The 230,686-nt window shown below is 73.0% G+C and carries 185 protein-coding genes and 4 pseudogenes (2 of these 189 only partly in view); 94 read left to right on the top strand and 95 right to left on the bottom strand.

Annotated elements, in window-relative coordinates; translation table 11 throughout:
• Window positions 1-244 carry the 5' portion of an HD domain-containing protein gene (locus tag OG937_06850; GenBank protein ID WUD78652.1) on the bottom strand. The gene continues 335 nt to the left of window position 1, outside the view, so only the first 244 of its 579 coding nucleotides appear in the window; the start codon lies at window positions 242-244; its stop codon lies off the left edge, out of view.
• Window positions 245-316: 72 nt separating this feature from the next.
• Window positions 317-508 (bottom strand): annotated as a pseudogene (locus tag OG937_06845) (ribosomal protein L7/L12).
• Window positions 509-726: 218 nt separating this feature from the next.
• On the opposite strand from OG937_06845, the gene OG937_06840 reads away from it, so the two are divergent.
• Window positions 727-1,926 carry a damage-control phosphatase ARMT1 family protein gene (locus tag OG937_06840; protein ID WUD71428.1) on the top strand — a complete coding sequence of 400 codons (1,200 nt, stop codon included), beginning with the start codon at window positions 727-729 and terminating at the stop codon, window positions 1,924-1,926.
• Window positions 1,927-1,938: 12 nt separating this feature from the next.
• On the opposite strand, the gene OG937_06835 is transcribed toward OG937_06840, so the two are convergent.
• Both OG937_06835 and OG937_06830 read right to left on the bottom strand, forming a co-directional pair.
• Window positions 1,939-2,229, bottom strand: a complete 291-nt coding sequence (locus tag OG937_06835) for a DUF6295 family protein (protein WUD71427.1) — start codon at window positions 2,227-2,229, stop codon at window positions 1,939-1,941.
• On the bottom strand, window positions 2,229-2,966 hold the full coding sequence (locus OG937_06830) for a dienelactone hydrolase family protein (protein ID WUD71426.1): 738 nt from the start codon (window positions 2,964-2,966) through the stop codon (window positions 2,229-2,231). Before OG937_06830 ends, OG937_06835 begins: the two co-directional genes overlap by 1 nt.
• Before the next feature lie 113 nt (window positions 2,967-3,079).
• On the opposite strand from OG937_06830, the gene OG937_06825 reads away from it, so the two are divergent.
• Window positions 3,080-4,057, top strand: coding sequence for an aminoglycoside phosphotransferase family protein (locus tag OG937_06825; GenBank protein WUD71425.1), 978 nt, complete (start codon window positions 3,080-3,082; stop codon window positions 4,055-4,057).
• 7 nt (window positions 4,058-4,064) lie between these two features.
• Here OG937_06825 and OG937_06820 read toward each other — a convergent pair whose 3' ends face one another.
• Both OG937_06820 and OG937_06815 read right to left on the bottom strand, forming a co-directional pair.
• Window positions 4,065-4,148 carry a DUF1905 domain-containing protein gene (locus OG937_06820; protein ID WUD78651.1) on the bottom strand — a complete coding sequence of 28 codons (84 nt, stop codon included), beginning with the start codon at window positions 4,146-4,148 and terminating at the stop codon, window positions 4,065-4,067.
• 21 nt (window positions 4,149-4,169) lie between these two features.
• On the bottom strand, window positions 4,170-4,550 hold the full coding sequence (locus tag OG937_06815) for a hypothetical protein (protein ID WUD71424.1): 381 nt from the start codon (window positions 4,548-4,550) through the stop codon (window positions 4,170-4,172).
• A gap of 155 nt (window positions 4,551-4,705) precedes the next feature.
• Here OG937_06815 and OG937_06810 point away from each other — a divergent pair, with 155 nt between their 5' ends.
• From OG937_06810 to OG937_06800, 3 genes are all read left to right on the top strand, one after another.
• Window positions 4,706-5,464, top strand: a complete 759-nt coding sequence (locus tag OG937_06810; protein WUD71423.1) for an IclR family transcriptional regulator — start codon at window positions 4,706-4,708, stop codon at window positions 5,462-5,464.
• Between the two features lie 98 nt (window positions 5,465-5,562).
• On the top strand, window positions 5,563-6,699 hold the full coding sequence (locus tag OG937_06805; GenBank protein WUD71422.1) for a serine/threonine-protein phosphatase: 1,137 nt from the start codon (window positions 5,563-5,565) through the stop codon (window positions 6,697-6,699).
• Between the two features lie 114 nt (window positions 6,700-6,813).
• Complete coding sequence (locus OG937_06800; GenBank protein ID WUD71421.1) at window positions 6,814-8,955, top strand: serine/threonine-protein kinase; 2,142 nt, start codon at window positions 6,814-6,816, stop codon at window positions 8,953-8,955.
• A gap of 407 nt (window positions 8,956-9,362) precedes the next feature.
• Here OG937_06800 and OG937_06795 read toward each other — a convergent pair whose 3' ends face one another.
• Window positions 9,363-11,792 (bottom strand): SpoIIE family protein phosphatase, encoded by a 2,430-nt coding sequence (locus tag OG937_06795; GenBank protein ID WUD71420.1) that lies wholly within the window; start codon window positions 11,790-11,792, stop codon window positions 9,363-9,365.
• Window positions 11,793-12,004: 212 nt separating this feature from the next.
• Between OG937_06795 and OG937_06790 the strand changes: the two genes are divergently transcribed.
• On the top strand, window positions 12,005-12,595 hold the full coding sequence (locus tag OG937_06790) for a TIGR03086 family metal-binding protein (protein WUD71419.1): 591 nt from the start codon (window positions 12,005-12,007) through the stop codon (window positions 12,593-12,595).
• Here OG937_06790 and OG937_06785 read toward each other — a convergent pair.
• Complete coding sequence (locus OG937_06785; protein WUD71418.1) at window positions 12,558-13,421, bottom strand: methyltransferase domain-containing protein; 864 nt, start codon at window positions 13,419-13,421, stop codon at window positions 12,558-12,560. The genes OG937_06790 and OG937_06785 overlap by 38 nt on opposite strands.
• Before the next feature lie 328 nt (window positions 13,422-13,749).
• Between OG937_06785 and OG937_06780 the strand changes: the two genes are divergently transcribed.
• Window positions 13,750-14,202 carry a lamin tail domain-containing protein gene (locus OG937_06780; protein WUD71417.1) on the top strand — a complete coding sequence of 151 codons (453 nt, stop codon included), beginning with the start codon at window positions 13,750-13,752 and terminating at the stop codon, window positions 14,200-14,202.
• A gap of 190 nt (window positions 14,203-14,392) precedes the next feature.
• On the opposite strand, the gene OG937_06775 is transcribed toward OG937_06780, so the two are convergent.
• Together OG937_06775 and OG937_06770 are read right to left on the bottom strand one after the other, a co-directional pair.
• Window positions 14,393-18,685, bottom strand: coding sequence for a discoidin domain-containing protein (locus tag OG937_06775; protein ID WUD71416.1), 4,293 nt, complete (start codon window positions 18,683-18,685; stop codon window positions 14,393-14,395).
• Window positions 18,686-18,926: 241 nt separating this feature from the next.
• Window positions 18,927-19,985 (bottom strand): AI-2E family transporter, encoded by a 1,059-nt coding sequence (locus OG937_06770; protein WUD78650.1) that lies wholly within the window; start codon window positions 19,983-19,985, stop codon window positions 18,927-18,929.
• Window positions 19,986-20,236: 251 nt separating this feature from the next.
• Here OG937_06770 and OG937_06765 point away from each other — a divergent pair, with 251 nt between their 5' ends.
• Window positions 20,237-21,019 (top strand): glucosamine-6-phosphate deaminase, encoded by a 783-nt coding sequence (locus tag OG937_06765; GenBank protein WUD71415.1) that lies wholly within the window; start codon window positions 20,237-20,239, stop codon window positions 21,017-21,019.
• A 10-nt stretch (window positions 21,020-21,029) separates the two neighbouring features.
• On the opposite strand, the gene OG937_06760 is transcribed toward OG937_06765, so the two are convergent.
• Window positions 21,030-22,190, bottom strand: a complete 1,161-nt coding sequence (locus OG937_06760; protein WUD71414.1) for a TDT family transporter — start codon at window positions 22,188-22,190, stop codon at window positions 21,030-21,032.
• 70 nt (window positions 22,191-22,260) lie between these two features.
• Here OG937_06760 and OG937_06755 point away from each other — a divergent pair, with 70 nt between their 5' ends.
• Window positions 22,261-23,286, top strand: coding sequence for a LysR family transcriptional regulator (locus OG937_06755; GenBank protein ID WUD71413.1), 1,026 nt, complete (start codon window positions 22,261-22,263; stop codon window positions 23,284-23,286).
• Here the strand turns inward: OG937_06755 and OG937_06750 are convergent.
• Complete coding sequence (locus tag OG937_06750) at window positions 23,171-24,232, bottom strand: NAD(+)/NADH kinase (GenBank protein ID WUD71412.1); 1,062 nt, start codon at window positions 24,230-24,232, stop codon at window positions 23,171-23,173. The two genes, OG937_06755 and OG937_06750, sit on opposite strands and share 116 nt — an antisense overlap.
• 156 nt (window positions 24,233-24,388) lie before the next feature.
• On the opposite strand from OG937_06750, the gene OG937_06745 reads away from it, so the two are divergent.
• Complete coding sequence (locus tag OG937_06745; protein ID WUD71411.1) at window positions 24,389-24,898, top strand: cupin domain-containing protein; 510 nt, start codon at window positions 24,389-24,391, stop codon at window positions 24,896-24,898.
• Window positions 24,899-25,166: 268 nt separating this feature from the next.
• On the opposite strand, the gene OG937_06740 is transcribed toward OG937_06745, so the two are convergent.
• Together OG937_06740 and OG937_06735 are read right to left on the bottom strand one after the other, a co-directional pair.
• Window positions 25,167-27,608 carry a SpoIIE family protein phosphatase gene (locus OG937_06740; protein WUD71410.1) on the bottom strand — a complete coding sequence of 814 codons (2,442 nt, stop codon included), beginning with the start codon at window positions 27,606-27,608 and terminating at the stop codon, window positions 25,167-25,169.
• Between the two features lie 153 nt (window positions 27,609-27,761).
• Window positions 27,762-29,840 carry a SpoIIE family protein phosphatase gene (locus OG937_06735; protein ID WUD71409.1) on the bottom strand — a complete coding sequence of 693 codons (2,079 nt, stop codon included), beginning with the start codon at window positions 29,838-29,840 and terminating at the stop codon, window positions 27,762-27,764.
• 187 nt (window positions 29,841-30,027) lie between these two features.
• Between OG937_06735 and OG937_06730 the strand changes: the two genes are divergently transcribed.
• A complete protein-coding gene (locus OG937_06730; GenBank protein WUD71408.1) occupies window positions 30,028-31,392 on the top strand; it encodes a hypothetical protein in 1,365 nt (454 codons plus the stop codon).
• Between the two features lie 307 nt (window positions 31,393-31,699).
• Here the strand turns inward: OG937_06730 and OG937_06725 are convergent, their stop codons facing one another.
• Complete coding sequence (locus OG937_06725; protein WUD71407.1) at window positions 31,700-31,981, bottom strand: helix-turn-helix domain-containing protein; 282 nt, start codon at window positions 31,979-31,981, stop codon at window positions 31,700-31,702.
• A 66-nt stretch (window positions 31,982-32,047) separates the two neighbouring features.
• Here OG937_06725 and map point away from each other — a divergent pair, with 66 nt between their 5' ends.
• Window positions 32,048-32,815 carry a type I methionyl aminopeptidase gene (gene map / locus OG937_06720; protein ID WUD71406.1) on the top strand — a complete coding sequence of 256 codons (768 nt, stop codon included), beginning with the start codon at window positions 32,048-32,050 and terminating at the stop codon, window positions 32,813-32,815.
• On the opposite strand, the gene OG937_06715 is transcribed toward map, so the two are convergent.
• Window positions 32,802-33,716 carry a MerR family transcriptional regulator gene (locus tag OG937_06715; GenBank protein WUD71405.1) on the bottom strand — a complete coding sequence of 305 codons (915 nt, stop codon included), beginning with the start codon at window positions 33,714-33,716 and terminating at the stop codon, window positions 32,802-32,804. The two genes, map and OG937_06715, sit on opposite strands and share 14 nt — an antisense overlap.
• A gap of 96 nt (window positions 33,717-33,812) precedes the next feature.
• Here OG937_06715 and OG937_06710 point away from each other — a divergent pair, with 96 nt between their 5' ends.
• On the top strand, window positions 33,813-35,321 hold the full coding sequence (locus tag OG937_06710) for a dienelactone hydrolase family protein (GenBank protein ID WUD71404.1): 1,509 nt from the start codon (window positions 33,813-33,815) through the stop codon (window positions 35,319-35,321).
• A 3-nt stretch (window positions 35,322-35,324) separates the two neighbouring features.
• Here the strand turns inward: OG937_06710 and OG937_06705 are convergent, their stop codons facing one another.
• From OG937_06705 to OG937_06665, 9 genes are all read right to left on the bottom strand, one after another.
• The gene (locus OG937_06705) at window positions 35,325-35,819 is read right to left on the bottom strand and encodes a universal stress protein (protein WUD71403.1); all 495 of its coding nucleotides are present in this window, start codon (window positions 35,817-35,819) and stop codon (window positions 35,325-35,327) included.
• A gap of 84 nt (window positions 35,820-35,903) precedes the next feature.
• Entirely contained in the window at window positions 35,904-36,437 is a 534-nt protein-coding gene (locus tag OG937_06700; GenBank protein ID WUD71402.1) for a hypothetical protein, read from the bottom strand.
• A 99-nt stretch (window positions 36,438-36,536) separates the two neighbouring features.
• Window positions 36,537-38,480, bottom strand: a complete 1,944-nt coding sequence (locus tag OG937_06695; protein ID WUD71401.1) for an amino acid transporter — start codon at window positions 38,478-38,480, stop codon at window positions 36,537-36,539.
• Window positions 38,481-38,645: 165 nt separating this feature from the next.
• Window positions 38,646-39,713 (bottom strand): alcohol dehydrogenase catalytic domain-containing protein, encoded by a 1,068-nt coding sequence (locus OG937_06690; GenBank protein ID WUD71400.1) that lies wholly within the window; start codon window positions 39,711-39,713, stop codon window positions 38,646-38,648.
• Window positions 39,714-39,801: 88 nt separating this feature from the next.
• Window positions 39,802-40,449, bottom strand: a complete 648-nt coding sequence (locus tag OG937_06685; GenBank protein ID WUD71399.1) for a CBS domain-containing protein — start codon at window positions 40,447-40,449, stop codon at window positions 39,802-39,804.
• Between the two features lie 84 nt (window positions 40,450-40,533).
• Entirely contained in the window at window positions 40,534-41,487 is a 954-nt protein-coding gene (locus OG937_06680) for a GerMN domain-containing protein (protein WUD71398.1), read from the bottom strand.
• Window positions 41,488-41,535: 48 nt separating this feature from the next.
• Window positions 41,536-42,288, bottom strand: a complete 753-nt coding sequence (locus OG937_06675; protein ID WUD71397.1) for a class I SAM-dependent methyltransferase — start codon at window positions 42,286-42,288, stop codon at window positions 41,536-41,538.
• A gap of 253 nt (window positions 42,289-42,541) precedes the next feature.
• Window positions 42,542-43,351, bottom strand: a complete 810-nt coding sequence (gene ppk2 / locus OG937_06670) for a polyphosphate kinase 2 (GenBank protein ID WUD71396.1) — start codon at window positions 43,349-43,351, stop codon at window positions 42,542-42,544.
• Between the two features lie 66 nt (window positions 43,352-43,417).
• The gene (locus OG937_06665; GenBank protein WUD71395.1) at window positions 43,418-44,200 is read right to left on the bottom strand and encodes a hypothetical protein; all 783 of its coding nucleotides are present in this window, start codon (window positions 44,198-44,200) and stop codon (window positions 43,418-43,420) included.
• 395 nt (window positions 44,201-44,595) lie between these two features.
• On the opposite strand from OG937_06665, the gene OG937_06660 reads away from it, so the two are divergent.
• Window positions 44,596-45,567, top strand: coding sequence for an aldo/keto reductase (locus OG937_06660; GenBank protein ID WUD78649.1), 972 nt, complete (start codon window positions 44,596-44,598; stop codon window positions 45,565-45,567).
• Between the two features lie 52 nt (window positions 45,568-45,619).
• Here the strand turns inward: OG937_06660 and OG937_06655 are convergent, their stop codons facing one another.
• The 3 genes from OG937_06655 to OG937_06645 form a co-directional block, all read right to left on the bottom strand.
• Entirely contained in the window at window positions 45,620-46,321 is a 702-nt protein-coding gene (locus tag OG937_06655) for a transposase (GenBank protein ID WUD71394.1), read from the bottom strand.
• Between the two features lie 172 nt (window positions 46,322-46,493).
• On the bottom strand, window positions 46,494-47,318 hold the full coding sequence (locus OG937_06650; GenBank protein WUD71393.1) for an IS3 family transposase: 825 nt from the start codon (window positions 47,316-47,318) through the stop codon (window positions 46,494-46,496).
• Complete coding sequence (locus OG937_06645) at window positions 47,315-47,590, bottom strand: transposase (GenBank protein WUD78648.1); 276 nt, start codon at window positions 47,588-47,590, stop codon at window positions 47,315-47,317. The genes OG937_06650 and OG937_06645 overlap by 4 nt, the downstream gene beginning before the upstream one ends.
• 153 nt (window positions 47,591-47,743) lie before the next feature.
• Between OG937_06645 and OG937_06640 the strand changes: the two genes are divergently transcribed.
• A complete protein-coding gene (locus tag OG937_06640; GenBank protein ID WUD71392.1) occupies window positions 47,744-48,682 on the top strand; it encodes an SDR family oxidoreductase in 939 nt (312 codons plus the stop codon).
• Between the two features lie 726 nt (window positions 48,683-49,408).
• On the opposite strand, the gene OG937_06635 is transcribed toward OG937_06640, so the two are convergent.
• On the bottom strand, window positions 49,409-50,065 hold the full coding sequence (locus OG937_06635; protein WUD71391.1) for a GntR family transcriptional regulator: 657 nt from the start codon (window positions 50,063-50,065) through the stop codon (window positions 49,409-49,411).
• Window positions 50,066-50,194: 129 nt separating this feature from the next.
• Between OG937_06635 and OG937_06630 the strand changes: the two genes are divergently transcribed.
• The 8 genes from OG937_06630 (at window position 50,195) to OG937_06595 (ending at window position 58,688) form a co-directional block, all read left to right on the top strand.
• A complete protein-coding gene (locus OG937_06630) occupies window positions 50,195-51,496 on the top strand; it encodes an extracellular solute-binding protein (GenBank protein WUD71390.1) in 1,302 nt (433 codons plus the stop codon).
• Between the two features lie 86 nt (window positions 51,497-51,582).
• Window positions 51,583-52,425, top strand: coding sequence for a sugar ABC transporter permease (locus OG937_06625; GenBank protein ID WUD78647.1), 843 nt, complete (start codon window positions 51,583-51,585; stop codon window positions 52,423-52,425).
• Complete coding sequence (locus tag OG937_06620) at window positions 52,422-53,396, top strand: carbohydrate ABC transporter permease (protein ID WUD71389.1); 975 nt, start codon at window positions 52,422-52,424, stop codon at window positions 53,394-53,396. Before OG937_06625 ends, OG937_06620 begins: the two co-directional genes overlap by 4 nt.
• Before the next feature lies 1 nt (window position 53,397).
• Window positions 53,398-55,383, top strand: coding sequence for a hypothetical protein (locus OG937_06615; GenBank protein WUD71388.1), 1,986 nt, complete (start codon window positions 53,398-53,400; stop codon window positions 55,381-55,383).
• The gene (locus OG937_06610; GenBank protein ID WUD71387.1) at window positions 55,380-56,216 is read left to right on the top strand and encodes a ribonuclease activity regulator RraA; all 837 of its coding nucleotides are present in this window, start codon (window positions 55,380-55,382) and stop codon (window positions 56,214-56,216) included. The genes OG937_06615 and OG937_06610 overlap by 4 nt, the downstream gene beginning before the upstream one ends.
• Window positions 56,213-57,133 (top strand): aldo/keto reductase, encoded by a 921-nt coding sequence (locus OG937_06605; protein WUD71386.1) that lies wholly within the window; start codon window positions 56,213-56,215, stop codon window positions 57,131-57,133. Before OG937_06610 ends, OG937_06605 begins: the two co-directional genes overlap by 4 nt.
• Window positions 57,130-57,966 carry an amidohydrolase family protein gene (locus OG937_06600; protein WUD71385.1) on the top strand — a complete coding sequence of 279 codons (837 nt, stop codon included), beginning with the start codon at window positions 57,130-57,132 and terminating at the stop codon, window positions 57,964-57,966. Before OG937_06605 ends, OG937_06600 begins: the two co-directional genes overlap by 4 nt.
• Window positions 57,967-58,034: 68 nt before the next feature.
• The gene (locus OG937_06595) at window positions 58,035-58,688 is read left to right on the top strand and encodes a hypothetical protein (GenBank protein WUD71384.1); all 654 of its coding nucleotides are present in this window, start codon (window positions 58,035-58,037) and stop codon (window positions 58,686-58,688) included.
• 88 nt (window positions 58,689-58,776) lie between these two features.
• On the opposite strand, the gene OG937_06590 is transcribed toward OG937_06595, so the two are convergent.
• The 7 genes from OG937_06590 to OG937_06560 form a co-directional block, all read right to left on the bottom strand.
• Window positions 58,777-61,503, bottom strand: a complete 2,727-nt coding sequence (locus tag OG937_06590; protein ID WUD71383.1) for a carbohydrate-binding protein — start codon at window positions 61,501-61,503, stop codon at window positions 58,777-58,779.
• A gap of 235 nt (window positions 61,504-61,738) precedes the next feature.
• Window positions 61,739-62,086 carry a LysR substrate-binding domain-containing protein gene (locus OG937_06585; GenBank protein WUD71382.1) on the bottom strand — a complete coding sequence of 116 codons (348 nt, stop codon included), beginning with the start codon at window positions 62,084-62,086 and terminating at the stop codon, window positions 61,739-61,741.
• Window positions 62,087-62,308: 222 nt separating this feature from the next.
• The gene (locus tag OG937_06580; GenBank protein WUD71381.1) at window positions 62,309-63,130 is read right to left on the bottom strand and encodes a helix-turn-helix transcriptional regulator; all 822 of its coding nucleotides are present in this window, start codon (window positions 63,128-63,130) and stop codon (window positions 62,309-62,311) included.
• A 161-nt stretch (window positions 63,131-63,291) separates the two neighbouring features.
• The gene (locus OG937_06575) at window positions 63,292-64,725 is read right to left on the bottom strand and encodes an aldehyde dehydrogenase family protein (protein WUD71380.1); all 1,434 of its coding nucleotides are present in this window, start codon (window positions 64,723-64,725) and stop codon (window positions 63,292-63,294) included.
• Window positions 64,726-66,189: 1,464 nt separating this feature from the next.
• The gene (locus tag OG937_06570; protein ID WUD71379.1) at window positions 66,190-67,587 is read right to left on the bottom strand and encodes an FAD-binding oxidoreductase; all 1,398 of its coding nucleotides are present in this window, start codon (window positions 67,585-67,587) and stop codon (window positions 66,190-66,192) included.
• Between the two features lie 823 nt (window positions 67,588-68,410).
• Window positions 68,411-70,768, bottom strand: a complete 2,358-nt coding sequence (fxsT, locus tag OG937_06565; protein WUD71378.1) for an FxSxx-COOH system tetratricopeptide repeat protein — start codon at window positions 70,766-70,768, stop codon at window positions 68,411-68,413.
• A gap of 56 nt (window positions 70,769-70,824) precedes the next feature.
• Complete coding sequence (locus OG937_06560) at window positions 70,825-71,307, bottom strand: hypothetical protein (protein WUD71377.1); 483 nt, start codon at window positions 71,305-71,307, stop codon at window positions 70,825-70,827.
• A gap of 683 nt (window positions 71,308-71,990) precedes the next feature.
• Between OG937_06560 and OG937_06555 the strand changes: the two genes are divergently transcribed.
• Together OG937_06555 and OG937_06550 are read left to right on the top strand one after the other, a co-directional pair.
• On the top strand, window positions 71,991-72,995 hold the full coding sequence (locus OG937_06555) for a pentapeptide repeat-containing protein (protein ID WUD71376.1): 1,005 nt from the start codon (window positions 71,991-71,993) through the stop codon (window positions 72,993-72,995).
• A gap of 488 nt (window positions 72,996-73,483) precedes the next feature.
• Window positions 73,484-75,325 (top strand): tetratricopeptide repeat protein, encoded by a 1,842-nt coding sequence (locus OG937_06550; protein WUD71375.1) that lies wholly within the window; start codon window positions 73,484-73,486, stop codon window positions 75,323-75,325.
• Window positions 75,326-75,580: 255 nt separating this feature from the next.
• On the opposite strand, the pseudogene OG937_06545 reads toward OG937_06550, so the two are convergent.
• A pseudogene (locus OG937_06545) lies at window positions 75,581-76,123 on the bottom strand (FAD-dependent oxidoreductase).
• Between the two features lie 280 nt (window positions 76,124-76,403).
• On the opposite strand from OG937_06545, the gene OG937_06540 reads away from it, so the two are divergent.
• From OG937_06540 to OG937_06520, 5 genes are all read left to right on the top strand, one after another.
• The gene (locus tag OG937_06540) at window positions 76,404-77,303 is read left to right on the top strand and encodes a chitinase (GenBank protein WUD71374.1); all 900 of its coding nucleotides are present in this window, start codon (window positions 76,404-76,406) and stop codon (window positions 77,301-77,303) included.
• A 342-nt stretch (window positions 77,304-77,645) separates the two neighbouring features.
• Window positions 77,646-79,409, top strand: a complete 1,764-nt coding sequence (locus OG937_06535; GenBank protein WUD71373.1) for a hypothetical protein — start codon at window positions 77,646-77,648, stop codon at window positions 79,407-79,409.
• A gap of 27 nt (window positions 79,410-79,436) precedes the next feature.
• Window positions 79,437-81,404 carry a phospholipase C, phosphocholine-specific gene (locus tag OG937_06530; GenBank protein ID WUD71372.1) on the top strand — a complete coding sequence of 656 codons (1,968 nt, stop codon included), beginning with the start codon at window positions 79,437-79,439 and terminating at the stop codon, window positions 81,402-81,404.
• A 126-nt stretch (window positions 81,405-81,530) separates the two neighbouring features.
• Window positions 81,531-82,310, top strand: a complete 780-nt coding sequence (locus tag OG937_06525) for a GntR family transcriptional regulator (protein ID WUD71371.1) — start codon at window positions 81,531-81,533, stop codon at window positions 82,308-82,310.
• A complete protein-coding gene (locus tag OG937_06520) occupies window positions 82,311-82,880 on the top strand; it encodes a hypothetical protein (GenBank protein WUD71370.1) in 570 nt (189 codons plus the stop codon).
• 336 nt (window positions 82,881-83,216) lie between these two features.
• Here OG937_06520 and OG937_06515 read toward each other — a convergent pair whose 3' ends face one another.
• The 3 genes from OG937_06515 to OG937_06505 form a co-directional block, all read right to left on the bottom strand.
• Window positions 83,217-84,854, bottom strand: a complete 1,638-nt coding sequence (locus OG937_06515; protein WUD71369.1) for a TauD/TfdA family dioxygenase — start codon at window positions 84,852-84,854, stop codon at window positions 83,217-83,219.
• Window positions 84,855-84,958: 104 nt separating this feature from the next.
• Window positions 84,959-86,119 (bottom strand): homoserine O-acetyltransferase, encoded by a 1,161-nt coding sequence (locus OG937_06510; GenBank protein ID WUD78646.1) that lies wholly within the window; start codon window positions 86,117-86,119, stop codon window positions 84,959-84,961.
• Window positions 86,116-87,480: a bifunctional o-acetylhomoserine/o-acetylserine sulfhydrylase gene (locus OG937_06505; protein WUD71368.1), complete on the bottom strand. Its 1,365-nt coding sequence runs from the start codon at window positions 87,478-87,480 to the stop codon at window positions 86,116-86,118. The genes OG937_06510 and OG937_06505 overlap by 4 nt, the downstream gene beginning before the upstream one ends.
• Before the next feature lie 580 nt (window positions 87,481-88,060).
• Between OG937_06505 and OG937_06500 the strand changes: the two genes are divergently transcribed.
• Together OG937_06500 and OG937_06495 are read left to right on the top strand one after the other, a co-directional pair.
• Window positions 88,061-89,341 (top strand): sulfite oxidase, encoded by a 1,281-nt coding sequence (locus OG937_06500; protein ID WUD71367.1) that lies wholly within the window; start codon window positions 88,061-88,063, stop codon window positions 89,339-89,341.
• A 177-nt stretch (window positions 89,342-89,518) separates the two neighbouring features.
• A complete protein-coding gene (locus OG937_06495) occupies window positions 89,519-90,190 on the top strand; it encodes an enoyl-CoA hydratase-related protein (protein ID WUD71366.1) in 672 nt (223 codons plus the stop codon).
• 25 nt (window positions 90,191-90,215) lie between these two features.
• Here OG937_06495 and OG937_06490 read toward each other — a convergent pair whose 3' ends face one another.
• Both OG937_06490 and OG937_06485 read right to left on the bottom strand, forming a co-directional pair.
• Complete coding sequence (locus OG937_06490; GenBank protein ID WUD71365.1) at window positions 90,216-90,944, bottom strand: SMI1/KNR4 family protein; 729 nt, start codon at window positions 90,942-90,944, stop codon at window positions 90,216-90,218.
• A 69-nt stretch (window positions 90,945-91,013) separates the two neighbouring features.
• Window positions 91,014-91,412, bottom strand: coding sequence for an SgcJ/EcaC family oxidoreductase (locus OG937_06485; protein WUD78645.1), 399 nt, complete (start codon window positions 91,410-91,412; stop codon window positions 91,014-91,016).
• A gap of 141 nt (window positions 91,413-91,553) precedes the next feature.
• Here OG937_06485 and OG937_06480 point away from each other — a divergent pair, with 141 nt between their 5' ends.
• On the top strand, window positions 91,554-92,156 hold the full coding sequence (locus tag OG937_06480; GenBank protein WUD71364.1) for a GNAT family N-acetyltransferase: 603 nt from the start codon (window positions 91,554-91,556) through the stop codon (window positions 92,154-92,156).
• Window positions 92,157-92,165: 9 nt separating this feature from the next.
• Here OG937_06480 and OG937_06475 read toward each other — a convergent pair whose 3' ends face one another.
• The gene (locus tag OG937_06475; protein WUD71363.1) at window positions 92,166-92,354 is read right to left on the bottom strand and encodes a DUF4236 domain-containing protein; all 189 of its coding nucleotides are present in this window, start codon (window positions 92,352-92,354) and stop codon (window positions 92,166-92,168) included.
• A 97-nt stretch (window positions 92,355-92,451) separates the two neighbouring features.
• Window positions 92,452-93,201: a TetR/AcrR family transcriptional regulator gene (locus OG937_06470; protein ID WUD71362.1), complete on the bottom strand. Its 750-nt coding sequence runs from the start codon at window positions 93,199-93,201 to the stop codon at window positions 92,452-92,454.
• A 61-nt stretch (window positions 93,202-93,262) separates the two neighbouring features.
• Between OG937_06470 and OG937_06465 the strand changes: the two genes are divergently transcribed.
• On the top strand, window positions 93,263-94,687 hold the full coding sequence (locus OG937_06465) for a hypothetical protein (GenBank protein WUD71361.1): 1,425 nt from the start codon (window positions 93,263-93,265) through the stop codon (window positions 94,685-94,687).
• A gap of 18 nt (window positions 94,688-94,705) precedes the next feature.
• On the opposite strand, the gene OG937_06460 is transcribed toward OG937_06465, so the two are convergent.
• Entirely contained in the window at window positions 94,706-95,857 is a 1,152-nt protein-coding gene (locus OG937_06460) for a beta-lactamase family protein (protein WUD71360.1), read from the bottom strand.
• Between the two features lie 179 nt (window positions 95,858-96,036).
• Between OG937_06460 and OG937_06455 the strand changes: the two genes are divergently transcribed.
• Window positions 96,037-97,299 (top strand): FAD-dependent oxidoreductase, encoded by a 1,263-nt coding sequence (locus OG937_06455; GenBank protein WUD71359.1) that lies wholly within the window; start codon window positions 96,037-96,039, stop codon window positions 97,297-97,299.
• A 45-nt stretch (window positions 97,300-97,344) separates the two neighbouring features.
• Here the strand turns inward: OG937_06455 and OG937_06450 are convergent, their stop codons facing one another.
• Window positions 97,345-97,935, bottom strand: coding sequence for a TetR/AcrR family transcriptional regulator (locus tag OG937_06450; GenBank protein WUD71358.1), 591 nt, complete (start codon window positions 97,933-97,935; stop codon window positions 97,345-97,347).
• 247 nt (window positions 97,936-98,182) lie between these two features.
• Between OG937_06450 and OG937_06445 the strand changes: the two genes are divergently transcribed.
• The 14 genes from OG937_06445 to OG937_06380 all read left to right on the top strand — a co-directional run bounded on the left by OG937_06445 (window position 98,183) and on the right by OG937_06380 (window position 113,338).
• Window positions 98,183-99,652, top strand: coding sequence for an MFS transporter (locus OG937_06445; GenBank protein ID WUD71357.1), 1,470 nt, complete (start codon window positions 98,183-98,185; stop codon window positions 99,650-99,652).
• Window positions 99,653-99,768: 116 nt separating this feature from the next.
• Window positions 99,769-100,824, top strand: a complete 1,056-nt coding sequence (locus tag OG937_06440; GenBank protein ID WUD71356.1) for an aldo/keto reductase — start codon at window positions 99,769-99,771, stop codon at window positions 100,822-100,824.
• A 143-nt stretch (window positions 100,825-100,967) separates the two neighbouring features.
• Window positions 100,968-101,567 (top strand): sulfite oxidase-like oxidoreductase, encoded by a 600-nt coding sequence (locus OG937_06435; protein WUD71355.1) that lies wholly within the window; start codon window positions 100,968-100,970, stop codon window positions 101,565-101,567.
• Window positions 101,537-102,292, top strand: a complete 756-nt coding sequence (locus tag OG937_06430; GenBank protein WUD71354.1) for a ferredoxin reductase — start codon at window positions 101,537-101,539, stop codon at window positions 102,290-102,292. Before OG937_06435 ends, OG937_06430 begins: the two co-directional genes overlap by 31 nt.
• Before the next feature lie 37 nt (window positions 102,293-102,329).
• On the top strand, window positions 102,330-102,665 hold the full coding sequence (locus tag OG937_06425; GenBank protein WUD71353.1) for a hypothetical protein: 336 nt from the start codon (window positions 102,330-102,332) through the stop codon (window positions 102,663-102,665).
• Window positions 102,666-102,824: 159 nt separating this feature from the next.
• Window positions 102,825-103,133: a hypothetical protein gene (locus OG937_06420; GenBank protein ID WUD71352.1), complete on the top strand. Its 309-nt coding sequence runs from the start codon at window positions 102,825-102,827 to the stop codon at window positions 103,131-103,133.
• Window positions 103,134-103,165: 32 nt separating this feature from the next.
• Window positions 103,166-103,681: a hypothetical protein gene (locus OG937_06415; protein WUD71351.1), complete on the top strand. Its 516-nt coding sequence runs from the start codon at window positions 103,166-103,168 to the stop codon at window positions 103,679-103,681.
• A 64-nt stretch (window positions 103,682-103,745) separates the two neighbouring features.
• On the top strand, window positions 103,746-105,815 hold the full coding sequence (locus tag OG937_06410) for a SpoIIE family protein phosphatase (protein ID WUD71350.1): 2,070 nt from the start codon (window positions 103,746-103,748) through the stop codon (window positions 105,813-105,815).
• Between the two features lie 189 nt (window positions 105,816-106,004).
• Window positions 106,005-107,615 carry a benzoylformate decarboxylase gene (gene mdlC, locus OG937_06405; protein ID WUD71349.1) on the top strand — a complete coding sequence of 537 codons (1,611 nt, stop codon included), beginning with the start codon at window positions 106,005-106,007 and terminating at the stop codon, window positions 107,613-107,615.
• Between the two features lie 23 nt (window positions 107,616-107,638).
• Window positions 107,639-108,379, top strand: coding sequence for an SDR family oxidoreductase (locus OG937_06400; GenBank protein ID WUD71348.1), 741 nt, complete (start codon window positions 107,639-107,641; stop codon window positions 108,377-108,379).
• A 69-nt stretch (window positions 108,380-108,448) separates the two neighbouring features.
• Complete coding sequence (locus tag OG937_06395; GenBank protein WUD71347.1) at window positions 108,449-109,126, top strand: GAP family protein; 678 nt, start codon at window positions 108,449-108,451, stop codon at window positions 109,124-109,126.
• A 229-nt stretch (window positions 109,127-109,355) separates the two neighbouring features.
• Complete coding sequence (locus OG937_06390) at window positions 109,356-110,993, top strand: ATP-binding cassette domain-containing protein (protein ID WUD71346.1); 1,638 nt, start codon at window positions 109,356-109,358, stop codon at window positions 110,991-110,993.
• 125 nt (window positions 110,994-111,118) lie between these two features.
• Window positions 111,119-112,735, top strand: coding sequence for an ATP-binding cassette domain-containing protein (locus OG937_06385; GenBank protein WUD71345.1), 1,617 nt, complete (start codon window positions 111,119-111,121; stop codon window positions 112,733-112,735).
• A gap of 87 nt (window positions 112,736-112,822) precedes the next feature.
• Complete coding sequence (locus OG937_06380; GenBank protein WUD71344.1) at window positions 112,823-113,338, top strand: CGNR zinc finger domain-containing protein; 516 nt, start codon at window positions 112,823-112,825, stop codon at window positions 113,336-113,338.
• A 162-nt stretch (window positions 113,339-113,500) separates the two neighbouring features.
• On the opposite strand, the gene msrA is transcribed toward OG937_06380, so the two are convergent.
• A complete protein-coding gene (gene msrA / locus OG937_06375; GenBank protein ID WUD71343.1) occupies window positions 113,501-114,013 on the bottom strand; it encodes a peptide-methionine (S)-S-oxide reductase MsrA in 513 nt (170 codons plus the stop codon).
• 1 nt (window position 114,014) lies between these two features.
• Complete coding sequence (msrB, locus tag OG937_06370) at window positions 114,015-114,482, bottom strand: peptide-methionine (R)-S-oxide reductase MsrB (GenBank protein ID WUD71342.1); 468 nt, start codon at window positions 114,480-114,482, stop codon at window positions 114,015-114,017.
• Window positions 114,483-114,635: 153 nt separating this feature from the next.
• On the opposite strand from msrB, the gene OG937_06365 reads away from it, so the two are divergent.
• A complete protein-coding gene (locus OG937_06365; protein WUD71341.1) occupies window positions 114,636-115,313 on the top strand; it encodes a sigma-70 family RNA polymerase sigma factor in 678 nt (225 codons plus the stop codon).
• Window positions 115,310-115,525: a hypothetical protein gene (locus tag OG937_06360; protein ID WUD71340.1), complete on the top strand. Its 216-nt coding sequence runs from the start codon at window positions 115,310-115,312 to the stop codon at window positions 115,523-115,525. Before OG937_06365 ends, OG937_06360 begins: the two co-directional genes overlap by 4 nt.
• A gap of 6 nt (window positions 115,526-115,531) precedes the next feature.
• Here OG937_06360 and OG937_06355 read toward each other — a convergent pair whose 3' ends face one another.
• Window positions 115,532-116,461 carry a pyridoxamine 5'-phosphate oxidase family protein gene (locus tag OG937_06355; GenBank protein ID WUD71339.1) on the bottom strand — a complete coding sequence of 310 codons (930 nt, stop codon included), beginning with the start codon at window positions 116,459-116,461 and terminating at the stop codon, window positions 115,532-115,534.
• A gap of 41 nt (window positions 116,462-116,502) precedes the next feature.
• Window positions 116,503-117,381, bottom strand: coding sequence for an alpha/beta fold hydrolase (locus OG937_06350; GenBank protein WUD71338.1), 879 nt, complete (start codon window positions 117,379-117,381; stop codon window positions 116,503-116,505).
• A gap of 196 nt (window positions 117,382-117,577) precedes the next feature.
• Between OG937_06350 and OG937_06345 the strand changes: the two genes are divergently transcribed.
• Complete coding sequence (locus OG937_06345) at window positions 117,578-118,174, top strand: GNAT family N-acetyltransferase (GenBank protein ID WUD71337.1); 597 nt, start codon at window positions 117,578-117,580, stop codon at window positions 118,172-118,174.
• A gap of 114 nt (window positions 118,175-118,288) precedes the next feature.
• On the opposite strand, the gene OG937_06340 is transcribed toward OG937_06345, so the two are convergent.
• Window positions 118,289-118,915, bottom strand: a complete 627-nt coding sequence (locus tag OG937_06340) for an LPXTG cell wall anchor domain-containing protein (protein WUD71336.1) — start codon at window positions 118,913-118,915, stop codon at window positions 118,289-118,291.
• Between the two features lie 168 nt (window positions 118,916-119,083).
• On the opposite strand from OG937_06340, the gene OG937_06335 reads away from it, so the two are divergent.
• On the top strand, window positions 119,084-120,238 hold the full coding sequence (locus tag OG937_06335) for a HEAT repeat domain-containing protein (GenBank protein WUD71335.1): 1,155 nt from the start codon (window positions 119,084-119,086) through the stop codon (window positions 120,236-120,238).
• Window positions 120,239-120,335: 97 nt separating this feature from the next.
• On the opposite strand, the gene OG937_06330 is transcribed toward OG937_06335, so the two are convergent.
• The 5 genes from OG937_06330 to OG937_06310 all read right to left on the bottom strand — a co-directional run bounded on the left by OG937_06330 (window position 120,336) and on the right by OG937_06310 (window position 124,994).
• The gene (locus OG937_06330) at window positions 120,336-120,734 is read right to left on the bottom strand and encodes a VOC family protein (protein ID WUD78644.1); all 399 of its coding nucleotides are present in this window, start codon (window positions 120,732-120,734) and stop codon (window positions 120,336-120,338) included.
• 177 nt (window positions 120,735-120,911) lie between these two features.
• A complete protein-coding gene (locus OG937_06325) occupies window positions 120,912-121,721 on the bottom strand; it encodes an ABC transporter ATP-binding protein (protein WUD71334.1) in 810 nt (269 codons plus the stop codon).
• Window positions 121,718-122,809 carry an iron ABC transporter permease gene (locus OG937_06320; protein WUD71333.1) on the bottom strand — a complete coding sequence of 364 codons (1,092 nt, stop codon included), beginning with the start codon at window positions 122,807-122,809 and terminating at the stop codon, window positions 121,718-121,720. Before OG937_06320 ends, OG937_06325 begins: the two co-directional genes overlap by 4 nt.
• Entirely contained in the window at window positions 122,806-123,810 is a 1,005-nt protein-coding gene (locus tag OG937_06315; protein ID WUD71332.1) for an iron ABC transporter permease, read from the bottom strand. Before OG937_06315 ends, OG937_06320 begins: the two co-directional genes overlap by 4 nt.
• Window positions 123,811-123,938: 128 nt before the next feature.
• Entirely contained in the window at window positions 123,939-124,994 is a 1,056-nt protein-coding gene (locus OG937_06310) for an iron-siderophore ABC transporter substrate-binding protein (protein ID WUD71331.1), read from the bottom strand.
• A gap of 184 nt (window positions 124,995-125,178) precedes the next feature.
• Between OG937_06310 and OG937_06305 the strand changes: the two genes are divergently transcribed.
• The 3 genes from OG937_06305 to OG937_06295 are packed head-to-tail and all read left to right on the top strand — an operon-like array spanning window position 125,179 to window position 127,924.
• Window positions 125,179-125,628 (top strand): MarR family transcriptional regulator, encoded by a 450-nt coding sequence (locus OG937_06305; GenBank protein ID WUD71330.1) that lies wholly within the window; start codon window positions 125,179-125,181, stop codon window positions 125,626-125,628.
• Window positions 125,625-127,388 (top strand): MFS transporter, encoded by a 1,764-nt coding sequence (locus OG937_06300; protein ID WUD71329.1) that lies wholly within the window; start codon window positions 125,625-125,627, stop codon window positions 127,386-127,388. Before OG937_06305 ends, OG937_06300 begins: the two co-directional genes overlap by 4 nt.
• Window positions 127,364-127,924, top strand: coding sequence for a cysteine hydrolase (locus OG937_06295; protein WUD71328.1), 561 nt, complete (start codon window positions 127,364-127,366; stop codon window positions 127,922-127,924). The genes OG937_06300 and OG937_06295 overlap by 25 nt, the downstream gene beginning before the upstream one ends.
• On the opposite strand, the gene OG937_06290 is transcribed toward OG937_06295, so the two are convergent.
• The 3 genes from OG937_06290 to OG937_06280 all read right to left on the bottom strand — a co-directional run bounded on the left by OG937_06290 (window position 127,887) and on the right by OG937_06280 (window position 133,450).
• The gene (locus tag OG937_06290) at window positions 127,887-128,681 is read right to left on the bottom strand and encodes a hypothetical protein (protein ID WUD71327.1); all 795 of its coding nucleotides are present in this window, start codon (window positions 128,679-128,681) and stop codon (window positions 127,887-127,889) included. The genes OG937_06295 and OG937_06290 overlap by 38 nt on opposite strands.
• Window positions 128,682-128,708: 27 nt before the next feature.
• Window positions 128,709-129,278 (bottom strand): GNAT family N-acetyltransferase, encoded by a 570-nt coding sequence (locus OG937_06285; protein ID WUD71326.1) that lies wholly within the window; start codon window positions 129,276-129,278, stop codon window positions 128,709-128,711.
• A gap of 95 nt (window positions 129,279-129,373) precedes the next feature.
• A complete protein-coding gene (locus OG937_06280; protein WUD71325.1) occupies window positions 129,374-133,450 on the bottom strand; it encodes a discoidin domain-containing protein in 4,077 nt (1,358 codons plus the stop codon).
• 287 nt (window positions 133,451-133,737) lie between these two features.
• Between OG937_06280 and OG937_06275 the strand changes: the two genes are divergently transcribed.
• The gene (locus OG937_06275; protein WUD71324.1) at window positions 133,738-134,448 is read left to right on the top strand and encodes a peptidase E; all 711 of its coding nucleotides are present in this window, start codon (window positions 133,738-133,740) and stop codon (window positions 134,446-134,448) included.
• Between the two features lie 47 nt (window positions 134,449-134,495).
• On the opposite strand, the gene OG937_06270 is transcribed toward OG937_06275, so the two are convergent.
• The 8 genes from OG937_06270 to OG937_06235 all read right to left on the bottom strand — a co-directional run bounded on the left by OG937_06270 (window position 134,496) and on the right by OG937_06235 (window position 146,227).
• Complete coding sequence (locus OG937_06270) at window positions 134,496-135,485, bottom strand: ATP-binding cassette domain-containing protein (GenBank protein WUD71323.1); 990 nt, start codon at window positions 135,483-135,485, stop codon at window positions 134,496-134,498.
• On the bottom strand, window positions 135,482-138,247 hold the full coding sequence (locus tag OG937_06265; protein WUD71322.1) for a hypothetical protein: 2,766 nt from the start codon (window positions 138,245-138,247) through the stop codon (window positions 135,482-135,484). Before OG937_06265 ends, OG937_06270 begins: the two co-directional genes overlap by 4 nt.
• A gap of 1 nt (window position 138,248) precedes the next feature.
• Complete coding sequence (locus OG937_06260; GenBank protein ID WUD71321.1) at window positions 138,249-141,596, bottom strand: ABC transporter permease; 3,348 nt, start codon at window positions 141,594-141,596, stop codon at window positions 138,249-138,251.
• Between the two features lie 181 nt (window positions 141,597-141,777).
• Window positions 141,778-142,848: a peptidase gene (locus OG937_06255; GenBank protein ID WUD71320.1), complete on the bottom strand. Its 1,071-nt coding sequence runs from the start codon at window positions 142,846-142,848 to the stop codon at window positions 141,778-141,780.
• 143 nt (window positions 142,849-142,991) lie between these two features.
• Window positions 142,992-143,402 carry a VOC family protein gene (locus tag OG937_06250; GenBank protein WUD71319.1) on the bottom strand — a complete coding sequence of 137 codons (411 nt, stop codon included), beginning with the start codon at window positions 143,400-143,402 and terminating at the stop codon, window positions 142,992-142,994.
• A gap of 77 nt (window positions 143,403-143,479) precedes the next feature.
• Window positions 143,480-143,881, bottom strand: coding sequence for an AraC family transcriptional regulator (locus OG937_06245; GenBank protein WUD71318.1), 402 nt, complete (start codon window positions 143,879-143,881; stop codon window positions 143,480-143,482).
• 65 nt (window positions 143,882-143,946) lie between these two features.
• Window positions 143,947-145,089 carry a permease gene (locus OG937_06240; GenBank protein ID WUD71317.1) on the bottom strand — a complete coding sequence of 381 codons (1,143 nt, stop codon included), beginning with the start codon at window positions 145,087-145,089 and terminating at the stop codon, window positions 143,947-143,949.
• Between the two features lie 4 nt (window positions 145,090-145,093).
• Window positions 145,094-146,227, bottom strand: coding sequence for a galactosyldiacylglycerol synthase (locus OG937_06235; GenBank protein ID WUD71316.1), 1,134 nt, complete (start codon window positions 146,225-146,227; stop codon window positions 145,094-145,096).
• Window positions 146,228-146,541: 314 nt separating this feature from the next.
• Here OG937_06235 and OG937_06230 point away from each other — a divergent pair, with 314 nt between their 5' ends.
• The 7 genes and pseudogenes from OG937_06230 to OG937_06200 all read left to right on the top strand — a co-directional run bounded on the left by OG937_06230 (window position 146,542) and on the right by OG937_06200 (window position 152,051).
• The gene (locus OG937_06230) at window positions 146,542-147,375 is read left to right on the top strand and encodes an SDR family NAD(P)-dependent oxidoreductase (protein ID WUD71315.1); all 834 of its coding nucleotides are present in this window, start codon (window positions 146,542-146,544) and stop codon (window positions 147,373-147,375) included.
• A gap of 4 nt (window positions 147,376-147,379) precedes the next feature.
• On the top strand, window positions 147,380-148,318 hold the full coding sequence (locus OG937_06225; protein ID WUD71314.1) for a DMT family transporter: 939 nt from the start codon (window positions 147,380-147,382) through the stop codon (window positions 148,316-148,318).
• Entirely contained in the window at window positions 148,315-149,049 is a 735-nt protein-coding gene (locus OG937_06220) for a polysaccharide deacetylase family protein (protein ID WUD71313.1), read from the top strand. The genes OG937_06225 and OG937_06220 overlap by 4 nt, the downstream gene beginning before the upstream one ends.
• A gap of 150 nt (window positions 149,050-149,199) precedes the next feature.
• Window positions 149,200-151,044 (top strand): asparagine synthase (glutamine-hydrolyzing), encoded by a 1,845-nt coding sequence (gene asnB / locus OG937_06215; GenBank protein ID WUD71312.1) that lies wholly within the window; start codon window positions 149,200-149,202, stop codon window positions 151,042-151,044.
• Between the two features lie 30 nt (window positions 151,045-151,074).
• Window positions 151,075-151,503, top strand: a complete 429-nt coding sequence (locus OG937_06210; GenBank protein ID WUD71311.1) for a MarR family winged helix-turn-helix transcriptional regulator — start codon at window positions 151,075-151,077, stop codon at window positions 151,501-151,503.
• Between the two features lie 103 nt (window positions 151,504-151,606).
• Window positions 151,607-151,786 (top strand): annotated as a pseudogene (locus tag OG937_06205) (epoxide hydrolase).
• A gap of 76 nt (window positions 151,787-151,862) precedes the next feature.
• Window positions 151,863-152,051, top strand: coding sequence for a bleomycin resistance protein (locus OG937_06200; GenBank protein WUD71310.1), 189 nt, complete (start codon window positions 151,863-151,865; stop codon window positions 152,049-152,051).
• A gap of 20 nt (window positions 152,052-152,071) precedes the next feature.
• Here OG937_06200 and OG937_06195 read toward each other — a convergent pair whose 3' ends face one another.
• The gene (locus OG937_06195) at window positions 152,072-152,695 is read right to left on the bottom strand and encodes a DsbA family protein (GenBank protein ID WUD71309.1); all 624 of its coding nucleotides are present in this window, start codon (window positions 152,693-152,695) and stop codon (window positions 152,072-152,074) included.
• Window positions 152,696-152,798: 103 nt separating this feature from the next.
• Entirely contained in the window at window positions 152,799-153,677 is an 879-nt protein-coding gene (locus tag OG937_06190) for an alpha/beta hydrolase (protein ID WUD71308.1), read from the bottom strand.
• A gap of 136 nt (window positions 153,678-153,813) precedes the next feature.
• On the opposite strand from OG937_06190, the gene OG937_06185 reads away from it, so the two are divergent.
• Window positions 153,814-155,811, top strand: coding sequence for a winged helix-turn-helix domain-containing protein (locus OG937_06185; GenBank protein WUD71307.1), 1,998 nt, complete (start codon window positions 153,814-153,816; stop codon window positions 155,809-155,811).
• A gap of 78 nt (window positions 155,812-155,889) precedes the next feature.
• On the opposite strand, the gene OG937_06180 is transcribed toward OG937_06185, so the two are convergent.
• The 3 genes from OG937_06180 to OG937_06170 form a co-directional block, all read right to left on the bottom strand.
• Complete coding sequence (locus OG937_06180) at window positions 155,890-156,093, bottom strand: cold-shock protein (GenBank protein ID WUD71306.1); 204 nt, start codon at window positions 156,091-156,093, stop codon at window positions 155,890-155,892.
• 240 nt (window positions 156,094-156,333) lie between these two features.
• Complete coding sequence (locus OG937_06175) at window positions 156,334-160,299, bottom strand: S8 family serine peptidase (protein WUD71305.1); 3,966 nt, start codon at window positions 160,297-160,299, stop codon at window positions 156,334-156,336.
• Window positions 160,300-160,469: 170 nt separating this feature from the next.
• Entirely contained in the window at window positions 160,470-162,608 is a 2,139-nt protein-coding gene (locus OG937_06170) for an alpha-galactosidase (protein WUD71304.1), read from the bottom strand.
• 179 nt (window positions 162,609-162,787) lie between these two features.
• Here OG937_06170 and OG937_06165 point away from each other — a divergent pair, with 179 nt between their 5' ends.
• The 5 genes from OG937_06165 (at window position 162,788) to OG937_06145 (ending at window position 169,092) form a co-directional block, all read left to right on the top strand.
• Entirely contained in the window at window positions 162,788-163,963 is a 1,176-nt protein-coding gene (locus tag OG937_06165) for an ROK family protein (GenBank protein WUD71303.1), read from the top strand.
• Between the two features lie 8 nt (window positions 163,964-163,971).
• Window positions 163,972-165,285: an ABC transporter substrate-binding protein gene (locus tag OG937_06160; GenBank protein ID WUD71302.1), complete on the top strand. Its 1,314-nt coding sequence runs from the start codon at window positions 163,972-163,974 to the stop codon at window positions 165,283-165,285.
• A gap of 20 nt (window positions 165,286-165,305) precedes the next feature.
• Window positions 165,306-166,274 (top strand): sugar ABC transporter permease, encoded by a 969-nt coding sequence (locus OG937_06155; GenBank protein WUD71301.1) that lies wholly within the window; start codon window positions 165,306-165,308, stop codon window positions 166,272-166,274.
• Between the two features lie 98 nt (window positions 166,275-166,372).
• On the top strand, window positions 166,373-167,197 hold the full coding sequence (locus tag OG937_06150; protein WUD78643.1) for a carbohydrate ABC transporter permease: 825 nt from the start codon (window positions 166,373-166,375) through the stop codon (window positions 167,195-167,197).
• Window positions 167,198-167,265: 68 nt separating this feature from the next.
• A complete protein-coding gene (locus tag OG937_06145; GenBank protein ID WUD71300.1) occupies window positions 167,266-169,092 on the top strand; it encodes a carbohydrate-binding protein in 1,827 nt (608 codons plus the stop codon).
• A 211-nt stretch (window positions 169,093-169,303) separates the two neighbouring features.
• Here OG937_06145 and OG937_06140 read toward each other — a convergent pair whose 3' ends face one another.
• From OG937_06140 to OG937_06125, 4 genes are all read right to left on the bottom strand, one after another.
• Window positions 169,304-170,590, bottom strand: a complete 1,287-nt coding sequence (locus OG937_06140) for a GNAT family N-acetyltransferase (protein ID WUD71299.1) — start codon at window positions 170,588-170,590, stop codon at window positions 169,304-169,306.
• 45 nt (window positions 170,591-170,635) lie between these two features.
• Window positions 170,636-171,010, bottom strand: coding sequence for a metalloregulator ArsR/SmtB family transcription factor (locus OG937_06135; GenBank protein WUD71298.1), 375 nt, complete (start codon window positions 171,008-171,010; stop codon window positions 170,636-170,638).
• A gap of 199 nt (window positions 171,011-171,209) precedes the next feature.
• The gene (locus tag OG937_06130; protein ID WUD71297.1) at window positions 171,210-171,584 is read right to left on the bottom strand and encodes a hypothetical protein; all 375 of its coding nucleotides are present in this window, start codon (window positions 171,582-171,584) and stop codon (window positions 171,210-171,212) included.
• A 164-nt stretch (window positions 171,585-171,748) separates the two neighbouring features.
• Complete coding sequence (locus OG937_06125) at window positions 171,749-172,642, bottom strand: aminoglycoside phosphotransferase family protein (GenBank protein ID WUD71296.1); 894 nt, start codon at window positions 172,640-172,642, stop codon at window positions 171,749-171,751.
• Window positions 172,643-172,751: 109 nt separating this feature from the next.
• On the opposite strand from OG937_06125, the pseudogene OG937_06120 reads away from it, so the two are divergent.
• Window positions 172,752-173,311 (top strand): annotated as a pseudogene (locus tag OG937_06120) (hypothetical protein).
• A gap of 22 nt (window positions 173,312-173,333) precedes the next feature.
• Here the strand turns inward: OG937_06120 and OG937_06115 are convergent.
• Window positions 173,334-174,242, bottom strand: a complete 909-nt coding sequence (locus OG937_06115) for a LysR family transcriptional regulator (protein WUD71295.1) — start codon at window positions 174,240-174,242, stop codon at window positions 173,334-173,336.
• Between the two features lie 141 nt (window positions 174,243-174,383).
• Here OG937_06115 and OG937_06110 point away from each other — a divergent pair, with 141 nt between their 5' ends.
• Window positions 174,384-175,475 (top strand): DMT family transporter, encoded by a 1,092-nt coding sequence (locus tag OG937_06110; GenBank protein WUD78642.1) that lies wholly within the window; start codon window positions 174,384-174,386, stop codon window positions 175,473-175,475.
• A 1,143-nt stretch (window positions 175,476-176,618) separates the two neighbouring features.
• Here OG937_06110 and OG937_06105 read toward each other — a convergent pair.
• Entirely contained in the window at window positions 176,619-177,707 is a 1,089-nt protein-coding gene (locus OG937_06105) for a mandelate racemase/muconate lactonizing enzyme family protein (GenBank protein ID WUD71294.1), read from the bottom strand.
• 46 nt (window positions 177,708-177,753) lie between these two features.
• Window positions 177,754-178,908: an ROK family transcriptional regulator gene (locus OG937_06100; protein ID WUD71293.1), complete on the bottom strand. Its 1,155-nt coding sequence runs from the start codon at window positions 178,906-178,908 to the stop codon at window positions 177,754-177,756.
• A gap of 422 nt (window positions 178,909-179,330) precedes the next feature.
• On the opposite strand from OG937_06100, the gene OG937_06095 reads away from it, so the two are divergent.
• The 7 genes from OG937_06095 to OG937_06065 all read left to right on the top strand — a co-directional run bounded on the left by OG937_06095 (window position 179,331) and on the right by OG937_06065 (window position 190,553).
• Window positions 179,331-181,415: a hypothetical protein gene (locus OG937_06095; GenBank protein WUD71292.1), complete on the top strand. Its 2,085-nt coding sequence runs from the start codon at window positions 179,331-179,333 to the stop codon at window positions 181,413-181,415.
• A gap of 76 nt (window positions 181,416-181,491) precedes the next feature.
• A complete protein-coding gene (locus OG937_06090) occupies window positions 181,492-182,535 on the top strand; it encodes a sugar ABC transporter permease (protein ID WUD71291.1) in 1,044 nt (347 codons plus the stop codon).
• A gap of 12 nt (window positions 182,536-182,547) precedes the next feature.
• Entirely contained in the window at window positions 182,548-183,474 is a 927-nt protein-coding gene (locus OG937_06085; protein ID WUD71290.1) for a carbohydrate ABC transporter permease, read from the top strand.
• Window positions 183,475-183,502: 28 nt separating this feature from the next.
• Entirely contained in the window at window positions 183,503-185,926 is a 2,424-nt protein-coding gene (locus OG937_06080; GenBank protein WUD71289.1) for a glycoside hydrolase family 95 protein, read from the top strand.
• Window positions 185,920-186,933, top strand: a complete 1,014-nt coding sequence (locus tag OG937_06075; GenBank protein WUD71288.1) for an acetylxylan esterase — start codon at window positions 185,920-185,922, stop codon at window positions 186,931-186,933. Before OG937_06080 ends, OG937_06075 begins: the two co-directional genes overlap by 7 nt.
• Entirely contained in the window at window positions 186,930-188,282 is a 1,353-nt protein-coding gene (locus tag OG937_06070; GenBank protein ID WUD71287.1) for a sugar ABC transporter substrate-binding protein, read from the top strand. Before OG937_06075 ends, OG937_06070 begins: the two co-directional genes overlap by 4 nt.
• A gap of 90 nt (window positions 188,283-188,372) precedes the next feature.
• Window positions 188,373-190,553 (top strand): alpha-galactosidase, encoded by a 2,181-nt coding sequence (locus OG937_06065; GenBank protein WUD71286.1) that lies wholly within the window; start codon window positions 188,373-188,375, stop codon window positions 190,551-190,553.
• A 50-nt stretch (window positions 190,554-190,603) separates the two neighbouring features.
• On the opposite strand, the gene OG937_06060 is transcribed toward OG937_06065, so the two are convergent.
• The 5 genes from OG937_06060 to OG937_06040 all read right to left on the bottom strand — a co-directional run bounded on the left by OG937_06060 (window position 190,604) and on the right by OG937_06040 (window position 198,366).
• Window positions 190,604-191,239 carry a hypothetical protein gene (locus tag OG937_06060; protein ID WUD71285.1) on the bottom strand — a complete coding sequence of 212 codons (636 nt, stop codon included), beginning with the start codon at window positions 191,237-191,239 and terminating at the stop codon, window positions 190,604-190,606.
• 119 nt (window positions 191,240-191,358) lie between these two features.
• A complete protein-coding gene (locus OG937_06055) occupies window positions 191,359-191,988 on the bottom strand; it encodes a hypothetical protein (GenBank protein WUD71284.1) in 630 nt (209 codons plus the stop codon).
• Between the two features lie 170 nt (window positions 191,989-192,158).
• Window positions 192,159-192,932, bottom strand: coding sequence for a hypothetical protein (locus OG937_06050; protein ID WUD71283.1), 774 nt, complete (start codon window positions 192,930-192,932; stop codon window positions 192,159-192,161).
• Between the two features lie 193 nt (window positions 192,933-193,125).
• On the bottom strand, window positions 193,126-196,893 hold the full coding sequence (locus OG937_06045) for a S8 family serine peptidase (protein WUD71282.1): 3,768 nt from the start codon (window positions 196,891-196,893) through the stop codon (window positions 193,126-193,128).
• An 822-nt stretch (window positions 196,894-197,715) separates the two neighbouring features.
• The gene (locus OG937_06040) at window positions 197,716-198,366 is read right to left on the bottom strand and encodes a TetR/AcrR family transcriptional regulator (GenBank protein WUD71281.1); all 651 of its coding nucleotides are present in this window, start codon (window positions 198,364-198,366) and stop codon (window positions 197,716-197,718) included.
• A 106-nt stretch (window positions 198,367-198,472) separates the two neighbouring features.
• Between OG937_06040 and OG937_06035 the strand changes: the two genes are divergently transcribed.
• Complete coding sequence (locus OG937_06035; protein ID WUD71280.1) at window positions 198,473-199,033, top strand: NAD(P)H-dependent oxidoreductase; 561 nt, start codon at window positions 198,473-198,475, stop codon at window positions 199,031-199,033.
• Between the two features lie 132 nt (window positions 199,034-199,165).
• On the opposite strand, the gene OG937_06030 is transcribed toward OG937_06035, so the two are convergent.
• Window positions 199,166-202,837 (bottom strand): S8 family serine peptidase, encoded by a 3,672-nt coding sequence (locus OG937_06030; GenBank protein WUD78641.1) that lies wholly within the window; start codon window positions 202,835-202,837, stop codon window positions 199,166-199,168.
• A gap of 435 nt (window positions 202,838-203,272) precedes the next feature.
• Here OG937_06030 and OG937_06025 point away from each other — a divergent pair, with 435 nt between their 5' ends.
• On the top strand, window positions 203,273-203,422 hold the full coding sequence (locus tag OG937_06025) for a XapX domain-containing protein (GenBank protein ID WUD71279.1): 150 nt from the start codon (window positions 203,273-203,275) through the stop codon (window positions 203,420-203,422).
• Window positions 203,419-203,640, top strand: coding sequence for a XapX domain-containing protein (locus tag OG937_06020; protein ID WUD71278.1), 222 nt, complete (start codon window positions 203,419-203,421; stop codon window positions 203,638-203,640). Before OG937_06025 ends, OG937_06020 begins: the two co-directional genes overlap by 4 nt.
• On the opposite strand, the gene OG937_06015 is transcribed toward OG937_06020, so the two are convergent.
• Window positions 203,630-204,805 carry a helix-turn-helix domain-containing protein gene (locus OG937_06015; protein ID WUD71277.1) on the bottom strand — a complete coding sequence of 392 codons (1,176 nt, stop codon included), beginning with the start codon at window positions 204,803-204,805 and terminating at the stop codon, window positions 203,630-203,632. The two genes, OG937_06020 and OG937_06015, sit on opposite strands and share 11 nt — an antisense overlap.
• A 183-nt stretch (window positions 204,806-204,988) precedes the next feature.
• On the opposite strand from OG937_06015, the gene OG937_06010 reads away from it, so the two are divergent.
• From OG937_06010 to OG937_06000, 3 genes are all read left to right on the top strand, one after another.
• On the top strand, window positions 204,989-206,776 hold the full coding sequence (locus OG937_06010; GenBank protein ID WUD71276.1) for an FAD-binding dehydrogenase: 1,788 nt from the start codon (window positions 204,989-204,991) through the stop codon (window positions 206,774-206,776).
• Between the two features lie 263 nt (window positions 206,777-207,039).
• A complete protein-coding gene (locus tag OG937_06005; GenBank protein WUD71275.1) occupies window positions 207,040-209,307 on the top strand; it encodes a M4 family metallopeptidase in 2,268 nt (755 codons plus the stop codon).
• 114 nt (window positions 209,308-209,421) lie between these two features.
• A complete protein-coding gene (locus OG937_06000) occupies window positions 209,422-210,354 on the top strand; it encodes an aminoglycoside phosphotransferase family protein (protein ID WUD71274.1) in 933 nt (310 codons plus the stop codon).
• A gap of 85 nt (window positions 210,355-210,439) precedes the next feature.
• Here the strand turns inward: OG937_06000 and OG937_05995 are convergent, their stop codons facing one another.
• From OG937_05995 to OG937_05985, 3 genes are all read right to left on the bottom strand, one after another.
• The gene (locus tag OG937_05995; GenBank protein ID WUD71273.1) at window positions 210,440-210,817 is read right to left on the bottom strand and encodes a VOC family protein; all 378 of its coding nucleotides are present in this window, start codon (window positions 210,815-210,817) and stop codon (window positions 210,440-210,442) included.
• A 102-nt stretch (window positions 210,818-210,919) separates the two neighbouring features.
• Window positions 210,920-211,564, bottom strand: a complete 645-nt coding sequence (locus OG937_05990; GenBank protein ID WUD71272.1) for a LysE family translocator — start codon at window positions 211,562-211,564, stop codon at window positions 210,920-210,922.
• Window positions 211,565-211,656: 92 nt separating this feature from the next.
• Window positions 211,657-214,683: a glycosyl hydrolase gene (locus OG937_05985; GenBank protein ID WUD71271.1), complete on the bottom strand. Its 3,027-nt coding sequence runs from the start codon at window positions 214,681-214,683 to the stop codon at window positions 211,657-211,659.
• A 494-nt stretch (window positions 214,684-215,177) separates the two neighbouring features.
• Between OG937_05985 and OG937_05980 the strand changes: the two genes are divergently transcribed.
• The gene (locus OG937_05980) at window positions 215,178-216,389 is read left to right on the top strand and encodes a glycosyltransferase (GenBank protein ID WUD71270.1); all 1,212 of its coding nucleotides are present in this window, start codon (window positions 215,178-215,180) and stop codon (window positions 216,387-216,389) included.
• 94 nt (window positions 216,390-216,483) lie between these two features.
• On the opposite strand, the gene OG937_05975 is transcribed toward OG937_05980, so the two are convergent.
• Complete coding sequence (locus tag OG937_05975; protein ID WUD71269.1) at window positions 216,484-216,975, bottom strand: YfbM family protein; 492 nt, start codon at window positions 216,973-216,975, stop codon at window positions 216,484-216,486.
• Window positions 216,976-217,055: 80 nt separating this feature from the next.
• Between OG937_05975 and OG937_05970 the strand changes: the two genes are divergently transcribed.
• The 4 genes from OG937_05970 (at window position 217,056) to OG937_05955 (ending at window position 221,607) form a co-directional block, all read left to right on the top strand.
• Window positions 217,056-217,652 (top strand): MBL fold metallo-hydrolase, encoded by a 597-nt coding sequence (locus OG937_05970; protein WUD71268.1) that lies wholly within the window; start codon window positions 217,056-217,058, stop codon window positions 217,650-217,652.
• Between the two features lie 163 nt (window positions 217,653-217,815).
• Entirely contained in the window at window positions 217,816-218,376 is a 561-nt protein-coding gene (locus OG937_05965; protein ID WUD71267.1) for a GNAT family N-acetyltransferase, read from the top strand.
• Between the two features lie 57 nt (window positions 218,377-218,433).
• Window positions 218,434-218,811: a signal peptidase I gene (locus OG937_05960; protein WUD71266.1), complete on the top strand. Its 378-nt coding sequence runs from the start codon at window positions 218,434-218,436 to the stop codon at window positions 218,809-218,811.
• 432 nt (window positions 218,812-219,243) lie between these two features.
• Entirely contained in the window at window positions 219,244-221,607 is a 2,364-nt protein-coding gene (locus tag OG937_05955) for a M4 family metallopeptidase (protein WUD71265.1), read from the top strand.
• Window positions 221,608-221,649: 42 nt separating this feature from the next.
• On the opposite strand, the gene OG937_05950 is transcribed toward OG937_05955, so the two are convergent.
• Window positions 221,650-221,772: a hypothetical protein gene (locus OG937_05950; GenBank protein WUD71264.1), complete on the bottom strand. Its 123-nt coding sequence runs from the start codon at window positions 221,770-221,772 to the stop codon at window positions 221,650-221,652.
• A gap of 216 nt (window positions 221,773-221,988) precedes the next feature.
• Here OG937_05950 and OG937_05945 point away from each other — a divergent pair, with 216 nt between their 5' ends.
• The 3 genes from OG937_05945 to OG937_05935 all read left to right on the top strand — a co-directional run bounded on the left by OG937_05945 (window position 221,989) and on the right by OG937_05935 (window position 224,184).
• Entirely contained in the window at window positions 221,989-222,327 is a 339-nt protein-coding gene (locus tag OG937_05945; GenBank protein ID WUD71263.1) for a hypothetical protein, read from the top strand.
• A gap of 26 nt (window positions 222,328-222,353) precedes the next feature.
• Window positions 222,354-223,214, top strand: coding sequence for a helix-turn-helix transcriptional regulator (locus OG937_05940; GenBank protein ID WUD71262.1), 861 nt, complete (start codon window positions 222,354-222,356; stop codon window positions 223,212-223,214).
• A 136-nt stretch (window positions 223,215-223,350) separates the two neighbouring features.
• Window positions 223,351-224,184: an oxidoreductase gene (locus OG937_05935; GenBank protein WUD71261.1), complete on the top strand. Its 834-nt coding sequence runs from the start codon at window positions 223,351-223,353 to the stop codon at window positions 224,182-224,184.
• A gap of 87 nt (window positions 224,185-224,271) precedes the next feature.
• Here OG937_05935 and OG937_05930 read toward each other — a convergent pair whose 3' ends face one another.
• Genes OG937_05930 through OG937_05915 form a run of 4 tightly spaced genes read right to left on the bottom strand, consistent with a single transcriptional unit; the run spans window position 224,272 to window position 229,452 of the window.
• Entirely contained in the window at window positions 224,272-226,227 is a 1,956-nt protein-coding gene (locus tag OG937_05930) for an aminotransferase (GenBank protein WUD71260.1), read from the bottom strand.
• Window positions 226,224-227,594: a hypothetical protein gene (locus tag OG937_05925; protein WUD71259.1), complete on the bottom strand. Its 1,371-nt coding sequence runs from the start codon at window positions 227,592-227,594 to the stop codon at window positions 226,224-226,226. The genes OG937_05930 and OG937_05925 overlap by 4 nt, the downstream gene beginning before the upstream one ends.
• Window positions 227,591-228,391: a sugar phosphate isomerase/epimerase gene (locus tag OG937_05920; protein WUD71258.1), complete on the bottom strand. Its 801-nt coding sequence runs from the start codon at window positions 228,389-228,391 to the stop codon at window positions 227,591-227,593. The genes OG937_05925 and OG937_05920 overlap by 4 nt, the downstream gene beginning before the upstream one ends.
• Window positions 228,392-228,405: 14 nt before the next feature.
• Window positions 228,406-229,452, bottom strand: coding sequence for a zinc-binding alcohol dehydrogenase (locus OG937_05915; GenBank protein ID WUD71257.1), 1,047 nt, complete (start codon window positions 229,450-229,452; stop codon window positions 228,406-228,408).
• 152 nt (window positions 229,453-229,604) lie between these two features.
• Between OG937_05915 and OG937_05910 the strand changes: the two genes are divergently transcribed.
• On the top strand, window positions 229,605-230,686 hold the 5' portion of the coding sequence (locus OG937_05910; GenBank protein WUD71256.1) for an extracellular solute-binding protein. It continues 319 nt past the right edge of the window; 1,082 of the gene's 1,401 nt are visible here — the first part of the coding sequence; it begins with the start codon at window positions 229,605-229,607; its stop codon lies beyond the right edge, outside the window.

Here is a 230,686-nt window from a genome sequence, read left to right as displayed (position 1 = left end):
GCGCACGGCCCGCCGTCTCGTGGGCGCTGCCCGGCCCGGACAACTCGGCGACGTGCAGTGCCTTGCCGATGTCGTGGGTGGCCGCGCCGAAGAGCACGGCCTCACGGTCGACGACCAGGGCGGGGCTGTATTGCCGGACCCAGTCGACGAGTTCACCTGCCACGTCGTGCACCAGCCGCAGATGGGCCGCGAGCCGCGACGGAGCCCCCACCTCGCGCAGCAGACGCGCCACCTCCGGCGGCAGCGGCCGCTCCCGTCCCCGGGTGAGGGCCCGGTCGAGGTCCGGCGTCCGCTCGGGACCCCCGACCTCGGCGGTGGCCCCGGCGGCGCGCAGCGCGGCGACGGCCGACTCGGCGTCCTCCTTCGGCGCGTTCCGCAGCACGACGAGAGGGGTCCCGCGGATGAGGGCCCGGCAGTGCTCCGTGCCCAGACCGGTCAGCCCGCCCAGTACGGCGACGACCTCCGCCGCCCGTGGCCCCACCTCCCTCAGCACGGCCGTCACCGGCATCTCGTCGCCCCCGGCCCCCATGGCCTGCGCCCCTGTCATGAGCCCTCCCCGTCGCTCCCGGCCGTCCCGCCGCGGACAGCGTGCCCGAAGCCCCGCCCGAGGGGAACTCCGCGTACCGTGCGCCCGCGCACGGCCCGGGCGCCGCCACTTCCCCGCCGCTTCCTGTGAGAATGCCCGCGACCGCTGCCCCGCCCCCGACCGCTGGAGGACGACGACGCATGGGTGGACACCCACACCCGGACAACACCCCCGGCCCCGCGCTTCCGCAGGCGCCGCCGATCACCTGTGACGAGCCCGGGTCCTTCGCCCGCAGCGTCTTCCAGGAGCGGCACCCGGTGCTGGTCCGGCGCATCCTGGAGGCCGTCCCGTACGGCCCGGAGCGCCACCGGGCCTTCGCGGCGCTGCTGGAGGAGTCGCGGTCCGGCACGGTCGCCCCGCTGCCGCGGGACGCGCCGGACCTGGCGGCGTGGGAGGAGTGGGGCGAGGGCCGTTTCGGGCGGCCGTGGCCCGAACTGCCTTTCCTGTGGTCGGAGTCGTACTTCTACCGCCGGCTGCTCGACCCTGCCGGATACCTCGCCGCCGGGGCGTGGCACGGCGTGGACCTGTTCGCGCCGTTCAAGGACGCCGAGCTGGACGGTCCCGGCTTCGCCGCCGACCTCGCCGCCCTGGACGGGCTGCCCGGGCTCGCCCCCGCCGAGCGGGAACACGCGCTGCTCGCGGCCGCCGTGTGGGGCAACCAGGCGGACCTCGGCTTCACCATGGTGGCCGACGCGGCCGGCCCCGAGGCGTCCGGCACCCTCGTCGCCGACGAGTCGGAGCGGCTGTGGTCCCTGCTGGACGGCGGCACGGTCGTCGTGGTCACCGACAACAGCGCCCGCGAGGTCCTGGCCGACCTCGCCCTCGTCGACGGCCTTCTCGCGAGCGGACGCGCCGACGAGGTCCACCTGCTGGTCAAACCGCGCCCGTACTACGTCTCCGACGCCACCACCCAGGACGTCCTGTCCTGCCTGCGCCGGATGACCGCCGCCCCCGGCGAGCCCGCCCGCATCGGCGGGCGCCTGCTGGCGGCCCTGCGCGAAGGGCGGCTCACCCTGGCCGCGCACCCTTTCGCCTGCGCGCCGCTCGGCTACCGCGACATGCCGGGCGACCTGCGGGAACGCTTCGCGGCCGCGCGGCTGACGGTGATGAAGGGCGACCTCAACTACCGGCGCCTGGTGGACGACCGGCTCTGGCCCCCGACGGTGCCGTTCGCGGACGTCACCGCCTACTTCCCGGGGCCGGTCGCCACCCTGCGCACGCTGAAGTCCGACACCGTCGCGGGGCTCGCCCCCGAGACCGTGGCCAGGCTGGACGCCGCCGGCACCGCGTGGCGCACCAGCGGCACGCACGCCCTGGTCCAGGTCACGGTGCCGGGGTGACGGCCCGCGCCGTCAGCGCGCCGCCGGTGCGGCCTGCCCGGAGGAGGCCAGCCCCGGCGGGGCCGCCGCCAGCGCGGAGCGGATCGCGTCGACCAGCGCCAGCGCCGCCTCCTCGGTGAGCTCGACGGCGACCCGCGCCGAAGGCCCCAGGGCCGGGTTGAGGAAGTCGATGTTGACGGTGTGCTCGTACGGCGCGTGCTGCGGGTGGTCGACGTAGACCATGGCCTCGGTCAGCCCGAAGTAGCCCTGGGCGCCCTTGCCGCTGCCGTCGATGCGGATCTTCTCGGTGAGGTACGTGCACATCAGAGGTGCTCCTTGAAGAAGGCCAGGACCTTCGACCAGCCGTCGACCGCCGCCTCGTTGCGGTAGCTCGGCCGGTTCACGGCGAAGAAGGCGTGGCCGGCGTTCTCGTAGGTGTGGAACGCGTACGGCTTGCCCTGCGCCTTGAGCTCCGCCTCCAGTTCGGCGACGTGCTCGGGGGAGGGGTAGCTGTCCTCCGCGCCGAACAGCCCGAGCAGCGGGCCGCGCAGGTCCTTCGTCAGGTGCACGATCGGCTCGACCTGGAGCGGGAAGCCCTCGGGCGGCGTGCCGGCGACGAAGGCCCCGTAGCAGTCGACGCCCGCCTGCACGTCCAGCGAGGCCAGGGCGAGGAACGCCTGACGGCCACCGGAGCAGTAACCGATCACGCCGACCTTGCCGTTGGAGGACGGCAGGCCCCTCAGGTACTCGGCGGCGCCGGCGGCGTCCCCCAGGAACCGCTCGTCGGGCACGCCGCCTCGGGCGCGCGCCGCCGCGGCCGCGTCGTCCGGCGAAGCGCCGGGCGCCTCACGGCTGTAGAGGTTCGGGCAGACGGCGGCGAAGCCCTCCGCCGCGAACCGCCGGGTGATCTCCTTGGTCGGGTCGTCGTAGCCGGGCATGTGGTGGATCACCACGACGCCGCCGTACGGACCGGGGGCCATGGGGCGGGCGGAGTACGCCTCGATGCGGTCGCCGCCGTGACCGGTGACGGTCACGGTCTCGGCGAGAAGTGCGTCGTACATGTACGTCGGTCCTTCCGGGGGGACGGATGATCAGCACTCTATGCCGCATGCGCTTTCCCCCTGCCGCCGCCCCGCCCTGGACTCCGGCGGGAGCCGCTCCGTAGGGTCGCCGCATGAGGCAACGGCCCGAGGGAGTCGGCGAGGAGGAGCTGGGCGGGGCGCTGCGCGCGTGGGGGATCGACGTCGCGTCGTGGACCTACGAGCCCGTCGGCTTCGGCGACCACCACTGGACGGCGGCCGACGCCCGCGGCCGGCGCTGGTTCGTCACCGTCGCCGACCTGACGCACAAGCAGCACTGCGGGGCGGACGCCGAGTCCGCCTTCGAGGGACTGAGCCGGGCCATGGACACCGCACTCGCCCTGCGGGAACGCGCGGGCCGGGACTTCGTGGTCGCCCCGCTGCCCGCCGCCGGGGGCGGCACGGTACGCAGGATCGGCGCGCGGTACGGGGTCAGCGTCTTCCCCTACGTGGACGGCGTCGCCGGCCACTTCGGCGACCGTCTCGACGCGTGCGGACGCGGTGCCCTGCTGGACACCCTCGCCGTGCTCCACCGGACACCACCCCCGGCCCCCATCCCGCGCCCACGACTCGCGCTCCCCGGGCGCGGCGCCCTGGAAGCGGCGCTCGCCGGCTTGCGCGACCCCTGGCACGGGGGCCCGTACGGCGAGCGGGCGAGGGCCCTGACGAGCGAGCACGCCGCGGCGCTCCGGCAGCGGCTCGGGGAGTTCGACCGGCGCGCCGCCGCGCTCGAACGCGCGGGAGGGGAACACGTCGTCACCCACGGCGAGCCGCACCCCGGCAACCTGCTGCGGCGGGAAGCGGGGCACGCGCTCGTCGACTGGGACACCGTCGGCCTCGCCCCGCCCGAGCGCGACCTGTGGCTGGTCGTCACCGGACCCGAGGACCTCGACCGCTACCAGGACGTGGCCGGCCGCCGCCCCGACCCGGACGCCCTCGCTCTGTACGGGCTGCGCTGGCGACTGGAGGACGTCGCCTCGTTCCTCGGTGACTTCCGCTCCCCGCACCGCGCCACGCCCGACTCCGACCTGGCCTGGCGGTCCCTGGCCGCCACCGTGCGCGCCCTGGCGTGAACATCCCTCAGCGGTCCAGCCGTTCCCCCAGGCGCACGGTGACGGTGTCCCCCTCGTCCTTGCCGACGGCCTTGCGCACCTCGGCGGTCAGGTCCAGCCGACCTGGGCCGGCTCACCGGTCGGTGGGGCGCAGTGCCTCGAGGACGCGGGTCGCCGTCTCGACGTCCTGCCCGGAGAGGGTGACCGTGACGCCGTCGTGCTCGAAGGTCATCTCGGGGGCCGAGGAGCGGGCCGCGCGCCAGGCGAGCCAGGCCAGGGCGAGGTTGGCCAGCCGGAAGCCCCGGTCGAGGGCGATCCGGATGCCTTCCAGGGTGCCACCGACGCCGACGCCGACGCCGACGCCGACGCCGCCGATGCGGCCTACCGCGGGCCCGCGCCCCTGGAGGGCGACCTTGGCGTTGCGCCGCACATAGGAGTCGTCCAGCAGCCAGGTGTGGAACGAGCGCAGCTCGTCCTCGGCGTCCCGCGCCTGCGTCGTGACGATGAGGTCCATCGGCACCGTTCCCCCTGGGTGAGCACCGCCGTGCCGTCACTCTGGCACAGCCGCACGCGGTGACGCAGGCATCCGCGCAAAGCGGTACGAGACGTACGGCGGCGGGCGCCCACCCGTCGCTTGCCGTGGCCGGGCGGCGGGCGCAGGCTGGGAACATGGCTGCTCAGGGCGGGCCGACGCTCATCACGTCCGTCCAGCGGGCCTTCCGCCTGCTGGAAGCGGTGGGCGCACACGAGGGCGGCGTGCCGGCGAAACAGCTGGCGCGCGAGACCGGACTGCCGCTCGCCACTGCGTACCACCTGCTGCGGACCCTCACCCACGACGGCTACGTGCGCAAGCTCGACGACGGCGGATTCGCCCTCGGCGAGAAACTCGAGGCCCTGCACGCCGCGAGCCGCCCGCAGATGCCGCTCAGCCGGATCCGGCCGGCGCTGGCCGCGCTGCGCGACGACCTGTCGGCCGCCGCCTACCTGACCTTCTACGAGGACGGCGAGATCCGGGTGGCGGACATCGTCGACGGCCCCCGGACCCCGCGGGTCGACCTCTGGGTGGGCTTCGAGGAGGCGGGGCACGCCACCGCGCTCGGCAAGTGCGTGCTGCGCGAGCTGGACGAGGAGGCCCGCAACGACTACCTCTCCCGTCACCCGCTGGCCGATCTGACCCCGCGCACGATCACCCACCGCGCGGAGCTGCTGCGGTGCCTGGAGAGCGCCCCCGCCCCTCCCGCCGTCACGGACCTGGAGGAGTACGCCCTGGGGACGGTCTGCGTCGCGGTGCCCGTCTACAGCGGCAGCACGCTGGGCTCGCTCGGTGTGTCGCTGCGCGCGGACCGGGTCGCCGCACTCGAAGACGTGCGCGCCAAGCTGCTCTCCACGGCGAGCCGGGTGACCCGGGGTCTGTCGCTCACTATCTGAAATCCCCGCCCTTGTGGTCGGGGTGCATACACCCATTAACTGGTGGAAACGGACATCGGCGGTGTGACGCCTCGCACAGGCAGGGATTGCGGACGAACATGAGTCAAGCCCCGGACCAGCGGCATGGCGGCCGGCCGACCTGGCACATCGCCACGGGAGCGCCCTTTGCGATCATCTGCGGGGTGGCCCTCGTCGCCTTCGTCAGCGGCAGCGGTCCCGACTGGCTGCCTCTGCTCGCCGTCGGGCCGGCGCTCGCCGCCGCCATAGGGGGCCCGTGGCGCGTCCTGCGGGTGGGCGTGCTCGCGGTGGCGCTGGCCGCGGTCCTCGGCGCCTACAAGGGCACGCACGGCGACAAGCTGGCCATCGTGGTGGGCGCGCTGACCGCGGTCACCCTGGCGAGCGGGCTGGGAGCCGCGGTCCGGGGGCGCCGTGAGCGGGTGCTCGCGGCCGTCCGGTCGGTCGCCGAGGCGGCACAGCACGCGCTGCTGCTGCCCGTGCCGGAGACCGTCGGCCCCTTCCAGGTGGCCGTGCGCTACAGCGCCGCTGCGGCGGAGGCCCGGATCGGCGGCGACCTGTACGCCCTGGTGCCCACCCCGTACGGGGTGCGGCTGATCGTGGGCGACGTCCGCGGCAAGGGGCTGCCGGCGGTGAGCACCGCCGCCCTGGTGCTGGGCGTGTTCCGCGAGGCCGCCTACGACGAGCCCGACCTGCTCGACGTCGTCGACCGCATCGAGCGCAGCCTGGCCCGCAACCTCGGCTCGGACGACTTCGTCACCGCCGTCGTCGTCGGGCACCCCCGCCCGGGCCGCATGGAGGTCGTCAACTGCGGCCACGCCCATCCGCTGCTGCTGCGCGGGGGCGACGTCCTCGCCGTCGAGTCCTCCGGCCACGTCCCGCCGCTGGGGCTGCGCGCCCTCGCCGGGGAGGAGCCGGTGCTCCAGGTGCTGCCCTTCTCCGAGGGCGACCAGCTGCTGCTGTACACCGACGGCGTCATCGAGGCCCGCGACCGCGGCCGCCGCTTCTACCCCCTGGACGAGCGCGTCACGCGCCACCTCACCGACGACCCCGCGCGCACCCTGGCCGCGCTCCACGACGACCTGCTGGACCACGTCGGGGGCAAGCTGCACGACGACGCCGCGCTGCTCCTGCTGCGCAGCACCTCCAGCGCCGCGCCCGTCACCGAGCTGCCCGTCCCCGTCGTGTCCGGCGGTGTGCAAAGGGCCCAGGCCGGCTGAGCGTCCGGTCTCGGGAAGGCACACGCGTGACGCACTTTTTCGGCGATTTGCTGCACTTCAGGCGATATGCGATACGTGGAGGAGGGGCTTTTCACCGCTCGCCGAGGAAGTGCCATGACAGGAGCGCACGAGGACGTCGGGCGCGTGGTCACCGGTCGCTACCGGCTTCTGCGCCGGCTCGGCGTCGGCGGCATGGGACGGGTGTGGCTCGCCTACGACCAGGAGCTGGCCTGCGAGGTCGCGGTCAAGGAGATCGTCCTGCCGCCCGGTGTCCCCGAACGCGAGGTGAGCTCCCGCATCGCCCGGGCCCGCGGCGAGGCCCGGCACGCCGCCCGGCTGCGGAACCACCCCCACGTCGTCACCGTCCACGACATCGTGGAGGAGGACGGCCTCCCGTGGATCGTCATGGAGTTCGTCCCCGGCGCCATGGACCTGGAGGCGGTGGTGCGCGAGCGGGGGCCGCTGCCGCCCGCGGAGGTCGCCCGGATCGGGCTGGCCGTGCTCGACGCGCTCCTGGAGGGCCACCGGCTGGGCATCCTGCACCGTGACGTCAAACCGGCCAACATCCTGCTGACCCATCCCGGCTCGCAGCCCTCCTACCCCACCGAGGGCGGCGGCCGGGTGATGCTCACCGACTACGGCATCGCCCTGGAGCCCAGCTCGGGCGAGACGCGCCTCACGGCGACCCTGGAGATCCTCGGCACCCCGCGCTTCATGGCCCCGGAGCGGGCCAACAACCGGCCGCCCACCGCGGCGGGCGACCTGTTCTCGCTCGGCGCCACCCTGTACTACGCGCTGGAGGGCACCGGGCCCTTCGACCGCGAGACCGCCCTCACCACCCTCAGCGCCCTGCTCTTCGAGCCGCCCGCCCCGCCACGCCGGGAGACCCGGCTGACACCCGTCCTCGTGGGACTGCTCGCCAAGGACCCCGCGGACCGGATGGGCGCGGAGGAGGCGGCCCGGCGGCTCTCCGCCGTCGCCGCCCAGCCGTACCACCTCCACCCGGCCCCTGCGGGGGAGCCGGCGGCCCCCGCGGAGACCCCACCGCCCGAGCGGCCCCCCGCACCGAAGCCGCCGCAGCCCCAGTCGGCGGCCGCCCCGACGACCGAACTCCCGCCGTCGGCCGAACTCCCGCCGCCGGCCGGGCCGGAGGAACGCGAAGGGCCCGGCCCGCCCCCGGGGCCGCTGCCGCCGAAGGCCGGCGAGGGCCCACCGCGGTCCGGTCCGCCCCGGCCGCGGCGCCGGCGGGCCGGGCTCGTCGCCGCGGTGGTGCTGGTGGCGCTGGCCTTGGTGGGCGGCGGCATCTACCTGGCGCAATCCCCTTCCCCGGGCCCTGGGCACGCCACGCCGACATCCGTGCAGTCGATCAAGGTCGGCGACTCCCCGCACGGAGTGGCGATGTCCCCGGACGGGGGCCGGGGCTACGTGGCCAACTACAGCTCGGGGTCGGTGTCGATGATCGACACCGAGCTGAACCGCACCGTGGGCGATCCCATCCCCGTGGGCCGCTTCCCGAAGGGGGTGGCGGTCTCACCGGACGGGCGCAAGGTCTACGTGACCAACAACTACGCGGGTTCGGTCTCGGTCATCGACACGACGAGCAACCGCACGGTGGGCGACGCGATTTCCGTGGGCTCCAGCCCGGAGGGGCTGGCGGTGTCGCCGGACGGGAGCCGGGTGTACGTGGCCAACGGGACGTCCGGTTCGGTGTCGGTGATCGACACCGAGCTGAACCGCACCGTGGGCGATCCCATCCCCGTCAGCCGCTTCCCGCGGGGGGTGGCGGTGTCCCCCGACGGGAGCAAGGTCTACGTGACCAGCTTCGGCCGCAACAGGACCTCGGCCTCGGTGTCCGTCATCGACACCGCGCAGAACCGCACGGTGGGTGATCCCGTCCTCGTCGGCCGCCGCCCGGAGGGGGTGGCGGTGTCGCCGGACGGGAGCCGGGTGTATGTGGCCAACGGGGGATCGGGTTCGGTGTCGGTGATCGACGCCGCGAGGAACCGTACGGTCGGCGATCCCATCCCCGTCGGCTCCAGCCCCGCGGGGATGGCGATGTCCCTGGACGGGCGGCACGTCTACGTGGCCGACGGGGGTTCCGGTTCGGTGTCGGTGATCGACACCGCGGAGAACCGCACGGTGGGCGGCGCGATCGCGGTGGGCTCCAGCCCGGAGGGGGTGGCGGTGTCGCCGGACGAGCGCCGCGTCTACGTGGCCGACGCGACCTCCGGTTCGGTGTCGGTGATCACGTTCTAGCGAACGTGCGGGTGGGCCGGCTCAACTCATGGCGGGGTGCAGCCAGGCGGCTCCCAGACGGGGTTGCCGTCGCTGTCGTTGTGGTAGCTCGTGCAGTCCTCGCTGGGCGCCATGCGTGAGGCCTCCGTCGTGGCTTTCGTCGTCTGAGGCGCCGCCTGGGCGCTCGCCACGCCCACCGTTCCGGCGAGCAGCGCGGCCGCGCACGACGCTCCGACGAGGTGCCGGATTCGGCTGCGTTTCTCCCTGCCTATCGCCATAATTAGTCCCTTTTCAGTAGAAATGTCGCTCACGTATTCACCAGGGTGGGAGTTCGGTCGTGACGGTGTCAACGCCATCGACGGCGAACCGGCCCGATGTTGCAGAATCGGGAAGTTCGGCGGGTGGGGCCCTGCCGGGGCCGGGTCCGGTCAGCCGTCGTCGGCCCCGCCCGGTGCGGGCAGCGGCTGCTCGGCCCAGATGGTCTTGCCGCGGGCGTGGTAGCGCGTGCCCCACAGGGAGGCGAGCTGCGAGACCAGGTAGAGCCCGCGTCCGCCCTCGTCCGTCTCCAGGGCGCGCCGGACGTGCGGGGAGGTGCTGCTGCCGTCGCCGACCTCGCAGATCAGCCGGCGGTCGCGGATCAGCCGCAGCCGCACTGGCGGCGAGCCGTAGCGGATCGCGTTCGTGACGAGCTCGCTGACCAGCAGCTCGGTGGTGAACTCCAGTTCCGCGAGGTCCCACTCGGCCAGTTTCCCGGTCACCAGCCCGCGCGCCCGCCCGACCGACTCCGGCGCGCCCGCCAGGTCCCAGGTGGCGTAGCGGTCCGGCGGCAGACGGTGCAGCCGTGCCACCAGGAGCGCCACGTCCTCCCCGGGATGCCCGCCCGGCACGAGCCGGCGCAGTGCCTCGTCGGCGATCTCGCCGGGCCCGCTCCCGGGACCGGCCCCGGCCAGCGCCTCGCCGAGCCGGAGCACCGCCCCGTCCCCGGACGCCGGGGCGAGCAGCCCCTCGGTGTAGAGGGCGAGGAGATCACCGTCGGCATGGGCCACCTCCGAACATTCGAAGGGCACGCCGCCGGTGCCCAGCGCGGGCGTCGTCGGGGCCCCGGCCACCGACACCTCGCCGTCCGGGCTCACCCGCGCCGGCATCGCGTGCCCGGCGCTCGCCACGGCGGAACGCATGGTGATCGGGTCGAAGATCGTGTAGAGGCACGTCGGGGCGGAGACGCCGGGGGTGGGCCCGCCCTGTTCCTCGTGGAACCGCTTGACCTGGTCGCTCAGGTGCGTGAGCAGCTCCTCCGGGGCCATGTCCAGGTCCGCCAGCGTCCGCACGGCCGTCCGCAGCCGGCCCATGGACACCGCCGAGTGCAGCCCGTGCCCGCCCGCCTCGCCGATGACCAGGGCGGTACGCGCGCTGGAGAGCGGGATGACGTCGAACCAGATGCCGCCGGGCCCGGCGTGGCCGCCCCGTGACAGGTGGCGCGAGGCGGCGTCCACGGTCGCCAGCGCCGGCAGCCGCTGCGGCAGGAGGTTCCGCTGCAGCGCCAGCGCCGTGGCCCGTTCGCGGGTGTAGCGGCTCGCGTTGTCGATGCAGACCGCTGCGCGCGCGACGAATTCCTGCGCGAGCATGACGTCGTCCGCCTCGAACGAGTGTGCCCGGGTGAACCGGATGAAGAGCACCACGCCCAGCGCCGCCCCGCGCGCGAACATCGGCACCAGGAGCCAGGACCGGACGGCGAAACCCTGGATCAGCTCCGCCCGGGCGGGATCGGCGGCCTCCAACTCGACCAGCAGTTCCTCGCCCGTGAGCAGGACGGGCTTGCCGGTGGCCAGGGCCCGTGCGGCCGGGGTGCCGGGCAGGGACGCGAAGCCGTCCACGTCACCCGGCGCCACCACGGTCCGCGCCGGGCCGCCGGGGACCATCGTCGCCGCGGCGCGGCGCAGGGGCACCGTGTCGGCGACCGGCCCGGGCAGCGGCTCCTCACCACCCAGCACCGAGTCCACCAGGTTGACGTAGGAGAAGTCGGCGAACCGCGGCACGGCCACGTCCGTCAGCTCCTGCGCCGTGTGCAGCACGTCCAGGGTGCTGCCGATCCGCGCGCTGGCCTCGTTGACCAGGTCGAGCCGTTCCCGGGCCCGGGCCTCCGTGGTGAGGTCGAAGACCATGTGCGCCAGGGCCACCACGTCACCATCGGCGCCGCGCAGGGGCAGGATCGTCTCCGACCAGACCGTGTCCCGGTCCGGGTCGCGGGGGTCGCGGCCGCGCACCTCGCTGCCGATCATCGCCCGGCCCGAGCTGAGCACCAGCCGCTGGCGCGCCTCGAAGGCGTCAGGGTCCAGCAGCCCGGGCGGCGCCACCTCGCGCATGGTGCACCCGACGAAGTCCTCGGGGAAGCCCGTCGCGCGGATCTGGGAGTCGTTGCGGGCCAGGAAGCGCAGGTCCGTGTCGAAGACGTCGATGATGAACGGCGACTCGGTGAACAGGCCGCGCAGCAGCGCGCCGAGCAGGTCGTCCTGCCGCACCGCCTCGGCGTTCTCCGCCTGCAGCAGCCAGCGGTCCTGCGCGAGGGGATGTCCCCACAGCACCACCCCGACCGGCTCGCCGTCCCGGTGCCGCAGCAGCAGGGGGCCCAGGAAGACCGAGTGCTCCGTGCTCATGATGCCCGCGACGCGGGCGCCGTCGGGGCGTGACCACAGCAGCCGGGACACCGGCCCGCGGGCCTCGGCGGCCGTCCAGCCGAGCAGCCGCTCTGCGCCGGGGGTCCAGTTCGTCACGGTGCCCCGTGCGTCGACGACGGCGAAGGCGGCGCCTCTGGACCGGGGGAGACCGTCAGGGGCGTCGGCGAACAGCGTGCCGCGCATGTCCACCCGTCACGCCCACCCGGCCCTGGCACACCCAAGGATTCCCACAGACCAATACTGCCCGCCGTCAAGATCTGAGGCACGCGGTGCGTGCCTCACCGCCGTGACCTGCCGGGACGCGACCGGAACAGGGCTGTCGTCGTGCCCGCGATGAGTTCCCGGCGCCGCACCGGTCCTCACCGGTGACGACAACCGACCCCCGGGGGAACCCCATGACGCATCATCCCGACCTCCACCCGGCCGCCCGGGACGTGAGCGCACTGCTGGAGCGGATCGGCGACAAGCACCTCGACGCGCCCACGCCGTGTCCCGACTACACCGTGGCGCACCTCATCGGGCACATCGCCGGGCTCTGTGCGGCCTTCCGCGACGCCGCCCGCAAGGACTTCGGCCCCACCACGGACGGCGACCCCGGCGCGGCGGTCCCCGAGCTCCCGCCCGCCTGGCGCGACCTGCTGCCCGTCCTGCTGACGGAGGTGTCCGACGCCTGGAGGGACCCCGGGGCCTGGGAGGGCGAGACGAGGGCCGGCGGCATCACCCTGCCCGCGGACGCCGCGGGCCGTTTCGCCCTGAACGAGCTGCTGGTCCACGGCTGGGACCTGGCCCGCGCGACGGGGCTCGACCACCGCCCCGACAAGTCCGCCGTGGAGGCCGCGATCGCCCTGCTCACCGGCTTCGGGACGGCCTCCGGCGACCGCTCGGGGCCCTTCGGCCGGCCGGTACCGGTCCCGGACTCCGCGCCGGCGCTGGACCGGCTGGTCGGACTCACCGGCCGGGATCCGGACTGGAGCCCGCCGCGCTGAGCGGCCGGCGACCCCAGGCGGAGACCATGGGCGCCGTCGCCAGGTCGAGCGTGCCGGTGGCGACGTTCGCCAGATGGCGGTCGACCTCCTCGTCGGTGGCCAGCCCGGCCGCCACGAGCCCGTCCCTGATGTGCCGCACCGTGGCCGCCTCCAGGACCGCGCACGCCGGTGACGTGATCGGGAAGTACGCGTCGGCCCCGACCTCCTCGAGACCGGCCTGCCGCAGCAGCCGCGGCAGCGTCCGCCCGTAGGCCAGGTCGGCGCCGCGCCCGGCCATCAGCGTGCGGAAGCCGGAGCGCAGGCGGTTGGCGAGCCGCTGCTCGGGTCCGGACTCGTCCGGGCAGAGCAGCGGCTGCAGCCCGGGATCGGCGTCCTCCAGCAGCAGCAGGCCGCCCGGGCGGAGCGCGCCGGTCATGCGCCGCAGCGCCTCCGCCCGGTCGGTGACGTGCACCAGCACCAGCCGGGCGTGGACGAGGTCGAACCCGCCCGGCGGCGCGGGGTCGGCGGCGACGTCGTGCCGCAGCACCTCGACCACACCGCCCGCGGCGTCCCGGGTCCACGACACGTCGATGTCGGTGGCGACCACGGCACCGCCGGGGCCGACCCGTGCGGCCAGTCCGAGGGGCACCGAGGCGCCGCCGGCACCCACCTCCCAGCAGCGCATCCCCGCCCCGATGCCGAGCGCGTCGACGTGCCGGAACGTCACGGGGTCGAAGAGCTCGGCGAAGGCGTCGAAACGTGTCCCCGCCTCGGCCCGGCGGTTGTCCAGCAGGTAGCCGTGGTCGTGTCCCGGGCCGCCCCCGTGGTCCGTGTCGCGTGTCGTCATGGCGCGATTCTCCGTTACGGAGGCCTTCCTCCGGCTGCCGGGGTTCGCCCGGCGATCATGGCACTCGTGTGGGTGACACGGAAAAGCCCGGGCGACGGTGCCCGCCGGGTGGGTGCATCGCGCAGGTAGTCGATATTTCAGTCGAGATTGACAGATGTCGCTTACAGCTAACAGTTACGGATATGTCCGCATTCTGTAACGCGAAGCGATTGTTCCGGTTGTGCGCGTCGCCGCTGGGTCAGAGTTGGGTCATCGGCAACCGCCGAAGCATCCGCACCGCGGGAACGGCCCGAAAGGACCGGGACCGCACCTTTGTTGAGGGGGCATCATGTCTGCTCGTATCACCCGTCGCGTCATCGCCACCGTCCTCGCCTCCGGAGCGGTCGTGGCCGCCGCCGCCCTGCCGGCCGGCGCTGCGGAGAGCCGCGACCACGGCTGGTCCCGGGTGGTGATCGGTGACGTCAACACCCGTGACGGCCACGGCCACGGCCGCGGTGGCCGCGGCGGTGACGAATGGATCGAAGTGGTGAACACGGGCCGCGGCTCGGTCAACCTGCGCGGCTGGAGCCTGTCGGACCGGGACGGCAACCGCTACCGCTTCAACAACGTGTGGCTCGCCGGGCACTCGAAGGTGCGCGTCCACACCGGCTTCGGCCGCGACGGCCGGCGCGACGTCTTCCAGGACCGCCGCAACTCCGTCTGGGACCGCCGCGACGTCGCGACCCTGCGCAACGACCACCGCCAGGTCGTGGACGTCAAGTCCTGGGGCGGCCGCCGCTGACCGGCACCCGATCCGGGCCGTGCCGCCGCATCCCCGTGGCCGGCACGGCCCACCCCGTCACCCCTTCACGGCGTGCCGCGGCGGAATCCCGCCGCGGCACGCCGCCGTGTTGCGCGAGGGCGGCGACGACGGAGCGCCGTGGTCCCGGCCGGAGAACCGGCCGGGACCACGGCGCTCGCGCGTCCCTCCGCTACGGGTTGGTGTTGATGGTGAACGTGGACGTCGTGTTCTTGATGTTCTGGTAGTTGTCGCTCATCGTGAGGTTGTTGAAGGTGACGGAGCCGACCGCGGGACCCTGTCCCGCCTCCGGCATCTCGTTGGCCCACAGGCCGAAGCCCGACTTGGCGTCGTAGGCGTCACCACTGCGGTGGGCGCCGGTGATGGACACGTTGGTGAGGACCGTGTCCTTGATCGGGTTCTGCGGCTGACCGCCCACGTAGTTCGTCTGGAACATGATCCCGCTGTAGGTCGGGTCCACGATGTCCACGTCGCTGATGCGGATGCCCTGGAAGACCTTCGAGGCGGAGAAGAGCCAGATGCCCGGGAAGGTCTGGCTGCCCCAGAAGTGCCCGCCGCAGCGGACGATGGAGATGTTCTGGAGGTTGGTCGGGTCGGTCCCGAAGCCGTTCATCGGGTAGCCGAAGTCCAGGGAGCTGATCGTGACGCCCGAGTAGACCAGCGTGTCCGCGACGAGGATGTTGCGGAAGGTGTTGGCGTAGCCGCCGTAGACGGCGATGCCCGCGGCGCGCCAGGTCAGCAGGGACGTCAGGTTCTCGTAGAGGTTGTTCTTCTCGTCCGCCCCGCCGGCGTCGATCGCCGAGAAGAGGGCGAAGCTGTCGTCACCGGTGGCACGGGCCTCGATGTTGTCGAGGTGGTTGTCCGTGCTGCCGTTGGTCATGTTGACGCCGTCGGCGAAGGTGTCGCGGATCCGGGAGTTCGTGATGGTGACGTTGTCGGTGTTGGCGCCCCAGTAGAGGCAGACCGTGTGCTCGTTCCAGACGTTGTCGATGGTGATGTTGGCGACGCCTGCGAAGTCGAAGACCTTGCCGGGACCGTCGATCCGCGAGGTGTAGTTGCCGAAGAAGGAGAAGCCCGAGAAGGTCGAGCCGTTGGCGGTGGAGTCGGCGCGGAAGCCCGCGTCGGTGTTGGACTGGCTCGTCGGCGTGTGGAAGCGGGTGTACCAGGGGCCCGCACCGATGATCTTGACAGACTTGCCGTAGACCTGGAACTTGCTGCCCGTCTCGTAGTCGCCCGGCGGCAGGTAGACGCCCTTCAGGGTGCCCGTGGTGTCCATCCGGGCCTTGTCCAGGGCGTTCTGCACGTCCTGGTGGGTGAACCCGGTCGGCGCGGTGTAGGCCGCGGGGTCGGGGTTGGCGATCGGGGCGACCTGCTCGGTGTTGACGAAGTCGATCGCGTACTGGCTGCCGTTGGCGGCGTCCTTCTGCAGCTTGATCTTCGCCCCGGCCTGCACGGTCGTGCCGAGCATCAGGTTGGCCTCGTCGTAGATGTGGCGGGGATTGCCGTCACCGGGGTTGTTGCCGGGGGCGGTCTCGCTGCCGTACAGCCACGCGTACTTGGAGGTGAGGTCGATGGCCTTGAGGAAGCTGCCGTTGACGTAGACGTTCAGGGTGGAGTTGATCCCGCCGCCGCCCGCGGCGTCGGGGATGGAGTAGCGGACGACCAGGGTGTTGGTGCTGGCCCTGGTGGTGAACTCCACCGAGCTGCCGGTGCTGTTCAGCGTGACGGCCTTGCGGCCGGACGCCTCACCGGCCGGGTCGCCGACGGTGCGGTTGGGGCCGACCACGGCGGCGCTCCCGCCGAGGACCCCGTCCTCCGCCTCGTACATGTCGTACGGCATGTTGGCGCCGCGACCGACGAAGAGCGACTGGGTGCTGGTGTTGTTCTGCTGCTTGACCGCCAGTTCGTTCGCGTCGGGCGCGATGACGGTCCTGACGGTGTACTTGCCGTTGGCGGCGGTCCAGGTGCCCAGCGAGACGGGGCTCGTGGTGGCGCCCGCCGCGATGGCGCCGCTGTAGGAGCCGGTCAGCGTCTTGACGACGGAGCCGGAGGTGGTGTCGGTGACCGTGAGGGTGATGCCGTGGGAGCCGCCGGCCGAGGCGACCGTGCCCTGGTTCTTGATCGCCACCGAGAAGGTGACGGTGTTGCCCTTGGCCGGGTTGCCGGGGGACCAGCCGGTGGGCGAGGCGATCAGGTCGGAGCTGTCGACCGGCCTGACGACCAGCGGGGTCGGGCTGTCGTAGGTGTTGTTGGTGTCGTTCTGCTCGATGACGTCCCCGGACTCGTCGACCTTGGCGCTCAGCGGGTAGCTGCCCGCGTCCCGCACGCCGATGTTCGCCGTCACCGTGGTCGAGGCGCCCGCGGCCAGCGCGCCGACCGCGGCGGTGCCGACCTTGGTGGTGCCCAGGTAGAAGGTGACGTTCGTGGCGCCCGAGGCGAGCTCGCCGATGTTGCGCACGGTCGCGGACAGGCTCACCGAGTCGGTCTCGACCGGTGCGCCGGGGGAGACGGACATGCCGGTGACGGTCAGGTCCGGGTTCGGCGCCGGGGTGCCGATCACCTGGAACTCCGCCACCTGGCCCGCGGCCGCGCCGCTGTTGGCGGTGAACTGCAGCCGTACCTCGGCGACCCGGGCGCTGACCGGGATGGTCACCGTGTTCCCGGAGGACGGGTTGAAGGTGTAGTCGGCGGCCGCCTTGAGGCTGGTGAAGCCGCTCGCGCCCTGCTCCCGGCCGAGCACCTGGACGGTCTGGGTGCGGGTGCCCCAGGCGCTGTCGGGGTTGAGCTTGAGCACCAGCGAGGTGACGTCGGCGTTCGCCCCGAGGGAGACGGTCAGCGTGTTCGGGTAGCTGCCGCCGGCGCCCTCCCAGTAGGTGGTGACGCTGTTGTCGTTGGCGTTGGCCGCGACGAAGTTCTGGGTGCTGGACGATGCCGTGATCGGCTTGCCCACGGCCATGTTGGAGCCGGTGCCGCCCGAGCCGTTGCGGGTGACCGTGGCGCTGGCGACGCTGCGGTTGCCCGCCGCGTCCTTGGCCTTCACGTAGTAGGAGACGGTCGCGGTGTCGGGCTGGCTGTCGGTGTACGTGAGCGTGGCGCCCGACACCGTGGTGCGCAGGACCTCGTTGGCGTACACCTCGTAGCCGGTGACGCCGGCGTTGTCGCCGGAGGCGGTCCAGGTCAGCTTGATCTGGCCGGAGCCGGGCTGGGTGAGGGTGAGGTTGCCGGGCTGGCTGGGCGCCTGCGTGTCGCCGCCGGAGCCCGTCCGGGTGACGGTGTTGCTGTTGCCGGAGACGTTGCCGGCCGCGTCCTTGGCGCGCACGAAGTAGCTGACGGTGGCGCTGTCGGGCTGGTTGTCGGTGAAGGTGAGCGTGCCGCCGGAGACGCTGGTGCGCAGCTCGCCGTTGGCGTAGACGTCGTAGCCGGTGACGCCGACGTTGTCACCGGCGGCGTTCCAGGTCAGCCGGATCTGACCGGAGCCGGGCTCGGTGTAGGCCAGGCCGGTGGGCGCGTTCGGCGCGGTGGTGTCACCGGTGGCGGGGCCGTAGACCTCCAGCTCCGACAGCTGCGCGGCGGCCCAGCCGGTGTTGCCCGTGACGTTGACGCGCAGGTAGCGGGTGGTCGTGCTGCTCAGGCTGATCGTGACGGTGTTGTTGTCGCCCGGGTTGAAGGTGTAGTCGCGGGACGCCACCAGGTCGCTGAAGGACGAGCCGTTGGTGCTGCCGCGCAGGGACAGCGTCTGCGTCCGTGCCTCCCACGAGGGCGGCAGCTTCAGCACCACCTTGGTGACCGCGACGGAGGACCCGAGGTCGGCCTGGATCCACTGCGGGAACGCGTTGTTGGCGCTCTCCCAGTAGGTGGTCTGGTTGCCGTCGCCCGCGTTGGCGGCGACGTAGGGCGCGTTGCCGGTGCTCGCGGTCAGGGTGCGGCCCTGGGCGAGGTTGTCGGTGGAGACGGCGGAGCCGTGCACCTCGAGCTCGGAGACCTGGGCGGCGGGCCAGCCGGTGTTGGCGGTGATGTTCAGCCGTACGAACCGGGTGGTGGTGGCCGCGAAGTCGATGGTCACCGTGTTGCCGGAACCGGGGCCGAAGTTCCGCCCGGCCGAGCCGGACAGCGTGGAGAAGGTGGAGCCGTCGGGGCTGCCCTGGACCGCGAAGGTCTCGGTCCTGGCCTCCCAGGCGGCGGGGAGTTTGACGACGACCTGGTCGATGCTGGTGCTGCTGCCCAGGTCGACCTGGACCCACTGCGGGAAGGAGCTGCCCGTGCTCTGCCAGTAGGTGTTCTGGTTGCCGTCGGTGATGTTGGCGACCCCGTACTCGGCGTGGGAACTGCTCGCGGTGGCCGGCGCCCCCGCGGCGAGGTTGGGGCCGCCGGCGGCCGCGGCGGGCAGCGCTGACTGGCCGAGCAGCACCAGGCCCGCCGCGATCACCCCCGCCAGCAGCCGTCGGATGAACCGTTTCCTTGGCATGTCGTCCCTGTGCCTCTCGTCAGAGTTGTTGGTGCCATGACATGTCACTGCGGTACGGCTGCCACGCAGAGAAAATTGCATTGATTGCTTTGGTAATTGCGCGGCCCGAGCCGATAGTTGCAGAGGTGTTTCCGGGCGTCTATGCCCTCGACCAGGCTTTCATCTCACCTGGCATGGGCTTGCGCTGGAGTGTCGTACAGCCGACAGGGCGTTGCGGAAGCACCGCAAAAACTTGCGCGTCCTATTCCGTGGTGCGCAGCGCCTGGTACATCGACCAGAGGACCGAGACGAGCGGGACCGCCACCACCGCTCCGATGACCCCGGCGGCGATGGCGCCGCCGATGACGGTGAGCGCGACGACCACCGGATGCAGGCGCACCGCCCAGCTCATCACGATCGGATGCAGCACGTGGCCCTCGATCTGGCCGATGACGACGATCAGGCAGACGACGACCGCCGCCACGACGGGTCCGTTCGCGGCCAGCGCCACCACGGCGGCGACCGCCAGGGCGATGGGCGAGCCGATCAGCGGCACGAAGGCGGCGAAGAACTCCAGCAGCGCCAGCGGCAGCGCGAGCGGCACCCCCAGCAGGAACAGGGCGACCCCCACCAGGATCGCGTTGGTCGCCGCCACCAGCACGATCCCGTGCGTGTAGCCGGTGAACGTGCGCCATGCCGCACGGCCGGCCACGGACACCCGGCCGCGCACCGTCCGCGGCAGCTGCCCGCAGAACCAGGACCACTGCCGGTCCCCCGAGTGGAGGAAGAACACCGAGCAGAACAGCGCCAGCGCGAAGACCGTCAGCACCTCCACCAGGCGCCCGGCGCCGCTCAGTGCGGTGCTGATCAGGGTCGACCGGTGGGTGGACAGCCACTGCCCGACCTTCGACTGGAGGTCGTCGAGCGCCTCGGGGTCGAGCCGGAACGGCGGGGCCTCCAGCCAGCGCTCGATCCGTGCCAGCCCCGCGCCGAACTCGCGCTGCAGCCCGGCCGTCTCGCCGGCGACCACCTCGCCGACCATGGCCAGGATGCCGAACACGACCAGGATGCTGCCGATCAGCGAGATGGCGACGGCCAGCGAACGCGGGATCACGCGGGCGAGCAGATCGGCCAGCGGTCGCAGCATCGCGGTGCCGACCAGCCCGAGGAAGACGGCCACCGCGATCTCATGGAACCGTCCCAGGGTGGCGAACGCGGCGTAGACGACCGCCCCGACGACGAGCAGCCGCCAGGAGTAGGCGGCGGCCGTGTTCAGCGCGGGGAACACCCGGACGCCGGGCCGCCTGGCGGGCCCGCGCACCTCCCGGCGCCCCACGCGGATGCGGATCCGCCGTCCTCGGGACACCGTCCGCACCTCCCCGTCGAGCCCGCCGTGCGCCCGCGTCCTGCGCGCCTGTCCCTGCTTGCTACCACCGGCGGGGTCCCGGCCAACGCGGCGCAAGCCGCATTCGCCCGAAGGCACCCCCGGGCCGGCGGTGGATCCCCGGGGTGCCTGACTGCTAAATTGGTCTAAACCAGTTAGGTCTCCCTCACCAGATCGGCGGAACCGAAGTGGAAGTCGTCATCGTTCCGGACGCCACCGCGGGCGGCGAACTCATCGCGGGTGCCATCGCGGACCTGCTGCGCCGCAAGCCCGACGCGCTGCTCGGCGTCGCCACCGGTTCGACCCCGCTGCCGGTCTACCGGGCCCTCGCCGGCCTGGCCGGCGAGGGCCGCGCCGAGGTGTCGCGCGCCCGGATCTGCCAGCTGGACGAGTACGTCGGACTGCCCGCCGGGCACCCGGAGTCCTACCGCTCCGTGGTGCTGCGCGAGGTCGTCGAGCCCCTCGGCCTCGCCCAGGAGTCGTTCATGGGACCCGACGGCACCGCCGAGGACATCGTCGAGGCGTGCGCGGCGTACGAGCGCACGCTGGCGGCGGCCGGCGGGGTCGACCTGCAGCTGCTCGGCATCGGTACCGACGGCCACATCGGCTTCAACGAGCCGTGCTCCTCGCTGGCCTCCCGGACCCGGATCAAGACGCTGACCGAGCAGACCCGCAAGGACAACGCGCGCTTCTTCGACCGCCCCGAGGACGTGCCGCACCACGTCATCACCCAGGGCATCGGCACCATCCTGGAAGCCCGGCACCTCGTGCTGCTGGCCACGGGCGAGGCGAAGGCCGAGGCGGTCGCCCTGGCCGTCGAGGGCCCGCTGGCGGCGGTCGTCCCCGCCTCCGCGCTCCAGCTGCACCCGCACGCCACCGTCGTCGTCGACGAGGCGGCCGCGTCCAAGCTGAAGCTGGCCGACTACTTCCGGGCCACCTACGCGGCGAAGCCGTCCTGGCAGGGTCTGTGATCCCCTTCGTTCAGGCGCGGGGCGCCGCCGGGGCGGGCGGCAGGAACAGCGTGCCGCGCGCCCCGGCGCGGACGGTCCGCACCGCGACGAGCGCCCACGCCGCCACCAGGCCCGCGTACAGGACCAGCGCCGCCCCCTGGAACGCCGTCGAGTGCAGCCGCAGCGCCAGCGCGCTCGTCCCGGTCACGCACGTGCCCAGCGGGAAGGTGAAGCTCCACCAGGTCAGGGTGAACGGCAGTCCGCGCCGCGCGGTGCGCAGGGTGAGCGCCGCCGCCAGGGCCAGCCACATCATGGCGAACCCCCAGGTGGGCACGCCGTAGAGGTAGCCGAAGACCTCGGCCCCGGTGGCGTAGGGGCGGGGCAGGGCGGTGGGCGCCGCGTGCCCCAGGAGATTGGCCGCCGTGACGGACTGCCCCAGCGGGCCGAGCACGATCCACAGGGTCGGCACCATGGCCGCCGGGCCCGTCTTGTGGCGCACCAGCCGGCCCCAGATCTGCGGGATGATCACCAGGCTCGCGATCAGGCTCATCCCGAACATCGCGTAGCACGCCAGCAGCAGCGTCAGCCGCGCCTGCCCGGCGGGGAGGTGCGGGACGAGGGCGGCCCCGGTGGCGGCGGACACCATCGGCGGGACGACCGGCATCAGCCAGCCGCCGAACGCCGAGTCGTCGGCCACGCGGTGCTCGGTCATCGCGCGGTAGGGGATCCACACCCAGGTCACCAGGCCCAGCAGGGTGCCCGCCGACCAGAGCACCGCGTCCACCGCCAGGGCCGCGTGCGGCCCGATCCAGTCCGAGCCCAGCGCCAGCGTGCCCGCGCCCACGGTCAGCAGCGCCATCGCCGGGGCACCCCAGAAGTGCGCCATCACCGGATGGCCGGCGTGCGCCCGCGCGCGGTCGCGGTACCGGGTCCAGTGCACCGCCCAGCCCGCGGAGAGCGCCACTAGCCAGGCGGCCGCCAGCGCCCACACGACCGTGGCGGCCGTCCGCAGTCCCGGTACGTGCGCCGGGAGCCCGGCCGCCGCCGTGGCGACGATGCCGGTGCCCATCACCGAGGCGAACCAGTTGGGGCCGAGGTCGCGGAAGAGCTGGGAGGGGTGGTCCAGCTCCCGCAGCAGCCCGGTGCGCGGGTGGGCGCCGGGCCGGGAGGGAAGAGCGAGCGTCGAAGGCATGTCCGTAGCGTCGCCCCGGCCGGGCACGACCGGTAGGGAGCACTTCCGGATGGGCTCATAGACTGGGCTTATGCCCCTGCCCGAGCGCGTGAGCGACCTGGCGGCGTACGACCTGCTGCTGTCGGTCGCGAGCCTCGGCAGCGTCGGCGCCGCCGCGCGGGCCCACGGCGTCAGCCAGCCGGCCGCGAGCTCCCGCCTCCGCCACCTCGAACGCCGGCTCGGTCTGCAGCTGCTGGAACGGTCACCGCGCGGTTCGCGGCTCACCGAGCACGGCGCGCTGGTCGCGGACTGGGCGCGCACCGCCGTCGACGCCGCCGCCTCGCTGGACGCCGGGGTCACCTCGCTGCGCGGCACCGCGGAGAGCCGGCTGCGGGTGGCGGCGAGCATGACGGTCGCCGAGTACCTCCTGCCGCAGTGGCTGCTGATCCTGCGGGCGGGCGCCCCGCGCACCACGGTCGCGCTGACCGCGGGCAACTCCGAGGACGTGGCCGCGGCCGTCCTGGCCGGCGAGGTGCACCTCGGTTTCGTCGAGGGCCCGGACGTCCCGCGCGGGCTGGTCGCCCAGCCGGTCGCGCACGACGAGCTGACCGTTGTCGTCGCCCCCTCCCACCGCTGGGCGCGCCGCCGGTCCGGCATCGGCGCCGCCGAACTCGCCGCGACACCCCTGGTCAGCCGTGAACGCGGCTCCGGCACCCGCCGCTACCTCGAGCACGCCCTGGCCGAGGGGACGGGGCTCGCGCTCACCGATCCGCTCCTCGAACTCCCCTCCACCACCGCCATCAAGACAGCCGTCGCCGACGGCCTCGCCCCGGCCGTCCTCAGCTCCCTCGCCCTCACCGCGGAACTCGCGAGCGGCAGCGTCGTCGCCGTCCCCGTGGCTGGACTCGACCTGACGCGGACGCTGCGCGTGGTGCGCGCCCACGGGCGCGACCTGACCGGGCCGGCGCGGGAGCTGGCAGGGATCGCCCGGCAGGGCGCGGTCAGTGCCCGTCAAGGGGTGGGAAGCGCAGATTCCGCAGGTCGGGCGGGACGGGGGACTTCGGCCGGTACAGCGGCGGGACCTCCCCGTCGGCGGCCGCGGCCGGGGCGTCACTGAGCCGGAAGCGGTCGCGCACGCGCCCGTAGAAGTCGGTCGGGCCCAGCCGGATCAACCGCAGCCGGTGCCGGGCCTTGTACACCCCGACCCAGTCACCCGGATCGAGGACGCCCCTCAGCTGGCCGTCGATGCTGACCGCGACCCGGCCGGAGCGGGTCAGCACGCGGACCCCCAGGACCTCGTCGGGGGCCGCCACCAGGGTCCGGTCGAAGGCCATGTGCGGCGCGACGGGGGTGAACACGATCGCGTCCATGTGCGGGGAGACCACCGGGCCCCCTGCGGCGAAGCTGTACGCGGTGGAACCCGTCGGGGTGGCCACGACGACCGCGTCCGCGGAGTAGGACGCGAACAGACGGCCCGCCAGGTACACCGCGAGACTGGCCTGCCGGTCCCGGGCGAGCTTCTCGAAGACCACGTCGTTGACGGCGTTGACGGCCATCGGCACGCCCCAGCCGACGTCCTCGGGGTCGCCGGGCCGCACCCGTGGCGGCGGCAGCGCGGGGCCGCGCCCGTACCGCAGCAGGGACTCGATGCCCTCGGGGATCTCCAGCGGCCGGGACGCCCGCAGCGTGAGCGTCATGCGGTCCTCGACGGTCGCCCGGCCCTCGTGCACGCAGTCGAGCGCCCGCTCCACGTCCTCGGTGCACACCTCGGTGAGGAAGCCGACCCGCCCCAGGTCCACGCCGAGCACGGCCGCCCCGCACGCGGCGGCCACCCGCGCGCCGCGCAGGAAGGTGCCGTCGCCGCCGAGGGTCACGATCAGGTCCGGGTAGCCGGCCGTGGCCGCCTCCTCCTGACCGCTGTGCCGGGGCCGGTCCTTGCGCCACACGTCGATCTCCACCGCGGGGACCCCGTGCCGCGCGCACCAGCGGTCGACCGCCGCGGCGGCCTCGCTCGCGTCCTCGCGCGCACCGTGCACGACCATCCCGATCCGGCCCACTGGCATCACGGCCTCCCCGGTGGCGTCCGCTCCGGCGTCATGCCCCCATGGTCCGCCTCCCCGGAGCGCCCGTCGCGTCGGGGCACCGCCGCATCGCCGCCGTGCGGCGGCACCCTGGGCGGAGTACGGTTCCGCTGTTCCACAGCTGCAGGGAGGACGAACGTGGAGACCAAGCCCGAGCCGGGTGTCCTCGCCCAGGTGGCGGATCTGATCGGCCGTACGCCCGTCGGGCAGCGCGGAGCGCTGTGGCGGCTCGGCGCGGACCGCCGCCAGCTCGACGCCAACGTCATCCGCCTTCCGGCGGGCACCGAGGTCCGGCCGCACGTCGAGGCCGACCTGGACGTCCTGCTGTACGTCGTCGCCGGCGGCGGGCACCTTTCGGGCGACGACGGCGGACGCCAGACGACCCTGGCGCCCGGCGCCCTCGCCTGGCTGCCCCGCGGCACCTGCCGCGCGCTGTACGCCGGCGCCGTGGGACTGACCTACCTCACGGTGCACGCCCGCCGCCCCGGCCTCACCATCGCCGGCCCCGCTCCCGCTCCCGCCCCCGCGCCGGAAGCGGGCGAAGCGGCCTGCCTGCTGCACCGCGTCTGCGCGGACTGCGGCCGCCTGGCCGGCGAGAGCGACGCCCTGTACTGCTCCCGCTGCGGCACCGCACTGCCGCCCCGCTGAGCCCCGCGCGGGGTGGCCCGGCGAGGGCGGTCGTCCGCTGCTGTTCGCCGCCGGTCGGCACGTGCCGTGCGGCCCATGATCCGGCCGCCGAGCGGGGCAGCAGGTCGCGTGAGGTCTGCTGCCGGACGCAGCCGGCTCCGAGCGGGGCGGGTCGTCGTACGTGCGGAGACCGGTGCACCGCCTTCGGGCCGTCAGCCACCGGGACGCCGTGCGGGACCAGCGTCGGTTGGGACGCCGGGCAGGTGCGGTGTCGACGTGCCGTACCCGCTCAGAAGGCGGCCTGCAGGGGCTGCTCGGCCCAGATCGTCTTGCCCTCGCGCGTGTAGCGGGCGCCCCAGCGTTCACTGAGCTGCGCGACCAGGAACAGCCCGCGCCCGCCCTCGTCCGTCGTCCGCGCCCTGCGCAGGTGCGGGGAGGTGCTGCTGGTGTCGGAGACCTCGCAGATGAGGTGGCTGTCGCGGATCAGCCGCAGCGTGATGGGCCCGCCCGCGTAGCGGTACGCGTTGGTGACCAGCTCGCTGACGATCAGTTCGGTCACGAAGGCCGCCTCCTGCAGTCCCCACGTGGCGAGCTGGGACTCCACCAGCGTGCGGGCCCGTCCGGCGGCGGTGGCGTCCGGCGGGAGGTCCCAGGTGGCGACCTGTTCCGGCGCGAGGACGCGGGTCCGGGCGACGAGGAGGGCCACGTCGTCGGCGGCCTCGGTGGAGCGGCGTGCCTTGAGGAGGGTGTCCTCGACGGCGCTGCAGGTCTCCTCCAGGGAGCCGGACGGCGCCGTGAGCGCCCCGCACAGCATCGCGAGGCTGTCGTCGAGGTCGCGGCAGCGGGTGCACAGCAGGCCGTCGGTGTAGAGCGCGAGGATGCTGCCCTCGGCCAGTTCGATCTCGGCGGTCTCGAAGGGGAGGCCGCCGAGGCCCAGCGGCGGGCCCGGGGGGATGTTGACCAGGCTCGCCCGTCCCTCCGGGGTGACGACCACGGGGGGCGGATGGCCGGCCCGGGCGAGCGAGCAGCGCCGGGAGACCGGGTCGTAGACGGCGTAGAGGCAGGTCGCGCCGACGACCGGTGGGGCGTTCTCGTCGCTCTCGCGCTGTTCCGAGGCGAGCCGGTCCACGAGGTCGTCGAGGTGCGACAGCACCTCGTCCGGGGTGGGGTCCAGGTGGGCCAGGGTGTGCACGGCGGTGCGCAGCCGGCCCATGGTGGCCGCCGCGTGCAGACCGCGGCCGACGACGTCGCCCACCACCAGGGCGATGCGGAGCCCCGAGAGCGGGATGACGTCGAACCAGTCGCCGCCGACCCCGGTGGCGGTGTTGGCGGGCAGGTAGCGGTGGGCCACCTCGGCGGCGGGGTGCCAGGGCACGTCCCCGGGGAGCAGGCTGTGCTGGAGGGTGAGGGCCGCCTGGTGCTGCTGGGTGTAACGGCGGGCGTTGTCGATGCTCAGGGCCGCGCGGGCGGCGAACTCCTCGGCGAGGGTGAGGTCGTCGGCCTCGAAGGGCTCGCGGCCGCGGGTCCGCCAGAGGCTGATCAGCCCGAGCACGAGCCCGCGGGCCAGCAGTGGCACCACCATCAGGGAGTGCGCGCCGACCTCGCGGGCGGCCCTGGCCCGCACGGGGTCGTCATCGAGCCAGGCGAGGGCCCGGCCCATGTCCGACTCGAAGACCGGGCGGCCCTCGCTCAGTGACCGCGCCTGCGTCGACCCCGGGGGGATGCGGATGGTGTGTCCCACCGGGTACATGATCTTCTGGGTGTCCGGGAAGACCGACTGGACCGCCGCGCGGCAGACCGTACGGAACGAGTCCTGGGCGGGCTCGTCACCCTGGGGCACGGCCTCCAGCAGGTCGACGGAGGCGCTGTCGGCCAGCCCGGGCACGGCCACCTCGGCCAGTTCGCGGGCGGTGCGGCCGACGTCCAGCGTGGTGCCGATCCGGGCCCCGGCCTCGCTGAGCAGGGCCAGCCTGCGGCGGGCCTGGTAGCGTGCTGTGACGTCCTCGACGGTCTGGGTCACCCCGAGGACGTGCCCGTTGTCGTCCTGCATCCGGAACGCCGAGACGGACACGTACAGTTCGCGCTGCGGGTCGCGGCGCAGCCGGCAGGGCAGCTCGGAGAAGATCGAGGACCGGCCCGTCTCGAGCACCCGCCGCAACTGGTGGTCCACGGCGTCGGCGTCCGGCCCGAAGAGGAAGTCCCCCGTGCGCAGGCCATGGTGCTTCTCCGCGGGGACCCCGCTGAACTTGGTGATCGCCCGGTTCACCCGCAGGAAGGTCAGGTCGGGGGCGTAGACCGCCAGCCCGATGGGGGAACGGCGGAACAACCCTTCCAGCACCCACCGGTCCGTCTCCCACCGGACGACCTCGGCGGCGGGTGCCGCGACCACGTACCACTCGCGGCGCCGGCCCTCCCGCGCGATGGCGCGGATCCGGCAGCCGACCTCAACCCGCCGTCCGTCCCGGTGCAGCACGGGCACGACACCGAACCAGCCGCCCGCCCGGACGCAGGCCGCGGTGGCGGTCAGGACCAGCTCCTGGTCGCCGGGGTGGAGCAGGAGTTCGGGAGCCGACCGGCCCAGGACGTCCTGGGCCCGGTGGCCGAGCAGCGTCTCGGCGCGGGTGCTCCACCCCACCACGGACGCGTGGTCGTCCAGCACCACCGAGGCCGCGGCGTGCACCGAGAACGGGTCCTCCGGTGACTCGCTGAACGTCTTGGCCGGGTTGTCCATCGCTATCACCGTCGCACGTGCGGGAGAAGCGGGCGAGCTGCGTCACCTGGGGTGGTTCTCCGCCGGGGCTCGGGAGGGACGCCCATGGGGGCGTGGTTCCAGTATCGGCCCGCACGGCCGGTCCCGCGTGGCCCGCAGGGCGCCGGCGCCCGCTCAGTGCGCAGGCTCATGGCCGGTGGCGGGGTGGAGCGGCCGGGCCAGCAGGATCGCCACGTCGTCCTGCGCGCCGTGGGGCAGGAGACGGGCGAGGACGCGGTCGCAGACCCGGGAGAGCGGCTCGCCGGGATCGCGCAGGGCGCGGGCGAGTTGGCGCATGCCCTGGTCGAGGTTGCGGTCGCGGGCCTCGATCAGGCCGTCGGTGTAGAGGACCAGCACGCCGCCCGGCGGCAGGAGCACCCGTTCGGTCTGGAAGTCCCGGCGGCCCACGCCGAGGGGTGTTCCGCTCGGGCCGTCCAGGAAGGCGACCTCGTTCCCGGCCCCGGCCACCGCCGGCGGCGGGTGCCCGGCGCGGGCGACCAGGCAGCTGCCGTCGGCCGGGTCGTGGACGGCGTAGACGCAGGTCGCCATCTCGTTCTCGCCGACGTCGGCGACGGCCGCGTCCAGTGAGCGGAGCAGCTCGGCCGGGGGGATGTCGTGGCGGGCCAGGGTGCGCACCGTCGTCCGCAGCTGCCCCATGACGGCCGCCGCGTGCACCCCGTGGCCCATGACGTCCCCGATGACCAGGGCGGTCCTGTCGCCGGGCAGCGCGATGACGTCGAACCAGTCGCCGCCCACCTCGTGGTCGCTCGCCGGCAGGTACCGCCCGGCCAGTTCCAGCCCGGGCACCGTGGGCAGCGCGGTGTTGGCGAGGCTGCGCTGCAGGGTGAGGGCGGCGCGGCGCTGGGCGGAGTACATCCGCGCGTTGTCGATGCCGAGCGCCGCGCGGGCGGCGAGTTCGTCGATGAGCAGGTTGTCCTGGTCGTCGAAGGGCTCGCGCCTGCGGGAGCGGGTGACCATCACGATGCCCAGCACCGTGCCGCGCGCCACCAGCGGGACCATGCGGGCGGAGCCGAGGGTGCGCAGGTAGCCCCGCAGCCGCTCGTACTCCGGGCCGGGCACCAGCCGGGGTATGTCGGCCCTGGTGAGCGGCATCGGCCGTCCCTCCACCATGACCTGCTCGTACGCGGACGCGCGGGGGACCTGGTGCGTCATGCCGACGGCCAGGTCCTCGGCGGGCGCCGCCGGATCGGCGAAGGAGACGGCGAGCCGGCGCACCATGCCGTGGGCGGAGGCGGCGGCCTCGTCCGGGTCGAGGACCTCCTCCAGCAGATGCACGTCGGCGGAGTCCGCCACCCGGGGCACGAGCACCTGCACCACCTCCTCCGCGGTCTGCCGCAGGTCGAGCGTGGTGCCGATGCGGGTGCCGGCCTCGGCGAGCAGGGCGAGCCGCTGCCGTCCGCGGGTGGCCTGGAGCTGGGCCCGCTCCTCGCGGCTGATGTCGATCAGGGTGGCGATCACGCCCAAGCGGCGGCCGCCGCCGCCGAGGAGCGGGGAGAAGGAGCACGACCACACCCGCTCGTTGAGGGGGTCGGCGCCCGTGCGTCCGAGACCCCGGAAGTCCACCACCGGCTCGCCGCGGGCGAGCACCTGGCGCATCACGGTCTCGAGCGCCATGGTGTTGAGCCCGGGGACGACCTCGCTCACGCGCCTGCCGATGTGCTGGGCGGCGGGGACCCCGTTCATACGGGCCAGCGCCTCGTTGACCCGTACGTAGCGCAGGTCCGGGCCGAGCATGGCCAGACCGATGGGGGACTGCGTGAACAGGCCCTCCAGCGCCGCCAGCGAGTCCCGCATGCGCAGCACCGCGGAGGTCTCGGCGGCGATGCCCATCAGCCCGGTGCGCCCCTGCGGGTCGGCGGTGGGGCAGATCCACATCTCCATCGTCACCAAGTGACCGTCGCGGTGGCGTACGGGGAGCGTGCCCACGACCGCCTCGCCCGACAGCACCCTGCGCGTCAGCTCGTCGGCCAGCTCCCAGTTCGCCACGGGGACCAGCAGAGGTGTGGCGCTGCGGCCGAGCACCTCCTGCGCGGTGTGCCCGAAGAGTTCCTGCGCGGCCAGCGACCACTGGGAGATCCGCCCCTCGGAGTCGATCCGCCACATCGCGAGGGGCAGCAGGTCACGGAACACCCCTGCCTGCCCCACCGCCGTCTGGGGCTGACCGACATCCTTCGCCGACTGCTGTATGTCCACCGCGACGACCCATCCCCGGGAACGAGGCGTTCTCATCCGGTCGAGCACCGCCGGTCACGTAAACCGGCCAATGCCGCTTATTGTCGGGCAATTCTGACAAAACAGCCTAATGGAGAAGCCGGGCGCCGCCCCGGTGAGCCGGCTCCCGCAGCGCCGCGCCCACCCGATCTGGGTTAGCGTCGTACCCATGGGGACCGTCCGGCGGATCCTCCGCCTCGTGCCGGTACTCGCCGTGATCCTCGGCGTGCTCTGCCTCGTCGCCGCGACGGGCTCCGGGGCGCGCGCCGCGGGCGGGCTCGACACGGCCGCGGCGGCCCTGCGCGACGGCGGCCCCGTGTACGTCGATCCCCGGGCGCGCGACGTGCTGTCGCCGGGCGAGGCGGACACCCTCGCCGGGCGCATCGAGAAGGCCGACCGGCCGGTCTTCGTCGCCGTCCTCCCGGACACCGCGGAGTTCCCCGCCGCCACGCTGCTGAAGGACCTGCGCACCAAGGTCGGCATCACCGGTGTGTACGCCGTCGCCCTCGGCGACCGCTTCGACGCCGGGGCGGACCCCGCCGTGATGCCGCACAACGCCGTCGAGAACCTGGCCGGGGCCGTACGGCGCTCCGACCCCGGCGACCCCGCGGCGATGGTCACCGGCTTCGTGGACCAGGCACTCCCGCAGGCGCGCGGCCACGCCCCGGCGTCCTGGGGCGACGACTCCGTCGGTGTCGGCTCGGGCAGCGGCGGCGCCGGGCTCCTCGTCGCGCTCGGCGTCCTGGTCGTCGCCGGGGGCGGCGGTGCCGTCCTGCTGTCGCGACGCGCCAAGCGGCGCCGCGTGGAGCAGGACAGGGCCCGGCTCGACGAGCTGCGCCCGGTGGTGGACGAGGACATCACCGCCTTCGGCGAGGAGCTGAGCCGGATCGGCTTCGACCCGGGCGGCGCGACGGCCGACGACGCCATGCGCGAGGACTACACACGCGCCCTGGACGCCTACGACACCGCGAAGGGCGCGATGGACCGGGCACAATCCGCAGGCGACGTGCAGCCGGTCAGCAGCGCCCTGGAGGAGGGGCGCTTCGCGCTGGCCACCCTGGAGGCGCGCATCGAGGGCAGGCCGCTGCCCGAGCGCCGCCCGCCGTGCTTCTTCGACCCCCGGCACGGCCCCTCGGTCCAGGACGTGCCGTGGACCCCCGAGGGCGGCGGGGTCGAGCGGACCGTTCCGGTGTGCGCGGCCGACGCCGCCCGGCTCGCGGACGGCCTGGAGCCCATGGCCCGCCAGGTCGGCACGCCTCGCGGCCCCCGCCCGTACTGGGAGGCGGGTCCGGCCTACGCCCCCTGGGCCCAGGGCTACTTCGGCGGCGGGATGCTGCCCGGGATCCTCGTCGGGACGCTGCTCGGTAGTTCCCTCGGCGGGCCCGGCCCGTACGCGTACGGCGACTACGGCGGTGCCGCGCCGGACCAGCAGGGCGGCGACTACTCGGGCGCCGACTTCGACTCCGGCGACTTCGGTGGGGGGTTCGGCGACGGTGGGGGTTTCGGTGACGGCGGGGGGTTCGGGGGCAGCTGAGTCCCGGTTGTTGTGTGCGGGTGCGTTGCGCCTGCGGCGGGCATCCCCCGCCCTCCCGCCCGATTGCCGGCGCGGTCAGTAAGGGCCTGCGCTCTGTTGGGTTGGGGTCGGGGCCGCGCCGGGGCACTCCCCCAGCCTTCGGCCGGGGGGACCCCCACAGCGCTCGCGGTTTACCCCTGCGTCGTTCGGCGCCGGGGTAGCCGCTCGTCTCCCCCAGCCTTCGGCCGGGGGAGGGAGGGCGGGGAAACCGCCAGCCGTAGGCGCGACGCACCCGCACGCCACCAACGGGGCACGGCCGCAACGCGGCCTACGCGGACAAGGCGGCGCCGCCGCCCGCCGCGTCGGGCTCGAGGGCGCAGGCCGAGGCGAGCTCGTCCAGGGAGATGTCCAGGGCCGCGGCGAGGGCGGCCACGGTGAAGAAGGCGGGGGTCGGGGCGCGGCCGGTCTCGATCTTGCGCAGGGTCTCGGCGGAGACGCCCGCCGCCGCCGCGACCTCGACCATGCTGCGGTCGCCGCGGGCGCGGCGCAGCAGCGTCCCGAAGTGCTCGCCGCGCTGCCGTTCCCAGGGGGTCAAAGGAGTTCGCACCATGCCCGTGATACTAATACCGGTATAAGAATTGGGTGCACCCAGGGAACGGAACGAGGAGCCACGGACATGGTGGAGATCAAGACGGATGCCGCGCTGGCGGCCATGCGGGAGGCCGGCCGCGTCGTGGCGCACGCGCTCGCCGCCGCCCGTGAGGCGGCGCGCGTCGGCGTGTCGCTGCGGGAACTGGACGAGGCGGCCCGGGCCGTCCTGGACGCGGCGGGCGCGCGGTCGCCGTTCCTCGGCTACCGGCCGTCGTTCGCCCCCACGCCCTTCCCCGCGGTGCTCTGCACCTCCGTCAACGACGCGCTCGTGCACGGCATCCCCACCGACTACCGGCTGCGGGACGGGGACCTGGTGAGCGTCGACTGCGGCGCCGAACTGGACGGCTGGACCGGCGACGCCGCGATCAGCTTCACCGTCGGCACGCCCCGCCCCGCGGACCTGCGGCTCATCGAGGCCACCCGGCGGGCGCTCGACGCCGGGATCGCCGCGGCCACCGTCGGCAACCGCATCGGCGACATCTCGCACGCCATCGGCACCGTCGCCCGCGAGGCCCGGTGCGGCATGCCCGCGGACTTCGGCGGCCACGGCATCGGCCGCCGGATGCACGAGGACCCCCATGTGCCCAACCAGGGGCGCCCAGGGCGTGGTTACCCGCTGCGGCACGGGCTGGCCCTCGCCATCGAGCCGATGCTGATGGCAGGGGGGCGCGGCGGCTACCGCACGGCCTCCGACGGCTGGACGCTGCACACCGAGGACGGCAGCCGGGCCGCCCACTTCGAGCACACCGTCGCCGTCACGGAGGAGGGCCCGCGCATCCTCACCGCGCCGTGACCTGGTCCTCCAACGCGGAGCGCAGCCAGGTGTGGGAGGCGCCCGGGGTCGGCTGCCCGGGACCCCTCAGCTCGCCCACGAGCTGCCAGTAGCGGTCGATGCGGGGCTCCAAGGCCAGCATGCCGCTCAGCCGGTGGCGGAAGCGGGGGGTGTCCCGCGCGCCGAACGACCGTGCGTGGGCGGTGACGAAGCAGTCGAGCGCCTCGCCCGCGCCCGGCGCGCGTCCGGCCAGGACGTCCGGCGCGGCCAGTTCGTAGGCCTCGTAGAGCCCCTCGTACAGGACGGCCGGACGGGGGCCCGCGTCGGGCCGGTGCGCCGCGAGCCGGCGCACGTCGCCGGGCGGGCAGGAGGCCGAGGTGAAGGCGTGCAGCCGGGCGAAGGTCAGCACCTGCGCCGGGCTCGGCTCGTCGGGCGGCTGCGGTACGGCGAGTTCGACGACCCGGGCCAGCACGGGGGCGGGCAGCCGTGCGGGCTGCAGCCAGCGGCGCCAGAAACGGGCCATCGGGTCCGTGTTCGGCGGTACGGGGACGGCTCCGACGAGCTCCAGCCGCTCGGCGCGTTCCCCGGCGGTGCAGTCCCGCAGCAGTCGCAGGGCGGCCTCCCGCCAGCGCAGGGCGGCCAGTTGGGAGCCGAGGGTCCGCAAGTGGCCCGCGACGACGTCCTCCAGGGCGTCCTCCCGCTCCAGGGCCCGCCCCACGTCCGGCACCGGCAGGTCCAGGGCGCGCAGGGAGCGGATCAGGCGCAGCCGGGTGAGCGCCTCCGGGGCGTAGCGGCGGTGGCCGCCCGCGCTGCGGCCGGACTCGGGCAGCAGTCCGCGGTCCGAGTAGAAACGGACGGTCTTGACGGAGACGCCGGCCCGCTCGGCGAGCTCCCCGATGCTCAACGTGCTGTCGGCTTCCACCGCTTGAACCTCCCTCAGGGGGAGCTCCTACCGTACCGGCGAGCGCGGACGGCCGGGACGGCCGCTCCGCGGACCACCGCGTGCGGGGAGGCACACATGACCGTGTTCGTACTCGTTCCCGAGGCCCACACGGGCGGCTGGGTGTGGGAGGACGTCGCCGGCCGGCTGCGCGAGGCGGGCGCCGGAGCCCACCCGGTGACCCTCACCGGCATGGCCGGCTCAGGCCGCCCGGCCGGGCCCGGCACCGTACTGGAGACCCATGCCGAGGACGTCCTGCGGGTCGTCGACTCCCTGGACGCGACGGACGTGGTGCTCGTCGGCCACGGCTACGGCATCCACCCGGTGGTCGCCGCCGCCGACCGGCGGCCCGGCCGCATCGCCCGCGTCGTCCATCTGGACGCGGGCATGCCCCGGGACGGCGACCCGCCGCTGGCGCTCGTGCCCGACCAGGAACTGCGCGCCCGGCTCTCGGCCCCGGCGGCCCCGGGCGACGACGAGTGGCGCGTCGCCCCGCCCGCGCCCTGGGCGTGGGAGCGCTGGGGCAGCACGGCCGGCGTGCCCGACGCGGCGCTGGCCCGGCTCGCCGCCGACGCCGCACCCCAGCCCGCCGGGACGCTCACCCGGCCGCTGCGCCTGTCGGGGGCGGCCGCCGCCCTGCCGACGACCGGTGTCCTGTGCACCGGCAACGGTTCGAGCATCGCCATGGTGGAGGGGCTGGTGGGCCTGGGGCACCCCGAATTCCAGGCGCTCACGGACCCCCGCGTCGGCTTCTTCGAACTCGCCACCGGCCACTGGCCGATGCTCTCCGCACCCGGCGAACTCGCCGGCGTCCTGCTGAAGGCCGCCGCCGGGGAGGGCCACCGGATCGCCGCGACGGAGGAACCACCGGCGCACCTGCGGCCGTTCCTCCTCGACGTGCCCGAACGGGCCCGCGAGCGCCGCGGACGGACCGACCTGTACCTCCCGGACGGCGGCGGCGGACCCCGCCCGGCCGTGGTCTTCGTGCACGGCGGCCCGGTGCCGCCCGGCGCGCGGCCCACCCCGCGCGACTGGCCGGCCTTCGTCGGGTACGGCCGCCTCGCGGCGGCTCTCGGAGCGGTCGGCGTGACCGTCGACCACCGGCTGCACGAACTCGGCGACTTCCCGCGCGCCGCCGGGGACCTCGCCGAGGCGGTGGAACGCGTCCGCGCCGATCCGCGGGTCGACGCCGACCGTGTCGCGCTGTGGTTCTTCTCCGCCGGCGGGCTGCTGTCCGCGGACTGGCTGGCGGCGCCCCCGCCGTGGCTGCGCTGCGTCGCGGCCACCTACCCCGTCCTCGCGCCGCTGCCCAACTGGGGCCTGGCCGCCTCCCGTTTCCGGCCCGCGGCCGCGCTGCACGGCGCGGGCACACCGCCGGTCGTCCTGACCCGGGTGGGGCGGGAGCGGCCGGAGATCGCGGTGACCGTCGAGGAGTTCCTCTCCGCGGCCAAGGACGCCGGGGTGGACGTGGAGGTCGTCGACGTCCCCGACGGCGCCCACGGCTTCGAGACGACCGACCACGGCGCGGAGGCGCGCGGCGCCGTGGAGCGTGCGATGCGCACCGTCCTCGGGCACCTGCGGGGCTGACGCTCAGACCCCGGCGGGCAGCCGGGACGGCGGTACGGCCAGCACCGGGCAGGCCGCGTGCGCGACGCAGTAGCGGGCGACCGAACCGCGCAGCGCACGCGGCAGCAGGCCGCGCGACCCCGTGCCGACGACCAGCAGGTCCTCGCTGCCCGCGGCCGCCTTCACCAGCACGTACCCGGCGGGCCCGCGCGCGGTCACGGCGCGGAAGTCCGGCATCCCGGGCAGGGCGCCGGCGCCGAAGGCCTCCTCCAGCGCGACGTTCAGGCGTTGCCGCGCTTCCTGCTCCCAGTCGAAGGGCCGCGGCGGAAGCGGCACCCGGCGGTACGTGAACTCCTCGGGGGGCGGCTCCCACGCCAGGACCGCCAGCAGTCCCGCGGACCGCGACCGGGCCTCCGCGACCGCCCGGTGCAGCGCGGCCAGACTGCCGGAGGAACCGCTCAGGCCGACGACCACCCGCCGGCCCGCGCCCGCTGTGCCCCCGTACGGCGACTCGATCACGGACTGCCTCATTTCTCGACGCACGACGAACGACCACGCGACCGGGGCGACCGGAGCGGCGACCGGCGGCCCCGAAGCGACCTGTCAGCCCATCCCGGACGCATCGAGCACCGCTCGTGCCGTGCTGCCGTCGATCCGCTCGCCGAGCCGCCCGAGCACCTCGTACCCCTCGCGGAGCGTGCCGGCGGTACGGGAGCGCCGCGCGCCCGCCTCCAGCCGGTGCCACAGCAACGGATTCGCCTCCAGGACCCGGGGATCCAGCTCCAGCCACCGGCCGTGGGCGTCCCACAGGACCAGATGCCGTGACACACCGGCGGACTGGCGGACCACGGTCAGCGCATCGGTCCGCACCCGCCGCTCCCGCAGCGTGCCGCGCACCGCCAGCCACCCGTCGCCCGCGGTCACCCGGGCCGGGTGGAGCAGCGCGAGCACGATCACGGCCAGGAACAGCCACAGCGCCGCGCGCCGCGGGGTGAGCGTCCCCGCGACCGCGTCGAGCGGCACCGCCAGGCACAGGAAGGCCACCGCGCACCCCAGCGCGCGCCGCAGGTCGGCGCGCCAATGGCGGTCACCGACGGTGCCCTGCTGCCCGGGCCGGGGAGCCGTTCGCCGTTCCATGGGGCCGACCGTAGGCAGGGCGGCGCCCCGCCGGGCGCCGCCCTGACGGCCCCTTGACGAGCGCCGGTCCGGTCTTTGCGCGCCCCTGACGGACGGGGCTCAGCCGACGTGGACGCGGGGCCTGCGGCTGCGGTCGGGCTCGGCCTCGCGCAGCACCTCGCGGGTGACCGGGGCGACCTCGCCCTGCCCGAAGAGGAAGAAGCGCAGGAAGTTGGCGAAGGGGGTGCCCTCGGTCCACTCGAAGTAGATGTGCGGACGCTGCCCGGTGCTGTCGCGGACGTGCAGCAGGAAGGCCGCCAGCGCGTTGGGGATGGAGGAGCTCTCCAGGGTCAGGACGCGGTAGCGGTCGTGGAGGACCTCGCCGCGGACCACCAGGCCCGCCTCGAACTCGGACGGGTCGGCGACGGTCACCTCGACGAAGACGAAGTCCTCCTCGGCCGGCAGGTCGTTGTCCGACCGGATCTGCTTGATCTTGTCCCGGTACTCGGCGGCGTCCCGCCGGTCGGGCTCGTTGGCGATGAAGCGGATCGTGCGGTGGGAGATGTCCCGTACGAAGCGCTCGGCCATGTCGTCCGTGCTGATGCCGGTGATGCGCAGTTCGAAGGCGCGGGCGAGCCGCGACAGCAGGGAGATCAGCATGATGCCGACGATGAAGCAGGCACCGATCTTGACGCCGTCCGGGCGCTCGAAGACGTTGACGACCGTGGTGTAGAGGAAGACGGCCGAGATCACCCCGAAGGCGATCGTCCAGTTGCGCTGCCCCGCCTTGCGGGCGGCGATGGTCACCGCGATCGCCGCGGAGGAGATGAGCACCAGGACACCGGTCGCGTACGCGCCGCCCTGGGCGTCGACGTTGGCGTCGAAGATCCAGGTGACCAGGAACGCGACCAGGGTGAAGACCAGCACCATCGGCCGCACCGCGCGCGCCCAGTGCGGCGCCATGCCGTAGCGCGGCAGGTAGCGCGGCATGAGGTTGAGGAGCCCGGCCATCGCCGAGGCGCCGGCGAACCACAGGATGCAGATCGTCGACACGTCGTAGACGGTGCCGAAGGCGTTGCCCAGGTACTCGTGCGCGAGGTAGGCCAGCGCGCGGCCGTTGGCCTTGCCGCCGGCCTCGAACTCGTCGGCGGGGATCAGCAGCGTGGTGATGAAGCTGGTCGCGATCAGGAAGCAGCTCATGATCACGGCGGCCGTGGTCAGCAGCTTCTTCGTGTCCCGGATCCGCCCTGCGGGACGCTCCTCGGTGTCGGACGGGTCGCCCTTGACGTGCGGCATCACCGCCACACCGGTCTCGAAGCCGGACAGGCCCAGCGCCAGCTTGGGGAAGACCAGCAGCGCCACCCCGACCATCAACAGGACGTTGCCGTGCTGCGTGGTCAGGGCGTTCGACCAGTCGGTGACCACGTGCCCGGCGGTGGCCACGTGCCACAGACCGACGACCACGACGACCACGTTGAGCGCCAGGTAGAGGCCCACGAGGGCGACCGCGACGCCGATCGCCTCCAGGAAGCCCTTCATGAAGACCGCGCCGAGCAGCGCGACCAGCAGCAGCGTGATGAGCATCTGCTTCCCGTGCAGCGCCTCCGTCAGGTGCGGGTTCTCCACCAGGTGGGTGGAGGCGTCGGCCGCGGACAGGGTGATGGTGATCAGGAAGTCCGTCGCCGCGAAGCCCAGCAGCGTCAGGACGAAGAGCTTGCCCTTCCAGAACGACAGCAGCCGCTCCAGCATGGCGATCGAGCCCTCGCCGCGGGGGCTCTCCTCGGCCACCCGGCGGTACACGGGCAGGGCGCCGGCCAGCGTGACGATCACCAGCACGATGGTGGCCACCGGCGACAGCAGGCCCGCCGCCAGCGCCGCGATGCCGGGCTGGTAGCCGAGGGTGGAGAAGTAGTCGACGCCCGTCAGGCACATCACCCGCCACCAGCGCTGGCCGTGGTCATGCCGTTCCGGGACCGCCTGCCCGCCCTGCTGGTGCCGGGCCATGTCCGACAGGCCCTCGAGCATCCACGCGCGCAGCCGACTCGTAGGGACGGGGGAGGTCATCGATGCTCCTGACGTGCTGCCACTGGTTCCCGCCACCACGAGATGGCCTGGTCAGCGTACGCATCGGTCGGCACCCGATTTCCCGTACCGCCGCTTCGCGCCGTTAAGATTCCGTCAAGAGTGGGGGTTACGTCCCTGACGCGCCCTTTACGCCCGCCGGCCCGGTCAGAACATGGGCACGAGGACGTCATGGTGAGGTCCGCCCAGGACGACCTTGAGCGCTCCGGTGTCGGCCGCCGACGCGAAGACGTCGTAGGCCTCCGCCGTCTCGTGCAGTTCGAAGGTGTGCGTGACGAACGCGCCGGTGGGCAGCTTCCGTGCCTCCAGCAGGCGCAGCAGGGTGGGCGTGGAGTACGTGTCGACCAGGCCCGTGGTGATGGTGACGTTGCGGTTCCACAGCCGCTCCAGGTGGAGCGTGACCGGTCCGCCGTGCACCCCCGTGTTCGCCACCCGGCCGCCGGGCCGGACCATCCGCGTGCACATCTCGAAGGTCTCCGGCAGCCCCACGGCCTCGATCACCACGTCCGCGCCGAGCCCTCCGGTGAGGTCGTCGACCAGCTGCTCGGGCTGCTCGCCCGCCGTGACCACGGCGTCCGCGCCCAGGTTCTTCGCCGCCTGCAGGCGGGCCGCGGCCAGGTCGACGGCGATCACCGTGTGCGGGGAGCACAGCTGGGCTGTCGCGACGGCGGCCAGGCCGATCGGACCGCAGCCGACCACGACGACCGTGTCCCCGGGCCGGACCCCGCCGTTGAGCACGCCCACCTCGTAGGCGGTGGGGAAGATGTCGGAGAGCAGGACGGCGTCGTGCCCGCCCACGTTGTGCGGCAGCGCGTGCAGGGAGGTGTCGGCGTACGGTACGCGCACGTACTCCGCCTGCGTGCCGTCGATCAGGTGCCCGAGCACCCAGCCGCCACCGTCCAGGCACTGCCCGTAGGCCTGCTCACGGCAGAACCGGCAGCGTCCGCACCCGGAGACGCAACTGACCAGCACCCGGTCGCCGGGCTGGAGGGCGTCCACCTCCGCGCCGGTCTCGACGACCTCGCCCACGGCCTCGTGGCCGAGCACCGTACCGGGAGCGACGTCCGGCACGTCGCCCTTGAGGATGTGCAGGTCCGTGCCGCAGATCGCGGCGGTGTCGACGCGGACGATGGCGTCCCTCGCGTCCTGGAGGACCGGGTCGGCCACCTCCTGCCAGGAGGCCCGTCCCGGACCCTGGAAGACCCATGCCTTCATGGCGTTCCGCTCCTTCGGGCTGAGGTGTGTCCCCCCTCCCAGCGTGGGCGCGGCGGGCGGCCCTCGCATCCGGCGCCGGGACCGCCCGTCACACCCGGTTCGGCGTCAGATCGAAGCGCACGTCGACGACGCCCTCGACGGACCGCACCAGGCGGTCCGCCACCGGCACCAGGGAGCGGTCCCCGAGCAGCCCGCTCAGGGTGACGACCCCTTCCTCGACGTCGACCTCGACGGACCGCCACGCGCCGGGGAACAGCCGCGCGACCACGTTCTCCCGGACGTCGCGGGCGATGTCCTCGTCGGACCGCAGGAAGACCTTCAGCAGGTCGCCCCGGCTGACCACGCCCTTGAGCATGCCCCGGGCGTCGACGACCGGCAGCCGCTTGACCTGGTGCCGCGCCATGGCGCGGGCCGCCTGGGCGAGCGAGGCGTCGCCGCGCACGGTGACCGCGGGCGCGGTCATCAACTGCTCGGCGGTGAGCGCGGCCGCCTTGCCGGACCCACCGGACCCGCCCACCGGGGGCGGCTCGTCCACGCGGTGCTCCTCCTTGCGCAGCAGGTCGGCCTCGGAGACGACGCCCACCACGCGCGTCCCGTCCTCCACCACCGGTACCGCGCTGACGTGCCACTGCTCCAGGGCCCGCACGATCTCCTTGAACGACGCGTGGCGGGTGACCGCGACGACCCTGCACGTCATCACGTCGCCCACCGTCATCGGCTGCCGGACGGCGTTCATGGCGGCCTCCTGAACCCGGGACGCGTCCCCTGGTTCCAGTCTCGGCCGGTGCGGCGGCGTGCGCACGGTCCGGCCGGGACCCGCTCACCCCGCGAGGGTGAGCGGCACCGTGTCGAGGACGATCCGGCGGCCGTCCTCGGCGGACAGCACGTACGCCGTGAGGGTGCCCGGCCCACCGGCCGCGCGGTAGGGCACGGTCACGTCGAAGGTGCCCCGGGTGCCGCTGCCCGAGGTGGCCGCCACCCGTACGTCGGCGACCGTGCGGCCGGAGCCGTCGGCGATCCGCAGCCGGAACTCCGCCTCGAAGGTGTCGGCCGTGCCGTGGACGCGCAGCGGGGCGGTGACGGTGTCGCCGAGGAGCGGTGACTCCACGAGGACGGCGGGGGAGAGCTCCTCGAAGTCGGCGCGGCCGACGGGCGGGCCGGTGGCCACCGTGCCGAGTCCGGCCGGCGGTCCGCCGTCCACGCGGAAGCGCACGTTTTCGACGCCGGGGAACGCCGTCGCGGTGAACACCACCTGGGCGAGCCGTGCTTCCACGGGTGTGCCGGGGGCGGCGTCGTCGTAGCGGCCCGAGAGGTCGACGGTGGCGACGCGGTCGCGTACGGCCAGCGACCGCAGCGCCGTCCCCGACGGGATCGCCGTCGCCCGGCCGTGACCGCGCTCGAAGCCGTTCGGGCCGGCGAGCAGGGCCCGCAGGGCCGCGGCGGCGGTCGCCGGGCCGGTGACCGTGCGCGGCGCGGCCGACAGCTTGCCCTCGTGCAGGAAGTAGACGGCCGCGTGGACCCGGCGGGGCGTCGCCGTGGTGGACGTGGACGTGGACGCCGACGCGGTCGGGTCCGGCGAACTGCCGCCCGGCGTGGCCGGCGGAGTGCCGGGTTCGCCGGATGCGGCGGTCCGGGAGGGAGCCCCGGAAGCCTCCCGGCCGGAGCCGCCGCAGGCGGACAGCAGGGCGAGGGACACGAGCGCGGCGGCGAGCGCCCGCGCGGGGCGTGAGGCGGCGAGCCGGGCACCGTCCATGTGGATCCTCCCCTCCGGCATGCGCACAGAGTGCCCGCTCCCGCCCGCGTACGCCATCACCCGGGAGGGTCAGCCGCCGGGCACGACCCCTGCGGGGCGGCGGAACAGCGCCGCCCAGAGGAAGTCCTCACCGAAGCACGCGGACTCCGCCGGCTCGCCGCGCATGCGGCGCAATTCCACCTCCGTCAGTCCGGAGAAGATCCGGCGCAGCGCCTCCGGGGTGTAGGCCAGGCCGCCGTGCAGCCGGGACTCGCGGTAGAAGTCCGCGTCGTCGAGCTCGGACCCCATGCCGCCGGCGGCGAAGCACGTGAGCGCCAGATGCCCGCCGGGTGCCAGGACCCCGTCCAGCAGCGCGAGGTAGCTGATGCGCCGGTGCGGCGGCAAATGGTGGAAGCAACCCGAGTCGTGGACCAGGTCGTACGGGCCGCGCAGAACCGTCCCGGCCAGGGCGAAGGCGTCACCGCGGTGGAAGCGCACGGCCGCCCCGGCCTCGCGGGCCCGCTCCTGCGCCCAGGCGATCGCGGCGGGGGAGAGGTCGACCGCGTCCACCGTGAACCCCCGTGCGGCCAGGTACCGCGCGTTGCGCCCCGGACCGCACCCGAGGTCGAGGACCCGGCCACCCGGCGCGATCAGGCCCCGGTCGAGCCACTCCACGAGGTTCTCGTCCGGCTTGTCCACGAAGAACGGCACCGGCCGGGACCGGTCCGCGTAGAACGCGTCCCACCAGTCGGCCGCCCCTTGCGTCCAGCGGTCGGCCCCCGCCGCGAACAGGTCGTCCAGGAGCCTCAGCACGTCGTCGACGTCACGGATACCACGGTCCATCAGATCCCCTTTCCCGATGGGGAGACGCTAGGGCCCGCAGCCCCGAAAGCCCAGCTCAGCCCGGGTACCCCAACCCGACGTACGCCCGCCTCCCCCACCCCGGCACCACCCCCCGCCCGCCCCGCCCGCACCCCCTCCGCGCGTCCGCCCGCACCCCCTCCGGCGCCCGCCCCGGCCCCTTTCCCGGGCACGCCGGGCACGATTTCCCGACGGATTTCCCGGGGCGTCGGCACGAGAGGCCCGCGTGGCGTCACTACCCCAAGGTCGCCGCGTGGTCCGGGACGTAGGTCTGCAGGTCGCGGGGCGGGCGCTGGTAGCCGGTCGACTCAGGACGGGGCGGGAGTTCGATGGCGGGGAGGGGGACCTCCTCGTACGGGATGCCGGCGAGCAGGTGGGCGATCATGTTGATGCGGGCCGCGCGCTTGTCGTCGCTGCCCACGACGTACCAGGGGGCCTCGGGGATGTCGGTGTGCACGAACATCTCGTCCTTGGCGCGGGAGTACGCCTCCCAGCGGGTGATGGACTCCAGGTCCATCCCCGACAGCTTCCAGCGCCGGGTCGGGTCCTCCAGGCGGGTCCGGAAACGCTGCTCCTGCACGGCGTCGCTGACCGAGAACCAGTACTTGCGCAGGATGATGCCGTCCTCGATCAGCAGCCGTTCGAAGATCGGGCACTGGTGCAGGAAGCGCACGTGCTCCTCGGGGGTGCAGAAGCCCATCACGTGCTCCACACCGGCGCGGTTGTACCAGCTCCGGTCGAACAGCACGATCTCCCCGCCGGCCGGCAGATGGTCGACGTAGCGCTGGAAGTACCACTGCGTGCGCTCGCGTTCGGTCGGCGCGGGGAGCGCCGCGATGCGCGCGATGCGGGGGTTGAGATGCTCCGTCACCCGCTTGATCGTGCTGCCCTTGCCGGCCGCGTCGCGTCCCTCGAAGACGATGACGAGCCTGTGCCCGCCGGCCCGGACCCACTCCTGCAGCTTGACCAACTCGACCTGCAGCCGCAGCAGTTCCCGCTCGTACATGCCGCGCGGCAGGCGGTCCTGGCGCTTCTTGTCACCCATTCCCCGGTGCCCTCGCTTCCGTAGGACGCCCACGGTACGGGTCCCCGGGCGGGCTCCGGGGGAGGCTCAGCCGAGCGGGCCGGTGCCGCCCGGGGCGCCGGCGGCGTGACCGGGGGCGGTCGCCGGGAACGGGAGCCAGGGGCCGTGGGTGTGACCGCGGCCGTGGGCGTGCGGGTGCGGAACCGTGGCGAAGGGGGGCAGCGGTGCGGCGTCCGCGCGCTGCGGGGCGGTGCGGGGGGCGGCCGCCGCCGGGGGCTCGGCCGTTTCGGCGGCCGGGGACGCGGAGGCGTACGGGGTGTCCGTCGTGGGTGCCGCGGTCGGGGACGGGGTGGACGCCGGCGGCGTGGGGTCCGGCGTCTGCGTCGGGGGCGGCGTCGTCGGCGGCGGGGTGGTCGGCGGCGGGGTGGGCGTCGCCGGCGGGGTGGCGGTGTGGCTGGGCTTCGGGGTCGGCGTGCTCGCGGGGGGCTTCGGCTGGGCCGGCGTGGTGTGGGCGGGCTTCGGCGTGGTCTTCACCGGCTTCGGCTTGGGCTTCTTGGCCTTCACCTTCGCCTTGGCCGGGGCCGATCCCTTCGACGGCGTCGTGCCGGCGCCCTTCGCCTCCGGTGCCGCGTCACGCCGGCCGGTGTCGGCGTCGACCAGGCCGTGCTCCGGCCGCTCGGACGCGCTCGGCAGGATCGATGTGACGTGGACCTTGGACGAGCCGGACGAGCGGTCCGCCCCGGTGCCGTCCGAACCGGACTGCTGGAGTGCCCACGCGGTGCCGCCGAAAGCCGCGGCGGAGGCGACAGCCGCGGCGGACAGCTTGAGCCGCAGGGAACGCCCGCGGCGGTGCTTGGCCTGGTTGCGCATGTGAGACGAGGACCCTTTCAGCTAGCCCCCGCCCGGAATGCCGGCTGCCGCGCTGCGCGGCCGGGGCCGGATACGTCAGGACTCTGCGGGAGCATTCCCGCGGGCGCAAGGGCCTGACCTGCACAGTCACCGGAAGCGGAGCAAGCGATTCCGAAAAGCCGCAGGTCATGGCCACGATGAACGGCGCAAATCGGGTCATGTGACATCGCCCACGTCGCTCACGGGACGGAAGTCCCGCAGTGGTGCACAGGGGGTCTTTCCGCCACTCTCAGACATTGTGGACGGTTCCCACCGCGCGTGATGCCGGGGCCGTCGACGCGAAGATCCACCGGCTTGCATACTCGGGAGTGCCTTCGGCAACCGAAGGCACCACACCACCCTGCGGAGGCATGGACGTGGAGTACACGAAACTCGGCAGCACCGGTCTGGACGTCTCCCGGATCTGCCTGGGCTGCATGAGCTACGGCACACCCGAGCGCGGCAGCCACCCGTGGACGCTGGACGAGGACGCCGCCCGCCCCCTGATACGCGGCGCCGTCGAGGCCGGCATCACGTTCTTCGACACCGCCAACGTCTACTCCGACGGCACCAGCGAGGAGATCGTCGGCCGGGCCCTCGCCGAGTACGCGTCCCGCGAGGAGATCGTGCTGGCCACCAAGGTGAACGGCCGCATGCGCCCCGGCCCGAACGGGGCGGGCCTGTCGCGCAAGGCCGTGCTCACCGAGATCGACGCGAGCCTGCGCCGCCTCGGGACGGACTACGTGGACCTCTACATCATCCACCGCTGGGACCCGCACACCCCCGTCGAGGAGACGATGGAGGCCCTGCACGACGTGGTGAAGTCGGGCAAGGCGCGGTACATCGGCGCGTCCTCCATGTACGCCTGGCAGTTCTCCAAGGCCCAGTACACCGCGGAGCGCCACGGCTGGACGAAGTTCGTCAGCATGCAGAACCACTACAACCTCCTCCACCGCGAGGAGGAGCGCGAGATGCTGCCGCTCTGCGCGGACCAGGGCGTCGGCGTCACACCCTGGAGCCCGCTCGCCCGGGGGCGGCTGACCCGTGACTGGGACGCCGTCAGCGCCCGGCAGGAGACCGATGAGTTCGGCGGCACCCTCTACCTCGAGGAGGACCGCGTGATCGTCGAGGCCGTCGCGACCATCGCGGCACGCCGCGGACTGTCGCGGGCCCAGATCGCCCTGGCGTGGCTGCTGGGCAAGCCCGGGGTCACGGCGCCGATCGTGGGCGTCGGCAAGGAGGCGCACCTGCGGGACGCCGTCGCCGCGCTGGACGTGCGCCTCACCGAGGAGGAGCTGAAGGAACTGGAGAGCCCCTACCGGCCGCACGGCGTCGTGGGCTTCTCCTGAGCCGCCACCGCGCCGGGGGCCGGGGCCGGCGTGACCCCGGCCCCGGCCGCCGTCACGGCATGATGTTCTGGTTGAGGTGGAACAGGTTCCCGGGGTCGTACGTCCGCTTGACCTCGACGAGCCGGTCACGCAGCCAGGCCGGCGCCGTGGCGGCGTGCATGGCTTCAAGGAGCCGATAGCCGTCGGCTGCGATCTGCTGGGCCAGCGTGTCACGATCGGACCTGCTGGAGGGGAGTCGGTAAGCGTCGGTCCGGGCACCGTACCGCTCCTGCCATGACGGCTCGATCCAGGCCGCCAACCACTGCGGACCGGCCGTGGCCAGTGCTTCCAGACAGGCCCGGAGTGTTTCCCCGACGAACTCCAGGCGGTTCAGACGACGAACCGCCGTCAGGACATGCGTGGAGTCGGTGCGCTGCCGTCCGCCGGCACCCACCAGCCCCTGACCGGCGAGGCATTGCAGTAGCAGATCCAGCACGCGTTCCTCGAGGCCACGGTCCACCAGCCGATGCCGGAATCCGGTCAGCACCGTGAAGTCGAAACCGGTATCGGCGGGTTCCAGCCCCAGCAGGTACTTCACGTCGATCCTGGCCCGCACCGCGTGCGCGGCCTGTCGGTCCGTCAGGTTCTCCGCGTACTGCAGGACGCTCACCAGAGCGAGCTGTCCAGGCGAGATGCCCGGACGGCCACGGTCCCCGAACGCCTCACGGAACTCCTCGTCCGAGAACACCGTCCCGAGATGATCACGGATCCGCATCGCGAGACACCCCTTCGGGAACGCCGCTCGGGCAATCTGACTTGTCCCAGACGGAACACCGCCACCAGAAGCCGATGCCATCGACACAACGTTCACCTCGCCCCCGGGACGACTCCCCTCGCGCGTCCCTGACCAGCAGGATCGGCTATGCCGTCGTCTTCCGGCCGACTGATCACGACGCCATCACCCGAATTGGGCAACAGGGTCTCTCGATGAAGGAGAAGACCTCGGCGCGGGCGGTGGCCCGGTCGGGCCAGGTGCGGGTGCGTATCTCTTCCTTGAGTAGGGCCCAGAAGCTTTCCGCGGCGGCGTTGTCGAAGCATGATCCGGTGCGTCCGCAGCTCCGCCGCAGCCCCAACTTCCCTATTCGGTGGCGGAACTGGGTCGAGGTGTATTCGCTGCCGCGACCGCTGTGAACCACGCAGCCGGGCTCGAGTGTGCCCCGGCCGTGTGCCATGTCGAGAGCGTCAACGACGAGCTCGGCGCGGTGATGGTCGGCCATGGCGTAGCCGACGACCTCGCGGGTGGCCAGGTCCAGCCAGCAGGCGAGGTAGAGCCAGCCCTCGGTGGTGGGCAGGTAGGTGATGTCGCCGACCAGCTTGGTCCCGGGGCGCTCGGCATGGAAGTCGCAGCCGATCAGGTCCGGGGCCGGCTTCGCTTTGGCGTCCGGCCGGGTCAGTGAATGTCGTCTGCGCCGGGTGACGCCGCGGATGTCGCGTTCACGCATCACGCGGGCGACGCGTTTGCGGTTCACCCGCCGGCCCAGGCGGCGCAGTTCGGCGTGGATGCGTGGGACACCGTAGGTGTGTCGGGAGGCGATGTGCACGACGGTGATCTCGTGCGCGAGCGTGTCGTCGGCGGCCTGACGGGCACGACGGGCGGCCTCGCCCTCGCACCAGGCGTAGTAGGAGGAGCGGGCTACCTTCAGCACCCGGCACAGCAGGACGATCGGGTACGTGGCCTTCTCCGCGTGGATCAACCGGTACAGCTCGCTCACCGGTCGTTCGCCTTCACGAAGAAGGTCGTCGCCTTTTTCAGGATCTCGATCGTCTGCTGCTGTTCGCGGACCTCCTTGCGCAGCCGCTTGAGCTCCTCGCGCTCGGCGCTGGTCAGCTCACCGGACCCGCCCTCGCCCCGGTCCGCCTTCGCCCGGCAATACCAGCCACGCAGGGACTCCGAGCTGATACCGAGTTCCCGGGCCACCGCGGTGACCGTCCTGCCCGAGGAATCGACGAGCGCGATAGCGTCCCGCTTGAAGCGGTGAGCCAGACCGTGATCCGGGCGTTCGGCCTGCGCTGAGCCGTCGCCCTTTCCCTCTCACAGCCATGTTCCCTCAGAGCATGGCTGTGAGGGGGAGGGTGCGTTCACCCTGGGACCAGGAACGTGGCAATGCAGCCGAGGCCTCATGACAAGGAGCATTCGATGAAGGACGTCGCCGTGCCGGATCTGCGGGGAAAGCTCGCCGTCGTGACAGGGGCCAGCGACGGAGTGGGCCTTGGTCTGGCCGAGCGCCTTGCCGGCGCGGGCGCCGAATTGATCCTCCCGGTGCGCAATCCGGTCAAGGGTGCCGCGGCGGTCCAGCGGATCAAGTCGACCACCCCCGAGGCGGCGGTCTCCACTCGCGATCTCGATCTGGCGTCCCTGGAATCGGTCGGATGTCTGGCGGACGCCTTGATCTTGGACGGCCGACCCGTCCATCTGCTGGTCAACAACGCCGGCGTGATGACACCGCCCACCCGGCACAGCACCGCGGATGGATTCGAGTTGCAGTTCGGAACCAACTATCTCGGCCACTTCGCGCTCACCGGACGGCTGATGCCACTGCTGCAGGCCGGCCGGGCTCGAGTGACCACCATGACCAGCAGCGCGGCACGCGGTATCCGGATTCCCTGGGACGACCTGCAGAGCGAGAGGCGCTACGCCCCGATCCGGGCGTACGGTTTGTCGAAGCTCGCCGATCTGCTGTTCGCCCTGCAACTGCAACGTCTCAGCGCCGCCGGTGGCTGGGGCGTGACCAGCAACGCCGCCCACCCCGGCACGACCCTCACGAACCTGTACGCGTCCGGCCCCAACCTCGGGCGGTCCCGGCCGGCGCCACACGAGGCGATCATGCGGCGCCTCGCTCGCTGGGGACTCTTCGCGCAGACCGTGGACGCCGGGCTGCTTCCTCCTCTATACGCGGCGACCAGCCCCGACGCCGGGGGCGGCCGTCTTTACGGCCCCGACGGCATCGGCCAGTTCACGGGTGCCTCGACCGAGCTGACGATCTACAAGTCGGCTCGCAGAGAGGAGGACGCCACGCGCCTGTGGGGCGTGTCAGAGCGTCTGACCGGTGTGTCGTTCGCGACCGCCTCCCTGTAGCGCGACGCATGGTCACGGTGCCGGACCTCGGCGCGGGCACCACGCGGCTGCCGCGGCCCAATCGCTCTGCAGGCCGACCGAGCACGAGACAAGACGCTCTTCACCCACGGAAACCGCGCGAACCTTCTGTAACGTGTGCCGATTCTCTGGAAGTCAGCAGGGTGGTTGCTACTGCCAGGCCTAAACCACAGGTCAGGATTGTGCTCTCCGTGCCTGCGGAGATGACCTCGAATGCACGTGCGCGTGCAGGGTGAACAAGAAGTGCTCACTGCGTCCGCGGGGATGAACCCCAGGTGATGATGCCTTCGGCAGACGCGTTGTGTTTCCGCCCCCGGGGGCTGTGCGGGCGTCCCGCGGATCGGGCGCGCAGGTTGCCGGATCCCCATGCCCCCTGATGGGCCGTCTGACCGTCACCGAAGCCGACCTCCTCAGAACGACACTCACCCAAACCCGGGTCACAGTCCGGATGTGTACACCAGCAACGGCGGGGCGTCGACGGGCACGTCGGGAGTGGCGTTGGCCAGCAGCCAGGAGGCGAGGAAGGACGTCGAGACGTCCCCGTAGGTGTCCTCACGGCCTTGGCAAAGCCGGGCCTTAAGGCTGCGGCCTGACGACGCTCACCCCCATCGGATCCACACCTGATCTCTCTTTGATCGATATCGGTGGTGGTGTGGTCGGCCAGCCTCTGACCGGAAAGACAGCGTCCCACCTGCGCCGGTCGCTGTGTCAGTCGCCGTCGATGCCGTCGTCACCGCGGGCGTGGGCGGCGAACTGAGCTGCGGCGGTGTCCGGATCGCCGGACTCAAGAGCCGAGAGGAGGTCGGCGTGGTGGTCGGCCATCCTGCCCCAGTCGCCGGTGAACAGCGGGTCCGACACTACGCGCAAGGCGCGCAGGCTGGGTTCCATAACAGCCCAGACCTTTGGGAGGAACGGATTGCCGCTGGCCTCGCAGACGAGCCGGTGGAAGCTGATGTCAGCGTCCCGGAAACGTCCGACGTCGCCTTCCCTCGCGGCCTCTCGCATGGCCTCGACCTGCGTGCGAAGCCCCTCCATCGCGGTCGGCGGCGGGGCCTCGGCCACAGTGCGGGCGGCGAGCTCCTCGATAACCACCCGGACGGACCGGGCGGAGTCGGCGTCGCTCTGCGACACCGAGGCGACGAAGCTGCCGCGGCGCGGGACGTGTTCGGCGAGGCCCTCGTGCACCAGGCGCTTCACCGCTTCCCGGACCGGCGCCTGGCTGACGGCGAGCTGGCGGGCGATCGCGGACTCCACCAGTCGGTCGCCTGGCTTCAGTTCACCGCTGATGATCAGGCCGCGGACCCTTGTGTACACCTGGTCGGACAGCAGGACCCGCGTCAGCGGCTGTCCGATGGCGCTCGCCATGGTGCCTCCCTCGTTAGACCGCTTGATTCTATCGATGATCGCTTTGATTTTGTTACCGGCTCTTGACATCCGGATGACGGGCTACATCATATCGTCTATCGATAGTCGCGAATCGGCCGAGAGGGTGTCATGAGACGCAGCAGGTCCAGCGAGGGGAACAGACCCAGCAGGTTCCTGGGTGTGGCGGGGGCGACCATGGTCGTCGTCAGCCTGGTGGCCGGATGTGGGGGTGGCGGTTTCGCGTCCACCGACTCCAGCGACCCGAAGTCGGGAGCCAAGGGCACGGTGCGGATGTTGGTGAACATCACGCCCAACCTGACCAAGTCCTACTGGAGGGGGCTGGTCGCCCCCTTCGAGAAGGCGAACCCCGGGATCAAGGTCCAGATCGACGCCCCCACCTCGTCGGACGGAGGAGTGGACACCACGCTTCCCCAGCTGCTCGCCGCAGGCAACCCCCCGGACGTAGTCGAGGGCTCTCACAGTGTCAAGGTCCTGCCGCAGCTGCGTGATCTTTCCGACCTGCAGTGGGCCGCCTCGGCCCCCATGGCGGACGCCCAGCGCCGCGACGGCCGTCTGTACGACGTGTCGTTCGGGCAGCAGGCGCAGTCGTTGATCTTCTACAACAAGACGGCCTTCACCAAGGCGGGCATCACCGAGCCGCCGACGAGCATGCAGGAACTCACCGCCGACATGGCCAAGCTCAAGAAGGCCGGCTACCTGCCCATGCAGACGGCGGGGGAGTGGGTCACCCAGGCGCAGGTCATGATGCTCTTCGACCCCACCCTCACGGCCGGCGACGCCGACTGGTTCCGGAAGGCGGCCGCCGGCAAGCAGACGCTGAGCAAGGACCTGGGACCGTCGCTGGCCCTGTACAAGTCCTGGCTGGACAAGGGCTATGTGGACAAGAACGCGCTGGGCGTGAAGTACCCCGAGGGCGAGTCCGAGTTCCTGTCCGGCAAATCAGCGCTGTACCCGATGGGGTGCTGGTTCGTGGCCGCTGAGGCCCAGGCCAAGAAGAACTTCGAGATCGGGGTGTTCGCCGCCCCCCAGCTCAACAGCTCCGGCCCCGCGCGTCTCGCGGTCACTCCCGGGGCCAACTACCGGATCTTCAAGGCGAGCAAGCACCAGAACGCCGCGGCCAAGCTGGTGGAGTTCCTCACCACCGATCACGAGGCGGTGGAGAGCCAGCTCAAGCAGGACTCCTCCTTCCGCACCGGCTACCCGTACCAGCTCTCCCCACTGGCCGACGAGGTGCAGAAGCTCTTCGACGCTTCGAAGGACAACCAGGCGATCGTCGGCAGCGGTGAGTACCAGATGCCCGCGGGCTTCGAGGACGCGGCGAACAAGGAGATCCAGAGCCTGTACACCGGGGCGGATCCGGCCTCGGCGCTGAAGAACGTTGATGCCTGGCTCAAGGCGCAGCCCAAGTGACCAGTCACACCTCACAGCCCGCGGTCGCACCGCGTCGGGCCCGGCCGGTTTCCGCGCGCACCCGCGAGCGGCTGGCCGGCGTGGTGATGACCGCTCCCGCGATCGTGCTGTTCACCGTCATGATGCTGGTCCCGCTGGTGCTGTCGGGCTACCTGAGCCTGACCGACTGGGATGGCTACACTGCCCAGCCGGCCGTGATCGGCCTGCACAACTACCGTGTGCTGCTGGACGACCCCGAGGTAAGGGATGCGGCGGTCACCACGGCGGTCATCGCCGTGGCTGGCACCGTCGCGATCAATCTCGCCGGTCTCGGCACGGCGCTGGCCATCTCCACCCCGGGGCGCCTCAACACCCTGCTGCGGACCGTGTTCTTCTATCCGTACGTCATCAGCGCGCTGATCATCGGGTTCCTGTGGTCCGCCCTGCTGTCGACCAACGGCGCCGTCAACACCGTCCTTGAGGCCGTCGGCCACGCCGGACTGCCGTTCCTGTCCATGCCCGGCTGGGCGCTGGTCAGTTTGATCACCGTCATCGTCTGGTCCGGGTTCGGCTTCACCCTCGTGCTCTACATCGCGGGACTCCAGACCGTCCCCGCCTCGCTGATCGAGGCCGCGCGCATCGACGGGGCCGGCCGGTGGCGGACGCTGCGCAGCGTCACCCTGCCGATGATCGCCCCGATCGTCACCGTGAACCTCGTCCTCACGCTGGTCTCACTGCTGCGCACGTACGACCTGGTTCTCTCGCTGACCGGCGGCGGACCGGCGGGGACCACGCAGACCGCGGCCTACCTGATCCTGTCGGAGTCCTTCCAGAACAACATGCTGGGGTACGGCTCCGCCCAGTCGGTCGTGCTGACCGTGGTCACCGGTATCGCCGCCCTGGCCGTCACCCTGCTGCGCCGCCGCGCCGACACGGGAGTCTCGGCATGACCCACCAGTCACCGCCCGCCCTGACCGGATCCTCCGGCACTGCCACCATGACGGCCGCCGCCGGGCCGCCGCCTGCCCCTGCTCCAGGAACCGGACCCGGTGGTCAAGCCGCGGGGCGGCCGGACCGTCCCCGCGGACCGGGCCGCGGGGTGCGGGTGGCGCGGGCCGCGGTGCTGGGTGTCGGGGCCCTCGTCATGCTGGTGCCGCTGTGGGTGCTGGTGGTCAACGCGTTCAAGTCGGAACAGGACATCCGGACCTCCCCGTTCGGGCTGCCGCTGTCGCGGCTGAGTCTGTCCCACCTGGCCGACGCCCTGCACAACCCCGACTTCAACGTGGTGAAGGCGTACGGCATCACGGCGCTGTTCGTCGTCCTGGTCAACGTGCTGTCGCTGCTGGTGGCGGCGCCCGTCTCGTACGTGATCGCCAGGGGGACGTCCCGATGGCACACCGGGCTGCTGCTGTTGTTCGTCGCCGGAACCTTCGTGCCCAGCCAGGTGCTGCTCATCCCCGTCGTCTACGTGCTGAAGTACCTCGGCCTGATGGGCACGGTCCCCGGTTTCGTGCTGTTCGAGACCACGCTGACCCTGCCGGTCTCGGTGTTCCTGTACAGCGCGTACATCCGCACCGTGCCCCGGGAGCTCGACCAGGCCGCCGCGGTCGACGGCGCGGGGCGGCTGCGGACCTTCTGGCTGATCGTGTTCCCGCTGATGCGGCCCATCGTGGCGACCGCGGTCATCCTGCACACGCTCGGCGTCTGGAACGACTTCGCGAACCCGCAGATCATCCTCGGTCCGGGCAGCGGCCTCTACACCGTCACCACCGGCGTGTACGCGGCCGTCGGCAAGTACTCCACCCACTACGCCGTGGTCTTCCCCAACCTGCTGCTCGCCATCGCCCCCGCGCTCGCCTTCTTCGTGATCATGCAGCGGCACATCATCAGCGGCCTGACGGCCGGCGCGACGAAGGGCTGACATGACCCCCGACCCGGAAACCAGCCGCACGGACGCGGCGCTCGTGATCACCGCGACCAGCCCCACCGGCCCGCCACCGGCCTGGGCGGTCCTTCAGCGCCGGCTGTTCGACGATCTCGACATCGCCTGGCGGGCCTTCCGTGACCGGTACACCGAAGCCGACGGCCGCCTGTGCCACGAGGGAACGATCGAGGACCGCGACGGCGCCGACGACTTCTACGAGGCGTTCTTCAACTGGCCCGCCCTCTATCTCCTCGGTGGCGCGGACGACCTGCTGCCCGCGGTCAAGCGGCACTGGGAGGGCGTTACCGCGCAGCTCACCGAACTCGGGCTGCTCAAGGATGAGTTCGAGCGCGGCTACGACTGGTTTCACCAGGGTGAGGCGATGCTGATGTTTTACGGCATCTGCGCCGCCGACCCTGCGGACGAGGCGTTCCGGCGCCGCGCCGTGCGTTTCGCCGAGCAGTACCTGCCCGGCAGCGACACTGGCACCTACGACCCGCACGCCCGCGTCGTCCGGGCGCCGCACAACGGCGCGGAGGGCCCCAGGCTGGGCCTCGGCCCGCAGTGGGACGACGCCTTCGCCGCCGACCAGCCCGGTATGCGCGTCTATGGCCTGCCCCTGCAGGACGTCCCCGGCATCGAGAACTGGGAGGACCTCGACGACCCCGTCCTCGCCGTGCGGATGGGGCACGCCATGCGCGACCGTCTCGGTCGCGGCGACACCGCCGTCAACCTGGCCGCGACCGCGCTCGCGGTCAACGCCTGGCTCTACGACCACGACCCCCGCTTCTCCTCTTGGGTGACCGAGTACGTCGACGCGTGGCGCGAACGAGCCGACGCCTGTGACGCGATGCCCGACAACGTCGGGCTGACGGGCACCGTGGGGGAGTACCACAGCGGCCGCTGGTTCGGCGGCCACTACGGTTGGACCTGGCCGCACGGCGTCCACTCGGTCGGCGCGGCGGCCCTGGTCGGTGCCATCAGCGCCTCCCTCGTCGGAGGTGACCTCGCACCCCTGGACCTGGCCCGCCGTCCGCTCGACCAGGTCTGGGAACAACGCCGCACCGGCCTGATCGGCGAGGAGCCGGCCAGCCAGGACCACACCTGGAAACCGGTCCTCCAGGACGACGCCGAGCGCCCCGTCGGCCTGCTGCCCACCCGCGTCGGACTCCAGGGGTGGTTCGACCACCAGCCCGCTCAAGTCGCCTACTGGACCTGGCTGTGGTGGTTCGGCATGCAGGACCAGGACCGGGCCCGCCTGGACGCGCTGCGCGACGCCGCCGGCTACGACTGGACCGCCGTACGCGCGTTCCGCGGCAAGGAGGAAGCCGGGCACGAACCACCGTGGCTCGCCTACCTCGCGGGGGACAACCCCGGCTACCCCGAGGCGGCACTGCGTCTGGCACTGGCCCAGGTCTCCCGCCGGATGGCGCTGATCGCCGCCGACGACACCCCGCCGGAGAAGACCGATCTGCACCACTGGCAGCGCCTCAACCCCGTCGTGACCGAGATCCTCACCCAGCTGACCACCGGGGCCCCGCAGACCATCTACAACGGGGGTCTGCCCCTGGCCCGCCTGCGATGGTCCGACCTCGACAGCCGCCGCCCCGGCCTGCCCGCCGACGTCGCGGCGCTGGTCGAGTACATCGGCCCGGACTCCGCCACCGTCCGGCTGGTCAACCTCGGTGTCCTGCGGACCCGTCGGCTCGGCCTGCTCGCCGGGACGTTCGGCGAACACCTCATCACCGCCGTGCACTGGTCGGCGGCCGAGGCCGCCGACAGCTATCCCGGTGACCCGCACGACTACCGCATCCCCGCACCGCCGCGCACGGATCACAGCCTGGACGTACAGAGCAACCGCATCGACATCGTCCTGCCGCCCGGACGCGAGATCCGGCTCGTCCTCGACATGCGCCTGAACGCTCTCACTCCCACCCATCATCGCCTGCCCTCCCCCACACACAATTCCCGGAGCCACCTGTGACCCACCGGTCCGCCGCAGTCCCCCTCGACACCGCATCCGACACCGCACAACACAGGACCGCCACCGAGGAGCCGCCCACGGTGTGGCCGCTGCCCGTCCGCGGGGAGCCCTGGACCCGCCCCGACCGCACTCTCGTCGACGGGCTGAGCCGCGTGAGTTCCGCCACGGCCTGTGCCAAACTCCACGAACTCGGCATCCGGCGCACCTTCGTAGAGGGACCCATGTCGATGGAGCCCGGGACGAAGATCACCGGCCCCGCGCTCACCCTGCAGTTCATGCCCCAGCGCGAAGACGTGGCCAGCGGACTCGGCCAGGAGTACGTCGAACGCAACACGGCGCTGTGGGCGGTACTGGAGGCCGTCCGCCCCGGCGACGTCCTCGTCGTCCAGGCCTACGGCAGCGCCTTCACCGGCTGCTTCGGTGACATGCTCGTGCGTTACTTCAAGAAGAAGGGCGGCGCCGGAATCGTCGTCGACGGCCGCATCCGCGACTCCGAGCGAGTGCGCCGCCTCGGTGTTCCCATCTGGTGCACGGGAACCACGCCGCACTACGCCTCCCAGTCCGAACTGTTCCCATGGGCTTACGACGTCCCCGTCGCGACCGGCGGCGTGCTGTGTCTGCCCGGCGACATGGTCGTGGCGGACGACGACGGCGCGGTGGTCGTCCCCCGCGCCAAGTCCGAGCAGGTCGTGCGGAGCGCCTCGGACCACGAGGAGTGGGAGGTCTTCAGCCGTATGCGGATCGACGCCGGCGCGCGCCTGTCCGACTACTACCCTCTCAGCCCGGACAGCCGTGCCGAGTACGAGCAGTGGCGGGCGGCCCGGCCCTCATGACCGGTGACACGCCGGCCCCGCCGCGGAACGCGTTCGGGCTGGGCTGCGCCCCCATTGGCGACCTGTACGGGCCGGTCGATCCTGGCACGGCTGTCGCGACGGTGGTCGCGGGTATCGAGGCGGGGGCCGGGCTGCTGGACACGGCGCCCAAGTACGGTGACGGGCTGTCCGAGCGGCGGGTCGGCGAGGCACTTGCTGCCACTGGGCGTCGGACGTTCCGGCTGTCGACCAAGGTGGGGTGGTTGATCGGCGAAGGACGACCCCCCCGGCCGGCGTTCGGTGGTGATGACATCAGGCGGAGCCTGGAATGCAGTATGCGGCGGCTCGGGGTCGACCGGCTCGACATCGTCCATGTGCATGACCCGGACGACCACATGGACGAGGCCGTCACGCAGGCCGTGCCGGCCCTGATCAGGCTGCGGGACGAGGGCGTGATCCAGGCTGTCGGCGCGGGCATGAACAGCAACGGATTGCTGTCCGAACTGGTGCGGCGGGCGGATCTGGACTGCGTCCTGATCGCCGGTCGCTACACCCTGCTGGAACAGCCCGCACTGGAGGATCTGCTGCCTCTGTGCGTCCGGCGCGGGGTCGACGTCATTGCCGGTGGGGTGTACAACTCCGGGTTGCTCGCCGACCCCCGGCCCGGCGCTCCGTACAACTACCGACCCGTGCCCGACGACGTGCTCGCGCGCGCCCTGAGGATCAAGGAGGTCTGCACGAGTCACGCCGTGCCGCTCAGGGCGGCCGCCCTGCAGTTCCCCCTGGGCCATCCCGCGGTGACGACCGTCCTGGTAGGTGCCGCGACGCCCGCGGAGGTCGTCGAGAATCTGGACCTGGTCCGGCTTCCGCTGCCCGGCCGGTTGTGGGAGGACCTGAGGGCGGCCGGGCTGCTCGACCCGCTGGCGCCGCTGCCGTGATCATCGACGCCCACTGCCACCAGTGGAACCTCGCCCTGAACCGCCACGCATGGCTCGACGACCCGGGCGCCGCTCCACTGCGCCGCACCTTCGACCGCCCCGACCACGGTGCCGCGGCACAGGGCCTGCCGCTGGCCGGGGCGGTCTGCGTCCAGGCGGAGGAATCGGCGGCCGAACTCGCCTGGCTCCGTCGGGCGGAGACCTCCGCCGGCATACCGACCCTGGGCGTGGTGGCGGCCGTCGACCTAAGCAGCCCACGAATCAGTCGTCACGTCGCGATTTTCGGGGACCGGACTCCTGACAGAGCGACCGCCACCGCCCCGGTGGTGGGCGTTCGCGACGCACGCATGCTCGACGCCGCGGGTCCGGGACCGGATCCGGCGGCGATGGCGCTGCTCGCCGAGCGAGGCCTCACCGTGGACCTGCTTGTTCCGGACCCCGGACGGCTGGGCGCCGTCGTTCACCTGGTCGCGGCGTATCCCGCCAACCGCTTCGTACTCGACCATCTGCCACAGGTGTGTCCCCCGGGGCGGTCGGCGGCCGCCCATCGCGCCGCCATGGGCGTCCTGGCGGAACTGCCGAACCTGACCGTCAAGGTCTCCGGGCTGCGGATGGAAGACAGCCCTGGAGAACCCCTGCGGCGCCTGCTCCGGATCGCCTTCGAGTTCTTCGGATCCCGCAGGCTGATGTACGGATCCGACTGGCCGGTCTCGACGGCCGGCCGCGCCCTCGGCGCGAGCGTGCGAACGCTCAGCGAGCACCTCGGCGATCTGACGGATGCCGAGCGCGACGACTTCTGGCACCGGACGGCCCTCACCGCCTACGGGCTGTGACCCGTCGGCGGCCCCCAGCGCCGGCCCGGCGACTTCCTTGCTTATACAGAGGACGGACCAGCGGGACCGTGACGACACCCCTGAACATCGCGGACCGGCAGGTCCCGGGACGCCCCTTCACCCACTTCTGGAACACCTGCATCGGCGCGGGCCGCGCTGCCGAGGGGCTGCGGGCAACCTGGCAGGAGCATCTGCGCACCGGGGCCGACGCCGCCGGCTTCCGTCACGCCCGCTCCACCGCCTGCTGGACGACGACATGTTCGTCCACCGGGATGCTGATGAACCGGCTGGGCGGTGAACTGCTCGCCCAGACCGGGGGCGCTGTCGTCACCCGGGACAGCTCCGATGGCCGGCTGTCCGCGCTCGTCTACCACTGCCCGCCAGAGGTGAGCCAGGCGCCGCCGGGGTCGTTCGGAAGCCGCGAGGTCGCGGAACGGACGCCGGCCACCGGAGTGCCCCGGCTCCTGAGCATCGATCTGAGCGGACTGCCTCCCGGCGCGGCCGTCGCCATCAGCGCACTGGAGCAGGACCACGGCAACGCCCTCCGCCGTGTGGAAGGCCATGGGCGCGCCGCGGAATCCGTCACCAGAAAGCAGGCCCAGGCGCTCCGCGAGGCCGCGTGCGCGACCGGCCACACGGTCCGGTACGCCGACGGCACGGGCCGTTTCGCGTTCCAGGAGGCGATCGCGCCCTGGAGTGTCCTGCTGTTCTCGGATATCTGACCCGGGCCACCGATCAGCGCGTACGGGGCCGAGGCCAGCCCCTGCCTGCGAGCCCGGCCCCTCGGGGCCGGGCTCACGGGGATCGGGGTCACTCGAAGGAGAACCAGTCCACGTTCGCCACTCCTGCCCTGTTGCCGAGAGCGACGAGGACCACGTCGTGGACTCCGCTGGTGGGGGCGATCGGGGTGGACTGGGTTCTGTACGCCGACCAGCCGCCGGTGGACGCGACCGTCATCGTTCCGACGGTCGTGCCGGAGCAGCTGCCGAGCCGGACGGCGAAGGACTGCCCGGCGTAGGCCGGGTCGACGGCAAGGTTTGCCGCGAAGACGGTCCGGCCGGTGCCGAAGTCGACCGAGCGGAAGGTGAGGGAGTCACCGCCGTCGAAGGATCCCGCGACCTTGCCGGTCCCCCCGGTGGCGACCGTGGTGCCCGACGAGGCGTTGGCTGACTCCGCCTCCACCTGCGAGGCGATCCGTTCCACCGAGAAGTGGTCGATGTTGGCGACCCCGGGCCCGGTCCCGAGGGCCTTGAGGTACACGTCGTGCGTGCCACTGGTGAGGGTGATGGGGACCGTCTTGGTCAGGAAGGTGTCGAAGCCGCCGGTGTTCTCGACGGTGACGGTTCCGATGACGGGTCCGGTCAGTGAGTCGATCCGGATCTCGAACCGGCCGCCTGAGTAGGGCAGTTCACTGCCGATGCTCGCCGAGAACAGGTTACGGCCGCTGCCGAAGTCGACGCCGCCGTACTGTGCCCAGTCGCCGCCGTCGAAACTGCCCATCACGGTGCCGGTGCCCGCGCTGTGCGTGGAGACGCCACTGCTGCTGGTGTACGACTCGCCCTGGACGATCGCCCGCGCCATGCGGGTCCCGCCTTGCCACGTGGGCACGCCGTACTGGTAGGCGCCGATGCTCGGTGCGGGATCGGTGTACCCGTCCGTGGCCGGCGGTCGCACCACCGCGGCACCGCGTGCGGGCGAGGCCGAGGTGAGACTGAAGTCGAGCGCTGTGGGGTTGGTGAACAACGGATTGGTGGTGTGTGCGAGGTTGCTGGACGAGGTGACACCTGCCGCGGTGTCGGCGTCGCCGATGTTGTTGGCCACTTCCGTTGTCGTGTAGGTGCCGCCGAACAGGCTGACGGATTTCGGGTCGGTTCCGCTGGTGTTGTTGTAGATCTTGTTGCCCGAAGTGCTTCCGCCGTTCGGGTTGATCAGCACGACACCGTAGGTGGTGCCGTTCCACGCGACGTTATTGTGGACGGTCGCGTTGTAGGTGGACAGGTCCAGGTACACGCCGGGTGCCGGGGCGCTGGCTGCGAGCGGCGCGGCGTCATGGAGCAGGTTGTGGTGGATCGTGGTGCCTGCGAGGTTGACGTTGCAGCAGATGTAGATCGCTCCGACGTCGACGACGAGATTGCCGTAGTCGGACAGGTCGTTGTAGCTGATGTCGTGACCTGAGGCGATGGTGCCAGCGACCTTGTTGTCGATGTTGATGTCGCTGCGTCCGCTGTTGGCCACGGTGTTGTGCGTGACGGTCTGATCTGTGCCGAGGATGTTGATCCCGGCGGCGTAGCTGCCGCGGTAATCGACGTTCGTGATGCGGTTGTTGGTCACGACGTTGCCGGATCCGGCGATCAGGACACCGTTGCCGGAGCTGTGGTCGACGGTGCTGTTGCGGAGCGTGTTGGAAGTGCCACGCAGCAGGATGCCAGTGGTGGTCTCGCCGGCAGTCAGGACATCGCAGGCGTCGGTTGGGGTGACCTTGTTCGGGTCGACGTCGAGGTCCATGGAGTGGGAGACGTAGTCGGCCCGTATCCCGTCGAACACGTTCCCGGTGGAGGTGGCCGAGGTCTGCGCGGTCGCGGCGCGGATTCCGAGGCCCACGACCGAGATGTAGGAGCGCCCGGACAAGTTGATGGCCACGTTGCGCTGTTTGGCCTCGACGGCGTGCGAGCCGGGGTTGCCGCCGTCGGCGGTCCACAGATACAGCTGGTGGGCGGTCGCGTCGTAGAACCACTGACCAGGGTGGCTGAGGGCCTCGAGTTTGCCCGAGAGGGAGTACAAGTTCTGCTGGTTGGGGCCGAGCCCGACGCACGACGGCAGTCCGGCCGCCGTCACGGAGCCGGGGCCGGAAGCGGTCACCGTGCCGGTCTCACTGACGAACCAGTTGTGCGAGGTGAGTCTCGCGCCGGTCCAGAAGCCCGCGGGCTGGGTGAGTTCCGAGTCGTACAGCGTCGTTGTGGTGCCGGCGTCCGCCGAGTAGTGAACGGGCCGGGTCGGGTTGTTGCCCGGGTACGGCCACTGGGCCTCGCCGAGCATGCCTCCGTCGACGAACACCTGGTTCCCGGGGAGGGAGGCGTTCAGCACGACACTCGCCCGGAAGATTCTTCCGGAGGCGGCGGCGGACGAGAACTCCGTTCCCGTCAGGAAGGGATCGGCCGCCTGCAGTGCGGAGAGGTCCGACGCGGAGACCGCCGACCAGTTCGTCACCGGGTCACTGCCGTCGATGACGACGTTCGCGCCATCGGCGGCGCGGAAGGTGATCCTGGCCGAAGGGGTTCCGCTGTGGGCCGGGGTGACGGTTTCTCGGTAGGTCCCCGACGCGATCACGCAGGTGTCGCCGGCGACCGCGGTCGCCGCGCACTTCTGCACGGTCCGGAAGGGAGAGCCCGAGGTGCCCGGATTGGTGTCCCAACCGGCGGGACTCACGTAGTGGGTGGATCCGGCCGCCTGGGCGGGCGCCGGGAGTGTGACGGTGAGTGCTATGGCTGCCGTCGCCGTCATCAAGGCGAGCGCGCTGCGCTTGAAGATCATTCCCATCCAATCGCCTATCGATAATCGGAAAGTAGTGGCGCCCTTGTGAGGTCGTCAAGAGATCGCGCAGTGCCCGGGGCAGCGGCCCTCGACGCGCAATGCCCGCGGCAGGCTCGACGCGGGAGCGGCATCGTCAGGGGCGCGATCCTTACGCGGTGAGCGCCGCGTCAGCCGAGCCCGTGCAGGTCTTGCGCGAGACGGCGCTGCCGGCGTTTGCCGCGGCAGTGATCGGTCAGCGCCCTCAAGGACCGCTGATGTACCGGTCGAGCAACGGCAGCAGGGCCCGCAGGGCGGGGCTGGGTCTGCCGTGCGACGCGGTGGCCAGGCTCAGTTCCCAGGGCAGTGGAGGGCCGGCGATCCTCAGTACCCGCAGCATGGGGTAGTCGGTCAGCGCGGCGAAATCGGGGACCACGGCCACGCCGAGGCCCTGGAATATAGGCGGGAGCGTTGACATCCGTTCGGCGCGGTGCGAGCGCAGGAAGGAGAGCGCGATCTGCGCCGACTCCTTCATCACGTCGCCCAGCTGCCCGGCGCTCGTCGACGACGGTGCGATTGCCGTATCCGACGGGCGAGTCGATGAAGAGGGCACCGGCGAGATCCCGCAGGTCCGCCTCCGCCTGCGAGGCGAGGGGGTGGCTGGCGGGCAGGAGCACGACGAGCGGTGAACTGGCGAGCGGCCGCAGGGTCAGGCCGGGCCTGATCGCCGTCACGGCCGCCGTGTGGTAGCCCGGGCTGGCCTTCTTCCTCGTCGGCGGAGTCGTGACGGGCGCCGGGAGGGTTGACGCCCCCGGATCGCCTGGCCGGGCGGGCGCTAGCCGAGCACGGAGAGGAGCTGGAGATTGGTGTGGCTCTCCGTGCCTGGCACCGCGGTATAGACCAGGAGCCTTTGCGACTGGTCGGGGTCGACGAGCGTCTGGCAGTGCAGTTCCAGTAGTCCGACCTGCGGGTGCTGGAAGCGTTTCGCTGCGCAGGAGGGGCCCAGCACGGGATGCCCTCGCCACAGCGCGGCGAACTCCGGGCTGGCCTGGTGGAGCGCGTCGACGAGTTCGCCGGCCGGAGAGTCGCCGCCGTCGCGCGTGTACGCGCCGTACAGGTCCGCCGCCATCAGCCGGCTCTGCTCGGGGACGTCACTCTCGGGCACCAGGCGGGAGGACGGATCGGTGAACCAGCGGTAGTGCGCGCTGCGGGACCACCCGGTGTAGGCCGTCTCGTCGCCGAGCAGCGCGACGGCCAGGCGGGTCTGCTTCAACGTCTCGCCCAGGTGGTTCATCACCTGGGCCGGAGTGTCCTCCAAGCGGTCCAGGATGCGCATCATGCCCGGGTTGAGGTGGTCGCCGCGGCGCACCCTTCGCGGCAGGGCGTGACCGGCGAGCCGGAACAGGTGGTCGCGCTCCTCGAGCGACAGGTGCAGCCCGCGGGCGATCGCGGCGAGCATCTGCTCCGAGGGGTGGGGGCCGCGCGGCTGCTCAAGCCGGCTGTAGTAGTCGACCGACATGTCGCACAGGGCCGCCACCTCCTCGCGGCGCAGCCCGCCGGTGCGCCTGCGCCGCCCGCGCGGCAGCCCTATGTCCTCGGGTTGCAGTGCCTCACGGCGTGCCCGGAGAAACGCCGCCAGCCCGGCTCGGTCCGTCATGTGCCCTCCCGTCCTTTCGTCTGTGCGTTCCGGGGGTTCCGGGCCGCTCGGGTCGCGGGGCACCCACACCGCAGGGTAACTCCGCACCACCGGCCCCCCCCGGTGGCGGCCGCGGGGCCGCGGACGTTCCGGTGAGCGTCCGCGGCAATCGGCGGCGTCGGTCAGCGGGTGATCGCCTTGGTCTCGAGGAACTCCTCAAGGCCGGCCCGGCCCATTTCCCGGCCGTTGCCGGACTGCTTGTAACCGCCGAACGGCGCCTGGAAATTGTGGGGCCCGCCGTTCACGTCGACCTGCCCGACCCGAAGACGCCGGGCGACTGCCACGGCGTGCTCCTCGTCGCCGGTGACGGCGCCGTTGAGTCCGTAGACCGTGTCGTTGGCGATCTCGACCGCGTGGTCGTCGTCGGTGTAGGGGATCACCACGAGGACGGGGCCGAAGATCTCCTCCTGGGCGATGGCGGAGTCGGGGTCGACATCGGCGAAGATCGTGGGCTTGACGTACGCGCCGGTCTCGAGGCCCTCGGGGCGGCCGGCGCCGCCGACGACGAGCGTGGCGCCGTCGGCGATGCCGCGACGGATGTAGCCGTCCACGCGCTGGCGCTGGGTCTCCGAGGCGAGCGGGCCGATACGGGTGCCCTCGTTGGCGGGGTCGCCGACGGTGTAAGCGGCGGCGGCGGCGCGCAGCTTCTCGACGACGGTCTCCTGCAGGTGGCCGGGTACGAGCATCCGCGTGTAGGCGCCGCAGGCCTGACCGCCGTTGCCCCAGGCGTAGGCCAGTCCGCGGTTGACGGCGAAGTCGAGGTCGGCGTCGGTAAGGATGATGTGGGCGGCCTTGCCACCGAGCTCCAGTGCGACGCGCTTGACGGTCTCGGAGGCGGCGGCCGAGACACGCCTGCCGGCGGCCGTGGACCCGGTGAAGGACACCATGTCGATCTTCGGGTGCCGCGAGATGGCCTCGCCGACCACCGGACCGGTGCCCTGCACGACGTTCAGCACACCGGCCGGCAGACCGGCCTCGGTGGCGATCTCCGCGAAAATCCGGGCGCTCAGCGGCGAGAGCTCCGACGGCTTGAGGACCACGGTGTTGCCGGCCAGCAGAGCCGGGACGACCTTGGTCACGAGCTGCTGGAGGGGGAAGTTCCAGGGGGTGATGGCGCCCACGACGCCGATGGGCTCGCGGATGATCAGCGAGTTCTCCACCGTCTCGGTCCACTCGAACCGCTCGGCCGTCACGATCGCGGCAAGGGTCGACGCCACCGGGAAGCCGGCCTGTGCCTGACGCGAGAACGTGATCGGTGCGCCCATTTCCAGGGTGATCGTTGCGGCGATCTCCTCGGAGTGCTTCTGCATCCCTTCGGCCACGCGCCGGATCACGGCGATGCGGTCCTCGGGGGCGGTCGCCGACCAGGCGGGGAAGGCGGCGAGCGCCGCGTCCACGGCCTTGTCGACGTCCTCGGAAGTGCCCTGGGCAACGGTGGCGACCACGGAGTCGTCGGCCGGGTTGATGACGTCGATCAGCGGACCGGAACCTGGGACCGCGCGGCCGCCGATCCAGTGGGACGGGGCCGGAAAGGGAACATCGGGGGTTTCGTTCATACCGCCAGACAACAGCGACTGCCACACGGCATCCATGCCCGGCCATGCCCATGATGTGCGTCACGCCCCACAACGTGGGAGTCCAGGGCCGGAGACGAGATGGCGCCGGACACGCAGCGTAGGTTTGGCGGCGGCCGGACGAGCTGGTGGAATCCGCCGGACGGGGGGCGAAAGACACACGCATCGGGGGCGGAGGGGAGAGACAACATGTTGGAGACGGTGGGTCTCAAGGAGGCGAGGGGGATGTGTACCGCCTGTCGTCGCCGGGACGGCGTCGGCGGGCCGCCAGGTCCTGCCCTCGTCGCGACGGTGCTGTCCCCGACGTAAGCACCCCAGGTACACTCGCCGTTGCTCTGAGCGGTAGCGGGCGAGGCCCCTGATCCGACGATCAGTGCGGCGACAGCACCGGCTACAGCGGCGAACTTCTTGTATCTCACGGATGCCCCGTTCATGGTGTCGACATGGAGCCCGCCTCGCCCTCGAAGGATCCAGGGCGGTCGGTGCGGGGAGAATAGTCGGCTCAGCTGACGCGGCATAGAGGTTGACAGCTCATCGTCAAGAGCGGCCCTGGCGTCTTACCTCGATCCACCGGCTGGTGTCGGTCGTCCGGGAGCACCTGGGAGGAGGGTGGCCCCGGCCGCGCCACTGCCACCGAGCGCGTTGGAGGTGAGGCCGTGGCAGTCCGGGCCGAAGTCGCGGGTGACGGTGTCGCAACTAGCCGATCACCTGACGCGCGACGAGTGGCGTCCACTGTGGAAGTGCAAGTTGCTTGTCAAGGCTGGCGAGCAACAGGAGCGGGAGGCATCCCATACCACCCGCAGGAAGGGGTCGATGTCCAACTCCTGACCCTCTGTCCGCCCCGCTGGCCACCCTAGCGTCCTGGCGGTGCGGTACCCCTGGGCGTTCGCGCGCGGACGCCAGGTCTGCCGGGATCAGGTCGGGGCCAGATGACTGGACACTCCGCAGGTGTCGCCCAAATCAGCCGGAACGCGGCACGCGGTGTTGGATGGCCGCTGGAGACGTTCGCTCTCGCCTCCTCCCGGCCACGTACCGGGAGGGGCGGGCGCTATCAGCACTGCCAAGGCCGGGGGTCTTCGTTCTCAAGCCGCGCCGACCGCGGGGCTCCCCGCACCCCGGAGATGGTCCCGCGAACAACTGTGGTCAGGTGGGTGGAGATACTGTTCCCTGCGCCCGCGGGGATGATCCCCACGGCCAGGCCCTCGCCTACGCCGCGAGGCTCTGCTCCCTGCGCCCGCGGGGATGGTCCCGCACCCTGACCTGCCCTTCAACGGCCACAGGGCTGCTCCCTGCGCCCGCGGGGATGGTCCCGCGTTGAACACGGAGGGCGCGCCGTCGACGGTCTGCTCCCCGCGCCCGCGTGTCGGCCGAGTACACCTAGAGCGGGAGGAGACTGCCGAAGGTGCCCTCGCACCCCGCGCCCGCGGAAGCGACGGCGGGGGACCCTTACGAAGAGGCGGGTGGGATGTTCTGGTTGGCGTGGAAGAAGTTGTCGGGGTCGTAGCGGCCCTTGATTGAGGCGAGTCGGTCGTAGTGACCGCGGTAGGTGCCCGGAATCCGATCGGTGCTCTCCTGTTCGCCGAGGAAGTTGATGTAGGCACCGCCCATGGAGTGGGGATGCAGGTCGGTCCAGTAGTCGACGCACCATTGACGCACCAGATCGGCATTCGCGGGTTCGGGGTCGATGCCGGCGATGACGCCGGACCACGAGGCGTGCCGGTAGGCCCAGGCCGTTTCGTCGGCGCCGGTTTGGCGGGTCGCACCGTCGACCGGGTACATGTGCATCGTGGACAGGCTGGTGGGGAGATTCTGGCCGTACTTCTCGTGTATGCCGATGGCCTCGTCGGGGATGGCATCGAAGAAGTCGCCGCGCCAGTACCACTGGAGCCCTTTTGGCATCAGCCCGTCGAACAGGCTTTGTAGGGCGGGGTAGGGCATGGGGCTGGTGAAGTGGAACGCTGGTGGCCCGGGCTGGTTGACGACGGTTAGCGCCTTCTCCAGGCCATCGCCTTCGAGGTCGCCTGTGTAGCACCACACCACGCCGCACACCTTCTGCCCGTGGATCGGCTCGGGGAAGGGCGGGCCAGGCGGTACGGTCAGCAAGGCGAAGAAACCGGAGAGTTCTTCCGGCGCGGCGGGGAGGAAATCCCGATACCACTGGAGTACTTCGCGGGTGTGGTCGACGGGCCAAACGGTCAACCCGACACCGACGGTGTCCACGGGGTGCAGCCGGAAGGTGAACGATGTGACGACACCGAAGTTGCCTCCGCCGCCCCGCAGAGCCCAGAACAGGTCCGGGTGGTCGCTCTCTGATGCGGTGACGAACGTGCCGTCAGCGAGGACGACGTCGGCGGACACGAGGTTGTCGATGGTCAGCCCGTACCTGCGAGTCAGGTGCCCGTGGCCGCCGCCGAGGGTGAGACCGCCGATTCCGGTGGTCGATATGGTCCCGGTCGGAGTTGCCAGTCCGAAGGCATGCGCTGCATGGTCAAAGTCGCCCTGCTGGCTTCCGCCGCCTACGCGCGCGGTCCTCGTCTGTGGGTCGACGTGTACCCAGCGCATAGGTGTCAGGTCGAGTGTCAGCGCGTCGTCGACTAGGCATAGCCCGGGACCACTGTGTCCGCCGCCGCGGACCGCCAGGTCCACCCCAGTGTCCTGGGCGAAGGAGATCACGGTCCGTACATCCGCCACGTCCACGCAGCCAGCGATAGCCGCCGGACGCCGGTCGATCATGGCGTTGTAGATACTGCGGGCCTCGTCGTAGCCTGCGTCCCCTGCAGCGACAACAGGTCCCCGCAGTGACTCGCGCAGGCCGTCCAAGGCCTGCTGCTTGATGCCGTCCATAGTCGAAAACCCCTGCTCATGCGCGACGCGGAGACGGCGTCCGAGCGGGCTGCGCGAGCGTGAGACGCGCATCCGATGCGTCTGTGAAAAGGCCTGGCATGGTGCCGCGCACCAGTACCAATTGTCCGCCTGCCCTCTAACCCTCGCACGTCGGCTCTCCGCTGGGCTCGGACAGGTGAGCAGCCCCACCCCCCGGGGGCTTGGCCGTCGGGACAGGGAGCCCCTCACGCGGGACCGTGTGGCGTTCGCGGAGGAGGAGGGCGGCTCAAACGCGCTGTGCTTACCGAGGTACCGAGCCGCATTGCCGGTGGTGGGGCAGGTGTCGTCGTGGGTCCGCGCCCCACCGGCGAAGGGGTAACCCTGTCATTGTGCTCGCGGGCGATGGAAGCCTGCCAGAGGAATTCGAGTATGTGTTCGAGACGGCCGCGGACCCTCGAGGACATCCCACTGGATCGCCCTGCCAGACGGCCTTGGCACGGCGGACGGGCTTGCGGGGGCAATTACGTCGAGCAGGGCGGCGTACAGGAGCAGCGGCCTGGCGCTGCGGACCTAGCGCCGCCACACTGCGGTCCGAGTTCCTCTGGAACTCATTCCGTAGCAGCACTGCAACAAGGCCTGGTGCGAACCCTACGAAGACCTCATGCGGCCCGCCGACGTCCTTCCGTCCCGGCCGGCCCAACGAGAGGAGTCGCCGTGGTGGGGCTTGGTCTCCAGCGACGATCTACTGTCCGGCTGAGCGACGACCCGCCCTTCAAGATACGGAGTAGTTGCCGAGCCGGCGTCGCTGCGCGGACGTCGGCCGGCGGTGGTGTTTGGGCAATCGTCAACCTGACGGCCGGCCCTCCCTTTCGGCCGCTCTTCGCCAGTGGGAGAGTTTGTCCTGGGTGATGAGTGTGTCGGGGTGGTCAGGGCCGAGAACTCGCTCCATGTGCTCCAGCACTTCGGCGGTTGCGTCGGCCGCCGCCGCCGTATCCCCGGCCGCACCCCGCCAGTAAGCGAGGTTGCCCTGGGTCTTCAGGGTGTAAGGGTGGTCAGGGCCCAGAACCCGCACCATCCGCTCCAGCACTGCGGCGGTTGCGTCGGCCGCCGCCGCCGTATCCCCGGCCGCACCCCGCCAGTAAGCGAGGTTGTGCCGGGCCTTGAGGGCGTACCGGTGGTCAGGGCCCAGAACCCGCACCATGTGCTCCAGCACCTCAGCAAACGTGTTCGCGGCGCCCACCGCATCGCCTGCCTCCCCCTGCCAGCGGGCTGTGTTGTGCCGGGCTTTGAGGGTGTAGGGGTGGTCGCGGCCCAGAGCGCGCGTCATGTGCTCGACCACTTTGGTGAACGCGTGTGCTGCCCCGGCCGCATCGCCGGCTGCACCCCGCCAGTAAGCAAGGTTGTGCCGGGCTTTGAGGGTGCCAAGGTGGTCGGGGCCCAGAACGCGCGTCATGTGCTCGACCACTCCAGTGAACGCGTCCGCCGCGCCTACCGCATCGCCCGCCGCGCCGCGCCAGTAGGCAAGGTTGTACTGGGCTTTGAGGGTGTGGGGGTGGTCGGGGCCCAGAACGCGGACCATGTGCTCGACCACCTCAGCGAATGCTTCGGCCGCCCCCTCCACGTCGCCAGCCTCCCCCTGCCAGCGGGCGAGGTTGTGCCGGGCCGTGAGAGTGTCGGGGTGCTCGGATCCGAGGTGGGTGCTGGACTGAACGTATAGGTCTCGAAAGTAATCACGTGCCGCCGAGGCCCGGCCCGCCTCACCGAGGCTTTGCCCGTTGCGGTACAGCGCCGCGTGTACACCGGGCTGGTAGAGGGCTTCGTTCGCACACGTGCTGAGGGCAGTGGTGTTGGCGCGCAGGGCCTGCGCAAGGGCGGTGTCGCGTTCGACGTCAGGCCAGGCGGCCAGCAGGGCGTCGGCGGCGGCGTGAGCTGTTCGGTGGTGCTGGGACGGGGTGAGGGTGTCGCGGGTGGCGCGCTGAATGAGCTGGTGCACGCGAACCGCGGTGTATGAGGCCGCAGGGCTGCGGTCGATGAGGCTGAGCCGGCGCAAGGCACTGAGGGCCTTACGGGCGTCTCGTTCGGGCACAGCCACGGCGTCTTGTCCCTCCGCTGGGTCAGCGGAGGGACAAGACAGCACTGGGCCATCGGCGGTGGGAACGAGCCCCGTGTAGGTGGTGCGCCGCTGGGCTAGGTAGGTGCGGGCGGGGGCACTGGTCAGGACGGTTTCCGGGATGCCGTTGGCGTCAAGGAACGCAGCGATGCCAAGCATCGGGCGGGCCAGACCAGTGGGGCGGAGGGTGTCGGCGCGGTCGATGGACAGGGACCATGTGGCGGCGACGGTGAGGGCCTGACCATCCGGCAGACGGTCAGGGGCGGCGTCGCGCAGCACGGAGGTTCGGTCAGCCAGCAGCTGCCGGTACTGGGCACAGTCCATGTCGGCATCGGCGAGTTCAGCGATGTAGGCCGCAGCCTGGGCGAGTGCGAGCGGCAAGTGGCCGAGAACATGGGCGAGGGCAGCGAGCTCGTCATCGGATTCGGTCAGATGGTGAGCGGCGAAGGCGGTGGTCAGGTAGGCGAGGGATTCGTCGGGGGTGAAGACGCCGACGGGGATGAGCCGGCGTCCGGATGTGAGCGCGGGCTCGTGGCTGCGGGTGGTGACAAGCGTGCGACCATCAGGGCTGTCCGGCGGCCACAATCCGCTCAGGTGGTCGGGATCGGTTACATCGTCCAGGATCATCAGCCACCGGCAGCGCGCCTGTCCGACCTTCGGCTGGAGCCAAGCAAGGAACGCAGCTGCAGCCTGCTCGGGATCGTCCGGTGCGGCGCTGCCGAGAAGTTCTGTGGCGGCCCTCGCGTAAGAGTCCACAATTGCCGAGGTGGTGGCTGCGGTAATCCATACCAGCACGTCCACCTCGCCAGCCTGCCAGGCGGTGCGGGCGTAGTCGGCCGCCAGCTGGGTCTTGCCGACCCCGCCCAGACCCACCACCACCGCTCGCTGGGCCTGCGTGACAAGCGCAGCTCCACCACGAGTCAGTGCCTCCGCGAGGCGTGCGGCTTCGTTACGGTCCTGGAAACAGGCGGCCTGCGGTGGGATAGTCCCGACCTGGTGTGGCCACGGGGCCGGCAGCCGGGGCGGCTGGTACTGGTGGAGCTCCCCGATGGTGTGCGCGGCAGTGCTGCCATAGACGGCAGCGATGTTCACACTGCCGCCCGTATGGTGTGCGCCGCTCACCGGGCTGGCCGATGCGCCGGGGGCGGTCAGCCCTGGTCCGCCCCCGGCTGACGAGGGTCCACCAGGGCACCAATCGTCACGTCCCCCATCTGCACCGCCGCAGCCGACCCACCCTCGGCGCGCACGTCCACATTGCCGCCAACGACCAGCCCGCCTTGTCCGACCGAGGCACCGCCTGGCTGCGTGTGCTGGGTCAACAAGGCCCGCAGGCCTTCAGCGGCTCGGATCCGCTCGACGTCATCAAGGTGCTCCAGCACGCCCTCGAAACGGGCCTGCCACGCCGCCTCTTGGCGAATGCGCACTCGCTCCGCCCCACCTGCCTCAGCGGCCACCAACTCACCGGCGGTCTGGTCCAGGCGCTCCAGCTCCGCCCGCTCTCTCTGCTCGTTGCCCCCGCCGAACCAACGGGCAACTGCGACCCGCAGCCCGGTCCACGCGTCTGACCCTGCAGCCTGCACCAGGGCGGTCCCACCCGCCGCCGACAGCGCCACCAACGCCTGCTCCAGCATCCCGCTCTCCCCCTCCCAGAGACCGACGCCCCCACCAACACGTTAACGCCGCCCCCAACGTGCAGACAGCGCCATGGCAGAAGACCGCCACCGTGCTACTCCGAGCTATCAGACCGGGCTGAGCCGGCTATAGGGATCCGCCACGAATCCTGCACCACGCCATCCAAGCTGCAGCCCCTACGAGCTGCGTGCACGAGCCGGATGCTATGCCACGCCGCATTACTCCGGCGGCATCTGGGAACGATGAGCCCCGTGGATCAGGGGCTGGCGGCGGTGTGGCCCGCGCAAGGCTGGTGTCGGCAGAGAAGGCGTTCATCGCAGCCACGCAAAGGCACTTGGATGTCGGAAGCGGTTCACTGCTCCTGCGCTCTCCTTGACCGACGAGCTCTGCCTGGCTCCATCGCCACCGACCGGCCCTATCGGAGGCGGCCACCGGCAGGACCAGCTCACCGACGCGCATGTCGCGGCCTAGTAAATCCGATGTCTAAGTGGCCGTTTGGAGTGGCCTGTTGTGACGCATCCTTCTGCTATCGCGACGAGCGTGGACAGGGCGGTGGGGGATGGCCAGGTCGTCCGCGCGGTACAGGGTCCTGCCTGGGCACCCGGTACGCGAGGTACTACGTCCCGGGGCGCATCGTGTTGCGCGGCCCTGGTTGACGGGGCTGGCCGCTGTGTGCGGCAGCGTGGTGCTCGTCGTCTTCGTCACCGTGGTGGCACCGCGATATTTGCTGAGCTGGGACGCTCCCGCGACGCCTGCCGCGGACCGTGCGAAGGCGATCAATGACATTCGCACCACGCTGCTGCAGGGCCTGGCGGGTGTCGCCCTGCTGATCGGCGCGTACTTCACCTGGCGTCAGCTCGACGTGAGCCGCCAGGGGCAGCTCACTCAGCGCTTCACGGCGGCCGTGGAACAGCTGGGGGACACCAGCCCGGAGGTTCGGATCGGTGCGATCTACGCACTGGAACGCATTGCCCGGGACTCGCCTGGCGACCGCGGGCCGATCGCGGAGGTGCTGTGCTCCTTCGTGAAACGCACCGGACCGGCTGCTCCCCTTGGGGGACGGCCGATACCCCGCGGCGAGGCTCATAAAGGCGAACTGGCCCGCACTCACGGTGGGGAAGAACCTCTGTCCCAACGGTTCCCGGACCGTCAAGCGGCGATGACCGTGCTCGGTCGCCGGGCTCGGACGCCATACTTTCAGGAACTGCGCTTGGACCGGACGGACCTCCGACGGGCGCGGCTGGTCTTCGCGGACTTTGCCGATGCCGACTTGCACTACTGCGACCTCACCGACTCGGGCTTGAACGGTGCCGATCTGCGACGTGCTGATCTGACCGGCATCTTCCTGGCCGGAGCTGTGCTCATCGACGCCACCCTGCACCAGGCCGACCTGCGGACCGCGGTGTTGTGGCACGCCCGGTTGGAGGGAGCGGACCTGAGGGCGACGGACCTGTCGGGGGCTGACTTGACGGGCGCAGTGGTCAAAGGGGCACGGTTCGAGCTGGCCGATCTACGGGGGGCGGACCTGACGTGCACCGACCTGAGCACAGCCAGCCTGAGCGGTGCGGTGGCTGACGTGACCACGATCTGGCCGACGGGGTTTGAAGCCTCAGACGCTGGCGTGATCATGGCGGGGGCCGACGCGCCGCCTCGGGCTCCGCAATCGACCCATGACCTGCCGCGTTGAAACGACCGATTGGCGGCGCCAGCCGGGCTGACATCATACGGCGCCTTTGCTGGAAGCCCTTGCTTGGGTGACCATTCGCCGGGCGGGGAAGGGACGCTGCAGGGTAATGCTCGCCGCACATGGGGGTGTCTGTGGATCGGCGGAAAGGGGTTCCCGCTCAGCGGCGCCTCCAGTGGCTGCTGTTGGCATTGGGAGTGACGGCTGCTCTTGGCGCGGCTTTCCAAGCGGCCGGTTCGAGTGTGCCGACTCCCGTTCAGGTGCTGGTGGCAGTAGTGGTTGCCGCCGGCGGCGCGCTGGTGCCTGATGCGATCGGTCGAGTCCGGCAACAACAGCATGCCGCGGCGGGCGTCCTGGTCCCTCTGAGACAACCGCCGGGGACATCGCCGATCCCACTGGTTCACGAGGTAAGCGATGCAGAGCTTATCGGCGCGAGCCGGTCCGCATTGGGTTCCTCACCACCCTACGTGCGTCGGAGTCGGGACGGTGACTTGCGTGAGGCGCTCGCCGAGCACTCGTTCGTCCTGGTCGTCGGAGACTCCAAGGTCGGCAAGACACGCACCGCCTTCGAAGCCATGCGCGCCCTGTTCAGCGACCGTGCCCTGCTCATACCGGCACACCCAGCCTCGGTGAGCCGGCTTCCGGAGCTGCTCGCTATGACGCCGTCTGCTGTGGTGTGGTTGGACGATCTCGAGAGGTACTTGGGCTCAGATCTGCTGACGGATCACGTTCTCGACCAGCTACTCCTCCCCGGCAGAACCACGGTAAGCATCCTTGCGACCATTCGTTCGAGTGAGATGGGACGCTTTGCCCCCCGCCTGGACGGCGAGCAGCGGGAGGTCCAAGATCCGGCGTGGAAGGTGATCCGACGGGCGCATCAGGTGCGGCTCAAGCGCCGACTCGACGCGGTGGAGCACCAAGCTGCTGAGGCTGTCCTCCGAGATCCGAATCTGGTCGCCTCGGTGGCCGCACATGGTTTGGCAGCTTACCTAGCAGCTGGGCCTGACCTGGTGGACAGGTACCACAATTGCGGGGAGGACCAGCCGGTCGGTCCGGCAATGGTCCGTGTTGCGGCCGCCTGGCGGCGGGTGGGATTGCACCGTCCAACGCCAGTCAACGTCCTCAGGGAACTGTACTTCGAATTTCTCCATGTGCAGGACCAACTGTCAGAGCACCGACGTAGTGAAGCCTGGAGTCAAGGACTGCAATGGGCGACCGAGCGGGTATCCGGTGCCAACGCCCTGTTATCCGTGTCGACTGAGGGAGTTCTGGCCTTCGACTACATCGTCGACCAGCTAGGCGAGATAGCCATCCCGGAAGGATTCTGGCCGGTGGTCCTTCACGCCGTGGCGGATGATGCGAGTGAGGCCCTACGGGTAGGCAGTGTCGCCTTCGAATGGGGGTCCTTCCATGTCGCCGAGCGCGCCCTGAGTCAGGTCGCCGCGCGTGATTCCGACCTTGCACCCGGGGCAGCTAACAATCTCGCGCTGGCCCTTGAAGCCCTCGCACGGGAAGCCGACGAGGAGACGGCCCGTCGCACCTATTGGCATCGATCCGAACGCGCGTACAACCAGGCCATCAGTTCCGGCCTACCTGACATAGCAGTGCAAGCCACGGTCAACTTGGCTTGCCTGCTCGCAGATCGCGGCGACCGCGAGCGCGCCCTCGAGACCTTCCAGCGCGCAATTGCCGCAGGCGATCCGAACCAGACACCCCGCGCTTGGCGCCTGCTGGGATACCGCCTTAGCGACTGGGGTGACACCCGCGAAGCAGCCACCGCCTTCCGCCAGGCAGCCGCCACCTCTCACCCCGAACAGGCACCCAAGGCGCTCATTGCCATCGGTGACCTCTTTGCCGAGACTGGCGAGCTTCAGTCAGCAGCAGCTCTATACCAGCAAGTGATTGACTGCAGCGATCCAGAACTCGCCATCGTGGGAGCGATGAATCTCGGCATGTTGCTTGTCGAGACTGATCGCGAAGCAGCTCAACGAGCCTTCGCGCAGGCTTACGAGCTCTCCTTGCGACATAGCGCACTGCCCTGGTCGAAGGGCGGACCACTGTTCAACTCGGTGCTGCACTATGGATCCACATGGGCACACGGCGCGTACCTCAAGGTCGTTGCTGCCGGCCACCCGAGATTCGCGCCCATGGCTTGGGCTCTCCTTGGCTGCCTACTGCTGGAGGAGGCCAAGCCTGCGGAGGCTCACGAAGCGTTCCAGCAGGCGATGCTCGACCCCGTACATGCGGAAGCCCGAAGCATTGCGGCACAGGGTTTGCTAGCCCTGTCCGACCCACAGCATGCACTTCCCGTCCACCATCCTCGTCATACATGAGTTCGACTGGCTGCGTCCTGAGCGGACCGAGCAGGCCGTCGGCCAGGGGCGAGCGATGTGCGCAGCTTGGATTCGGCCAAGATCGACTACTGAGGGATCTGTGTTGGATGCGCGGTTTGCCGAGGTCATCTCCCGTGTGGCCGCGGCCACACGGGAGCGTTGGGATTCGGGCTGGTTCGGGCTGATCCGCTCTGAGCTGGTTTGGTGTTCTGCAGGTCAGTGCAACGTGCCTGGTGGGGGACGTGCTCAGGTCTGTTCGTCGTACTCCTTCTCGCTGGCGACGAGGAAGCGCCCGTCCGCGGTGACGACGTCTGCCCAGATCAGGTTGTCGCAGCTGAGTCCGAGGCCCCGGCTCAGATAGCCGATGCCGCCGCCGAGGGTGAGGCCGCCGACGCCGGTGGTGGAGATGATGCCGCCGGTCGTGGCCAGCCCGAAGGCGTACGTCGCGGCGTTGACGTCGCCCCAGGTGGCGCCGCCCTCCGCGCGGGCGGCGCGTGATCCGGGGTCGACGCGTACGGAGCGCATCGCGGAGAGGTCCGCCACGACTCCGTCGTCGCAGGTGCCGAAGCCCGGTACGGAGTGGCCGCCGCCGCGCACGGCCAGGTCGAGCCCGATCTCCCGGGCGAAGTCCACCGCGGCGATGACGTCGCCTGCGTTGGCGCAGCGCACGATGACGGCCGGCCTCCGGTCGATCATCGCGTTGTAGACCTTCCGGGTCCCGTCGTAGGCGTCCTCGTCCGCGGTGATCACCGCCCCGCGCACGCGCTCCCGCAGCTGGTCGATTGAGGGCTTGCCCATGGCCGACGCTCCTCGTGCGCTGACGACGCAAGCCCGCCCGGGGGCGGGGCCCGCCTGGGGCCGGCGGTGCGGCTCGGCGCGACGCGCACCTTCCCCCGCGGGCCCGCCCGCCACCGGCACTGGCCTGATTCCACGCTACGCCGACGGGGCGGAGCCTCAACCCGGGGCCGTGGCCGGGCCGTGCGGGGGATGTTGGTCTAGACCTTGACAGGTATAGGCCAATCCGATTCATTGCTCAGTGCGATACGCAACTCCCCCCACACAAGGAGCAGTTACGGTGATGCGACGTACCCTCGCCGCCCTGACCACCCTCACGGCCGCCGCCGGACTGGCGGTAGCGCTCCCCGCCGGCACGGCCTCCGCCGCGACCTGCGCCACGCCATGGAGCGCCGGCGCCGTCTACACCGGCGGCATGACCGCCTCCTACAGCGGCCACAACTGGCAGGCCAAGTGGTGGACGCAGGGCGAGACCCCCGGCACCACCGGCGAATGGGGCGTCTGGGCCGATCAGGGCACCTGCGGCGGCGGCACGACCGACCCGGGCAACCCCGGCAACCCCTCCGGATTCGTGGTCAGCGAGGCCCAGTTCAACCAGATGTTCCCGGGCCGGAACTCCTTCTACAGCTACAGCGGCCTGGTCGCCGCCCTCTCCGCGTACCCCGGCTTCGCCAAGACCGGCAGCGACACCGTGAAGAAGCAGGAGGCCGCCGCCTTCCTCGCCAACATCGCCCACGAGACCGGCGGACTGGTCTACATCGTCGAGCAGAACACCGCGAACTACCCGCACTACTGCGACTGGGGCCAGCCCTACGGCTGCCCCGCCGGCCAGTCCGCCTACTACGGCCGCGGCCCGATCCAGCTCAGCTGGAACTTCAACTACAAGGCGGCCGGCGACGCCCTCGGCATCGACCTGCTCCACAACCCCTGGCTCGTCGAGCAGGACGCCGCCGTGGCCTGGAAGACCGGCCTCTGGTACTGGAACACCCAGAGCGGCCCCGGCACCATGACCCCGCACAACGCCATGGTGAACCAGGCCGGCTTCGGCCAGACCATCCGCTCCATCAACGGCTCCCTGGAATGCGACGGCCGCAACCCGGCGCAGGTGCAGAGCCGCGTCAACAACTACCAGCGCTTCACCCAGATCCTGGGCGTCGCCCCGGGCGGCAACCTCACCTGCTGAACGCCTCACCTGCGCGCAGCGGAACGCGCACCGTTGAACGGTGCATGACGCCGCCTCCCCCCGAGCGGCGGCCCGGGGGGAGGCCGCCGCTCCGCGTGCGGAACCCGTCGTGGGGCATCCCGATCGCCATGACGTCGCTGCTCAAGGCGGTGGTGGGGGCGGTCGGCGGTTTCTCCCGCCGTGCGCGCCGACCTCAGATTTCCGCCTGATTCCCGGACGGCGGCAACCCGTCGTTCACGGGTTCGTCGCCGTGGGACGGCTTGCTGGGAGCGAAGTTATCTAGACAACTTTGCCCACCCGAACGCCGCCGCGGCGGCGCCGGGGCGGAGAGGACCCAACACCGTGCCATCCCTCTCACAGGTCGCCGCATCCGGGAGCAGCGTCGCGCTCGACTCCACGACGCCTCCGCAACGCGGCGACAAACTCACCTTCGCCTGGTCGACGGACGCGCCCGACCCCAAGAACTGGATCGGCGTCTACGACGGGGACCGCCAGCCGGGCAGCGGCAGCGGCTCGCTGGTGTGGACGTACGTCACCGGAACCTCGGGGAAGACGACCCTCGACACCTCCGGGCTGAGCGGCGGCCCGTACACCGTCTACCTGCTGGCCAAGGACGGCTACGGCATCCTCGCCAAGACCGAGCCGTTCACCTTCGCCGGCCCGCCCACCGGCGACTTCGTCGAGGTGCGGACCCCCAAGCCGTTCGAGGGCGACAAGGTCTCCTTCCACTGGACGACCGACGCGCCCCACCCCAAGAACTGGATCGGCGTCTACGACGGCGACCGGGTCCCCGGCAACGGCGCCTCCCTCGCCTGGGAGTACACCCCCGCCGCGTCCGGCGACATCACCATCGACACCTCCGGGCTGAGCGGCGGGCCGTACACGGCCTACCTGCTGGCCAAGGACGGCTACGGCATCCTGGCCCGCACCGCGCCCTTCAGCTTCGTGCCGCGTCCCGTCATCCCGCGCCCGCACGCGGTCGTGGACGCCGTCACCACCGCCGAGCAGACGACGGGCACGGCCTTCTCCGTCGCGCTCGGCGGCCTGTGGATCCGGCCCGAGGGCAACGCCGAGGGCAGCGCGACCTTCAAGCGCGCCGGCGGCGACCCGTGGCTGACCGTCGCCGCGGACGGCACCGTCAGCGGCAAGGCCCCGGCCCTCGCGCCGCGCACACCCGGCCGGCTGGTCGTCGCCGTCACCGACAGCGCCGTCGGCGGCGACACCGTCACCGTCCAGGTGCCGGTGCGCGCGAGCAGGGACCGGCTGACGCTGAAGGTCGCCACGCTCAACCTGTGGGACGCGGGCAGCCACGTCGACGGCGCGCTGGAGAAGCAACTGCGGCTGGTGCTGACCCAGGGCCTCGACGCCGTCGCGCTCCAGGAGTGCGGCGACGACGGCGCCCAGCGGCTCGCCGCCGCGCTCGGCTGGCACGTGCACCAGGCCGGCGGCCTCGGCATCGTGAGCCGCCATCCGCTCACCGACACCCTCGCCCCCACCGCCGCGCTGCCGGCCGCCGCCGCGACGCTGCGGCTGCCCGGCGACCGCACCGTGCGGCTGTGGACGGCACAGCTGGACGAGGCCGGCTACGGGCCGTACGCGGTGCTCGGGGGCCGCACGGCCGCGCAGGTCGAGGCGGCGGAGAAGGGCACCGCACGCTACCGGCAGACGCAGGCGCTGGTGGCCGCGATGCGCCGCGACATCGCCTCCCGCGGTCCCGTCGTGCTCGCCGCCGGTCTCGCCTCGCCGTCGCACCGCGACTGGACGAGCCGGACCTCGTCCGCGCACGGGGGAGCCGGCCGGCTCCGCTGGCCCGTCACCGAGGCCCTGGAGGACGCCGGCCTCACCGACGCCTTCCGCGCCGATCACTCCAGCCCCGTGAAGGACCCCGGCACCACCTGGTCACCCGTCAGGCCGCAGCACGAGGACGGCGGCGCGGAACCCCAGGACCGCATCGACCAGGTCCAGTACGCGGGCCCGCTCAAGGTCGTCGAGGCGCACACCCTGGTCACCGGCTGGCCCCGGCCCGTCCCGGACACCGCCGGCAACGGCTGGCCCTCCGACCACGCCGCCGCCGTCGTCACCTTCTCCCTGTCCGCCCGCGGCTGACCCCGAACGACCTAAGGAACCTTCCCCATGACCGAGTTCAGCCGCCGCGCCTTCATCGGCACCGCCGCGGGAGCCGCCGCAGCCGTCGGGCTCTCCGGCACGGCCGAGGCCGCCGGGCACGGCTCCCGCCACGGCAGCATCGAGGACGTCAAGCACGTGGTGATCCTGATGCAGGAGAACCGCAGCTTCGACCACTACTTCGGCACCCTCAGCGGCGTACGGGGCTTCGGCGACCGCCAGGCGGCCGTCCTGTCCAACGGCGACCCGGTGTTCCGCCAGCCCGCCCGCGGACGCGAGGAGGGCCACCTCCTGCCGTTCCGCATGGACACCACCAAGTACAACGCCCAGAACGCCGGCGGCCTCCCGCACGACTGGGACAGCGGCCACTCGGCCGTCAACAACGGCGCCATGGACAAGTGGGTGTCCGCCAAGGGCGAGCGCACCATGGGCTACTTCACCCGCGAGGACATCCCCTACCAGTACGCGCTCGCCGACGCCTTCACCCTCTGCGACGGCTACTTCTGCTCGCTGAACGGGCCCACCGACCCCAACCGCCTCTACCTGTGGACCGGCACCGCCGGCCCCGGCGTCGACGGCACCACCGGCCCGTGGACCGACAACACCCCGGTCACCGACAACCCGGTGGCGGACTGGACGACGTACGCCGAGCGGCTGCAGGACGCGGGCGTCACCTGGCGCGTCTACCACAACCCGGACGGCTCGGACGACCGCAACGGCGACTACGACGACAACGCCCTGTCGTACTTCAAGCAGTTCCACGAGTTCCCCAAGGACGACCCGCGCTACGTCAACGCCATGACGAAGTTCGACCTGACGGCGTTCGACAAGCACTGCAAGGACGGCGCGCTGCCCACCGTCTCCTGGCTGGTGGCGCCGTACCTGTTCTGCGAGCACCCCGCGGCCAGCCCCGACTACGGCGCCCACTGGGTCAACACCGCGCTGCAGTCGCTGTTCTCCAACCCCGACGTGTGGAAGCACACCGTCTTCCTGCTCATGTACGACGAGAACGACGGCTACTTCGACCACGTCATCCCGCCGTTCCCCGAGCCGGGCACCAAGGACGAGTTCGCGAACGGCAAGGCCATCGGCCTGGGCAGCCGGGTGCCGCTGTGGGTCGTGTCGCCGTGGTCGCGCGGCGGCTGGGCCAACTCCCAGGTCTTCGACCACACATCGGTGCTGCGCTTCCTCGAACGCGTCACCGGGGTGAAGGAGCCCAACATCTCGGACTGGCGGCGCACCGTCTGCGGCGACCTCACCAGCTGCTTCGACTTCACCAAGCCCGACTACAGCATCCCCGCGCTGCCGGACACCGTCGCGCTGATGGCCAAGGCGGACGCCAACAACGCGCTGCCCGCCGTGAAGGTGCCCGACCGTTCGGCCATGCCGCAGCAGGAGGAAGGACGGCGGCCGCACCGCCCGCTGCCGTACCGGCCGTGGGCCGATGTGACCGCCGACCGCGACAAGGGCAAGGTCACCTGCAGGCTGATCAACGACGGCACCGTCGGCTACCACTTCACCGTGCTGCCCAACACGGCGCTGCCCTTCACCGGCACGCCGTTCACGGTCCCGCCGCGCTCGTCGCGCACTTATGTGTGGGACGCGGCGGCCACCGACGGCCGCTACGACTTCTCCGTGCACGGCGCCGACGGCTTCGTCCGCCGCTTCTCCGGGACGGTCGTCCCCGGCGGTCAGGACGACGTCGCCGTGCCGGGGGTCACGGCGACCCTGCGGCACGACGGGCGTCCGGAGAACGCGGCCGTCGAGTTCTACCTGCGCAACGACGGCGGCACCGAGGTGGCCTTCACGCTCACGCCGAACGACTTCGCCGGCAAGGAGCAGACCGTGTGGGTCAAGGCGGGCGACCGCACCCGGGTGACCTGGCGCACCGACGGCGGCCGCTACGACGTGACCGTCGCCGCGGGCACCGGCACCCGCTTCGTCCAGCGGTACGCGGGAACCGTCCACGGCGTGTGAGGCAGGCCGGAGGGGTCGGGGGACGGGGGACGGGCCGCCGCCCGTCCCCCGACCCCTCCGGGTAGGGTCGGGGGAACCGCCCGCAGGGGCGGCCCGCACGGCACACGAGCAGCGCAGGAGACCACGGTGCGGCAGGAACAGGGCACCCCGGACAGCGAGCTGCGCTACCGCAAGGTCGCGGCCGGACTCCGCGAGGCGATCATCGCGGGCGAGTACGCCGCCGGCACCAAACTGCCCCCCGAGGGCACCCTCGCCGAGCGCTACGGCGTCTCCCGAGGCACGGTCCGGCACGCGCTGGCCGTGCTGCGCTCGGACGGCCTGGTCACCTCGCGCCGCGGCACCCGGCGCACGGTGCTCGGCGGCCCGCGGGCACAGAGCTTCTCGGAGCTGCTGAGCTTCACCAACTGGGCCCGCTCCATCGGGGAGACCCCGGGCGGCCGCGTGGACAGCGTGGTGCGGCGGCCCGCCGAGTCCCTTGAGGCCGATCAGCTCGGCCTGGAGGACGGCGCCGAGGTCTACCTGGTGCTGCGGGTGCGGACCCTGTCCGGGGAGCCGGTGATGGTCGAACGCTCCCTCTACCCGGCCCGGATCGGCGCCCTGGTGGCCGAACTGCCTCCCGACACCGTCTCGCACACCGAGGCCCTCGTCGCGCACGGCGTCCTGTTCACCGACGCCGACCACACCATCGACCTGGCCTGGGCCGACGCCGACGACACCCGCCTCCTGGACTGCCCGCCCGGGCAGGTCCTGCTGCGCGAGCGGCGCCGCACCACCGATCCGGAGGGCGCGCCGGTGGAGTGGTCCGAGGACCGCTACCTGCCCGGCACCATCGCCTTCACGGTGCACAACTCCGTGGCGGCCTCCACCCTCGGCCGCCGCCACAGCCCCCGTCCCGGGAAGGACTGAGTGTCCCGGGGCCCGGACCAGGTCACCGCCGCCCTCGCCCACGGCCTCGGCGCCACCCCCGGCGACCTCTCCGGCGACCTCTCCGACGAGCACGAGCGCTGGGCCCTGTACCGGCGGGCCTTCGACGACCCGGCCTGTCTGCCCGACCTGTACGACGCCGTGGCCGTCGAACCCGACCCGAGCGTGGCCCTCGGCATCGTCCTGCACGTCCTCGGACGCCTCCCGCCCTCCGACCGCCCGGCCTGGACCGACCGGCTCGGCACCGAGCGCGGCCGTGCGTACGCGGCCCGGCGCGCCCGCGAACTCGGCGTCCTGCAGAGCGCGGCGGTGACCGCCCTGCTCGGCGACGCATCCGTTCCCGAGTCCTGGTCGGACTGGCTCCAACTGCGCCTCGCCGCGTCCTCGGACGAGCCCGCGGTGCTGAACCGGCTCGCGGCCGCAGGCCGCACGAAGCGCATCCGCCGGCTGGCGACCGAGCGGGAGCGCTCGATCCGCCCGGCCGGACGTCCGGCGCCGTGCGCCTGGAGCAATGGAGCGTCCGCGTGCGGCGCTGCCGCGGAGTGCTGCTGACCGGGTGGGGTGAGATCGGGCTCGCGCTCGCCGTACCGGACGACGAGAGCGAGCCCGGTCCCGGGGGAGTCACCGCAGACGCGGGTCACGGCGGGGGCGCCCACCACCGGCAGTGGGCGTGGCAACCGGCCATCTGCACCCGCGGACGGCAACGAGAGCCATGCCACTGGACGGGCGACCCGCTCCGGCGTCCGAACCCCGGCCATCCACCACCCGCACGGCGCCGACCGGCCCCAGGCCGCCACCTTCCCCTCCGCGGCCCGCATCCGTGCGCCCGAAGGGCGCGAGACGGCGGGACAGCCGGACGGCCGCCTCAGGCACCCGCGGAGATTGCCGCTAACCGCGCATCAGCGCGGCCAGCAGCGGGAGGAAGTGCGCGAAGGGCGGGGTGAGGGCGTCGGGGTCCTTCGCCTCCTCGTCCCAGCGGCGGACGGCGACCGCGTCGGCCGCGCCCGGCAGCCCGGCGAACTCGGCCGCCTGGCGGGGCGTCATCACACCGCCCTGGACCTCCAGGGTGTACTTCGACGCCTCCGACAGCCGGTCGTGGTACCCCGGTTCCACCGCGCACAGGTAGCGCTTGGCGGCCACGTGCAGCCGCACCGGCTCGGTGACCTCGGGCCCGAACCAGCGGCCCAGCAGGTCGGCGCCGGTGTGGCTGTGCCGGTTGTCGTGGCCGGTCATCAGGTCCCGGCCGGTGACGACCTCGCCCTCCACGTGGCCGATGTCGTGCAGCAGCGCGGCGGCCACCAGGTGCGGCGGGGCACCGGCGGCCTCGGCCCGGGCTCCCGCCTGCAGCATGTGCTGGGCCATGGTGACGGGTTCGCCCAGGTACTCCGCGGACACCGCGCCCGCGAACAGTTCGGCGAGCGGCTCCAGGGTGTCCGCGCGGCGCAGCACGGCCAGGGTGCTCGCCAGCCCGTCCAGGTCGGCGTAGCAGCCCTGGAGGTGGCGCGCCCCGTCCTGGGCGAAGGCGGTGCGGGCGTGCAGCAGCCGGGTGTTGTCGAAGACCAGGCAGTCGCCGGGCGCGAGCCGCAGGTCCAGTTGCAGTTCGGGGCGGAGCAGCAGCTCGGCGAAGGTGCGGTAGGCCGTGTAGAACGCCTCCAGCTCGTCCGCGGCCATCCGCAGCGTGCCGATCGAGCGGTTGTTGAACCGCACCTCCCGCACGCGGCCCAGCGGGTCGGTGCCGATCAGCGGGCGGTCGGCCCGCAGTTCGGTCCCCGCGTCACGGAAGACGAACGGCACGGGCGTGCGGGTGAGCACGTCGTACGCCTCCGGGTCCTCGCGGCGCAGCAGCGCGGCCGCCGCGAAGCCGTCGACGAGACCGGAGTCGCCGCCGTCCGCGTCGTTGACCAGGCAGTGCAGCAACTGGAGCGTCGGAACGGGATCCCGGTACGGGTTGTCGGTGTGCGGCGTGATGGCGGCCGAGGTGAAGGCGAGGTTGTTCGGGTCCGGCTCGACGCGCACGTCGAAGAGCTTCCCGTAGTTGGTCTCGCGGACGAACCCGAAGGTCTCGGCCACCTCCAGCACCTGGCCCTCACGCCCGGGCACACCGCGCAGCAGCATGAAGCCGAGCCGCAGCACGGACTCCAGCATCCGGGCCCGCACACCCGGCTCGCCCAGGTACTCCTCCCAGTCCGCCTCGGGCAGCCGCCCGGCGACCTCGCGCGCGGTCCACAGTTCCTTCCCGGCCTCGGTGCGCAGGTCACCGTGCCCGGTCCGGTCGGGCCGGGCGGCCTCCAGCCACGTCAGCGGGTACGACGAGCGGTGCCCGTCGGGCTCCCAGACCACCTCGACGGCGGGCCGGCCTTCACCGGCGGAGTCGGCCGCCCGGCCCACCCGCAGCCCGGCGGGCAGCGAACCGATCTGGAACAGCTTCTGCCCGGACCGCGGGTCGCGGCACTCGGCGCAGGGGCAGTTGTCGCGGAGCCACATCGCCGGAAGATCGCCGACGGGAAAGCTGGACAGGGCGGACACGGTCACTCCTCGGGGCAAAGTTGTATAGCCAACTTCTCCGACCGTCACAGGCGGAGACGTCCCGGAGGTGACCGCGGCATGGCGCCGCGGCGAACGCCCGCCCTCTAAGGTCCCGCCCGGCCCAGCAGCTCCCCGACGAGTTCGCCGACCTGCCCGGTCTCGATGAGGAAGCCGTCGTGCCCGTACGGGGAGGCCACGACCCGCACGGGCCCCGCGCCGGGGATGCCGGCCGCCAGCTCCTCCTGCTGCGCGAGCGGGTAGAGGCGGTCGGAGGAGACCCCGGCGACCAGGGTCCTCGCGGTCACCCGGCGCAGGGCGGCCCGCACCCCGCCGCGTCCCCGGCCGACGTCGTGCCCGTTCATGGCCTGGGTCAGGGCGACGTAGCTCCCCGGGTCGAAGCGCCGGACCAGCTTGGCCGCGTGATGGTCCAGGTAGGACTCCACCTGGTAGCGGCCGCCGCGCCACGGGTCCTCCGCGTCCTGCGGCGCGCGCCCGAAACGGGCGCCGAGCTCGGCTTCGCTGCGGTACGTCACATGGGCCAGCCGCCGGGCCAGGCCGAGCCCCGCGTGCGGGCCGTGCCCCGGCGCGGCGTCGTGGTAGTCGCCGTCCCGCCAGTGCGGATCGTCCCGGATGGCGCGCAGCTGCACGGTGGCCCAGGCGATCTGCTCCGCGCTCGCCGCCGCGGTGCAGGCGAGCAGCAGCAGTGCCTCCGTGCGTTCCGGCCGCGACACGGCCCATTCCAGGGCGCGCATCCCGCCCATGGACCCGCCCGCCACCAGCGCCCAGCGGCCGATGCCCAGCGCGTCCGCCACTTCGGCCTCGGCCGCGACCTGGTCGCGCTGCGTCAGGTGCGGGAACGCACCACCCCAGCGCCGTCCGCCGGGCCGGTACGAGGACGGGCCGGTACTGCCCTGGCAGCCTCCCAGGACGTTCGGCGCCACCACGAACCACCGGTCGGTGTCGAGTGCGCGGCCCGGTCCGATCAACCCGTCCCACCAGCCCGGCGTGGGATGACCCGGCCCGGCGGGCCCGGCGGCATGGCTGTCGCCGGTGAGGGCGTGCAGGACCAGCACCGCGTTGGAGCGGTCAGGGGAGAGCCTGCCCCACGTCTCGTACGCGATCCGCACCCCCGGGAGCTCGCCGCCCGATTCCAGCGGCAGCGGCTTCTCCAGCGCGTGCCACCGGCGGCGGCCCGGCGGGTCCCCCTCCCGCCAGGCCCCGGAGGCCGGCGGGAGGGGGAGCGCGGCGGCAGGCGTGGCGTTCAGGACGCGCCCTTCGCGGCGCGGAACCCGGCCTCCAGGTCCGCCTTGAGGTCGGCGAGGTTCTCCAGGCCGGCCGAGAGGCGCACCAGGCCGGGCGAGGTGCCGGTGGCCACGAGCTGCTCCTCGTCCAGCTGGCTGTGCGTGGTCGACGCCGGGTGGATGATCAGGCTGCGGACGTCGCCGATGTTGGCCAGGTGGCTGAAGAGTTCGACCGCGTCCACGAACCGCTTGCCCGCCTCGACGCCGTCGCGCAGTTCGAAGGCGAGCACCGCGCCCGCTCCGCGCGGCAGGTAGCGCCGCGCCGCGGCGTGCCAGCGGTTGGACGGCAGCCCGGGGTAGTGCACGGCGGCCACCTCGTCACGCTGTTCCAGCCATTCGGCGAGGGCCTGGGCGTTGGCCGAATGGCGCTCGATGCGCAGGCTGAGCGTCTCCACGCCCTGCAGGAGCAGGAAGGCGGAGTGCGGGGCGATGGCCGGGCCGATGTCCCGGAGCAACTGGACGCGCAGCTTGACCGCGTACGCCCCCGGGCCCAGGGCCGGCCAGTAGCGCAGCCCGTGGTAACTCGGGTCCGGGGCGCTGAAGTCCGGGAAGCGCTCGGCGTGCGCGCCGAAGTCGAAGCCGCCGCCGTCGACCACGACCCCGCCGATGGTGGTGCCGTGGCCTCCGAGGAACTTCGTCGCGGAGTGGACGACGACGTCCGCGCCGTGCTCGATCGGCCGCAGCAGGTAGGGCGTCGGCACCGTGTTGTCCACGATGAGCGGCACCCCCGCCTCGTGCGCGACGTCCGCGACCGCCCGCACGTCCAGGACGTTGCCGCGCGGATTGCCGAGCGTCTCCGCGAACAGCGCCTTGGTGCCGGGGCGGATCGCGGCGCGCCAGGCGTCGAGGTCGTCCGGGTCGTCGACGAAGGACACCTCGATGCCGAACCGGGGCAGGGTGTGGCGGAACAGGTTGTACGTGCCGCCGTACAGCGAGGTGCTGGACACGATGTGGTCCCCGGCGGACGCGACGTTCAGGATGGCCAGCGTCTCCGCGGCCTGCCCTGAGGCCAGCGCGACCGCGGCGACACCGCCCTCCAGGGCGGCGACCCGCTGCTCCAGGACGTCCTGCGTGGGGTTGTGGATCCGGGTGTAGATGTTGCCGGGCTCGGCGAGGGAGAACAGGTCGGCCGCGTGCTGCGTGTCGCGGAAGACGAACGACGTCGTCTGGTAGATCGGCACCGCCCGGGCCCCGGTCGTCGGGTCCGGCGCGGCGCCGGCGTGGATCTGCTTCGTCTCGAACGACCAGGCGGAGGTGTCGGGCCCGGTGCCGGGGCCCTCCTCCGGGGTGTGGCCGGCGGTGACCGAGTCGATGGGCTGGCTCATGGTTCTCCCTCGGTGCGCATGCGGGTGCGGGGGCGGGCTCGGGCACGCCCAAGAGCAGCCGGGGACGGCAGGCGAACGCGTCCCGGGCAGGGGAAGGCAAGGAAGCGGAAGGGATGATCAGCGGCCGGTGACGGCGGCAGGAGGCCGGAGGCGCGGCGTCAGCGCTCGGCGCGACAGCCCATGCTGGTGACACGCACGTAGTCCACGTGGCGGCGGGTCACGAGCAGGGTCATGACGCAAGGTAACCACACGGAGGCGGAACGCACCAGCGGAACGCCCGAGGTGACTCACTGTCAGGACGCCGGGCGGGGGCCCCCGCCCGGCAACATGGCGATGGACTTCGGGGACGGGGCTGACGCCGTGTCGGACCGGCCCTACGATGAGCGCGTGAACTCGACCAGCCCGGCCGTCACGGCCGCACGCACCGTCGGCACGCCGCGCGTTCCCGCGTCGCGCCGCTGTTGTCGCTGAGCGCTCAGGGTCGCCACCCCGCTCCGGTTCACCCCCCTTGTCGCCGCGCCACCGCGCGCGGTTCTCCGCACGTCCTCGGTCGTTCCCCGCCACTGGAAGCAGGACCGTCATGACCCGTGCCCCGCGCTCCACCGTTCCCGTCGACGAGGCCTCCTACGACCGCCTGCGGCTGCGCCAATGGCTCGCCGGACGGGCCCGGGGCGACGGGATGTCCCGCCGTGAGGTGCTCACCCTGCTCGCCGCGGGCACCGCCGCCCTCGCCCTGCCCGCGCCGGTGAAGGCCGCCGCCGCGACCTCCCCGGGAATCGTCAAGCCGCTGCCGGACGAGTGGTTCACCCTCCGCGGGACCAACGCCGAGACGAAATGGGAGGCGCTGCGCGGGACCGGCTACCTGACCCCCGCCGACCACTTCTTCGTGCGCAACCACACGTCCACCCCCGTCGTCGACGCCGCGACCTGGCGGCTGAAGGTCTGGGGGAGCGCGCTGCGGGGCGGCCCGGGCCTGGACGACGCCGTGGAGTTCGGCCTGGACGACCTGCGTGCGCTGCCGCCGGTGGAGCACACCGCCTTCGTCGAGTGCGCGGGCAACGGCCGGAGTTTCTACGCCTCCCAGCAGGGACAGACGGTCTCCGGCACCGCGTGGACCCTGGGTGCCGTCGGTGTGGCCCGGTGGCGCGGCGCGCGCCTGTCGGACGTGCTGCGGCGAGCGGGCGTCACCCGGCACGCGGTGGACGTCATGCCGCGCGGTCTCGACGACGAGTACGTCACGGGCGGCGTCAGCCTGGGCCGCGTCCGCAGGCCCCTGCCCGTGGCGAAGGCGCTGGACGACGTGATCCTGGCGTACGACATGAACGGTGCTCCGCTGCCGCACGACCACGGCCGTCCCGTGCGGGTGCTCGTGCCGTCGTGGGTGGGCATCTCCTCGGTCAAGTGGGTCGGCGACATCGAGGTCTCGGCCGAGCCGCTGTACTCGCCCTGGAACACCGACTTCTACCGGCTGTTCGGCCCCGGGTTCCCCGAGGCCGGCAGCGCGCCGCTCACCCGGCAGAGCCTCAAGAGCGCCTTCGAACTCGAGGCGGGCGCCGCATTCCCCGCGGGCGTCCGCAGCATCCTGCACGGCCGCTCGTGGTCCGGGGCCGGGGGAGTGCGGCAGGTGGAGGTCAGCACCGACGGCGGTGCCACCTGGCGGAGGGCCGGACTGCGCGACGTCCCGCGCCGGGACGGGTGGGTGCGCTGGACCGTCCCGTGGCGGCCGCGCACGCCGGGCCCGGCCGTGCTGCTGGCGCGCGCCACCGACACCGCGGGGCGGACCCAGCCGGACGAGGCGGTGTTCAACACCCAGGGCTACTTCTTCGACGCCGTGGTGCGGCATCCGGTGGTCGTCGCCTGACGCGACGTCGTGGGTGGGGACAGGCCGCGCCGCTCCCTGTACGATGCGAACCACCGAGGTTACCGGCCGGTAGGTATGCCGTTCGCGGGGCCAGGGCGAAAGCGCCGACCCGGCCGCGTTCCCGGAGCCGTCCGGCCGCCCGCCCGGCCGTCCGACCCTTCGCCCCAAGGAGCAGTCATGCCCACGCTCGACCGCCAGGACGACGTCTTCATCCTCGACCTCGGGGACACCGAGAACCGCTTCCACCCCGACTGGCTCGCGGCCGTCGACGCCCTGCTCGACGAGGTGGAGAAGGCCGAGGGGCCGCGGGCCCTGGTCACCGCGGCCACCGGCAAGTTCTGGTCCAACGGGCTCGACCTGGAGTGGCTGTTCGCCCACGCGGACCAGGCCGGTGCGTACGTCACGGGCGTGCAGGCCCTGCTCGCCCGTTTCCTGACCCTGCCGGTGGCCACCGTCGCCGCCTTGCAGGGCCACACCTTCGCCGCGGGCGCGATGCTCTCGCTGGCCCACGACTTCCGTGTGATGCGCGCCGACCGCGGCTACTGGTGCCTGCCCGAGGCGGACATCAACATCCCCTTCACCCCCGGCATGTCGGCCCTCATCCAGGCCCGCCTGCACCCGCAGACGGCCCACGAGGCGATGACCACCGCGCGCCGCTACGGCGGCCTCGACGCGCTGGCCGAGCGCATCGTGGACCGTACGGCGGGCGAGGACGAGGTCCGCGAGGCGGCCGTGGCCCTCGCCCGCCCTCTGGCCGGCAAGGCGGGCGCCACGCTCGGCACGATCAAGACCCGCATGTACGGCCCGGCGCTGGAGGCCCTCCGCCAGGAGGACGTCCCCCTCGGCTGAACCCGTACGCCGACGGGGCCCGGGGTCAGCGGGGGTCGTTGAGCCAGTCGCCCGGGAGGTCGTCGCGCACCCGGTCGAGCGCCTCCTCGGTGCGGGCCCGCGCCCACAGACAGGTGCGGTCGTCCTCGCGGAGTATGACGTCGGGTCCGGCGTACCAGCGTGCGCCCAGGTCCTCACCGGGCGGGTACGCGGGGAACGGCAGCGGGGTGAACCGCCCGTCCAGGGCGTCGAAGTGGGCCTCGTCGAGGTCGTCGCGGAAGTCGCAGAGCTCGAACGGCTCGTGCAGCGACTCCGACAGGACGATCTCGACGCAGGCCCACGAGAAGCGGTCCAGCCACGCCGACCACCGCTCGGCCTCCTTGTCCGCGAGGTCCGGCTTCATGACGACCGGCGGATCGGGCTTGTGCAGGTCGGCGAGGAGGATGCCCCACGACGCGGCGCCCTGGTTCTCGTACCGGAAGACCAGCGCCTCCTCGCGGGAGTCCACGTGGAGCTGCTCGGGTGCGAGCAGCGTGTCGTGGTTGCTGGTGAGGTCCGGGCGCCGCCCGAAGAGCCGGTAGGCGTCGCGGAGCACGGCGGGGAGGGCGAAGCCCAGGCGCTCCTCGGCGGCGGTCAGTTCGGGCGCACCGTACCCGTCGCCGTCCTGCAGGGGCGCGAGCCAGTGCCCGGCGAAGCCGCGCACGAACCGCAGGGCCCTGGCCGGGTCCGTCATGCCCGCGGCCAGCTCCCGCCGCACGTCGAAGTCGTCTGTCATGCCGGGCACGCTATCGCGCCGCCGGACCACGCCCGCCCGCCGCGGACCGAGCGCAATGCGCGCGGCCGGTCAGCCCGCGTGCGGGAAGGAGTGGTGCTCGTGCGCGACCACCCACCGGCCGTCCTGCTTGCGCAGCCCGAGCGTGAGGCGGAGCCTGAATCCGGGGTCCCGGGCGAAGTCCTCCGGGGTTCCGCAACGGAGCAGGGCGTACGCGAACGCCACGTCGTCGCCGGCGGTGACCTCCAAGGACACGATCTCGAACGAGGCGCCGCGGGCCTGCCAGTCGAAGAACGGCGGCCACACCTGCCGGTACGCGGGCAGGCCGCGGACGCCGTCGTGGGGAGGCGGCACGTCGAACATCACGATGTCCTCGCCGTGGTCGGCGACCACGGCGTCCAGGTCGCCCCGGTGCACCGCCTCCGCCCAGCGCTCGATGAGCGCCCGGATCCGCGCCTCGTCGTCCCGCATGGTGCCGTCCTCCCGTGCCGCCGCCGCGGCGATCACCGTCCGTCGCCATCCTGTCCGCCAAGGGTGATGGGGCGGAGGGGGCGGGTGGGCGGGAATCCGCGAGTTGGTGCGGCCGCGTGCCCGCCCGATTAGCGTGCGGATATGGCACTACGCTTCCCCGCTTCGGTCACCATCGACGGCCGGTACGCGCGGCTGGTCCCGCTCTCGCCGCTGCACGTCCCGGCGCTGTTCGCCGCGGCGCGCGCCGACGAGGGGATGTGGCGCTGGCTGTCGACGACGCCGCCCGGTTCGCCCGGCGAGATGGCCTCGCTGGTGGAGCAGCGGTTGGCGCAGGCCGCGGCGGGGGAGTCCGTGGTGTTCGCGGTCGTCCCGCACGCCACGGAGCGCCCGTCGGGCTGGGCCGCGTACGTCGACGTCTCGGTCGTCGACGAGCGCGTGGACATCGGCTGGAGCTGGCTGGACCCGGCCCTGTGGGGCGGCCCGGTGCACCTGGAGACCCACTTCATGCTGGTGTACTACGCCTTCGAGGACCTGGGCTTCGGGCGCGTCCAGTGGCGCCTGGACGACCTCGACCTGCCGACCCAGGACGCGGTCTCCCGCATCGGCGGCATCCGCGAGGGCGTGCTGCGCCGGCACTGCCGCCGGGTCGACGGGTCGTGGCGCGACACCGTGTACTACTCCCTGGTCGCCACGGAGTGGCCGGCCGTGCGGGAGCGGTGGATGTCGGGCTGGATCCTCGAATGACGAGGGGCCTCAGTGCCCCTTGCGCGTGCGGCGCCAGGAGAACGGCCCCGGGAGGTCGACGGATTCGGTGCGCTCACCGCGGGTGTTGACGGTGTGGTGGACGCCCTTGCTGCCCGTGGTGATGGACAGCGAGCGCTTGTTGATGTTCAGGCGGACGCCGGGCAGGATCCGGAACGACTTGCGGAAGCGAAGAGGCACGTCGTGCTCCTTTCCGAGGGTTCGGTCTGGAGTACGTGTGCCCTGCTGACGGCCTTTCATCGGGGCCCGTTCCCACGGGTGTCGCGGATGCCCGGTGTCAGGCCGCGCCGCCGCCGGCCGGCAGGCGTGCGGCGATGCCGTCGATGAGGAAGGCCAGGCTGAGCTCGAACTGCCCGTCCGCGTCCGGCCCGGAGGGCGCCTCCATCCACCGCGCGAGCAGTGGGTGCCGCCCACCCGCCGCGGCCAGTTCGCGGGCGGCGGTGACGGCCGCGGCGAGTTGCTGCGGGGTGTGGATGCCGTGGCGGCGCCGCATGGCGAGCTCCTCGGCCTCCTGCTGCGCGCTGCCGAGGACGTGCCGGTCGAGGAGCGCCGCGTAGGTCATGGCCTCGCCCAGCGTGGCGCCCTGGCGTACGAGCAGCTGGAGGACGAATTCGGTGCGGCGCATCATGTGCGGCCCCAGCGGCGGGCGCGTGGGGGCGAGCTGGGCGAACCACAGATGCCGCTTGACCGCGTCCCAGCTGCCGGTGGCCACCGCGTGCAGATCGGCCCGCCAGTCGGCGTCCGGCACCGGGGGTAGCGGGATCTCCGCAGTGACGGCGTCGAGCATGAGGTCGACCAGGCCGTCCTTGCTCATCACGTGGCGGTAGAGGGCCATCGGCGTGTACGGGCCGAGCCGCTTGGCCACCGCGGCCATCGTGAGAGCCTGCGCGCCGCCCTCATCGGCGACGGCGATCGCGGCGCGCACGATGTCCTCCCGCTCCAGCGGGCTCTGGCGGCGCCGCGGCGCGGGCTGCGTCCAGATCAAGGGGGCCGCGGCGCCTTCCGGGGTCTCCTTCGTCTCCTTCACGGGGGGAGTTTACAACGTCAGCTAAAGTATATGGCATATACGTAAGAGTGAGGGAGCAGTCATGAGCCAGCCCACGGCCCCGGCCGGGATCCGCCTCGGCGTCGTCAGGGGCATCAGCTACGGGATGTTCGGGGCGCCGGACAGCTTCGTGCCGGAGACGCGGGAGCTCGGCGCGGGGCTGGTGCGCGTCTTCCTCTACTGGGGGCAGGTCGAGCCGGAACCCGGACGGTACGACTGGTCCGTCGTCGACGCCGTCCTCGGGCAGCTCGACCCGGCGGCCGAGCTCTGGGTCACCGTCTGTTCCAGCTCCCCGTGGGCGACCCGGCAGCCCACCGGCTTCCTCCCGTCCTCACCCGCGCTCGACCCCGCCGGGTACGAGCGCTTCGTCGGCGACCTGGTCGCCAGGTGCCGGGGACGCGTGGACCACTGGCAGTGCGGCAACGAGCCCAGCAACACCGGACTCCTGTGGGCGGGCACCGCGGCGGAGTACGTCGGACAGCTCACCGCCTTCCACCGCGCCGTACGCGCCGCGGACCCGGCCGCCTCGGTCGTCCTCGGCGGCTGCGGGTACGACGTGCTGTCCGGCCCCGCGGACGGCGAGGCCCGGCGGTTCTTCGACCACGTCGTCGAGCACGGCCGCGACGCCTTCGACCTCTTCGACGTCCACCTGTACGGGGACCCGCACGCGATCCCGGACCAGATCGCCCAGATGCGCGCGATGATGCGGCGGCACGGATACGAACGCCCGGTGGTGGCGGGGGAGTACAACGGCCCCACCCTCTTCGAGTTCCCCCGGGCCCAGGCGGAACTCGAGCGGGCGATGACGGCGGCCTTCACGGGGGCGGCGGAGCCGGGCGAGGCGCCGGACCGCGCGACCATGCGCCTGCTCTACGAACGTTCCCCCGAACTCCCGCCGGAGCTGCGCATGTTCATGGAGGACTGCCCTCCGGAGCTCGCCGCGCGCCGCGACCGCATCAACCGCCGCCAGATCGTCACCCGCACCGTCCTGGCCCTCGCCTGCGGTGTCACCCGCACGGCCTGCTGGAACCTGGCCCCGGAGATCCCCGGCTACCGCGACCGCCTCAACCTCATGGGCTTCCTCTTCGGCAGGCTCGCCCTGCTGGACTACGAGGGCACCGCCCTGACCCGCCGCCGCCCCGCCGCCGACGCCTTCGCCCTCCTGGCCGCGTACCTCGACGGCGTCACGGCCGTCCGCCGCCTCGCCACGGAGGACCGGTCCGGCCTGTACGCCTTCGAGGTGTCCCGGGAGGGCCGCGGCGCGCTCCAGGTCCTCTGGCGCTCCGGCGATCCCTTCACCGGCGAGGACGCCCCAGGGACCCTCGTCGACCTCCCCTGGCCCCACGCCGGCGCCCACGCGGTCGACGCCTTCGGCGCCGCCGTCCCGCTGCGCCGCGCCGACGGCACCGTCGGCGTCCCGCTCTCGGTCACCCCGGTCTTCCTCTCGACGGAGTCCCGGGAGGCGTGACCGGGCGGGCCCGGCGGCTCAGGCCCCGGCCGCGTAGGCCCAGAAGGCGCGCATCGTCGCCGGGGCGGCCGGGCCGGTCAGTTCGACCTGCGTGAGCAGCACCGTCACGGTGTCCGTGGACGGCGTGATGTGCGCCGCCGTGCCGGTGCCGCCGATCCAGCCGTAGCGTCCCGGTACGTTCCACGGGGCGACGGCCGCGACGTCCACCGAACCGCCGAAGCCCCAGCCCTGTCCCTCCAGGAAGACCGCGCTCGCGTCGCGTTCGGCGGGCGGCAGGTGGTCGGTGGTCATCAGCCGTACGGACTCCGCCGACAGCAGCCGGCGGCCGCCCGCGGCGCCTTCGGCGAGGAGCATCCGGCCGAAGGCGTACCAGTCGTCGACGGTCGACACCAGGCCGCCCGCGCCGGACGGGAACGCCGGAGGGGTGCTCCACTGGCCGTCGGGGGCGTCCACCAGCTCCAGCCCTCCCTCCGGATCCGGGCGGTAGTAGCCGGCGAAGCGGCCGAGGCCGGCACGCGGCACGGCGAAACCGGTGTCGGTCATGCCGAGCGGCTCGAAGATCCGCTCAGCCAGGAACTCGTCGAGCGGGCGGCCCGACACCCGTGCGACCAGGACGCCCTGGATGTCGGAGCAGGTGTTGTAGAGCCAGGCCTCGCCCGGCTGGTGCAGCAGGGGGATGGCGGCCAGCGTCGCCATCCAGGCGTCCGGTGCCATGACCTGCTGCGGCCGCGGCGGGCCCTGCTTGAGCTCGCCGAACAGCGGGGCGAGCGCGGGCAGGGAGAAGTCCGCGGGGAAGCCGTACCCGGCGCGCGAGGCCGGCAGGTCGAGGACGGTGATGGGCGCCGCGGCCGGCACCACGTCGTCGAGCGGGCCCGCCGGGGTGCGGACGACCATCGGTTCGGCCAGTTCGGGCAGCCATGCGGCGACGGGGTCCGACAGGGCGATCCGTCCGTCGTCGACGAGCATCATGACCGCCGCCGCGACAACCGGTTTGGTGATCGAGGCGATGCGGAAGAGCGAGTCCCTGGTCATGGGGGTGGGGTCCCCGACGCCGAGGGTCCCCGCGGCCGCCACCTCGACCCGGTCGCCGCGCGCCACCAGGCCCACGGCCCCCGGCACCGATCCGTCGTCCACGAACGCCTGCAGGATGTCGTGCAACCGCTGCTCCATCGCTCCGCCTTCCCTCGTGTGCCGTCACGGAGAGGACTCCCGACACGGCGCGGACTCATCGGTCCGCCGCCGCGCGGCCCGTTCGGCGGTGTGTTGCAGCGGGCGGCACCCGGGCACCCGCGTAGCGTACGGAAGGCCGGCCCGTATCGGGGTGTACACGGAGGAAAGGCACCGGATCCATGCAGCAGGAGCGCGGTGGCCGCTGTGACGTGATCGTGGTCGGGGGGGGCGCCGCCGGGCTGGCGTGCGCGGCGGACCTCGCCGTGGCGGGCCTGACGGTGCGGGTCCTGGAGGCCTCGGACGGGGTCGGCGGCCGGATGCGCACCGACCGGCACCGCGGCTTCCTCCTCGACCGCGGCTTCCAGGTCTTCAACACCTCCTACCCCCAGGTGAAGCGGCGCCTGGAGCTGGAGCCGCTGCGGCTGCGGCCGTTCACCCCCGGCGTCCTGGTGCACACCTCCGGCGGGCGGCTGCGCTTCGCCGACCCGACCCGGCCGCCGTACGCGACCGCCGACCTGCTGCCGGGACGGCTCGCGTCGGGGCGCGACCTGGCGGCGCTGGCGGTCCTGAGCGCCCGTGACATGGCGCTGCCCGCGGGAAGGCTGCGCGCGGGCGCGGACACCACGACGCTCACCGCGCTGGCCGCCGCGGGCATCTCGGCCGAGCTGGTGGAGACCCTGTTCCGGCCGTTCCTGTCGGGGGTCTTCCTGGAGGACGAACTGGAGACCTCCAGCCGCTTCTTCCACTTCGTGTGGCGCAGCATGCTGCGGGGCACCCTCGCCCTGCCCGCCGAGGGGATCGGTGCCGTGCCCGTCCAGCTCGCCGGGCGACTTCCCGAGGACACCGTCCGCACCGAGGCCCCGGTGCGCGAACTGACCGGCGACGGGGTGCTGCTGGAGGACGGCACGGACGTCACCGCGCCCGTCGTGGTGGTGGCCACCGGACCGGCGGCGGCCGCACGGCTGCTGCCCGGTCTCACCATCCCGTCGACGCGAACCGTGACGACGTACTACCACGCCGCCGACCGGTCGCCGCTCGCCGAACCGACGCTGATGGTGGACGGACGCCGCCGCTTCCTCAACACCGTGGTCCTCACCGAAGTGCAGCCCGGACTGTCCCCGGACGGCCGCGCCCTGGTGGCGACCTCCGTGCTCGGTGCACCGGGCCCCGCCGACGAGCCCGCCCTGACCGCGGCGCTGTCGGACGCGTACGGCACGGACGCCTCCGCCTGGGAGCCGCTGCACCGCTGCACCGTGCGCGAGGCGCTGCCCGCGATGCCGGCACCGCACCCGATGACCCGCACCACCCGCTTCGCGCCGGGGCGTCACGTGTGCGGCGACCACCGGGCGACCGGGTCGCTCCAGGGTGCGCTGGCCTCGGGCACGCGGGCCGCCCGCGAGGTGCTGTCGGACCGGCGCCGCGCGGCGACACGGCTGCGCTGAGGCGCCGGGACGACCGGGACGCGGGGCGGCCGGGGCGCGGGGCGCTCAGTCGATCGCGGCGTCCACGAGGGCGACGGCGATGGCGCGGGCGTGGGCGCCCGGCCCGGTGGCGTTCAGCGCGGTGCTGCGGGCGACGGCGCCGTCGTAGAGCAGGGCGAGCCGTTCGCCGAGCGCCTCGGGGTCACGGGCCCCCGCCACCCGTGCCAGGGCCGTCAGCCTGCGGGCGAACTCCCTCTTGTAGGCGGCCACCAGCAGGTGGACCGGGTGGTCGGGGTCGGGCACCTCGACGGCGGCGTTCAGGAAGGGGCAGCCGCGCAGCGGTCCGTCCGTCCGCCCCGGAGGCCAGTCGAAGATCGCCAGGAGTTGCTCCCGCGGGTCCGGGCAGGGCTCCCCGGGGGTCACCTCGGCGGGGAGCAGGCCGTCCTCGAGTTCGCGCAGATAGGCCTGGACGAGGTCGTCCTTGCTCGCGAAGTGCGTGTACAGGGTGCGCTTCGACACGTTGGCGACGGTGGTCAGCTGGTCCATCCCGGTCGCGTTGACCCCCTGGGCGATGAACAGCTCCGTCGCCGCCTTGAGGATCCGCTCCCGGGCGCCTCGGCCACTGCGCCGGCGTACGGGGGAGGGTGCGTCGCTCATGCCGTTAAGGATACCGATCGTTTTACTTCACCGGAAACGGCTGTTACGGTGGAGCGCGCAAGGAAACTGATCGGTTTACTTAAGGGCTCGGCGGACCCTCCCGCCGCCCCGTCCCGCGGACGCGGGCCGTGTCCCCGCGCACGCCTCCGCTTCCCGCCGCAGTGCCGCGGCGCCCCCCTTGTCCCCGTCGACCGGGCCGCCCGGCCCGCGTACGGCGCGACCGTGCCTCTTCCCCGGAGACAGACCCATGACCCGTCCCCCCTCGGACCCCGCCGGCGGCACCGCCGTCGTGCGGGCGCCCGCCCCCGGCGGCCCGGCGGCCGCGCGCCGTGCCCCGCACCCCGGGCTCGTGCTCGCCGTCCTTGCCGCGTCGGTGTTCCTCTCCGCCCTCGACGCCTTCGTCGTCAACGTCGCCCTGACCCCCATCGGGCACGGCGTGGGCGAGACCTCGCTCTCCCGGCTCAGCTGGATCCTCAACGGCTACGCGATCGTGTACGCCGCGCTGCTCGTCCCGGCCGGGCGGCTGAGCGACCGCTACGGGCGCAAGGCCGGATTCCTGCTCGGGCTCGGCGTGTTCACCCTCGCCAGCCTGGGCGCCGCCCTCAGCGGTGACCTGTGGGTCCTGGTCGCGTTCCGCTTCCTGCAGGCGGCGGGGGCGGCCGTCCTCACCCCGGCCAGCCTCGGGCTCGTGCTGACCACGGCACCACCCGCCAGGGTCACCCGCTCCGTGCAGGTCTGGGCGGCCAGCGGCTCGCTCGCCGCGGCGGCGGGACCGGTGGTCGGCGGCCTGCTCGTCCAGGTGGCCTGGCAGTGGATATTCCTGCTCAACCTGCCGATCGGCGCCGCCGCGTTCGTCCTGGCCGTACGGCTGCTGCCGGGCGGCCGCCCGGACACCGGCGGCCGGCTGCCCGACCTCGTCGGCGGGGCCCTGCTGGTGGTGGCGATCGGCATGCTCGCGCTGGGCCTGGTCCAGGGCCCGGAATGGGGATGGTCGGCGGCGCCGACCGTCGGAGCCTTCGCCTCCGCCGCGGCGGCGCTCGCGGCCTGCCTCCTGCGCTCGGCGCGCCACCCCGTCCCCGTCGTCGACCTGAGCCTGCTGCGCGACCGCGTGTTCGCCTCGGCGAACGTCGCCGCCCTGCTGTTCTACGCCGCCTTCGGTCTCCAGTTGCTCGGCCTGACCCTGTGGCTGCAGCAGGTGTGGCACTGGTCGGCCATCGAGACCGGCCTCGGCGTCGCGCCCGGCCCGGCCATGGTGTTCGCCGCCTCGGCCCTCGGGCGGCGGATCGGCCGGCGCGTCCCGGCCGGCACCGTCGCGGCGATCGGCTCGGCGCTGGTCGCCCTCGGTACCGCGTGGACCGCCCTCCATGCCGGAGGACGCCTCGACTACGCCGTCGACATCCTGCCCGGCTGGCTGGTCGCCGGGGTCGGCGTGGGACTCGCCCTGCCCACGATGATCTCGTCGGCCACCTCGGGCCTGCCCAGGGACCAGGCGGCCACCGGCAGTGCCGTCGTCACCATGGCCGGTCAGATCGGCACCGTGCTCGGCGTCAGCGGCCTGGTCGTCGTCCTGGCCGCCGCCGGTCCCCGGGACCCGGCGCACGCCTTCTCCCTCGCCTGGTGGATCTCGGCCGGCGTCGTGGCGCTGAGCGCCCTCGCCGCGCTGGGGATCAGCCCCCGGACCGTACGACCGTCGTCACCGCAGCAGGGAAAGGCGTGATGCGCCAACGGAGTTGACCCGGCCCGCGCCCCCCAGTGACCCCCCATTGACCACCCCCGCGGCACGCCGCACACCACCGCCCCACGGCAGCACCACCCCCGACAAGGAGAGACCTGATGCGTTACACGACCTTCGGACACCGGACCGGACTGCGCGTCTCGGAGTACGCCCTCGGCACCGGCAACTTCGGCACCCGCTGGGGCGCCGGCGCCGACCCGGACGAGTCCCGCCGGATGTTCGACAGGTTCGCCGAGGCCGGCGGCACCTTCCTCGACACCGCCGACAACTACCAGTTCGGCGAGTCGGAGGAGCTGCTCGGCCGCTTCATCGCCGCCGACCGCGACCACTTCGTCCTGGCCACCAAGTACAGCGTCGGCGCCGTCCCGCGCCCGGACGTCTCCGGGAGCGGCAACGGGCGCAAGAACATGGTCCGGTCGCTGGAGGCCAGCCTCAAGCGCCTCGGCACCGACCACCTCGACCTGTTCTGGGTGCACTTCCCGGACGAACTCACGCCGATGGAGGAGATCCTGCGCGGCCTGGACGACCTGGTGAGCTCCGGCAAGATCCTGCACGCCGCCCTGTCGAACTTCCCCGCCTGGCGCGTCTCCCGCGCCGTCACCCTCGCCGAGCTGAAGAACTGGGCCCCCGTCGCCGGCATCCAGGTCGAGTACAGCCTCGTGGAGCGCACCGCGGACCGTGAGGTGCTGCCGATGGCCGAGAGCCTCGGGCTGGGCGCCGCCCTGTGGTCCCCGCTCGGCGGCGGCCTGCTCACCGGCAAGTACCGCGGCGGCGACGAGGGCCGGCTCAGCGACCTGAAGACGCTGATCCACACCGAGTCGTCCGCCCAGAAGACCGCGGTCGTCGACACCGTCCTGGCCGTCGCCGAGGAGACCGCGGCGACTCCGGCGCAGGTGTCCGTGGCATGGCTGCGCGAGCGGGCCGCCCGCGCCGCGACGTCCTTCGTGCCGATCATCGGCCCGCGCAACACCGCCCAGCTCGAGGACTACCTCGGCGCGCTCGACGTGCGGCTCACCCCGGAGCAGTACACGCGCATGAGCGAGGTCAGCGCCGTACCGCTCGGCGTCCCCCACGAGGCCACCGCCGGCGTGCTGGAGCGGGTCCGCGGCGGCGACTCCTCCCTGGTGGTCGAGCCGCCCCGGCCGGTCGCCTGACCTCCTGTGGCGGCGCGGCCCCGGTCACGACCGACCGGGGCCGCGCCCGCCCGGGGCTCCGGTGGACCGGATTCCCCCGGTCCGCGATGCTGGGGTTCCGCACCACGACCGCGGGGCGGCGAGGAGAGGAAGGACGGCGCGGCATGCCCATCATCTCGCGCGGATTCCACGGCCGGCGCCCCACGTCGGGCAACACACTTCCGCCGGGACAGTACGAGACCTTCGACTTCCCCGTCATGTCCGCCGGCCCCACCCCACGGATCACCCGGGACGACTGGGAGTTCACCGTCACCACCGAGGACGGCACCCGCCACCGGTGGGACTGGGCGGAACTCATGGCGCTGCCCGCCGAGACGCCGACCGTCGACCTGCACTGCGTGACCAAGTGGTCGAAGTTCGGCACCCACTGGCGGGGCGTCTCCCTGGACGTACTGCTCGCCGACGTCGAGACCGCCGCCGAGTACGCGCTCGTTCACTCCTACGGCGGCTACACCACCAACCTGCCCCTGGAGGACCTCCTCGACGGACAGGCGTGGATCGCCCACGAGTACGACGGTGACGAGCTCGCCCCGGAGCACGGCGGCCCCGCCCGGCTGCTGGTCCCGCACCTGTACCTGTGGAAGTCGGCGAAGTGGGTCCGCGGCATCCGGCTGCTCCTGGACGACGAGCCGGGCTTCTGGGAGAGCGTCGGCTACCACGACTACGGAGACCCATGGCGCGAACAGCGGTACCAAGGCGACTAGGCGACCGCCTGCGCTGGCGGGCCGCCGAACTGGTGGAACGGCGCGCCGAGTCCGAGGCGGCGTGGACCCTTGTGCTCGACGTGCCCGGCTGGCCCGGCCACCTGCCCGGACAGCACCTCGACCTCCGGCTCACCGCGGAGGACGGCTACAGCACCCAGCGCAGCTACTCCCTGGCGTCCGCGCCCGACGGCGACCGGATCGAACTGACCGTCCAGCGCGTCGAGGACGGCGAGGTCTCGCCCTACCTGACCGACGACCTCGCCGTCGGCGACGCCGTCGAGATCCGCGGCCCCGTCGGCGGCTGGTTCGTCTGGCGCCCCGAGCAGACCGAACCGGTCCTGCTGGTCGCGGGCGGTTCCGGGCTCGTCCCGCTCATGGCGATGGTCCGCGCCCGCGCCGCGGCGGGCAGCCGCGCCCCGTTCCGGCTGCTGTACTCCGTGCGCACGCCCGGAGACCGGTTCTACGCGGCCGAACTGGACCGGGGCGAGCCCGGCCTCGACACGACTCACCTCTACACCCGCTCGGCGCCGGACGGCGGGACCCGCCCCGCGGGCCGGCTCCAGGCGCGCGACCTGGCCGAATGGGGCTGGCCCGCGGACTTCGAGCCCACCTGTTACGTGTGCGGCCCCACCGGCTTCGTTGAGACGGCCGCGGGCCTGCTGGTGGCCCTCGGCCATTCCCCGGACCGGATCCGCACCGAGCGTTTCGGTCCCAGCGGGGGATGACCCCGCGCCACCGCACCGGAGGGAGACCACCCCACCCATGACCGAGCGCTACGCCGCCCGCGTGATCGAGGTGCCCGACGAGGGCATCCGCCTCCACCCGACGGAGGGCTCGGCACCGCCCGAGCAGCCGACCGAGGTCAACCTGCTCGGCATGGCCGTCGCCCTGGCCCTCGGTGCGGCCGGCTACGAGCACCACCCCACCCTGCGCGACCCCCGGTTGCAGACCCTGGACGCGCTGCTCGCGGGCGAGGCCGTGATGCCCTGGCGTCTGCCCGCCGCCGGGACCGGGACCGCTGCGTACGTCGAGTGCGAGCGGTCCGGCTCCGGTGTCTTCACCTGCACGGTCCGGCACCGGCCCGCCGACGGGGCCTGAGCGCTGCCTGCGCCCCTGGGGGTGGTACCGCCGTTCCCAGGTTCACCGGGGCCTCCCCCACCTGCGATGGAGGGCGCCGCGCCCGCTGTTCCAACGGATCGACGGGTGGTGGTCCGGAGACGGACGCCACGGAGACCGCGGATGAGGAGAGCAGTGCCGATGCTTGCCACCGTCACCGCCCCCGAGGACCGATGGTTCGTGGGATTGCGGTTCAGCACGGCCCGGGGTGCCGTGCGCAGCCACTACTACGTGGTCGGCGAGGCCGCCGACGCGGAGGACGCCGTGCGGACCGCCATGCTCCGTGCCGCGGACGCGTACGAGTGCGCGGCGCGGGGGAACGCCGCGATCGACGGGGTCGAGGTGCGCCGTCTGCGCTGGAACCCCCTGGGCTGGGCCTACCTCACCGCCTCGGACCGGGACGCCGGCGCAGCCCTGTGCCTCGGGATCGGTGGCACGGCAGACTGCTGACCCTCATCCGGGCGGCACCAAGGCGGGACGGCGTGGAGCACCTGATCACCCTGGACGACTCCGGGCGCATGGTGGCCACGGACCGCGCGGCCCTGGCACGGGCGGTGGCCGGACTGCTCGACGGCCCCCTCGACCGTCCCGAGCCGCTGCGCAGCGCGGGCCTGGGACACCTGGTAGTGGGCCACCACGAGGAGGCCCTCGCCCTCCTGGAGCGCTCACTGGCGCTCGCCGTCGCCGTGCACATCAACCTGGGAGACGCCCACCGCTACGCCGGTGCCCTCTACCACCGGGCCCTGCGCCTGGCCGGGACGCACGCCCCGGACCTGCTCTCCTTCTGCTTCCAGCACCTGGGCAAGCAGCGCCTGGACCAAGGGCGCACCGAAGAGGCCCGCGCGTGGCTGGACAAGGCCCTGCGGCGGCGGCGCGCCCAGGGAGAGGCCTCACTCGTCGCGGCCACGGAGGCGGCGCTGCGGCTCGTCGAGCGGGCCGGGCACGCCGCTTCCCGCCGCCCGGCTCCCGGTGGCGCGGCCGGCCCCTCGGTGGGTTAACTGGGCTAGTCGATGGGAGGTGGACCGTGCCTCGTGACCAGCGACCCGGGCATGGACCGTGGCCATGACCGGTACCGGCAACGGCGAGGGCGCCCCGGACGGCGCGTGCATCTTCGAGAAGGCCCTGTTCGAGCAGGCCAGGGCGGGCCTCGAGATGTACGACATGCGGTTGCGCGTCCTGCGCGCCAACCCCGCGGCCCTGGCCGTGCGCGGGCTGCCGGCGGACGTGGTGATCGGCGCCGCCCTCGGTGACCTGGACGACCGGATCCCGCTCTCGCCCGTCATGAACGAGGTCCTGGAGGGCGGTTCCGCGGTCCTCGACCGTCCCGTCAGCGCGTACCCGGCCACCGATCCGGGCAACCGCCACGACTACGCCGTCACCGGCTTCGTCCTGCGGGACGGCGGGCGGCCCATCGGCGTCGCCGCGATGGTCCACGACGTGACCCGCGACCTGCGCAAGCAGAAGGAACTGGACCTCCTGAACATGGCGCGGGCCGGCATCGGCAGCTCGCTGGACCCGCTGCGTACGGCGCAGGAACTGGCCGACATCGCGGTGCCGTGCTTCGCGGACGCCGTCGCGGTCGACCTGATGGAGTCCGTGCTCACCGGGGACGCGCCCGTGGGCCCGGTGACAATCCGGATGCCGATGCGGCGCGCCGCGTTCACGTCCCGCGAGGGGCAGTACGGCGCCTACCCCGTGGGCAGCGCCAGTCACTTCGCCTTCCCCACGCCGTACACGCAGGCCCTGGGCGACCTGCGGCCCCGGCTGGTGGACGCGGTGCCGTCGTCCGGCGGATGGCTGGTGCACGACCGGGCGCGCGCGGAGTTCATCGCGCGTTCCGGGGCGCACTCGCTGATCGTGACGCCGCTGACCGTCCACGGGCTGGTCATGGGCCTGGCCAGCTTCTACCGGGACGGGTCGCGCCCGGTGCCCTTCGACGAGGAGGACCTGTCGCTGGCGACCCAACTGGCCACCTGCACGGCGATCTGCGTCGACAACGCCCGCCGTTTCACCCGCGAGCACACGGTCGCCACCGCGCTGCAGCGCAGTCTTCTGCCGCGCCGGCCGCCCGAGGCGGCGGGGGTGCGGTCCTCGCACTGCTACATGCCCGGCCGCTACGGCGCCCACTGGTTCGACGTCCTCCCGCTGTCGAGCTGCCGGGTCGGGCTCGTCATCGGGTACGTCGCCGGGGAGGACCTGCAGGCCTCCACCGCGATGGGGCGGCTGCGGACCGCCGCCTCCACGCTGGCCGCGATGGACCTCCCGCCCGACGAGCTGCTGGCCCACCTCGACGACGCGGGCCGGCGGCTGGCGCGCGAGCAGGACGCGGACCCGGTGACGCTGCACCACGCGCGGCCGCCCTTCACCGCCTCCTGCCTGTACGTGACGTACGACCCGGTCACCCGGACGTGCGCGGCGGCCTCCGCCGGGCACGCCTCCCCTCTGCTGACGGGGCCCGACGGGGTGGTGAGCACGCTGGAGGTACCGGCCGGGCCGGCGCTCGGCCACGGCACGCCCTACGAGACGGTGACCACGCAGCTGCGGGCCGGCAGCCTGCTGACGCTCTACTCCGACGGCAGCGCACACCGCCACCCGGCCGAGGCCGAGGAGCGGCTCACCCGGCTGCGCAAGGTGGTCGCAGAACCCGCGGCCGCCCCCGGGGAGGTGTGCGACGAGATCGTCTACAAGGTGCTGCGCGGCGCGACCCCGCAGGACGGCGCCGCCCTGCTGCTGGCCAGGACCCGGACCATCGCCCCCGACCACATCTCCAGCTGGACCTTCCCCGCCGAGGCGCCCTCCGTCCGCGAGGCCCGCCGTGCCGCGCACGGCCGGCTGGCGCAGTGGGGGCTGGAGGACCACGCCCCGGTCACCGACCTGGTCGTCAGCGAACTCGCCACCAACGTCATCCGGCACGCGAGGGGCCCCATCCGGTTGCGGCTGATCCTCGACCGGGGACTCACCGTCGAGGTGCACGACGACGCCGACACCGCGCCGCACCTGCGCCACGCCCGTCTGCAGGACGAGGGCGGACGCGGTCTGTTCATCGTCGCCTCCCTCACACGGCACTGGGGCACGCGCTACGAGGAGACGGGCAAGACGATCTGGGCCGAGCAGGAGCTGCCGAACCTCTGAGGCGGGCCGCCACCGGGGCCCGTTCGCCCGCGCCGCCCGTTGGGATGATCGCACCGCGCGGCACGTCCGATGTGCGGGGTGGGTGCGGTGCGAGCGTCTAACGTCACCGTGTGTGGCGACATGTGACACCCCGCGATCGGCGGGTGCCGTCCGCCTCGGCGTCCACGGGCCCTGGGAGCACTGCGCACCATGAGCGAGCGATCCACCGTCCACTCGGTGACCTACGACCTGCTGCGGTCACTGCGGCTGACCACGGTCTTCGGCAACCCGGGATCCACCGAGGAGACGTTCCTCCAGGACTTCCCGGACGACTTCACGTACGTCCTGGCCCTGCAGGAGGCCTCCGTCATCGCCATGGCGGACGCCTACGCCCAGACCACCCGCCGCCCGGCGCTGGTGAACGTGCACTCGTCGGCCGGGCTCGGCAACAGCGTCGGCAACCTGGTCGCCGCGTACCACGGGCACACCCCGCTGATCGTCACCGCGGGCCAGCAGCACCGCGAACTCGTCATCGGCGAGCCCTACCTGGGCAACCGCGAGGCGACGACCCTGCCCAAGCCGTGGGTGAAGTGGTCGTACGAGCCGGCGCGCGCGGAGGACGTGCCCGAGGCCTTCATGCGCGCCTACGCCACGGCCCTGCAGCCGCCCGCGGGGCCGGTGTTCCTGTCGATCCCGCTCGACGACTGGAACCGGCCGCTGACCGGCCCCGCCGTCCTGCGCGACGTCAGCACGGCGTACGCGCCGGACCCGGAACGCCTGCGGCGCTTCGCCGCACGCATCACGGCGAGCCGGCGTCCCGCCCTGGTCTTCGGGCCCGAGGTGGACCGCGCCGGCGGATGGCAGGCCGCCCTGGCGCTGGCCGAGCGGCTGAAGGCGGCGGTCTACAGCCCGCCGCTCGCGGACCGCGCGTCGTTCCCCGAGGACCACCCCCTCTACCGGGGCCCGCTCGGCATGTCGGTGCGGGCCATCGGCGAACGGCTCACCGGCCACGACCTGGTGGTCGTCATCGGGGCCGAGGTCTTCCGGTACTACCCGTACGTGCCCGGCGAGATCCTGCCGCCGGGGACCGAACTGCTGCACATCACGAGCGACCCGGCGGTCGCCGCGGCCGCCCGCGTCGGCGACAGCCTCCTGGGCGACGCCCGGATGTCGATCGAACTCCTCATCGAGGAGGTCGCCGACGGCGGCGACCGCGAACGGCCCGAGCCCATGCCGCGCCCGCGGAAGCTGCCGCGGACCCCGAGCAGCCCGCCGACGCCCGCCGAGGTCTACGCCACCCTCGCCGAGGTCCGCCCGGAGCACGCCGTCTTCGTCAACGAGTCCACCTCGACCATGGCCGAGCACGCCGAGTGGCTGCCCACCGTGGAGCCCGGGTCCTTCTTCGCCACCGCGAGCGGCGGCATCGGCTGGGCCCTGCCGGCCGCCGTCGGCATCGCCCTCGGCGACCGGGACCGCGGGGTCAGGCGTCCCGTGGTGGGCCTGATCGGGGACGGTTCCTTCCAGTACTCGGTGCAGGGGCTGTGGACCGCCGTGCAGCAGGGGCTGCCCGTCGTGTACGTCGCGATGCGCAACGGGGAGTACTCGATCCTGAAGTCCTTCGCCGACCTGGAGCGGACCCCGGGCGTGCCCGGACTCGACCTGCCGGGACTGGACATCGTGTCCGTGGCGCGGGGCTTCGGCTGCCGGGCCGTCGAGGTGGCGAGCACGGCCGAGCTGGAGAAGGAGTTCACGGCGGCCCTGGAGTCCGGCGTCACCTGCGTCATCGTGGTGACCACCCGGCCCCGGAAGATCACCCTCTGAGGCGCGAGGAACGGAAAGCCGTCATGGATCTGGGATGCCGGGACCACGTCTACCTGCTGACCGGCGGCAGCCGGGGACTCGGCCGGGCCGTGGCGGAGGTGCTGACCGCCGAGGGCGCCCGGGTGGTGGTCACCGGACGCAGCGCCGCCTCCGTCGCTGACGCGGCCCGGGACCTGGGCGGTGATGCCCGCGCCGTCGGCGTGGTCGCGGACAACGCCGACCCGGGCTCCGCCGACGAGGTCGTGGGCGCGGCGCTGCGGCACTTCGGCCGGCTGGACGGCGCCCTCGTCAGCGTCGGCGGGCCGCCCGTCGGCGCCGTGATGGACGTCGCGGACCAGGTGTGGCGGGATTCCTTCGAGTCCACGTTCCTGGGCGCGGTGCGGATCGCCCGGGCCGCCGCGAACGCGTTCACCGGCGAAGGCTCCCTCGCCTTCGTCTTGTCCTCGTCGGTCCGCGAACCGATCCCCGGGCTGGCCGTCTCCAACGGGCTGCGGCCCGGGCTGGCCATGGTGGCCAAGACGCTCGCCGACGAACTCGGCGGATCCGGCACCAGGGTGAACGGCCTGCTGCCCGCGCACATCGACACCGATCGCGCCAAGGAACTGGCCGTCCTGACCGGCGGCAGGCGCCCGGAGAACTCCCTGCGCCGCACGGGGCGGCCCCGGGAGTTCGCGACGGCCGCGGCCTTCCTCCTCTCGCCGGCCGCGAGTTTCCTGACCGGCGTGATGCTGCCCGTCGACGGTGGTGAGCTGCGGGCGCTCTGACGGCCCGGCGAAGCGGGCGACGAGCCAAGACACCCGGAGCGGCCGGGTGTGCGGTACGGAAGGGGAAAGGTGCTCGGCCAGGCTATCGGGGCCGTGCTGCCCGCGGCCCTCGCGGTGGCACTCAGCCCGTTCCCCGTGATCGGCGTCGTCATGATGCTGGGCGGAGGCGAAGGCCGGCGCAACGGCCCGCTCTTCGCGGCCGGATGGATCGCCGGACTCGTCGCCGTGGCCGCCGTCGTCGCCGTGGCGTTCGGCGGCGCCCACGACCCCCACAGCACCTCCTCGGCGGTCGCCGACTGGGGACGGGTGTGCGCCAGCAGCGCGCTCCTCGTCCTCGGCGTGCGCAAGTGGTGGCGCCGCCCGAGGGACGGTGACGAGGTGCAGGCGCCGGGCTGGACGAGGTCGCTGGACGAGGCGACGGCCGCACGCGCGCTGCTGCTCGGCCTCCTGCTGTCGGCGGCGAACCCGAAGAACCTCGTCCTGACGGCCTCGGCCGCGGCGTCGATCGTGGAGACCGGCGCGCAGGGCACGGACCTCGCCCTCGCCGTGGTCGCGTTCGTCCTCGTCGGTTCCTGCGTCGTGCTCGGCGCGGTGCTCCTGCACCTCACCGGCGGGGAGCGCGCGGCCCGCGTCCTGGACGGCCTGCGGCGGTTCATGGTCGCCAACAGCACGGTGATCCTGGTGGTCGTGCTGCTGCTCCTGGGCGCGAGCGTGCTCGGCGACGGCCTCGCCGGACTCGACCGCTGACCCTCGTGGCCCGTCGGGACGGCTGGTAGGGTGACGCGCGTTCGATCGGGAACCAAGGGAGTACGAACGTGGCGGGTGACGACGACATCTCCGGGTGATCCGGGTGTCCTCGGCCATGGGCGGGCGCGCACGACGCGCCGTCGCCGTGGCCGCTTCGTCATGCCATCCCACTTCCTTTCCCGTGCGGCGGCACCCTGCCCGCGCGCGGCGACCTCCCGAGGGCCCACCCATGTCCGACGCGTACGTCATCTGCTCACACCTGTCCTTCTCCTGGCCTGACGACACCCCCGTCTTCGAGGACCTGTCCTTCACCGTCGGCGGCGGCCGCACCGGTCTCGTGGCGCCGAACGGCGCCGGCAAGAGCACCCTCCTCAAGCTGATCGCGGGCGAGCACCGGCCCCGTGGCGGCACCGTCACCGTCAACGGGACGCTCGGCTACCTGCCGCAGAGCCTGCCGCTGGCGGGCGACCTCACCGTGGCCGAGGTCATGGGGGTCGCCGCCGTGATCCGCGCGATCGACGCCATCGAGTCGGGGGACACCGCGGAGGAGCACTTCACCACCATCGGAGACGACTGGGACATCGAGGAACGCACCCGCGTCGAGCTGGACCGGCTCGGCCTCGGGGACGTCTCCCTCGCCCGGCCGTTGCGCACCCTGAGCGGCGGCCGGATCGTCTCGCTCGGCCTGGCGGCGCAACTGCTCAAGCGGCCCGACGTCCTGCTGCTCGACGAACCCACCAACAACCTGGACATCGACGCGCGACGCGCGCTGTATGGGGTCCTGGAGGAGTGGCGCGGCTGCCTGCTGCTCGTCAGCCACGACCGCGAACTGCTCGACCGGGTGGACCGGGTGGCCGAGCTCGACGGCGGCGCGCTCCAGTTCCACGGCGGCAACTACACCCGGTACGAGGAGGCCGTGCGGGCCGCCCAGGAGGTCGCCGAGCGGAACGTCCGCAGCGCCGAACAGGAACTCAAGCGCGAGAAGCGCGAATTGCAGCAGGCCCGGGAACGGGCCGCACGCCGGGCCGGCAACGCGGCCCGCACCCTCGACAGCGCGGGCCTGCCCAAGATCTTCGCCGGGACGCTGAAGCGCCGCGCCCAGGAGTCGGCGGGGCGGTCGAACGAGACCCACTCGGCCCGGGTCGGCGAGGCCAAGGCACGCCTGGACGAGGCGGGCCGGGCCCTGCGCGACGACCAGCGGATCGTGGTGGAACTGCCCGGCACCCGGGTCCCCGCCGGACGCACGCTGTTCGTCGGCGAGGGGATGCGGATCCGCTACGACGGGCGGGACGTCTTCGCGGGCGAGGGCGCCGCCCTGACGATCCGCGGGCCGGAGCGGATCGCCCTGACCGGCCCCAACGGCGCAGGCAAGTCCACCCTGCTGCGCCTGCTCCACGGCGACCTCGAACCCGTGGACGGCGGCCGGGTCAGGCGTGCGGACGGCCGGGTCGCGTACCTGTCGCAGCGCCTGGACCTGCTGGACGCCGACCGCACGGTGGCGGAGAACCTCGCGCGGTCCGCCCCGGCGACGCCGGAGGCCGAGCGGATGAACCTGCTCGCCCGCTTCCTGTTCCGGGGGCAGCGCGCCCACCTGCCGGTCCGGGTGCTGTCCGGGGGCGAACGGCTGCGCGCCACCCTGGCGTGCGTCCTGTGCGCCGAGCCCGCCCCGCACCTGTTGCTCCTGGACGAGCCGACCAACAACCTCGACCTGGTCAGCGTGGGGCAACTGGAGAGCGCCCTGGCCGCCTACCAGGGCGCCTTCGTCGTGGTCAGCCACGACGTGCGGTTCCTCGAGCGGATCGGCGTCGACCGCCGGCTGCACCTGTCCGAGGGGCGGCTGCTGGAGACCGGCTCCGCCCCGGCGTAGCCCCGGGCCCGCGGCCGGCCTCCGGGCGGCGCCGCGTGCCACCCCTGCCGTCCCCCAGGCCCCAGCCTCAGCCCCGGCCCCGTCACGGCGGCCGGGGCCGCCGACCCCTTCCCCTGGTGATCCCCATGACCCCATCCGCCCTGTCCGCCCATGAGCTCGTCCGTACCTTCGGCAGCCGACGCGTGCTCGACGGCTTCTCCCTCACTGCCGCCCCCGGGCACCGGATCGGTCTGCTCGGCGAGAACGGTGCCGGCAAGTCGACTCTCCTCGAACTGCTCGCCGGAGTGGCCGAGCCCGACGACGGGACCGTGGTCCGCCCCCCTGACCTGGGCTTCCTGTGTCAGGAGCTGCCCTTCCCCGGCAGCGCGACCGTCGCCGACGTCCTCGACGACGCCCTGCGCGAGGCGCGCCGGCACCTGGCCGAGCTCGACCGGCTCGCCGCCGCCCTCGCCGAGACCCCGCAGGACGCGCCGGGCCACGGCGAACTGCTCGACGCGTACGCCGGAGCGCTCGACGCGGCCCAGGCCCAGGAGGTCTGGGACGCCGACCGCCGTGCCGGGATCGTGCTCGCCGGGCTCGGCCTCGGCGACGTCCCGCGCGACCGCGCGCTCTCGCGGTTGTCCGGAGGGCGGCGCGGCCGGCTGGCGCTCGCCGCGCTCCTGGTGCGACGGCCCACCGCGCTCCTGCTCGACGAGCCGACGAACCACCTGGACGACGACGCCGCGGCCTTCCTCGAGGAGCAACTGCGCGGCCTCCCGGGGGCCGTGGTGGTCGCCAGCCACGACCGGGCCTTCCTCGACGCCGTCTGCACCGATGTGATCGACCTCGACCCGGCCGCCGACGGCCCGACCCGCTACGGCGGCAACTACAGCGCCTACCTCAAGGAGAAGCACGCCGAACGGACCCGGTGGCAACGGCGTTTCGAAGCCGAGCAGGAGGAACTCGCCGAGCTGCGCCGGTCGGTGGACGTCACCGGGCACCGGGTCGCGCACGACCGGCCGAAACGCGACAACGAGAAGATGGGGTACGGCCACTCCGGCGGCCGTGTGCAGCAGCAGATCTCCCGGCGCGTCCGCAACGCCGCCCGCAGGCTGGGGCAACTGGAGCGCGACCAGGTCGCCCGGCCGCCGGAGCCGCTGCGGTTCCGTGCCGCCGCGCTCGCCGCCGGGTCCGCCGAGGGCGTCCTGCTGTCGCTGCGCGACGTCCACGTACCCGGCAGGCTCCGCCTGGACCACCTCGACGTGGCGGCCGCCGACCGGCTGCTGGTCACCGGGGTGAACGGGGCGGGGAAGTCGACCCTCCTGGCCGTGCTCGCCGGGCACCTGGCGGCGGCGGGCGGCGTACGCCGCAGGGAAGGCCTGACCGTCGGCCTGCTCACCCAGGACACGGTGTTCGAGCGGCCGCACCGCACGGCACGGGAGACCTACGCGTCGTCGCTCGGCGCCGAGCGCGCGGAGGCCGTGCCGCTGGCCGTCCTCGGGCTGCTCGGGGCTCCGGAGCTGGACCGGCCGGTGGGGCGGCTGTCCGTCGGGCAGCGGCGCCGGCTGGCCCTGGCCCTGCTGGTGGCCGACCCGCCCGAGCTGCTCCTGCTCGACGAGCCCACCAACCACCTCTCGCCCCGGCTCGCGGACGAACTGGAGGAGGCGCTCGGCCCGGGACCGGGGGCGATCGTCGTCGCCAGCCACGACCGGCGGCTGCGTTCCCGCTGGAGGGGCCGTGAACTGCGGCTGGAAGCCTCATGAGCCAGGCGACGCCCGCCGTGCCCATGCCCGGAGGTGTAACCTTCAAACACGTAATGAAGGGTTACCCGGGAATGGGGGGCGCCGAGCATGACGGCCGACACCACTGACGACGACTTCCTCCTGGAACTGCTCAACACGACACCGGTCGTCGAGGGCACCCAGGTGGACGAGCTGGCCGGCCCGGACGCCGGCCGCCGCTGGCTGCGCGCCCACGGCGGAACCGGCACGGCGCAGGAGCTGCGCCACCTCCTGGCGGCGCGCGACGTGCTGCAGCGCGTCGCGCGTGGGGACGGTGAGCCCGGCGACCTCCAGAAGCTGCTCACCGGGGTCGTCCGGGTGCCGCGGGTGACCGCGCACGGCATCGACTGGGAGCTCGAGGCCCCCGCGGACCGCATACCGGCCGTCCGGGCCGTCACGGTCTGGGGCGCGCTCCAGGAAGGCAGGCCCGGACGCCTGCGGCCCTGCGCCAACGAGGAGTGCCGGCTGTTCCTGCTCGACCGCAGCAAGGCCAACACCGCCCGCTGGTGCTCCATGGCCGCCTGCGGCAACCGGATGAAGGCCCGGCGCCACCACCGTCGCGCCCGCGCCACGGCCGCCGACTGACGTGCGACGGCGGCCCGGGGCCGCTGGGCCGTGTCGTCAAATGAGCGCCGGCCCGCCCGAAGGGCGGGCTCAGCGACTCATGTGACGACACGGCCTGGCCCCGGGCCGCCGAGGGCCGCCGCGCCGCCCGAGCCCGTCACCAGGGCGGCGCGACGGGGTCCGTCAGCCCTTCGCGCGGGCGGGCAGCCGCCAGTTCGGCCGCGGGAAGTGGCAGGTGTAGCCCTCCGGGTAGCGCTCCAGGTAGTCCTGGTGCTCGGGCTCGGCCTCCCAGAAGGGCCCGACGGGCTCGACCTCGGTGACGACCTTGCCGGGCCACAGGCCCGAGGCCTCGACGTCGGCGATGGTGTCCTCCGCGACACGCTTCTGCTCGTCGTCCACGTAGTAGATCGCCGAGCGGTAGCTCATGCCGATGTCGTTGCCCTGGCGGTTCTTCGTGGTCGGGTCGTGGACCTGGAAGAAGAACTCCAGCAGCGCCCGGTAGTCCGTCCGCTCGGGGTCGAAGAGGATCTCGATCGCCTCGGCGTGCGTGCCGTGGTTGCGGTAGGTCGCGTTGGGCACGTCGCCGCCCGAGTAGCCGACGCGGGTCGCGACGACGCCGGGCTGCTTGCGGATCAGGTCCTGCATGCCCCAGAAGCACCCGCCCGCGAGCACGGCCCTCTGTGTCTGTCCTGCCATGTCAATCCTCCGAATCGGTCCTGTCACCATTGTCGAACAACCCGAGGTAGGCCCCGTAACCTTCCCGCTCCAGGTCATCGGCGTGGATGAAGCGCAGCGAGGCGGAATTGATGCAGTACCGCAGGCCGCCCGCCTGCCGCGGGCCGTCGGGGAAGACGTGCCCCAGGTGGCTGTCGCCCGTCGCCGAGCGGACCTCGGTGGCCAGCCGTCCGTACGCCGGGTCGGGGCGCTCCACGACGGTGGTCCGGTCCAGCGGCCGGGTGAAGCTCGGCCACCCGCTGCCGCTGTCGTACTTGTCGACCGAGGCGAACAGCGGCTCCCCCGAGACCACGTCCACGTAGATCCCGGGCTCCTTGTTGTCCAGGTAGGCGCCCGTGAAGGCGCGCTCGGTGCCGTTCTCCTGTGTCACGCGGTACTGCTCCGGTGACAGTCGCGAGACGGCCTCCGGGTTCCTGCGGTAGCCGGTCACGGTCCCTCCTTGCTCGCGGCTCTCTCTTTTCCGTACGCCCATTGGTGACGGGGAACGCGCGGGTCTTACCTGCCGGGAACGACCGGTTTTCCGCGGGGCGCCGGGGGCGCCGCCGTGGAGGTGGGGGCGGGCGGCCGCGTCTAGGATCGCTGCATGGGTTCCGCAGAACACGACGGCCGGGCCGGTGACGGGGCCCGGGGCGGCCGGTCCCTCGACGCGGAGTCCGCGCAGTGGGTGCGGGCGCTCTCGGCGGACGGTGAGGCGTACGAGGAGGCGACCGGCCGGCTGCACGCGCTGCTGCTGCGGATCGCCTACGCCGAGCTGAACCGGCGCGGGTCGCGGCACGGCATCACCGGGCCGGAGCTGGACGACATCGCCCACCAGGCCGCGGCCGACGCGCTGCTGTCGATCACCCGGAAGATCGGCGACTTCCGTGGTGACAGCCGCTTCACGACCTGGGCGTACAAGTTCGTCATGAACGAGGTGTCCAGCAAGCTCGGCCGTCACTTCTGGCGGACGGCCGGCGTGCAGCTCGACCCCGAGGCGTGGGAGCGGCTCCCCGACCGGCTCGGCATCGACCCCGTCCGGCAGAGCGAGGCCCGTGAACTCGTGGACGCCCTGCGTGAGGCCGTCGAGGAGGAGCTCACCGAGCGCCAGCGCACGGTGTTCACCGCGCTCGCGGTCAACGGCGTGGACGCCGACACGCTCGCCGCGGAACTCGGGACGAACCGCAACGCGCTCTACAAGACGATGTTCGACGCGCGGCGTAAGCTCCGTGCCCGGCTCGCAGCCAATGGACATCTGCCCCTGACGACAGCGAGGCGCTCATGAACGACTGGCAGGGCCTTGACGACCTCCTGCGGACCGACCCCCTGGACCCCGGCTGCGACGCGGCGCTGGACATGATGGACGTCTACCTGGAGCTGTTCCTGGCGGACGCGGCACCGGAGCGGCGCTACCCCGGTGTCGCGGTGCACCTGCGCGGCTGCCCGGCCTGCGAGGAGGACTTCCGCGGGCTGCTGGCCGCGGTGACGGGCGGCTGATCGCGGTCAGGCGGTGAGCGGTGGGTTGAGCCGGTAGGGCAGGACGGCGTCCGCCCGGACCGGGACCCGCCCGGTGGCGACGTGCCGCGGGGTGAAGCGGACCCGGCGGCCGGTGCCGCCGTCGTCGCCGGCGGCACCGGGTGCGGTCCAGTCGACGACCGCGGTGCCGGACAGCTGCAACGTCGTCCCGGTGGCGAAGTCGACGAAGAGCAGGGCCGCGGCGGGGTCGCCGGCCAGGTTGCCGAGGCTGTTGAACATGTTGTTGCCGGGGTAGTCCGGCCACCACAGGCTGCCGTCGGGCGCCGTCCGGACGAATCCGGGCGGGCCGCCCCGGTGGGAGACGTCGGCGCCGTGTTCGGGGTGGGCGGTGCCCAGGAAGAAGGTGTCGGCCCGGCCCACCAGGGCCGCCTGCGCCGCGTCGAGCCGGTCGGCGGGCCGCACCTCGGCCGTGGGCGTGTCCTCGCCGCCGGGGGTGTCCGCCGGCGCCGGGCCGAGCAGGCGCTGCTGGATGTACTGGGGGCAGTTCCCGTACGCCTGGTCGACGGCGAGCTCGAAGCCGGCGTCGTCGGCCGCGGCGAGGGTGCCGTTGAGGCGCAGCCGGCGGCGGATCGCGAAGTCGATCACGATCAGGGCCGCGGCCCCGCCGACGGGGAGCACGGCGAGGGGGTCGCCCGTGCCGGGACGGGCGGCGACCCGTACGGCGTCGCCCCGGGTGGAGAGGAAGCCCGGGGTCCCCGTCAGCGGGGAGACCCACAGGCGTCCGGCCTCGTCGTGCGCGCCGAGCACGGCCAGGTCCCGGTCGGCGAGGAAGTGGGCCACGCCGCCGCCGAGGTGCGGCGGGTCGAGCATGCCCCGCAGGCGCGCGGCCTCGTGCGCGACGCCGGCACGTCGCTGGACGGAGAGTTCGCCCTCGTGGAAGCCGGTGTGGCGGGTCATGGCCCTCGCAATCGTCGTACGGCGGTGGGGGATGCGGGAACTCAGCGCGGCTGCGGCAGCCCGGCCTTGTCGAGGAAGCCCAGGATCAGCTCCGCGACGGGCTCGACGTGGGTCTCCAGGAGGAAGTGGCCGCCGTCGAGGAGATGCACCTCCGCCCGCTGCGCGTCCTTGGCGAAGGCCCGGGCGCCGTCGGGCCCGAAGATGGGGTCGTTCTCGCCCCAGACCGCGAGCACGGGCACGGGGTGGGTGCGCAGGTACTCGTGCAGGCGCGGGTAGAGCGGGAGGTTCGACGCGTAGTCGCGGAAGAGCGTGAGCTGCACGAGGTCGTTCCCGGGCCGGGAGACCAGCTGGAAGTCGTGGTGCCAGGCATCGGGACTGACGGTGGTCTCGTCCGCCACTCCTGTGACGTACTGCCACTTGATGCCCTCGAGGCTCAACGCCACGCGGACGCCCGCCTCGGTCTCGGGGGTCTGCTCGCGCTGGTAGGCGTGGACGTCCTTCCAGAACTCCTCGATGAACCCCGCCTCGTAGCCGTTGCCGTTCTGGGTGACGATCGCGGTGACGGCGCCGGCGTCGCCCAGGGCGAGGCGCCAGCCGATCGGCGCTCCGTAGTCCTGGACGTAGAGCGCGTAGCGCGTGACGCCCAGCCGGTCGAGCAGGCCCTTGGTGAGTTCGGCGAGGGCGTCGAAGGAGTACGCGAACGCGTCGGCGGCGGGGGCGTCGGAGAATCCGAAGCCGAGGTGGTCGGGCGCGATGACGCGGTAGCGGCCGGCGAGCCGCGGGATCAGCTCGCGGAACATGAACGAGCTGGTCGGGAAGCCGTGGAGGAGCACGATGACGGGGGCGTCGGCCGGGCCCGCCTCGCGGTAGAAGAGCCGGTGCCCCTGGACCTCGGTGTAGCGGTGGTGCACGGTGACCATGTCTAACCCCTTCGATTCACTTCGATGGTTACATGCAAACAGGATCGAGGTAACCTGTCAAGCGAGTGATGAGGGTTAGGTAAGAAAGGGGCGGGAAGTGACGGCGGCCCCCTGGTGTTGTGCAAGGGCACAGGGGACTTCGGGCGCCCGCCGGACGTACGGCCGGCGGAGCTCGCGACAGGGACGGAAGACGCAGATGACTGGTACGGCCACGGCGCAGCGCGCGAAGGGCAACGAGGAAACCCGGATCGTCACCCCCCGGCTCGTCCTGAGGCCATGGCGCGGCGACGACGCCGAAGCGGCGCTGGCCGTCTACGGGGCGGACGACGTGACGCGCTGGCTGGCCCCGGCGATGACCCGGCAGCCCGACGTCGCGTCCATGCGGGAACTGCTGCGCTCCTGGGAGGAGGGCGGTGCCGCCCTCGAACGGCCGGCCGGGCGCTGGGCGATCGAACTGCGCGAGAGCGGCGAACTCGTCGGCGGAGCCGCCGTCCTGCCGCTCCCGCCCTACGGCGTCGACCTGGAGATCGGCTGGCAGCTCGCCCACCCCTACTGGGGCAGGGGCCTGGCCTCCGAGGCCGGGCGCGCCCTGGCGGGGTACGCCTTCGCGTCGGGCGTCGACGAACTCTTCGCCGTGGTCCGCCCGCGGAACGACCGCGGCGCCGCCACGGCCCGCAGCGTCGGCATGGAATGGGTCGGGGAGACCGAGAAGTACTACGACCTGCGGCTGCAGGTGTACCGGCTGCGCAAGGGGGAGTTCGAGGCCTCCGCCGCGCCGGGGCCCGTGGCCTGACGTGGGGCGCCCGCCACGGGGCGCAAAAAGACGGGTGCCGGACCGTACGGAGCACGGTCCGGCACCCTTGTGTCATGCACGGCGCGTCACCGCGCCGCCGTCAGCGACCGGAGGTCAGTGACGGGCTGCGGCGCGACGCTTGCGGTTCGCGAAGAGCAGACCGCCGCCGGCGAGCAGCGCGACGGCCGCACCGCCCGCGATCAGCGGGGTGGAGCTGGAGGCACCGGTCTCGGCGAGGTCGCCGGCCGGGGACTCGTCGGTGGACGGGGTGGAGGGCGCAGCGGAGGGGGCCGTGCCGGCCGACTCGCTGGGCGTCTCGCTGGGCTTGGGAGACTCGGTGGTCTTCGTCTCCGTCGGGGTGGGCGTGGGCGTGCTCTGGTCCTGGCACGCCGGAACGGTGAGGTCGTCCTCCTTCGAGAACCGCTCGCCGTCGCCGGCCACCACGCTGAGGTGCAGGTGCACGTCGGCGGTGTGCGGCGGCACGTCGAGGGTCTGGTCGAACGACGAACCGAACTCCGTGGTCGGCAGCAGGTCCTTGCCGTCCGCGGTGATCTTCACGGTGTTCTTGACGCCGCCGTTGTACGCCTTCAGGTGGACCTCCACCTTGTGGCAGTCCGCCTTCCAGTCGGGCGTGTGGGCGGACGCCGGGGTGGCGCACAGGCCGAGACCGATGACACCGGTCGCGGCGGCTGCTATCAGGGTGCCGGGGCGGTACCAGGCACGGCGGGGGGATGCGGTCACAAGTTCTCCAGGCTGTGGTGAATTCCGATGCCAATGGCAGCCGCAATGTACTCCCCCCTCCCCACATCGCTCACTGCCGCCCCACAGTTAACGCGGAAACACGGGCGAAAGGGCCGGATTCGCCTGATGTGCGCGGCCGTTGTCGGACCTCTGCGGCAGACTGCCGCCATGTCCGCGAACGAAGACGCCGCCATCGCCCTGCCCGAACCCGCCGCCCTGTTGCCGGCGACCGACTGGGCAGCCCTCGCCCACGCCTACGGGCCCGCGGACGGCACCCCGGACGACCTGCTCGGGCTCCTGCACGACGACCCGGAGGTACAGGCGGAGTCGCTCGGCCGGCTGGAGATGTCCGTGCTGCACCAGGGGTCGTTGTACTCCGCCACCGCGCCCGCCGCGCTGTTCGTCGCGGGCATCCTGGGCGACCCCCGCACGCTCGCCGTTCACGAGAGCTACTTCTCCTGGGACGACCGGGTCCGGCCGCTGCGTGCCGCGCTCCTGGAATGGCTGGGCGAACTCGCCGACTCCGCGGCGTACGAGGAGGACGAGGAGGACGAGGAGGACGGCGACGAGGACTGGGCCGAGGAGATCGCGGCGATCGAGGCGTGCCGTGCCGTCCGGCCGCAACTGTTCGGCGCGGTCCTGCCCTGGCTGGACGACGCGGACGCCACCGTCAGGGAGGCGTCCCTCGGCGTGGTGACGCAGCTGCTCCGGGCGCCCGAACTCGCCGACCACGTACCGGCCGCGGCCGCACGCCTGGAGCGGATAGCCCGGGCCGACGGCGACCGCCGCGAGCGGGCGGGCGCCCTCCTGTCGCTGGGCGCCTGGGGCCATGACACCGGCGGCTTCCTGACGGACCCCGACCCGGCGGTGCGCGCCTGCGCCGCACTGGGCACCTCCGACTCCGCGGCCGTGCCGGCGCTGCTCGACGCGCTCGCGGATCCCGCGGCCGCCGACGCGTGGTTCGACGAGCCGCTGCCCCAGTTCGACGGCTGGTTCCGCTTCACCCTGCTGCGCGGACTGCTCGACCGCGCCCGGCACTTCGACGAGGTCCTCCCGGCCGCGCTCGCGCTGGTGCCGAAGTACCACCAGCACACCGTCGACAGCGAGTGGGGCCCGCTCCTCGCGTGCGCCTTCCCGACCCCGTACGCCCCCGACCGGCCGCTGACGGAGGCCCAGCGTGCCTTCCTGGAGGCCCTGGTCGGCCAGGACGCCTGCTGGGGCACCATAGCCAACCGCGTCTCCTGGCTGCGGGCCGCGGGACTCCCCACGGAGCGCGAGCCGCTGCGGGACCTCCTCGTTGCCGCGCCGCCCGGCTGCGGCTGAGAGCGCGGCCCGGTCCACCGGGCGGCGGAAGTGGCCGCGGGGCACCCGGCGCTGCCCCCGGAGGTCATGCGGCACATGGTGCGGGCCTCGCCCCTGATCAGCCGCCGTCGTGGAGGTAGCTCGCGCGTCCCTCGTCGTCGAGCTCGAACGGCCCCTCGGGGACGACGCAGAACTCGTTCCCCTCGGGGTCGGCCATGACCAGGAACCCGCCCTCGGCGTACTCCTCGAGCACCCGCCCGCCCAGCGATTCGATCCGCGCCCGCTCCGCCCCCGGATCGGGCGAGGCCACGTCGAAGTGGACCCGGTTCTTCCCGGACTTGGGCTCCTCGGTCCGCTGGAAGCCCAGGCCCGGCCCCTCGCCTCGCGCGAGCCACACGTACGGGCCGATCCGCGCCACGACCGCCCGCCCCAGCAGCTCGCCCCAGAACGCGGCCAGCCGCTCCGGATCCGCGCAGTCGACGACGACGTCCTTGACGCTCAGGTGGGTTCCGCTCATGATCCGATGCTTCCAGACCGCGCTGTCCGACCCCGACCCGACCCGGGCGCAGGGGCGCAGCGACGAACCCAGCGACGCCCGGCCCTCGTCCGGCGCCTCCCAGCGGCCGGTCGGTGCGGTCATCCGGGCAGTATGGCGGAGGCCGTCGGCCTCCGCCGTGCCGTGCGACGGGGGAGGTCAGTCGGCTGCCGCGGGCTGCCAGGGCACGCCGGGGACGACGAGGGGGCTGCCCGTGACCGGGTCGGGGACGATGACCGACGTGAGGCCGAAGACCTCGTGGACGAGGTCCGCCGTGACGATGTCGCGGGGCGGGCCCTGGGCGACGATCCGGCCGGCCTTCATGGCGATGAGGTGGTCGGCGTAGCGGGCGGCCTGGTTGAGGTCGTGGAGCACGGCGACGACCGTGCGCCCGCGTCCGTGGTTGAGGCGGCGGACCAGGTCCAGCACCTCCACCTGGTGGGCGATGTCGAGGTACGTGGTGGGCTCGTCCAGCAGGAGCAGGTCGGTCTCCTGGGCGAGGGCCATGGCGATCCACACCCGCTGGCGCTGCCCGCCCGACAGCTCGTCGACCGGCCGGTCCGCGAGGTCGGCGGTGCCGGTGTGCTCCAGCGCCTCGGCGACGGCGCGTTCGTCGGCCTCGGACCACTGCTGCCACCACTTCTGGTGCGGCTGGCGTCCGCGCGCCACGAGGTCGGCGACGGTGATGCCGTCCGGCGGCGTGGGGCTCTGCGGCAGGACTCCGATGGCCCGGGCGATCTGCCGGCCGGGGATGCGGGCGAGTTCGGTGCCGTCCAGCAGGACCGTGCCGGAGCGCGGCTTGAGCAGCCGGCCCAGCGCGCGCAGCAGCGTGGACTTGCCGCAGGCGTTGGGGCCGACGATGACGGTGACCCGCCCGTCGGGGATCTCCAGGTCCAGGCCGTCGACGACGGTGCGGTCCTCGTACGCCAGGGTCAGCTCCCGGGCGGTGAGTCGGCTGGTACGGCTCATGAGGTGGTGCCTCCGGAACGGCTGCGGGTGCGGGCGATCAGCCACATCAGGTAGGGGGCGCCCACCGCTGCGGTGAGGACGCCGACGGGGAGTTCGACGGGGGAGAACAGGCGCCGGGCCAGCAGGTCGGCGACGACGACCACGAGCGCGCCGGTCAGCGCCGAGGACAGCAGCGGGATCTGCGCCGTACGGGTCAGCCGCCGGGCGATCTGCGGGGCGAGGAGGGCGACGAAGTCGACCGGTCCCGTGGCCCCCGTCGCCACCGAGGCCAGGACGATGCCGAGCGCGGTCAGGCCGAGCCGTACCCGGTCCAGCCGGATGCCGAGGGCCATGGCGGTGTCGTCGTCGAAGGAGGCCGCGCGCTGGGCCCTGGCCGCCCAGAGCGCCGCGGGGATCGCCAGGAGCAGCACCGTCGCCAGGGGGGCGGCCTGGTCGTAGCCACGGCTGTTGAGCGAGCCCGTCAGCCAGACCTTGGCCTGCTGCGCGACGAGGAAGTCGCCCTTGGTGAGGAAGAGTTGCGTCAGCGAGCCCAGGGCGACGGAGACGCCGATCCCGACGAGGACGAAGCGCGACGCGTGGAGCCCGCGGCGCCAGGCGAAGACGTAGACGAGCAGCGCCGCCGCGAGACCGCCCGCGATGGACACGTACGGGAGCGCGGTGTGCGAGGCGAGGCCGAAGCTCATCGCGGCGACCGTCGCGGCGCCCGCGCCGTGGGTCACGCCGATGACGTCGGGGCTGGCCAGCGGGTTGCGCGCGACGGCCTGGACCAGCGCCCCGGCGACGCCGAAGGCGACCCCGGCGAGCAGGCCCACGACCAGGCGGGGCAGTCGCAGCGTGCCGACGACGAGCTGGTCGGGGCTGGGACGGCCGAGGAGGACGTCGACGACCTCCACCGGGGAGACGAAGGACTCGCCGACGCAGAGGTAGAGCACGACGGCCGCGAGCAGCAGCACGGCGAGCACGACGGCGACGAGGACCGCCCGGCGGTGGACCAGGAAACTGCCCCGCCCGGGACGGAACAGGGCGTGCCCGGCCGGGCGTACGGAGAGCGGGGCGGGCGAGGTCGTGGGTGCGGTCGCGCGGCTCATGCGGCCACCACCGTCCGGCGCCGCACCAGCGCGATGAGGAACGGCACGCCGAGCAGGGCGGTCATGACGGCCACCGGTACCTCCGAGGGCGGGAAGACGATACGGCCGAGCACGTCGGAGGCGAGGATCATCACCGGCCCGAGGAGGGCGGCCACCGGCAGCACCCAGCGGTGCGCCGCACCGACCAGGGCCCGGGCGATGTGCGGGACGGCCAGGCCGGTGAAGGCGATCGGCCCCACGGCGGCCACGGCCGCGCCGGTCAGCACGGTCGCCCCCACCGCGCCCAGCACGCGCAGCAGCGCCACGTTGTGGCCGAGGCCCTTGGCGGCGTCGTCGCCGAGCGCGAGCGCGTCCAGGCCCCGGGCCATCGTCGCGACCAGCAGCAGTCCGGCCGCCACGAACGGCCAGATCTGGCCGATGACGTCGCTGCCGCGGCCGCTGATCGAGCCGACCTGCCAGAACCGGAACTCGTCCAGCGCGTGGGCGTCGGTGGTGACGATCCCGGAGACGACGGAGGCGAGGAAGGCGTTCATCGCGGCGCCCGCCAGCGCGAGCTTCACGGGGGAGGCGCCGCGGTAGCCGCCCGCGGCGACGGCGTACACGGCGACGGCCGCGACCGCCGCGCCCACGAAGGCGAACCAGACGTACCCGGTGAGCGTGTGCACGCCGAGGAACGCGATCGCGCACACCACCCCGACGGACGCGCCCTGGCTGACGCCCAGGATGCCGGGTTCGGCGATCGGGTTGCGGGTGACGCCCTGCATCACGGTCCCGGCGACGGCGAGGGCGGCGCCGGCCAGTACACCGATGACGGTGCGCGGCACGCGCAACGCCCGCACCACCTGGGCGTCGTCACTGGTGCCACCGTGCAGCAGGGCCTGGAGGACCTCGCCGGGGGCGATCTGTCGGCTGCCGACGGCCAGGCTCAGCAGGACGGCGATCAGCAGCATCACCGCGCACCCCACCAGCCAGGCGATACGGCGACGGGTCGGTCGCGCCATGCGCCGCGCTCACTCTCTCTTTCCGGGTTCCGCGTTGCGGATTGCGGGTCGTACGGGCGCGCGCCGGGCGCCGGCGGGCACGACGGCCCGCCGGCGCCCGGCGTACGGCTCTCGGTGGCCTCGCGGGCTCACGCCGTGAGGTGCTGCTCCAGGTCGTCGAGGACCGCGTTGGCCGCGGTGACCCCGAGCCCGAGGTACCAGGTCTCGTCCGGGACGTCGAAGGCGTGGCCGTCCTTGACCGCCTTCAGGTTCTTCCACAGCGGGTTGCCCTGGGCCTTGGACTTCTCGGTGGCCTTGGGGTCGCCGTAGACGCCGGTGAAGATGTAGTCGGCGTCGGCCTGGTCGATGTTCTCGGCGCTGATCTCCGCCGCCAGGTCCTCGATGTCCTGGTTCTTCGGCCGCGGGATGCCGACGTTCTTGAGGATGGTGCCGATGAAGGAGTCGTTCGCGTAGAGGCGGATCTTGCCCTCGGGCATGTAACGCACCATCGACACGCTCGGCTTGTCGGCGCCCAGCTTCGTGCCGAGTGCCTCCGCCTTCTTCGCGTACGCGTCGAGGTTCGCCTTGGCCTGCGCGGTCTTGTCCAGCGCGGCGGCGTTGAGGAGGTAGTTCTCCTTCCACGTGAAGCCGGGGCGGATGGAGAAGACGGTCGGCGCGATCTGCGACAGCTCGTCGTAGGAGTCGGCGGCGCGCAGTTGGCTGCCCAGGATCAGGTCCGGCTTGAGCGCGGCGATCGCCTCGAGGTTGAGGCTGTTGATGGTGCCGATGTTCGCGGGCTTGCCCGCGGCGCCCTTGAGGTAGGACGGGAGCTCCGGCGAGCCCTCGGTGGGCGCGAGGCCGACCGGCTTGACGCCGAGCGAGACAACGTTATCGAGCTCGCCCACGTCGAGGACGACGACGCGCTTCGGCTGCGCCTTGAGGACGGTGCTGCCCATGGCGTGGGCGATGGTGCGCGGCCACTCGCCCGGCTTGGCGGTGGTGCCCATGGCCGCGGTCTTCTCCGCGGCGTCCCCGAAGTCCTCGCCGCCCTGCGCGACGGACTTGGAGTCCTTGGACCCGGCGGTCGCGGAGGCGGCTGCGCTGCCCTCCTTCCCGTTGCTGCTGGATCCACCGCAGGCCGCGAGGGAGAGCGCGGCGGCGATGGCGACAGCGACGGCGGCTGTGCCGCGGCGCCGAAGAGACATGTGGAGACTCCTGTACGTGGTTCACCTTTGAAGTATTAGGCGAGCCTAACCTTATGCGTTGCTTGTGCGTCCTCCGCAAGCGGGGTCCCCGCGTGCCCCCGCCCGGCCCCGGCGTCACCTCTTGGTCCGGTCTTGACCGGAGCTCGATAGTTACATCAGATTGATTAATCTATTGTTACTACTCATGGATGCGAAGGCACTCGAAGCCGGTGACCCGACCGAGGTCGGGGCCGCGTTGAGGCTGAGCGTGGGCCGGATCGCGCGGCGGTTGCGCCAGGCGCACGCCGTGGGGGACGTGACGCTCTCGGAGGTGTCGGTGATCGCCCGGCTGGACCGGGACGGCCCGGATTCGCCGGGGTCGCTGGCCGAGTTGGAGCGGGTGCGCCCGCAGGCGATGGCGACGACGCTTTCCGGGCTGGAGGAACGCGGGCTGGTGAGCCGCAGGCCGGACGCCAAGGACAAGCGGCGCGTGGTGATGACGGTGACCGAGGCGGGGCTCAAGGTGCTCGCGGACCGCCGGTCGGAGTCGGTGCAGCGGCTGGCCGCCGTGCTGGGCGGCCAGTTCACCGCGCAGGAGCGGCGGCAGCTCGTCGACGCGCTGCCCCTGCTGGACCGGCTGGCGGAGCAGCTGTGACCACCGCGTACGTCGACGGCGGCCGCTACAAGTGGGTGGCGCTGTCGAACACGACGCTCGGCGTGCTGATCGCGACCATCGACGCGTCGATCGTGATCATCTCCCTGCCGGCCATCTTCCGCGGGATCGGCCTCGATCCGCTCGCCCCCGGCAACATCGGCTACCTGCTCTGGATGATCCTGGGCTACCTGCTGGTCTCCGCCGTGCTGGTGGTCGTGCTCGGCCGCCTCGGCGACATGTTCGGCCGGGTCCGGATGTACAACATGGGGTTCGCGATCTTCGCCTGCGCGTCGCTCGCCCTGTCCCTCGACCCGCTCAGGGGCGGGGGCGGCGCCCTGTGGCTGATCGGCTTCCGGATCGTGCAGGCCGTCGGCGGGTCGATGCTGACCGCGAACTCGGCGGCCATCCTCACCGACGCCTTCCCCACCCGGCAGCGCGGCATGGCGCTGGGCATCAACCAGATCACCGCGCTCGCGGGCCAGTTCCTCGGACTGATCGCCGGCGGGCTGCTGGCCACCATCGACTGGCGCGCGGTGTTCTGGGTGAGCGTGCCCATCGGCATCGTCGGCACCGTCTGGTCGTACCGCAGCCTGCGGGAGACCGGCGCCCGGAAGCCGGGGCGCGTCGACTGGATCGGCAACCTCACCTTCACCGCCGGCGCCGGGGGCCTGCTCTCCGCCATCACGTACGGCATCCAGCCCTACGGCGGCCACCCCACGGGCTGGACCAACCCCTGGGTGCTCGGCGGCCTGGCGGCGGGCGTGGTGCTGCTCGTGACGTTCTGCGTCGCGGAGACCCGGGTCGCGGAACCGATGTTCCAGCTCGGCCTGTTCCGCATCAGGGCGTTCGCCGCAGGCAACCTGGCGGTGCTGCTGACCGCGATCGCCCGCGGCGGCCTGCAGTTCACCCTCATCATCTGGCTGCAGGGCATCTGGCTGCCGCTGCGCGGCTACGACTTCGAGCAGACGCCCCTGTGGGCGGGGCTGTTCATGCTGCCGCTGACCGTCGGCTTCCTCGTGGCGGGGCCGGTGTCCGGGTACCTGTCGGACCGCTTCGGTGCCCGGCTGTTCTCCACCACCGGACTGGTCCTCGTGGCGGCCGCGTTCGTCGGCCTGCTCGCGCTCCCGGTCGACTTCCCCTACCCCGCCTTCGCGGCACTGCTGCTGGTGAGCGGCATCGGGCAGGGCATGTTCTCGGCCCCCAACACCTCGGCCATCATGGGCAGCGTCGCGCCGGATCAGCGCGGCGTCGCGTCCGGCATGCGCTCCACCTTCCAGAACTCCGGTACCGCGCTCTCCATCGGCCTGTGCTTCTCGCTGATGATCGCCGGACTGGCCGGCTCGCTGCCGCAGACGCTCGCGGACGGACTGCGGGCGAACGGCGTGCCCGCCGGCACCGCCGAGCAGGTCGCCGGACTGCCGCCGGTGAGCACCCTGTTCGCCACCTTCCTCGGCGACAACCCCATCGGCCACCTGCTCGGTCCCAGCGGGGTCCTCGGCACCCTGCCCGAGCACCAGGTGCACGTCCTGACCGGCACGGCCTTCTTCCCCACGCTCGTCTCCGGCCCCTTCCACCACGGACTCGTCACCGTCTTCGGCGCGGCCACCGTCATGGCCCTGATCGCCGCCCTCGCCTCGGCGCTGCGCGGCCGCCGCGACACCCCCGCGGCGAGCCGTCCCGGTGGCGACGCGAACGACTCGAACGACCCGAACGGCACGGACAAAGGACAGCAAGAATGGCGCACAGCGCACTCCTCGTGATGGACGTCCAGCGAGCCATCACCGACCGCTTCACCGGGGACGCCGGATATCTGCCCCGGGTGCGTGACGCGATCGACGCCGCGCGTGCCGCGGACGTCCCCGTCATCCACGTCGTCATCGGCTTCCGCGCCGGGCACCCGGAGATCAGCCCCCGCAACAAGACCTTCGACGCGCTCGCGCAGGCGGGCGGCTTCGCCGCGGGCGACCCGGGCGCCGAGATCCACCCCGACGTCGCGCCCGCCCCCGGCGGCGTCGTCGTCACCAAGAAGCGCGTCAGCGCCTTCGCGGGCAGCGACCTGGACATCGTCCTGAGGGCGCGCGGCATCGACAGCCTCGTCCTGACCGGCATCGCCACCTCCGGCGTGGTCCTGTCCACGCTGCGCCAGGCGGCCGACCTCGACTACGGCCTCACCGTGCTGTCCGACGGATGCCTGGACGCCGACCCCGAGGTGCACCGCGTGCTCACGGAGAAGGTGTTCCCGCGGCAGGCCGACGTCGTCACCGTGGAGGAATGGGCCAAGTCCGTCGCGCACTGACCCCGGTGGACGGCTCCCCGTGCCCGCCGAGGGCGCGGGCGAGCCGTTCCCCCTGGGCGGCGGTCACGCCGAGACCCGGCAACGGCTGCGGGCCCGGCCGCCCCTCGCCCTCCCCGGCAGGGGAACCGCCACCGCTGAGCGGCGAGCCCCACGCCGGGTCGTGCCAGATCCCGTCCCCCGGCCCGCCGATGAGGCACCGGGCCGCGAGCGCCGCCGTCTCCTGCGGCGCGCCGACCGCTGTGAGCGCGGCGGCGATCCGCGGCAGGGCCTGCGTCGCGTACCGCCGGCCGTCGGCGAGCACGGGCAGCAGGAGCAGCAGCCGGGCGGAGGGATCGGACAGGCCCTCGTCCGGGCCGGAGCCCGGCACCGCGTCGGCGACGTGCACCAGTTGGCGCCACCGCAGACCGGGGCCGTACGTGTCGCCGGCGTACGAGAACAGGGTCTCCGCGCGGACCCAGCCGGGATGGGTGAGCAGGAAGTCCAGCCCGGCGTCGCCGTCGAGGTTCCGGTGGACCAGGACGACGCAGTGGCCGTCCCCGAAGGGCACCTTGAGGACCGGCCAGGCCCGCTCGTCGTCCAGCACCTCGGCCAGGGCGTCGGTGTCGGCCCCGTCGTCCCCGAGCCACTCCGGCTCGGGACGCTCGCCGTCCGGCCCGGCCTCGCACCACCCGAGGAGGTGGTTCGCCCAGAAGCCGGGCCGGTCCGTCAGCGGCTCACCGGCCGTCAGCGGTCCGTGGTCGTACCCCTTGATCAGCACACCGGACAGGATGCCAGGCGCCGCCGGTCAGGCCAGCGGCACGGCCCTGCCCGCGGACGCGGCGGCGGACACACGGCCGCGCAGGTCGAGACGGAGACGCACGAAGTCGGCGCCGCCGGGGCCAGGGCGGCGACCGCCCTCCGGGACCCAGCCGTGACGGGTGTAGAAGGCGAGGGCGCGGCTGTTGCGCTCCCAGGCGTCCAGCAGCCCCGTCTCCAGGAAGGACTCCCGCAGGAAGCGCACGAACTCGGCGTGCAACCGCCCCCCGACGCCGCGGCCCCAGCGGTCCGGGCGCACATGGATGCGGTGCAGCTCACCGCACGCCGGCGGGGCCTGCGCGCCCTCCTTGGGCGGTCCCATGGCCACCACGCCGACCACCTCGGTGTCCTCGACGGCGCACAGCACCGTCGTCGCGCTCGACTGGATGGCGTGCGCCCAGGACGCGCGGCGGCGCGCCCACCCGTCGGGGCTGTCGATCTCGGAACCGGGCAGGCCGCCCGCCTGGTAGTACGCGGCACGCGCCTGCGTGTGCACGTCCACGATGGCCGCCAGGTCGCCGAACCGCGCCGGGCGCATCAGGGCTGGAGAAGTCGTCACCTCCTGTCAGACGTCCGCGATGTGGGACGGGTTCCCGGCGCGCCGCATCGCCGTGGCGGTCACCCGGCAGGTGACCGCCACGGCGGCGGCAGGGCCTACGGCTGCGCGGTGACCGGCGGCACGTTGTAGCCGTCGACCCGCAGCTTCGGCCGCTTCGACGGCAGCGCCCCGGCGGGCCAGGACAGCGTCACCGTGCGGCTCTCACCGGGGAGCAGCCACAGGTAGTTGTCGCTGTACAGGGTGGGCAGCACCCGGTCCCCGGTACGGGAGTCCAGTAGGGAGAGCCGGACCAGGGCGGCGACCGTGGATCCCCGGTTGCTCAGCCGCGCGGTCAGCCCGTGGCGGTCGCCCGAGAGGTCCGTGTCCGTGACGTCGGCCAGGACCCGGGTCCGTGCGGCCTTGTTGAGCGCCTGCATGTGCTCGGGCTTGCGGTAGCGCCAGTAGACGTTCTCGGACAGCACGTCGCCATGACGGTCCGTCAGTCGAAGCCGCAGCAGGTGGAAGTCCGGCAGGCCGTCCGTCCAGGCCACGGTGAACGCCTCCGCCTTCGCGGACGCCGCGACGTCCACCGTGCCGCGACGCTCCGCGGACAGCGGATGGCCGGACAGGTCGAGCAGGCGCGCGGACACCGTCGCGCCCTCGAGGGCCCGGGGTGTGTGGTTGACCGCCACGACCTTCCCGCTCACGGGGTCCGCCTGCACGTGGACGGGCTCGGCGGCCTTGCGGACCCCGTAGTAGGCGCCGTTGACGTCGAAGTCGTAGTCGTACGTCTGCCACACCGTGCTGTACCACGCGGGGTGCGACATCCACAGCATCAGGCCGGAGGCGTCGTCCCACAGCCGGCCGTTCCAGGCCTCGAACATGGCGCGGAAGTTCTCGTAGTTGACGAACTGCGCCTTGCGGGAGAAGTCGTCGAGGTCCTCCGCCGTGCCGAGCCGGCCCTCGATGGCCGCGCGGTAGTTCTGCGGGGCCTGGTTGCCGCGGGTGCTCCAGTCGTGGTGGTACCAGACGCCGCCGACCGGCCACTCGGGCTCCTCGCCGGCCATGCGCCGCATGGTCTCGGCCGTCGAGACGACGGGCATGCCGATCTCGGTGTGGAACCCGAAGCTGCCACCGCCGTAGGTCGACGCGGAGTAGTAGCGCTCGGGCTCGACCCAGCCGTAGGGGCCGCCGCCGGAGACGATGCCGCCCGCCGAGTTGTTCTGGTAGAGCAGGCCGGGCGCCTCCGCGCGCACCGCGGTGCGCATCCCCTCGTCGATCGGGCCCGGGGGGTTGCCCTCGTTGGCGCCGCACCACACCACGACGCTGGGGTGGATGCGGTAGCGCCGCACGGTGTCCCGCGCCAGGTCGAGGAAGGCCTCGTGGTTCGGCGGGTCCATCGCCCAGGCGTTGGGGAAGTCGTTCCACACCAGCAGGCCGTGTTCGTCGCAACTGGCGTAGAACTCCTCGCGGTTGCTGCTGCCGACCCAGTTGCGGATCATCGTGAAGTTCATGTCGCGGTGCATGCGCACGGCCGCGTCCATGCGCTCCGCGGGCATGCGGCGCAGCAGCTCGTCCCAGCCCCAGTTGCCGCCGCGGGCGAAGACGCGGACGCCGTTGACGCTGATCTTGAGCGGGACGGTGGAGTTGTCGACGGACTTCACGTCGGTCCACTCGTCGCCGTCGTCCGAGACCTGGACGGTGTAGGTCTTGGCGTACGCCTGCTCCCAGGTGATGACGACGCGGTCGAAGCGCACCGCGGAGCCGAGGTCGACCTGGATCCACTGCTCGTCCTCGTACGCCGAGGACCAGCGGGTGCCGGGCTTGCCGTCCACCGCGTTGCCCGGACCGCTGCCGTCGCCCTCGGAGGACGAGGCGGTCGCCTCCTTGCGCAGCGCCAGGTCGGTGCCGGGCGTACCGCTGTCGACCACCGACAGGCCCCACATGGACGAGCCCCAGCTGGTGGCGCGCGAGTGGCAGAGGATCCGCAGGTAGCGGGCCGTGGTCGCGGCGAACTCCACGTCCTGCAGGCTCGCCGAGCCCGAGGTCTGGAAGGGCAGCGGGACCGCGGCGTTGTCGACGGACGCGGCGTCGGTCCAGTCGTCGCCGTCGGCGGAGACCTGGACGGTGTACGTCTCGGCGTACGCCTGCTCCCAGGTGACGACGACGCGGTCGAAGGAGACCGCGGAGCCGAGGTCGACCTGGACCCACTGGTTGTCCTCGAACTTCGACGACCAGCGCGTGCCGGGGTTCCCGTCCGTGACGTTGCCGGGCCGGTTGGACGGGTCGTCGGTGGAGGAGGCGGTGGCGTCCTTGTGCAGGGCGAGGTCGAGATCGGGCACGGTGCCGTCGGCGACCGACAGGGCCCACATCGACGAACCCCAGTCGGTGGCCCGGGTGCGGCACAGGATCCGCACGTAGCGGGCGGTCCGCCGGGTGAACGTCACCGTCTGCGCGTAGGCGTTGGAGCCCGACTGGAAGGTCAGCGGGACGTCGTACTCGTAGCCGAACTGGCGCAGGCCGAAGCGCGTGGTGCGCCGGTCGCTCTCCTGCCCGGCCACGGAGGCGGTGAGGGTGAGCCGGTGCAGTTCCGGCTCACCGTAGCCGTTGGGCCACCACAGCTTCGGGTTCCGCAGGCGCAGCTTCGGGTCAGAGGCCGGGTCGAAGACGACGTCGGTGCTGCCGCCCCCGGGCACGGTGACCGTCCGCTGCACGCGCACGCCGTCGAAGGCGGCGGTGACGGTGACGGACCGGGCGTCCGCGGCGGCGTTGCGGAGCGGGACGACGATGGTCACCTCGGCCGTGCGGGTGTCGGGCAGGTCCGGCAGGACGGTGTCGACGCGGGGGTCGCCGAGGACCGCGTCGCCGGTGGAGCGCAGCCGTACGTGGTTCCAGATGCCGGCGGCCCGGTCGCGCACCGCGGGCATCCAGTCCCAGCCGGAGGAGGCCAGGTAGGTCGGCGAGTTGCGGTTCATCATGTTCGCGCCGGCGTCGACGAAGGCGAGGCCGGCCGGGCCCTTGTCGCCCGGGCTGCCCGGGAACGGCATGGGGCTGATCTTCACCGCCAGGGCCTGCGGGCCCTGCGCCGCCAGCAGCCCGGTCACGTCGTAGGCGGCCCGGGCGAAGGGGAAGGTGAGGGTGCCGGCCTGCTTGCCGTTGAGCCAGACGTCCGCCTCGTGGTTGACCCCGTCGAACTCGAGCCAGACGCGGCGCCCGGCCCCGGTGCGCAGGCCCTTGGGCAGGCGGAACTCGCGCCGGTACCACCAGGAGTGGCGGGAGAGGGCCTCGGGGATGTGCAGGTTGGCGAAGCCGGCGACCGGGTCGGGCAGGTGGCCTTCCGTCACGAGCGAGGACAGGACGGTCCCGGGCACGGTGGCGGGCAGCCAGGCGCTGGTGTCCACCGACGGCGCCGACAGTTCCGCGGCACTGCCGCCCGCCCAGTCGTCCATGGTCAGGTCCCAGCCGGACTCCAGCGGCACGGTGCCGTCGTCGGCGACCTCCAGGGCCGGGGGCGTGCGGTGGTGGGTGCCCCAGTCGGTCCAGCCGGTGGCCTCGGGGCGGTGTCCGCGCGGGGTGCCGTACACCTGGAAGCCGTTGAGGCCCAGCGGGTTGGCGTTGGAGCGCTTGGTGACCGTCATCCGCACCCAGCGTGCGGTGACGGGCTCGGGCAGGGCGATCTCCACGACCCCGCCCTTGCCGTCGTCGGTGCGGTGCGCGACGGTCCACGACTTCCCGTCGCGCGAGGTCTCGATCACGAAGGCGACCGCGCAACTCGACAGGACTTCCTGGCCGGTGGTGTTGTCGCGGGGATTGCCACCGGTCCCGGGCGTGAACGGCGGGTCGTCGACCGTGGCCTCGAAGGTGAGGCGCACCGACCCGACCTCGCACAGGGCCTGGAGGTCGACGGCTATCCACTGGGGGTCGCCGGCGGCGGCCCGCCATCCGGAGCCCCGCACGCCGACCCGGTCGAGGCCGTCGACGGCGAACTCGGCCGGTGTGGGGGCGTAGTCGGTGGAGGACACCGTGACCGGGCGGTACGCGGCGAGTTCGGCCCGGGCACCGGCCGGGTTCGAGGACCGCGTCTGTGCCGTGGCGGCGGCGGGGAAGGCCATGCCGAGCCCGAACCCCGCGAGGAGGGTGGAGCCGGTGGAGAGTACGGCGCGTCGGGAGGGCAGGGAGGACTGGTCCGGCATGAACAACGGCTCCGTTCAGGGATGTTCAATGAGGAGGCGGCCTGGCATCATCGAGGCGATGACAACGTTGCCATCGCGATGACAACGTTGCCGAACATGCACCCGCCGGGAAGGGCCTGTCAAGGTTTTGGGCACGCCGCGTTCCGGGATTCTCCTAAATTAGGAATACATATTGACATGAGTCGGGCTTCGCGTCAGAGTCGTTGGTCCGCCCGCGCCGGGGGTCGTTCCGGCGCCGGTCCGGGGCAGGAGGTGTGTCCCGCCGAGGGGGCGTCAAGGACGTCCCCATGACCGCGAAGAGAAGGATCGTGCTGCTGGGCGGCGGGTTCTCCGGAGCGCCCGGAGCGTCCGGCTCACCGCTCGACACGTACCTACTGCGCACCACCGGCCGGCCTCGCCCGAAGGTCTGCTTCGTGCCCACCGCGAGCGGTGACGCGCAGCCGTACGTCGAGGAGTTCCACGCGGCCTTCTCGGCGCGCGACTGCGAGCCCGCCCACCTGTCGCTCTTCCGCCGCGACCACCAGGACCTGCGTTCCTTCGTCCTGTCCCAGGACGTCGTCTACGTCGGAGGCGGCAGCACCGCGGCCATGCTCGCCGTGTGGCGGGTGCACGGACTGGACGCGGTCCTCCGTGAGGCGTACGACGCGGGCGTGCTCCTGTGCGGCGTCAGCGCGGGCGCCAACTGCTGGTTCCGGGCCTGCCTCACCGATTCCTTCGGCCCCGTCAGGCCCCTGCGCGACGGCCTCGGCCTGCTCCCTGGCAGCTTCTGCCCGCACTACGACAGCGAGCCCGCCCGCCGGCCCGCGTTCCGCGCCGCCGTGGCCGTGGGGGAACTGCCTGGCGGCTGGGCCCTCGACGACGGGGCGGCGGCCCTGTTCACCGACGGCGGGCTCACGGAGGCCGTCGCGGAACGACCGGGTTTGACCCTGCACCGGGTGGAGCCCGGGAGCGGTGGCGCGGTGCGCGAGACGGCACTGCCCGCACGCCTGCTGACGTGAGGTCCGGTCAGGAACCGGGCGGGTTGCCGGTTTCCTCCGCGGGCCGGTCAGTCCTGTTCGGGGCGGTCGGGGCGGTCGGGGCGGACGGCGATGTGGTCGGGTTCGAGTTCGAGCATGACGCGGTTGCGGATGTCGAGGGCGTGGGTGTAGTCGCGGGGGAGCTGGAGGCGGCCGGAGCGGTCGACGGTGGCGTATTCGCTGGCGTGGACGGTGGTGCGGCCTTCGTCGTCGACGCTGGTGCGGCGGACGACTTCGGAGGCGGTGCGGCCGTCGCGGATGGCGACGGTGCGGTCGACGGCGGTGGCCACGGCCTGGTCGTGGGTGACGACGACGATGGTGGTGCCGAGTTCCTTGTTGGCGGTGCGGAAGGCGCCGAAGACCTGCTCGCCGGTGGCGGAGTCCAGCTGGCCGGTGGGTTCGTCGGCCAGCACCAGGGAGGGGTGGTTGGCCAGGGCGACGGCGATGGCGGTGCGCTGCTGTTCGCCGCCGGACATCTGCTGGGGTCGGCGGTCGGCGGCGTAGCCGACGCCCATCAGGTCCAGCAGTTCGGTGGCGCGCTTGGCGCGTTCGGTGCGGCTCTTGACGCGGCCGGCAAGGCGCATGGGCAGGACGACGTTCTGCAGGGCGGTCAGGTAGGGCAGCAGGTTGCGTGAGGTCTGCTGCCAGACGAAGCCGACGACCTCGCGTTGGTAGCGCAGGCGCGCGGCGGCGTTCATGGCGAGCAGGTCGAAGCCGGCGACCGAGGCGGCGCCGGCGGTGGGGGTGTCCAGCCCGGCCAGGATGTTGAGCAGGGTGGACTTGCCGCTGCCGGACGCGCCGACCAGGGCCATCAGTTCGCCTTGCTGCACCAGCAGGTCCAGTCCCTGCAGCGCCTGGACCTCCACGCCCTGGGCGGTGAAGATCCGCACCAGCCGGTCGCAGACGATCAACGCGTCGTGCCCGTAGGCGGGCTGCTCCCGGCTCTCGGTGACGCGCCGTTCCAGGTCCGCCAGCGTCGCACCGCTCCGTGCCGCCGTCCCCGGTGTGTCCTGGCTCATTCCCGTTCCCCCATCCGCAGTTCCGTTCCCTCTCCGCGTCGTCCTGTCAGCCACGCCTGCCCCACCAGCACCGCGCAAGCCAGCACCACCAGCGCGGCCGACGGCAGCAGCAGCGACAGCGGGTCCGTGCGCAGCACCGTCCCGGACACGCCGGTCACCGGCGCGGCCGAGGAGAAGGCGAGCGCGGTCAGATCCACCCCCTGACGCAGCAGCGGGACCGTGGCCAGGCTGACCAGGATGCCGCCGAGGGCGCCCAGCAGCACCTGCGGCAGCGTCTCCAGCACCGCCAGCCATTGCCGCTGACGGCCCGTCATGCCCATCGTCCGCAGCCGCGCCAGCAACGCCTTGCGCTGCGGCGTGTGCACCATCAGGGAGAGCAGCAGGGCCAGCGCGCTGTAGCCCGCGCCCGCCGCCACGGCTGCCAGGTACACCCGCCGGGCGCCGGTCTGGAGCGCCGAGGAGGTGAACGACGCGCGTTCCTCGGAGCGGAGGGCCACCGTCAGGTCCGCCGAGGCGGCGCGCGCGGCGGCGTTGAGCGCCCGCCCGTCCAGTCGCGGCCCCGTCACGTAGAGCGCGGTCGCGGCCTGGACGGGGGAGCGGGCGGTCTCGGGGTGCGTGCGGGCCAGGCCGGCCGCGGAGACGACGACGAACTCGCCGCCCAGGACGGCGGGCGTCACGTCGCGCACCGCGGCCGTGCGCACCGGGGTCGCCCCGGCGAAGGCCTGCACGGACACGGTCGTCCTGCCGAACTCCCGTGCCAGCGCGGGGGAGACGATCGCGGGGAGCGGTCCGCTGCCGTCGCCCTCCAGTGTCGCGGCGGGGAAGGGGGTGCCGATGCCCGTGGCGGCCACCAGGGCGGCGTAGCGTGCCGGATCGACGACGACCAGGTCGTAGGAGGTGCCGGCCGGCGCCGTCGAGAGACCCGTCTCGATCCTCACGGGCGAGGTGCCGAGGACGCCGTGCACCCGCCGGACCCGCGCGTCCAGCCCCTCCGGGAGCGTGGTGAGGGACTCGATCCGGGCGTCGCCGCCGACCGCGCGCGTGGCGGCGCGGTCGCGGCCGCTCTCGACGCCGGTGAGGACCGAGCCGCCGAACGACGTCACGGCCAGCGCCACCAGCACGGCCACCAGCGGCAGCGCCGTGGCGGAGGGCGTACGGCCGGCCCGGGCCAGCCCCAGGTACAGCACCGTGCCCCGCATCCGGGCCGCGGGCCGGGAGAGCAGCCGCAACGGCAGCGGGTACAGCCGGAGCAGGACCAGTGCCCCGATCACCGCGACCAGCACCGGTGCCGCGGCGGTGAGCAGGTCCGCGCCGCCGTCCGCCGTGCCCCGGCGCCGCAGCGCCACGACCGCGCCGGTCACGACGACCGCCACCGTCAGCTCCGCCACCGCCCGGCGGCGTGAGGGCCGGGCCTGCACGAGGTCGTCGCGCCGCTCCGGGCCCACCCGGCGGACGAGCGCCACCGCCCGCAGCGGCAGCGCCGGAACGGCGACCGCCGCCACCAGCACCCCGGCGAGCAGGGAGGCGGCGGAGCGTTCGGCCGGCACCAGCAGCAGCGCGAGCAGCACCCCGACCGCCGTGCACGGGACGACCACGACGGCGCTCTCCGTCAGCAGCCGGGCGCACAGACCCGTCAGGCTGCTTCCGCGCGCCCGCAGCAGCCGCAGCTCGGTACGGCGACGGGTCGCCGACAGGCCGCCCGCCATCAGCAGCACGATTCCTGCCACGGCGCCCACGCCCACCGTCGCGATCAGCACCAGTGGCGCGGCGGCCTCCCGCTCCCGTACGAACGGCCCCAGCAGCGCGGCGAGTCCGTCCTGACCCACGGTGACCGCCTGGCTTCCGGTCAGTATGCGCAGCTGGGTGGAGTCCGGTCCGCCCGTCAGCGACGCCAGCCGGTCGCGCAGCGCGGGCACGTCGTGGGCGCTCAACGCGCCGACGTCGGCGGGGTGGTGCCAGTACAGGCGGGCGCCCTCCGGCAGGCCGAGCACCACGCCGCCGGCGTCCTGGCCGATGAGCGCGGTGAAGTGCCAGTAGTGCTCCGGGTCCTCACCCGGCGGGCCGGGGACGCTCACGAGGGTCGGGGCGAGCAGGTCCTGCTCGGCGTTCCAGAAGGCCTCGCCGGGCGAGTGGGGTTCGACGATCCCGGTGATCCGCACGGTCAGCCCGGCCCCGGTCGTGTCCAGCAGGTGGACCGCGGAACCCGCGCGCAGGCCCATCACCTTCGCGGTCCGTGCGGTGACCACCGCCTCCACCTCGCGCTCCCCGGCGGTGGACGCCGGCATGCGTCCGGCGACGAGCCGGGAGCGGGCGGCGAGGCCCGGCTGGGAGATGAGCGTCGCCCGCGGATCGCGGTCCCTGGTCGGCCGGGGCAGGCCGGGATCGGTCGCCGCCGCCGCCTCGGCGTTGCGCACCCCGTACACCGTCTGCGCGGTGTCCAGGGCCAGCGGCGGCCGCACCACACTCCGGAACATGTCCTCGGTCCTGGCGAGTTCCCTCGCCTGGAACGGCGAACCGCCACCGCCTCGCACCCCGGAGAACGACAGGTCCAAGGTGGCGGTGACGCTGCGGTCGGTCAGGGAGGCCCGCCGGAGGGTGTCCCGCAGCGCGGCGTCCTCGTACGCCTCGACGGTGCGGGGCAGCGCCGCCGCGAGGAACGCGGTCACCAGCACCAGGGCGGCCAGCGCCAGCGCCCCACCGGGGGCGGCGCGCAGGCGGGCACCGGTCCACGAGGCCGGCCGGGCGGTACGCACGTCGGTCACGTCACTCCCCTCCCTGCCGGCGCAGCGCGCGGACCGGATCGGCCGTACGCAACGCCGCCACCGCCACCGCCAGCAGCGGCAGCACCGCCACCGCGGCCAGCAGCTCCAGCAACGGCACGGCGGGCAACTCCACCCGCACCTCGGGCACCGGGCTGTCCGCGCGTGCCGTCAGCACGATCAGCGGCACGATCGACCGGGTCAGCGCCCCGCCCAGCAGCGCCCCGACCCCCACCGCGGTCAGCACCAGCAGCCCCTGCTCCGCCGCGATCACCCGGGCCAGCGACTTCCGCGGCGTGCCCAGCGCCCGCAGCAGCGCGAACTCCTCCGAGCGCTCCCGTACCGCTCCCGCCGCCGCGACCGCGAAACCCACCGCCGCCAGCACCGCGGCCGCCACCACCGCCGCCGGCAGGGCCGACAACGGACCCGCGCCCAGCGGGTCACGCCGCAACTGCGCCCGCGCCTCGTCACGGACCACGATCGTGGCGGCGTCCCCCCGGGCGCGCAGGGCCGAGGCCACACGGGGCGCTCCGGCCGGGCCGGCGGCGAGCCACCACTCGGTGGGCTCCAGCCCGCGCTGGTCCTGGAAGACCAGGGCGCGGTTCAGGCTCGCCAGGTCCAGCAGGACGGCGCCGCCGCCGGTGCCCGTGGAGCCGTCCCGCCCTGTGGTGGGCAGCGCGTGGAGCGACCCTGTGATGCGCAGGGACAGCCGTGTGCCCTCCAGCTCGACCGGGACGGTGCTGCCGGGCTTCGCGTCGACGGCGCTCAGGAAGGCGTCGGTGACGACCGCGGGCAGCACCGTGGGCGGCCGCGGCCCCGCCCGCAGGGTGAGGGAGGCTCCGTCGGCGCCGTTGGGGATGTCCCGCTGGAAGGGTTCCTCGCCCGTGTCGTAGCGGACGGTCAGCGGGGTGTCCGCGGCGGAGCGCGGCTCGCCGGTGCGTGAGGGGCGGTAGCCGAGGCCGGGGGCCTCGGGGAAGTCGGGGTTGTCGATCTGCGTGCGGGCGGACCAGGCCGTCGTGGTGGGGGAGGGCACCTCGCGTGTGCCGTCGCCGGTGGTCACCGCGCGTACGTCGGTGACCGTCAGGCTGTGCCGCTCGTTCCGCCGGGGCACCAGGTACTCGGCCCGGAGCCCGGTCAGACGCAGCGGCCCGGCGGGCCCCGCGCCGCGCACCCGGCCCGTGACGGCCGCGAAGTCGGCCTCCAGCACGTGCCGTTCGCCGTCGGCCCGGACCTCGCCGAGGGAGAGCGTGTACGGGACGCCGTACCGGTCGGTCAGCGTCACGAACAGCTGGTCGGTCACCGTGCCGGCGACGGTGCGGTCCCCGGCCCCCAGCGACCGGAGACGGACCGTCAGGCGGAGCCGGTCGGTGCCGTCGGGCAGGACGAATCCGGCGCTGCGGGCGGCGGGGCCGCCGTCCGCCCGCAGGGGTCGCACGAGGTCCGCGAGGGGCTCGTCGGACAGGTCGTCACGCAGCCGCAGGACACGGGCGGCCGAGGTGGTGTCCACGGCCAGGACGGTCGCGTCGCGGTCGCGGGGCAGGGACACGGTGGCGCGGCCGGCGGGGGTGACGGCCGCGATGCCGGGTACGTCGTCGTAGACGCCGCCCTGCCCGAACGCGGGCGTGGCGGAACCGGACACGCGCAGGTCGGCGCCGACCGCGAAGTCCGCCTGGTCGTCCTGGGACCGGGTCCAGGTGCTGTTCTCGCCGATCGCGAACATGCTGATCGACACGGCGAAGACCAGCAGCAGGGCGGGCCCCGCCCCGCGGCCCGGGCGGCGTGCCAGCTGCCAGCCCACCAGGGACGCCGGCAGCCCGCGGGCCTTCGCCGCGCGGCGCTCGCCGAGCCGGGCCGCCAGCGGCAGCAGCCGCAGCGCCAGCACCGCACCCGCCAGCAGGCACAGCGCGGGCGCCCCCACCAGGACCGGATCCAGACCCAGCCGTCCGGAGGTGTCGGTGCTGAGCGTCCCACTGCCCGCCTCGCGGCGGGACAACTGCCAGAACGCCAGGCCGGCCACGAGCACCAGGCCCGCGTCCGCACCCGCCTGCACGCCGGCGGGCAACGCCCGCCGGCGCCGTCGCGCCGTGTACTCCTGCGTGTACGTCCCCGTGCGCCGCAGTACGGGCCCGACGACGGCGAGACCGCAGGCCAGTGCGGTGAGCGCGGCCACCCACCAGGCCGTCAGCGACGAGGGCTCCAGCCGGACCCCCGCCCGCGCCAGCGCCCCGTGACCGGCGAGCAGCCGCACCAGGCGGCCCGAGAGCAGCGGGGCCAGCACCACGGCCGGTACGGTCAGCAGCAGGGCCTCGGCCGTGGCGAAACCGGTCATCTGGGCGCGCGAGCCGCCGCGGGCACGCAACTGCGCGGTCTCGGCGGAGCGTTCCTCCGCGAGCAGTCCGGCGACAAGGAGCAGGGAGAGAGCGGCCAGCAGCATCAGCTGCAGAACGCTGATCAGCAGGGTCGACCGGCTCACCAGCAGGGTTCCGCGCAACTCTCCCAACAGGTCCGGGAGTTCGCTGCTCGCCACGACGGAGTTCGCGGCCTGCAGGGTGCCCAGCCGCTGCACCGTCCGCTGGACGCTCCCGCTGACGTCGTCGGCGCGGGCCGTGGTCATCGCGGCGAAGTCCCCCTGCGCCTGCCAGGCCATCTCCACAGCGGGGACCCCGCCGGGGCCGAAGGCCCCCGGGACGGTGACCATCGGCCCATACGTGGTGAAGGAGAGCGTCCGCACGCCGCGGCCGCCCAGCGGGTCGAGCCGCCAGTACAGGGCATATCGGTCGACCGGCCGGTATGTCCCCGTCACGCGGACCCGCAGCGTGCCGTGGCGCAGCCGGTCGGTCAGGGTGAGCACCTGCCCGGTGCGCACCTTCAGCGCTTCCGCGGCCGCCTCGGGCAGCGCCACCGGGACCGGTCCGTCGGCCGCCGGGGCACCGGGGAAGGTGCCCTCGGCCATGGTCACCCGCGTCCGGTCCAGCGTCGACAGCACCGTCAGGTCCGGGTCCCCGGTGCGCGGGGCACCGCGTGGCCGCAGCGCCATCGGCAGCCCGTACGGGCCGGAACGGGTGACCCCGGTGACGGACACCGGCAGGCCGTCGTAGGCGCCGGCGACCGTGGCACGCACGGCCCCGTCCGCCGCGCCCGGGTCCTTGCCGTCGACGTCGGCGGTGATCCCGACCAGTGTCCGTGCCGCCGACTGCTCCTGCAGCGCGCGCCGCAGACCGGCGTCCCCCACGGCCGAGCTGAACGCGGCGAGCGCGGCGACCGCGCAGGTGGTGAGGAGCACGGAGAGCAGGGCGGCGCCGAGCAGCAGGCGATGTGCGCGCAGACGCAGGAACACGAACCCCGGCACCACGCCCCCCGTTCTCGATGGCCCGTGCAATGAGATTGGCACAGACTACGCCCACCCGGCCCCGGGGCTAAGGGCCCGGCCGTCACCGGTTCCGGGCACAACACACCCGGCCCCGGCCGCCGTTGAGGGGCAGGCGGGACGGCGCCTCCCGGCCGCGGCCGGGAGGCGCCGTGGTCGGCGTCGCTCAGCGGGCGCTGTGCTGGGCGTGTTGGTAGAGCGGCCCGGTGACGGCGGAGGTGAACTGCGGGCCCACCAGGTGCCGTGTGCAGCCCGGGGCCGGATCCCAGGGGTCGCAGGCGTTGCCCGAGGCGTCGAGCCGGCCGCCCTCGGAGTTGTCGCCGACGACGGTGCCCAGACCGGACTCCGGGTCGAGACCGGCTATCCGCGGGCCCCCGCTGGAGCCGCCGCCCATGATGCACTCGGTCCCCCACAGCCCCTTGGCCGCGGGGTACTCGGGGGTGCCGACGACCTGCTCGGCCCGTCCGGTGCAGTAGGCGAGCCGCTCGCCGGTGTACTCGGGAAGGCCCTCACGCTCCGGGTCCGAGGCCGCGCGGGGGTAACCGAACTGGTGGACCCTCCGGTCGCCGGGCCGGTCGAAGCCGATCCTCTGCGCCGCGCCGACCGCGGCCTGGACGGTCCGCCCCCGCGCGTCCGTGTCGAGGACCACGAACGCCTGGTCGTAGGCGCCGTAGACCTCACCGTGCTGCTGGTCGTTCTCCAGCCAGGTCGGGGCGACGACCCCCAGCCGGCCGGTGAACCTCCCGTAGGGCGCCCGTCCGTCGCGGTAGCCGGGCACGAACAGCACGTTCCGCGTCCACTGGTTGTCCTCACCGATGAGGTCGGTGTTGTTCACGCAGTGCCCCGCGGTGACCACGGTGCTGCCGTTGGCGCTCTCGACGACGGTGGCGGTGCAACTGGAGTCCTCGCCGTGGTCGGTGAAGAACAGCCGGCCCACCGTACGGCCGAGGGCGCTCCGCCCCGTCCACGGGGCGCCGTCGGGACCGCTCTTTGACGGGTTGCCCGACGAGGGTTGGGTCAGCGCCGCGATCCGCTCCGGCGTCCAGTAGTCGAGGACCGCCTGCCGCTCGGCCCGGGTGACCGCCTGGTCATGGACGGCCACGGCGGTCGTGGACGGCTGGACGGCGACGGCGACCGACGCCTCCGGGGCCGTGACGAGCACGGCCGCGGCGACGAGGACGGCCGCCAGAAGCGGCCGGTGGAGGTGCGCGGAAGGGGGTACCTGACGTGACGGCATGCTGCTCCTCGGGACGTCGATCGCACTGCCCCGCAGGCCGCGTGCCGGTGACACGGGCCTGCGGGCAGAAGGACGTGCGATACAGACGTCCGGGAGGGGCAGTCGGTTGGGACCGATCGCGGGCGCCTCCCGGCGGCCGCGGCTCAGGCCTTCGGCTGGGTGAAGCGGATGCTGTTGCCGAAGGGGTCGCGCAGGCCGCAGTCGATCCCGTACGGGCGCACGGTCGGCTCCTCGGTGAACTCCACGCCCAGGTCCCGGAGCGTCTCGTAGGTCTTGCGGCAGTCGTCGGTGCTGAAGATCAGGTGGCCGCCCGTGGCGCCCTTGGCGACCAGCTCGCGGACCTGCTGCGCGGTCTCCTCGGACATCGCCGGCGGGCCCGGCTTCTCCAGCAGGATCTGGCGCTCCGGGTGGCCGGGGACATTCACCGTGAGCCAGCGCATGAAGCCCAGGTCGACGTCCGCGTTCACCTCCAGGCCGAGCTTGCCGACGTAGAAGTCGAGGGCCTCGTCCTGGTCCAGGACGTAGATCTGCGAGTGCGTGATGGCGTTGAACATGTGCATCACGCTACTGGCCGGGCCGGACGAAAACTTATCCAAAACTGCTCACCCTGCTCGGCCTGCTCGGCCCGCGATCAGGCACGCGGCCGCATCCACGCCTTCGCGAAGCACGTCGGCACGTCCATGGCCGTCGCCTGCTTGCGGTACGCCCGCGGCGACGTGCCCACGATGTCGCGGAAGGTGCGGCTGAAGGTCCCCGGGCTGCCGAAGCCGACCTCGAAGCAGATGTCCGTCACGCTGCGGTCGCTCTCCCGCAGCAGGAACATCGCCCGCTCCACGCGGCGGCGCTGCAGGTAGCGGTGCGGCGTCTCCCCGAAGGTGGCCCGGAAGGTGCGGGTGAAGTGCGCCTGTGACACATGGGCGATCCGCGCCAGCGCCGGCACGTCCAGCGGCTGCGCGTACGCACGGTCCATCGCGTCCCGTGCCCGGAGCATCCGGCGGTTGGTCTCTTCTGCGGCGCGGCTCACGGAGCCCATGAGACCACAGGCCTCCGCCGCCCCCGGCCCCCGGCCCCCGGACCGGGGCCGGGGCCGGACCACGCTCAGTGCCCGCCCGCCGGTGAGCCGCCCATCATCCGCAGCATCCGGCGGCCGTCCGTGCCGAGGAAGCGGGCCAGCAGCACGGCGGCGAGCGCGAGGAAGGCGATGTTGAGCCAGGTGGTGTAGTCCCAGTGGACGCCGCCGCCGGGGACGTGGGCGCTCGACCGGTCGGGGATCAGACCGAGCGCGCCGAAGAGCACCTCGACGACGTAGCCGGCGACGGCCATGGCGACGTAGAAGGTCCACAGGACCAGCAGGGCCGTGCGGCGGCCGTAGTACTTCCGGTAGATGTTGAGGATCGGCAGGATCAGCAGGTCGGCGAAGATGAACGACACCACGCCGCCGAAGCTGATGCCCCCGGTCCACAGGACCACCGCGAGGGGCACGTTGCCGACCGAGCAGACGAACGAGGCCATGGCGACGAGCGGCCCGATCAGCGGGCCCCACAGCTTCGCCGCGAGCGGATGCCCCTCGAAGAAGAAGGCCTGCCAGAAGGAGTCCGGCACCCAGGCGGCGACGGCGCCGGCGATGAGCAGGCCGAGCACGAGGTCGCGCAGGATCGCCGCCCACTCCATCACGAAGACGTGCGACGTGGCGGTGAAGCCCTCGGGGGACAGCAGGCGCCGCAGGAACGGGCCCTCGCGGCGCACGGACATGTCCATCGCCGCGTGCCCCTCCATCGACCCGGCGAGCCCGCGGTCGGCTTGGGCGCGGGCCTCCCGCAGCAGGTCCGGCCGGAGCAGGCGCCGGAAGAGCAGTGCGAGGACGACGATCATGACCGGCCCGCCGACGAATTCCGCCACCGTGAACTGCCAGCCCATGAGCAGGGCCAGCAGGACGCCGAGTTCGACCACGAGGTTGGTGGAGGCGATCTCGAAGGCCATCGCCGCCGTGAAGCTCGCCCCCTTGCGGAAGAGCGAGCGGGCGAGGGCGACGGCGGCGTAGGAGCAGGACGAGGACGCCGCGCCCAGGCCTGCGGCGATCACCAGCGTCCGGGGCCGGTCGTCGCCGAGCAGGCCGACGACGCCCTGCTTGCGGGCCACGGCCTGGACGACCGCGGACAGTGCGAAACCGAGGATCAGCGCCCAGGTGATGTCCCAGGTCATGGCGCCCGCGATGGACAGGGCGTGGAGGACGGCGTCCACGCGGTCAGACCGCGACCGGGGCCGGTTCGCAACGCTCCATCAGGTGCGCCGCGGTGTCCGGGGCGAAGAGCGCGGCGGCGGCCGGGGAGGGGGTGCGGCGCGGGCGGCGCGGACGGGTGAGGCCGTCCAGGACGTCGATCAGCGTCCACGGATCGGTGGCGAAGCGGGTCAGACCGAGCGCCGCCATCTGGTGCGCCCCGGCCTTGCCGTGGCCCGGGATGGGGCGGTAGCCGACGACGGGCAGTCCCATGGCCAGTGCTTCGAGCGCGGTCTGCCCCGCGGCGTTGTCCACCAGCGCGTCCGCCGCGCTCATCAGCGCGGGCATGTCCCGTTCCCAGCCCAGCGCGAGCGTCCCGGGGACGCGGGAGAGCCGGGCCCGCAGCCGCCGGTTCTCGCCGCACAGCGCCACCGGCAGGAAACCGGCCCGCGCGAGCAGGGCGGCCGTGTCCGCCAGGTGCGTGCCGGCGCCCCAGGCACCCGCGGAGAGCAGGACGACCGGCCGGTCCGGCGCCCGGGAACGGAACACCCGGTGCCAGGGCCCGGCGTCCGGGGCGGGCGCCAGGAAGCGGGACGCGACCAGGGGACCGGTCGCGGAGGCCGGGCGGTCGGTGGCCTCCCGCACCCGGCGGGCGGCGCTTTCGGTGAGGCAGCAGTACAGGTCGTTGCCGGGGTGGAGCCACTGGCTGTGCACGTCGAAGTCCGTGACCACCACCGCGCTGGGCACCGCAAGCGTTCCGCGGGCCCGCATCCCGCCGGTGAGCTGCGCCGCAAGGTGGAACACCGGGACGACCAGCCCGGGCCGCTCGCGCCGGACGAGTTCGGCGAGCCCGCGCTCGGCGAGTCCGGCCAGCCCGGCCGGGCCGGGCGTGCGGCGTGACCCGCCGGGGCGCAGGAACGTCGCATAGATGCCCGCGTAGAGCAGCGGGAGGTGCAGGACCGTGGCGCGGTAGAAGGCGCGCAGCGCCGCGCCGGCGTGCGCGGGGAGGAGTTCCAGCACGTCGGCCCTGCGGGCCTGCGCGCCGCGGGCGGTGAGCCGTGCGACGAGCTCGTCGGCGACGGCGTCGTGACCGGCGCCCATGGCGGCGCTGAGCACGAGGAAACGCCGGGGCGCACGGCCCGCCCGCCCGGTGTGCGTCACCGCGACACCACGTCCCGCCGGGAGGGAACGGGCGGCGCTGCTGCGGGCACATCCGGCACGTGATCACCTCGTACACCAGTTGCGGACTACTCGGGTCTAACCGATTTGCCCCGTCTTGAAACGAACCGCCCCGCATCATGGGGCGACCCCCGCCCCCTGCCTCCCGGCCGGGTCGCCCACAGAGCCGGTCCGGCGATCGGGCGGTTTACTGAGACCGGAGGGGGACGCGCCCCGGGGGGAGCCGCACCGGCCGTCCCGGGCGGCAGCTGCAGCGGCAGGGACGGAAAGCAGCGGCAGGGACAGAAAGCGATGCCATGACCTCTCACCCTCCCCAAGCGGTCTCCGGCGGCAAGGCGGTACGCGGCAAGCCCGTGCGCGGCCCGGCGGACCCGGCCGGCGGACCGGCCCCGGTCGCGCTGGTGACCGGGGCGTCCTCGGGCATCGGCGCCGCGGTCGCCGACCGCCTCGCCGCCGAGGGATGGCGGTTGCTGGTCAGCGGCCGCGACCACCGGCGTCTGCGGGCGGTCGCGGAGCGGACCTCCGGGACCGCGCTCCCCGCCGACCTGGAGGACCCCGGGGGAACCGGGCGGCTGGTGCGCGACGCCGCGCGCGTGACGGGCGGCCGGGTCGACCTGCTGGTGGCCGGGGCGGGCATCGGCTGGGCCGGTCCCTTCGCCTCGATGCCGCAGGCGGTCATCGAGCGGATCTTCATGGTGGACGTCGTCGCGGCGATGGAGCTGGTCCGCCGGGTGCTCCCGGGCATGCTGGCCCGGCGCAGCGGCCACATCGTGCTGATCGGCTCCTTCGCGGGCAGCGTCGGTGTCCGCGACGAGGCCGTGTACTCCGCGGCCAAGGCGGCGCTCGGCGCCTTCGCCGACTCGCTCCGCTACGAGCTGGCCGGCAGCGGGGTGCGCATCACCCATGTCATCCCGGGCGTCGTCGACACGCCGTTCTTCGCGACGCGGGGCGTGGCGTACACCCGTTCCCGGCCCCGCCCGATGCCCGCCGAGCGGGTCGCCCGGGTGGTGACCGACGCGGTCCGCAAGGGACGGGACGAGGTGTACGTCCCCCGCTGGCTGCGGATCCCGGTCGCCGTGCGCGGCGTCCTGCCCTGGGTCTACCGGCGTCTCGCGGGCAAGTACGGATGACGCGGTGCCCGTCCTGACCGTCGTGCTGGCACTGCTGGCGGCCCTCGCCAACGGCGCGGCCTCCGCTTTGCAGCGGCGCGCCGCCCTGCAGCAGGAGGAGGAAGAGGGCGCGGGGCACGGTCTGCGCGGGCGGCTGCGGCACCTGCTGCGACTGGTCCGGCGCCCGTTCTGGGCAACCGGGATGGCGGCGCTCGCGGTCTCCGGGGTCCTGCAGGCAAGTGCCCTGGCGGTGGGGCAACTGTCGGTGGTGCAGCCGCTCATGGCCACCGAGTTGTTGTTCACCCTGATGGCGGGGAGCCTGGCGTTCTCCCGGCGGCCCGACGCCGGGACCTGGGTGTGGTTCCTGGCGCTGGCCGGGGGACTGGCCCTGTTCCTCGGTGCCGCGACGCCGTCCGGCGGGCAGGCGCAGGCCCTGCCGGGCACCTGGCCGCGGGCCGGTGTGCCGCTGGCGCTGCTGGTGCTCGTCCTGTGGCTCGTCGGGCGGGCGCTGAGCGGCGGTGCGCGGGCCTGCGTCCTGGGGTGCGCCACGGCCGCCTGCTTCGCCTGCACGGCGGCGCTGATCAAGGACGTCACGGGTCGCATCCCCGAGGGCCTGCCGCGGGTGTTCACCTCCTGGCAGCTGTACGCGGTGGGCGCGGTCGGCCTGCTCAGCCTGCTGCTGCTCCAGGTCACCCTGCGGGCCGGCAGCCTCGCGGCGTCCCAGCCGGCGCTCACCATCGGGGACGCGGTGGTCAGCGTGGCGCTGGGCTGGGTCCTCTTCGGGGAACGGATCGCGCTCGGTGCGCACGTCGTGCCCGAGGCGGCCGGCGTCGCCTTGATGGCCGCCGGAGCCGTCGGCCTGTCGCGCTCGCCCGCCGTGGCCGGCGGCTGGGACGTGCCGCGCGGGAAGCGTCCGGGCGCCCCGGAGAACCGTCACCGTACCGTCCACGGGGGGCCGGGATGAGGCGCGGCGGCGACGTCCGGCGGGCGGCGCTGGCGGGGGGCGTCCTGGCGGCCGGCCACATCGTCCCGGCCGCCACCTGGCTGCCCGGGCTGCGCCGCCGGGCCTTCCCCGCCCTGGCCGGCCTCGGACGCCCCGACCACGTGGCCCTCACCTTCGACGACGGGCCCGATCCGGTCTCCACCCCGCGCTTCCTGGACGCCCTCGACGAACTCTCGGTCCGGGCCACCTTCTTCGTCCTGGGCGCGCGGGTGGGCGGCCACCCCCGGATCGTGCGCGAGGCCGTCCGGCGCGGCCACGAGATCGCCGTCCACGGCTGGACCCACGACCGCCCGTGGCTGCCCGGTCCCGCGCGCGACCGGGCCGACCTGGCCCGCGCCGTCCGGGCGGTCCGCGACGCCTGCGGCGCCGCGCCGGTCTGGTACCGCCCTCCGTACGGCATCCTCACCGGAGGACGCTGGGCGGCGGCCGCGTGCACCGGCCTGACCCCGGTCCTGTGGAGCGCCTGGGGCCGCGACTGGACGACCGGCGCCACCGGGGAGTCCGTACTGGCGACCCTCCGGCCCGATCTGCGCGCGGGCGCCACCGTCCTGCTCCACGACAGCGACCACGCCTCCGCCCCGGGTTCCTGGCGCGCCACCCTCGCGGCGCTTCCCGCCCTGGTCACGGCATGCCGGGACGCCGGTCTGACGGTTGGGCCCCTCGTGGAGCACGGCGTCGGCGCGGGCGTTTGACGGTCGACCGGAGCCGACGGACACTCGATTGATAGGTGCCCGATACATATCACCGAGAGTGACAACCGCGCCGCGGAGCCGGCCAGGGCCAACCCGATCCGTGACGTCGCGAACGACGGACGGGCACAGCGATAGCCCGGAGGCATACGCATGTGCGGAATCGCCGGATGGATCTCGTTCCGCAGGGACCTGGGGAACGAGCGGGAAACGGTCGACGCGATGACCGAGACGATGGCCTGCCGTGGGCCTGACGACCGCGGCACGTGGGTCGACGGACCCGCCGCGCTCGGACACCGCAGGCTCGCGATCATCGACCTGCCGGGCGGCCGGCAGCCGATGAGCGCCGAGGCACCCGAGGGCGGCGCGGTGGCGATGGTGTACTCGGGTGAGGCCTACAACTTCACCGAACTGCGCAGGGAACTGACCGTGCGCGGCCACCGCTTCACCACCACCTCCGACACCGAAGTGGTGCTGCGCGGCTACCTGGAGTGGGGGGAGGGCGTCGCGGAACGGCTCAACGGCATGTACGCCTTCGCCATCTGGGACAGCCGCGAGCAGAAGCTCGTCATGATCCGCGACCGGATGGGGATCAAGCCGTTCTACTACTACCCGACCGACGACGGCGTGCTGTTCGGGTCCGAGCCCAAGGCGATCCTGGCCAACCCGCTCGTCCCCCGCCGCGTCACCCTGGACGGGCTGCGGGAGCTCTTCGCCTTCGTCAAGACACCCGGTCACGCGATCTGGGACGGCATGCGCGAGGTCGAGCCCGGCACCGTCGTCACCGTCGGACGGGGCGGCATCCGCACCCACGTCTACTGGTCGCTGCGGACCGAGCCGCACACCGACGACAAGGAGACCTCGATCGCGCGCGTGCGCGAGCTGCTCGAGGACATCGTGCGGCGCCAGCTCGTCTCCGACGTGCCGCGCTGCACCCTGCTCTCCGGCGGTCTGGACTCCTCGGCGATGACGGCGATCGCGGCGCGGCAACTCGCCGACCAGGGCGAGAAGGTGCGCAGCTTCGCGGTCGACTTCGTCGGCCAGACCGAGCACTTCGTCCCCGACAGCCTGCGCGGGACGCCCGACACCCCGTTCGTCCACGACGTCGCCGAACTCTGCGGGACCGAGCACCAGGACATCGTCCTCGACTCCGACCAGCTCGCCGATCCGGACGTGCGGGCCCGGGTGATCCGCGCCCGTGACATCCCGGCCGGGCTCGGCGACATGGACTCCTCCCTCTACCTGCTGTTCAAGGCCATCCGGCAGCACTCGACCGTCGCGCTTTCCGGAGAGTCGGCCGACGAGGTCTTCGGCGGCTACCGCCAGTTCTTCGACGAGGAGGCCCGCAGGGCCGACACCTTCCCCTGGCTGGTGCGGTTCACGACGGAGTTCGGCGACGACGGCAACATCCTCACCGACCAGGTGGCCAAGTCCCTGGACCTGGAGGGTTACGTCCACGACGGCTACCGCCACGCGGTCGCCGGCGTCGAGCGCCTCGACGGCGAGAGCGACTTCGAGTACCGGATGCGGGTCATCAGCCACCTCCACCTCACCCGCTTCGTGCGCATCCTCCTCGACCGCAAGGACCGGGCGAGCATGGCCAACGGGCTGGAGGTCAGGGTCCCGTTCTGCGACCACCGCCTGGTCCAGTACGTCTACAACGCGCCCTGGTCGCTGAAGTCCTTCGACGGCAGGGAGAAGAGCCTGCTGCGCGAGGCCACCGCGGACGTGCTGCCCCGCTCTGTCTACGACCGGGTGAAGAGCCCGTACCCCTCCACCCAAGACCCCAGGTACTTCGTCGCGCTCCAGGAGAACGCCAAGGACCTGCTGGCCAAGCCCACGCACCCGGTGTTCGACCTGGTCAGCCGGACCTGGCTGGAGGACGCGGTCAGGACCGACACCCCGGTCAGCACGCACGCCGCCCGGCACGGCCTGGAACGCGCCCTCGACCTGGCGCTGTGGATGGACCTGTACTCGCCCACGATCGGGATCCCCTGACCCGACGGAGACCACACGAGGGGGCCGACGATGGCGGCGGTCGGTGAGGAAGACGCCCTGGACTTCGTGGTGTCCCTGCACCGCCTGGTGCGGCTGCTGCGCCGCGCCCGCCCCGAGCCGAGGGTCCAGCCGACACCGCTCATCGTCCTCGCCCTGCTGAACCAGTACGGTCCCTTGCGCGTCGGCGTCCTCGCCGAGCGGGCCGCCTGCACCCAGCCCACGATCACCGCCGCGGTGACGCAACTGGAGGCGGCCGGGCTGGTCCGCCGCGAACCCGACCCGGCCGACGGCCGTGCCACACGGGTGGTCATGACCGCGCCGGGCCGGCGGGAGCTCGTGCGGATGGCCCGCGGCGAGGCCGAGGCGCTCGCCGTGCGCCTGGGCACCCTGCCGCCGGAGGACGTGCGCAAGGTCCTCGAGGCGGGCCGTCTGCTGCGCCGCCTGACGGACCGCGACTGACACCCGGACGGCACGGACATCGGGCGGTCCGGCCGTCTACCGGCAAAGCTCGCGGTGGGCGCGCCCGGCGAAACCGTTCTTCGGCGCGAAGGGCGTCAAGTTCCCCGTCGCCGTCAGCGTCTTCCCCGACGAGCTCTACCAGGCCCCCAGGAGCTGGGCGGAGCAGGCCTACCCGAACCTCGTCCACTACGACCGGCTCCCCAAGGGCGGTCACTTCGCCGCCTGGGAGCAGCCGGAGCCGTTCGTGAACGAGGTCCGCACGGGCTTCCGCTCGATGCGCTGACCGCGCCCGGGTTGCGGAATCCCACCGTCCTCGCGGACGGTGGGATTCCGGGCCGCACGACCGAGGAGGTGCCGCCATGGACGTCCCGACCCTGGCCGGGCTCCTGCACGAGACCGAGGAGCGCCACGGCGCGTACGAGGCGACCGCCCCGGAGCACCACTGGTGGGACTGGTACGCCGCCTACCTGTTCGCCCGTGAGCAGGGCCGTACCCCCGACGAGGCCGCCCGTGAGGCCGCGGCCCACATGGAGGCGCTGCTGGGCTAGGCCGCGTCGTCGGCCGCTCCTCAGCCGGCGAGCGCCGCGGCCCAGTCGCGGAACCGCTGCGGGGGCTGGAGTCCGGCGATCCCGTGGCGCCCGGAGACCCAGGTGGGTGTGGCGTGGACGCCGTACCGCCAGGCGAGCAACTCCGACGCGGCCAGCGCGTCGGTCATCGCCGCGGAACCCCAGGCGGCGCGCAGCCCGGACGCGTCGCCCCCGGCCTCCTCGGCGAGGGAGACCAGCAACGCCCGGGACCCGATGTCGAGGCCGTCGGCGAAGTTGGCAGCGAACACCGCGGTGGCGAAACGGCCGGCGGCCTCCGGGTCGCCCGCGGCGAGCCATGCGTGGGCCTCCAGTGCGGGGCGCGAGTGGGTGACGCGGTCCGTCCGGTGCAGCGGCAGGCCCGCCGCCTCGGCCTCGCGGGCGAGGAGCGCGTACGCGGGGTCCGCGCGCCGGCCGAGGGGGCTGCCGCCGGGCCCCGTCCAGGGGCGGATCCGCAGCGCGTGCCCGACCACGCGGATGCCGTGCTCACGGAGGATCCGGGTGCGGTCCTGGGCCACGTAGCAGTAGGGGCAGATGAAGTCGAACCAGTGCTCGGCGGTCGCGGTGTGCGGCGGCGAGCAGGTCCCGGGGGCGGGGGTGACGATCATCTGGTGCTCCTCACGGGTTCGCGAGATTCGTTACCACTGATATCTGTAACGTAACTCGCTTCCGAAGTTCTTCCCGCCCCGGGCCGCGGCCGGTTGCGGGAGTTCAGGAGGCGACGAGTGCGCGCAGGGCCGACGCGACGAGTCCCGGGTCCTCCTCCGCCATGAAGTGGCCGCAACCGACGGTGGTGTGCGTCAGGTCGGGGGCCCAGGCCTGCCAGAGGGCGCGGGCGTCGTAGCCGAGGGCGGCGCCCCAATCCTGCTGGAGGACCGCGACCGGCATCCGGAGCCGCCGGCCCGCGGCCCGGTCGGCGCGGTCGTGGTCGGCGTCGACGGTCGCCGAGGCGCGGTAGTCGGCCACGATCGAGGGGACGGCCGCGCGGCACGCGTCGAGGTAGGCGGTGCGCACGGCGGGCGGGAAGGTCTCCGGGGAACGGTTCCACGCGTCGAGGAAGTGCCCGAAGAAGGCGTCCGGGGCGGCGGCGATCATCTGCTCGGGCAGGCCCGGGGGCTGGGCCATCAGGTATAGGTGGAAGCCCACGGCCGCGTCGGCGCCGTGCAGGACGTCCCACATGTCCAGGGTCGGCAGCACGTCGAGTACGGCCAGCCGGCTGACCGCGTCGGGATGGTCGAGCCCGGCGCGGAAGGCGACCAGGGCGCCGCGGTCGTGGCCGGCGAGCGCGAAACGGTCGTGACCGAGCGCGCGGGCCAGCGCGACGACGTCCGCGGCCATGGTGCGCTTGGCGTACGTGATGGGTCCCGCGGGGGCCGGCTTGTCGCTGGCACCGTAACCACGCAGGTCGGGGCAGATCACGGTGTGGTCGGCGGCCAGGTCGGCGGCGACGTGTCGCCACATGAGGTGGGTCTGCGGGAAGCCGTGCAGGAGTACGACGGGGCTGCCCGAGCCGCCGACGGCGACGTTGAGGGCGACGCCGTCGGCGACGGGGACGCGGTGGTAGGCGAAACCGGGGACGACCGGTGTCATGGTGCGCTGCTCTCGTTCGGTGGCGGGGGAGTGACGTGCCCGCCGGCGGCGGACGCCCCGAGCCTCCCGCCCGCGAATCAGCATCCGGTCAGCGCGTACCGTGGCAGCGGGGAGGACGGCCGGAGAGGTGGGCAGGGTGCGGGTCGCTTTCGGTGTGCTCGGGCCGGTCGTCGCCTGGGACGGTGACGGTCGCGCACTGGCGCTCAAGGGTCCCCGGCACCGGGAGGTGCTGGCGCGGCTGGTGGTGGCGCGCCGTCGCGTCGTACCGGTGACCCGTCTGGTGGCGGACCTGTGGGACGAACCCCCGGCCGGCGCCGTCGGGGCCGTGCAGACCTTCGTCGGGGCGCTGCGCCGCGAGCTGGAACCGGAGCGGCCGCCCCGCGCGCCCGCCCGGCTGCTGGTCACCGCAGGCACCGGGTACGCGCTGCGGGCGGACCCGGACGCCGTGGACGCCTGGCGGTTCGAGGCCGCCGTCGACGCCGCCGCGGCACTGCCGCCCGCAGCGGCGCTGACGCGGCTCGAGGAGGCGCTGGAACTGTGGCGCGGTCCCTCGTACGGCGAGTACGCCGACCGGGAGTGGGCCCGCGGCGAGCGCTCCCGCCTCGCCGAACTGCGGCTGCGGGCGGTGGAACGGCGGGCCGAGGCCCGGCTGGAGCTCGGCCTGGCCGCCGAGGCGGTGCCCGACCTGGACGCGCACCTGATCGCGCATCCGTGGCGGGAGGACGCCTGGCGGCTGCTGGCGCTCGCGCTGTACCGGTCGGGCCGTCAGGGGGACGCGCTCGCCGTGCTGCGCCGGGCCCGTGCGATGCTGGCCCGCGGACTGGGGCTCGACCCGGGAGCGGCGCTGCGCCGCCTGGAGGCGGACATGCTCGCCCAGGACCCGCGCCTGGACCCGCCGGCGCCCGCGCCCGCCGGCCCGGGCGACGCGGCCGCCCGGGTGTGGGCCCGGGCGGCCGAGGCGTACGACCGCACGGTCACCGCCGGGGCCCGCGCACGGCTGGAGTCGACGGTCGGCCTCCTCCGTAATCTCGCGCTGACCGGGGGCGGCGGCCTGGAGGCCACCCGGGAGCACCGCCTGGCGGCCGTCGCCGCGGCGGAGGAGTCCGGCGACCCGGAGCTGACCGCCCGGGTGATCGGTGCCTACGACGTCCCCGCGATCTGGACCCGCAGCGACGACCCGGAGCAGGCCCGCCGTATCGTCGCCGCCGCCGAGCGCACCCTGGCCGCCCTGCCCGCCGACGCCGCGCACGAGACCGCACGCTGCCGCCTGCTGGCCACGATCGCGGTGGAGACGCGCGGCATCCGCTCCGCCCGTGGACCGCTGGCGGCCCGGCAGGCCGAGGAGACGGCCCGCCGGCTCGACGACCCGGCGCTCCTCGCCTTCGCGCTCAACGGGGTGTTCATGCAGACCTGCGCCCGGGCGGGCCTCGCGCCGCGGCGGGACGCGATCGGCGCCGAACTGGTGGCGCTGGCCCGGCGGCACGGGCTGACGACGTACGAGGTGCTCGGTCACCTGATCCGCGTCCAGGCCCGCAGCGCGCTCGCGGACCTCCCCGCGGCCGATGTGCACGCCGCCGCGGTCGACGTCCTGGCCGAACGCCACGAACTGCCCCTGGCGGGGGTGTTCACGCAGTGGTACCGGGCCCTGCGGACGGCCGCCTCCGGGGGCGGGCCGCGGGCCGGGGCCGCCTACCGGGCCGCCGCCGCACGACTGGAGGGCGCCGGGATGCCGGGTGTCGAACGTGGTCTGCTGCCGCTCGCGCTGCTCTGCCTCGACCTGGCCGACGGCAGCGTCCCGGCGGCGCGGATCGCCGAGCGTGTCGACCCCGCGGCGGAGTGGGGGCCGTACCGGCCGTGGGCCGAGCCCTTCGTCCTGCTGCACACCGGCCGCCGCGCCGAGGCCCTGACGGCACTGCGGGCCCTGCCCGAGCCACCCCCCGACCTCATGTACGAGGCCCTGTGCTGCGTGCAGTCCGTGCTCGCCGTCGAGCTCGGCGACCGCGACGCCCTGGAGGTGCTCCACGCCCGCCTGCTGCCCGCCGCCGGGGAACTCGCGGGCGCGGGCAGCGGTCTGCTCACCGCGGGCCCGGTGGACCGGTACCTGGTCGCCGTCACCGCGGCGCTCGCCCCGTAGACCCGACGTGCCCGCACCGCCCCGAAAGAGGAAGGGCCGGCACCCCGTGAGGTGCCGGCCCCTTACATCCCCTGTGGGTCAGATGGGGAGGATGTTCTCGGCCTGCGGGCCCTTCTGGCCCTGCGTGACGTCGAAGCTCACCTTCTGGCCCTCCTGGAGCTCACGGAAGCCCTGGGTGGCGATGTTGGAGTAGTGAGCGAAGACGTCGGCGCCGCCGCCGTCCTGCTCGATGAAGCCGAAGCCCTTTTCCGAGTTGAACCACTTCACGGTGCCGGTCGCCATGGGAATCTCCTTCGGGAGCAGTACATGAAGCCCGCACTTTGCGGACCTCCGTCGCCGCAATGACCCCTCCGGGACAACCGGAAAACAAAAAATGCACCTGTCGGTCACATCCCGGCAGGTGCACGTAAAGTTCATGGGTACCAAAACTGCAACGCGATCAACCTAGCACAGGCGTCGTCGGACGACCACGGGGCCGGGTCCGCCACCGGTCGTGGCGGACCCGGCCCCGTGGGTGTCCGGTCAGTAGGTGAACCGCTGGAGGCCGTTGGCCCAGGGGTTCACCAGGAAGACGGTACGCGTGGCGGGGTCGAGGAACAGGCCGCGCCGGCTGGTGAAGTCGAAGTTGGACGTGCTCAGCGTGGAGTTGACGAGGTTGGCGACGGGGTGCCGGGCGAGCACCTTCCCGGTGTCGGGGTCGAGGACGGTGATCTCGCTGAGGGCGTTGTTGTCGCCGGTGGTGGCCTCCTCGTACAGGTGGGCGACGAGGGCGACGTGGTGCCGGGTGTCGAGCACCGGCCACATGACGCCCCGGGTGCCCAGGTCGGCCGGTGCGGAGGTGGCCAGGGACTCCTGGTCGGCCGAACGCCAGGTGCCGGTCGGGAACTCGCCCGTGGTGTAGCTGGGGGTGGCGGGTCCCGCGGCGACGTACACCCGGTCGCCCTTGCCGTCGGGCAGGAGCCCGGCGGTGCAGGCCGGCATGGTGGTCAGCGGCGACACCTCGCGGGTGCCGGGGTCGACCGACACGGCCCAGTAGGGGACGCGCCCGGACAGGCAGGGCCCCATGGTGCCGGTGGTGGCCACGAAGAACGTGCCGGTGGACGCGTCGACGGAGACGTTGCCGAAGGCCCGCCCCGGGTTGTCCGCGTTGAGCGGGATCGGCGCGGAGACCTTGCCGGTGGCCATGTCGACGGTCCACAGCGAGGCCACGCCCGAGACCCCGTCGAAGGTCGTCACGGCCGCCCGGTGCCGGGCCGGGTCGACGGCTCCGCCCTGGAAGTACACCGACGTCGAGCCGGTGCCCGGGTCGAGGGCGCTGAGCTTCACGCGCGCACCGGTCTTCGTGTCGCGCAGGTCGACCTCGGGGAGCACACCGCCGTCGAACGGCCGGTGGCCGATCAGGGTGTGTCCCGTGCCGGCGTCGGCCCCCAGGACCTCCTGCATCATCGAGGTGCCGGCCTCGCGGGACACCGTGGTGCCGAGGGTTCCCTCGGAGAGCGAGTACGCGGTGGTGGCCGAGCCCTCCAGGTGGATCCAGCCGTCGTCGCCCTCGGCGAAGTCGTCGGTGGCGAGCAGCGCCGTGCCCCCGCTGACCTCGATGTTCTCCAGGGTGCCGGAGACCGTGTCGCCGTCGAGGTACTGCACGAACGACGTCGGCGAGGCCTGCCCGACGGGCTTGCCCGCCCGCGTGGCCAGGACCCGGACCGGGTACTGCAGTCCGGTCGGCAGGCCGAGGGCCTTGAGGTCGAGCACGGTCCGGCCCTTCACCGACGGCAGGGCCCGGAAGAGGGTGGAGGCGTGGTCGACGCCGTTGTCGTCGCGGCCGCTGCCGTTCTGGTTGGTGGCGGTGTTGAGCGCCCCGTACAGGGTGGGTGCCGGGGTGAGGAACTCGATGGCCGCGCCGTCGGCGTGCGGAGCCGAGGAGGCGTCCCAGGAGACCGTCAACCGCGGCTTGGCCCGGGTCAGTTCGACGGCGTGCGCCGTGGCGGACTTCCCCTGCCCCAGCAGCGGTGCCTGCGGCCGCTGGTCGGCGCCGGGTCCGACGCGCAGCGCGCGGAAGTCCCCGAAGACCTGGCCGTCGTAGAGCGTGACGCCGATGCCGTAGAGCCCGGCGCCACCCGGCGCGAAGGCGGCGGCTGGGATGGTCACCGTGCCCTTGGTGCCGGTGAGCGGGGTGCGCCACTGGGCACGCCACTTGTCGCTGGTGGTGGAGGGCGTCCAGTGGCCGACCGAGGAGAGCACCAGCTCGGGGGCGGTCGCGTCCCGCAGGCCGGTGAGGTCGTAGTGCACGGTGACGGACTTGCCCAGCGGGGACGAGCCGGGCGCGGTCGGGGCCTTCGGCTGCACATAGGTGCCGTCGGCCGCGCCGAAGGTGAGCCGCTGACCGGTCGAGGCCACCACCTTGTGCCCGTCGAGCGCCTCGAACGTCACCTGCACGGTGCGCGCTTCGCCGGAGGCGAGGGGCAGGCCGGCGGCGGCCAGCAGCTCACGCGGCAGGACCCGCAGGCTCGGGCCGGCGGACGGGATCGTGCCGTGCTCGCCGACGCGCAGACGGTACGTCAGCTTCCGGTGCCCGCCGGTGAGGTCGAGACCGAAGGTGATGGGTGAGACCGCGTTCTGCCCGGACGGGTTGCCCCAGGCGTCGGCGGGGCCCGCCAGGTCGATCGCGGAGGGAACGGTGGCCTCGACGAAGGCGGTGGTCGGGCTCACCGACAGCAGCTGGCGCTCGGCGACGGACAGCCGCACCGCGGCCGGGGTGAGGGAATGGCGCTTGGCGAGCACCTTCTCCACCGCCGCGGTCACGTCCAGCTGCGGGCCCATCCGCAGTTCCCGGTCGGCCTGCGGGGGCTGGGCGATCGGGCGGCCGGTGTCCACCAGCAGCTTCCGGACCTCACGCGGGCTGAGCTTCTGCCCGGTCGCCTCGGCGGCCGCCAGCACGTTGGCCGCCGCGGCGGCGATCATCGGGGCCGAGGCCGAGGTGCCGCCGTTGAGCACCACGCCCGGCCCGTCCGGTGTGTGGATCAGCGAGGGCAGGTTGTCGCCGGGCGCCGCCAGGTCGATCCGGGTGCCGAACCCCGAGGAGTAGCCGGCGGAGCCGTTGTAGCGGGTGGTCGGGTAGACGGCGGTGCGTACGTCGTCCGAGCTCAGGGTGTCGTCGACGGTGGTGCCGCCGGCGGCGATCACCCCGGTGTCACGGACCAGGGTGGGGGTGGTGGTGGGGGCGACGTCGTCGATGGACGTCTGCGCGCGGCTGCTCGACGTCACGTCGGTCGGGGTGCTGCCGCCGTCGGGGCCGACCGACACGGGCAGGCCCAGGCGGGTGCCGTCGTTGGACGACACGACCACGACGATCCCCGAGTCCACGATGGCGCGCAGGGTGTCCCTGATCTCCGGGTCGTCCTCCAGCCACCGCGAGGGGAAGCCGATCGAGCCGTCCGTGCCGAAGCCGAGGCTCGCGGTGATGACGTCCGGCCGGGGCTTCTGGGCGGCCGCTGCCCGCAGCGCGGCCGCGATGCCGGTGGCCGAGGGCTCCTCGGGGATCACGAGCCGGTACTGCGCCCCGGGCGCGATGCCCAGCAGGTCGGTGGCGCCGCTGCCGGTGGCCTCCGGGCGCTGCCGGTCGTGCGGCAGCGGGGCCATCATCGAGAAGTCGAGCAGCACTTCGGCGAGGTTGGGGTCCTGGCCCTCGATGGCGCCGGCCGGGTCGAGGCGGCCCTTGTTGTCGCTGGTGTAGGTCGGTATGAGCGGCAGGGAGGGGAAGTCGAGGTAGCGCTTGCCGTCGCGGAGCACCGTGGTGGGGCCGTTGAGGCGCACGTACTCGTCGCCCGCGTCGGCCATGCCCTGGTCGGTGAGGTCGCCCAGCGACACGTTGGTGATGACCTGGCCCTCACCGGGCAGCGCGCGCAGGTACGTCGCGGTGTCCCGGAAGGCACCGACCGCGTTGACGCCGCCCGCGTTGAGATAGGACTGGAAGGACGTGGTCAGGCCCTCGTTGGTGGGCAGGTCCTTGGCGGCGGAGGGGGCGGCGGTGCGGGCCGCGCTCCGGTCGCCGATGCCGTCGACGGCCTCGCGGACCGCCTTCGGGAGCGGGACGGCGCCGGAGTTCATGGTCCGGGGGCGCACCGCGGAGCCGGCGCCGGTGGCGCCGCCCACGCTGTACGGCGTGAGCGCGGCGGCGTCGGCCCGGCGCTGGAGGATCTCGGCGGACGGGGTCAGGGAGCCGCCGAACGCGCTGCGGCCGTTCGTGCCCGCCACGGGGAAGGCCCGGGTGGTGCCGTCCTTGCGGGTCAGGGTGCCTGACCCGTCGTCGGACCAGCGCAGCACCGAGCCGTCGTCGAGGGTGAGGGAGTGTGCCGCGGGGGCCGTGTGGGCCGCGGCCCGGGACGCCGGGGCGTCCGGATCCGCGGCGTGCGCGACGGAAGGCGCGGCGATCGTGGACAACAGGGCGGCGAGCGCCGTCAAACGCGCTCGTCTGAAGCGGTGGGACATGCAACGCCCTTCGGTGATCGGGTGAGGAACGTGCAGAGGGCCGGCGGGTCTTCGGGACGGGCGGACGGAGCTCACCTTGACGCTGTCACGTCACACCGGACAAGCTCCCGCAGCTGCGGGTTTGTGCAGTTGCCCACATGCGCGGGGCGCGGCACGGCCCGGCGGGACGGTCATGCGCCGTCCCGCTCCGCGACGCGGACCAGGTGCACCGCCGAACTGGCCCAGTCGCCCGGCGGCAGGTCGAGCACGAGCCCGTACCCGCCGAGCACGGCCGCGTGGTGCACGGTCCCCGTGCGCGTGTCGCGGTAGCGGGCCCCGGCGGTGAGGCCGCCCAGCCGCACCGGTCCCCGCGGGCTGCCGTGCCGCTGGACGCGCTGCCAGGCGAGCACCAGCGCCTCGCTCCCGTCGTGCGCGGCGTACTGCACGACGGTGGGACCGTCGTCCCCGGGACCGCGCAGCCGGTGCAGCGCTCCGTGCTGGACGAGGTGGCGGACCCGCTTGTACTCGGCCACCAGCTCCGCCCCGGCGGCCAGTTCCTCCTCGGACCAGCGGGTGAGGTCACCGCCGATGCCGAGCAGCCCGGCCATCGCGACGTGGAAGCGGAAGCGCAGCGGCACCGTGCGGTGCGTCAGCTGGTTCGGGACGTCGGTCACCCAGGCGGCCATGGTGCGCGCGGGGTAGACCTGGCCGTAGCCGTGCTGGATCGCCACTCGGTCGGCGGCGTCGGTGTTGTCGGAGGGCCACGCCTGGTCGGTGCGGGAGAGGATGCCGAGGTCCACCCGGCCCCCGCCGCCGCTGCAGGACTCGATCCGCAGCCGCGGGTGGTCCGCGCGCAGCCGGTCGATCACCCCGTAGAGGTGGTGCACGTACCGCGTCCACAGCCGGTCCGCGCCGTCGTCGCGGCCGGGCCAGCCGGCCTCGCTGAAGGCGCGGTTCATGTCCCATTTGAGGAAGTCGACGCCGTTCTTCGCGACGAGCCGGGTGAGCCAGTCGTACGCCCAGTCGGCGACGTCCTGCCGCGCGAAGTTGAGGACCAGCTGGTTGCGCAGCTCGGTCCGGTTCCGGTGCGGGACGTGCAGCACCCAGTCGGGGTGCTCGCGGTACAGGTCGCTGTCCGGATTGACCATCTCCGGCTCCACCCACAGGCCGAAGCGCATCCCGAGCCGGTGCACCTCGTCGGCGAGGGGGGCCAGCCCGAAGGGGAAGCGGTCGGCGGCCGGGGTCCAGTCGCCGAGGCCCGCGCGGTCGTCGCGCCGTGCCCCGAACCACCCGTCGTCGACGACGTACAGCTCCACGCCGAGCGCCGCGGCCCGGGCGGCGAGCGCCGTCTGGCCGGGCTCGTCGACGTCGAAGCCGGTGGCCTCCCAGGAGTTGTAGAGCACCGGAGCCGTCTCCCGCGGGTGCGGCAGGACGTGGGCCAGGGTGTACGCGTGCCAGGCGCGACTGGCCGCGCCGAAGCCCCCGCCGGTGTACAGGCCCGCGAAGGTGGGGGTGGTGTACTCCTCGCCCGCGGCCAGCGGCACGCTCGTACCGTCGTGTCCCGCACCCCCCGTGAAGCCGGCGCGCCCGTCGGGGGTGCGCTGCGCGGTGACCCGCCAACTGCCGCTCCATGCCAGGGCGGCGCTCCACACCCGGCCGTGGGTCTCACCGGCGTCACCCGTGTCGACCATCACCCACGGGTTGGCGTGGTGGCTGGTGACGCCGCGGCGGCTGGTCAGCACGGTCTCGCCGTACGGCAGCCGGTCCCGGCGCAGTTGGCTCTCCGCGGACCACTGGCCGGTGACGTGGCTGAGCCGGTAGTCGGGCAGCGGCGGCAGGCTCCAGGCGGCGGAGTCGGCGCGGAGCACCGTGAGGTCGTGCTCGCCCGCGTTGCGCAGGACGGTGCGCCGCTCGATGACGTCGCTGTCGTCGTGGAGACGGTAGTGGAGGGTGACCTCCAGCGGGTGGACGCGGTCGCGGAAGCGCAGCGCCAACTCGTGCACACCGGGCGCGGGTTCCCGCACGTCATGCCCTGTCGGCTGCCACTCGAAGCCCCGGCTCCCGTCGGGGAGGCGGACCTGGAGGGACGGTACCCCGAAGCGGGCCCCGCCGTCGACGGGGAGTTCCTCGCCCACCGGCGGGCGGCCTTCGAAGCTGCTCGCGTCCGGTCCCGGCGGGACGGCGAGTTCGGCCGCCTCCTGCAGGGTCAGCCGCGGGCCCCAGGCGACGTGGCAGGGGGCACCGGTGGCGTCGATGCGCAGCGCGTACGACGTGCGCGGGGTGCTCAGCAGCCAGATCCCGGTGTCCGGGGCATGGGAGATCACGGGCATGGGTCCTCACGTTCGGGTCGCGCCAGGAGACTGGCGGCAGCCAATCCTTACCTTGGATCACATGTCAACACCCACTCGGATCCGGCCTTTTCCAGATGAGAGGCCCTCACCTGGGCTACTTCCGAGGAGTCTTGCTTCTTTTATTGACAACAGAAAAGAACCCACCTAGGTTCCCGGCCATGCCCTCGATCCCGCCGGGGGAGGCGTTCCCGGCCCACACGCCGGCCGCCTCCCAGATCTTCACCACCGTCCTGTGCCACGGTCCGCTCACCCGCACCGAGATCGCCAAGCGTGCCGGGCTGTCCGCGGCCGCGGTCACCAAGGCGGTCCGGCCGCTGATCGAGGCCGGCTACCTCGTCGAGGACGTGGACGAGGAGGCGCGTCCCTCCCTGGGACGGCCGGCCAACCCCGTACGGGTGGACGGCGGCCGGGCGCTGTTCATCGGCCTCAAGATCACCGGCGACGAGATCATCGGCGTGCTCACCGACCTCTGCTGCCGGATCCGCACCTCCCGCCACGTGCCGCTGGCCGCCCCCGACCCCAGGGCCGTCCTGGCGTCGGCGGCGGCACTGGTGCACGAACTGCTGGCGGAGGCCGACGGTTTCGGCGTCCCCGTCAGCGGCCTGGGCATCGCGGTCTCCGGTGACGTGGACCGGGCCGGCGGCCTGGTGCGCTACTCGCCCTTCCTCGACTGGCGCGACATCCCGCTGGCCGAGCTGGCGGGGATGACCACCGGCCTGCCCGTCACCGTCGACAACGACGTCAGGGCGCTCACCGTCGCCGAGCAGTGGTTCGGCGCCGGGGTGGGCCTGTCCGACTTCGCCGTGGTGACGGTCGGCGCGGGCATCGGCTGCGGTCTCGTCGTGCACGGGCGGGTGGTCTCGGGAGCGTACGGGGTGGCCGGGGAGATCGGGCACCTGTCCATCGACCCGGCGGGACCGCTGTGCCACTGCGGCAACCGCGGGTGCGTGGAGGCGATCGCCGCGGACCCGGCGATCGTGCGCGCGGTCCGCGAGGCGACGGGCACCCCCGTGGCCGACGCCGCCGAGGCACTGCGACTGGCCCACGGCGGCGACCCGGGGGCCAGGGAGGTGTACGCGCGGGCCGGCGAGGCGATCGGCCGGGCCATCGGCTCGGTGGCCAACCTCTTCGGCCCGGAGCGCGTGATCATCTCGGGCGAGGGCCTGGTGGCCCACGACCTGTTCGCCGACCAGATCCTCGAGGCCTTCGCCGCCTCCGCCTTCGGCACCGCCGGGCAGTGCGACCTGCGGACCCGTCCGCTGCCCTTCGAGGAGTGGGCGCGCGGGGCCGCGGCCACCGCGATCCAGTCCTTCATCAGATCAGACACGTACTAGGAGTAGCGATGACGCTGCAGAGCCGCACCGTCCTGACCGCGCCTCAGCCCAGCCGCCGCACCATGGTCGGCGGGCTGTTCGGGCTCGGAGCCGCGGCGCTCGCCGCCCCCCTCCTCACCGCCTGCGGCGGGGGAGCGGCGGCCGACCCCAAGACGGTGACCTTCGGGTCCAACGGGGCCGACGCCACGCCCAAGTCCGCCTACGCGGCGGTGACCAAGGCCTTCACCAAGGACAGCGGTCTGACGGTCAAGACCAACACCGTCGACCACGACAGCTTCCAGAAGGGCATCTCCAGCTACCTGCAGGGCACTCCGGACGACGTCTTCACCTGGTTCGCCGGCTACCGCATGCAGTACTTCGCCAAGAAGGGCCTCGCCACCCCCCTCGACGACGTGTGGGAGAAGATAGGCGGCGGCTTCAGCGAGGCCACCAAGCAGCTCTCCCGGGGCGAGGACGGCAAGTTCTACTTCGTCCCGCTCTACAACTACCCCTGGGGCGTCTTCTACCGGAAGAGCCTCTTCCAGGAGCGCGGCTACACCGTCCCGCGCACCTGGTCCGAGTTCACCGCCCTCGCCAAGCGGATGAAGAAGGACGGCCTCTCCCCGATCGCCTCCGGCTACGGGGGCGGCGACGCGTGGAGCATCCTCGGCGCCTTCGACTACCTCAACCTGCGGGCCAACGGCTACGACTTCCACATGTCCCTGATGCGCGGCGAGGTCTCCTGGACCGACAAGCGCGCCGTCGCCACCCTCGACCTGTGGCGCGAGATCAGCCCGTACTACCAGCAGGGCGCCGGCGGACGTTCGTGGCAGGACGCGGCCCAGTCGCTGCTGGACAAGAAGTCCGGCATGGCGGTCATCGGCCTCTTCCTCGGCCAGCAGGTCACCGACGAGGCGCTCCGCTCCGACATCGACTTCTTCCCCTTCCCCGAGATCGACCCGGCCAACGGGCAGGACGCCGTCGAGGCGCCCACGGACGGCTTCATGCTCAGCCGCCGTCCCAAGAACGAGAAGGGCGCCAAGAAGCTCATGGAGTTCCTCGGCAGCGCCAAGGCCGAGGGCCTCTACATGGGTGTCGACCCCAGCAACGTGGCCGTCCACGCGCAGGCCGACACCGGCTCCTACAACCCGCTGCAGAAGAAGTCCGCCGAACTCATCGCCTCCGCCAAGCACATCACCCAGTTCGCGGACCGCGACAGCGACCCCGGGTTCATCTCCACGGTCGTCCTGCCCGGACTCACCCAGTGGCTCGGCCACCCGGACGACGGCTCGGCCCTGCTGAAGCGCATCGAGTCGCAGCGCTCGCGCTTCTTCACCTCCTGACCGGACCGGGAAGGTTCACCGTGCCCTCCGCGTCCCCCACCGCACCCCCCGCCCCCACGCCGCAGGCCCCCGCCACCGGGGCGCCCCGGCGCCGCCCCCGCCGGCTCGGCGCCGGTGACCGGCTCTTCCTGGCGGCCGTCGTCGGCGTGCCGCTCCTGGCCCTCCTGGTCTTCGTCTGGCTCCCGGCACTGGCCTCCATGGGCCTGTCCTTCACCAGTTGGGACGGCATCTACCTGTCCGACATCCACTGGGTCGGGCTCGACAACTACCACCAGATCCTCACCAACTACCCGCCGTTCTGGCCGGCGGTGCGGCACAACGTCATCTGGCTGCTCTTCACCGCGCTGCTGCCCACCCCGTTCGGGATCTTCCTCGCCTACCAGCTCGACCGGAAGCTCCGCTTCACCCGCGTCTACCAGACGGCGATCTTCCTGCCGATGGTGCTCTCCCTGGCCGTGGTCGGCCTCATCTGGGAGATCATCTACAACCCCGACACCGGCCTGCTGGACGGCATCCTGGGCGCGGCGGCCCCCGGCCACCACATCGACTGGCTGGGCGACCCCGACCTCAACCTGTGGGCCGTCCTGGTCGCCTCGGCCTGGCGGCACACCGGCTACATCATGATCCTCTACCTGGCCGGGCTGAAGGGCTTCGACCCGGCCCTGAAGGAGGCCGCCGCCCTCGACGGCGCCAACGGCCGCCAGACCTTCCTGAAGGTGGTCTTCCCCGCCCTCAAGCCGGTCAACGTCATCATCCTGGTCGTCACCGTCATGGAGTCCCTGCGGGCCTTCGACGTCGTCTACGTGCTCGGCGGCGGCGTCGGCAGCAAGCCCGGCATGGAACTGCTGTCGCTGCTGATCACCGACAACATCATCGGCGAGTCCAGCCACATCGGTTACGGCTCCGCCCTCGCGGTCGTCCTGCTCCTGGTCTCCCTCGCCGCCATCGGGACCTTCCTCGTCCAGAACTTCCGCAAGGAGGACCGGTGACCACGACCGCCACCCCGCCCGTCACCCCGGCCCGCCCCCGTCGCGAGGCCTCGCGCGGCGGCGGGGCCTCCAAGCCCCCGCGGCAGACCGGCCGGCACCTGATGCTCGCCACGATCGCGCTGCTGTGGCTGCTGCCGCTGCTGTGGGCCGTCTACACCTCGCTGCGCCCCTACGCGGACACCAGCAAGCACGGCTACCTGTCCTGGCCCCGAGGGATCAGCCTGCAGAACTACACCGACGCCTGGAACCAGTCCGGCATGCCGCACTTCTTCTGGAACTCGGTCCTCATCACCGTCCCGTCCGTCCTGGGCACCCTGCTGTTCTCCGCGGCGGTCGCCTTCTTCGTCTCCCGCTTCGACTTCCGCTGGAACATCGCGCTGCTGATGCTCTTCACCGCGGGCAACCTGCTGCCCGCGCAGGTGCTCATCACCCCGCTCTACCGGCTCTACCTGCTGGTACCGCTCCCGGCGTGGATGAGCGACTCGCTACTCCTGTACAACTCGACCTGGGGCATCATCGCCATCCACATCGCCTACCAGTGCGGCTTCTGCACCTTCGTGCTGAGCAACTACATGAAGACGATCCCCGGGGAGATCTCCGAGGCCGCCCTCGTCGACGGCGCCCAGGTGTGGCGTCAGTTCTTCCAGATCATCCTGCCGCTGTGCCGGCCGGCCTTCGCCGCGCTCGCCACCCTGGAGTCGATCTGGATCTACAACGACTTCTTCTGGCCGCTCGCCCTCATCGAGACGGGTGACAAGCGCCCCATCACCTCCGCCCTGGCCAACCTGCAGGGCCAGTACTTCACCAACCCCAACCTCATCGCCGCCGGTGCCCTGATGACCGCCGTCCCCACCCTGCTCGTGTACTTCGCGCTCCAGCGGCAGTTCATCAGCGGCCTGACCATCGGCTCCGGCAAGGGCTGACCTCGCCGCGCCCGGCACGCACACCCGCACCGCACCCGCCGTACCCCCACCCCCAGGAGGCCCGACCCATGCGGTCACCCTCGCGCTCCGCCCTGTCCTCGACCGCCGCCAGGACCCTGCTCGTCCTGGCCCTCACCGCCGGCGTGTCGGCGGCCGTCCCCGCGGCCGGGGCGACCGGCCCGGACACCGCGCCCACCGCGACCGCGGCCACCGCGCACCAGGTCGCCGCCAAGCCCTACATGGGCTGGTCGAGCTGGAGCATGCAGTCCTCGAAGTACCCCGGGCTCAACCCCACGGGCGACTACAGTTACCTGACCGAGGCGAACGTCCTCAAGCAGGCCGACGCCATGGCCGCCAAGCTCAAGAAGTACGGCTACAGCTACGTCAACCTCGACGCCGGCTGGTGGCGCGACCAGTCCTGGAAGCCCGAGTTCGACGCGTACGGCCGGCAGACCCCCGACCCCGAGCGCTTCCCGCGCGGCATGAAGGCGGTCGCCGACCACGTCCATGCCAAGGGCCTCAAGGCCGGCATCTACCTGCCGGTCGGCCTGGAGAAGGAGGGGTACGGCGACGGCAAGGTGCCGATCTGGAACACCACCGACTGCACCACCGCCGACATCGTCTACGACGACCTGCGCACCACCAACGGCTGGGACAGCTCCTACAAGATCGACTTCTCGAACCCCTGCGCGCAGAAGTACGTCGACTCCCAGGCGCGGATGATCGCCGACTGGGGCTACGACTTCCTGAAGATCGACGGCGTCGGTCCCGGCTCCTTCAAGAGCGGTGACAACTACGACAACCGCGCCGACATCGCCGCCTGGCAGAAGGCCATCGCCGACACCGGCCGCCCCATCCACCTCGAGCTGTCCTGGTCGCTGGACATCGGCCACGTCGCCGACTGGAAGAAGTACTCCAACGGCTGGCGGATCGACACCGACGTCGAGTGCTACTGCGACACCCTCGTCTCCTGGGAGAACTCCGTCGACGACCGCTTCGCCGACGCGGCCGCCTGGAGCCGGCACGGCGGTCCCGGCGGCTGGAACGACCTCGACTCCCTCGACGTCGGCAACGGGCGGATGGACGGCCTCACCAAGGCCGAGCGGCAGACCTACATGACGCTGTGGGCCATCGCCAAGTCCCCGCTCTACACCGGTGACGACCTCACCCGCCTCGACGACTACGGGCTGTCCCTGCTCACCAACCGCGAGGTCATCGCCCTCGACCAGTCGAGCACCCCGCCGGCCCGCCCGGTCACCCCCGCAGGCGACCAGCAGGTCTGGGCCGCGGAGAACGCCGACGGCAGCTACACCGTCGCCCTGTTCAACCTCGGCGACGCCCCCGCCGCCGTGACCGCCGACTGGACCGCGCTCGGCTTCTCCGGCCGCGCCTCGGTCCGCGACCTGTGGAACCACGAGGACCTCGGCTCCCACCAGGGCAAGGTCACCAAGTCCCTCCCCGCGCACGGCTCGCGCCTGTTCACCGTCACCCCGCACGGCCCGGTCCAGCCCATGACCGGCTACGAGGCGGAGGCCGGGGGCAACACCCTGGCCGGCAACGCCTCGCTCGCCGACTGCGGTGCCTGCTCCGGCGGTAGGAAGGTCGGCAACCTCTACCTCGGGGGCTCGCTCCGCTTCAACGACGTCGTGGTGGAGAAGGCCGGCACCTACATGGTCAAGGTCGCCTACGTGAGCGGTGACGCCCGCACGGTCCGGGTCTCCGCCAACGGTGGCGGCGCCACCGCCCACACGTTCCCGTCCACGGGCGACTGGGGCACCGTCGAGACGGTCAGCCTCCCCGTCACGCTGAAGGCGGGCGCCAACACCGTCACCTTCGACAGCGGCGACGGGTACGCCCCGGACATCGACCGGATCGACGTGCCCAAGCTGTCCTGACACCCCGTGGGGCCCGGCACCCGCCGGGCCCCACGACGGGCGGAAGTCAAGGTGGGCCGGCAGACACGGACGGGGGAGCGCGTATCTGCCGACCCACGATCACCATAGGGCTCCGAGGGGGGCCGTCGCCCGGGCATCGCCGATGTCCGCCGGTTTCGGCCACGAACCCGGCGCGGAGCGTCCACCCCCCTTCCGCCGCGCCCCACGTGCCTCACACGCGGGCGGCGGAGCGCAGGTCGTGGTCGAAGGCGCGGATGTCCTCGGTCGTGAGGGTGGCGCGCGTGCGGGCGACCGCCTGCAGGTAGTCCTCGGTGCGGTGCGTCAGGTCCGCCGTGCTGCGCGGGTCCGTCGCCAGGTGCCGCTCGAAGGCGGTCTGCGCGGCGGCCTGCGCCGCGTACTCGATGTCCGCCGGTGTGAAGCGGTCGCTCGCCTCGACCAGCGCGTCCAGGTCGATGCCCGCCACCCGGTCCGGACCGATGTAGCGGATCCAGATCGCCCGGCGGGCCGAGGGGTCGGGCGGGCCGACCGGGATCAGGAAGTCGAAGCGCCCGGGCCGCAGGAAGGCCGGGTCCAGCGAGCGCACCGCGTTGGTCGCGCAGATCAGCAGCCGGCGCTCGCCGCGCCGGAACTGCGGGATGAGCTTGAGGAGCTCGTTGGTCACCCGGTGGGCCAGGGTGGACGGGTCCTGCCGCTCCGAGGCGATCTCCTCCGCCTCGTCGAAGAAGAGCACCACCTGCTCCAGGTGCTCGACCCGGGCGAAGAGCCGCCGCAGCCCGTCGGCCACGCCGTGCGCGTCCTCGGCCAGCTGGTACGGGAGCACCTCGATGAACGGCCACGCCAGCCGGGAGGCCACGGCCTTGGCGAACGTCGTCTTGCCGGTGCCCGGCGGACCGAAGAGGACCACCGCACGCGGCGGCACCAGGTGGTAGCGCTCCGCGACCCCGGGGTTCTCCAGCGGCAGCACCAGCCGCCGCTCGATGAGCGCCTTCTCCGCGGTCATGCCCGCGATGCGGTCCCACAGTCCGTGCTCCGGGACCGCCCCGCCGAGCTGGTCGAGCAGGGTGTCCTGCGCGGAGTCGGCCGACAGCAGCTTCTCGAAGTAGCCGAGCCCGGGGCGGAAGGAGTACCCGGAGTTCCGGAACGCCTGCTCACCGACCTCGCCCTCGGGCAGCAGCGCCCCGATCCGGCGCATCCCCGCCTGGCTCAGGCTGTCCTCCAGGGCCGCCAGCAGCGCCGAGCCCATCCCGTGGTGGCGCCACTGCCGGGCGATGGCCAGCCGCAGCACCCAGGCGCGCTCCTGGGCCGTCGAGGACACCGCCGCCCCCACGACCCGTTCACCGACCATCGCCACCACGGCGGGCGCTCCCGCGCGCAGCGCGCCGACCACCTCCGCCAGGGTCACCGCGGGGTCCTCGGTCGTGTCGCGCGACTCCTCCCAGATGCGCACGACCTGGTCCAGGTCGCCTTCCTCCAGATCACGTACCCGCCAAGGCGTCATCGCGCTCACCTCCCGACCATTCTGGCCCAGGTGGCGCCGGAGCGCTCAGCCGGCGGGGTGGCCGACCTGCTCCTCCGCGCGCGCGGGCGGGGCGTCGGCCTGCCGGAGTTCGGCGAGCAGTTCGGTCTGCCCCGCGAGGAGTTCGGTGAGGATACGGCGGGCCGCGCGCAGGAGTTCGGCGACGTCCCCGCCGGCGAGGGCGTAGCTGACGGTGGAGCCCTCGCGGATCGACACCACGATGCCGGACCGGCGCAGCACCGCGAGCTGCTGGGACAGGTTGGAGGGCTCGATCTCGATCTCGTTCAGCAGGTCCCGTACCGGCACCGGGCCGTTCTGGAGCAGCTCGAGGACCCTGATCCGCACGGGGTGCCCGAGCATGCGGAAGAACTCGGCCTTGGCCTGGTACAGGGGTACCTGCATCGTGTGTCGCTCCTGCCCGGTCTCCGACGGCCCTTCCCGTACGCGCCGGCGGCCGCTCCCGCTGCCGCCGGCGCGACACTGCGTCCAATCCTTCCCCTTCCGGGGCCCGTGCACCGCCGTGCTTGTGCGGATCAGGATGTGCCGAATTGAAGGATTCTTCAATTCCCGGGCGCACGGAGCCCCGAGGAAGGAACGGCGGCTACAGCTCGAGGTCGGCCTCGATGCGCCGGAGGCGGTGGCGGGCCATCGCGAGGTTGGCGTTGCGCCGGTCGAGCACGAGGTAGAGGAACAGGCCGTTGCCGTCGCGGCTCTTGAGCAGCCGGATCAGGTGGTACTGCGTGTTCATGGTGATCAGGACGTCCTCGATCTCCTCCTTGATGCCCAGTTCCTTCATCGTCCGGGCCTTGGCGCGGATCACGTCGGTGTTGCCGGCGGCCGCGACGGTCAGGTCGAGGTCCTTGCCGCCACCGATCGTGCCCAGCGCCATGCCACTGGTGTAGTCGACCAGGGCAGCGCCCACGCTGCCCTCGATCGACGTCATCGTCTCCTTGAGGGAGGTCTCCACATTCGCCATCGGCGTCCGCTCCTTGCCGTCGCTCTCCCGGCGTCCGCGCGTCCGCGCGCCGCCGCCCCGGTTGGTGACGGAGAAGCTACTGAACGTGACGAGTCCCGTGGGGGAATCGGCGATGCCGGGAAGCGGCCCGGAGCCCCCGGGTAGGATGCGCCGCCCCCTGTGGGTCAGCGCCCCCCGTCGGCGAGCAGCTCGCCGAGGACGTGCCGCGCGATCGACGCCATCCGCTCATGGGTGTCCCGGTAGTGCCGCAGTTCCATCAGCGCGATCGACAGCGCCCAGCCGCGACCGCGCGCCCAGGTCGCGTCGTCGGTGCCCAGTGCCGCGCGGAAGGTGTCACGGGCCGCGGCGGGCAGCACATACCACGCGGCGATCGTGTCGACGGCGGGATCGCCGAGGCCCGCGCACCCGAAGTCGATGACCGCGCAGAGCCGTCCGCCCGCCACCAGGAGGTTGCCCGGCTGCAGATCCGCGTGCACCCACACCGGCGGCCCCTGCGGTCCGGGTGCCGCCAGCGCCGTCTCCCACACCGCGCCGGCCGACGCCGCGTCGACCTCCGCGCGCAGCGCGTCGATCGCGGACCGCGTCGCGTGGTCGCGCGCCGCGAGGGGCTCGCCGCGGTACGCGGGCGGTGCGCCGGCGGGGTCGACGCGCTGCAGGGCGGCGACGAACGCCGCCAGGTCACGGGCGAGCGCGCCGGGTTCGGCGAGGCGTCCCGCGGACGGGTTCTCGCCCTCCAGCCAGCCGTACACCGACCAGGGCCAGGGGTAGCCGTCGCCGGGAGCGCCCTTGCCGAGGGGCGCGGGGACGGACGCGGGGAGCCGCGGCGCGAGCCGCGGCAGCCACTCGTGCTCCTTGTCGACGTCGCTCGCGGCACCCGCGGTCCTGGGCAGCCGTACGACCATGTCGCTGCCCAGGCGGTACATGACGTTGGAGGTGCCAGCCGACCCGGTGGGGGTGAGCGGGAGGTCCGCCCAGTGGGGGAACCGCGCGTGCAGCAACCGGCGTACCAGCGCCGCGTCGATCCCGGCCTGGTCGCCGCTCAGGGTGCGTGGGGGCATGTCCGCCTTCCGAAGTGGTCTCGCGCGACCATGCTTAGCAGCACCGGGGGCGTGCGCGGCACCGGATTTCCGCGGACGCGGGGAGCCCCGGGTGGGGGATGCCGGAGCCATGGGCTTGGATGTGCGCGTGACCGTTCACGACGTTGCCCCCCGACTGCCCTCCATCGCCGAACTGCGCGACCACTGCCGTGCGCTGGCGATACTCGACGCGATCCTCAGCCCCGAGTGGGAGATGCGGTACCACTCCTTCGACGCGGTGTGGGACACGGGGGAGGAGATGGCCTCCCTGCGCAACGGGTCGGGAGACGAGTACGCGATCGTGTTCTGCGCGGCCGGGGCCTTCATCCGCGGCTTCGACCACGAGTCCCCCGTCAGCCCCTACGGCTCGGAGGATCACGAGCCCTGGCCGGGGGTCGTCGACCCGAGGGCCGGGACGACGCGGACGGTGCGTCGTACCTGTTCGACCTGCTGACCGACCGTTCCCCCGAGGCGTTCCGCGCCTTCGCCGAGGACTACTACGAGGTGCCGGTCGACCTGGACGCCGTACGCCATGTCCACGCGCTGCGCCCGCTCACCCCGGAGGTCGTCGCGAGGCTGAACGCGGAGGTGACGCTCGACGGTCTGGCCGAGGACATCGCGGGCATCGGCTATCCGCGAGGCAGCGCCTGACGGCAGGTCAAGGGCGCGCGGGTCAGGCAGTGCCCGCCGTGCCCCGGGCGACGTCGCGCAGCGCGTCGAGCAGCCCCCGCAGCGCCGGTTGCCGCAGCGACGTCTCCCGGACCGCGGCGTGGACCGCCCGGACGGGCTCCGGGCCCCGCACCTTCCGAACGACGACCCCGGGGTGGTGGTGCGCCAGGGCGGCCAGCGGCAGCAGGCTCACCCCCAGCCCGGCGGCCACGAACCCCTGCGCGGTGGCGTAGTCCTCGCTCTGCACCACGACGGCGGGGCTGAAGCCGGCCGCGGCGCACGCCTGGAGGATCAGCTCCAGGCACGAGCCGTCCGGGGACTCGCTGCCCACCCACGGCTCACCCGCGAGGTCGGTGAGGTCGAGCACCCGCTTCGCGGCGAGGCGGTGGCCCTTGGGGAGGACCGCGCGGTAGGGGTCGTCCCGCAGGTGCACCAGGCGCAGGCCCTCACGGCCCTGCCCGCGCGGCCGCACCACGATCGCCAGGTCCGCGCGGCCCTTCTCCACCTCCGGCAGCGGATCGCCGGGGTCGACCAGGCCGAGGTCGATCCGCACCCCCGGGTGCTCGCGGCGCAGCCGCGCGACGGCCGGGGCCACCAGATCGGCACCCGCCGTCGGGAAGTAACGCACCGACAGACTGCCGGTGCGGCCCTCGCGCAGATCGGCCAGCGCCGTCTCGGCCTCGGCCACCTCCCTGGCGATGCGGGCGGCGTACTCGGTGAGCAGCAGCCCGGCGGGCGTCGGCTGCACCCCGCGCCCCACCCGTTCGAGCAGCGGGACCCCGGCCTGCCTCTCCAGGACGGCGATCTGCTGGCTGACGGCCGAGGGTGTGTAACCGAGGTGGTGGGCGGCCGCGGTGACCGACCCGCTGGTCACCACCGCCCGGAGGACCTGCATGCGGCGCACGTCGAGCATGTAGCTCAGCTTAACGGTAGGTGGATGAACCTTCGCTTGTGCCACCAGGACGGGTGGGGGAGCGTCGTGGGCGACGATGACGCGAGATGACGGGAGGCCGGCGTGTCCGGTGGCGGAAGCGGCGCGAGGGCGCTGCTGCGGATGGTGGTGCTGGCCCTGTTGTGGGGGTCGACCTTCCTGTGGATCAAGATCGCGCTGGAGGGACTGCCGCCCGCCTGGGTCACCTTCCTGCGCTGCGCCTGCGGCGCGGTCCTGCTGCTCGTGCTCTGCCGCCGCGCGGGCCTGCGCCTGCCGCGGGGGAGGCTCCTGTGGAGCCGTCTCACGGTGGCGGCCCTCTTCTGCAACGCCCTGCCGTTCCTCCTCTTCGGCGTCGGCGAGCAGAGCGTCGACTCCGGGGTGGCGGGCGTCCTCAACGCCACGACGCCGTTGTGGTCCCTGCTCATCGGTCTCGCCCTGGGCGCGGGACGACGCGCCGTTCGCGGACCCCGGCTCGGCGGCCTCCTCGCCGGATTCGCGGGTGTCCTCCTGATCTTCGCCCCCTGGCACCGGTCGGGCCTCGCGAGCTGGGGCGCCCTGGCCCTGCTGGGTGCGGCCGCGAGCTACGCGCTCGCCTTCGCCTACATGGGGCGCAGGCTCATCCCCACGGGTGCGGGCGCACTCCCGCTCGCCGCCGCCCAGTTGACCGCCGCGACCGCGCTGAGCGTGCCGGCCCTGCTCGTCACCGGCACCACCGGGATCGCGGTGACCGTGCGCTCGTCCGTCGCGGTGCTCGTCCTCGGCGTCCTGTGCACGGGCGTCACCTTCTACCTGACGGTGCGCATCATCGCGGACGAGGGCGCGACGGACGCGGCAACCGTCGGCTACCTCCTCCCCGTCGTCTCGGTGGGGCTCGGCGCGCTCGTCCTCGACGAGTCGGTGGGCGCCCGGGTGGTGGCCGGCATGCTGGTCGTCCTCGTCGGGGTCGGGCTCACGCGGTCGCGGGGGATCCGCCTACGTCTGCGGCGGCGGCATGCCGACGCCACGGGCGAGCGCGGCGACGACCGCGCAGGCGTGCCCGGGCAGACGTACGGCCGCCCAGTCGGCGGCGGCACGGAGGAAGCCCGCCAGGTCCCGCTCGGCGTCCGTGACCCCGCGCCGCAGCACGTCGACGTCGACCTCGAACGCCGGGCTGTCGTCCCGCTCCGTGTCGACGGTCAACCGGGCGACGTCGCCGTGCCGTTCGGCGAGCGGTGAGGGGTCGTGGCCGAGCCACACGTCGCCGGTGCCGTCGAGGACGTCGAACCATTCTCGCCAGTTTTCCAGCCCGCTGCAGCAGCCCGGGCGTACCACCACCAGATCGCCGGCGGCGCCGGTGACCTGCAGTCCGCCCGGTGCCTGGACGTCCTCCCCGGTCAGCAGCCCCCGCAGGAAGTCCTCGACCGGGTCGCCGGGCAGGGCGGGCGGGGCCTCGTCGTCCCTCCGGGCATCGTTGTACGCGGCGATGGTCATCACGGCCGCGCCGACCTCGGGGGGTGCCAACGCGCCGTGGAGCGGCATGAAGTTGAACGGCTCCCGCTCGGCCACCGGCCAGAGGGCGAAGCCGTCCGCGGTCCCCAGTTCCAGCACGGGCTGCACGACGATCACCGCCCGAGTCTGCCCCGGCCACCGGCCGGGCCGCCTCCCGTTTTCCGGCGGGGCCCCGCGCGCGGCCGGGGAGGTCGTGCCGACGGGCCGCGGCGATGGGTGACACCGGCTGACGGAGGTACGGCCGGCCGAACGACCGCGATCGCCGGGCAGGTCGGGGCGGCCCGCGAGCACTCGCCCGACACCGCGGCGATTCCGGGCGTCGGCCGGGACGCCGCGGTGGTGGTGCGGCAGCCCGGTCCAGCGCAGCCCGCCTGACCGCTGCCGTCGCGATTGCCGGCATGGCGCGATGCGTGGGCCCGCCTCCGGTTCCGGGCACTGCCGGGGAGGCCGTCCCGACGGGCCGAGGCATCGGGTGAGGCCGGGTGTCGGCGGTTGGCCCTGCGGAACGGCGGGAATCGCGCCGCAGGTTGAGGTGGTCTGCGGGCGCTCGCCCGGTGCCGTGGCCGATGCGAGGCCAGGCCGGCGAGTTCGGCCGCCGCCGGTGGGACCGTGCCGACCGGTTGCGGCGATGGATGGGTCCGGGCGTTGGAGGTACGGCGGCCGAACGGCGGCGATCGCCGGGCAGGTCGGGGCGGCCTCGCGGGCGCTCGCCTTACGCCGTGGCCGGTTCCGGGACGGCACCGCCGGTGCGGGGCCGTCCGGGCGGCCGCGGCGATGGGTGACACCGGAGGTGAGCCGGGCCGAACGCAGTTCTTCGACCGGCGACTTGCGGCAGCCCCGGCACGACCGACGCGGGGCCACGCGGCCCGGTCACGCCACGCGCAGGTCCTCGATGGCGTCCTCGTCCCAGTCGATGCCGAGCCCCGGGGTCTCGGGCGGCACGACGTGGCCGTCGACGACCGTCAGGGGAGTGCGGGTGATGGCGTCGAGCTGGGGGATGTGCTCGACGTACATGCCCGGGGGCACCGCGCAGGCCAGGCTCGTGTGGAGCTCCATCAGGAAGTGCGGGGCCACCTGGACGTTGAACGCCTCCGCGGTGTGCGCCGCCTTCAGCCACGGGGTGATCCCGCCGACGCGCGCCACGTCGACCTGGACGATGCCCGCCGCGCCCGCGGCCAGGTACTCGGCGAACCGGCCCACGCCGTAGAGCGACTCGCCGACCGCGACCGGGATCGAGGTCGACGCGGCCAGCCGGACGTGCCCGGCCAGGTCGTCCGCGGGCAGCGGTTCCTCGAACCAGGCGAGGTCGTACGGCTCGTACGCGCGCGCCCGGCGGATCGCCTCGGCGCCCGTCATCGACTGGTTCGCGTCCACCATGAGCACCCAGTCAGGCCCGACGGCGGCGCGGACCGCGGCCAGCCGTTCCACGTCCTCGCCCGCCGTGGGCTTGCCGACCTTGATCTTCGCGCCGCGCAGCCCGCGCTCCTTCGCCCGCAGCGCGCCGGCGGCGAGTTCGTCGGGTGTCAGGTGCAGCCAGCCGCCCTCGGTGTCGTAGAGCGGCAGCCGCTCGTGGGCGCCGCCCGCGAGCCGCCAGAGGGGTTCGCCGGCGCGCAGGCACCGCAGGTCCCACAGGGCGGTGTCGACCGCGGCCAGCGCGAGGGAGGTGATGGCCCCGACCGAGGTGGCCCGGGTGACCGACAGCAGTCGCTGCCACAGCGCCTCGACGGAGCGGGCGTCGGCGCCCGTGAGCAGGGGTGCCAGGTGGTCGCGGAGCAGGGCGAGCACGGAACTGCCGCCCGTGCCGATGGTGTACGCGTAGCCCGTGCCCGTGAGGCCGTCGTCCGTGGTGAGGGAGACCAGGATCGTCTCCTGGCGGACGAAGGTCTGCAGGGCGTCGGTGCGCAGCACCTCGGGTTCGAGGAGGACCATCCGGCACTCGGCCTTCGTGATCCGGCTCATGACGGTGACCGGCCTTCCGGGGGAGGGGTGTTCGCACAGGGGGACGTCACTTCGCGGGGGCGAAGACCCGTTGCGCGGCGACGGCCGCGCCGCCGCGCGCCCACTCCTCGAAGGGCAGCGGACGGACGACGAGGTCGCAGTCGGCCGCGGCCCCGAAGGCGTGGTCGGCGAAGGTCTGCCGGATCTGGTCGGCGAACAGGTCGTACGAGGCGACGCCCTCGCCGGAGATGATGATGCGTTCCGGGCCGATGAGGTTGGCCACCGACGCCATCGCCAGACCCATCACGTGCCCGGCGCGGGAGAAGACCGCGCGGACGGCGGCGTTGTCGGTGTGCGCCAGCCGTACGGCCTCCTCCATCGTCAGCGCGGGGTCGCCGGTGGCTTGCCGGGCCTGCTCGGTGATGGCGTGCGTGGAGGCCACGGTCTCCACGCACCCGGTGTTGCCGCAGGTGCAGGTGCGGTCGGTGCCGCCGACGGGCAGGTGCCCCACCTCGCCGGACACCCCATGGGCCCCCGACACCACGCGGCCGCCGATGGACAGCCCGCAGCCGATGCCCGCGCCCACCGTGACCAGGGCGAACGAGGACAGCCCCACCCCGGCGCCGAACCACTGCTCGGCGACGGTCAGCGCGCGCACGTCGTTCTCGATCACCGTCGGGATGCCGGACGCCGACTCGACCAGCTGCGCGAGCGGCACACGGCGCCAGTCGAGGAACGGCGAGTACTGGACGGTGCCGGTCTGGCCGTCCACGTCGCCGGAGATCGTGACGCCGACGCTGTGGACGGCGTCGTCCCCCTCCGCACCCGCGGCTGCGCGCAACTGCCCGATGAGCCGGGAGATCGCCAGCACCACGGTCCCCACGTCGCGGGAGTCCAGCGCGGCGCGCCGGGAGGCCAGCGGCCGGGCGGTCAGGTCGGTGAGCACGCCGATGAGTTCGTCGCCGGTGACCTTCACGCCGACGAACCGCGCGCGGTCGGCGCGGACGGCCATCGGCGTCGCGGGGCGGCCACTGGCCCGCTCCCCGGCCGGCCTGCCGAGTTCGGTGATCCAGCCGTCCGCCAGCAGGGGAGTGGCGGCCTTGGTCACCGCGCCCGCCGACAGGCCCGTGCGCCGCCCGATCTCGGCCCGGGTGAGGGGGCCGTGGACGAGCAGGGTCTGGAAGACCAGGACGGCGGCGGGGGGCTGGTCGGCAAGGCTCATGGCCGGACCATACCTTTCCAAGGGAAAGTAAGGAAGAGGCCTACTCATCCCATCTTTGGGTGGGGAGGTTCGGGATCCGGTGAAGATTTTCCGGCGAAGACCGCGGCTTGGCGCAGCAGACATCGGATTTTTGCCGCTGAATATGTTGACGCTGGAAGGAAACCCTGGCTACATTCGCCGCACTCCTCGCCCGGAGCGGACGAAGCGCCCCCGGCTGAGGAGCGCGACCGGAGCCTCCCCCTGGTCGCAGCACGCCCGCCCTCGGTGGTGTTCCGGGACGACCGCCACCGAGGACGCCCCCTGCCTCCCGTACCCCCTGCCCACTCGAAGCGGACGCCGTCGCGCCGGGATGGAGTGCCCCCATGGCTCGTTCAGCTGTACTCGCACGTCTCAGATGGTCCGTGCCGCGTCGGCCCGGTGGCATGCGCAGGGCCGCCCTGCCCGCGCTCGCCGCCACCGCGCTCGCCACGGCCCTCGCCGTACCCGCCGCCGCGTCGCCCGCGTCGCCCGCCGCGCCCGTGTCCTCCGCCTCCTCTGCGTCCCCGGCGGAGGCCGCGGGCTCCGAGGCCGCCCCCGTGGTGGCCGCCAAGCCCTACATGGGGTGGAGCAGCTGGAGCCTGGAGTCGACCAACTTCCCCGGCTACGGCGGATCCTGGCTCACCGAGCCCCATGTGCTGCAGCAGGCCGACATCCTGGCCTCCAAGCTGAAGCGGCACGGCTACGAGTACGTCAACGTCGACGCCGGCTGGAACGTCGGCAGCGAGACGAACAAGAGCCTCTCCGACGAGTACGGCCGCCCCGTCGCGGACCCCGTGAAGTTCCCGCACGGCATGAAGTGGCTCGGCGACCAACTGCACGCCAAGGGCCTGAAGTTCGGGCTCTACCTGGCGGTCGGCCTGTACATCGACACGTACAACGACGGCAAGACGCCGATCCACGGCGCGCCGGGGTGCACGACCAAGGACATCGTCTACCCCGACCTGCGCAAGACCAGCGGCTGGGACAACGTCTCCTACCAGCTGAACTTCGCCAGCCCGTGCACCGAGAAGTACATCCAGTCCGTAGCCGACCAACTGGCCGGCTGGGGCGTCGACTTCCTGAAGATGGACGGTGTCGGCCCCGGCTCCAACCAGGGCGACGCGGCGCACGACAACGTGCCCGACGTCAAGACCTGGCACGCCGCGCTGCAGCGGACCGGCCGCCCCATCCAGTTCATCCTCTCCTGGTCGCTCAGCCACGACAAGGCCGACGTCTGGAAGGAGAACTCCAACGGCTGGCGCGTGGACACCGACGTCGAGTGCTACTGCGACACCCTGGTGACCTGGAACAACTCGGTCAAGCAGCGGTGGAACGACGTCGTCCCCTGGATCGACGACGCCGGCCCGGGGCACTGGAACAACCTCGACTCCCTCGACGTCGGCGCCGGCCCGCTCGACGGCCTCAACGAGGTCGAGCGGCAGAGCCACATGACGCTCTGGGCCATCGAGAGCGCCCCGCTCTACATCGGCGACGACCTCACCAAGCTCGACCCGTACGGCCTGTCGCTGCTCACCAACGACGAGGTCATCGCCGTCGACCAGGCCGGCAACCCGGCCAAGCCGCTCAGCCAGGACAGCCCGCAGCAGGTCTGGTACGCCCGCAACGCCGACGGCAGCTACACGGTGGCCCTGTTCAACCTCGGCAAGGGCTACTCCGACGTGACCGCCGACTGGAGCGAGCTGGGCATCAGCGGCAAGCCCGCCGTCCGTGACCTGTGGAGCCGCAAGAACCTCGGCAAGGTCGCCGACGGCTTCACCGACAACCTGCCGCCGCACGGCTCCCGGCTGCTGCGCGTCACCCCGGCGAACGTCACCGGAAAGCCCGGTGTCCCGCTCGGCGTGCGTGCCACCGCCTCCACGGCCGGCAGCGTCTCGCTCACCTGGGACGCGGTGAACACCGGCACCGCCACCACCGGTTACGACGTGTACGCGGGCGGCGCCAAGGTCGCCACGGTGGACGGCACCTCCGCCACCGTCACCGGGCTGCAGGCCGCCACCGGCCACGCCTTCACCGTGGTCGCCCACGACGCCCGCGGCCGTACGTCCGCGCCGAGCAACGCCGTCTCCCTCACCACCCCCGCGGCCGACGGGCCCACCTCCTACGAGGCCGAGGCGTCCGGCAACCCCCGCACCGGCAACGCGAGCGTCGGCGACTGCTCCCGGTGCTCCGGCGGCAAGAAGGTCGGCAACCTGGGCGGCGACGCCTCCGTGACGATCAAGGACGTGACGGCGCCGAAGGACGGCACCTACCTGATGACGGTGGACTTCACCGACGGCTCCTCGGGGCGCACGGCCGTGGTCACCGTCAACGGCACCGCCTTCCAGCTTCCGCTGCACGGCGGCAACGACAACGACTGGGGCCGCCCGCGGTCGGTCACCGTGCCCGTCCACCTGAAGGCCGGGGCCAACACGATCGCCTTCGGCAACCCCTCCGACTACGTCTCCGACGTCGACCGGATCACCGTCTGACCGACGGCCGGTCCGGCATCGGGACACCGTCCCACCCATCCACCCGTCCGACCCGACGCACGCAAAGGAGAGTGCCGTGGTGGTCACATCGCAGGACAACCACACGACGCCGGTGGCACCACCGTCCGGCGCAGCCGGCGCGGGGGCCACCACGGCCTCTTCCACCCCCGGGACCCGCGGGCCGCTGAAGGCCCGCAAGCACACCGGCGGCCGCAGGCCCGGGCGCGTGACCGCGACCCGGTCCGCGGCGGCCCGAAGGCGGGACCTGCCGGTCGCGCTGCTGCTGATCCTGCCCGCGGTGGTGGGGTTCGCGATCTTCTACGCCTACCCGACCCTGCGCGGCATCTACCTCGGCTTCACCGAGTTCCACGTCCTCACGCCGCCGCGCTGGGTGGGACTGGCCAACTTCCACGAGATGTTCGGCGACGCGGTCTTCTGGCACTCCCTCCTCGTCACCCTCTGGTTCGTGGTCCTGTCCGTCGTCTTCGGCACCCTGATCTCCCTGGTGACCGCGGTCGTACTGCACCGCGTCACCGACTCCTCGATGCTGCGCGGCGTGATGCTGCTGCCCTTCCTCATCTCCAACGTCATCGCCGCCCTGGTGTGGCAGTGGATGCTCGACCCGCACCTCGGCGTCATCAACATCGTGCTCGACCACGTCATCGGCCACCCGGTCCTCTTCTTCGGCAGCGGTCCGTGGGCCATCCCCTCGCTCGCCGCCATCAGCGTCTGGAAGTGGATGGGCTACTACTCCCTGCTGATCTTCGCGGGGCTGCAGACCATCCCGTCCACCATCTACGAGGCCGGCCGGGTGGACGGCGCGAGCGAGTTCCAGATGTTCCGCCGGCTGACCGTGCCGCTCCTGCGGCCGATCCTCGTGATGGTGGTCGTCCTGACGGTGATCAACGCCTTCCAGGTCTTCGACATCGTCGCCGTCACGACCAGGGGCGGCCCCGCCAACGCCTCGAACGTGCTGCAGATGTACATCTACGACAAGGCCTTCCGCCAGTTCGACTTCGGCTACGCCGCGACCATGTCGCTGGCCCTGTTCGTCCTGCTCATCACGGTCACCTTCACCCAGCTCCGGCTCGCGCGGGCCGACGAATCCGACCTGAACTGAAGGAGGCCCCCGATGACGGTCACCCTGGCACCCCGTACGAAGACCGTGCGGCGCCCCCGCACCCGCAAGGCGACCCCCGGCCGGATCGTGGCCTGGGCCTACCTCTGCCTCGTGTCGCTGATCACCCTCTTCCCCTTCTACTGGATCGTGCGCACCGCGCTGTCCAACAACTACCGGCTGGCCACCGACCCCTCCTCGCCGCTGCCCGTCGGCTTCACCTTCGGCGCCTTCAAACGGGCGCTGGGCCTGGCCTCCATCGCCGAGGCCCAGGCCCAGGGCGGCTCGGGTGCGTCCCTCGACATCGCCCTGTACCTGCGCAACTCGCTGATCTACGCGTCGGTGCAGACCGTGCTCATCGTGCTGTTCTCCTCCTGCGCGGCCTACGCCTTCTCCCGGCTGCACTGGCGCGGCCGCAACCTGGTGTTCGGCATCCTCATCAGCGCGCTGATGGTGCCGAGCGTCTTCACGCTGCTGCCGAACTTCGTGTTCATCAAGGACGTCGGCCTCACCAACACCTTCGCCGGTCTCATCCTCCCCGGCGGGCTCTTCCAGGCGTTCACGGTGTTCTTCCTGCGGCAGTTCATGCTCGGCCTGAGCAGCGAGATCGAGGAGGCCGCGATCATCGACGGCGCGGGACCGCTGCGGATCCTCTACCGCATCATCCTGCCCATGTCGGCCGCGCCGATCGCCACCGTGTCGCTGCTGATGTTCGTCAACGCCTGGAACGACTACATGTGGCCGCTGCTGGTCACCAACGACGCCAGTGTGCAGCCGCTGACGCTCGCCCTCGGCGTCTTCAAGCAGTCCTCGCCGCAGGCCGCACCCGACTGGGCCGGGCTGATGGCCGCCTCCCTCATCGCGGCGCTGCCGATGCTGCTGCTCTTCCTCGCCTTCGGCAAGCGGATCGTCAACTCCATCGGCTTCTCCGGGCTCAAGTGACCGAGCACGCGCACCAGGACGGCACCCCATGAACTCCACTGACCTGCTGCTCGGCTGGCCCGCGCCCGCGGCCGACTGGAACGAGGCCGCCCCGGTCGGCAACGGCCGGCTCGGCGCGATGGTCTTCGGCGGCACCCACCGTGCCCGGATCCAGATCAACGACTCCACCGTGTGGTCCGGCACCCCCGGCGGACCGGCGAAGGCGCTCGCCGACGTCGTCGCCGCCGGCGCCGGCCCGCGGCGGCTCGCGGAGGTCCGCGACGCGCTCCGCGCGGGCGACCCACACCGCGCCGAGGAACTCCTGATGGCCTTCGAGGGTCCGTACAGCCAGGAGTACCTGCCCTACGCCGACCTGTGGCTGACGGTGTCCGGGGCGCAGGACGCCACGTACCGGGGCCGCACCCTCAACCTCGACAGCGGGATCGCCGAGGACGCCTTCGACCTGTCCTGCGGGATCCCGGTCCGCCGCCGGACCTGGGCCGACGCCGCCAACGGGACCCTGTGCACCGACCTGGCCGCGCGGGGCGGCACCGTGGACCTGCGCCTGGAACTCACCACCCCCCTCCGGGAGGTGCACCGCACCGTCGGCCCCGAGGGGGTCGTCCTCGGCGTGGAGATCCCCGTCGACGGGGCACCCGCCCACGAACCGGACGTCCCGGAGCCGCTGCGGTACGCGGACGGCCCCGTCGACGGCTACGACCCCTTCGGCGCGATCGCCCTGCGCGTGGCCACCGACGGGGAGGTCACCGCCGACGGCGCGGCCCTCCGCGTCACCGGCGCCACCCGGCTCCTCGCGGTCGTGGCGAGCTCCACCGAGGCGCTGCGTCACTGGCGGGGCCTCGACGCCCCCGCCGACCGCGCCGCCCACCTCGGCTCCGCAGCGGACAGCGCCGCCCGGGCCACGGAACGCGGCACCGAGGACCTGCTCAAGGCCCACGAGAGCGACCTGCGCGCACTCCTCGGCAGCACCTCGCTGCGCATCGGACCGCGCCGCTCGGGGACCCACGACGTCGCCCGCGACATCCTCTCCGGCGACGACGAACTCCTCACCGCGACCGTGCTGTTCCAGCTCGGCCGCTACCTCCTGGCCTCCGCATCCCGCCCGAACGCCGGCCCGCCCGCCAACCTCCAGGGCATCTGGAACGCCGACCTGCGCCCGGCCTGGTCGTCCAACTACACCATCAACATCAACACCCAGATGAACTACTGGGGCGCGGAGGCCGCCGGCCTCGGCCCCTGCCACGAGCCGCTGTTCGACCTCCTGGACCGCGTCGCCGGGCACGGCAGGGACGTCGCCGAGCAGTTGTACGGCGCCCGCGGCTGGGTCGCGCACCACAACACCGACATGTGGGGCTGGGCCCTGCCCGTCGGCATGGGCCACGGCGCCGCGTCCTGGGCGATCTGGCAGATGGGCGGCGCCTGGCTGGCCCAGCACCTGTGGGACCACTGGGAGTTCACCCGGGACACCGCCTTCCTGCGCGAACGCGCCTGGCCGCTGCTCAGCGGCTGCGCCGAGTTCCTGCTCGACTGGCTCGTGGACGACGGCACCGGCCGGCTGGACACCCTCCCCTCCACCTCGCCCGAGAACCACTACCTCACCCCCGACGGCTCCATGGCCTCGCTCACCCGCTCTTCCGCGATGGACATGGCACTCACCCGGGCCGTCCTCGAACGCACCGCGCGCACCGCCGCGCTCCTCGGCATCGACACCCCGCTGAACGGCCGCATCGCCGACGCGCTGCCGAAGCTGCACCCGCCGCGGACCGCCGCGGGCGGCTGGCTGCAGGAGTGGGCCGACGACCTCCCCGAACAGGACCCCCGGCACCGCCACCTGTCCCAGATGGTCACCGTCCACCCGCTCGGCCAGGTCGACCCGGACCGCACCCCGGAACTCGCCGCCGCCGCGACGGCCCTGCTGGACCGCCGCGGACCCGGCGCGATGGGCTGGTCCTGGGCGTGGAAGATCGCCCTGCGCGCCCGGCTGCGCGACGCCGCCACGGCCCGCTCGCTCCTCCTGGAGGCGACCCGCCCGTTCGACGGCGACCCGGACACCGACGCGCCCGTCGACGGCTCGGAGTGGGGCGGACTGCTCCCGAACCTGTTCTCCACCCACCCCCCGTTCCAGATCGACGGGAACTACGGCTTCATGGCCGCGCTCACCGAGATGGTGCTGCAGAGCCACGACGGCACCGTCCACCTGCTCCCCGCGCTCCCGGCGCAGTGGCCCGACGGCGAGGCCGCCGACCTGCGCTGCCGCGGCGGCCTGGCCGCCGACTTCACCTGGCGCGACGGCGCCCTCACCTCCGTGACGCTGCGCCGGCACGCAGGGGACGACGCCGAGCCCGTGACGGTCCGCCACCGCGACCGCGCCGTCCGGGTACGCGTCGCCACCGGCACCGCCGTCACCCTCGACGCCGACCTCACCCCGCGCGAGGAGGCCACGTCGTGCTGACCGAGAACGACGTCCCCGAACTGTGGGCCTACCGCAGCAGCTACCGCGAGCCCGCCGACTTCGACGCCTTCTGGAAGGACACCCTGGACGCCGCCCGCGTCCACGAGCCCCGGCTGGAGCTCACCCCGGTCGACACCGACCTGGAGACCGTGGACGTCTACGACGCGGTGTTCCCCGGCTTCGGGGGCCATCCGGTGCACGGCTGGCTGCGGCTGCCGCGCCACCGCAGCGGCCCCCTGCCCGCGGTCGTGCAGTTCCACGGCTACGGCAGCGGACGGGGCGCCCCCGTCGAGGACCTGCTGTGGGCCTCCGCGGGGTACGCCCACCTGCTGGTGGACACCCGCGGCCAGGGCGGCGCCTGGGCGGGCGGAGGCGCCACCGGCGACCCGGTCGGCAGCGGCCCCTCGCACCCCGGGTTCCTCACCCGCGGCATCGAGGACAAGGACACCTACGTCTACCGCCGAGTCTTCACCGACGCCGTCCGCGCCGTCGAGGCCCTGCGCACCTCGCCGCACGCCGACCCCGACCGCGTCGCGGTGACCGGACCCAGCCAGGGCGGCGGCATCGCCCTGGCGGTCGCGGGACTCGTGCCGGGACTGCGCGCCGCGCACTTCCAGGCGCCGTTCCTGTGCGACGTCCGGCAGGCCACCCGGCTCACCGGCGAGCAGCCGTACGCGGAGCTCATCGGCTACCTCGGCGCCCGCCGGGACCGGGTCGAGCAGACCTTCCGGACCCTCGGCTACTTCGACGGCCTCGCCTTCGCCCGCCGTGCCACCGCGCCCGCCTGGTTCTCCGCCGGACTGCGCGACGAGGTCTGCCCGCCGGCCACCACCCTCGCCGCCTACCACCTCTACGGCGGGCCCCGGCAGATGCGGCTGTGGGAGTTCAACGGCCACGACGCCGGCGGCCCCGAGGACCTGGTCCTCGCTCTGAGCGCGTTCCGCGCACTCCTCAAGACGTCGTCCCACCACCCTCACCAGGAACCGTCCCGAAAGAAGGAATCATGAGAATTCGCAGAGTCGTCGCGCTGGGGGCCACGCTCACCCTCGCCGCGGTGCTGTCCGCCTGCTCCTCCGGCTCGGACTCCGCGGGCGGCGGTTCGCAGACCGTCAACTGGTGGACCTGGGACGACAAGCAGGCCGCCGCGTACAAGACCTGCGCCGCGGACTTCGAGAAGGCCAACCCCGGCACGACCGTCAAGATCTCGCAGTACAACGTCGACGACTACTTCACCAAGCTGACCGCCGGCTTCGTCGCGGGCAACGCCCCCGACGCCTTCCAGAACAGCGTCCAGTTCTTCCAGGCCTACGCCGGCCAGCACCAGCTGCTGGCGATGGACGACTTCATCGCCAAGGACAAGTTCGACCTGTCCCGCTTCTCCGTCGGTGTGAACGCCTGGAAGTTCACCGACGGCAAGCAGTACGCGCTGCCGCTGGACTGGGCCGCGGCCGGCCTCTACTACGACCAGGACGCCCTGGCCAAGGCGGGCTACAGCAAGAGCGACGTCGACTCCGTGACGTGGAACCCCGACGACGGCGGCGAGTTCGGCAAGATGATCGCCCACCTCACCGTCGACGAGAAGGGCCGCCGAGGCGACCAGCCCGGTTTCGACAAGGCCCACGTCAAGACCTTCGGCTTCGGCCAGATCGCGGCCAAGGACTTCATCGGCCAGACCTCCTGGAGCCCCTTCGCCTCCAGCACCGGGTGGCGGCTCGGCGACAAGGAGAGCTGGCCGACGGTCTTCAACTACGGCGACCCGCGCCTGGTGAAGACGCTCAACTGGGCGCGCTCCCTGACGGAGAAGGGGTACGCGCCGAAGATCGGCGAGTTCACCTCCAGCGTCAGCGACGTCGATCTGCTCTCCTCCCACAAGGTGGCGATGGAGATGGGCGGTTCCTGGTCCGCCTCCACCTTCGCCAAGATCCCGGGCGTCAAGACCGGCGTCGCGGCGCCCCCGTACGGCCCCGACGGCAAGACCCGCGCGGTGATGAGCAACTCCAACGGCAACAACATCTGGGCGGGCACCAAGAACCCCGAGCTGGCCTGGAAGTGGGTGTCCTACATGGGCTCCGAGGACTGCCAGTCCAAGGCCGCCCGCACCGGCACGTTCTTCCCGTCCATCCCCGCCTCCATGGACGCCGCGACGAAGGCCCTGGCCGGTGACGGCGTCGACCTGTCGGTCTTCACCAGCATGCTCAAGGACAAGGTCCTCTACCCGTCCCCGGTCTACGGCAACGGCGCCGCGGTGCAGGACGCCCTGAACCCGCTCTTCGAGGCCTACTTCGCCGGGCAGAAGGACGACTCCGTCTTCGCGGACATGCAGGACCAGAGCAAGACCCTCCTCGCGAAGAACTGAGCCACCGGCAGCGAACCGAGCCCCCGCCGCCGGACGGCCCCGACCCCGGGGCCGTCCGGCGGCGGGGCCCACCGAAAGGACTCCCCCCTCATGGCAGACACCACCGCGCGGATCGTCCCGCTGCGCGCGGCCGGCACCGCGTTCGTCGTCGAACTCACCGAGCCGGTGCCCAGGGTCCTCCACTGGGGGGCCGACCTCGGCCCGCTGTCCGCCGACGACCTCGCCGCCCTCAGCCTGACCGCCGAGCCCGCGGTCCTCAACAACTCCCCCGACTCCCCGCGCCGCTTCACCGTCTGGCCCACCGAGGCGGACGGCTGGGCCGGCACCCCCGCGCACCACGGGCACCTCGACGGCGGTGCCGCCGCCCCCCGCCTGGCCACGACGGGCACCGCCGTCCGCCAGGACGCCGAGGGCGGCGAACTGGCCGTCTCCCTCACCGACACCGCTGCGGGGCTCGACATCACGATCACCTATCGGCTGGAGCCCTCCGGAGTGCTCGCCGTCCACAGCGAGATCACCCGGCAGCGGACGGCGGACCCCGCCCCGTACGACCTCGCGCAGGTCACCGCGCTGCTCCCGCTGCCCCGGCGGGCGGGCGAGATCCTCGACTTCACCGGCAAATGGAGCCGGGAACGCTCCCCGCAACGCCGCCCCCTCGCCCACGGCACGTACGCCCGCGAGGTCCGGCGCGGCAAGCCCGGCCTGGACTCGCCCTACCTCGTGGCCGTCGGCGTACCCGGTTTCGGCTTCCGCGAGGGCGAGGTGTGGGGCCTGCACGTCGCCTGGAGCGGCGACCAGCGCTACCTCGTCGAGCAACTGCCCGAGGGCGCCGGCGTCCACGCCGCCGTGCTCGGCGGCGGCGAACTGCTGCGTGCCGGCGAGGTCCGGCTCGCGCCCGGCGAGACCCACCGCACCCCCGTCTGCCACTACGCCTGGTCCGGCACCGGCCTCGACGGCCTCGCCGACCGCTTCCACACCCTGCTCCGGGACCGCCCGGGTCACCCGCGCCGCGCGCGCCCGGTCATCCTCAACAGCTGGGAGGCGGTCTACTTCGACCACGACCCGGAACGCCTCCTGCGGCTCGCCGACCGCGCGGCCGAGGTCGGCGTGGAGCGCTTCGTCCTGGACGACGGCTGGTTCCGCGGCCGCCGCTCCGACCGCGCGGGGCTCGGCGACTGGACGGTCGACCGGGAGGTGTGGCCCGCCGGGCTGGCGCCGCTCGCCGACCACGTGCGTTCCCTGGGCATGGAGTTCGGCCTGTGGGTCGAACCCGAGATGATCAACCTCGACTCGGACCTGGCCCGCGAGCACCCCGACTGGGTTCTCGCCCCCGCGCGCGGCGCCGGCCCATCGGCCCGTCACCAGCACGTCCTCGACCTCTCCCACCCCGGCGTCGTCACCTACCTGCTGGGGGCGCTGGACGCCCTGATCGGGGAGTACGGCATCGCCTACCTCAAGTGGGACCACAACCGCGAGGTGCACGAGGCCGTGAGCGGCCCGGCCGACCGCCCGGTGGCGCACGCCCAGGTCGAGGCGCTCTACCGGCTGCTGGACGCTCTCAAGCGCCGTCACCCGGCCCTGGAGATCGAGAGCTGCGCCAGCGGGGGCGGCCGCGTCGACCTGGGCATCCTCGCCAGGACCGACCGGGTGTGGGCCTCCGACTGCAACGACCCGGTGGAACGGCAGTCCATCCAGCGCTGGACGGGCCAACTGCTGCCCCCCGAACTGGTCGGCGCCCACGTGGGCCCCACCCCCAGCCACACCACGGCACGCGTCGGCTCCGACACCTTCCGCCTGACCACCGCGCTCTTCGGCCACCCCGGCATCGAACAGGACATCACCCGCTGCACCCCGGAGGAACTGGCCCGGCTCACCGCGTGGACGGCCCTGTACAGGGAACTGCGCCCGCTGCTGCACGGCGGGCGCACCGTCCGCGCCGACCTCCCGGGGGACGCGACGCTGCTGCACGGCGTCGTCGCCCACGACGGCACGGCCGCGCTCTACTGCTGGGCCCGCGTGGCGACCTCCCCCGAGGGCCAGTCCGGCCGGGTACCGCTGCCCGGCCTCGCCCCCGCCCTCCGCTACCGCGTGCGCGTCCGCACCGACATCGGCCTGCCGTCCTTCCACCAGACGAGCGGCCCGGCCTGGCTCACCGAGGCGATCGACGACCGCCTCACCCTCCCCGGCACGCTGCTCACCGCCGCCGGACTGCCGATGCCCCAACTCAACCCCGAGCAGGCCCTCCTGATCGAGGTACGGCAGGCCGACTGACCGGGCCTGCGCCCCGGTCCCGCCGTGCCGGCCCGGTGCCGTCGGCCGGCCTACAGCGTTCCGGCGTCGGGCCAGTGGGACCAGTGGGTGTTGGGGGGAAGCGTCGGCCGGTAGCGGGACGGGTCGCCGGAGTCCAGGACCTCGGCCATCATCCGGAACGCCTCGCACCCTCCGGGCATGACGTCCCCCAAGTCCTCCGGCTGGTGCCATTCGTCCAGGCGCAGCAGCACCGGCAGGTCGTCGGGAACACCGGCGCGCAGTTCGGCGTCGTCGGCCAGCAAGAGCGCGCGGTGCGCGGGCGCCAGTAGCCGGAACACCTCCTCCAGTGGTGTTCCGGCCGGGGCGGCGACCGGAAGTGCCTGCCCGCGCACCATCACCGGAACCCCTCCGGCGTACACCTCGTCGTCGCCGAGGGTGATTTCCTCCATGTTGTCCACCCGGTCGAGGAACTCGCCGAACCCCGGCTCGCCACGGGTCAGGCAGTTGCCGAACCGGTGCACGACGTCGGTGAGGTTGCCGGCACGCGGGCAGTACCCCAGCAGTTCGGCCACCATCGCCCAGCGAGTCGAGTCGCCGAACAGGTGGATCCGGGTGTCGACCGGGTAGTAGTAGCCGTTCAACAGGTCGGGGAACGTGGACTGATCCGAGCACAGGTCGAACTGCCCGAGGATGGACGAGGTGGTCATCACCCGGTACACCGTAGGGCCGGGCACCGACGGTGGAGCGCGCTGCCCTGTCGGGCGCGGGCGCTCCCGGTGAACACGCGAGGGGGCCGACCGAGGCGGGCGACGCGCCGCCGGTCCCCCTACTCCTCCTCGGGGTCCCCGGGGGCCGTGGCCTGACGGCCGAGCCAGTACAGGGCCGTGTCCACGTCGCGGGCGGTCCAGCCGGCCGCGTCGGGGCCGGAGCGGATGAGGAGGTCGTCGAGGAGGTCCATGTAGCGGCCGTAACGGCCGGGCGCCGGCGTCAGCTGGTAGCCCAGCCGCTCCAGGCCGAACTGCGCGCGGCGGTCGTAGACGGCCATCCGGTCCGGCGCGGCGGCCGTGAGCAGCGCCGAGGCCAGCGCGTCGCCGTGGCGGCAGCCGGGCAGGCCGAGCAGGGCCTTGCGGCCCTGGCGGGCGGCCGCGCCGCGCGGGGCGTCCTGGTCGCGGACCGCGTGCACGGCCTCGGCGGTGACGGCCCGGACCTCGGCGTCGCGCAGGTTCATCAGCTCGACGACCCACGCGGTGCTCGCCTGCAGCCGCTTCCACACCAGCAGCGCGGCGATGTCGGTCTTGCCCAGGCTGCCGGTGTGGCGGGCGCGCTCCGCGACCTCCGTCAGCACCTCGTCGTACGCGGCCGGGACCGCGGCGCGGTAGGCCTCGCGGGCGGCGGACAGGGCGGACCAGACTCCGTCGGGGAGCGGGGTGAGGGCGGCGGTCGCGGATGCGTTCATGGACCGATGGTGACCCGACTCGGCCCGCTCCGTGTGCACTTGGCCGCTTGTGATCGGTTCGGTGCGATGTGTCGTCAGGAAGGATCAGATCCAGCCAGGGGCGCCGGCCGCAGCACCCCGCCACGACGTCCCACCCGACCGCACACGACGGTGCCGGGCGGGCAGCCGGATCAGGGACGTACGGTTCCCGGCCCCGGGACCCCGCCCGGCAGGCCCTTCGGGGCCGGTGGGGTGCCGTCCTCCGTCGTCCCGCGCAGGGCGGACACGGCGAAGGCCACCGCCGAGGCCAGCAGCGCCAGCGCCAGCGGCCCCCAGACCGCCGGGATCGACCACATCGGCCAGTCGTTGGCCGCCTGCACCCACAGCGTCACGATCGCCGTGACGCCCATGGCGACGCCGTGCCACCGCACGGCCTTCGCCGCGTTCGCGTGACGCGGCCCCGGCGCGAAGAGCGCCCACAGCGCCCCGACGAGCGCCATCATGCCGGTCGAGAGTCCGGCGAGCGCGCCGCCGAGGCGGTCCTCGGGCCACTCCAGAGGCCCATCGCTCGTCTCCTGCGAGGTTCCCGCGGCATTCCGTACCTCGACGACCTGCCCCCGCCAGATCAGGCCGACGACCTTGTCGCCCGGCTCCAACCGCGACAGCACGGGACCGGGCCAACGGAAGGTCAGATGCCACGGCTTGCCGGACGGCAGCGACAATTCCGCCTTGGGCGACTCCCGCTTGCCGCTGTGCGTGTCCACCGACCGCACGGTGAACTGTTGTTCCCACCGGCAGTCCGACACCTCGACGGGTGCGGACGCGCACGGCGGCGCCGCACGGAACTCCCGCTCCCGCACCAGCGCACCGCGCGTCAGGAAGACCATCGCCACCCCGACGGCCAGCGCCGCCACGGCGATCAGCAGCCATATCCCGGCCGGTGACTTCTGTTCCGCCGATCCCACTGTGTCTCCCCACCCCCGTGCGACCCCCGCGCGCCCATCCGATCATGTCGTGCCGAAGGCCGCCCAGGCCCTCAGCCGGCAGCGTCGGACGCGTCGGCTTGCCGGGTCAGGGCAACGAGGGAGCGCCGGGGCAACGCGACGCGGCCGGCCCCTCCGCACGGAGGGACCGGCCGCGTCGCCGTGGGGACGCGGATCAGGCCAGACCGGTCGCCCGGATCACCGTCTGCGTCACCGTGTCGCCCCGCTTGTCCGAGGCGCGCACGCGCAGCGACAGGAACTCGGCCCGCCGCGGCGCGTCCAGACGGACCCGGGCGGCGCCGTCGTCCGCGCCGCGCAGCGCGAGCTTGTGCCACGTCCGGCCGTCGTCGTACGAGACCTCCACCGCGTCCGTGCTGACCCGCCCGGCCGACGCACCCGGCAGCGGGGAAGCGCTGACCGTGAGTTCGGCGTCGCGTCGTGCGGCGCCGCCCGCGTCGGTGCGGATCCCGTAGTCGAGCTGCAACAGCGGGAGCACCTGCGGGTCGTCCGTGCGCGGCGTCGCGGAGGTGAAGCCCCACTCGGTGCGGGTCGCGGTGGAGTACGGGTACCCCTCCGTCCGCTCGGTGGACGTCACCAGCCGGTACCGGCCCGAGGCCGCCGGGACGTCCCCGCCCAGCCAGCCGCCCTCGGTGCGGGTGACCAGATCGCCGCCCCGGTAGAGCTCGTTCACCTGGGAGGTGGTGCCCGGCCCGACCACACCCGCGTGGTCGCGGCCGCCGTCGCCCCAGGCCGGGATGGTCACGTCGAGGGCGTCACCGTCGCGCCGGGGCAGCCACTGGCTCTCGTTGATGCGCGGGTGCTCGACGGGGCCGAACCACTGGACGTCGGTGGTGCGTCCCGCCGGGTAGTCGACCAGCCCGGAGAACTGGATGGAGCGGATGCCGTTGGCGGCCTCCTCCATCCAGGTCGCCTCACCGGCCGGGGTGACCCAGTCGGTGCGCTCGGCGCCCGCCGTCGACAGCCGGGTGCCGCCGACCTTGACCCCGAGGTAGGGCTGGATGTCGTAGCGGAACTCGTCGACCTCCGTGCCGGGTTCGTTGCGGAAGCCGACGTCGACCCTGGCCAGGCGGTGCTCGGCGGGCGCGTAGGTCTGCGTCTGCGGGATGGTGCCGTGCCAGGTGTGCACCAGGTCGTACAGGTAGTCCGTCTCGGCGTGGCCGACGACGCGCATCGGCACCGAGCCGGTACGGCTGTCCTGGATACGGCCGATCAGGGTCTCGCCCTCGGTCCGGGAGATGCCCGCGATGACCAGGTCGGTGCGGCGGACGGGCTCCCGCAGCCGGCCGTTCTGGTCGTTCACCACGACCAGCAGGGCGACGCCCGCCTTCTGCGCGGCGGTGAACTGGTCGTCGGCCGCCGCGGCGGCGACCCGGTCGTCGTCGTCCGCCACGAAGCGGACCACCGCCACCTTGCCCTTGGCGCCGGCGGCCGCGTACTCCGCCGCGGTGCCGTTGCCCGCGAACACGGCGGGCAGGGTCCTGGCGCCCTCGGCCGGGCGCCCGGAACCGGGCTGGAGCCACAGGTCGTCGAAGACCTGGTCGCCGGAGGACAGGGCCAGCAGCGGCTGCTGCATGCGCCAGCGCACCGTGTACGCCAGGTCGCCCCCGGAGGCCTTCGGCATGGGCAGTGCCCACACGCTGTCGAAGCCGTCGCCGACGGTCGCGGTGTCGGTGATCGCCGGGGAGCCGTCCTTGAAGGACTGGCTGAAGTCCATGCGGATGTCGCTGTCCGTGGACGTCTTCGGCGTGACGACCTGGGTCCTGCGCAGCTTCGTCCCGTCCAGCGTCGCGTCGGTGTCGGCGTCCGCGACCACGACGCCGGTGCGGGCCAGCAGCGCCCGGCCGAAGGAGGACTCGCCGTGGACGCCGCGGACGGCGCCCCAGGTCCAGACGGTGTACGTGCCCGGCGGGACGACGGTGTCCAGCACGCCGTCGAGGTCGGTGTAGAGGGCCTGGGCGAACTCGTCGCCCTTGCGCTGGTACATCACCAGGCCGACCATCGGGTCGCCGGCGCGGTCGGTGACGTGGACGCGCAGGTGGTGGTACTCGTCCCGGGTGCTGACCGCGAGGAGGGTGCGCGTGGCCGCCTTGCCGTCGACGACGCCCTCGACGTGCCCGGTGAAGCGGGATCCCGCAGGGGCCCGGTCGAGCGTGGTGGTCACGGTGGTGGAGGCGGTGCCGTGGGCGGGCACGGTGAGCTGACGGTCCGTCACGGTGAACAGGCCCTCGGGTGCCCCCGGCGCGTCCACGCGCGGGGTCACGGTGACCGCGGTGTCAGCGGAGTTGGCCCACTCCACGGTACGGGTCACGGTCCCGCCGGACGCGCCGCCCGGGGGGTGGATGCCGGCGTCGGCCGTGGCGGTGGCCACGAGCGTGCTGCCGGTGGCGGCCACCGCGTCCACGCGTCCGTTGCCTCCCGAGTCCGCGGGGATGTCCGGGGTCGCGACGGACGTGGAGACCAGGGCGTCCTTGATCCGGGCCCCGTTCCAGTCCGGGTGCTCCGCCGCCACCAGGGCGGCGACGCCCGCGACGTGCGGGGTGGCCATCGAGGTGCCGCTGAGGGTGGCGTACGAGCCGGTTCCGAAGGGCGCCCACTGGGAGCGGGCCGCCAGGATGTCGACACCGGGGGCGGTGATCTCCGGCTTCATCGCGTCGTCCCGGAAACGGGGGCCGCGACTGGAGAAGTCGGCGATGGCGTCGGAGGAGTCGACGGCGCCGACGGTGAGCGCGGCGTCGGCGGCGCCGGGCGCGGCCACGGTGCCCTCGTACGGGCCGGCGTTGCCGGCGGCTATGGTGAACAACGTGCCCGTTTCGGCGCTGAGTTCGTTGACCGCCTGGCTCATCGGGTCGGTGCCGTCGGTGGGCTGGTCGCTGCCGAGGCTCATGCTGACCACGCGGGCCTTGGCCTCGCGGGCGGCCCACTCCATGCCGCTGATGATCCAGGAGTCGGAACCGCTGCCCGCGTTGCTGAGGACCTTGCCCACGTGCAGCCGCACGCCGGGGGCGACGCCCTTCTCCTTGCCGCCGGACGCGGCGCCGTTGCCCGCGATGGTGGACGCCACGTGGGTGCCGTGGCCGTGGTGGTCGTCGACGTCCTCGCCGGGCACGAAGCTGCGGGAGTCGGCGACGACGCCGTCGAGGTCGGGGTGGCCGGTGTCGTAACCGGTGTCGAGGACGGCGACGTCCACGCCCTGGCCCGTGTCGCCCCCGGCCCACACCTCGGGGGCGCCGATCTGGGCGACGCTGTCGGCGAGGTCGGCCTTGACCTTGCCGTCGAGCCACACCTTGCGTACGCCGCCGGACAGGGCGGGTCCGCTCGCCGTGGCCTTCGCGGCCGCCTGCGCGGTGGCCCGGCCGGTCAGGTCGGCCCAGAACTCCGCCGCCTGGTCGTGGTCCTGGGTGGTGGCGGTGCTGTCGATGCTGGTCAGCGCGCGTGCGCCGGTGGCCCCGTCGGGGAGGGACGGCGCCGCGAGCTTCCGCCGGGCGTCGGAGGAGTAGGTCAGGATGACGGGCAGGCCCTTGGATCGGTCGTCGTCGTAACCGTCGGCGATGAGCCGCGTGACGTTGAAGAGGTCGGTGTCGAGCAGCCCGGCCGACACGTACCGCTCGGCGGCGAACGGGTAGACGTAGGTGTCGCCGTTCTGCGTGGTGATGCGGGCGTCCGCGCGGTGGCCGCCGGGGCCCTGCACGGTGACGGAGGCACGGCCGTCGCCGCCCGGCGTGACGGTGACCCGGTCGCCGGTGATGAGGGTGACGGTGCGCGGGCTGGAGCCCGAGTGGGCCCGGCCGGTCACGACCACGTTGTCCGTCGAGGAGGAGGCGGTGGCGTGGTCACTGGCAGACGCCGGTGGGATCGCCATCAGCATTGCCGCGACACCCGCGACGATCGGCAGGCCGGTTCGGCCCGGGAAGAGCGGTCTCACAGGGGATCCTTCACGTTAGATCCATCCAATGTCCGCCGCATGCTAGCGAGTTAAACGATTCAACGGGCCGGGAAACGAGAGACGAACAGCGGCGTCTTTCCGCCCGCTGTCGGGATCACGACAGGGTGGGAACCCCGGCCGCCGGTGCCGCGAGGGGCACGGTGGCGGACACCGTCGGGCGCGTGCCGCGAACTCCTTCTCGACGTAACACGGTTCATGGCGGCCGATCTCGAGACCGCGATCGTGGACGCCCCGTTCCGTGGTCTCGCGGTGCCGCTCCACCGCCTCAGTCGGGCTGCCGGCGCAGGGCCGCCGCCCGGGCTGTGCGGTGTCCGCCACCGGCTCGGCGGTCGGGTGCGTGCGAGAGGTCCTCGTGCGAGGGGTGGTGGCTGTGCCCGCGGGGCCACGGACGGCCCACCGAGCGGATAGGCAGTTCGGCCGGCGCCGGGTGCGTCCTGACCGGTGATCCGGCCACGGATCCGCGGCTGATCGTGGCCGCAGGAGGCGGCGGAGAGGCAGCCGTCTTCGGGGGCGGGGCAGACGGCTGCGCCGGCAACGACCGCAGCGAAGGCGGGGACGGAAACGACGCCCTGACCGGCGGTGACGGCAAGGACGCCCTCTCCGGCTCTCCGGCGGTCCCGGCACCAACACCAACGACGGCGGACCCGCGTCGACGTATGCGTCAACCCGGCCACCGGTCCCAGCTGCAATCCCTGACCGCTCACCGGCCCGCCGCCACGGCGGCGGGCCGGACATCCGCGCGAACGGGGCCGACCGGCACGGGTATCCGCACCGCGGCCCGGGTGACGTCCGGCGGCGGCGCTACCGCGGTGTGCCGAGGCGGTCGACGAGGTCGTGCCAGCCGGCGTCCAGCCGGTCGATGGGCATGCCCCGGGCCGTGAGCAGGTACTCCACGAGCACGGTGTCGAGGTAGGCCTGCAGCGTGTGCCCGGTCAGTTCGACGTCGCCTGGGGCGCCCGCCTGCCGGAGCAGCAGGGTCAGGTGCGTGAGCCTGAGCTGGTACGACGGGTTGAAGCGGCGGCTCTGCTCCCGGCGCGCGGCGAGGTACAGGTCGCGATGGGCGTGCTCGTGGCGCATCACGGCGGGACCGAAGGCGCGCAGCCGCTCCAGCGGCGGGGCGTCCGGTCCCAGGGGCGGCGGACCGGTGAGGAAGGCCGCCTGGATCTGCTGCTCGATGTGGTCGATCAGCGCGAGCATCAGCCCCGTGCGGTCGCCGAAACGCCGGAACACCGTCCCTTTGCCGACCTCGGCCGCGGCGGCGACGGCCTCCATGGTCACGTTCGCCGCTCCGTGCTCGGCGGCGAGTTCGGCCGCCACCTCCAGCAGGCGCCTGCGGTTCCGTGCGGCGTCGGCGCGCAGCCGTGGTGGCTCGCCCGCCGGTGTAAGGGTGAGGCCCGCGGGTCCGGCGGAGGCGTCGCGCACGGGGAGGACGGCGCGGGGCGGCTCGGTCATGGCCACAGCGTAGCGGTGGGAATAGAAGTGGACCGCGGTCCGCTTGGCTGGTACAACATGTAACCGGACCACGGTCCGCTTTCAGTTCCTAGCAGGGAGATCGCCCATGTCCGTCCGCATCCTCGCCCTCGTCGGCAGCCTTCGCGCCGGTTCGCACAACCGCCAGCTCGCCGAGGCCGCCGTGAAGCACGCTCCCGAGGGCGTCGAGATCACGCTCTACGAGGGTCTGGCGGAGGTCCCCTTCTACAACGAGGACATCGACGTCGAGGGTGCGGTGCCCGAGGCCGCCGCCCGCCTGCGCGCCACCGCCGGCGCCGTCGACGCGTTCCTGCTGTTCTCGCCCGAGTACAACGGCACCATCCCGGCCGTCCTCAAGAACGCCATCGACTGGCTGTCCCGCCCCCACGGTGCCGGCGCCCTGTCCGGCAAGCCGGTCGCCGTGGTCGGCACCGCCTACGGCCAGTACGGCGGCGTGTGGGCCCAGGACGAGGCCCGCAAGGCCGCCGGCATCGCCGGTGCCTCCGTGCTCACGGACGCCAAGCTCTCCATCCCCGGCTCCGTGACCCGCTTCGCGCAGACGCACCCGGCGGACGACTCCGAGGTCGTCGAGGGTCTGACCCAGGTCATCGAGCAGCTCTCCCAGGCCGGTGCCGGCGTCGCCGCCTGAGCCCCCTTCGACGCCGGGACCCCGCGGGCCGTCGCCCGCGGGGTCCTTGCGTCTTCCGATCGGCCCCGTGCACGGCGGTGCGGGCGGGCCGTCAGGAGGTCCGCCCGCACCGATGGGATGCGGCGCCCCGCGTCAGCGGAGGCCGAAGGCCCGGATCACGGTCTGGGTGACCGCGTTGCCCGCGGAGTCGTGCGCACGCGCACGGAGCGAGACGAACCGGGCCTGCTTCGGGGCCGACAGCTTGAAGCGGCCGTCGTGCCCGCAGGCGGTCTTCCGCCAGGTGCGTCCGTCGTCGTAGGACACCTCGAGGGAGACGGCCGAGAGGGTGCCCGCGCCGACGGCGCCCGGGAGGTGGGCGGCCGTGACGGACAGCGCGTCGTTCCGGGCGGCCCTGCCGTCCGCGTCCGTGGCGATGCCGTAGTCGATCTGCGGCAGCGGCAGCACCGCCGCGTCGTCACCCGCCGGGGCCTTGGACGTGAACTCCCATTCGGTGTGCGTGGTGGAGGAGTAGGGGCTCACCGAGGCGTCACGGCTCGCGTCCAGCACCAGGCGGTAGGGCAGCCGGCCCTCGCCGGGGGCGGTGCCCCCCATGCTGGTGTTGGTCGTGCTCTGGCCCAGGCGCGTGCCGCCCTGGTAGAGGGTGAGCGTCTGCCGTGTGCGCTGGTAGTCCATAGACATGCCGACGTGGTCCGAGCCACCCCACGCGGGGATGTCGAAGGCCAGCCAACTGCCGCTGCGGGTGGGCAGCTTGTAGTTGTTGTTGAGGTACGGCCGCTCGACGGGCTTGAACCACTCCTGGCTGTGCCGGCTGCCCGCCCGGTACGTGGTGCGCGGTTCGACCTCGTACAGCAGACCGTCGACGTACGCCTCCTGGCCCCAGGAGTAGCCCGGTCCGGTGGAGACCCAGTCGACCCGCCGCGAGTTCACCGGCTCGCGCATCGTCAGGCCGATGCCCCAGTTGGAGTACACGGGCCAGTCAAAGCGGAACTCGCCGCCGCCCTGGGCCGGGTCGGGGCTGTCGAAGGTGACGTCGACCCGGGCCAGGTTCTTCGTGCCGCCCTTGACGACGAGGCGGCCGGGGATCTCGTTGTGCCACGTCCACATGAGGTCGTAGACGTACGGGCTGACCGGCTGCGAGCCCACCTTCAGCACGGCGCCCCGTGCCGACGCGCGGCGCAGGAGCCGTTCGCCCTCGTCGGTGCTCAGCAGCGCGACGTCGATCCGGGCGGGCGTGAAGGGGTCGTCGGTGTAGCTCCTCAGCTGGCGTCCAGGCTGGTCGTTCACGACGAGCAGGAGCCTGGCGCCCGCCGCGACCGCCGCGGCGGCCTGTTCGGCGTCGCCCACGGTGCCGCCCCGGCGCACGACCACCGCCTTGCCGCGCGCGTCCAGCCCGGCGTAGTCCGCGCTCGCGCCGTCACCCGCGGCCACCAGGGGGAACGCGTAGTGGCCCTGGGCGAGCGCGGTGACGTCCTCCTGCCGCAGGACGTCGGTGAACGCGTCGCTCCCGGCGGTGACGGACAGCGCCGGCTGCTCCTTGCGCCAGCGGGCGCCGAGGTGGAAGTCGCCGTGGGTGACCTTGTGCGTGGTGGGCTGGGCCCAGAGGCTGTCGTAGCTGGTCTGGGTCTCCATGTAGTCGCGCCAGCTGCCGCCGCCCATCGCGCGGTTGTACTCCAGGCGCTGGTAGGTCACCTCGGTCGGCTGTGGTGTCGTCATGTCGACCCGCTCGAGCTTCGTGGCGTCCAGCGTCACCGTGCGGTCGCGGTCCATGACGACCTCGGGGTCGCCGAGCAGTGCCATGCCCATCGAGTGGGGACCGTGCACGCCGCGCACGTCCTTGAAGGACAGCACGGAGTACACGTCGTCCGGGAGCCAGGTCTCCAGCCGCCCGGTCTGGTCGACGAGGTAGAACGCCGGGTCGAAGTCGCCGGAGCGCAGCACCTCGACGACCCCGGACATGGGCTTGCCCTCGCCGTCCTTGAGGACCATCGTCAGCCTGTGGGCGGCGTCGCCCAGCGACACCGCCGTGTGGGTGACCGTCCTCCCCGCCGTGTCGGCCGCGACGACCTGACCGGACCAGCGGCCGTTCCCGATCGCCTTCGAGCCGTCGATGGTGACGGTGACCTCGGCGGTGCCGTGCGCCGGCACGACGACCCGGGACGCGGACAGCGCGAACAGCCCCGCGGGGGCGTTCGGGGCCTGGACGGACAGGGCGAGCGTCACCGGGGAACCCCCGGTGTTGGTGTACGTGACCGGGCGCTCGACCGCGGCGGCATCGCCGCCGGTCTCCGCCTGGCCGGTGAACGCGGTCGCCGAGGCGAACACCTCGGCGCCGAGCGCCGAGGGCACGTCCACCCGGCCGCTGCCCGCCTGGAACGCGTCGTACTGCGGGGTCTGCTTCGAGCTGCTCACCAGCAGGTCCTTCAGCTGGGAGCCGGTGAGCCCCGGGCGCGCGGCCGCGAGCAGGGCCGCCGCGCCCGCGACGTGCGGGGTGGCCATCGAGGTGCCGCTGAGCGTCTGGTAGCTGCCCTCGCCCTCCGGCGCGTACTGCGAGCGGGCCGCCAGGACGTCGACGCCGGGTGCGGTGATCTCCGGCTTGAGACCGCCGTCGCCGACGCGCGGACCCTGGCTGGAGAACCAGGCGACGTCGTCGGAGGAGTCGACGGCTCCCACGGTCAGGGCGGCGTCCGCCGCGCCCGGCCCGCCGATGCTGCCGGGCGTGCCCATGTTGCCCGCGGCGATGACGAACAGCGCGCCGGTCTGCGCGCTCAGGCGGTCGACCGCCGCGCTGAGGGGGTCCGTGCCGTCGGACGGGGTGTCGGAGCCCAGGCTCATGCTCACGACGTCCGCGTCCTGGTCCACCGCGGCCCATTCCATACCGGCCAGCACCCAGGAGTCCTGACCGGAGCCCGAGTCGGCCAGCACCTTGCCCACGTGGAGGTCCGCGCCGGGTGCGACGCCCTTCTCCTTGCCGTCCGAGGCGGCCCCGGTGCCCGCGATGGTGGACGCGACATGGGTGCCGTGCCCGTTGCGGTCCGTCACGTCCTCGTCCGGGACGAAGGTCCGGGTGGCGGCGATCCGGCCGGACAGGTCGGGGTGCCCGGTGTCGACACCGGTGTCGAGGACGGCGACGTCGACACCCTTGCCGGTGTCGCCGGCCGACCATGCCTGCGGGGCGCCGATCTGGGCGGTGGTGTCGGCGAGATCGGCCTCGACCTTGCCGTCGAGCCAGATGCGGGCGATGCCGGAGCCGAAGGAAGGGGCGTTGCCGGAGGTGGCCTTGGCGGCCCGCGACCCGGCCCCGGGCGCGGAGGTGACGGCCTGCCAGAAGTCGGCGGACCGGTCCCTGTCCTCGGTGAGGGCGGCACCCTGGACGCTGCTGAGGTCCCTGACCCGGGTGGCACCCCGCGGCGTCGTGGAGCGCAGGCCGGCGGCGGTGCCGTAGGAGACGATCAGCGGCAGGTGGTCGAGGTGCGCGTCGTCGTAGCCGTCCGCGACGAGCTTGCTGATGTTGAACAGGCGCCGGTCCAGGGTGCCCGCCGCCACGTAGGGGAGGGCGGATTCCGGATAGACGTAGAGGTCCCCGCGGGACTCCATGATGTGCGCGCGGGTCCGGGACCCGCCCGCACCGCGCACCTCGACGGTGCCCCCGGCCGTACCGGACTGCCGGGTGATAACGATGTCACCCGTGATCAGGGTGACCGTGTGGACGCCCGCGGGCACGTTGCCCCGCTCCGCCGGGGCGTCGGAGCCGGCGCTCCCGGGTGAGGCGGCCTGGGCGGCGGACAGGGCGGCGGGTTGCGCCATCGACAGGAGGGCGGCGCCGGCGGCGGCAAGCACGCCCCAGCGTCTGGGTGATGGTCTCAAGGGATTCCCTGGCTGTTCCGTGGGGCCGGGGTCGGCCCGCCAACGGTTCGGACTGCCCTGGTGGGGGCGGTCGCATCCTGGACCCAAACCCGCGAACAGGGGCAGGGCGTGCGAGGTGATCTTTCCCACGTCGGCATCACGACCGTGCGGGTTTGAGGTCGTCAACCACGCTCCCACGTGCGGAAGTTGCCCTGCGGACCGATGGCGCGGCGCACCGTTCCGAGCCCGGCCGGCGCCGAGGTGTCGGCGGCACGCGCCGGTGGCCCCGCCGCCCGGACGGGGTCACCTGACGCCGCGCTGCACGACCGGGCGCCATCCGTGCTGCTAGAAAGGGATGCAAATCCTCATATCCGAAAAAAGGGAAAGGGGGTCGGCGTGGGCTACGCCGCGTCCTTCGGAGCGGGCCTGGTCGTCGGCATCATGTACGGCCTCCTCAGGGTCCCGTCGCCCGCGCCGCCGTTCATCTGCCTCGTCGGCCTGGCCGGCATCCTGATCGGCTCCTCCGTGCCGGGGTGGCTCGCGTGAGGTCTCTGCTCTCCCGGTGCCTCCTCTCGTTCTCCGTGGGGGCCCTGGCGGGTGTCCTGTACTGGCTCATGGGCGTCATGTCGCCCGCCCCGCCGTGGATCTCGCTCGCCGGGCTGCTCGGCATCCTCGCCGGCGAGGCGGCGACGCGGCACCTGCTGACGCGCCGCCGGAAACGGCCCGCCGACCCGGCGGAGGGGCCGCCCCCGGCTAGTCCGTGAAGGGGGCTTCCCGGTCCGGCCCCAGCCATGTCGTCAGGGCCCACCACCAGTGGAGGGCGTCCAGCGGCCCGGACGTGGCGTCCGCCGGCGGCTCGCCGGTGATCTGCCGGAGCCGGCCGAGCCGGTAGCGCACGGTGTTGGGGTGGGTGAACAGTGCTGCCGCCGTTTGGTCCAGACGCCGCCCGTGGTCCAGGAACGCCAGCGCGGTGAGGGCCAGTTGACGGTGGAAGGCGTCCGACGGATCCAGGGCGCCCAGGAGCCTGCCGGCCAGGAACGAGCCCAGCAGCGGTTGCTCCGCGGTGGCGATCTCACCGGCGAAGTCCGTCAGCTCCCGCACCCCGCGCCGTCCGCGCCGGCCGCCGGCGGTCAGCGCGCGGACGCACAACTGGTGGACGGGCGGCAGTTCGTCCGGCGGAACGGCGGGGGAGAGGACGACGAGCCCGCCGGCCGCCTCCGGCCCGAGTTCCCCATGCGCGGGCATCCGCGGGAGCAGGCCCGCCGGCCGGCCCTCGACCCGTCCGGCGATCCCGCGCAGCACGGTGATCCGGTCCGTGAGGCGGTGGGCGCCGGCGACGTCGAGGCCGTCCGCGACGAGGCAGTGGAAGGTGCCGCCGGGCCGGAGCCCGGCCCGTGCCAGGTCTCCTGCCGGTGGCGGGGTGCCGCCCGTCAGGAGCCGGCGCAGCACCCGCGCCCGCAGGCCGTCGGAGGCGGGGGGCAGTTCCTGCTCGGCCGTGCGGTATCCGTTGATCACGTGGCGTTCGACGGCGTCGCCGTACTCCTTGAGCCGCAGGACCGCCGAGAGCAGCATGCCGTCGGGCACTCCGGCCGACCTGCTGCGGTCGACGGTGATCTCCACCGTGCGGGTGAGGGCCGCCTGGACGCCGTGGAGCACCGAGGTGATGGGGACGCCCTGTTCGGCCCGGTCGGTGCCGAGCAGCAGGGCGGCGGCGAAGTCCTGGCCGTCCACGCGCCCGAAGGTGCCGAGCCACGGTCCGGCCGCGGCGACGATGGCGGTGACGTGCCGCCGGGTCTCCGCCTCGCCGAGCCGGGCGACGTCGGGGGAGTGGGTGCGCGCGGCGTGCACGAGCTGGCCCCGTACGTCCGCGTCGCCGGCCATGTCCCGCAGGATCCCGGCGACGGGCTCGGGCTGGTGGGTGACCGTCAAGAGCCTCGCCCCTTCCGCGACCGAACGCTGTGGCCGGGCGACAACCGGGTGCGGGCGCGTTGGCGGCCGGCCACTACCGCATTGTCATGACCACCTGATTACCTGTCGGCTACCGAAGGTAACAGCAAGGTCATCCGGGCAACACCCTTCGCGCATCCCCCCGCACCCTCCGGAAGGCACGCCATGGAGACAGTGACAGACCCCGCCATGCCCAGCCGGCGCCGCGTCCTGACGGCGGCGGGAGGTGTGCTCGCCGGGGCGACCGCCCTGGCGCAGGCGGTCCCGGCCCACGCCGCCGCCTCCCAGGACGCGGACGTGATCGTCATCGGTCACGGCCTGGCGGGCCTGGTCGCGACCGCGGAACTGGCCGACAAGGGACGCAAGGTGCTCCTGCTCGACCAGGAACCGGAGACCAATCTGGGCGGCCAGGCGTTCTGGTCCTTCGGCGGACTGTTCCTCGTCGACTCCGCCGAGCAGCGGCTGATGGGCATCAAGGACTCCCGCGACCTCGCGTGGCAGGACTGGCAGGGCGCGGCCGGCTTCGACCGTGACGTCACCGACCCCCACGGCCAGGACTACTGGGCCTACAAGTGGGCGGAGGCCTACGTGGACTTCGCCGCGGGGGAGAAGCGGTCCTGGCTCTACCAGCAGGGCGTGCGCTGGTTCCCGATCGTCGGCTGGGCCGAGCGCGGCGGCGGCCTCGCGGACGGCCACGGCAACTCGGTGCCCCGCTTCCACGTCACCTGGGGGACCGGCCCGGCCGTCGTCGAGCCCTTCGAGAAGCGCGTACGCGCCGCGGTCGCCAGGGGGCTGGTGAGCTTCAGGTTCCGGCACCGCGTCGACGAGCTCGTACGCACCGGCGGCGTCGTCACCGGGGTCCGTGGAGCCGTGCTGGAGCCGAGCAACGCCCCACGGGGTACCCGCAGTTCGCGCACCGTCGTCGGCGACTTCGAGGTGCGGGCGCCGGTCGTGATCGTGACCTCGGGCGGCATAGGCGCCAACCACGACCTGGTACGCCAGAACTGGCCGGCCCGGCTCGGCACCCCGCCGAAGAACCTGATCTCCGGAGTGCCCGAGCACGTGGACGGCCGGATGCTCGCCATCACCGAGCGGGCCGGCGGGCGGATCGTCAACCCGGACCGCATGTGGCACTACACCGAAGGTCTGCAGAACTACGCCCCTATCTGGGCCAAGCACGGCATCCGCATCCTCCCCGGCCCCTCCTCGCTGTGGCTGGACGCCACCGGCAGGCGCTTCTCCGCCCCGGACCTCCCCGGGTACGACACCCTCGGCACGCTCAGGACGATCACGGGCACCGGGTACGACTACTCCTGGTTCGTGACCACCCAGAAGATCCTGGCGAAGGAGTTCGCCCTCTCCGGATCGGAGCAGAACCCGGACCTCACCAACAAGGACATCCCCCTCACCCTCTCCCGCCTGTGGCAGACGCCGGAGCCCATCGAGCGGTTCAAGAAGAACGGCGTCGACTTCGTGGTCTCCTCCTCGCTGCCCGGTCTCGTCGCCGGGATGAACAGGCTGACCGGGGAGGACCTCATCGACCTGGCCGACCTCAAGCGGCAGATCGACGCCCGGGACCGCGAGATCGACAACCCGTACACCAAGGACGCCCAGGTGATGGGGATCCGCAACGCCCTGGCCTACCCGGGCGACTTCCTCAGCCGCACGGCCACGGCCCACAAGATCATGGACCCGGTCGCGGGACCGCTGATCGCGGTACGGCTGAACATCCTCACCCGCAAGACGCTCGGGGGTCTGCAGACCGACCTGTCCGGCCGGGTCCTGGACGCGGCCGGGGAGCCGGTGCCGGGTCTGTACGCCGCCGGTGAGGTCGCCGGTTTCGGCGGCGGCGGCGTCCACGGTTACCGCTCCCTGGAGGGCACGTTCCTCGGCGGCTGCCTCTTCTCCGGCCGTCAGGCCGGGCGTGCTGCGGCGGCTGCCACGGCGACCTGAGGGACGCCCCGTCCGCGGCGGGCCGGCGCCGGCGGGCCTGCCGCCGGGCCCGCCCGCCGCTGTCCGGGGAGCGGGCGGAACGCTGATCGATTTCGGACAAGATTTGTTGGCGCCATGACAATAATGTCATCCCGATGTCACGCTGTGTCCGCACCCGCACACGGACGGCGTCATCCCGCACTGCGAGCTCCGCCCCGCCCGGCCCACCCCGCCGGCGGGTCCGCACGGCCACCGTCAGCCGACCGCCGCAGGAGGAGAACTCCTTGTCCCACTTACGCACCCTGCCCCGTCACGCCAGGGCGACCGCCGTCGCCCTGACCGCCGCCGCCGCACTGCTCGGCGCGGCCCTTCCCTCAGGCCCGGCGCTCGCCACCGGCCAGGGACGGGGCAGCACGACGATCGTCGCATCCCCCCACACCGGCGCGTTCCCCGCGCGCCTGTCCCCGTCCGCCCGCGCCTCGCTGATCCGCGAGGCCGGCTCCGCGGCGCCCGCGACCGCCAAGGCGCTGCGCCTCGGGCAGCAGGAAAGACTCGTCGTCAAGGACGTCGTCAAGGACGCCGACGGCACCGTGCACACACGGTACGAACGCACCTACGCCGGACTCCCCGTGCTCGGCGGCGACCTCGTCGTCCACCGCGACGGCAACCGGCTGACCCAGGACCGCGCCACCGACGCGACGCTGTCCGTGCCCGGCACACGGCCCGAGGTCGCTGCGGCCACCGCCGGGAAGAAGGCCCTCGCCGCCGCGCCCCGGACCGGAGAGCCCCGCGCGGCCGGGGAACCGCGGCTCGTCGTCTGGGCCGCGACCGGCAGGCCGGCACTGGCCTGGGAGACCGTCGTCACCGCCACCCAGGCCGACGGCACCCCCAGCGAACTGCACGTCGTCACCGACGCCCGCACGGGCAAGGAGCTCTCCCGCTCCGAAGGCGTCAAGACCGGCACCGGCACCGGCGCCTTCGTTGGCACCGTCCCCCTCGGCACCACCGAGGCCGGCGGTGCCTACGAGCTCCGCGACGGCACCCGAGGCGGCCACTACACCACCGACCTGAACAACACGACGACCTCCGGCACCGGCACCCTCTTCACCGACGCCGACGACGTCTGGGGCGACGGCACCGTCGCCAACCGCCAGTCCGCGGGCGTGGACGCGCACTTCGGCGCCGGCGCCACCTGGGACTACTACCAGGACACCTTCGGCCGGCACGGCATCTACAACGACGGTGACGGGCGCTACAGCCGCACCCACTACGGCAGCAACTACGTCAACGCCTACTGGAGCGACACCTGCCGCTGCATGACCTACGGCGACGGCTCGGGGAACACCCACCCCCTCACCGCCATCGACGTGGCCGGGCACGAGATGAGCCACGGCGTCACCAGCGCCACCGCCGACCTCGACTACAGCGGTGAGTCCGGCGGTCTGAACGAGGCCACCTCCGACATCTTCGGCACCATGGTCGAGTTCCACGCGGACCTCGCCGCCGACACCCCCGACTACCTCATCGGCGAAGAGATCGACATCAACGGCGACGGCACCCCGCTGCGCTACATGGACAAGCCCTCCAAGGACGGCGACTCGCACGACTACTGGTCGTCCTCGCTCGGCGGCGTCGACGTCCACTACTCGTCGGGCCCGGCCAACCACTTCTTCTACCTGCTCGCCGAGGGCAGCGGCCCGAAGACCGTGGGCGGCGTGGACTACGACAGCCCGACCTACGACGGCGTCCCGGTCCCCGGCATCGGCGCCGCCAACGCCGCCGCGATCTGGTACCGGGCACTGACCACGTACATGACCTCCACCACCGACTACGCCGGAGCCCGCACCGCCACCCTCCAGGCCGCGGCCGACCTCTTCGGCGCCTACAGCCCGACGTACATCACCGTCGCCAACACCTGGGCGGCCATCAACGTCGGCCGCCGCATCGTCGACGGCATCGACCTGATCCCGCCCGGCGACCAGATCAGCGGCGTCGGCCAGACGGTCTCCCTGCAGATCGAGGCGACCACCAGCAACGCCGGCGCCACCCTGGAGTACCAGGCCACCGGGCTGCCCGACGGGGTGGGCATCGACCGGGACACCGGTCTGATCTCCGGCACCCCGGACTCCACGGGCACCCACGAGGTCACGGTCACCGTCACCGACAGCGCCGGCGACACCGCCTCCACCGGGTTCACCTGGACGGTCGCCCACGTCTACGGCAACAGCACCCGCGTCGACATCCCCGACGCCGGGGCCGCCGTCGAGTCGCCGATCACCGTGACGGGCCGCGGCGGCCTCGCCTCCGCCGTCACCCAGGTCCACGTGAAGATCGTCCACACCTGGCGCGGCGACCTCGTCGTCGACCTGGTCGGGCCCAGCGGCAGCAAGTACCCGCTGCTCAACCAGACCGGCGGGTCCGCCGACAACGTCGACCAGACCTTCACGGTCGACGTCTCCGCCGAGACGATCGACGGCACCTGGAAGCTCCGCGTCCGCGACGCCGTCGCGCTCGACACCGGCTACATCGAGAACTGGACCATCACCCCGTAGCGGACCACACTCCGCTCCGCCGGCGGGCCGGGCCACCCCCCTCCCGGCCCGCCGGCGCCCCACGTCCCCGATAACCCGTTGCCGCGGGCCGACACGACGGGTGATCATCGCGGGATGATCACGACCCCGCCCGACGGCCGCGCCGGAATCGACGCGCCACTGGTCAAGCGCCTCCTCGCGGCGCAGTTCCCGCAGTGGGGCCACCTGCCCGTCACCCCGGTGGAGGCCGACGGCTGGGACAACCGCACCTACCGCCTCGGGCACGCCATGACGGTCCGTCTGCCCACCGCCGAAGGCTACGTCCCCGCGGTGGCCAAGGAGAACGAGTGGCTGCCCCGGCTCGCGCCCTCGCTCCCCGTCGCCGTCCCGTCCGTCCTCGGCATGGGCGCCCCGGGCCAGGGCTACCCCTTCCCCTGGTCCGTACGCGGCTGGCTGCCCGGCGAGACCGCGGCCCCCGAACGCATCGCCGACCTCACCCGGTTCGCCGTGGACCTCGGCGAGTTCCTCCTCGCCCTCCAGGGCTGCGACCCCACCGGAGGCCCGTCCGCCGGCCGCCACAGCTGGTACCGGGGCGCGTCGCCCGCCCACTACGACGAGGAAACCCGCCGCTGCCTGGCCCTCCTCGACGGCCACGTCGACACCGCCCGCGCCCGCGCCGTCTGGGACGCCGCCCTCGCCGCCGAGTGGCACGGCCGACCCGTCTGGTTCCACGGCGACATCGCCTCCGGCAACCTCCTCGTCCGCGGTGGCGAACTCGCCGCCGTCATCGACTTCGGCACGTCCGGTGTCGGCGACCCCGCCTGCGACCTGGTCATCGCCTGGACCATGTTCTCCGGCGCCGGCCGCGAGGCGTTCCGCCGCACGGTCCGCCAGGACCCCGCCACCTGGGCCCGCGCCCGCGGCTGGGCCCTGTGGAAGTCACTGCTCGTGCTCGCCGACACCCTCACCACCGACCCGGCCCGCGCCGAGGTCAACCGGCGCGTCATCACCGAAGTGCTCGACGACCACGACCACTTCGCGCGGGCGGCCGCGGGCGCGACGGGGTGAGCGTGTTCCTGCCCGCGCTCGGCGCCGGGCCTGCTGCGCCCCCGGTGCGCAGACGGGCGGCGAGACGGCCGAAACGCCGGCCGGCTCAGCCCGCGCGTTCCGCCGCGCTGCGCTCCACGCAGAACTCGTTGCCCTCCGGGTCGGCGAGCACCACCCAGCCCGTGCCGTCGGGGCGGCGGCGGTCGTCGACCTGCGTCGCGCCGAGCAGGAGGAGGCGCTCGACCTCCTCGTCCCGGGTGCGGTCCTGCGGCTGGACGTCCAGGTGCACGCGGTTCTTGACGGTCTTGTGGTCCGGAACGGTCACGAAGAGGATGCCGGGGCCGCCGGCGACCTCGATCAGGGCCTCCTCGTCACCGGGCTTGTCGTCCTCGTGCAGCGGGCGGTCCAGGACGAGGGACCAGAAGCTCGCCAGACGGTGGGCGTCGGCGCAGTCGATCGTGATGTGGCGCATTGCGGAGGTCATGGGGCGGATTCTGGTCCACGGCGCCGGACCGGGGCAACGCGGTTATGCCGGAGGTGCCGGACCGCGTGTCCCCGCTCCGCCCTGTTCCCCCGTATGATCCCGTCAGTCCGCGCGGCCGGTCGTGGCCACCGTCACGCCGAGGCCGATCATCGCCAGCCCGCCGGCGCCGCCGATCGCGGACAGGCGGCGGTCGGAGCGGCCCAGCCAGACGCGGGCGGCGGAGGCGGTCAGGCCCCACAGGGTGTCGCTGACGAGGCCGATGCCGATGGGGACGAGGCCGAGGAGCAGCATCTGCGCGGGCAGTGACCCGGCGGAGTGGTCCACGAACTGGGGGAGCACGGCGGCGAAGAAGACGATGCCCTTGGGGTTGGTGACCCCGACCGCGAGGCCGTCCGCGACGGTCCGCAGGTCGCCGCGGACGGGCCGGTCAGGGCCGTCCATCGCGCCGACCGTGAGCTCCCGGCGGTGCCGGAACGCCTTCACGCCGAGGAGGACGAGGTAGGCGGCGCCGGCCAGTTTCACCACCAGGTAGAGCGTCAGGGACCGCTCGATCAGCGAGCCCAGGCCGAACGCCACGGCCACCACCAGCAGGTACGAGCCGATGAAGTTGCCCAGCACCGACGCGAGGGCGGTGCGGCGGCCGTGCGCCAGGGCGCGGCCGATGACGAAGAGCACGCTGGGCCCGGGGATGACGATGACGAGCAGGGACATCGCCGCGAACGCGAGCAGCCGGTCCATGGACACCATGGTCCCTCACCTCCGCGGCCATTGAACCAGGTGCCCGGGGTCCCCCGCCGGTCGTGCGGCGGCCGTCAGGGAACCCCGGGGACCCGGGACCGTCAGTCCCGGCCCACCACGGCCTGGGCGTACGGGATCAGCCGCACCGGCCCGACGAGCCCCGTGCGCTGCGAGGCAGCACCGCCGTACACCGAGGGGTCGCTGACGCGCAGCCGGTTGAGCAGCGGCGTGGCCACCTCGACCTCGATCGTGTTGCTGCCGCGGCGGAGCAGCCCGCCGAGGTCCACCACGGGGTTGACGTGGCTGGTGACCGGTGCCGGCCGCCCGTTGACGCTGACCCGGAAGGTGTCGGTGACCTCGCCGAGGTCGAGCAGCGCGCCGAGGTCGCCGCTCCAGGACCGGTCGAGTTCGACGGTGGCCCGGTAGCGGCCGATGCCGGCGGCGTCCGTGAGCTCCGGGACGGCGTTCCACGGAGCCAGGGCATCGAGGGCGATCCGGTGCCGGACGACGGTGGTGCGGTCCGGGTCCGCGCCGGGACGCCAGTCCTCGGCGTCCAGGGTCCAGGAGGTGAGCTCCCGGGGCGCGGGCACCTCCCCGACCACGGTGCCGACCGAACCCCCGCGCGACAGCGCCGTGGTGTAGGTGCCGGCCGCGCGGGCGCGCAGGACGAGCCGGCCGTCGTCGAAGCGCACGTCGTCCGCGTCCGTGGTGACGGCGTGGGTACGGCCGGGCTTGCCGGGGAACCGTCCCGGCGGCGCGAAGGCCACGACCATCGACTCGGCCGGCTGCAGCGCCACCCGGAAGGTGAACAGGTCGCCGTCCTGCGCGTACAGCGCCAGCGGCCGGGCCTCGCCCGTCCACGGGTCCAGCAGGTACGGCACCGCGCCCGAGCGGGTGCGGCGCACCGTGACGGCGTGGTCGATCGCCGCGACGGGGGGCTTCACGGTCTCGGCGTGCTTGCCGTTGACGAGGTAGAACCAGTCGACGCCCTCGTCGAAGCGGTGCATCGTCAGCAGCGTCGAGGGCACGGCGTAACTCACGTCGGGCACCAGACCGAGGTCCGCGAGGGCCTGGCCCACCGCCGTCTTGTCGGTGACCTGCCGGACCTGCGGCTGCGCCAGCAACTCGGCGACGAGAGCGCGGAGTTGCTGTAGGGCGGAGTCGTCCTCCACACCGGGCGTCGTGACCGTCGTCCAGTCGCCGAGCAGGACGACCGGCAGCCCGGCCCGTGTCAGGCGCAGCAGGTGGCGCGCGTCCGCGAGGGTGAGGGTGACCGCCGAGCCGGAGAAGAAGTCCCCCTCGACGAACAGCGCCCGGTAGGCGGGGCCGTCGGGGGCCAGCCGACCGTCGCGGACCTTCGCCGACGGCAGGTCCAGCAGGGGCCCGCTGAGGAACTGGTGGGTCCAGCCGAGCGGCACGCCCGTCGAGGTGAACCAGGAGGCGCCGATCCCCGTCGCGGTGTAGCCGGTCTGCCGGAAGACGGCGACGTCGATCCGGGAGGTGCCGCGCTGCATGGCGTGGTGCACCCGGGACAGGTACCCGGACACGTCGGTGACGTGGCGCCAGGTCGGGTGCCGCGGGCCCCAGGACTCGCCGTAGCCGACGGTGCCGTTGTACGGGGTGAAGGCCGCGTAGCCGGGCCACTTCACCCCGGGCAGCGTGGCGTAGGAGAAGCCGTGCACGACGGTCTGGTTGACGCCGGCCGCGTACGCGCCGCCCATGGTGCGCAGGAACTTCTCCCACGTGGTGCTGTACGCGGAGCCGGTGTAGGCGCCGGCCTCGCAGGACAGCACCGTGTGGCCCGCCATGTCCCGGCCGCCGGCCAGGCAGCGGTAGTCGTCGAGGTTCTTGAAGCCCAGCGACTCGCCCTCGGGGATGTCCAGCAGCGCGGCGGACCGGATGGCGTCGGTCTGCAGGCCGTACGGCTGCGCGCGCATCCCCAGGCCCAGGGAGTGCGCCCAGCCGCGCAGTGCCGTGAGGTGGTGGGTGTTGTACAGGTCGCTGACGGTGTCCCAGAAGTCGTGCCGTATCTGGCGGGTCGCGACGGCGTCGTACGCGTAGACCTGGTTGCCGCCGCTCATCGCGATGACGGGCAGGACGGGCAGCAGCGGGTAGCCGTTGCGCTTCTCGAAGGCGGCGGGCAGCCCGGGCGTCCAGGGCAGCGCCTTGGTCTCGATCTCCAGGGAGTCCTCGAACAGGACGCCGCCGGCGCTCTTGAGGAGGCCCCGGATCTCCTTCGTGAGCAGGTTCCGCTCCCAGAAGCCGGTGACGGCGGCGGTGCCGGCCGCGCTGAAGTGGTCCACGACGTACGCGGTGGGCGAGGTGTGCGGACCGCCCTCGGGGGTCTGCCCGGTGCCGCGCTGCCAGAAGGCGGTGAGCACCCAGTCGCCCCCGCCGGGCGCGGTCCAGGCCACGGCGCCGTCGGCGACGTGGGCGGTGAGGTCCTGGACGCTCGCGCGGTCCAGGCCGGTCTCCTTGCGGGTGGCGTTCTCGGGGGCGATCCGGGTGGCCAGCAGGCCCAGCAGCCGCTGCCGGGTGACCCCGGACGCGGGGGCCGCGGAGGGGGCAGGCACGGGGCCCGAGTAGGCCGTCCCGGCGGCCACGGTGACGGCGCCGAGGGCCAGTTCCTGCACCGCGGCCTCGCTGTCGGGGGTGATCCCGGGGACGGCCGCGGGCCAGCTGGGGCCGATGGTGAGGTCGATGGTGACGCCCCGTCGGCGGGCCTGGTCCAGGGCCGCGTGGACGCCGGCGACCCAGGCGGGGCTGCCCCAGCCGTGGTGCTCGGTGTCCAGGACGGAGGTGTCCTTCACGCTGTGGTGGACGGCGGCGATCTCGGCGCCGCCGAACCCGGCGTCGGCGATCTGGTCGACCTCGCGTCTGATCTCCTCGGGGTCCACCAGCCCGTCCGGCCACCACCAGCGGAACTTCGGCCGCACCGCGCTCCCCGGCGCGGCGAACGCGCCCGCCGCGCCGCCCGCGCCCGCCGTCCCGGTCCCGGTCCGCGCCTCGGCGGCGGCAGCGGGCAGTGCGGGGGCCAGGGCCGCCGCGGTTCCCGCGACGGCGGTGGCGATGAGGAGGCTGCGACGGGAAACCCCGCCGGCCTCGGGGCGGTTGCTGTCGTCGTGCATGGTTCCGTAGCTCCCCGGAGTGAGAGGTGGAGGTGCCTTTCATCCCGGAGTGATCAGTGCCGAGATGCAACGCGCTGATGATCGAACTGTTCGCATTGAACCGTTTCAATCCTTGCGGAGGCTACAGCGAGGTCCCGGGCGGGGGCAAGGTCCCGGCGGGCGTGAACCTCGACGGGTGTGGTGGGGGAGGCCTGCGCGGCCGTCAGGAGCGGGCGTGCCGACGGCCTGCGCCGGACCTCCGCGGCGGGTGCGGGCCGTGAGATGAGAACGTTTCAGGCGGGGATTGCGCAGCACGCGGTCGCGATGGGTTCCCGGGTCGCCGGGAGGGTGCGGCACAATGCGCCGTGCGGGCGGACTCGGTGAAATCCGGCACGCCCGGCGTCCCCTTCCGGCATTTCCACCGTATAGCGCACGGGGGGTCTTGCCGCAAGGCCCCCATAGGGGGCGAAAATCGCTCCTCACGCGCCGGGGGAATGGCGCAGGACGGGAGCGAGATGCGTTTTCTGTTGTCCACGATCGGGACACGCGGCGAAGTCCAGCCGCTGGTCGCGCTGGCGGTGGAATTGAAGGCCATGGGGCATGAGGCGGTGGTGTGCGCGCCTCCCGATTTCCATGAGTGGGCCGGGTCCCTGGGCATCACGTACGTGCCTGTCGGACCCGAACTGCGCGGGACCGCGAAGCAGAGCGCCGGAACGATTCCGACGCCGGAGCAACGGCGCCTGATGATCGAGGGCACGGTCGCCGCGCAGTTCGAGGCCGTGGGCGCGGCCGCCGAGGGCTGCGACGCCGTCGTGGCGGGCGGGGCCCTGGCCGTCGCCGCCCGCTCGGTGGCCGAACAGCGGGGCATCGGCTACGTGTACGCGGCGTTCGCCCCCGTCACCCTGCCCTCCGAGCGGCACGCACCGCCCGTCTTCGGCATGCTCGGGCAGCAACCCGCGGCCGGGAACGCCGACCACCGCGCGCTCTGGGCCGAGGACGCCGCACGCTGGAACGCCCTGTGGGCCGGCCCCCTCAACGCCCGCCGCGCCGCCGCCGGACTGCCGCCGGCTGAGGACGTGCGCGCCCACATCTTCACCGCCTCCCCGTGGCTCGCCGCGGACCCGGTGCTGGCCCCCTGGCCCCGGCCGTCCGCATCACTCGACGTGCTCCAGACGGGCGCCTGGCTGCTCCCGGACGACCGGCCGCTGTCCCCCGGGGTGGAGGCGTTCCTGGACTCCGGGGAGCCACCCGTCTACTGCGGCTTCGGCAGCATGCGCGCACCGGACGGCGCCGCCGGCACGGTGATCGGCACCGCCCGCGCGCTCGGACGACGCGTCATCGTGTCGCGGGGCTGGGCCGATCTCGCGCCCGTGGACGACGGTCCCGACTGCCTGACGATCGGCGAGGTGAACCAGCGGGCGCTCTTCCCGCGCGTCGCCGCGGTGATGCACCACGGCGGCGCCGGCACGACCACCGCGGCGACGGCCGCGGGGACGCCGCAGGTCGTCCTCCCGCAGATGTTCGACCAGTTCTACTTCGCCGGCCGCGTCGCCCGGCTCGGCATCGGCGGCGCCCTTCCCGCCGGCGCCCCCGCCGCGGACCCGTTGCGCACGGCGCTCCGCGCCGTCCTCGCCCCGGAGGTGGCCGACCGGGCCCGGTCCGTCGCGGGCACCGTCCGCACGGACGGCGCGCGGACCGCCGCGCGGCGTCTGGCCGAGGGGGCCTGACGCACCGGTCGGCGAGGCCCTTGCACCGGGGACCCCCAACGGGCCGCCCGTGCCCACCCCTCGGGGCGGGCGCGGGGACGGCGCTCCTCGGCGCCTACTGGTCGACGGTGAAGATCACGGCACGGCCCTCCCGGGCCGCCGCCCGGTAGAAGTCCTTCAGCCCGGGCAGGAACGCCTCGGTGTAGGCCAGGTCCTCCGCGTCGCCGGTGCCCTGGTAGGCCTCGAAGGTGAGCGTGGCGAAGCGCTCGCGCAGCCACGCGGCGTCCAGCGGCTCCAGGGCCGCGGCGACCTCGGGAACCTGGTCCGCGGTGACGTGGCAGACGATGTAGTCGTCCTCTTCGTGGAGCGGTACCCCGCCGAGGATGACGTGCGACAGGGGGAACTTGCCGTTGTCGAAGCTCAGGTCACCGTCCGTGAAGCACCGGTGCAACGCGTCCCAGGACGAGTCGAGTTCGCACAGGTGGTCCCTGTCCCAGCGCTCCTCGATCTCCTCGACGACCGCGGCCAGCGCGTCGTCGTCCTCGCAGGCCAGAATGCGTGCGGAGTCGGTTTCGTCCAAGGCGAAGAGAACGGCGCGGGTCCCCATCGTGCCCTCCCGGCGGGTGCTCGGATGCGGTGCGGTGCGATCCAACCACACGGCCGGCTGGGCTCCGCTACGTTCGGGCCATGCGGATCACCAAGTACACCCACGCATGCGTGCGCATCGAGCACGAGGGGCGCGTGCTCGTCGTCGACCCCGGGACGTGGAGCGAGCCGGCCGCACTGACCGGGGCGGACGCCGTACTCGTGACGCACGAGCACATCGACCACGTCGACGTCCTGCGCCTGGCCGGGCTCGGCGTACCGGTCCACGCCCCCGCCGACGCGGACGTCCCGCGGCTGGAGGCGATCCGGGTCACCCCCGGTTCGGAGTTCACCGCCGCGGGTTTCCGCGTGCGCGCGGTCGGCGGCCGTCACGCGCCCGTCCACGCGGGCCGGCCCGCCTGCGCGAACCTCGGTTACGTCATCGACGACGCCGTCTACCACCCCGGTGACGCCCTGCGCGTGCCCGGGCAGCCGATCGAGACGCTCATGGTTCCGCTCCAGGCCTCCTGGCTGAAGACGACCGAGGTGATCGACTTCGTCAACGCGGTCGCACCGCGGAGGGCGTTCGGGATCCACGACGGCCAGATCAACGAACGCGGCCTCAGCAGCGTCAACGGCTGGCTCGCGGAACAGACCGACCACGGCTACCGGTACCTGCGGCCCGGCGAATCGCTCTGAACGTGAGGGTGCTTCCCCGGCGACGGCGACGGCGATACCGGGGGACCGGCGGCCGGCCGGCCCTTCGGCGCCCACCGCCGACGTCCACGCACAGATGGCCCACGGGTGAACGCCGTTCGTCGGGAAGCGGTACCACGGGGGCCGGCGGCACTACGATCGCGCGATGGCTGACGACACCTTCCTCGCGCACGGCCCCCGGGTGGCCATCCGGCGGATCACCGCACGCGACCACGAAGAGATCGGCGCGCTCGCCCGAGAGAGCGCCGCACTGCACGCGCCCTGGGTGCCCGCGTGGGAGCACACCCCCGAGTCCTTCCGCGACTGGGTCGGGCGCTTCGACCACCCGACGCACGAGGGCTTCGTGATCTGCCTCCCCGGGACCGGCGCCATCGTCGGCGGGGTCAACATCAACAACATCGTCAGGGGCACCATTCAGAGTGGTGCCCTCGGCTACGTCGCGTACGCGGCGACCGCGGGTCGCGGCTACATGACGGAGGGGCTGCGGCTCGTGATGGCGTACGCCTTCGGTGACCTCGGCCTGCACCGGCTGGAGGCCAACATCCAGCCCGCGAACGTGGCGTCGATCAGGCTGGTGGAGCGGCTGGGCTTCGAGCGCGAGGGGTACTCCCCGCGCTTCCAGTACCTGGACGGCGCCTGGCGGGGCCACGAACGGTGGGCCGTGACGGCCGAGATGGCGGTGGGCGAACCCCGCGAGGCGGACTGAGGCACGCACGCCGCCGGGCGCCGAGGACGGTCGTGGCGCGGTGTTAGCGTCCCGGCCATGGACGAGAGCGTTTACGTGGGCAATGCCGGTGAGGACGCGCCGCTCGACAAGGGCTGGCTGCTGGGGCACTTCAAGGAGGCGGGCGACCCCCGGCACAGTGACGCCGTGGAGATCAAGTGGGGCGTCCATCCGGCGGGGGACGAGCGCGGGGAGTGGGTGCGCGGCGAGGAGCGGACGGCGCTGCAGGTCCTCGTCAGCGGGCGGTTCCGGGTCGACTTCCCCGGCCGGTCCGTGGTGCTGGCGCGGCAGGGGGACTACGTCGTCTGGGGCAAGGGCGTGGACCACTCGTGGGTGGCGGAGGAGGACTCGACGGTGCTGACCGTCCGCTGGCCGTCCGTGCCGGGCTACGCGGTCCCGGCCGCCGAGGAGGAGTAGCGGCCCCGCCCTGCGGCCCGCGGGGAGCTGGCTCGAAATTTTCGGCGGCACCGCCGAGTTGAGCCGCTCGACGCCGATGACGGCCCCACCGGCCCCGTATTGATCAGGGAAAAGGTCCGCAGATCCGCATCATCCGGGCGGTGTGGCGTGTCCGCCACCGTGGCTGGAACTGATCGCTCGGCATCGTCACTTCACTGTTGCCGCACCGTAAATCCGCACGTGGTCGGCTCGCCGTGGGACCGCTCCCACGGTGAGCGGCTGACCGACTTTCGGACAATGATCTCCGCAGTGATGACAGTGGACGAACATGCTGAAACGATCCCCCACGTCGTGCGGGCATCACTCGCACGTCACCTCGCGGAGGCATCAAGAGCCTCCAATGTTCCCCTCCCCAACGGCCGTTCACGCGGCCGTTCACAAGGAGCTCCACGAGTGACGAACCATCCCGCTGTCACGGGCGCCAGTTCACCGCCGAATCCCTCTCCCACCCGCCGTGCGCGCGGAGCACGCGGCCGCGTCGCGGCGACCGCCGCCGTGACCCTGGCCGCACTGCTGACCCCCCTCCTCCCGGCCACCGGCGCCGCCGCCGCGTCCGAGGGCGACGGGACGGCACCGCGCAAGATCGTCGCGGAGTCCCGGCCCGGGGCGCGCTCCGTGGCCCTTTCCGCCGCGCAGCGCAAGCGGCTGCTCAAGGCCGCGTCCGACGGACGTACCACCACCGCCCGCGCCCTCCAACTGGGCGACAAGGAAGCGCTGATACCCAAGGACGTCATCAAGGACGCCGACGGCACGGTGCACACCCGTTACGAGCGCACCTACGCCGGGCTCCCGGTCGTCGGCGGCGACCTGGTGGTCCACGAGCGGGCGGGCGGACGCACCGTCAGCAAGGCGTCGCCGGCGCGGGTCGCGGTGCCGACGACGAAGGCCGCCGTCAGCGCCGCGAAGGCGAAGAAGTCCGCCCTCTCCGCCGCCAAGAGCGAGCGGACCCAGGACCTGGCGGCGGAGGGCGCCCCCCGTCTGGTCGTCTTCCTCGGCGACGGCAAGCCCACCCTCGCCTGGCAGTCCTCCGTCACCGGCACCCAGAAGGACGGGACCCCGAGCCGGCTGAACGTCGTCACCGACGCCGCGACCGGCAAGGAGCTCCAGAGCGTCGAGGAGATCCGCTCGGGCACCGGCAACAGCCAGTACAGCGGCCAGGTGCAGATCGGCACCGTGAACAACGGCGGCGTCTACGAGCTGACCGACACCGAGCGCGGCGGGCACAAGACGTACGACCTGACCGGCGTGGGCGGCATCGGCAACCTGGTCACCGACGACGACGACGTCTGGGGCGACGGCACGCTCTCCGACCGCCAGACCGCCGCCGTGGACGCCGCCTACGGCCAGCGCGAGACCTGGGACTTCTACAAGGAGCGCTTCGGCCGCAACGGCATCGCCGATAACGGTGTCGGGGCGTTCTCCCGCGTCCACTACGGCGACTCGTACGCCAACGCCTTCTGGGACGACGGCTGCTTCTGCATGACGTACGGCGACGGCCGCGGCAACGAGCACCCGCTCACCGAACTCGACATCGCCGCCCATGAGATGACGCACGGCGTCACCTTCGCCACCGCCAACCTCACCTACACCGGGGAGTCCGGCGGCCTCAACGAGGCGACCAGCGACATCATGGCCACGGCCGTGGAGTTCTCCGCCGACAACCCCGCCGACGTCCCCGACTACATGATGGGCGAACTCGCCGACGTCCGCGGCACCGGCAAGCCGCTGCGCTACATGGACCAGCCGTCCAAGGACGCCGACCCCGTCAAGGGCACCTCGCTGGACTACTGGACGCCGCAGCTGAAGAAGGAGGACGTCCACCACAGCTCCGGCCCGGCGAACCACTTCTTCTACCTCCTCTCCGAGGGCAGCGGGAAGAAGACCATCAACGGCGTCGCCTACGACAGCCCCACCTTCGACGACCTGCCGGTCGCCGGCATCGGCCGGGACAACGCGACCGACATCTGGTACCGGGCGCTGACCACCTACATGACCAGCAGCACCGACTACGCCGGGGCCCGCACCGCCACCCTCCAGGCGGCCGCCGACCTGTTCGGGCAGGGCAGCGACACCTACGAGGCCGTCGGCAACGCCTGGGCGGCGGTCAACGTCGGCGCCCGCTACGTCAACCACATCGCCATCGTGACGCCCTCCACCCGCCCCGTGGCCGTCGGACAGCCGATGAGCCGTCAGATCGAGGCGGTGGGCTCCAGCCCCGGGCGGTTGGTCTACTCCGCGCACAAGCTGCCCAAGGGCCTGTCCGTCAACCCGCGCACCGGCCTGATCAGCGGCACGCCGAAGAAGGCCGGCACCTACAAGACGGCCATCACCGTCGAGAACACCGCCCAGCGCGGGGCCAAGCGCACGGTGCGCTTCGACTGGCCCGTCCTGGCGTCCGGCGGGCGCTTCTTCGTCAACCCCGCCCGCTACGACATCCCCAACTGGAAGACGATCGAGTCGCCGCTGATCGTGACCGGCCGCAAGGGCAAGGCGTCCAGCGACCTCAAGGTGACGATCGACCTCGTCCACCCGTGGGTCGGCGGCCAGATCGTCACCCTGGTCGCCGAGGACGGTACGGAGATCCCGGTGAAGCCCTGGTACTGGGACACCGGCGAGGGTGAGGTGCACGCCACGTACACCGTGGACGCCTCGGCGGTCCCCGCCAACGGCACCTGGAAGCTGCGGGTCACGGACAACACCCCCGGCATCTTCACCGTCGACCCCGGCTACCTCGACCGCTGGAGCCTGACCTTCTGACCACCGGGCGCAGCCGGTGCCGCTCCGGCACCGGCTGCGCCGTCACGGTCGGGCGCCGGACCGTGCCCCGGCACGGAAGGACGCCCGGTAGGTCTGCGGTGCGACGACACCGTTGGTGCAGCCGGCCTCGCGGGCGACGGCGTCGACGCTCAGGCCGGGCGCCATGGCCGCGGCGTACGACGTGCGGGCAGACGTCGATCCCGGCCGCCGTGCCCGCTGAGGTCAGGATGGCCCCGCGGGCGCGGGGCGCGTCCGGCCGGTTGCCGCAACCGAAGGGTGCGGTGGCGTGTACCTGCCGTACGTCGGCTATCAGGCCAGTCCCCAGAGGCCGCGCCGGAGGCACGTACGACCAGTACGTGGACAGCCTCGACGCCTCGGGGCGTGCCTACCAGGACCGGGTGCCGCTGGTGCTCTCCACGGCGGGCGCCGCGGAGCGCCCGGGCGGCACCATCCGGGTCCGGCGACGGTGTCCCCACCGTCCACGTCAGCGGCGGCAAGGCCTCGCTCGACCGGGTCCGCGCCGTCGCCGGGCGCTTCGGGCGGGACGGCGTCGCGATGCTGTTCGCCGGGGCCGCGCGTACGGCCCTAATCGACGGCTGCCTCACGCTCACCGCCGCCGAGGCCGCCGAGGCCGCGGTGACGCAACCTGAGACAGGACCCGCCCGAAGGAGCCGCCCGGGACTCCGCACGAAGGCCTCCGGCCGGGGGGCGCCCCGGTAGGGACGCGCAGCGTCGATAATCGACGTATGAGTCAGCGGAACGCTTCGAACACCACGCTGGGTGACTTCCTGCGGGCGTGCCGTTCCCGGGTGAACCCCGGAGACGTGGGCCTGCCGGACGACGGGCGGCACCGCCGGGTGCCGGGACTCCGGCGGGAGGAGCTGGCGCAGCTGGCCAACGTGAGCGTGGACTACGTGGTGCGCCTGGAGCAGGGCCGTACGGTGCACGTCTCGACGGCGGTGCTGGAGTCGCTCGCGCGGGCGCTGCGCCTGCGGCCCGACGAGCGCGACTACCTGCTGCGGGTCGCCGCGGCCGGCGCCGAACCGTCCTCCTCCGCGCTGCCGCGCATCCGGCCGCAGACGCAGACCCTGCTCGACGGGCTGCAGGAGTACCCGGCCCTGCTGCTGAGCCACCGGCTGGACGTCCTGGGCTGGAACCCGCTGGGCGCGGCGCTGATCACCGACTTCGCCGCCGTTCCGGAACCGCAACGCAACCTGGTGCGCATGGCCTTCCTGGACCCGGCCTTCCGCGAGCTGTACGCGGACTGGCGGACCGTCGCCCGCGAGTGCGTCGCCTACCTCCGCATGGGCGCGGCGCGCGACCCGCAGGACCCGCGGCTGAAGGCGCTGGTGCGGGAACTCTCCGACGCCGACGCCGACTTCCGCCGCTGGTGGTCGGACCACCGGGTGCGGACCCGGGCCGCGGGCCAGAAGACCTTCCGGCACCCGGTCGCCGGCACCATGACGCTGGACTTCCAGAGCCTCGTCGTGGGCGACGACCCGGACCAGACCGTCTTCGTCTACACCGCGCAGCCCGGCACACCGGCGCACGAGGCCCTGCGCTTCCTGGCCACCTGGTCGGCGAGCCCCGCCGCCGTGCGCCCGTGACCGGAACCGCCTGGTACTGCCGGTCCCAGGAAGCCCTCGCCTACGGTTGATCCTTCTCTGGCCCGCCCTTTGCCGCGGGCACACGCTGGGACACGTCGACAGAACGACCCCCAGTGATCATGAGGAGCACACCACCATGACGACGTGGTTCATCACCGGCGCATCCCGCGGGTTCGGCCTGGAAATCGCCCGGCAGGCCCTCGAGCGGGGCGACAACGTCGTGGCCACCGCCCGTACCCCCCGCGCCGTGGAGGAGGCCCTCGCGGCCCACGCCGACCGGCTGCTGGCCGTACCGCTCGACGTGAACGACGAGGAGCAGGCCCGGGCCGCCGTCGAGGCGGCGGTCGAGCGGTTCGGCACGATCGACGTCCTCGTCAACAACGCGGGCAGGGGCCTGCTCGGCGCGGTGGAGGAGACCAGCGACGCCGAGGCGCGCGCGGTGTTCGACACCAACGTCTTCGGACTGCTGACCGTGACCCGTGCCGTCCTGCCCGTCATGCGGGCCCGGCGTTCCGGACGGATCGTCAACCTCAGCTCGGTCGGCGGATTCGTCGGGTGGGCCGGCTGGGGCCTTTACTGCGCGACCAAGTTCTCCGTCGAGGCCGTGACCGAGGCCCTGCGGCTGGAGCTCGCGCCGCTCGGCATCCAGGCGACCGCCATCGAGCCCGGCCCGTTCCGGACGGACTTCCTGGACTCCTCCTCGCTGCACCGCACCGAGCGGGTCATCGAGGACTACCAGGAGAGCGCGGGAGGCATGCGCGACTGGGCCGACGACAGCAACCACGCCCAGGACGGCGACCCGGTGAAGGCGGCGGCCGCCATCATCACCGTCGCCCGGGCGGAGGAGATGCCGGCCCGGATCCCGCTGGGCAAGGCCAGCCTCGCCGACGTGGAGGACAAGCTCGCGGGAGTGGCCCGCGAGATCGCGACGTGGCGGGACCTCGCCCTGTCCACCGACTTCACCTCGTGACCCGGGCAGGTTCCGCGGCACCGTGAAGGCCCCGGGTCCCCCGCTGTGGCGGCGGGGGACCCGGGGCCCGGGCCGTGCCGGCCGGTCTCAGCGCAGAGCCTCGGGGCCGCCGTTGAGCGCGGTGAGCAGTGCCAGAGGCGTGGCCGCGGCCCAGGCCTGCGGCGAGCAGGAGTGCGGATACGGCACGGGGACCGGGTGCTCGTCCCGCCCGTACCCGGCCATCACCTCCGGCAGCCGCCAGTCGTGCGCGGCGGCCGCCTGGACCAGCCCGTGGGCGATCTTTGAGGCCTCCTCCGCCAGACCGCTGCGCGCCAGCCCCAGCACGACGACCGCGTTGTCGTGCGGCCAGATGCTGCCGCGGTGGTACGACAGCGGGTGGTAAGGGGCCTGGCCCGACGCCAGGGTGCGCACCCCCCAGCCGGAGAAGAAGTCGGGCTGCAGCAGGCGCCGACCCACCGTCCGCGCGTCGGCGGGGTCGAGGATGCCGGACCACAGTAGGTGCCCGGCGTCCGAGGCGAGGGCGTCGACGTGCCGGTCCTCGCCGTCCAGGGCGAGGGCGGGGAAGTCCGGGCCGCTCATCCAGAAGTCCCGGCGGAACCGTTCCCGCAGGTCCGCCGCGGCCTTCTCGAGCCGGGCCGCCTCCTCGGCGTCGCCCCACACGGTCCGGGCCAGGCGCGCGGTGCGGACCAGGGCGTCGTAGGCGTAGCCCTGGACCTCGGCGACGGCGAGCGCGCCCTCGGGCCGGCGGCCGTCGGCGAAGCAGATGGCCCCTTCGGAGTCCTTCCAGTTCTGGTGCGCCAGCCCGCCGCGCGCGGCGTCGGAGGTGTAGCGGAGGTAGCCGCTCCCGCCCAGCCCGCCGTCGCGGAACATCCACTCCACCGCGGCACGGGCGTGCGGCTCCAGGCGCCGTGCGAGCCGCGGATCGCCGGTCGCCGCGCTGTGGGCCTCCAGCAGCACCAGGAACAGCGGCGTGGCGTCGGCACTGCCGTAGTAGCGGCCGTAAGGCACCTGCCGGAAGTGGGCGAGTTCGCCGTGCCGGACCTCGTGCACGATCCTGCCCGGCTGCTCGAGGCGGGCCGCGTCGTGCCGGGTGCCCTGGGTGGCCGCCAGCGCGAGGAGGGTGTCGGCGGCCAGCTCCGGCCGGTACGGCAGCGCGAACAGCGAGGTGAGCAGCGAATCGCGGCCGAAGAGGGTGAGGAACCAGGGGATGCCGGCCGCGGGCACCAGCAGCGGCTCGCCCGCCGGGCCCGTCGCCGGTACGCGGAGCCGGGCCAGGTCGGCCAGGCCCGCCGCGCAGGCCCGCGCGAGCTCGTCCCAGTTGGTGAGCGAACGCGGCCGCGGCCGCGCCTGGACGAAGCCGTCCTCCTCGGCGGCATGCCGGTTGCGGACCGCCATCGGGTCCGGGGGAGCGGCCGGTTCCGCGGCGCCGTGGGGCACCGCCCGGACGCTCAGGGCGAGCTCGGCCGCACCGTGTCCGGGCAGGGACAGCCGCCAGGTGAGCAGGCGTGCGGTGCCTTCCGGCGCGGGCCGGCGGACTTCCGCGGGGGCGGGGGAGGCGGTGACGGTGGTCCGCGCGTCCCAGTCCTCGCCGCGCCGGTAGCGGAAGGTGACGCCGTCCGGCCGGTCCTCGACGGTGCGCCGGCCGTCGGCCTTGTCGTAGTGCCGGTGGTCGCCCCGCAGCTCGAACTGGTCCGCGAAGTCGGCGTCCACCTCCAGCGCGATCTCCACCGTCGCCGGCTCCGCGCGGTTGCTGACCACGCGGACGCGCTCGGTGAGCGCACCCGCCACGACGGCCTGCCGGCGGAAGAGCGAGTACGCGGGAGGTTCGTCCCGGCCGCCCTCCGGGGTGAGCACGAAACCGTCGTCGGAGGAGGTCAGCAGGGACGGCGCGACGCCGTCCGCGGTGAGCCGCCAGCGGCTCAGGTGCCGGGCGTCGCGGAGGAAGAGGCCGTCCGGGGTGTCGCCACGGCGTCCGGTGATGTCGCCGGAGCGGCTGGTGGAGGCGAAGGTGCCGCGGTGGACCAGCAGACGTTCGACGGTCATCGGGCGGGCTCTCCTTGCGGTGTCCGGTGCAGCAGGTCCAGGGCCAGTGCCGCGGTCCAGCTGAAGCGGCGGATGCCGCGGCCCTGGCCACTGTGCGGTTCGACGTACTCGGCGAAGCCGGTGCGGCGGGCGTCGTCGAGCGCCTGGTCGCGCAGGGCGTCGGCCGCCTCGGTCGCGCCGTGCTGCCGCAGGCCTCGGTGGACCAGCCAGGCGGTGTTGAACCAACTGGGGCCCCGCCAGTAGCGGTTGCCGTCGTACTCGGGGGCGGTGAGGTCGTAGCTCGGCACCAGGTGCACCCGGCCGAGCCGGAAGCGCTCGCCGTGCGCCGTCGCGATCAGCGACCGCACGACGGTGTCCGGGAGGCCGGGCACGATCAGCGGTACGAGTCCCGCGACGCTGTGGCCGCGGACGGCCTCGCCGGTCGTCAGGTCACGGGCGAGGAAGATGCCCGAGGCGGGGTCCCACAACCGGTCGACCAGCGCGGCCGTGGCCTGCGCCGCCTTCCGGCGGTGCGGTCCGGGGTCCGCGCCGGTGGCTGCGGCGATCTCGGCGAGGGCGTGCTCGGAGGCGATGAACAGGGCGTTGAAGCAGGGGTCCTCGAGGGCGAAGGCGTGCGGGGTGCGCGCGTCGTCGTAGCCGTGGTCGCGGTAGTCGGCGGCGAGCCGGACGTAGCGGCCATAGTCGAGGTCGGTGGGGCGGTCGTCGGGCGCGCTGTGGTCGAGGTCCGCCCTGCGGAAGGACTCCGGCGGGGCCGGTTCGACCCTGGCGAGGGCCGCGTCCCAGACCGGGCTGTTGTCCAGGCCGGGCTCCCAGGGGTGCACCACGGCCGCCAGCCCGCCGCCGCCCAGGTCGCGCGAGGCGGCGAGGTAGCGGTGCCAGGCGGCGAGCCGGGGGTACATCCGGCGCAGGAAACCGCGGCGCCGGGACTCGGCCGGGTCCGCGAGGTGGACCTGCCAGGCGGCGAGGGCGTGCACCGGCGGCTGGACGATGCCGGAGGTCTCGATGTCCGCCGGCGCGCCCGAGGCGGCGCCCGCGCCCGAACTGCGCCAGAAGTCGGGGCTCGGGAAGTACGCGTCCAGGGGCACCGAGGGGTTGAAGACGATGTGCGGGACACGGCCGTCGCGCCACTGCGCCCCCAGCAGGGTCTCCAGTTCGCGCTGGGCCCTGCGCGGGGCGAGCCGGGCCAGCCCGACGGCGATGAAGGCGGAGTCCCAGCTCCACTGGTGCGGGTAGAGGGTGCGCGAGGGGACGGTCGCCGCGCCCGTCCAGTTGGACAGCAGGACGCGGGCGGCGGCCCGGCGCAGCGCCGCGTCCCGGTCCCCTTCGCGGTCCGGGGACCGCAGGGCCGGTTCGAGGACGGCCGTCATCCGGCGGCCCGGTGCAGGAACGCGGGGACGGACCGCACGGCGTCGACGGGGTCACCGGTCAGACGGCACTCCGCGGCCAGGTAGCCGTCGTACCCGGCGGCGTCCAGCGCCCCGAGCCAGGCCGGCCAGTCCAGGTGGCCGGCGCCGGGCTGGAAGCGGTTGGAGTCGCTGACCTGGGCGTGGCCGATCAGCGGTGCCACGGCCAGGATGGCCGCCGCGGGATCGGTCTCCTCGATGTTCATGTGGTAGCTGTCGATCCCGATGCGCACCGAGTCCAGACCCACGGTGCGGATCAGGTCGGCGGCCTGCTCCAGCCGGTTGACCATGTGGTCCTCGTAGCGGTTGAGGGGCTCCAGGAAGAGCGTGACACCCTCGGCGCGGGCGTGCTCGCCCAGTTCCGTCAGACCCGCAAGGAGCACCTCGCGGTCCTCCTCCTCGCTGCGCGGCGGCTCGAAGGGCGGCAGCCGGCGGGAGAACATGCCGTACGAGGCGGGGGTCTGGGCGCCGCGGCCGCCGAGTTCGGCGATGACGCTGAGCTGCGACTTCATCTGGGCGAGGGCGTCACGGCGCAGGTCGGGGTCGAAGGCGCCGAAGAAGTGCAGCATGTCGACGCAGACGGTCGGCATGACGACTCCGTCGGCCTGGGCCCTGCGCAGTTCGGGGAGCCGGTCGCGGAAGTGGAGGTCGCCCTTGCCGCGCAGTTCGATGGCGTCGTAGCCGGCTTCCTGGGCGAACTCCCACTTCTGCTGGAGGGTGTCACCGGGCAGTAGCTGTTCCTGGCAAGCGGTCTTGAACATGATCGAGGGGCCTCTCAGAACTCCAGGACGACCTGGAGCGCGTCGGCGGGACGCTCATCCAGCAGGACGTAGGCTTCGGCCGCGTCGGCGACCGGGACGACATGGCTGACGAGGGACTTCACGTCGACGCGGCCCTCGGCGACCAGCCGCAGGAAGGTCTGCTGGAGGCGTTCGACGCTCCAGCGCCCGCTGAGCTGCGGCGGGACCCCGCCGATCTGGGAGCAGATCAGCTGCACGCGGTTGTGGTGGAACTCGTCGCCGAGCCGCAGGCCCACGCCGTCGCCCTGGTAGAAGCCGGAGGCCACGACGCGCCCGCCGACCGCGACCGAGCGCAGGGCGTCGTGCAGGGCCGGGTAGGCGCCGCTGATCTCGATGGCGACGTCGGCGCCGCGGCCGTCGGTGGCGGCGCGGATCCGCTCGGCGACCGCGTCCGTGCGGGCGTTGAGGGTGGTCGTCGCGCCGTACTCCGCGGCCTTGGCGAGGCGGACGTCGAGCGCGTCGACCGCGGTGACGCGGGCGCCGTTCAACTGGGCGAGCCGGGTGGTGAGCAGCCCGATGACGCCCTGGCCGAAGACGGCGACGTCCTCACCGAGGTGGACGTCGGCGCCGAGGACGGCGTTGTACGCGATCGCCCCGACGCGGGCGAAGGCACCGGCCAGCGGCTCCAGGCCGGCCGGGAGCACGTGCCCGACCATGCGCTCGGCGGGCACGACGCCCTCGCTGCGGTGGCCCCAGATGCCCCAGACGAGGTCGCCCACGGCGGGCATGCCGGGGACGTCCGTGAGCTCGGGTGAGACTTCCGTCACCTCGCCGACCTCGGAGTACCCCCAGCCCGCGACGGGGTACTCGATGCCCGCCGCGCCCTCGCGGAACAGGCGCGCCTCCGGGTCCCAGGTGCGGGTCAGGTACGGGTTGGTGCCGCGGTACGCGGTGAGCTCGGTGCCCGCCGAGATGCCGGAGTAGCGGGTTCGTACGCGCAGATGGCCAGGGGGCAGGGGGACTGACTCGCTCGGGGCGACCTCCACCTGACGGGGGCCGGTGAACTGGACTACGCGTTCCACAGGGGACTCCGGAAAGATCGGTTATGCGGTCCGTTCAGCCATCGAAGGCTGACTTACGTCGAAGATATCCGAGACTTAAGTCTTGTCAACAAGCAAAAGTGGTGCTCTGATGCAACGCGTACGTAACGCAAGGCTGACGATGAGGACGGTTGATGCGCATGTGGTCCCGACGGTCGAGGGCGCTGGCGAGCGGCTTGGCCGCCGTAATGGGAATCGGGGTGATGTCCGGCTGCGCGGCGCAGGACAACGGGAAACCCGACAACAAGATCACCGTCTGGAGCCTGGAGAACCTCACCGACCGCGTGGAGGCGACGAAGAAGACCATCGCCGCCTTCGAGAAGGAGTCCGGGGTCAAGGTGAACCTGGTCGGGGTCGACGAGGGACAGCTGCCGCAGCTGATCATGTCGGCCGCCGCCGCGGGCACCCTCCCCGACGTCATCGGCGGCATACCCCTCGCGCCGGTCTGGCAGATGTACAGCAACGGCCTGCTGAACACCGACGCCACGAAGAAGATCGTCGACGATCTGGGGTCCGGTACCTTCAACAGCAACGCCCTCAAGCTGACCGGCGACGGCGCCACCCGCCTCGGCGTGCCCAGCGACGCCTGGATGCAGATCCTCGTCTACCGCAAGGACCTCTTCGCCAAGGCGGGTCTCGCCGCCCCCGACAGCTACGACGCGATGCTCAAGGCCGCGCGGAAGCTCAACAGCGGCGGCACCAGCGGCATCTCGCTCTCCACCGACCCCAGTGACGTCTTCACCCAGCAGAGCTTCGAGGACATCGCCCTCGCCAACGGCTGCGAACTCGCCGACGCCAAGGGCGACGTCACCCTCGACAGCCCGCAGTGCGAGCGCGCCTTCGACGCCTACGACAAGCTCGCCGGCGAATATGGCGCCCCCGGCACCCAGACCGTGGACACCACCCGGGCCACCTACTTCGCCGGCCGCTCCTCCATGATCGTCTGGTCCACCTTCCTCCTCGACGAGCTGGCCGGGCTGCGCAACGACGCCCTGCCCAGCTGCGCCCAGTGCAAGAAGGACCCGCAGTACCTCTCCGACAACAGCGGGATCGTCACCGCGCTGAGCGGTCCCGACGCCGCCAAGCCCGCCCAGTTCGGCGAGGTCTCCTCGTGGGTCGTGACCAAGACCGCCGAGACCGCCGCCTCGGAGAAGTTCATCGAGTTCATGATGGGCGACGGCTACCAGGGCTGGTTCGGCATGGCCCCCGAGGGCAA

Origin of the sequence: Streptomyces sp. NBC_00510 (assembly GCA_036013505.1) — a bacterium.
Taxonomy (GTDB): Bacteria; Actinomycetota; Actinomycetes; order Streptomycetales; family Streptomycetaceae; genus Actinacidiphila.
The sequence above is the reverse complement of the archived record's forward strand: the minus strand, read 5'-3'. Positions and strand labels throughout refer to the sequence as shown.

Excerpts from the sequence above, each read along its gene's own strand:
- OG937_06505 (WUD71368.1), bottom strand. The coding sequence starts at position 87,480 with ATGAGCCAGCCCATCGACTCGGTCACCGCCGGCCACACCCCGGAGGAG.
- OG937_06335 (WUD71335.1), top strand. The coding sequence starts at position 119,084 with ATGTCCGCGAACGAAGACGCCGCCATCGCCCTGCCCGAACCCGCCGCC.
- OG937_06815 (WUD71424.1), bottom strand. The coding sequence starts at position 4,550 with ATGGACCTCATCGTCACGACGCAGGCGCGGGACGCCGAGGACGAGCTG.
- OG937_06065 (WUD71286.1), top strand. The coding sequence starts at position 188,373 with ATGGCAGACACCACCGCGCGGATCGTCCCGCTGCGCGCGGCCGGCACC.
- OG937_06530 (WUD71372.1), top strand. The coding sequence starts at position 79,437 with ATGACCGAGTTCAGCCGCCGCGCCTTCATCGGCACCGCCGCGGGAGCC.
- OG937_06135 (WUD71298.1), bottom strand. The coding sequence starts at position 171,010 with ATGCAGGTACCCCTGTACCAGGCCAAGGCCGAGTTCTTCCGCATGCTC.
- OG937_06465 (WUD71361.1), top strand. The coding sequence starts at position 93,263 with ATGAGCCAGCCCACGGCCCCGGCCGGGATCCGCCTCGGCGTCGTCAGG.
- OG937_06725 (WUD71407.1), bottom strand. The coding sequence starts at position 31,981 with ATGGTGCGAACTCCTTTGACCCCCTGGGAACGGCAGCGCGGCGAGCAC.
- OG937_06055 (WUD71284.1), bottom strand. The coding sequence starts at position 191,988 with ATGAACGCATCCGCGACCGCCGCCCTCACCCCGCTCCCCGACGGAGTC.
- OG937_06615 (WUD71388.1), top strand. The coding sequence starts at position 53,398 with ATGACCCCCGACCCGGAAACCAGCCGCACGGACGCGGCGCTCGTGATC.
- OG937_06165 (WUD71303.1), top strand. The coding sequence starts at position 162,788 with ATGCCCTCGATCCCGCCGGGGGAGGCGTTCCCGGCCCACACGCCGGCC.
- OG937_06685 (WUD71399.1), bottom strand. The coding sequence starts at position 40,449 with ATGAACGCCGTCCGGCAGCCGATGACGGTGGGCGACGTGATGACGTGC.
- OG937_06460 (WUD71360.1), bottom strand. The coding sequence starts at position 95,857 with ATGGAGCAGCGGTTGCACGACATCCTGCAGGCGTTCGTGGACGACGGA.
- OG937_06805 (WUD71422.1), top strand. The coding sequence starts at position 5,563 with ATGAGTCAAGCCCCGGACCAGCGGCATGGCGGCCGGCCGACCTGGCAC.
- OG937_06810 (WUD71423.1), top strand. The coding sequence starts at position 4,706 with ATGGCTGCTCAGGGCGGGCCGACGCTCATCACGTCCGTCCAGCGGGCC.
- OG937_06305 (WUD71330.1), top strand. The coding sequence starts at position 125,179 with ATGGATGCGAAGGCACTCGAAGCCGGTGACCCGACCGAGGTCGGGGCC.
- OG937_06320 (WUD71333.1), bottom strand. The coding sequence starts at position 122,809 with ATGAGCCGCGCGACCGCACCCACGACCTCGCCCGCCCCGCTCTCCGTA.
- OG937_06490 (WUD71365.1), bottom strand. The coding sequence starts at position 90,944 with ATGACAGACGACTTCGACGTGCGGCGGGAGCTGGCCGCGGGCATGACG.
- OG937_06175 (WUD71305.1), bottom strand. The coding sequence starts at position 160,299 with ATGTCCCACCGCTTCAGACGAGCGCGTTTGACGGCGCTCGCCGCCCTG.
- OG937_05990 (WUD71272.1), bottom strand. The coding sequence starts at position 211,564 with ATGGTGTCCATGGACCGGCTGCTCGCGTTCGCGGCGATGTCCCTGCTC.
- OG937_06125 (WUD71296.1), bottom strand. The coding sequence starts at position 172,642 with ATGCCCCCACGCACCCTGAGCGGCGACCAGGCCGGGATCGACGCGGCG.
- OG937_06785 (WUD71418.1), bottom strand. The coding sequence starts at position 13,421 with ATGACGACACGCGACACGGACCACGGGGGCGGCCCGGGACACGACCAC.
- OG937_06605 (WUD71386.1), top strand. The coding sequence starts at position 56,213 with ATGACCGGTGACACGCCGGCCCCGCCGCGGAACGCGTTCGGGCTGGGC.
- OG937_06400 (WUD71348.1), top strand. The coding sequence starts at position 107,639 with ATGGATCTGGGATGCCGGGACCACGTCTACCTGCTGACCGGCGGCAGC.
- OG937_06495 (WUD71366.1), top strand. The coding sequence starts at position 89,519 with ATGCCCACGCTCGACCGCCAGGACGACGTCTTCATCCTCGACCTCGGG.
- OG937_06080 (WUD71289.1), top strand. The coding sequence starts at position 183,503 with ATGAACTCCACTGACCTGCTGCTCGGCTGGCCCGCGCCCGCGGCCGAC.
- OG937_06110 (WUD78642.1), top strand. The coding sequence starts at position 174,384 with ATGGTGGTGCTGGCCCTGTTGTGGGGGTCGACCTTCCTGTGGATCAAG.
- OG937_05965 (WUD71267.1), top strand. The coding sequence starts at position 217,816 with ATGGCTGACGACACCTTCCTCGCGCACGGCCCCCGGGTGGCCATCCGG.
- OG937_06835 (WUD71427.1), bottom strand. The coding sequence starts at position 2,229 with ATGTGCACGTACCTCACCGAGAAGATCCGCATCGACGGCAGCGGCAAG.
- OG937_05970 (WUD71268.1), top strand. The coding sequence starts at position 217,056 with ATGCGGATCACCAAGTACACCCACGCATGCGTGCGCATCGAGCACGAG.
- OG937_06330 (WUD78644.1), bottom strand. The coding sequence starts at position 120,734 with ATGAGCGGAACCCACCTGAGCGTCAAGGACGTCGTCGTCGACTGCGCG.
- OG937_06775 (WUD71416.1), bottom strand. The coding sequence starts at position 18,685 with ATGCCAAGGAAACGGTTCATCCGACGGCTGCTGGCGGGGGTGATCGCG.
- ppk2 (WUD71396.1), bottom strand. The coding sequence starts at position 43,351 with ATGGGTGACAAGAAGCGCCAGGACCGCCTGCCGCGCGGCATGTACGAG.
- OG937_06740 (WUD71410.1), bottom strand. The coding sequence starts at position 27,608 with ATGGACAACCCGGCCAAGACGTTCAGCGAGTCACCGGAGGACCCGTTC.
- OG937_06675 (WUD71397.1), bottom strand. The coding sequence starts at position 42,288 with ATGGACCGTGGTATCCGTGACGTCGACGACGTGCTGAGGCTCCTGGAC.
- OG937_06115 (WUD71295.1), bottom strand. The coding sequence starts at position 174,242 with ATGCTCGACGTGCGCCGCATGCAGGTCCTCCGGGCGGTGGTGACCAGC.
- OG937_06690 (WUD71400.1), bottom strand. The coding sequence starts at position 39,713 with ATGAAGGCATGGGTCTTCCAGGGTCCGGGACGGGCCTCCTGGCAGGAG.
- OG937_06245 (WUD71318.1), bottom strand. The coding sequence starts at position 143,881 with ATGGGCTCCGTGAGCCGCGCCGCAGAAGAGACCAACCGCCGGATGCTC.
- OG937_06355 (WUD71339.1), bottom strand. The coding sequence starts at position 116,461 with ATGACCCGCCACACCGGCTTCCACGAGGGCGAACTCTCCGTCCAGCGA.
- OG937_06480 (WUD71364.1), top strand. The coding sequence starts at position 91,554 with ATGGCACTACGCTTCCCCGCTTCGGTCACCATCGACGGCCGGTACGCG.
- OG937_06485 (WUD78645.1), bottom strand. The coding sequence starts at position 91,412 with ATGCGGGACGACGAGGCGCGGATCCGGGCGCTCATCGAGCGCTGGGCG.
- OG937_06750 (WUD71412.1), bottom strand. The coding sequence starts at position 24,232 with ATGCCAGTGGGCCGGATCGGGATGGTCGTGCACGGTGCGCGCGAGGAC.
- OG937_06435 (WUD71355.1), top strand. The coding sequence starts at position 100,968 with ATGCCCATCATCTCGCGCGGATTCCACGGCCGGCGCCCCACGTCGGGC.
- OG937_06190 (WUD71308.1), bottom strand. The coding sequence starts at position 153,677 with ATGACACCGGTCGTCCCCGGTTTCGCCTACCACCGCGTCCCCGTCGCC.
- OG937_06800 (WUD71421.1), top strand. The coding sequence starts at position 6,814 with ATGACAGGAGCGCACGAGGACGTCGGGCGCGTGGTCACCGGTCGCTAC.
- OG937_06180 (WUD71306.1), bottom strand. The coding sequence starts at position 156,093 with ATGGCGACCGGCACCGTGAAGTGGTTCAACTCGGAAAAGGGCTTCGGC.
- OG937_06710 (WUD71404.1), top strand. The coding sequence starts at position 33,813 with ATGACCGTGTTCGTACTCGTTCCCGAGGCCCACACGGGCGGCTGGGTG.
- OG937_05925 (WUD71259.1), bottom strand. The coding sequence starts at position 227,594 with ATGACGGCCGTCCTCGAACCGGCCCTGCGGTCCCCGGACCGCGAAGGG.
- OG937_06500 (WUD71367.1), top strand. The coding sequence starts at position 88,061 with ATGACCCGTGCCCCGCGCTCCACCGTTCCCGTCGACGAGGCCTCCTAC.
- msrA (WUD71343.1), bottom strand. The coding sequence starts at position 114,013 with ATGGCAGGACAGACACAGAGGGCCGTGCTCGCGGGCGGGTGCTTCTGG.
- OG937_06455 (WUD71359.1), top strand. The coding sequence starts at position 96,037 with ATGCAGCAGGAGCGCGGTGGCCGCTGTGACGTGATCGTGGTCGGGGGG.
- OG937_06630 (WUD71390.1), top strand. The coding sequence starts at position 50,195 with ATGAGACGCAGCAGGTCCAGCGAGGGGAACAGACCCAGCAGGTTCCTG.
- OG937_06030 (WUD78641.1), bottom strand. The coding sequence starts at position 202,837 with ATGGCGCAACCCGCCGCCCTGTCCGCCGCCCAGGCCGCCTCACCCGGG.
- OG937_06730 (WUD71408.1), top strand. The coding sequence starts at position 30,028 with ATGGGGACCGTCCGGCGGATCCTCCGCCTCGTGCCGGTACTCGCCGTG.
- OG937_06450 (WUD71358.1), bottom strand. The coding sequence starts at position 97,935 with ATGAGCGACGCACCCTCCCCCGTACGCCGGCGCAGTGGCCGAGGCGCC.
- OG937_06590 (WUD71383.1), bottom strand. The coding sequence starts at position 61,503 with ATGGGAATGATCTTCAAGCGCAGCGCGCTCGCCTTGATGACGGCGACG.
- OG937_06195 (WUD71309.1), bottom strand. The coding sequence starts at position 152,695 with ATGATCGTCACCCCCGCCCCCGGGACCTGCTCGCCGCCGCACACCGCG.
- OG937_06145 (WUD71300.1), top strand. The coding sequence starts at position 167,266 with ATGCGGTCACCCTCGCGCTCCGCCCTGTCCTCGACCGCCGCCAGGACC.
- OG937_06570 (WUD71379.1), bottom strand. The coding sequence starts at position 67,587 with ATGGACGGCATCAAGCAGCAGGCCTTGGACGGCCTGCGCGAGTCACTG.
- OG937_06210 (WUD71311.1), top strand. The coding sequence starts at position 151,075 with ATGGCGGCGGTCGGTGAGGAAGACGCCCTGGACTTCGTGGTGTCCCTG.
- OG937_05960 (WUD71266.1), top strand. The coding sequence starts at position 218,434 with ATGGACGAGAGCGTTTACGTGGGCAATGCCGGTGAGGACGCGCCGCTC.
- OG937_06070 (WUD71287.1), top strand. The coding sequence starts at position 186,930 with ATGAGAATTCGCAGAGTCGTCGCGCTGGGGGCCACGCTCACCCTCGCC.
- OG937_06575 (WUD71380.1), bottom strand. The coding sequence starts at position 64,725 with ATGAACGAAACCCCCGATGTTCCCTTTCCGGCCCCGTCCCACTGGATC.
- OG937_06105 (WUD71294.1), bottom strand. The coding sequence starts at position 177,707 with ATGAGCCGGATCACGAAGGCCGAGTGCCGGATGGTCCTCCTCGAACCC.
- OG937_06060 (WUD71285.1), bottom strand. The coding sequence starts at position 191,239 with ATGACCACCTCGTCCATCCTCGGGCAGTTCGACCTGTGCTCGGATCAG.
- OG937_06790 (WUD71419.1), top strand. The coding sequence starts at position 12,005 with ATGACGCATCATCCCGACCTCCACCCGGCCGCCCGGGACGTGAGCGCA.
- OG937_06620 (WUD71389.1), top strand. The coding sequence starts at position 52,422 with ATGACCCACCAGTCACCGCCCGCCCTGACCGGATCCTCCGGCACTGCC.
- OG937_06280 (WUD71325.1), bottom strand. The coding sequence starts at position 133,450 with ATGCCGGACCAGTCCTCCCTGCCCTCCCGACGCGCCGTACTCTCCACC.
- OG937_06580 (WUD71381.1), bottom strand. The coding sequence starts at position 63,130 with ATGACGGACCGAGCCGGGCTGGCGGCGTTTCTCCGGGCACGCCGTGAG.
- OG937_06255 (WUD71320.1), bottom strand. The coding sequence starts at position 142,848 with ATGCCGTCACGTCAGGTACCCCCTTCCGCGCACCTCCACCGGCCGCTT.
- OG937_06035 (WUD71280.1), top strand. The coding sequence starts at position 198,473 with ATGTCCGTCCGCATCCTCGCCCTCGTCGGCAGCCTTCGCGCCGGTTCG.
- OG937_05985 (WUD71271.1), bottom strand. The coding sequence starts at position 214,683 with ATGCACGACGACAGCAACCGCCCCGAGGCCGGCGGGGTTTCCCGTCGC.
- OG937_06275 (WUD71324.1), top strand. The coding sequence starts at position 133,738 with ATGACCGCGAAGAGAAGGATCGTGCTGCTGGGCGGCGGGTTCTCCGGA.
- OG937_06830 (WUD71426.1), bottom strand. The coding sequence starts at position 2,966 with ATGTACGACGCACTTCTCGCCGAGACCGTGACCGTCACCGGTCACGGC.
- OG937_05930 (WUD71260.1), bottom strand. The coding sequence starts at position 226,227 with ATGACCGTCGAACGTCTGCTGGTCCACCGCGGCACCTTCGCCTCCACC.
- OG937_06325 (WUD71334.1), bottom strand. The coding sequence starts at position 121,721 with ATGAGCCGTACCAGCCGACTCACCGCCCGGGAGCTGACCCTGGCGTAC.
- OG937_06350 (WUD71338.1), bottom strand. The coding sequence starts at position 117,381 with ATGGTCACCGTGCACCACCGCTACACCGAGGTCCAGGGGCACCGGCTC.
- OG937_06780 (WUD71417.1), top strand. The coding sequence starts at position 13,750 with ATGTCTGCTCGTATCACCCGTCGCGTCATCGCCACCGTCCTCGCCTCC.
- OG937_06430 (WUD71354.1), top strand. The coding sequence starts at position 101,537 with ATGGCGCGAACAGCGGTACCAAGGCGACTAGGCGACCGCCTGCGCTGG.
- OG937_06640 (WUD71392.1), top strand. The coding sequence starts at position 47,744 with ATGAAGGACGTCGCCGTGCCGGATCTGCGGGGAAAGCTCGCCGTCGTG.
- OG937_06655 (WUD71394.1), bottom strand. The coding sequence starts at position 46,321 with ATGCGGATCCGTGATCATCTCGGGACGGTGTTCTCGGACGAGGAGTTC.
- OG937_06440 (WUD71356.1), top strand. The coding sequence starts at position 99,769 with ATGCGTTACACGACCTTCGGACACCGGACCGGACTGCGCGTCTCGGAG.
- OG937_05980 (WUD71270.1), top strand. The coding sequence starts at position 215,178 with ATGCGTTTTCTGTTGTCCACGATCGGGACACGCGGCGAAGTCCAGCCG.
- OG937_06380 (WUD71344.1), top strand. The coding sequence starts at position 112,823 with ATGACGGCCGACACCACTGACGACGACTTCCTCCTGGAACTGCTCAAC.
- OG937_06420 (WUD71352.1), top strand. The coding sequence starts at position 102,825 with ATGCTTGCCACCGTCACCGCCCCCGAGGACCGATGGTTCGTGGGATTG.
- OG937_06100 (WUD71293.1), bottom strand. The coding sequence starts at position 178,908 with ATGAGCCTTGCCGACCAGCCCCCCGCCGCCGTCCTGGTCTTCCAGACC.
- OG937_06360 (WUD71340.1), top strand. The coding sequence starts at position 115,310 with ATGAACGACTGGCAGGGCCTTGACGACCTCCTGCGGACCGACCCCCTG.
- OG937_06200 (WUD71310.1), top strand. The coding sequence starts at position 151,863 with ATGGACGTCCCGACCCTGGCCGGGCTCCTGCACGAGACCGAGGAGCGC.
- OG937_06825 (WUD71425.1), top strand. The coding sequence starts at position 3,080 with ATGAGGCAACGGCCCGAGGGAGTCGGCGAGGAGGAGCTGGGCGGGGCG.
- OG937_06665 (WUD71395.1), bottom strand. The coding sequence starts at position 44,200 with ATGCGCAACCAGGCCAAGCACCGCCGCGGGCGTTCCCTGCGGCTCAAG.
- OG937_06250 (WUD71319.1), bottom strand. The coding sequence starts at position 143,402 with ATGTTCAACGCCATCACGCACTCGCAGATCTACGTCCTGGACCAGGAC.
- OG937_06625 (WUD78647.1), top strand. The coding sequence starts at position 51,583 with ATGACCGCTCCCGCGATCGTGCTGTTCACCGTCATGATGCTGGTCCCG.
- OG937_06220 (WUD71313.1), top strand. The coding sequence starts at position 148,315 with ATGAGGCGCGGCGGCGACGTCCGGCGGGCGGCGCTGGCGGGGGGCGTC.
- OG937_06345 (WUD71337.1), top strand. The coding sequence starts at position 117,578 with ATGACTGGTACGGCCACGGCGCAGCGCGCGAAGGGCAACGAGGAAACC.
- OG937_06425 (WUD71353.1), top strand. The coding sequence starts at position 102,330 with ATGACCGAGCGCTACGCCGCCCGCGTGATCGAGGTGCCCGACGAGGGC.
- OG937_06390 (WUD71346.1), top strand. The coding sequence starts at position 109,356 with ATGTCCGACGCGTACGTCATCTGCTCACACCTGTCCTTCTCCTGGCCT.
- OG937_06310 (WUD71331.1), bottom strand. The coding sequence starts at position 124,994 with ATGTCTCTTCGGCGCCGCGGCACAGCCGCCGTCGCTGTCGCCATCGCC.
- OG937_06095 (WUD71292.1), top strand. The coding sequence starts at position 179,331 with ATGCGCAGGGCCGCCCTGCCCGCGCTCGCCGCCACCGCGCTCGCCACG.
- OG937_06085 (WUD71290.1), top strand. The coding sequence starts at position 182,548 with ATGACGGTCACCCTGGCACCCCGTACGAAGACCGTGCGGCGCCCCCGC.
- OG937_06445 (WUD71357.1), top strand. The coding sequence starts at position 98,183 with ATGACCCGTCCCCCCTCGGACCCCGCCGGCGGCACCGCCGTCGTGCGG.
- OG937_06695 (WUD71401.1), bottom strand. The coding sequence starts at position 38,480 with ATGACCTCCCCCGTCCCTACGAGTCGGCTGCGCGCGTGGATGCTCGAG.
- OG937_06010 (WUD71276.1), top strand. The coding sequence starts at position 204,989 with ATGGAGACAGTGACAGACCCCGCCATGCCCAGCCGGCGCCGCGTCCTG.
- OG937_06385 (WUD71345.1), top strand. The coding sequence starts at position 111,119 with ATGACCCCATCCGCCCTGTCCGCCCATGAGCTCGTCCGTACCTTCGGC.
- OG937_05935 (WUD71261.1), top strand. The coding sequence starts at position 223,351 with ATGACGACGTGGTTCATCACCGGCGCATCCCGCGGGTTCGGCCTGGAA.
- OG937_06160 (WUD71302.1), top strand. The coding sequence starts at position 163,972 with ATGACGCTGCAGAGCCGCACCGTCCTGACCGCGCCTCAGCCCAGCCGC.
- OG937_06140 (WUD71299.1), bottom strand. The coding sequence starts at position 170,590 with ATGACGCCTTGGCGGGTACGTGATCTGGAGGAAGGCGACCTGGACCAG.
- OG937_06680 (WUD71398.1), bottom strand. The coding sequence starts at position 41,487 with ATGCCGGAGGGGAGGATCCACATGGACGGTGCCCGGCTCGCCGCCTCA.
- OG937_06635 (WUD71391.1), bottom strand. The coding sequence starts at position 50,065 with ATGGCGAGCGCCATCGGACAGCCGCTGACGCGGGTCCTGCTGTCCGAC.
- OG937_05950 (WUD71264.1), bottom strand. The coding sequence starts at position 221,772 with ATGGCGCCCGGCCTGAGCGTCGACGCCGTCGCCCGCGAGGCCGGCTGC.
- OG937_06000 (WUD71274.1), top strand. The coding sequence starts at position 209,422 with ATGATCACGACCCCGCCCGACGGCCGCGCCGGAATCGACGCGCCACTG.
- map (WUD71406.1), top strand. The coding sequence starts at position 32,048 with ATGGTGGAGATCAAGACGGATGCCGCGCTGGCGGCCATGCGGGAGGCC.
- OG937_05920 (WUD71258.1), bottom strand. The coding sequence starts at position 228,391 with ATGTTCAAGACCGCTTGCCAGGAACAGCTACTGCCCGGTGACACCCTC.
- OG937_06040 (WUD71281.1), bottom strand. The coding sequence starts at position 198,366 with ATGACCGAGCCGCCCCGCGCCGTCCTCCCCGTGCGCGACGCCTCCGCC.
- OG937_06755 (WUD71413.1), top strand. The coding sequence starts at position 22,261 with ATGCCCCTGCCCGAGCGCGTGAGCGACCTGGCGGCGTACGACCTGCTG.
- OG937_05940 (WUD71262.1), top strand. The coding sequence starts at position 222,354 with ATGAGTCAGCGGAACGCTTCGAACACCACGCTGGGTGACTTCCTGCGG.
- OG937_06315 (WUD71332.1), bottom strand. The coding sequence starts at position 123,810 with ATGGCGCGACCGACCCGTCGCCGTATCGCCTGGCTGGTGGGGTGCGCG.
- OG937_06170 (WUD71304.1), bottom strand. The coding sequence starts at position 162,608 with ATGCCCGTGATCTCCCATGCCCCGGACACCGGGATCTGGCTGCTGAGC.
- OG937_06410 (WUD71350.1), top strand. The coding sequence starts at position 103,746 with ATGACCGGTACCGGCAACGGCGAGGGCGCCCCGGACGGCGCGTGCATC.
- OG937_06270 (WUD71323.1), bottom strand. The coding sequence starts at position 135,485 with ATGAGCCAGGACACACCGGGGACGGCGGCACGGAGCGGTGCGACGCTG.
- OG937_06795 (WUD71420.1), bottom strand. The coding sequence starts at position 11,792 with ATGCGCGGCACGCTGTTCGCCGACGCCCCTGACGGTCTCCCCCGGTCC.
- OG937_06760 (WUD71414.1), bottom strand. The coding sequence starts at position 22,190 with ATGCCTTCGACGCTCGCTCTTCCCTCCCGGCCCGGCGCCCACCCGCGC.
- OG937_05995 (WUD71273.1), bottom strand. The coding sequence starts at position 210,817 with ATGACCTCCGCAATGCGCCACATCACGATCGACTGCGCCGACGCCCAC.
- OG937_05975 (WUD71269.1), bottom strand. The coding sequence starts at position 216,975 with ATGGGGACCCGCGCCGTTCTCTTCGCCTTGGACGAAACCGACTCCGCA.
- OG937_06130 (WUD71297.1), bottom strand. The coding sequence starts at position 171,584 with ATGGCGAATGTGGAGACCTCCCTCAAGGAGACGATGACGTCGATCGAG.
- OG937_06295 (WUD71328.1), top strand. The coding sequence starts at position 127,364 with ATGGCGCACAGCGCACTCCTCGTGATGGACGTCCAGCGAGCCATCACC.
- OG937_06230 (WUD71315.1), top strand. The coding sequence starts at position 146,542 with ATGACCTCTCACCCTCCCCAAGCGGTCTCCGGCGGCAAGGCGGTACGC.
- OG937_06700 (WUD71402.1), bottom strand. The coding sequence starts at position 36,437 with ATGGAACGGCGAACGGCTCCCCGGCCCGGGCAGCAGGGCACCGTCGGT.
- OG937_06540 (WUD71374.1), top strand. The coding sequence starts at position 76,404 with ATGCGACGTACCCTCGCCGCCCTGACCACCCTCACGGCCGCCGCCGGA.
- OG937_06560 (WUD71377.1), bottom strand. The coding sequence starts at position 71,307 with ATGCTGGAGCAGGCGTTGGTGGCGCTGTCGGCGGCGGGTGGGACCGCC.
- asnB (WUD71312.1), top strand. The coding sequence starts at position 149,200 with ATGTGCGGAATCGCCGGATGGATCTCGTTCCGCAGGGACCTGGGGAAC.
- mdlC (WUD71349.1), top strand. The coding sequence starts at position 106,005 with ATGAGCGAGCGATCCACCGTCCACTCGGTGACCTACGACCTGCTGCGG.
- OG937_06840 (WUD71428.1), top strand. The coding sequence starts at position 727 with ATGGGTGGACACCCACACCCGGACAACACCCCCGGCCCCGCGCTTCCG.
- OG937_06365 (WUD71341.1), top strand. The coding sequence starts at position 114,636 with ATGGGTTCCGCAGAACACGACGGCCGGGCCGGTGACGGGGCCCGGGGC.